The sequence below is a fragment of the Micromonospora sp. NPDC051141 genome, assembly GCF_044455765.1.
GTDB lineage: Bacteria > Actinomycetota > Actinomycetes > Mycobacteriales > Micromonosporaceae > Micromonospora.
The window spans coordinates 265834-494378 of the sequence record NZ_JBITFD010000003.1; the positions used below are offsets into that span (position 1 = coordinate 265834).

Genomic DNA, 228545 nt, shown 5'->3' on the forward strand with positions numbered 1-228545 from the left:
TGGGTGTTCTGGGGCCGGGGGGCAAGGGGGGCCCCGCACCTGTACACCCCCAAGCCGTGTGGGGGGGGGGGGGGGGTGGGGTTTTTTTTTTTTTTTTGGGGGGGGGGGGGGGGGGGGGGCCCCCGCCCCCACCCCCTTTTTCTCTTCAGCGACGGAGCGTCCCTCCCTTGAACTTCGACGGACTGTTCTCCAACTTCGGGGAACTCACCACGACCGGCCTGACGCAGGGCGCGATCTACGCCCTGGTCGCGCTCGGCTACACGCTTGTCTACGGCGTGCTCAGGCTCATCAACTTCGCCCACTCCGAGGTCTTCATCGCCGGCGCGTTCGCCGCGATCTGGACCTGGAACGGCTTCGGCCTCGACCAGGACTCGCAGGTCAGCGGCGTCGGCTCGATCCTGTTCTATCTGCTGGTGGCGATGATCGTGGCGGCCATCGCCTCGGCCGGCACCGCGACGGTGATCGAGCGGGTGGCGTACCGGCCGCTGCGCAAGCGCAACGCGCCGCCGCTGGCGTTCCTCATCACCGCGATCGGCGCCTCGATCGCGATCTCCGAGGCGTTCGGCGTCTACACCCGACGCCTGCCCCAGGGCGCGCCGTCGCTGGTCAGCTCCAAGCCGCTGTTCCACGTCGCCGGCGTGCCGATCGACAGCATCCAGCTGCTCACCATCGGCGCCGCGTTGGTGATGATGTTCGCGCTGGACCAGTTCATCAACCGCAGCCGCACCGGCCGGGGTATCCGGGCGGTGGCCCAGGACGCCAACACGGCGGCGCTGATGGGCGTCAACAAGGACCGGATCATCCTGATGGTCTTCATCGCCGGCGGCACCATGGCCGGTGTCGCGGGCCTGCTCTACGACGTCCGGATCCAGACGCTCACCTACAGCGTCGGTTTCCTGCTGGGCCTCAAGGCGTTCACCGCGGCGGTGCTCGGCGGCATCGGCAACCTCCGCGGCGCGCTGATCGGCGGCCTGCTGCTGGGCGTCGTGGAGAACTACGCCTCGGGCCTGTTCGGCAGTCAGTGGAAGGACTTCGCCGCGTTCGCGGTGCTCGTCGTGCTGCTGATGTTCCGGCCGACCGGTCTGCTGGGCGAATCACTGGGGAGGGCACGCGCATGACGACGACGGTGAATCCGCCGACCCCGGAGCAGCAGGAGGGGATCGGGGTACGACTGCGGCACGGCCGTGAGGCGGTCGCGAACCGCTGGCACCACGCTCCGCGCTGGGTGCGCTGGGTGCTGCTGGCCGCGGTGATCGTGTTCTTCTACGCGTTGCCGAACAAGGAGTTCTACCAGTACCTCGGGCCGATCCCGACGCCCGGGGCGAACTTCACCCAGGTGCTCTTCACCGTCTCGATCTACGTGTTGCTGGCGGTCGGGCTGAACATCGTGGTCGGCTTCGCCGGACTGCTCGACCTGGGCTACTTCGGCTTCTTCGCGGTCGGCGCGTACACGGTCGCGGTGTTGACGTCGCCGAGCAGCAACATCAAGACGCTGTGGCCGTGGCTGCTGGTGGTGCCGATCGCGATCGCCCTGACCATGGTCTCCGGCGTCATGCTGGGCACGCCGACGCTGCGGTTGCGCGGCGACTACCTGGCGCTGGTGACGCTCGGCTTCGCCGAGATGATCCGGATCGCGGCGGTCAGCTCGGAGTTCCTCAAGGGGCAGCGGGGCTTCAACCAGATCCCGCACCCGCCCGGCAAGTACGCCGACGGCAAGCCGTTCTTCGGTGTGCTCGACGCCCGCCCCTACTACTGGCTGGTGCTCACGCTGATCATCCTGGTGGTGATCGGGGTGCGGAACCTGACCCACAGCCGGGTCGGCCGGGCCTGGATCTCGATCCGGGAGGACGAGGACGCGGCCCAGCTCATGGGCGTGCCGACGTTCAAGTTCAAGCTGTGGGCGTTCGCCTCCGGCGCGGCGATCGCCGGCCTGGCCGGCGCGTTGTTCGCCGGCAAGCAGAACTTCGTCAACTCGCAGAACTTCGAGCTGCTCAACTCGATCATCATCCTGGCCGCGGTCATCTTCGGCGGCTCCGGCAACATCGTCGGCGCGATCGTCGGCGGCGGCCTGGTGGCGTACATGATCGAGCGGTTCCGCGGCATCGAGCTGTTCGGCGTCGAGCTGTACGAGTACCGGTTCCTCTTCTTCGGCCTGGTGCTCGTGGTGATGATGATCTTCCGGCCGCAGGGCCTCATCCCGAACCGGCGACGAGCGGCGGAGTTCAAGGACCGTCGCAAGGAGGTGATCGTCGGTGAGTGACACCGAACAGACCCCGGCCGTTCCGGCGCAGGCCGCGGCGCCCGCCGTCGAGACGGTGGACAAGCGCGAGCCGTTGCTGGAGGTCGACCACGTCACGCTGCGCTTCGGCGGTGTGGTGGCGCTCAACGACGTGGACTTCACGCTCTACAAGGGCGAGATCCTCGGGCTGATCGGGCCCAACGGCGCGGGCAAGACCACCTGCTTCAACGCGATGACCGGCATCTACCAGCCCACCGAGGGGCAGATCCGGTTCCGGGGCGAGAAGATCAGCGGCAAGAAGCGCCACCAGATCACCCGGATGGGCATGGCCCGCACGTTCCAGAACATCAGGCTCTTCCCGGAGATGACCGCGCTGGAGAACGTCCAGGTCGGCGCGGACGCGCACCACAAGACCAGCGTGCTCTCCGCGCTGCTGCGGCTGCCGCGGCACTGGAAGGAGGAGCGCGAGGGCCGGGAGAAGGCCGAACGCCTGCTGGAGTTCGTCGGCATCCTGCCCCGGATGCACGAGTTCGCCCGCAACCTGTCGTACGGCGAGCAGCGGCGCCTGGAGATCGCCCGGGCGCTGGCCACCGACCCGGTGCTGCTCTGCCTGGACGAGCCGGCCGCCGGCTTCAACCCGGCGGAGAAGGAGGAGTTGCTCCAGCTCATCCGGCAGATCCGCGACACCGGCGTGACGGTGCTGCTGATCGAGCACGACATGCGCCTGGTGATGGGCGTGACCGACCGGATCGTGGTGCTGGAGTTCGGAAAGAAGATCGCCGAGGGGCTGCCCGCCGAGGTGCGGGACAACCCGAAGGTGATCGCGGCGTACCTGGGGGTGCCGGACGATGCTGCTTGAGATCGAGGACGTGAGCCTGCTCTACGGGCGGATCCAGGCGCTGCACGGCATCAGCCTGACCGTGGACGAGGGCGAGATCGTCGCGCTGATCGGCGCGAACGGCGCCGGCAAGTCCACCACCATGCGGGCGATCTCCGGCATCCGGCCGATCGCCACCGGCAGCATCAGGTTCGCCGGTGAGGACATCTCCAAGCTCCGGGCCGACCTGCGGGTCCGGCGCGGGCTGTGCCAGGCGCCCGAGGGCCGGGGCATCTTCCCCGGCATGACGGTGCTGGAGAACCTCGACATGGGCGCGTACACCCGGCGGGACAAGGCCGGCATCGCGCAGGACCTGGCGCGGGTGCTGGACCTGTTCCCCCGGCTGGCCGAGCGGCGCAAGCAGGCCGGCGGCACGCTCTCCGGCGGCGAGCAGCAGATGCTCGCGGTCGGTCGGGCGCTGATGAGCCGGCCGAAGCTGCTGCTGCTCGACGAGCCGTCGATGGGTCTCGCGCCGATGCTCATCCAGCAGATCTTCACCATCATCACGGAGATCAACCAGCAGGGCACCACCATCCTGCTGGTGGAGCAGAACGCCCAGCAGGCCCTGGCCCGCGCGCACCGGGCGTACGTGCTGGAGACCGGCCGGATCGTCAAGAGCGGCACCGGCGCCGACCTGCTGCACGACCCCTCGGTCAAAGAGGCCTACCTCGGCGTGGCCTGACCGACGCCCCCCTCGCAAAAGGAGTACCCCATGTTCCACCCCAGCCCCGGCCGTCGGGCGGCGCTCGGCGTCGCCGGCGCGGCCGTCCTCCTGCTCTCCCTCGCCGCCTGCGGTGAGGAGGAGAGCACCGAGCAGCCCGGCGGCGGCGCGAGCGTGACCGCCACCGCGGACTCCTCGCTGGCCGCCAAGGTGCCCGACGCCATCAAGTCCGACGGCAAGATCGTGGTCGGCACCGACTCCACGTACGCCCCGGCCGAGTTCCTCGACTCCGACGGCAAGACCGTCATCGGCTTCGACGTCGAGCTGTTCACCGCCGTGGCGGCCAAGCTCGGCCTGAAGGCGGAGTTCGTCTCGGCGCCGTTCGGCGACATCATCAACGGTGTCAACTCGGGCAAGTACGAGGTCGGCGTCTCGTCGTTCACCGTCAACGACGAGCGCAAGGGCCAGGCCAACATGGTCAGCTACTTCCAGGTCGGCACCCAGTGGGTGACCAAGAAGGGCAACCCGGCCGGGGTGGCGCTGGACAACGCCTGCGGCAAGAAGATCGCGGTGCAGAAGGACACGGTCCAGGTCGAGGACATCCAGAAGCGCTCCAAGACCTGCACCGACGCCGGCAAGCCGGCCATCACGATCGACCAGTTCCCGGGCCAGGACGCCGCCACCGCGGCGGTCGTCTCCGGCAAGGACGACGCGATGCTCGCCGACTACCCGGTCGGGGTGTACGCGGTGACCCAGTCCAAGGACGCCCTGGAGCTGCTCGACAAGCAGTACGAGGCGGCCCCGTACGGCTACGTGGTGGCCAAGGAGCAGGCGCAGTTCGCCGAGGCGGTGCGCGACGCCACCAAGGCGCTGATCACCGACGGCTCCTACAAGCAGGTGCTCGACAAGTGGAAGGTGGGGGACGGCGCGATCACGGATCCCGCGATCAACCCGTGACGACATGACCACCGAGGAAGCGACAACCGCGCGGGCACGGCCGGAACCGATCAAGGCCGTGCCCGTGCGGCACCCGGGACGCTGGATCGCGGTGGCGGTGCTCGCCGTGCTGACCGCGATGTTCGTCCACCTGTTGGTGACCAACAGGGCCTTCAACTGGTCCTTCATGGTCGACAAGATGTTCCGCCCGCCGATCATCGAGGGGCTGCTGCGCGGCACCGTGCTGATGACGGTCAGCGCGATGCTGATCGGCGTCACGCTCGGCGTGGTGATCGCGGTGATGCGGCTCTCCGACAACCCGATCCTGCGCGGCGTGGCCTGGCTGTACACCTGGTTCTTCCGGGCCGTGCCCCGGCTGGTGCTGCTGGCCGTCTTCGGCAACATCGGCATCCTGTGGAGCCGGGTCGAGTTCGGCGTGCCGTTCGACACCCAGCTCGGCCAGTTGTTCGGCATCGACAACCTGCAACTGCGGTTGTTCGGGTTCTCCTCCCGGGACATCCTCACCGGCTTCATGGCCGGCCTGCTCGGGTTGGCGCTCTCCGAGGCCGCGTACATGGCGGAGATCGTCCGGGCCGGCATCCAGTCGGTGGACCCGGGCCAGACCGAGGCGGCCCAGGCGCTCGGCCTGAGCCGGAGCCAGTTGCTGCGCCGGGTGGTGCTGCCGCAGGCGATGCGGGTGATCATCCCGCCGACCGGCAACGAGACCATCGCCATGCTCAAGGACACGTCGTTGCTGCTCTACGTGCCGGTCAGCGTAGAACTGTTCTTCCAGCTCGACGCCGTCGGCAAGCGGACGTTCCAGATCTTCCCGATGTACGTCGCCGCCTGCCTCTGGTACCTGTTCCTGACCAGCATCCTGCTGGTCGGGCAGTATTTCCTGGAGCGCCACTTCGGCAAGGGCTACGGCACGAGCGGACGCGCCCGGATGCGGCTGCGAGGGATGACGGCGGAGGCCGGCGGCAGTGCGGGGGTGGTGAAGTGACCGAGCTGATCGTGCCCACGCAGGCCACCGCGCCGACGGCCGGGTCCGACCTGATGGTGCGCGCCGAGCAGGTGCACAAGTCGTTCGGGCCGTTGGAGGTGCTCAAGGGCATCGACCTGGAGGTCCGCGCCGGCGAGGTGTGCTGCCTGCTCGGGCCGTCCGGCTCCGGCAAGTCGACGTTCCTGCGCTGCATCAACCACCTGGAGAAGATCGACGCCGGCCGGATCTGGGTGGACGGCGACCTGATCGGCTACCGGGAGCGCGGCGGGAAGCTGCACGAGATGCGGGACAAGGAGGTGGCCGCACAGCGCCGGGCGATCGGCATGGTGTTCCAGCGGTTCAACCTGTTCCCGCACATGACCGTGTTGCAGAACGTGACCGAGGCGCCGCTGCTGCTGCGCCAGGCGAAGAAGGCGCAGGCCCGGGAGCACGCCGCGGAGCTGCTGGAGCGGGTGGGGCTGGGCGACAAGCTCGGCGCGTACCCGGGTCAGCTCTCCGGCGGCCAGCAGCAGCGGGTGGCGATCGCCCGGGCGCTGGCCATGCGGCCGAAGCTGATGCTCTTCGACGAGCCGACCAGCGCGCTCGACCCGGAGCTGGTGGGTGAGGTGCTGGACACGATGAAGGACCTGGCCCGCGACGGCATGACGATGATCGTGGTCACCCACGAGATCGGCTTCGCCCGGGAGGTCGGCGACCACCTGGTCTTCATGGACGGCGGGGTGGTCGTCGAGCAGGGCGACCCGCGCGAGGTGATCGCCGCGCCGAAGCACGAGCGGACCCAGGCGTTCCTGGCCAAGGTGCTCTGACGGGTCCGGTGCGGCGTGCGCCGCACCGGACCCCTCCGGTCAGTTCACGTAGCCCCGGAGCAGCCAGCCGGGGCTCTGCGACTCGCAGACGTACGTCTGGTAGGTGCCGCTGCTGACCCGGGACTGCCCGACCGAGATGCACTTCGACTGGGTCGAGTAGACTCCACCGTTGACCCACACGGCGAATGCCGGCGCGCTGAACGCGGCCACCATGCCGGCCGTGGCGAGCACCGGCGCCAGGATTCGGACACTCCATCGTCGCATCGGGTCCTCCTTGCGAATGCCATCGACTGATCTCCATACCGTAGCGGTCCGGTCGCGATCCGTGGGGGCCGCTGGTGCCGGGGATGTCGGGGTCACGGACTAGAGTCGCTGCCGTGACAGCTACGACGCCGCGCCTGCTCCTCGTCGACGGACACTCCCTGGCATACCGGGCGTTCTTCGCCCTGCCGGTGGAAAACTTCTCCACCACCACGGGGCAGCCGACCAACGCCGTCTACGGCTTCACCTCGATGTTGATCAACGTGTTGCGCGACGAGCAGCCGACCCACATCGTGGTGGCGTTCGACGTCTCCCGCCGCTCCTTCCGCACCGAGAAATACTCCGAGTACAAGGCCGGCCGCAGCGAGACCCCGACCGACTTCAAGGGCCAGGTCAGCCTGGTCAAGGAGGTCCTCGCCGCGCTGCGGGTGCCGGTGGTCGAGAAGGAGGGCTACGAGGCCGACGACGTCATCGCCACGCTCGCCTGCCAGGCCCGCGACCAGGGCATGGACGTGCTGATCACCACCGGCGACCGGGACGCGTTCCAGCTCGTCGGCGACCAGGTCACCGTGCTCTACCCGCGTAAGGGCGTCTCCGACCTGGCCCGGATGGACCCGGCGGCGGTCGAGGCGAAGTACGGCGTCACCCCCGGCCGCTACCGCGACCTGGCCGCGTTGGTCGGCGAGACCAGCGACAACCTGCCCGGCGTGCCCGGGGTCGGCCCGAAGACCGCGGCCAAGTGGATCAACCTGTACGACGGGGTCGAGGGCGTGGTGGCGCGCGCCGACGAGATCAAGGGCAAGGCGGGCGACAGCCTGCGCGAGCGGCTCGCCGACGTGATCCGCAACTACGAGATCAACTGCCTGGTCACCGACCTGGAGCTGCCGGTGCGTCCCGAGGACGCCCGCTGGCAGGGCTGGGACCGCGAGGCCGTGCACCAGGTGTTCGACACGCTCCAGTTCCGCATCCTGCGCGACCGGCTCTACCAGTATCTCGAAGCCGTCGAGCCGGAGGCCGAGGCCGGCTTCGAGCTGGCCGGCGAGGTGCTGACCGAGCCGGGCGCGCTCGCCGGCTGGCTCGGCACGCACGCCCCGGCCGGCACGTCGGTCGGCTTGGCGGCCACGCTCGACACCGGGCCCAACCGTCGGCACACCGCGACCGTGACCGGGATGGCGCTGGCCACCACCGACGGCGCGGGCGCCTGGTTCGATCCGAGCCGGCTGGCCGCCGACGACGAGGCCGCGCTGGCCGGCTGGCTGGCCGACGCCGGGCGGCCCAAGGTGCTGCACGACAGCAAGCCGGCGGTGCTGGCGTTCGCCGCGCACGGCTGGGAGCTGCGGGGCATCGCCCGCGACACCCAGATCGCCGCCTACCTGGCCCGTCCCGACCAGCGTTCCTACGACCTCACCGACCTGGCGCTGCGATACCTGCACCGGGAGCTGCGCGTGGACGCGCCGGAGACCGGCCAGCTCACCCTGGACGGGTTCGGCGACGAGGACGCGGCCGAGCAGAACCTGATGCTCCAGGCCCGGGCCACGCTCGACCTGGCCGACGCGATCGACGCCGAGCTGTCCCGGGACGGCGAGCAGTCCGCCCGGCTGATGGCCGAGGTGGAGCTGCCGCTGATGCGGGTGCTCGCCGCCATGGAACGCACCGGCATCGCCGCCGACACCGACTACCTGTCCGAGCTGGAGGCGCACTTCGCCGCCGAGGTGAAGGCCGCCGCGCAGAGCGCGTACGCCGTGGTCGGCCGGGAGTTCAACCTGGGCTCGCCGAAGCAGTTGCAGGAGATCCTCTTCACCGAGCTGGCGCTGCCCAAGACGAAGCGGATCAAGACCGGCTACACCACCGACGCCGACGCCCTCCAGTGGCTCTACGCGCAGACCGAGCACCCGCTGCTGCACCACCTGCTGCGCCACCGCGACGTCGCCAAGCTCAAGTCGACGGTCGACGGGCTGCTCAAGTCCGTCTCCGACGACGGCCGGATCCACACCACGTTCAACCAGACGGTGGCCGCGACCGGGCGGCTGTCGTCCACCGAGCCGAACCTCCAGAACATCCCCATCCGCACCGAGGAGGGGCGGCGGATCCGGCGCGCGTTCGTGGTCGGCGAGGGCTACGAATGCCTGCTCACCGCCGACTACAGCCAGATCGAGATGCGGATCATGGCGCACCTGTCCGCCGACGAGGCACTTGTCGAGGCGTTCAACTCGGGGCACGACTTCCACGCCGCGACCGCCTCCTCGGTCTTCACCGTCGAGGTCGGCGACGTCACCGCCGACCAGCGCCGCAAGATCAAGGCGATGAACTACGGCCTGGCGTACGGGTTGAGCGCGTTCGGCCTGTCCCAGCAGCTCGGGATCTCCGCCGAGGAGGCCCGCGGGCTGATGGAGAACTACTTCGCCGGGTTCGGCGGCGTCCGCGACTACCTCCACGAGGTGGTGGCCCGGGCCCGGCAGGACGGCTACACCTCCACCATCCTGGGTCGCCGCCGCTACCTGCCCGACCTGGTCAGCGACAACCGGCAACGCCGGGAGATGGCCGAGCGGATGGCGCTCAACGCCCCGATCCAGGGCTCGGCGGCCGACATCATCAAGGTCGCCATGCTGCACGTCGACAGCGCGCTGCGCGACGCCGGGCTGCGTTCCCGGATGCTTCTCCAGGTGCACGACGAGCTGGTCTTCGAGGTCGCCCCGGGGGAGCGGGAGGCGCTGGAGGCGCTGGTGCGCAAGGAGATGGGCGCGGCGTACCCGCTGTCGGTGCCGCTGGAGGTGTCGGTCGGCGAGGGCCGCGACTGGAACAGCGCCGACCACTGACCGCCCTCTCCTCGACCCTGCCGTCGACGGCAGGGTCGAGAGGTCGGACCCTCAGCCCTTGAGCGGGTCGTGCCCCCAGTTCATCAGCGACCACCGCCACCTCGTGTCGCGCACGTCGCCGGACGGGCGCTGGGCCAGGTGCCGGTGCACGTAGCCGACCACCTTGCGCATGTGCTTGTAGTCGGCGGCGGTGAGCTGGTCGCGCTTGCGGCGCAGCAGGTCCACGATCCGGCGGCCGGAGTCGTGCCCGACTGATTCGCCGCCCTCGGTGCCCGGCTTGTGCCAGCCGACGTGCTTGGACTCGTCGGTCTCCAGCCAGCGGGTCAGCTCGGCGGGTTTCATGTTCACCGCGTCGGTGAACTCGCGGTACGTCTGCTGCGGATCCTCACTGCGACTCATCGCGGAGCACCTCCGGTCGGTGGGCGACGTCGCGGCCGGAGTCGTCGTTGGTGATCCGGTACTGCGGCTGCTCCGGCGACGCGTGCACCGGATGCCCGCGGACGTGGGTGCGCTCGGTCAGCTTCTCCTTGACCACGCCGTACGCCCGACCGCTGTGGCTGGCCCAGGAGACGTGGTCGCCGGCGCGGAACTCCTTCTCGGCCATGCCGGCCGGTTACCCGCCCGCCGGACCGCGTAACGGTGCGGTCAGGGCCGGATCTCGGCGATCGGCAGCTTGATGTCGAACGGCTCGGCCAACTCGACCACCTCGCTGCCGTCGGCCACCAGCTCGTACTGGCGCTCGCCGCCGGGACCGATCCGGTCACCGAGGCGGTACGCGTACAGGTGCACCGGGTCCTGCTCGATCCGCCAGTAGAACGGGATGCCGGCGGCGGCGTACTCGCCCGGCTTGGCGAACCGGTCCACCAGCCGGGTGCCGGGCGAGACGATCTCCACGGCCAGCACGACGTCCACGGGGCGGAGCAGGCGGCAGCCGGGCGGCAGCACGGCGTGGTGGAGCAGCACGTCCGGCCGACGGCTCGCGTCGACGGCCAGCTCGATGCTCACCGCCTGGGTGGCGCGTAGGTGGGTCGGGGCGCGGCGCCGTAACCACATGGTCAGCAGGCCGGTGATGTGCTGGTGGCGGAGAGTGGGGAGCGGGGTCACGTGGAGGATGCCGTCGACCAGTTCGACCCGGGGCGCATCGGGGGGCAGCGTCAGCAGATCTTCCACCCGGTGGTCGGCGAGCTGTTGCCGGACCGGGTCCGGGCGCCAGGGCACGGCTTCCGTCGTCATCGGTTCGGTGCTCACCGGGACAGCGTGCCGCGCCACCGCCGGCCCGGGTCGGACCGACGGTGCGACGTGCGCTCAGGTCGTCGGCTTCTCCGTCACGAAGATGGCGGTGCCGGGGAAGAGCCGGCCGCGCAGCGGGCTCCACTGGCCCCAGATCCCCTCGTGGCCGGCCGGCCACTCCGGCTCCACCAGGTCGAGCAGGTGGAACCCGGCGTCGACCAGCTCCCGGATGCGGTCGCCCAGCGTGCGGTGCTGCTCCACGTACGTGGCCACGCCGCGAGCGTCCTGCTCGACGTAGGGGGAGCGGTCGAAGTACGAGTGCACGGCGGTCAGCCCGCCCTCGCCCGGGTCGTCGAGGAAGATCCAGCGCATCGGGTGGGTGACCGAGAAGACCCACCGGCCGCCGGGGCGCAGCACCCGGGCCACCTCGCGCATCGCCGCCGCCGAGTCGTCGACGAACGGGATCGCGCCGAACGCGGTGCAGACCACGTCGAAGGCGGCGTCGCCGAAGGGCAACGCCAGCGCGTCGGCCTGGACCAGCGGCACGCGTACCCCGCTGCGGTCGGCGGCGTCGGCGGCGTGCCGCAACATGCCGGCGGAGAGGTCCAGCGCGACCGGCCGGGCGCCCTGGGCGGCGAGCCAGCGGGCGGCGGCGGCCGCGCCGGCGCCGAGTTCGAGGATCCGGCGGCCGGCGACGTCGCCGAGCAGTCGCACGTCGGCCTCGCGCAGCCCTTCCGGGCACCAGACGAAGTCGACGTCACCGAGGAACGTACCGTGCTCGGCCTGGTAGGCGTCGGCGTCGGTGTCCCACCAGCCGCGGTTGGCCCGGCGGATCTCGGCGGCCCCGACCCGCCGGCGGGTCACCCTGTCGTCGTCCACGGCGTCCACGCTAGGGCCGGTCGGGCGCCACGTCGCGGGCGGGCCGGGCATGTCGCGGGTGGGGCGGATGTGACGGACGAGACAGGAGTGGCCCCTTACCGCGCGAAATCTCCGCTTTCGCAGCGGATGAGGTCGCGCGGACCCGGGAGGGCTTGCACGCTGTGGTAATACAGCGGGTAGGCTAGACGATGCGCTCGCGGATCGTGTGCCTCGGCAGGGAGCAGGTGTGCGGTCACCGGAGCCACTAATGATCTTCTTGCGTCGATCGTTCGGTGTGCCCGGCGACGGATCCGCTGGCGCGGAAGAGTCACCGCGACACCCATGCCCGCTGTGACAACCCATCCGACCGGAGCAACCGCCCACATGACGAGCAGCATCGAGGCCACCTCGAGCGCCAACAAGGTCACGCACGACGATCTCGGCTCTGAGGAAGCTTTCCTCGCCGCTATCGACGAGACCATCAAGTACTTCAACGACGGCGACATTGTCGAAGGCACCGTCGTCAAGGTCGATCGGGACGAGGTCCTGCTCGACATCGGCTACAAGACCGAGGGCGTGATCCCCTCTCGGGAGCTGTCGATCAAGCACGACGTGGACCCGGCCGAGGTTGTTTCGGTCGGCGACCACATCGAGGCCCTCGTCCTCCAGAAGGAGGACAAGGAGGGTCGGCTGATCCTCTCCAAGAAGCGGGCGCAGTACGAGCGGGCCTGGGGCACGATCGAGAAGATCAAGGACGAGGACGGTGTCGTCCGCGGCTCGGTCATCGAGGTCGTCAAGGGTGGTCTCATCCTCGACATCGGCCTGCGCGGCTTCCTGCCCGCGTCGCTTGTCGAGATGCGGCGGGTGCGTGACCTCCAGCCGTACGTCGGCCGCGAGCTCGAAGCCAAGATCATCGAGCTGGACAAGAACCGCAACAACGTGGTCCTGTCCCGCCGGGCCTGGCTGGAGCAGACGCAGTCCGAGGTGCGCACCGAGTTCCTCAACAAGCTCCAGAAGGGGCAGGTCCGCAAGGGCGTCGTCTCCTCGATCGTCAACTTCGGCGCGTTCGTCGACCTGGGCGGCGTGGACGGCCTCGTGCACGTCTCCGAGCTGTCCTGGAAGCACATCGACCACCCGTCCGAGGTCGTCGAGGTGGGCCAGGAGGTCGAGGTCGAGGTCCTGGACGTCGACCTGGACCGCGAGCGGGTCTCGCTGTCGCTGAAGGCGACCCAGGAGGACCCGTGGCGTCAGTTCGCCCGCACCCACGCGATCCAGCAGATCGTGCCGGGTAAGGTCACCAAGCTGGTGCCGTTCGGCGCGTTCGTCCGGGTGGACGACGGCATCGAGGGCCTGGTCCACATCTCCGAGCTGGCCGAGCGCCACGTGGAGATCCCGGAGCAGGTCGTGCAGGTCGGCTCCGAGGTCATGGTCAAGGTCATCGACATCGACCTGGAGCGCCGCCGGATCTCGCTGTCGCTCAAGCAGGCCAACGAGGGCTTCGTCGAGGGCGAGGAGCACTTCGACCCGACCCTCTACGGCATGGCCGCGACGTACGACAACGAGGGCAACTACATCTACCCGGAGGGCTTCGACCCGGAGACGGGCGAGTGGCTCGAGGGCTACGACAAGCAGCGCGAGACCTGGGAGAACCAGTACGCCGAGGCGCGTCAGCGTTGGGAGGCCCACACCAAGCAGGTGCAGACCTCCCGCGCCGCCGACGCCGAGGCCGCTGCCAACCCGGCTCCGCCGGCCACCAGCACCACCACCTCGACCTCGTCGGCCCCGAGCCGTCAGGCCGAGGAGCCGGCCGGCACGCTGGCCACCGACGAGGCGCTCGCCGCACTGCGGGAGAAGCTCGCCGGCGGCAAGTGACCGGTCGCTGACGCCGGTTCGTCCACCCGGACGCACCAGCGGTTGCCTCTGACGACGGGCCCCGTCCCCGCGTTCCGCACCAGCGGAGCGCCGGGGGCGGGGCCCGCGTCGTGGACACGTGCGGACGCCGCTCGCGTGCCGTCCGGTCGGCTTGGAAGCGCCGGCCCTGTTTGGCATGTGTCCGGTGATCCGGTTGACTGTCCGGATGCTGAAGGTGGGGCTGACGGGCGGGATCGGATCCGGCAAGAGCGCGGTGGCGGCCCGCCTCGCCGCGCTCGGCGCGGTGGTCGTCGACTCGGACCGGATCGCCCGAGAGGTGGTCGCGCCCGGCACCGAAGGGCTGGCCGAGGTGGTAGCCGCGTTCTCCGACCGGGTCCTGGGCCCGGACGGCTCGTTGGACCGGGCCGCGCTGGGCGCGCTGGTCTTCGCCGACGAGACCGCCCGCCGCCGGCTGGAGGCGATCACCCACCCCCGGGTCCGGGCGCGGGCCGCCGCGCTGGTCGCCGCCGCGCCCGCCGACGCGGTGGTGGTCAACGACGTGCCACTGCTGGTCGAGGTGGGGCTCGCACCCACGTACCACCTGGTGCTGGTGGTGCAGACGGCGGTGCCGACCCGGCTGGCACGGTTGTCCCGGGACCGGGGCATGGACCCGGCCGAGGCCGAACGGCGGATCGCCGCACAGGCCGATGACGCCCGCCGGGCGGCGGTGGCGGACGTGCTGCTCACCAACGACGGCACACTGACCGACCTGCACGACGCGGTGGACGACCTCTGGCGGGACCGGTTGCTCCCCTACGAGCGCAACGTCCGCGAGCGGCACGCCGTCCGCGCCGAGCCGTCGCCGGTGACCGGCCCGTCGACGTTGACCGGCCCGTCGACGTTGACCGGCCCGTCGACGTTGACCGGCCCGTCGACGTTGACCGGCCCGTCGTCGGTGACCGGGCCGTCGACGTTGACCGGGCCGTCGACGGTGATCGGGCTGTCGACGGTGACCGAGCCGGATCCGACCTGGCCCGCGCAGTACGCCCGGCTGGCCGCACGGATCCGCCACGCGGCCGGTGGCGACCTCCGGATCGACCACGTCGGCTCCACCGCCGTGCCCGGCCTGGCCGCGCCGGACGTCATCGACATCCAGCTCACCGTCTCCTCGCTGGCGGAGGCGGACGGTCCGCTCGCCGACCGGCTGGCCGAGGCGGGCTTCCCCCGGATGCCCGGCGAGTGGCGGGACGCGCCGCGTCGCCCCGACCGGGTGCAGTGGGCGAAGCGGCTGCACGGCGGCGCGGACCCGGGTCGCCCGGTGCTGCTGCATCTGCGGGTGGCCGGCTCGGCCGGTTGGCGGTACGCGCTGCTGATGCGCGACCACCTCCGCGCGGACCCGGCGCGCCGGGCCGCGTACCTCCAGGTGAAGCGGGACCTGGTGGCTGCCGCGCCGGACAGCGCGGAATACGGCACGCTCACCGACCCCTGGTTCGACGAGGAGCACCTGCGCGCCGAGGACTGGGCCGCCCAGACCGGCTGGCGCCCCTGACCCCCGCCCTCCCGCCCCGCCCCGCCCGCCCGCCGCCCCGCCCCGCCGCCCCGCCCCGCCGCCCCGCCCTCAGATTCACGGAAAGCGTGCTCATTCCGCGACGGATGGCCCCACTTTCCGTGAATCTGCGCGCTTCGGCGCGGAGGGGGTGAGGGAGGGGGTGAGGGTGAGGGTGAGGTGGATCCACACGTTTTCGGGGGTGCGCAGTTCCAGGCGGTGGGGCAGTCCGGCCCGGTCCAGCCACCAGCGCAGGCCGCCCGGCACCTCGATGACGTCCACCGCACGGCCTGCGGTCGCGTCCGCCCGGATCCGCAGCGCCGGTCGGTCCGGTGGTCGGGTGCCGGCCCGCAGCGCGGTCTCGACGAGCCGGTCGAGGGCGTCGATGGGCGGCCGGGCGGCGGCCGAGAGCAGCCCGCCCGGCGTCGGCAGTGGCGGGGTGCCGGGCCCGTCGGGAGACGGCTGCGCGTGAGCCACCCCGTCCGGTCCGGCCCGTCGTAGCGTACGCCGGCCGGTGTCGTCGTCGGTCACCGTGAGGTACGCCGACCGCGTCGACCAGCTCAGCGTGCCCACCCCGTGCAGGGTGGTGGACGGGTCGAGCGGGGCGGCCACGGTCACCGCCGCGCCGCCGGCGCGCCGCAGCCGGGCGGGCAGGCCGGCCAACCGGTCCGCCTCGTCGTCGGTCAGCGGCCGGGGCTGCCCGGCCCGGCCGCCGAGCGCGTCCACCGGATGCGGGGCGGGCCGGTCGGCACGCTCCAGGTCGACGGTGACCGGCGTGCCGTCGGGCAGTCGCCCGGCCAACCGGTGCAGTCGGGCGTCCCGGTCCAGCCAGAGCGTCGGCCGCGGATCACCCGACGGGGCGGCCAGCGGTGCCCGGAGCACGTCCACCGGGATGCCGGCGAGGCTCTCCCGGCGCAGCCAACGGCCGTCCCGCGCGACCGGGTCGAGCCGGTCCGCGCCCAGCCCGAGCAGCAGGTCGCGGACGGCGGCCAGCCCTCGGCCGGCCGGCGGCTCGCGGAGCCGCCACCGGTCGGGCGGCGGCACCAGCGGTGGTCGCGCCGGCGTGGGCAGCGCGGCCGGGGCCGGGCGGACCAGCAGCGCCGCCGCGGTGGCCTGGACGAGCCCCCGGTCGGTGCCCGCGCCGGGGCCGCCGACGTCCAGGTAGAGCAGCGGCCGGGCCCAGTCGACCCAGCCGAGCAGGTCGATCCGGTCCCGACCGGCGCCGACCGTGACCCGGACGCCGGCGCGCAGGTCCCGTCCGTTGGTCACCCGCAGCGCGGCCACCCGCTCGGCCTCGTCGGCGGTGAGCGGGCGGTCCGCCGGGCCCGACCGTGGCGGGGGCGTGCCGGGCAGCCCGGTGACCAGGAGGGTCGCCGAGGCGGCGGCGGCCAGCAGGAGCGAGGCCAGCGCGGCGTGCCGGCGGGTCGGCCGGTCCGGTGGGTCGCCCGCCCCGTCCAGCGCGGGATCGTCGCCCGCTCGGGTGCCGGCCGGTCTCGGGCCGGTTCCGGCGCCGCCGCGCCGCCGGCGGCCGACCGTGGTGCCGGGCCGGGTGGGGACACTGGTGCGGGATCGGCGATGGCCTCGGCCGGGCTCGCGCGGCACGTGCTGGTCGGCGTCGCCGCGTGCGGTGACCCGGTGCGGGCGCGGCGGTGCGGGTGGCCGGCCCGGCTCCGGGGCGGACGCGCCGGTGCCGGTCGCGCGGTCACGGCGCGGCCGGCGGTCGGGAGAGGGCTCCACGAGGGGACAACGCGGCTGCGGGGTCACGGGTGACGACGCAGGGGCGCTCGCGGCGGCCGGTGAGCGCCTCTCGGCGCGACCACCATGGGCGCGCACGCCGGTCGTCCCGGGTGCTGCGGCCTTCGGCGCCGGGGGCGGCCGGGCCCCCGCGAGGGAGGCGGCCACCGGCCCGGTCGGCCGCCGCGAGCGGCCTACGGTACGAGGGTAGTCCGGTGAGATGAGCCACACAATGGGAATATCGAAGCCGGTCAGGGACGATCCGTGGTCGGCGGGGAAGTGTCGGACCGCGGGCGTACCGTTGGTGACATGGCGCTCGACATTCCCCGGCTCGACGGCCGCTTCCAGGTGGTCAGCGAGTTCCAGCCGGCCGGCGACCAGCCGGCAGCCATCGACGATCTTGAGCGCCGCGTGCGTCGCGGCGACCGCAACACGGTGCTGCTGGGTGCGACCGGCACCGGCAAGAGCGCCACCACGGCGTGGCTGGTCGAGCGGCTCCAACGGCCCACGCTGGTGCTCGCCCCCAACAAGACGCTCGCCGCCCAGCTCGCCAAGGAGTTCGGCGAGCTGCTGCCGCACAACGCGGTGGAATACTTCGTCTCCTACTACGACTACTACCAGCCCGAGGCCTACATCCCGCAGACCGACACCTACATCGAGAAGGACTCCTCGATCAACGAGGAGGTGGAGCGGCTGCGGCACTCGGCGACCATGTCGCTGCTCACCCGACGCGACGTCATCGTGGTGGCGACCGTGTCGGCGATCTACGGCCTCGGCACGCCGGAGGAATACCTCGACCGCGCGGTGCGGGCCAAGGTGGGGCAGGAGCTCGACCGGGACCAGTTGCTGCGCCGGCTGGTCGACATCCAGTACACCCGCAACGACATGGCCTTCCAACGCGGCACGTTCCGAGTCCGCGGCGACACGCTGGAGATCATCCCGGCGTACGAGGAACTCGCCGTCCGGATCGAGCTGTTCGGTGACGAGATCGAGAAGCTCTACTACCTCAACCCGTTGACCGGGGACGTGGTCCGGGAGGTCGACAGCCTGGTGATCTTCCCGGCCACGCACTACGCCGCCGGCCCGGAGCGGATGGAGCGGGCGATCCGCGACATCGAGGCCGAGCTGGCCGAGCGGCTGGCCGAGCTGGAGCGGCAGGGCAAGCTGCTGGAGGCGCAGCGACTGCGCATGCGCACCACCTACGACATCGAGATGATGCGTCAGGTCGGCTTCTGCTCCGGCATCGAGAACTACTCGATGCACATGGACGGCCGGCTGCCCGGCAGCCCGCCGCACTGCCTGCTCGACTACTTCCCCGACGACTTCCTCACCGTGGTCGACGAGTCGCACGTCACCATCCCGCAGATCGGTGGCATGTACGAGGGGGACGCCTCCCGCAAGCGGATGCTCATCGACCACGGCTTCCGGCTGCCCAGCGCCGCCGACAACCGGCCGCTGCGCTTCGACGAATACCTGGAACGGGTGGGCCAGTCGGTCTTCCTCTCCGCCACCCCGGGCCCGTGGGAGCTGGAGCAGGCCCAGGGCGAGTTCGTCGAGCAGGTGATCCGGCCCACCGGTCTGATCGACCCCGAGGTGGTGGTGAAGCCGACCAAGGGGCAGATCGACGACCTCATGCACGAGATCAAGCTGCGCACCGAGCGTGACGAGCGGGTGCTTGTCACCACGCTGACCAAGAAGATGGCCGAGGACCTCTCCGACTACCTGCTGGAGAACGGCATCCGGGTGCGCTACCTGCACTCCGAGGTGGACACGCTGCGCCGGGTCGAGCTGCTGAGTGAGCTGCGCAAGGGCGACTACGACGTGCTGGTCGGCATCAACCTGCTCCGGGAGGGCCTCGACCTGCCCGAGGTCTCGCTGGTGGCGATCCTCGACGCCGACAAGGAGGGCTTCCTGCGCAGCGGCCGGTCGCTGATCCAGACGATCGGCCGCGCGGCCCGGAACGTCTCCGGCCAGGTCCACATGTACGCCGACAAGATCACCCCGTCGATGGCGTCGGCGATCGACGAGACGAACCGGCGCCGGGCCAAGCAGATCGCGCACAACGAGGCGCACGGCATCAGCCCCGAGCCGTTGCGCAAGAAGATCCACGACATCCTCGACGACATCTACCGCGAGGCGGAGGACACCGAGGCCGCCACCGTCGGCGGCGCCGCGCGGCAGCTGTCCCGGGGAAAGGCGCCGGTCAAGGAGACCCGCAGCCGCGGTGGCCGGGGCGGCGCGGCGACCCCGTCGCGGGAGGGGATGGCCCGGGCCGATCTGGCCAACCTCATCCAGGAGCTGAACGACCAGATGCTGGCCGCCGCCCGGGAGCTCCAGTTCGAGCTGGCGGCGCGGATCCGCGACGAGGTCGCCGACCTCAAGAAGGAGTTGCGCGGGATGGACGCGGCCGGGGTGCGGTGAGCGGCGGGCCGGCCGGGCGGGCGGGATGCTGACCGAGGCGGTCGTCGGGCGTCCCGACGCGCGGCTGCGTCCCTGGGTGGACCGGTACCTCGGCTACCGGGAGGACGCGCCGGCGCCGCTGGTGCGCCGCGAGGTGGCCGGCGCGTTCGTGGTGCTGATCCTGGGCTGGGGCGACCCGCTCGACGTGCACGATCCGCGGGCGTCGGGCCGCGGCACGTCCAGCAACGCGTTCCTGGCCGGCCCGTTCGACGGTTGGTGCGCCACCCGTACCGCCGGCACGGGAGTCGGCGTGCAGGTGGTCCTGAGCGCCCCGGCGGCGCGCCGGGTGCTCGGGCTGCCGCTCGGCGAGCTGGCCAACCGGGTGCTCCCGGTCGACCGCGTCGCCGGCTGGCTGACCGACCTGCGGGACGCGCTGGCCGGCGCGGCCGGCTGGGCGGAGCGCTTCGCCCGGCTCGACGCCGCCCTCGCCGCCCGGCTGCCGGCCACCGACCCGGTCGACGGCCGGCTGCGGGCGGCGTGGCGGCGGCTCGACGGCAGCGGGGGAGCGGTCGGCGTCGCCGCGCTGGCCGACGAGATCGGCTGGTCCCGTCGTCACCTGGCGGTCCGGTTCCGTCAGGAGTTCGGGCTGCCGCCGAGGACCGTGGCCCGGCTCCTGCGCTTCGAGCGGGCGTACGCCGGTCTGGGCCGCACGGTGCTCACCGCGCCGGCCGCCGGCGCGGGCGGGGCGGGTTGGGCGGAGCGGGCGGCCCGCTGGGGCTACTACGACCAGTCGCATCTCATCCGGGAGTTCCAGGCGTTCGCCGGGGCCACGCCGGCGGTGCTGGCCCGGCCCGGATCACATCCGTCCTATCCGGACTGACCGCCGCGCGGCAGGCTGGCGCCATGCGAAGCATCTACCCGGTTCTCCGGTACCCCGACGTCCACGCCGCTGTCGACTTTCTCCGGTCGGCGTTCGGTCTCACGGTTCACGAGCTGCACTCCGGGCCCGACGGCGCGGTGCGCCACGCCCAGCTCGGTCACGGCGACGGCCTCGTCATGGTCGGGCCGGGGCCCGCACCGGCGAGCCGCCCGGCCGACGACGACTACCGCGTCTACCTGGCGGTCGACGACGTGGACGCGCACCACGAGCGGGCCCGGGCGGCCGGCGCGGACATCGTCAGGTCGCCGTTCGACACCGATTACGGCTCCCGCGACTACGCCGCCCGTGACCTGGTCGGCATGGTCTGGTCGTTCGGCACGTACCGGCCCTGACCGACCCGGCGTCTGTTGCTCTGCGCAAGCGAGGTATTGCCGTGTGTGATGGTCATGCGTACGCTCCCACCCTGGGAGGAGCGCATGCCGATGTCAGCAAGTCCGGTCGTCCGGCGGGTGCGGCTCGGCGTCGAGCTGCGCCGGCTGCGCCGCCGTGAGTCACTGACGCTCGAACAGGTCTGCGCCCGGCTCGGTTGGGCGTCCACGTCGAAGCTGTCCCGCATCGAGCTGGGGCAGAGCCGGCCCGACCTGGCCGACGTGCTCGACCTGCTCGACGTCTACGCGGTGCCGCCGCACCAGCGGGACGATCTGATCGTCATCGCGCGGGACGCCGCCACCGGGCGTGGCTGGTCCAAGGCGCTGGGCGAGATGGGCGAGCGGCAGCGGGCGTACGCGGAGTTGGAGGCCGGCGCCGAGCGCATCGTGGAATACCAGCCGGCGCTCGTGCCCGGCCTGTTGCAGACCCCGGCGTACGCCCGGCTGCGGGTGTCGGCCGGCGCGTCGGTCGCCGACGGGGTGGACGTGGAGGCCGACGTCCGAGCCCGGGCGGTGCGCCAGGAACTGCTGGTCCGGCCGGACCCGCCGCACTACACCGCGTTGCTCGACGAGCGGGCCTGCGAGCCGGGCGGCCTGCCGGCCGAGGTGTGGCGGGAGCAGCTACGGCATCTGCTGGCGCTGACCGAGCGGTCGCACGTCACGGTCCGGGTGCTGCCGCGGGACGCCTCGTCCGGCGACGACCTGCATCCGCTGGCGCCGTTCTCCTACTACGCCTATCCGGACCCGGACGATCCCCGCACCGTGCTGGTGGAGACGCTCACCACCGACCTGCGCCTGGTCGGCGAGGCGGACGTGGCCCGCTACGAGCAGGTGATCGAGCGGCTGCTCGCGGCGGCGCTGCCGGAGGACGCGACGGCCGAGCTGCTGGCCCGGCGGCTCGGCCCCGCGCCGGTGCCCCGGCCCCGTGACGCGCACGAGCCGGGGTGAGGGCCGCTACGCGCCCACCGGCCCGAAACGGGGCCGCCGCGCGCCCACCGGGCCCGGCGCCCCCGTTGCCCGTCGGGACCGGTGACCGCGCGTCGCGCGCAGGCTACGCGTGGGGTACGACAGTTCAGGCCGGCACGTCGACGAAGTGCTCGACCAGCGGCGGGCCGGCGAAGTACGGGCCGATCAGCCCGCGCCACCGCCCGAAGCGCTCGGTCTGCCGGAAGTTCACGTCGTGCGCCTCCACCGAGTCCCACTCGACGAGCAGCACGAACCGGGTGGGCGACTCCACCCCGCGGGTCATCCGCACGGAGCGGCACCCCTGCGCCTCGGCGAGGATCGGCCGGGCCTGCGCGTAGGCGGCGGCGAAGTCGTCCTCGTGTCCGGGCGTCACGTCGATCAGCGCGACCTCAAGAACCATGCCCGAAGCCTCCCATGCCCGGCCACCCCCGGTACGCTCCGGGGGCGCTCCGGCGGGCCGCGTCTCCACACCGGGGCGCCGGCCTCCACCGGGGACGCCGGCGGCGGGGGAGGGACACCCACATGCTCGACTGGCTCACCGGCACCGCGTTCACCGTGTTCGGCGCCGGCACCACCTGGGCGGAGCTGCTCGGCTTCGGCACCGGCGTGGTCAACGTCTGGTTGGTCGCCCGCCAGCACATCGCGAACTGGGCGGTCGGCATCGCCAACGTGCTGCTGCTGATGGTGCTGTTCTGGACCGCCGGCCTGTACGCCGACGCCGGCCTGCAACTCGTCTACGTGGTGCTCGGGATCTACGGCTGGTGGCACTGGCTGTTCGGCGGGGCCCGGCGCAGCCGGCTCACGGTGGCCCGTACCGGGCGGCGGGAGTGGTGGGCGCTGGGCCTGGCCGGGCTGCTGCTCACCGCCGGGCTGTGGGCGCTGCTGGACCGGGCCACCGACTCGACCGTTCCGCTGGCCGACGCGGTCACCACCGCGTTGTCGCTGCTGGCCACCTACGGCCAGACCCGCAAGCTGGTGGAGAGCTGGTGGCTGTGGATCGCCGCCGACCTGATCTACATCCCGCTCTACGCGTACAAGGGGCTGTGGCTGACCGGCGGCCTGTACCTGATCTTCCTGGCCCTCTGCGTGGTGGGGTTGCGGTCCTGGCGGGCGGATCTGCGTCGGCGCGCGGCGGCCACGCCGGTGCCGCCCGGCCCGGCGCCGGTGACCGCGTGAGCGCGAGGAGTGAGCCGGGTCTGCGAGCCCCGCAGTCGCGAACTCTGGTTGCGTCATGAGCGCGACCGGAGCGGGTACGCGCCGGTTCCGGCACGGCCTGGTGGTCGGCAAGTTCTATCCGCCGCACGCCGGGCACCACGCGCTCGTCGAGGCCGCCGCGGCCCGCTGCGCGGCGGTGACCGTGGTGGTGGCGCCGTCCCGGCGCGAGTCGATCCCGCTGGACCTGCGGTTGGCCTGGCTGCGCGAGGTGCACGCCGGCACGCCGTGGGTGCGGTTCGTCGGCCGGCACGACGACCATCCGGTCAACTACGCCGACCCGGCGGTCTGGGACCTGCACTGCGCGGTGTTCGCCGACGCGCTGGGCGGCGAGCCGGTGGACGCCGTCTTCTCCTCCGAGGCGTACGGCGAGGAACTGGCCCGCCGGTTCGGCGCGGTCGCGGTCGACGTGGATCCGCAGCGGCGGGCGGTGCCGGTCTCCGGCACCGCGGTGCGCGCGGACCCGGCGGCGCACTGGCGGTGGCTGAGCGCGCCGGTGCGGGCGTGGCTGGTCCGCCGCGTCGTGGTGGTCGGCGCGGAGTCCACCGGCACCACGACCATGACGCGGGCGCTCGCCGAGCGTTTCCGCACCGCCTGGGTGCCCGAGTACGGCCGTGAGCTGACCGCCCGCAAACTCGCCGCGCTGCGCCGCTCCCGACCGGACGCGACAGTCTTCGACGTCACCTGGGACCGGGACGACTTCGTCGAGGTGGTACGCGAGCAGCAGGCCGCCGAGGACGCCGCGGCACGGGTCAGCGGCCCGCTGTTGTGCTGCGACACCGACGCCCGGGCCACCGCGCTCTGGGAGGAACGCTACCTGGGGTCGTCGTCGGCCGAGGTCCGGGCCGCCGCCCGCCGCCCGGCGCTCTATCTGCTCACCGACCACGAGGGGGTGCCCTTCGCCGACGACGGCCTGCGCGACGGGGAACACCTGCGGGCGTGGATGACCGGGCGGTTCCGCGAGGAGTTGGCCGGGAGCGGGGTGCCGGTGGTCGAGCTGCGCGGCACGCACGAGGAGCGGCTGGCCACGGCGGTCGCCGCGGTCGAGGATCTGCTCGCGGCCGGGTGGGCGTTCACCGACCCGCTGCTGCCCGCCCACTGAGGACCGCGTCCGCGTCGCCCGGCATTGGCGCCGCGGACGGAAAGGCTAGCCTCCTAGGACGTCCCGCGAATACGTGAGGAGCGGCACCCGATGACGCCAGATCGGCGTCCGGAGATGCGCTACCGGGCCGACATGGTGAACAATGGCGGCCGAGGAGGGGAGTATTCCCCCGTGACGGAGTCGTCAGCACGGACGAGCGCCAGCACCCCCCGGTGGCTCGACCCGGCTCCGTCGGTCGGCGTCCACCCGGGCTCCGGCGGAAGAGACCTCCGACAGTCACCACAGTCAGCGTCGACGCACCCCGGCCCACCACCCGGCGTACGGTGTGCCCGACGCTGCGTGTCTGCCGGAGGATGGATTTGAACGTGTCCGCATTGGTGTGGGCGGTAACCCTGACCGCGATGATCGCGGTCCTGCTCGCCGACCTGTTCATCATCGGCCGCCGCCCGCACGAGCCCAGCGTCCGCGAGTCCAGCCTGTGGGTCGGCTTCTACGTGGCGCTGGCGCTGCTCTTCGGCGTGGTGCTCTGGGTGACGGCCGGGCCGAGCGTGGCCGGCCAGTTCTACACCGGCTGGCTCACGGAATACAGCCTCTCGGTGGACAATCTCTTCGTCTTCGTGATCATCATGGCCCGCTTCGGGGTGCCCCGGCAGTACCAGCAGAAGGTGCTGCTCATCGGCATCCTGTTGGCGCTGGTCATGCGCGGTGGGTTCATCGCCGCCGGCGCGGCGCTGATCTCCCAGTTCTCCTGGGTGTTCTACATCTTCGGCGCGTTCCTGATCTACACGGCGGTGAACCTGGCCCGACAGGGCGAGCCGGACGAGGACGAGTTCAGCGAGAACGTGCTGATCCGGTGGAGCCGCAAGGCGCTGCCGCTGTCCCGGGACTTCGACGGGGCGAAGATGACCACCCGGGAGCACGGGCGGCGACTGTTCACCCCGATGTTGATCGTGATGATCGCGATCGGCACCACCGACCTCATCTTCGCGCTCGACTCGATCCCGGCGATCTTCGGGATCACCCAGGAGCCGTACCTGGTGTTCACCGCGAACGTCTTCGCGCTGATGGGGCTGCGGCAGCTCTACTTCCTGCTGGGCGGTCTGCTGGACCGGCTCATCTACCTCAGCTACGGGCTGGCCGTGGTGCTCGGCTTCATCGGCGTGAAGCTGGTGCTGGAGGCGTTGGCCGACAACAACCTGCCGTTCATCAACGGCGGCGAGCACGTGGCGTGGGCGCCGCACATCCCGATCTGGCTCTCGCTGACGGTCATCCTCGGCACGCTGGCCGTGGCCACCGTGGCGAGCCTGGCCAAGTCGTCGCGGGACCGGCGCCGGGAGTTGGCCGAGGCGCGGCGCTGACCGCACCGGGTGTCCGGGGCGGACGACGCCCCGGACACCGGGTCAGACGCGGTGCGCGCCGACCAGGGTGGCGACCCGGTCCGGGGGCAGTTCCTCCTCGACCACCCGCCGGGTGAGGTAGCAGGCGTGCAGCATCCGGCGCCGGCCGCCGTGCGGCTCGGCCGTGACGATCCCGACGTGGTGGATGCGCCGGCCGGGGCGGGCGAAGAAGTAGAGGTCGCCGGGACGCTCGTCGTCCAGCGCCAGCGGCGTGGTCGCCTCGGCCTGGTCGTCCGCGTCGCGGGGCAGCGTGACGCCGTACCGCCGCCAGGCCAGGTGCACCAGACCGGAGCAGTCGGTGCCGTCGGTGGACAGGCCGCCCCAGATGTAGACCAGGTCGCGCAGCCGCTCGGCGACCGCGAGCACCTCCTTGGCCTCGGGTCGCTCGGCGGGCAGCGGCACCAGGTCGCCCTCCGGGGCCCAGAGCGGCTCGACCCGCCCGGGTGCCCGGACCGGCCGCCAGCCGTCCGTCGGCCGGCCGGCGGAGGTGAGGTGGGTGCCCAGGGTCACCCCGGTGAGCGCCGGCGACCCGCCGGCCGTCCCGTGCAGGGTGGTCCGGCGGACGTCGACCACCAACGCGGACCCGGTCGGTCCGGTGTCGGCGGGCGCGGCCAGGTGGGCCGACCGCATCCAGCCCGGGTAGCCGCGCGGGTCCAGCTTGGCGGCGGGCTGCCCGAGAGCTACCACCCGGACCCAGCCGTCCGGCCCGACCCCGGTGACCAGCACCGGCTCGCCGAGCAGCAACTGGGTCAGGACGCAGTCGCCGACCCACTGGTCGCGATCCATCCCGGCGACCCAGGCGGCGACGTCGGGGTTGTCGCGCAGGGCGGGTCCGTCGATCGGGCGGACCGCGTCGGGGTCTGTCCACAGGGTCGCCACCGGGACCCGTACCACGGCCTGGTGGCCCGGTTGAGGCGCCATCCGCACCCCTCCTCCCACGCTCCTGTGGGGGACCCTATGAAAAAATCCAACCTCACTCAACCGCGGCGCTGAACTTTAGCTTCATTCACGTCGGCGATGCCGAGCCCCGGGGCGTCCGGCAGCAGCACGTCCGCGCCCTCGTACCGGAGCCCGCCGGTGACCGGCGACCAGGCCAGCCACCAGGCGGCGTCGAGATCCGACACGGCCGTGGTGCCGTGCGCGGCGGCCAGGCTGGCCGCCGCGCCCACGCCGACCGGGCCCTCCATCATCGAGCCGACGATCGTGCCCATGCCGTGCGCGGCGGCCAGGTCCAGCAGCGTGCGGGCCGGTCGCAGGCCGCCGCACTTGGCCAGCTTCACGTTGACCATGTCGGCCGCCCGGCGGCGGATCACCTCGACCAGGTCGCGCACGTCGAAGACCGACTCGTCGGCGAGGATGGGCACCGCCACCCGGTCGCTGACCCAGGCCAGCCCGTCCAGGTCACGGCGGTGCACCGGCTGCTCGACCAGCTCGACGTCGAGCCCGGCGTCCTCGATGCCGCGGATCACCCGGACCGCCTCGCGCGGCGTCCAGCCCTGGTTGGCGTCCAGCCGGATCCGCGCGTCCGGGCCGACGGCGGCGCGCACCGCGCGGACCCGGTCCAGGTCGCCCCGGGCGTCGGTGCCGACCTTGAGCTTCAGCACCGTGAACCCCTCGGCTCGGCGCCGACCGGCCGCCGCGGCCAGGTCGACCGCGTCGCCGGCGGCCAGCGTGACGTCCGTCGGGACGCGCAGCGCGGTGCCGCCGAGCAACCGCACCAGGGGTACGCCGAGCCGGCGCGCGGCCAGGTCGTGCAGCGCCACGTCGACGGCCGCCTTCGCCGACTCGTTGCCCACCACGGCCCGGCTCACCTGCCGGCAGCGGGCCTGGAGGTCGTCCGGGTCGCGCCCGGTCAGCAGCGGGGTGAGCAGCTCGCGGACGCACGCCTCCGCGCCGCCGATCGACGCGCCGGTGACCTGCCAGACCTGCGGGGCCTCGCCGAACCCGGACCGGCCGTCGCTGTCGATCACCTCGACGATCAGGGTCTCCACGGTGGTGGTGCTCCGCAGCGCGGTGACGAACGGGGTGTGTAAGGGGGCCGAGAGCCGGTGGGTGCGTACCGCCGCGATCGTCATGTGGGGCACCCTATAGGCACTGGTGGCGAGCAGGGGAGGGCCGATGACCGGGCGGGACTGGGAGCTGGTGGGCGCGCCGAACGCCCGTGACCTGGGCGGGCTGCCGACGACCGACGGGCGGCGGGTGCGTGCCGGGCGGCTCGTCCGGACCGCGGCGCTGGGCCGGCTGACCGACGACGACCTGCCGGTGCTGGGCAAGCTCGGCACGGCCTGCGTGGTGGACCTGCGCGCCGTGCAGGAGCAGGAGGTGGCGCCGCCGGACCGGCTGGTGGGCGCGCCCCGCGTGGTGCACCTGCCGGTGTACGACGCGGCCCACCCGGTGTTCACCTACGTCTCGGCCGTGTTGCAGGGGCACGACCTGGCGGCGTACGCGGAGTTGGCCCGCGAGGGCATGCCGGGGGCGATGACGGCGATCTACCGCTGGTTCGTCACCGGGGAACCGGCGCGGGCGGGGTTCGGCGCGGCGGTGCGGCTGGCCGCGGACGGCGCGAACCTGCCGTTGCTGTTCCACTGCTCCGCCGGCAAGGACCGCACCGGATGGCTGTCGGTGGTGCTGCTGACCGCGCTGGGCGTGCCGGAACCGGCGATCCGGGCCGACTACCTGCGGCACAACGAGCTGACCGAGAGCCTGCGCGAGGTGCTGCTGGCGGCGATGACGCGCCGTCGGCCTGACCTCGACCCGGCGGTGGCCCGGCCGCTGCTGGAGGTGCGCGCGGAGTACCTGGACGCCGCGTACGACGAGGTGCGCCGGGCGCACGGCTCGTTCGAGGCGTACCTGCGCGACGGGCTGGGCGTCACCGACGAGGTCCGGGCGGGGCTGCGGGAGCAGTTGCTGGAGTAGCGGCTCAGCCGGCCAGCTCGTGCCGCGCGTCCCACACCCGCGCGGAGACGTGCGCGATGAGCCGGCACGCGTCGTCCTCGACCTGCTCGCCGTCCGCGCCGCCGTCGGCCAGGTCGGTGGTCGTGCACACCACGATCGCGTACGGCGGCGCGTCGTCCGGGAAGACCACGCCGGCGCCGTGGCGGACGCCGCGTACCCAGCCGTTCTTGTGCGCGATGCGGGTGCCGTCGGGCAGCCCGGCGGCCAGGTCCTCGCGGTGTTCCTGGGCGACGAGCACGTCGAGCATGGCGGCGCAGCCGGCCGGCGAGGCGAGCGGGCCGGGCCGGCTCGCGCCCAGCGCCAGCTCGCCGAGGAGGGCGGCCAGGTCGGCGGCGGTGACCAGGTTGTCGATGCCGGCGTCGCGGGCGGCGAAGTCCTCGATGCCGCGGCCGGTGACGCTGTGCCGCGCGCCGGCCCGCGTCCAGGCCTCCGCCACGGCGGGCAGCCCGACCTGCCCGACGCACAGGTTCGTGGCCAGGTTGCTGGACCGGATGATCATCCGTTCGGCGAGCCAGCGCAGCGGCGCGGTGCCGCCGACGCGCTCCCAGACCGCCTCGTCGTTGTCGTAGTCGCGGGCGTTGGCGAAGCGGGGCGCGCCGGGCCGGGCGGAGTCGAACGCGTTGCGCACCGGCACCGGCGCGTCCAGGTCGAGCCGGCCGGCCTCGGCGGCCCGGTGCAGCGCCACCAGCACGGCCACCTTCATGGTGCTCGCCGCGTAGTGGGTGGCGTCGGCCTGTCGGGTCCAGACGGGCCGGGCGCCGGGGCGTCCCACGTACGCGGAGACGGTGCCGGGCACCCGGTCCAGGTGCGCGTCGAGCTCGTCCCAGATCATCGGCCGACCGTAGCCGATCTTCTCGACGCGCGGGACTGCGGCGCGGCCGGTACGGCGTTAACGTGCCAGGATGGCGACCGCTTTGTACGACGACATCGCGGACTGGTACGAGGAATACGCCACGGTCGGCTCCGCGACCTACATGGATCGGGTCCGGTCGGTGCTGGCGGAGTTGCTGGGCCGGGGCCCCGGGCGGTGCCTGGACCTGTGCTGCGGCACCGGCGCGCACGCCGCCGAGCTGGCCCGACTGGGCTGGACGCCGATGGGCGTGGACCTGTCGGCCGGGCAGCTCGGCCACGCCCGGGCCCGGCTGCCGGTGGCCCGCGCCGACGCGACCGCGCTGCCGCTCGCCGACGGCGTGGTGCCGGCCGCGGTCTGCCTGCTGGCGCACACCGACATGCCGGACTATCCGGCGGCGGTCGCGGAAGTGGCCCGGGTGTTGGCGCCCGGCGGCCGGCTGGTGCACGTTGGCGTGCATCCGTGCTTCTGCGGCGCGTTCGCCGACCGGTCCGACCCGGAGCGGATCGTGATCGACGGCGGCTACGCCGAGCGGGAGCGCACGTTCCGGTCGTGGAACTCGCACGGGGTGCGGGCCCGGGTGGGCGCCTGGCACCTGCCGCTGGCCGACCTGCTCACCGCCGTCACCGCCGCCGGCCTGGTGCTGGACCGGGTGGTCGAGTCCGGCTCCGGCCCGATCCCCGACGTCCTCGCCCTCGCCGCCACCAAACCCCACCCCCACCGGGTGCGCTGATTCACGGAAAGAGTGGCCATTCCCCGGGGAATGGCCACTCTTTCCGTGAAAGTGCGGGGGCGCGGGGCGCGCGGGGTGCGGGGTGTGGGGTGGGTCAGCCGGCGTGCTTGCGGCGGGCGGCCATCCGGCCCCGCTGCGTCTGGTCGAGGATCACCTTGCGGATGCGTACCGCGGTCGGGGTGACCTCGACGCACTCGTCCTCGCGGCAGAATTCGAGCGCCTGCTCCAGCGACAGCTTGCGCGGCGGGATCAGCTTCTCGGTCTCGTCGGAGGTCGACGCCCGCATGTTGGTGAGCTTCTTCTCCTTGGTGATGTTGACGTCCATGTCGTCGGAGCGGGAGTTCTCCCCGACGATCATGCCCTCGTACACCTCGGTGGTCGGCTCGACGAAGAGCTGGCCGCGCTCCTGAAGGTTGATCATCGCGAACGAGGTGACCGCGCCCGCCCGGTCGGCGACCAGCGAGCCGTTGTTGCGGGTACGCAGCTCACCGAACCACGGCTCGTACGACTCGAAGACGTGGTGCAGGATGCCGGTGCCCCGGGTGTCGGTGAGGAACTCGGTGCGGAAGCCGATCAGGCCCCGCGCCGGGACCAGCCACTCCATCCGGATCCAGCCGGTGCCGTGGTTGACCAGCTGCTCCATCCGGCCCTTGCGGGTGGCGAGGAGCTGGGTGATCGCGCCGAGGTACTCCTCCGGGGCGTCGATGGTCAGCCGCTCGACCGGCTCGCAGGTCTTGCCGTCGATCTCCCTGGTGACCACCTGCGGCTTGCCGACGGTCAGCTCGTAGGACTCGCGGCGCATCTGCTCGACCAGGATCGCCAGGGCCAGCTCACCGCGGCCCTGCACCTCCCAGGCGTCCGGCCGCTCGGTGGGCAGCACCCGCAGCGACACGTTGCCGATCAGCTCCTTGTCGAGCCGGTCCTTGACCATCCGCGCGGTGACCTTGGCGCCCTTGACCCGGCCGACCAGCGGCGAGGTGTTGGTGCCGATGGTCATCGAGATGGCCGGCTCGTCCACCGTGATCAGCGGCAGCGGGACCGGGTTCTCGGCGTCGGCGAGCGTCTCGCCGATCATGATCTCCGGGATGCCGGCGACCGCGATGATGTCGCCCGGCCCGGCGGACTCGGCGGGCTTGCGCTCCAGACCCTCGGTCATCAGCAGCTCGGAGATGCGGACCCGCTGGGTGCTGCCGTCGGTGCGGCACCAGGCCACCGTCTGGCCCTTGCTGATCGTGCCCTGGCGGACCCGGCACAGCGCGAGCCGGCCCAGGAATGGCGAGGCGTCGAGGTTGGTGACGTGCGCCTGGAGCGGCGCGCCCTCGTCGAACGCGGGGGCCGGGATGGTGTCCAGCAGGGTGCGGAACAGCGGCTCCAGGCTGGTGCTGTCGTCCGGGATCGCACCGTCGGCCGGCTGGGTCAGCGAGGCGATGCCGTCGCGGGCGCAGGCGTAGACGATCGGGAAGTCGATCTGCTCCTCGTCGGCGTCCAGGTCGAGGAAGAGCTCGTAGGTGTCGTCCACGACCTCCTTGATCCGGGCGTCCGGGCGGTCCACCTTGTTGATCACCAGGATGATCGGCAGCCGGGCGCGCAGCGCCTTGCGGAGCACGAACCGGGTCTGCGGCAGGGGGCCCTCGCTGGCGTCGACCAGCAGCACCACGCCGTCGACCATGGTCAGGCCGCGCTCGACCTCACCACCGAAGTCGGCGTGGCCGGGGGTGTCGATGATGTTGATGGTGACCGGGTCGCCGTCCGCCGGCAGGTATCGCACGCCGGTGTTCTTGGCGAGGATGGTGATGCCCTTCTCCCGCTCGAGGTCCATCGAGTCCATGACCCGCTCGGTGTCCTCGCCGCGGGCGCCGTAGGCGCCGGCCTGCCGCAACATGGCGTCGACCAGGGTCGTCTTGCCGTGGTCGACGTGGGCGATGATGGCGACGTTGCGGAGGTCGGTGCGAAGCTGCATACCCTCCATACTCCTGTCTGCGGTTGCCGGGGCACGCCTCGGGGTCACCCCGAGATGGCCCGGATCTGTGTCGAAAGTGCTGGGCCGACCGTTCCAGCCACTGGCATGCTGGCTCCCGTGCGGGGTGCCGAATGCCTGATCTGCTGAACTGGCTGCAGGAGCTGCCGCCCCTGCTGATCTACCTGGTCGCCGCGATGATCGTCGCGGGCGAGACCGCGGTGATCGTCGGACTGCTGGTGCCGGGCGAGGCGACCCTGCTGCTGGTCGGCTTCCTAGCGTACGCGGGGACGCTACGGCTCGCCCCCGCGCTGGCGGTGATGGTGGCCGCCGCCGTGATGGGAGACACACTCGCCTACCGGGCCGGGCGGCGTCACGGGCCGCGGCTACGTGCCTCCGGGCTCGGCGCCCGGATCGGGCCGCACCGGTGGCGACGTGCCGAGGAGTTGCTGGACCGGCTGGGCGGGCGCGGCATGATGGCCGCGCGCTGGGTCGCGTTCGCCCGCACGCTGGCGCCCCGGCTGGCCGGCGGCGGCGGGATGCCGTACCGGCGGTTCGCGCCGTGGAACCTGGCCGGGGTGGTGAGCTGGGTCGGCGCGTCCGTGCTGGCCGGTTACCTGGCCGGCGAGTCGTACCGGCGGGTGTCGGACCTGCTCGGCCGCGCCACCGGCGCGGTGCTGGTGCTGCTGCTGTGCCTGCTCGGCGTGGTGCTGGCCGGCCGTTGGCTCGGGCGCAACCCGGACCCGGCCCGGGCGTTGGCGGCCCGCGCCGCCGCGCTGCCACCGCTGCGCTGGCTCCGGACCCGGTACGGGGTGGTGTTCCTCCTGCTCGGCATGCGCGTCGGTCCGGTCGGCGCGTGGTTGGTCAACCTGGCGTTCGGGCTGGCGCTGCTGTTCGCCGCCGGGCTGGCGGTGGCGACCCTGCTGGCGGCGGTGGTCCGGCACAGCGGGCTCGGGGTGCTCGACGGGCTGGTCGGCGACTGGTTCGCCGCCCGGCGTACCCCCGGGGTGGCGGACGCGGCGCTGGCCGTGGTGTCGGTGCTGCGCGGCTGGGTGCTGATCACCGCGGTGGCCCTGGTGGCCGCGGTGGTGGCCCGGCGACACCGGCCCTGGCGGGCGGACCTGCTCGGGGTGGTCGGCACGGTCGGTGCGGCGGTGCCCCTGGTGTTGCTGGTGGGGGTGGTCGACCTGACCGGTCCGGGCGTCCCGGACCGGGTCCGTGACCTGTTCCCCGGCCAGAACGCGGTGGTGACGGCGAGTTTCGGCACGCTGGCCTGGCTGCTGTCGCGCGGCGCGCGCTGGCCGGTCGGGGTGGCGGTCTGGACGGTCGCCTCGGCCGGGGTGGTGGCGGTCACCGGCGCGCGGCTCTACCTGGGCTGGAGCACGCCCAGCAGCACCGCCTCGTCGGTGCTGCTGGGCGTCGCCTGGACCGCCGTGTTCGTGATCGCCTGGTCGACCCGGAACCGGGCGGCGAGCGGGGCCGGCCGGCCCGACCCGGCGGGCGTCGACCCGTCCGGCCCGGCGGTGGGCGTCGACCGGTCCGGCCTGCCGGTGGGCGTCGACCCGTCTGGCCCGGCGGACGCCGGCCCGGACGGCCCGGACGCGGGGGAGGGACCGCCGCGGCCCCGGGCGCACCGGCCGGCGTCGCGGGGGCCCCGGACCCCCGTCGATCCCTGCTAGGGTGCGCCGGACGGGGGACACGGGGAGGATCGATGCGGCGAGGAGTCGGCCGGTGGGCCGCGGCTGCGGTGGCGGCACTGCTGGCGGCGGGCACGGTGACCGGGTGCGGTGGCGAGGAACGGCCGGTCCGCGGGGTGGCGGCGGAGCTGCCCACGGCGGCTCCGGTCGAGGAGCCGGCGGAGGCGCCGGCCGACGCGCCGAGCGAGGCGCCGCCGGCGGTCGAGGCGATCGGCGGCAAGCCCAGCCCCAGCCCCAGCGCGAAGGCGGGCGGGAAGCCACGACCGAAGCCGTCCCGCACGTCGACGGCGCCCTTGGCCCGGCCGAAGCCGCCGACCGAGACGCGGGTGCCGCCGCCCCCGCCGAAGCCGGCGCCCAGCGGTTGCAAGCCCACCCACCGGGGCACCAGGGCGACGCAGAGCCAGGTCAAGGCGGCGCTGGCCGACGCGGCGGCCCGCACCTACTGGCCCACCTCCGCGCCCGACATCCGCGTCCCGTCGGCGCTGATGAAGGCGACCGCCTGGCAGGAGAGCGGCTGGCAGTCGACGATCGTGGCCTGCGACGGCGGCGTCGGGCTGATGCAGGTCATGCCGGCCACCGCGGAGTGGATGAACCAGCGGTTCGAGCAGTCGTACGACATCGACGACTACCGGGACAACGCCTACCTGGGCGGCACCTACCTGGCCTGGTTGACCAAGTACATCGGCGACATGTATTTCGAGTCGGACTACCGGCTGGACGCCTCACTGTGCACCGCCGAGCTGAACTCCTGCCTGCTCAACGCCGTGATCTCGGCGTACAACTACGGGCACGGCGCGGTGGCCCGGGAGGGGCAGCCGCTGGCGATCCCCAACCCGCAGTACGTCCACAACGTCCGCGAGCTGATGACCAGCTGCGAGTGCCTCGGCTTCTGAGCGGCCCGCGGTGGCCGGGCGTCGGCGTGCCGCCGACGCCCGGCCACCGGGTCAGTCCCGCGCGGTGACCGGCTCGGCCGGTGCGGGGGTCGCCTCGGTGGGCGCGTCGGGGTCGCGGGTGATCCGCCCGGGCCACCAGAACCGGTCGCCGAGCAGGAACGCCAGCGCCGGCACCAGCACGGTCCGGACGAGCAGCGTGTCCAGCAGCACACCGACGCAGACGATGATCCCGATCTGGGTGAGCGTGATCAGCGGGAGCACGCCGAGCACCGCGAAGACCGCGGCCAGCAGCACGCCGGCGCTGGTGATGACGCCGCCGGTGACCCGCAGCGCGGACAGCATGCCGTCCCGGGTGCCGGCCCGGCGGGCGTCCTCCCGGGCGCGGGTGACCAGGAAGATGTTGTAGTCCACGCCGAGTGCGACCAGGAACACGAACGCCAGCAGCAGCACGCCGCTGTCCAGCGCCGGGAAGCCCAGCACGTGGTCGAAGAGCAGCCAGGCGGCGCCGAGGCTGGCGAAGAACGACGCGATCACGGTCAGCACCAGCAGCAGCGGGGCCAGCAGGCCACGCAGCAGCAGCACCAGCACGGCGCCGACCAGCAGCAGGATGATCGGCAGGATCAGCCGCAGGTCCCGGGTGTTGGCCTGGTCGGAGTCGTAGGTGGCGGCGACCGTGCCGCCGACCAGCGCGCCGTCCGGGGCGTCCGCCCCGGCGACGGTGGGGGGCGCGGAGTCGGGCACGGCGGCGACCGCGTCGCGCAGCGCCGTCACGGCCCGGTCGGAGGCGGCGGTGCCGGGCTCGGCGGTGAGCACCACGTCGACCTGGGCGACCCGGTCCCCGGCGAGGCCGGGCCGGGCCGGGGCGACACCGTCGACCGCGCCGGCGGCGGCGAGCACCGCGGGTGCCGCCTGCGGGTTGGTGAGCACCGCGACCGGCTGCGTGCTGCCGGCCGGGAAGGCGCGGGCGAGCGTCTCCGCGCCGGCGACCGCCTCGGGCCGCTCCCGGAACTGCTCGGTCTCGGACAGGCCGGTCCGGATGCCCAGCCCGCCGAGCGCGAGGCCGGCGAGCAGCAGCGTGGCCAGCACCGCGACCGGCAGGGGCCGGCGGACGACCAGCTCGCCGAGGCGACCCCAGAGCCGGCCCTCCCGGGCCGCGCTGCCGACGCGCGGAACGAACGGCCAGAACAGGCCCCGGCCGAACAGCACCAGCGCGGCGGGGAGCACGAACAGGGCGGAGAGCATGGCGAACACCACACCGATGGCGCACGCCACCGCGAGCGCCCGGTTGGTCTCCTGCTCGGACAGCAGCAGCGTGAGCACGCCGAGGACGACGGTGCCGCCGCTGGCCAGGATCGGCTCGGCGGTGCGGCGCAGCGCGGCCCGCATGGCGGTGAACCGGTTCTCCTCGCGGCGCAGCTCCTCGCGGTAGCGCGCGATGAGCAGCAGGGCGTAGTCGGTCGCGGCGCCGAAGACCAGCACGCTGGCGATGCCGGTGACCTGGCCGCTGGGCAGGTAGATCCCCAGCGCGGGCACGACGGTCTCGACGGTGCGCAGGGTGAGCTGCTCGGTGGCGGCCACCACGAGCAGCGGCACGAGCCACAGGAACGGACTGCGGTAGGTGATCAGCAGCAGCAGCGCCACGACGGCGGCGGTGACCAGCAGCAGCGTGGTGTCGGCGCCCTGGAAGACCTTGCTCAGGTCGGCGGTGAAGGCGGGACCGCCGGTGACCTCGACGGTCAGGTCGTCGGGCAGGTCGGCCACCGCGTCGCGCACCTTGCCCACCTCGTCGACCACGGCCTGCTGGTCGCCCGCGGTGGACAGCGGCACGGCGACCAGCGCCACGGTGCCGTCGGGGGAGAGCTGGGCGGGGGCGACCCGGCCGCCGACGGCGAGCGGGCCGAGCTTGCCGGCCGCGGCGTCCAGCGCGGACCGGTCGGACGCGCTGAGCGGCGCCCGGTCGGCGCGGCTGACCACGACCAGCGCGGGCTGGGTGTCCCGCGACGGCAACTGGTCCTGGAGGCGTTCGACCTGGGTGGACTGCCACTCGACGGACAGGCCGGTGGCGGAGACCGGTTCGGGGTTGTCCGGCCGGGGTAACCCGAAGACCACCGCGCCGACGACGAGTGCGGCGGCCACGGTGAGCCAGGCGGCCAGCCGGCCCCGGGCGACACGGGTGAACAGTGACATCGGATGCCCTCTTGATCCTGCGGGGTGATTCTCGCCAGCCGAGTATCTTGATGAGCGAGATTATCCGGCGAGGCTCTATGCTGCAAGCCGGACCGAGGGGATGGCGGCGAGCGGTGACGGGGCACGGCATGTACCGGCGACGGGACGACCCACGGGGACGCATGGTCGCGGAGATCACCAACGACCTGCGTCGTTACTCGGTGGACGCGCAGCACGTCGGGCACGCGTTCGCCGGGCTGCACGGGCTGAACCCCACCGACCTCCAGGCGCTGATCGCGGTGATGGAGGCCGAGCTGGTGGGCGAGCCGATCACCCCCGGCCGGCTCGGCGAGGTGCTCAACCTCTCGTCCGGCTCGGTGACCGCGCTCGTGGACCGGCTGGAGCGCGCGGGTCACATCCGGCGCGACCGGGACACCGCCGACCGCCGCAAGATCCTGCTGCACTACGCCGACCGCGGCGCGACGCTGGCGCAGAGCTTCTTCGGCCCGCTGGGCCGGCGTACCGACCAGGTGATGGACCGGTTCACCGACGAGGAGCTGGCCGTGGTGCACCGGTTCATGGGCGAGATGGTGCACAGCATGCGGGCGCACCGGGACGAGGTGCGCGCCGCCCGCGGCACCGCCACCGAACCGTCCGGCGACCGCTGACCGTGCGGCTCGTCACCCGGCTCGCCGCGGTCGCGCTGCGGCTGCCCGCCGCCCGCGCCGGCCGGGTCACCGTCACCCGGGACGTCCCGGTGCGGGTCCGTGACGGGGTCACCCTGCGCACCGACCACTACGCGCCGGACCTGCCGGGCGCGGCCTGCGTGCTGATCCGTACCCCGTACGGGCGGGGCGGCCCGATGCGGCTGCTCGGTCGCCTGGTCGCCGAACGCGGTCATCACGTGGTGATCCAGTCCTGCCGTGGCACGTACGGCTCCGGCGGCGACTTCGACCCCCTGGTGCACGAGCGCGACGACGGCCTGGACACGCTCGACTGGCTGCGCCGCCAGCCCTGGTGGACCGGCGTGCTCGGCATGTTCGGCGCCAGCTACCAGGGCTTCGTGCAGTGGGCGGTGGCCGCCGAGGCCGGGGACGAGCTGCGCGCGATGGTCGCCGTGGTGACCGCCTCGGCCACCCGCGACTCGACGTACGCGGGCGAGTCGTTCGCGCTGGACACGGTGCTCACCTGGGCGGAGCTGCTCCAGGCGCAGACCGTGCCCTGGCTGGCCCGGCGGTGGGAGCTCAAGCGCGGCCAGCCCCGGCTCGTCCGGGCGCTGGCCCACCTGCCGCTGGTCGAGGCGGACCGGGTGGCCACCGGCGTGACCGTGCCGTTCTTCCAGGAGTGGCTGCGCCACCACACGCCGGGCGCGGACTACTGGCGGGCCCGGGTCTTCGGCGACCGGATCAGCGAGGTGCGGGCGCCGGTCGCCATGGTCAGCGGCTGGCAGGACATCTTCCTCCCGGCCCAGCTCGACGACTACGCCCGGCTGCGCGCCGCCGGCGCCCGGCCGAGGCTGACCGTCGGCCCGTGGACCCACGGCACTCCCGGTCTGCTGGTCGCGGCGCTGCGCGAGGGGCTGGACTGGTTCGACGAGCACCTGGCCGGTCGACCGGCGTCCCCCGGCGCGGAGGCGGGGCGCGCGCCGGTGCGGGTGCACGTGGGCGGCGTCGGGGGCGGGTGGCGTGACCTGCCCGACTGGCCGCCGCCCGGCACGCCGACGCGCTGGCACCTGCGTCCCGGCGGTGGCCTGTCGCCCGCCCCGCCGGTGGGCGGCCCGCCGGACCGGATCCGGTACGACCCGGCCGACCCGACCCCGTCGCTGGGTGGCCCGCTGCTGGTGGCCCAGCGGGCGGGCGCGGTGGACAACCGGCCGGTGGAGTCCCGCCCGGACGTGCTGACCTACACCGGTGAGCCGCTCGACGACCCGGTCGAGGTGATCGGGCCGGTGCACGCCGAGATCCACCTGCGCAGCGAGCTGTCCTACCTGGACGTGTTCGTGCGGCTGTGCGACGTGGACCGGCGCGGCCGGTCCTGGAACGTCTGCGACGGCCTGGTCCGCGTCGAACCGGGCCGGTTCCCGGCCGGCGCGTCGGGCGTGGTGCGGGTGCCGGTCACGCTCTGGCCGACCGCGTACCGGTTCGCGCCGGGGCACCGGCTGCGCCTCCAGGTCTCCGGCGGCGCCCACCCGCGCTGGGCGCGTAATCCCGGCACCGGGGAACCACTCGGCACCGCTGTCACGCTGCGTGCGGGATGGCGCGAGGTGGTGCACGATCCCGAGCATCCCTCGGTGTTGCTGCTGCCTGTCGTACCGCCCGCGTCCACACCGGGCAGATAATCGCAAATATCGCCCCTGAGCTGGGATTTTCCCGCAAGTGGGGATACGCTTCGAGCAAGTGCCCGTTGCTGTGCAGCCATCCGGCAGGGGCGCGTCCGCAGATCTCAAGCCATCACATGTAGTGATGGTCGCTCCCTTGCCGACATCGCTCGAAAGGGGATCCGCCATGACGTCGGCTCCGGCGAACCTGCTCGCCGTCCGCAGCCTGTTACTCACCTACCTCAACGTCGACAAGAACGTCGTCCGGGATCAGGATCTCGAGCCGGCGGAGGTCGGCATCGTCGGTGATCCCAGCCACCGGGGCGGCTACCACTGCGGCTCGGACCGGGTGGTGACCAACGACTACTCGGTGGTCGAGTCCATCCGGGACAGTTCCGGGCTGACGCTGTACGCGTCCGCGCTGGACGTCGGCACGTTCTCGGTCCGCTCCGGCGGCGCCACCCACACGTTGCGCACGTTCTCCACCTGGCTGGTGGCGCAGTGCGCGGCGAACGCGGCCGACACCCGGGACATCCGGGAGGTCATCTACTCCGCGGACGGCCGCACGGTGCGGCGCTGGGACCGGCTGGGTCGGCGCACCAGCGGGGACAGCAGCCACCTGTACCACACCCACATCAGCTTCTTCCGCGACTCGACCAGGGCGGGCCGGGACCAGACCCCGCTGTTCCGCCGCTACCTCACCGCCATCGGGCTGATCGCCCCAGCGACACCGGAGGACGACATGGAACAGACCGACAAGCTCATCGGGAACACCGGCTCGGCCAACCGTACGGTCGGCGACGTGCTGGCCGACCTGCAGAACCTGCGCAACTGGCTGATCTCGCCGGTCAACACGGTCGGGTTGGTCAACCCGCCGCTGGCGAACTCCCCGCTCCAGCAGATGCTGGCGATGCTGCGGACCTGGCCGGCGCTCGTGGCGCAGGTGAACGAGTTGTCCGGCAGGGACTTCACCGACGAGCAGCAGATCGTCACCGGCGTGCTCGCCGGGCTGCCGCCGGAGAAGATCGCCGAGGCCATCCCGCCGCAGATCGCCCGGGACGTCGCCGACGAGCTGTCCCGGCGGCTGACCGCCTGACCCCGTCCGCGCCGCGACGAGTGCCGCGTCGCGGCGCCGGGGATTCGGCAACAGTTATTGCGCAATAGCTCTTGCGAATGTCAGACTCGGTCGCATGGACCAACCCACCGTGCGCCAGGTCACCGACTCGCGGGTGCTCGCCGCGCTCGCCCATCCGCTGCGCCGCCGCCTCATGGACGTGCTCAAGGTGTACGGCCCGTGCACCGTCGGCCTGCTTGCCGAGCGCACCGACCAGGCCCCGGCGAACGTCAGCCACCACCTGAAGGTGCTGGCCGCCGCCGACCTGCTGGTCGAGGCGCCCGAGCTGGCCCGCGACCGGCGGGAACGCTGGTGGAAGCTGCGGAGCAGGGGCGTGCGGTGGTCCGAGTCCGACTTCGACGACGACCCGTCCACCCGGGTGGTGGCCGACGCGGCCGGCTCGCTCAACCTGGAGCGGCACACCGCCCTGGTGCGGGCCTGGCACGCCGCCGCCGACGAGACGCACGCCGCCTGGGGCGACGCGCCGTTCAGCACCGACCACTGGCTGCGCCTGACCCCGGACGAGCTGGCCGAGCTGAGCCGCGAGGTGATCGCGCTGTTCAGCCGTTGGGCCGACCGTCCGGTCCCCGACGACGGGCAGCGCCGCGAGCCGGTCTTCGTGTTCACCCACGGCGTCCCGGCCCGGCCGTGACCGCCCCGGCCGGCGTCTGCGCGCCGCCCGTGGTCGAGCCGCCCGGCGGCCTGTTCCGGCACCGCGACTTCCGGCTGCTCTGGACCGGCCACACCATCAGCGCGGTGGGCAGCAACATGACCGCCGTGGCGCTGCCGCTGGTCGCCGTGGCGGTGCTCGATGCCAGCACGTTCCAGGTGGCGGTGCTGACCGCCGCCGCCTGGCTGCCCTGGCTGCTGGCCGGCCTGCCGGTCGGAGCGTGGGTCGACCGGGTCCGTCGTCGGCCCGTGATGATCGCCGCCGACCTGGTCGCCGCCGCGTTGTTCGCCGGCGTCCCGGTCGCCGCGCTGCTCGACCTGCTCACCGTCGGGCACCTGCTGGTCGTGGCGCTCGGCGCCGGCTTGGCCCGGGTCTTCTTCGAGACCGCCGACCAGGTCTACCTGCCCACCCTGCTGCCACCCGAGCAGGTGCCCCCGGCCAACGCCCGGCTGCACGCCACCCAGACCGCGAGCTACCTGCTCGGCCCCGGGCTGGCCGGGCTGATCGCCCAGCTCGCCGGCGCGGTGACCGCGGTGGCCCTGGACGCGGTGAGCTTCCTGGCGTCCGCGCTGTGCCTGCACCGCATCCGCGCGGTCGAGCCACACCCGCGCCGGGCCACCGGGGCGGCGTCCCTGCGCCGGGACGCGGCCGACGGGCTGCGCTTCGTCGCCCGGGACCCGTATCTGCGGGTGCTGACCGTCTTCGGCGCGGCGAGCAACATCGGGCTCACCGGCTACCAGGCGGTGCTTGTCGTCTTCCTGGTCCGCTCGGCCGGGCTGCCGGCCGGCCTGGTCGGCCTCCTGATCGGCCTGGCCAGCGTCGGCGGGGTCGTCGGCGCGGCGCTGGCCGCCCGGCTGGCCCGGCGGCTCGGCACCGCCCGCGCGCTGCTGTTCGCCGGCGGGCTCACCGGTCCGCCCGCGCTGCTGATCCCACTCGCCGGCCCCGGCGCGCGGGTGGCCTGGCTGGTGCTCGGCGGCGCGCTGGTGAGCCTGGGCGTGGCGGTCGGCAACGTGGTCAAGGGTAGCTTCCGGCAGACGTACACGCCGCACCGGCTGCTCGGCCGCGTCACCGTGAGCATGCACCTGCTCAACTACGGCACCATCCCGCTCGCCGCGCTGCTGGCCGGCGTGCTGGGCGCCGCCTGGGGGCCGGCAGGCGCGATCCGGCTGATGACCGCCTGGCTGGCGCTCACCCCGTTGATCCTGCTGATCGGGCCGCTACGCCGGCGACGTGAGCTGCCGGCGGCTCCCGCCTGACGACGCGCTGCGGCGGCGGTCGGAGCCCGACCGCCGCCACCGGCACTACGTCACATCGGACGGACGTTGTCCGCCTGCGGGCCCTTCTGGCCCTGCGTCACCTCGAACTCGACCTTCTGGCCCTCGTTCAGCTCGCGGTAGCCGCCGCTCTGGATGGCCGAGTAGTGGACGAACACGTCCGGGCCTCCGCCGTCCTGCTCGATGAAGCCGAAGCCCTTTTCCGAGTTGAACCACTTGACCGTGCCGGTTGCCATGCGTCTCTCCCTGTTCAATGCGGGTGAGCACCGACCCGCGGTCGGTGATCGCCCCTGTACCTCCTCGACAGTAACCGCCCGAACCCGGATCCGCTGGCGGAAGTGCCGGCGTGGCTCACGAATACCTGCGAACCGGAAACCCTCCCCGACCCGACCCGGGGCACGGCATGCTTGCCCGGATGAGCACAACAACGGCGCTGGCCGACCTGGAACGGGAGATCACGGCGCCCGGTGCGGGCCCCGACCGCCTGCGTCTGGTGGCCGCGCCGTTCGTGCCCGAGGTGCGGCTGCACCTGGCCGAGGACGCCATCCTGTGGTGGGCGCGGATGGAGGCCGCCGCCGGGCGGTCGCTCCCGCCGCCGTACTGGGCGTCGGTCTGGGCCGGTGGGCAGGCGCTGGCCCGGCACCTGCTCGACCACCCCGAACTCGCCGCCGGGCGGCGCGTGCTCGACCTGGGCGCCGGGTCCGGGCTGATCGCCATCGCCGCCGCGCTCGCCGGCGCCGACCGGGTGGTCGCCAACGACGTCGACCCGTACGCGGTGGCGGCCGTCACCGTCAACGCGCGGGCGAACCGGGTCCGGGTGGCCGTCGACAGTGACGACCTGCTCGACGGGGTGGCCGGTGTGGACCTGCTGGTCGCCGGCGACGCCCTCTACGACGCCGAGTTGGCCGCGCGGGTGCTGCCCTACCTGCGACGGTGCGCGGACCGGGGCGTCGAGGTGCTGGTCGGCGACCCGGACCGGGGCCACCTGCCGCCGGCCGGGCTGGAACTGGTGGCCAGCTACCCGGTGCCCACCACCGAGCCCTCGGTCGACTCCCCGGTACGCCGGGTCCAGGTGCTGCGCCCCCGGTGACCCTCGGGGATCATCCGGAGGGGATCTCCGGGGCGGCTGGGGGATCACGCCCGATGTGCCGGGTGGTCGGCCGGGCATAGCGTGCTCGGCATGACGGCCCCGCGCACCCGGTCCGGGCGCCTGCCCACCACCGCGCTGGCGGGCCTGCTGGTCGTGGCGCTGCGCGCGGACGCCGTACCCCTGCTCGGGCTGCTGGTGCCCGACGACGCCGCGACCCTGGCGGCGGTCGGGCGCGGGCCGGCCGGCGGCGCGGCGACCGGCTGACCGGGTCGGGTCCGGCCGCCACGGGGGAGGCCGGACCCGGCGCGGGTCACCAGCCGCGGGCCCGCCACTGCGGCACGGCGGGCCGCTCGGCGCCGAGCGTGCTGTCCTTGCCGTGACCCGGGTAGAACCAGGTCTCGTCCGGCAGCCGGTCGAAGAGCTTCGCCTCGACGTCGTCGATGAGCCGGCCGAACCGCTCCGGGTCCTGGTCGGTGTTGCCGACACCACCGGGGAAAAGTGAGTCCCCGGTGAAGAGGTGCGGGGTGCCGGACGGGTCGCGGTGCAGCAGCGCGATCGACCCCGGCGTGTGCCCGCGCAGGTGGATCACCTCCAGCTCGCAGTCGCCGACCCGGACCGTGTCGCCCTCGTGCAGCGGCTCGGCGGCGATCGGCAGGCCCTCGGCGTCGTCGGCGTGCACCAGCGCGCGGGCGCCGGTCTTCGCGACCACCTCCTCCAGCGCGACCCAGTGGTCCATGTGCCGGTGGGTGGTCACCACCGTCGCCAGCCCGCCGTCGCCGACCAGCTCCAGCAGCCGGGGCGCCTCGTTGGCGGCGTCGATCAGCGCCTGCTCACCGGTGGCGCGGCAGCGCAGCAGGTAGGCGTTGTTGTCCATCGGGCCCACCGACAGCTTGGTCACGGTGAGCCGGTCGAGTTCGCGCACGGCCGGCGGGCCGCCGGGCGTGACGTCTCCGGTGTAGGTCATGACGGGGTTCAGATCCATTCCGGTGGGTTCGGCAGGGGGCCGTCGGGATCGACGGTGAGCAGCTCGCCCGTGCCCCGGCCGGTCAGCCAGGCGGCGAGTTCCGGCGCGGGGCCGGTGATCGTGGGCGCGCCCTCGGGGTCGCCCACGACGAGGTCGCGCGCCGGGCCGTCGGGCCGCAGCAGCATGGCCGGCGCGGCCGGGTCGTCGGCCAGCCCGGTGGCCACCTCGTGCAGCAGCCGCTGGGCGAACGCCTCCGGCCAGTCCGCCGGCCGGTAGCCGGCAGCCAGGTCGACGTGGTGCACCTCGATCTCGCGCAGCCGGGCCCAGACCAGCAGCGCCGCCGGCCACGGGCCGCGCCGGGTCTGCACCGTGGCGCCCCACGCCCCGGGCGGCATCTCCGCCACCGCCACGTCGAAGCGCTGGCCGCTGCGACGCAGGTCGTCCAGGAGGTCGGCCGGGCCACGCCCGGCGCCCGCCTCGATGTCGGCGTTCCGCGCCTCGACCGAGGCGTACATCGGGATGTCCGCGCCGGTGCGCGCGGCGGTGAGCAGGTTGACGAACCCGTCGGCGTTGCGGGCCAGGTGGGTGAGCACGTGCGCGCGGGTCCAGCCCGGCAGCAGCGACGGCGCCGCGACGTCCGCGGCGGCCAGGGCGGTCACGGTACGCAGCAGCCGCTCGTTCGCCTCGGCCAGCTCGCCGGTCAGCAGCAGGGGATCAGTCGTCATCGGGTTCGACAGTAGCGGGCCGGCCCGCGCCGCGCCGCCGGGGAAATCGCTTTCGGCGCGTCGCCGCGCGTCCTACCGTCGGGGCCGACGGCTGCACGCCGTGACGCCGGGAGTCGGAGGGAGGTGGTGCGCATGCCGGTCCCCGCGCGTGTGTCCGCCCTGATCCCTCGACCTCGATGAGGACGCCATGACCCTTGACCTGACCGCCCTCGGCTGGGATGCCGACTGGGCGACCCACCTCGATCGACGCGCCGACCACCGACCCGGGCGGGTGGCCCGGGTGGACCGCGGCGTGTGCACCGTGCTGCGCCCGGAGGGGCCGGTACGGGCGAGCCTCGGCGGCGGCGTGCTCGCCGCCGCGGCCCGCGACCTGACCGCGTTGCCCTGCGCCGGCGACTGGGTGCTGCTGGCCACCTGGCCGGACGGCCCGGTCACCGTGGAGGCGGTGCTGCCCCGGCGCACCGCGCTGGTGCGGCGAACCGCCGGCAAGGACGCCAGCGGCCAGGTGCTGGCCGCCAACCTCGACACCGCCGCGGTGATCGAGCCGGTGCACCCGGCGCCGGACGCCGCCCGGATCGAACGCCTGCTCTCCCTCGTCCACGAGTCCGGCGCCGAGCCGCTGGTGGTGCTCACCAAGGCCGACCTGGCCGCCGACCCGGCCGCGGTGGCCCGGCAGCTCGCCGAGCTGGCCCCGGGGGTGCCGGTGCTGCCGGTCAGCGCCGAGCGCGGCACCGGCCTGGCGCCGCTGCGCCGGCACGTCGCGCCGGGGCGCACGCTGGGCCTGCTCGGCCCGTCCGGGGCGGGCAAGTCGAGCCTGGTCAACGCGTTGGCCGGGGCGGCCGTGATGCCCACCCAGGCGATCCGCCGGGTCGACGGCAAGGGCCGGCACACCACCACCTGGCGGGCACTGGTGCCGGTCCCGGGCGGGGGCGCGGTGCTGGACACTCCCGGCGTCCGGGCGGTCGGCCTGCTGGACGGCGTCACCGGCCTGGACCGGGCGTTCGCCGACATCGCCGAGCTGGCCACCGGCTGCCGGTACGCCGACTGCGCGCACGACGCCGAGCCGGCCTGCGCGGTGCGGGACGCGCTGGACAGCGGCGCGCTGCCGGCCCGCCGCTGGGAGAGCTGGCGCCGGTTGCAGCGGGAGCTGGCGTACGAGAGCGGTCGCCGCGCGGCCCGGGTGGCCGCCGAGCGGCGGGGCGGCTGGCGCGGCGGGCGGCGACGCACCGGGCGTCCGGTGACGCCGCCCACTCCCGGCGCACTCTGAACTGGGGGAATGTCCGCGCACCGGAAGTTGTCACACCTCGGGGCTAGAGTTGCCGGGGCGCTTTCCCTGCGCTTCGGTAACTCTGAAAATCACCCAGATCCGGCGTCTGGTGAACAGACCCGCCGCACATTCTTCTTCCGGGAGCACACGCACCGTGGCCGACCGTCTGATCATCCGTGGCGCGCGCGAGCACAACCTGCGTGACGTCAGTCTCGACCTGCCCCGGGACGCCCTGATCGTCTTCACCGGGCTCTCCGGCTCGGGCAAGTCCAGCCTGGCGTTCGACACCATCTTCGCCGAGGGGCAGCGCCGTTACGTCGAGTCACTGTCGTCGTACGCCCGGCAGTTCCTCGGCCAGATGGACAAGCCCGACGTCGACTTCATCGAAGGGCTCAGCCCCGCCGTCTCCATCGACCAGAAGTCCACCTCGCGCAACCCGCGCTCCACCGTCGGCACCATCACCGAGGTCTACGACTACCTCCGGCTGCTCTTCGCCCGCATCGGCGAGCCGCACTGCCCGGTCTGCGGCGAGCGGATCTCCAGGCAGAGCCCGCAGCAGATCGTCGACCGGGTCCTCGCGATGCCCGAGGGCACCAAGTTCATGGTGCTCGCGCCGGTGGTGCGGGGTCGCAAGGGCGAGTACGTCGACCTCTTCGCCGAACTCCAGGCCAAGGGCTACGCCCGGGCCCGGGTCGACGGCGTGGTGCACCCGCTGACCGAGCCGCCCAAGCTCAAGAAGCAGGAGAAGCACACCATCGAGGTGGTCATCGACCGGCTCAGCGTGAAGCCGAGCGCCAAGCAGCGGCTGACCGACTCGGTCGAGGCCGCGCTCGGCCTCTCCGACGGCCTGGTGCTGCTCGACTTCGTCGACCTGGCCGAGGACGACCCGGCCCGGGAGCGCCGCTACTCCGAGCACCTGGCCTGCCCGAACGACCACCCGCTCGCGATCGAGGACCTGGAACCCCGGGTTTTCTCCTTCAACGCGCCCTACGGCGCCTGCCCGGAGTGCACCGGCCTGGGCACCAAGAAGGAGGTCGACCCCGAGCTGATCATCCCGGACCCGGAGCGCACGCTGCGGGAGGGCGCGATCCAGCCCTGGTCCACCGGGCACAACCTGGAATACTTCCTGCGCCTGCTGGAGGCGCTCGGCGAGAGCCAGCACTTCGACGTCGACACGCCGTGGCGCGCGTTGCCGTCGCGGGCGCAGAAGACGATCCTGCACGGCTCCGACGACCAGGTGCACGTCCGCTACCGCAACAAGTACGGTCGCGAGCGTTCCTACTACACCGGCTTCGAGGGCGTGGTGCAGTGGATCGAGCGCCGGCACACCGACACCGAGTCCGAGTGGTCCCGCGACAAGTACGAGGGGTACATGCGGGACGTGCCGTGCGCGGCCTGCGGCGGCGCCCGGCTCAAGCCGGAGGTGCTCGCGGTCACGCTGGCCGGCAAGAGCATCGCCGAGGTCTGCAACCTCTCCGTGGGCGAGGCGGCCGACCTGCTCGCCGGCATCGAGCTGACCGACCGGCAGAAGATGATCGCCGAGCGCGTGCTCAAGGAGATCAACGCCCGGCTGAAGTTCCTGCTCGACGTCGGTCTGGACTACCTCTCCCTGGACCGGCCGGCGGGCACGCTCTCCGGCGGCGAGGCGCAGCGCATCCGGCTCGCCACCCAGATCGGCTCCGGTCTGGTCGGCGTGCTCTACGTGCTCGACGAGCCGTCGATCGGCCTGCACCAGCGGGACAACCACCGGCTCATCGAGACGCTGCTGCGGCTGCGCGGCCTGGGCAACACGCTGATCGTGGTCGAGCACGACGAGGACACCATCCGGGTGGCCGACTGGATCGTCGACATCGGCCCGGGCGCGGGCGAGCACGGCGGCAAGATCGTGCACAGCGGCTCGGTGCCGGCGCTGCTCGACAACGAGGAGTCGGTCACCGGCGCCTACCTGGCCGGTCGCCGGGCCATCCCGACGCCGGCCACCCGCCGTCCACAGACGCCGGGCCGGGAGTTGGTGGTGCACGGCGCCCGCGAGCACAACCTGCGCAACCTCACCGTCAGCTTCCCGCTCGGCCAGCTCATCGCGGTCACCGGGGTCAGCGGCTCGGGCAAGTCGACGCTCGTCAACGACATCCTCTACACGGTCCTCGCCAACCAGATCAACGGCGCCCGGCTGGTGCCCGGCCGGCACACCCGGATCACCGGCCTGGAGCACGTGGACAAGGTCGTCGGCGTGGACCAGTCACCGATCGGGCGCACCCCGCGCTCCAACCCGGCCACCTACACCGGCGTCTGGGACCACGTCCGCAAGCTCTTCGCCGAGACCACCGAGGCCAAGGTCCGGGGGTACGGTCCGGGCCGGTTCTCGTTCAACGTCAAGGGCGGGCGCTGCGAGGCGTGCTCCGGCGACGGCACCATCAAGATCGAGATGAACTTCCTGCCGGACGTCTACGTCCCCTGCGAGGTGTGCAAGGGCGCGCGGTACAACCGCGAGACGCTGGAGGTGCACTACAAGGGCCGCACCGTCGCCGAGGTGCTGGACATGCCGATCGAGGAGGCGGCCGAGTTCTTCTCCGCCATCCCGGCCATCCACCGGCACCTCAAGACGCTCGTCGACGTCGGCCTGGGCTACGTGCGTCTCGGCCAGCCCGCGCCGACGCTCTCCGGCGGTGAGGCGCAGCGCGTGAAGCTCGCCTCCGAGTTGCAGAAGCGCTCCACCGGGCGGACGGTCTACGTGCTCGACGAGCCCACCACCGGCCTGCACTTCGAGGACATCCGCAAGCTGCTCATGGTGCTGGAGGGCCTGGTCGACAAGGGCAACACGGTGATCACGATCGAGCACAACCTCGACGTGATCAAGACGGCCGACTGGCTCATCGACATGGGCCCGGAGGGCGGTCACCGGGGCGGCACGGTGCTCGCCACCGGCACCCCGGAGGAGGTCGCCGAGGTGCCCGAGAGCCACACCGGCGAGTTCCTGCGGCCGATCCTCAAGCTGGCCGGCGACGCCAAGGGCGCCAAGGCGGCCACCACCCGGGCGGCCAAGGCCAACGGCGCCACCAAGTCGCGGGCCCGTAAGGTGCCGGCGGGGGCACGCTGACCGGCGCGTACGCGCGGACGGGCCGGACCCGGCCCGTCCGTGCCGGTCGACGCCGGCCCGGCCGGGCCGCCACGGCCGGGCCGGCCGCGGGATACGCGGTTCGTGACGCGCCGGTATGAACCGCGCGCCACCCTGGTGCGTGTACCGCAGTGTGGCCACGGATCATGAACCGGTGGCGACAGCCGAGAGAGAGGCCGGAGATGACTGACGACCAGGTGCCGACCGGACCGGTCACCCAGAGCCGCCGGGCCCTGCTCGCGGGCGCCGGCGCGGTCGGCGCGGCCGTGGTGCTGGCGGGCTGCGGCGACGACGACGCCACCCCGGGAGCGGCCCCGACCAGCGGCGGACCGCCCGGCGCCAGCGCCACCGGCGACGCCGGCGGCGGCAACCGGGACAGCAGCGGTCCGCTGGCCCGCACCGCCGACATCCCGGTCGGCGGCGGCGCGGTGTACGCCAGCAAGGGCGTGGTGATCACCCAGCCCGAGGCGGGCCAGTTCAAGGGCTTCGACCCGATCTGCACGCACCAGGGCTGCCCGGTGTCGAACGTCGACGGCGGCACGATCAACTGCACCTGCCACAACAGCCGGTTCTCGATCAGCGACGGGTCGGTGAAGGCGGGCCCGGCCACCAAGCCGCTCGCGGCCAAGGAGATCAAGGTCAGCGGCGACCAGATCACGCTGGCCTGACCGGGCGTCGCGCCCCGCCGGCCGGGCGGGGCGCGGCGACGGTGGGGTGTCGGGGGTGCGGACTACGCTTGGCGCGTGGCTGACCCCTCGACCTACCGTCCCGCGACCGGCACCATCCCGGAGTCACCAGGGGTCTACCGGTTCCGCGACGGCACCGGCCGGGTGATCTACGTGGGCAAGGCGCGCAACCTGCGCAGCCGGCTCAACTCCTACTTCGCCGATCCGGTCAACCTGCACCAGCGCACCCGGCAGATGGTCTTCACCGCCGAGTCGGTCGACTGGATCACCGTCGCCACCGAGGTGGAGGCGCTCCAGCAGGAATACACCTGGATCAAGCAGTACGACCCGAGGTTCAACGTCCGCTACCGCGACGACAAGTCCTATCCCTACCTCGCGGTGACGCTTGACGAGGAATACCCGCGCCTCCAGGTGATGCGCGGCGCGAAGCGCAAGGGGGTGCGCTACTTCGGGCCGTACTCGCACGCCTGGGCCATCCGCGAGACGCTCGACCTGCTGCTCCGGGTCTTCCCGGCCCGAACCTGCTCCTCCGGGGTGTTCAAGCGGGCCGGCCAGGTCGGCCGGCCCTGCCTGCTGGGTTACATCGGCAAGTGCTCGGCGCCGTGCGTCGGCACCGTCACCGCCGAGCGGCACCGGGAGATCGTCACCAGCTTCTGCGACTTCATGGCCGGCCGGACCGACACCATGGTCCGCCGGCTGGAGAAGGAGATGCTCGACGCCAGCGAGCAGTTGGAGTTCGAGCGCGCCGCCCGGTTGCGCGACGACGTGGCCGCGCTGCGCCGGGCCATGGAGAAGCAGACAGTGGTGCTCGGCGACGGCACCGACGCCGACGTGGTGGCGTTCGCCGACGACCCCCTCGAAGCCGCGGTGCAGGTCTTCCACGTCCGCGACGGCCGGGTGCGCGGCCAGCGCGGCTGGGTGGTGGAGAAGACCGAGGAGCTGACCACCGGCGACCTCGTGCACCACTTCTGCACCCAGGTCTACGGCGGCGAGCAGGGCGAGGCCGACGTCCCACGGGAGCTGCTCGTCCCCGAGCTGCCCGGTGACGCCGACGCGCTCGCCGACTGGCTCTCCACCCGCCGGGGGAGCCGGGTCTCGCTGCGGGTGCCCCAGCGCGGCGACAAGCGGTCGTTGCTGGAGACCGTCGAGCGCAACGCGAAGGACGCGTTGACCCGGCACAAGCTCAAGCGCGCCGGTGACCTGACCACCCGCGGTCAGGCCCTCGACGAGATCGCCGACGCGCTCGACATGCGGACGTCGCCGTTGCGCATCGAGTGTTTCGACGTCTCCCAGATCCAGGGCACCGACGTGGTCGCCAGCATGGTGGTGTTCGAGGACGGGCTGCCCCGCAAGAACGAGTACCGCCGGTTCATCGTGCGCGGCGCCACCGACGACCTGTCCGCCATGTCCGAGGTGCTGCGCCGGCGTTTCGCCCGCTACCTCGACGCCCGCGCCGAGACCGGGGAGCTGGGCGAGGAGACCGCCGCCGACCCCGACCGCCCCGGCATCGACCCGACCACCGGGCGACCGCGCCGGTTCGCGTACCCGCCGCAGCTCGTGGTGGTCGACGGCGGCCCGCCGCAGGTGGCCGCCGCCGCGAAGGCCCTCGCCGAGCTGGGCATCGACGACGTGGCGTTGTGCGGGCTGGCCAAGCGGCTGGAGGAGGTCTGGCTGCCCGACGACGAGTTCCCGGTGATCCTGCCGCGCACCTCGGAGGCGCTCTACCTGCTGCAACGGGTCCGGGACGAGGCCCACCGCTTCGCCATCACGTTCCACCGCCAGCGGCGCTCCAAGCGGATGACCGAGTCGGCGCTCGACAGCGTTCCCGGCCTGGGCGAGGTCCGTCGCAAGGCGCTGCTGCGGCACTTCGGCTCGCTGAAGCGGCTGTCCGGGGCCACGGTCGAGGAGATCACCGAGGTGCCCGGCGTCGGCAGACGTACCGCCGAGGCGATCCTCGCCGCCCTCGACAGCGACCCCGCCACCACCCCGTCCTGACCGGCCGTCCTCCCACAGCCTGTGCCCGGCTCGGCCCACCCGGCCTCCGGTGATCATGAGGTCGGCTGCCGCTCTGTCGTCTTATGGGATGATTGTTCCGCATGGCGGGAACGGTAGAGATCTTGGTGCGTTTCGGCCCCCGGAGGGGCCGTTCGGTACCAAGATCTTCCAGCGCTCGCCTCGGGCAGGCTCCCCCGGGGTCGTCTGGGGTGGGATGTCGGGTTTGGGGCGGTGTGGGTGGTGGTGGTCACCGGCTCGGGGGAATCGGGGCCGGGGCCGGGGCGTTATACCTGGCAGACCGCGTGGAGCCCGGCCCCTTCAGGGCCGGCGACGAGTCCCCGGTCGGAATGTGCGGCCACCGGCCGTGGTTACATCCCCGGAGCCGCCGACCCGGCCACCCCTCTTGTGTGCTGGTCGCGCCGCCCGTCGGGCCCCTGTGCAGGCCGTCTGATCGGCCACCGGGCCCACCCCCTCAGACTTTTTTCCCCCTTCCGTGGCCCCCTTGGCTGCGGCATCCCCCACCCCCCTTGGGAGGCATCATCATGGCTACCACCCTGCTGCGTAAGACTGTGCTGACCGCTGCTGGTGTCGCCGCGACGGCCGGTGGGATCGCCGGTCCCGCGATCGCGGCGTACGCCGCTCCCGCCGAGAAGGCCACTGTGGTGTCCGCCGACCGTAAGAGCGGCGAGCGGGAGTTGGACGTGCGCTACGAGGCCCAGCCGAACTTCTACTACTGCGGTCCCGCCGCCGCCCGCAATGCCGTCAGTGTGCTGGGCAAGAACATCGACGTGCACGCGATGGCTAAGGAGATGGGCACCACCGAGGACGGCACCAACAGCATCAACGACATCACCCCGGTGCTGAACAAGGAGACCGGGAAGACCTACCGCTCGGTGGAGATCAAGACCGGTAAGGCCGACGAGAAGCAGACCGACAAGCTGCGTGCCGACATCGTCCGCACCGTCGACGACGGCCGGGCCGTGGTCGCCAACATCGCCGGCACCGCCACCGACACCGACGGCAACACCCACTCCTTCGAGGGCGGCCACTACATCAGCGTGGTCGGCTACCAGAACAACGGCACCACCGTCACCATCGCCGACAGCGCCAACCCGAACACCGCCTCCTACCGCATCAGCGTCGACAACCTCGCCGACTGGATCGCCACCCGCGGCTACAGCACCAGCTGAGCAACACTCGAAGGGCCGGCCCCGACAATGGGGTCGGCCCTTTCGTCACCCCTCCGCGAGTACGGCGAGGATGGCCTCGCCGTACTTGGCGAGCTTGTTCTCGCCGACCCCGTTGAACCGGGACAGCTCCGCCAGCGAGGTTGGTGGCTCGGCGGCGATCTGACGCAGCGTGGCGTCGTGGAACACCACGTACGCGGGGACGCCCTGCTCCTTCGCGGTGGCGGCCCGCCACGCGCGGAGCCGCTCGAAGACCGGCGCGGCGGCGGGGGAGAGGTCGGCGACGACGGTGGCCGCGCCCCGTGGCTTCGCGGCCCGGCCGGACAGCGGCCGTTCCGGCTCCTTGCGCAGGGTGACCGTACGCCGCCGGCCGAGCACGTCGGCGCTGGCCTCGGTCAACGCCAGCGTGCCGTAGTCGCCCTCGACCGCGAGCAGACCCTCGGCGAGCAGTTGCCGGACCACGCCGCGCCACTCGGTGTCGCGCAGCTCGGTGCCGATGCCGAACGTGCTCAGCGCGTCGTGCCCGTGCTGGTCGATCTTGTCGGTGTGCTTCCCGAGCAGGATGTCGATGCTGTGCCCGGCGCCGAACCGCTGGTTGCGCTCCCGGTCGAGCCGGTAGACGGTGGAGAGCAGCTTCTGCGCGGCGACCGTGCCGTCCCAGGACTCCGGCGGGTCCAGGCAGGTGTCGCAGTTGCCGCAGTTCGGCGCTCCGGTCTCGCCGAAGTAGTCGAGCAGTTGGGCCCGGCGGCAGCGGACCGTCTCGCAGAGCGCCAGCATCGCGTCGAGGTGGGCGGCGAGGTTGCGCCGGTGCGCCAGGTCGCCCTCCGACGTCTCGATCATCTTGCGCTGCTGCACCACGTCCTGGAGCCCGTACGCCAACCAGGCCGTGGACGGCAGCCCGTCACGGCCGGCGCGACCGGTCTCCTGGTAGTAGCCCTCCACCGACTTCGGCAGGTCGAGGTGGGCGACGAAGCGCACGTCGGGCTTGTCGATGCCCATGCCGAACGCGATGGTGGCCACCATGACCAGCCCGTCCTCGCGCAGGAAGCGCTGCTGGTTGGCGGCGCGGGTCGCCGCGTCCAGGCCGGCGTGGTAGGGCAGCGCCGGAACGCCGTTGGCGACCAGGAACTCGGCGGTCTTCTCCACCGAGGCGCGGGACAGGCAGTAGACGATGCCGGCGTCACCCGGGTGCTCGTCGCGCAGCAGGCTCAGCAACTGCCGGCGCGGTTCCCGCTTCGGCACGATGCGGTACTGGATGTTGGGCCGGTCGAAACTGGCCACGAAGTGCCGGGCGTCGGTGAGTTGGAGCCGGGTGGCGATCTCGGTGCGGGTGGCCCGCGTCGCGGTGGCGGTCAGCGCGATGCGCGGCACCTGCGGCCAGCGTTCGTGCAGCATCGACAGGTTGAGGTAGTCGGGGCGGAAGTCGTGCCCCCACTGGGAGACGCAGTGCGCCTCGTCGATCGCGAACAGCGCGATCCTGCCGCGTTCCAGCAGGCCGAGCGTGGAGCGTACGGCCAGCCCTTCCGGGGCGAGGTAGAGCAGGTCCAGCTCGCCGGCGAGGTAGGCCGCCTCGACCCGGCGGCGCTGGGCCGCGTCCTGGGTCGAGTTGAGGAACCCGGCCCGCACGCCGACCGCGGTGAGCGCGTCGACCTGGTCCTGCATGAGCGCGATCAGCGGCGAGACGACCACCGCGACACCGTCGCGGACCAGCGCGGGGATCTGGTAGCAGAGCGACTTGCCGCCCCCGGTGGGCATCAGCACCAGCGCGTCACCGCCGGCCACCACGTGCTCGATGATGTCCTGTTGGACACCGCGGAACGCGTCGTAACCGAAGACCCGGCGCAACACGTCCAGCGCGCCCTCGACCCGTTGCTCGGTGGGGGAGACCATCCGCGCAGTCTACGAGCGCCCGCCGACACCGCCACGGAAGCCGCCCGCCCACGCCGCCGCGCCCAACCCCGCCCTCCCCTCCCCTCCCCGCCCCCGCCTGTTTCACGGAAACAGTGGCTGTCGCCGCCGGAACAGCCACTGTTTCCGTGAAACAGCGGACAGAGCCCACGGGGAGAGCCCACGGGCAGAGCCCACGGGGAGAGTCCACGGGCAGAGTCCACGGGCAGAGCCCACGGGCAGAGCCCACGGGCAGAGCCCACGGGCAGAGGGCGCCGGGAGAGGGCGCGGGGAGAAGGGGGTGGGAGGCGGGTGGGGGCGGGGGGAGAGACCGGGGGAACTGGACGAGCAGGGCGAGCAGGTGTTCCGGGGGTCACCCCGTGGAATCCCGGGCGGGGTCGCAGCCGTTAGAGTCGTCGACTGACCATGCACGGCCGACCGGCCGGCGGCGCCACGGCTTGGGGGTACATCGGGTGAGCGAGGCGCGGACGGCGGAGGGCCTGGTGCCGACCGGCACGGAGACAGCGGTGGGGCGGCCGGCGCCGACCGAGGCGGAGACGTCCCTGGTGGTGGTGACCGGCCTCTCCGGGGGCGGGCGCAGCACGGTGGCGCGGGCGTTGGAGAACGTCGGCTACTACGTGGTCGACAACCTGCCCCAGGCGCTGCTGCTGGACATGGCCGAGCTGGCGTTCAAGGCCGGCGGCGCGGCCCGGCGTACGGCGATGGTGCTGGACGTGCGGTCGCGCGCCTTCTCCACGGACCTGGCCGGCGCGATCCGGGAGCTGCGCGAGCGCGGCTTCTCCCCGCGGGTGGTCTTCGTCGACGCCGACGACGAGGTGCTGATCCGCCGGTTCGAGAGCGTGCGCCGCTCGCACCCGTTGCAGGGCGACGGCCGGCTGGCCGACGGCATCGCGGTGGAGCGGGCGCTGCTGGAGGAGGCCCGCGACCAGGCCGACGTGATCATCGACACCAGCCACCTGAACGTCAACCAGCTCCGCCGCCGGGTCGAGGAGCTGTTCGGCGGCGAGGACGCCCGCCGGCTGCGGATCACCGTGCTCTCGTTCGGCTTCAAGTACGGCCTCCCGCCGGACGCCGACTTCGTGATGGACGCCCGCTTCCTGCCCAACCCGTACTGGGTGCCGGAGCTGCGCGAGCACACCGGCCGGGAGGAGGCGGTCAGCGCGTACGTGCTGGGGCAGGAGGGCGCGGACGCGTTCGTCGCCGGCTACGCCGACCTGGTCAACGCCACCACGGCCGGCTTCGAACGGGAGGGCAAGCGCTACCTGACCGTGGCCGTCGGCTGCACCGGCGGCAAGCACCGCAGCGTGGCGATCGCCGAGGAGTTGGCCGTGCGGCTGCGCGCGTCCGGCATCGCCGCCAACGCGCAGCACCGGGACCTGGGGCGGGAATGACCCCGACCAGGGTGGTCGCGTTCGGCGGCGGGCACGGGTTGTCCGCGTCGCTGCGGGCGCTGCGGCACTGCGTACCCGGACTGGACCTGGACATCACCGCGGTGGTCACGGTCGGCGACGACGGCGGCTCCAGCGGCCGGCTGCGCGCCGAGCGCGGCGGCCTGCCCCCGGGTGACCTGCGGCAGGCGCTCGTCGCGCTCTCCGGTGACCATCCGGCGACCCGGCGCAGCGCGGCGCTGTTCCAGCACCGTTTCGCCGCCGCCACGCCCGCGCCGGCACTCGGCGCGCCGCCTGCCGCGGTGGGTGACCCGCTCGCCGGCCACGCGGTCGGCAACCTGCTGCTGCACGGGCTGACCGAGCTGCTCGGCGATCCGGTGGCCGCGCTGGACCACGCCGGGGCGATGCTCGGCGCGGTCGGCCGGGTGCTGCCGATGTCCCGCCAGCCGGTGGGCATCGAGGCCCGGGTCCGCGGCGTCGACCCGGCGCACCCCGACGAGGTACGCACGGTGCGCGGCCAGCACCAGGTCGCGGTCACGACCGGCGTGGTGGAGTCGCTGCGGCTGACCCCGGCCGCGCCGGCCGCGTGCGCCGAGGCGGTGACCGCGGTACGCGCCGCCGACTGGTTGATCTTCGGCCCGGGGAGCTGGTACACCAGCGTGCTGCCGCACCTGCTGGTGCCCGGCCTGGCCGACGCGATCGTGTCCAGCCCGGCGCGGCGGCTGGTGACGCTGAACCTGGTGGCCGAGAAGGAGACCTCCGGGCTCTCCCTGCCCGACCATCTGGACACCCTGCGGCGCTATCTGCCCGAGTTGAAGGTGGACATGGTGCTCGCCGACTCGACGGCGGTGGGTGATCCCGCGGCGGTCGAACGTGCGGCAGAATCGCTTGGTGCCCGGCTGGTCCTCGCCCCCGTCGCCGTCGTCGACGGCACGCCCCGTCATGATCCGGCCGCCCTGGGCGCCGCACTGGTGCCGGTCCTGGGCGCCGATCGTTAGACACGTACGTAATCACCGGCGACACGCCGGAACCGGTCCGTGAGGGGGCGCTGGAATGGCGATGACGGCTGCGGTCAAGGACGAGCTGAGTCGGGTCGACGTGCCCAAGCCCTGCTGCCGGCGGGCGGAGATGGCCGCCCTGCTGCGCTTCGCCGGCGGCCTGCACATCGTGTCGGGGCGCGTGGTGGTGGAGGCGGAGCTGGACACCGGCGCGGTGGCCCGCCGGCTGCGGCGGGAGATCGCCGAGGTCTACGGCTACCCGAGTGAGATCCACGTGCTCGCCTCGGGCGGCCTGCGCAAGGGCAGCCACTTCATCGTGCGGGTGGTCAAGGACGGCGAGGCCCTCGCGCGGCAGACCGGCCTGCTGGACGTGCGGGGTCGCCCGGTGCGGGGCCTGCCGCCGCACGTGGTGGCCGCCAACGTCTGCTGCGCGGTCTCCGCCTGGCGCGGCGCGTTCATGGCGCACGGCTCGCTGACCGAGCCGGGCCGCTCCAGCGCGTTGGAGATCACCTGCCCCGGGCCGGAGTCGGCGCTCGCGCTTGTCGGCGCCGCCCGCCGGATCGGCATCACCGCCAAGAACCGCGAGGTGCGTGGCGTGGACCGGGTGGTGGTGAAGGACGGCGACGCGATCGCCGCGCTGCTCACCCGCATCGGCGCGCACTCCAGCGTGCTGGCCTGGGAGGAGCGCCGGGTCCGCCGGGAGGTGCGCGCCACCGCCAACCGGCTGGCCAACTTCGACGACGCGAACCTGCGTCGCTCGGCGCGCGCCGCGGTGGCCGCCGCCGCCCGGGTGACCCGGGCGCTGGAGATCCTCGCCGACGACGCGCCCAACCACCTGACCTCGGCCGGCCGGCTGCGGCTGGAGCACCGCCAGGCGTCGCTGGAGGAGCTGGGCGCGCTCGCCGAGCCGCCACTGACCAAGGACGCCATCGCCGGCCGGATCCGCCGGCTGCTCGCGCTCGCCGACAAGCGGGCCCGTGACCTCGGCATCCCGGATACGGAAGCGGCCGTCACGCCGGACATGCTCGTGGTCTGATAGGACGGAGGGGGCGGCGTCACGCGTTCGGGGTCACCACCCGGCGCAACGTGCCGCCACGCGCTCGGATAGGGTCGCTGCGTACGGCAAGGGGGCCGGCACAGGCACTCCTCGCCGCACTCACCGCCTCGGGCGGTCAGGTCTGGAACGGACCGCGGCGGGGTGGCCGAGATGACATCGTCAACGGCCGGCTCCAACGGTCGGCGCACACACCTCCGCCGGCTGTGGTCTGACGCCGGCGGACCAGAACGCGAGGAGATGGGACCTGTGACCATCCGGGTTGGCATCAACGGCTTCGGCCGGATCGGCCGTAACTTCTTCCGGGCAGTGCTGGCGTCCGGCGCCGACATCGAAATCGTCGCGGTCAACGACCTGACCGACAACGCGACGCTCGCCCACCTTGTCAAGTACGACAGCATCCTGGGTCGCCTTCCGCACGAGGTGAAGGCCAGCGCCGACGAGATCACCGTGGGCGGCAAGGCCATCAAGGTGTTCGAGGAGAAGGACCCCGGCAAGCTGCCGTGGAGCGAGGTCGGCGTGGACGTCGTCATCGAGTCCACCGGGTTCTTCACCGACGCCACCAAGGCGAAGGCGCACATCGACGGCGGGGCCAAGAAGGTTATCATCTCCGCGCCGGCGAAGAACGAGGACGTCACCGTGGTCATGGGCGTCAACCAGGACCAGTACGACCCGGCCAAGCACAACATCATCTCGAACGCGTCCTGCACCACCAACTGCCTCGCCCCGATGGCGAAGGTCCTCCAGGACACGTTCGGCATCACCAAGGGTCTGATGACCACCATCCACGCGTACACGCAGGACCAGAACCTGCAGGACGCGCCGCACAAGGACCTGCGCCGGGCCCGGGCCGCCGCGCTCAACATCGTGCCGACCTCGACCGGCGCCGCGAAGGCCATCGGCCTGGTGCTGCCGGAGCTGAAGGGCAAGCTCGACGGTTACGCGCTGCGGGTGCCGATCCCGACCGGTTCGGCCACCGACCTGACCGTCGAGGTCGGCCGGGAGACCACCGTGGACGAGGTCAACGCCGCGATCAAGGCCGCCGCGGAGGGCCCGCTCAAGGGCGTCCTGGTCTACAACGAGGACCCGATCGTCTCCGCCGACATCGTCACCGACCCGGCGTCGTGCATCTTCGACGCGCCGCTGACCAAGGTGATCGGCAACCAGGTCAAGGTCGTCGGCTGGTACGACAACGAGTGGGGCTACTCCAACCGCCTCGTCGACCTGGTCAAGCTGGTGGGTTCCTCGCTGTGACGATTCGTAACCTCGACGACCTGCTCGCCGAGGGGGTGTCGGGTCGGCGCGTGCTGGTGCGTGCCGACCTGAACGTCCCGCTCGACAAGCAGACCGGTGACATCACGGACGACGGGCGCATCCGCGCCGTGCTGCCGACGCTGAGCGCGTTGGTGCAGGCCGGCGCGAAGGTGGTCGTCTGCTCGCACCTGGGCCGTCCGAAGGGCGCGCCGGACCCGCAGTTCAGCCTCCGCCCGGTCGCCGGGCGGCTCGGTGAGCTGCTCGGCGCCCCGGTGCGCTTCGCCGAGGACACCGTCGGCGACTCGGCCCGGTCGACCGTGGCCGACCTGGCCGACGGTCAGGTCGCGCTGCTGGAGAACCTGCGCTTCAACAAGGGCGAGACCAGCAAGGACGAGGCCGAGCGGGGGGCGTTCGCCGACCAGCTCGCGGCGCTCGGTGACGCGTACGTCGACGACGCGTTCGGCGCGGTGCACCGCAAGCACGCCAGCGTGCACGACGTGCCGGCCCGGCTGCCGCACGTGGCCGGCCGCCTGGTGCTGCGCGAGGTGGAGGTGCTCAGCAAGCTGACCGGTGCGCCCGAGCGGCCGTACGTGGTGGTGCTGGGCGGTTCGAAGGTCTCCGACAAGCTGGCCGTGATCGAGGCGCTGCTGCCCACCGTCGACCGGCTGCTCATCGGCGGCGGGATGTGCTTCACGTTCCTCAAGGCCCAGGGCCACGAGGTGGGCACGTCGCTGCTGGAGGAGGAGATGGTGGAGACCTGCCGGAACCTCCTGGAGCGCTCCGCCGGCAAGATCATGCTCCCGGTCGACGTGGTGGCCGCGGACGCCTTCGCCCCGGACGCCGCGCACGACACCGTGCCGGCCGACGGCATCCCCAGCCACCGGCTGGGACTGGACATCGGCCCGGAGACGGTGGCCGGCTTCGCCGCCGCGCTGTCCCAGGCGAAGACGATCTTCTGGAACGGCCCGATGGGCGTGTTCGAGATGGCGGCGTTCGCCAACGGCACCCGCGGGGTGGCCGAGGCGATCACCAAGACGGACGCGTTCAGCGTGGTGGGCGGCGGTGACTCCGCCGCGGCGGTGCGCGCCCTGGGTCTGGACGAGTCCTCGTTCGGGCACATCTCCACCGGTGGCGGCGCCTCCCTGGAGTACCTGGAGGGCAAGACCCTCCCCGGCATCGCGGCTCTGGAGAACTGAATGGCGAGCACCACCCGCCGGCCGCTGATGGCCGGCAACTGGAAGATGAACCTCAACCACCTCGAGGCGAACCTGCTGGTGCAGAAGCTGGCCGCGAGCCTGACCGAGAAGCAGCTCACCGACGTCGAGTGCGTGGTGCTGCCGCCCTTCACCGACCTGCGCACCGTGCAGACCGCGGTGGACGGCGACAAGCTGCTGATCGGCTACGGCGCGCAGGACCTGTCGCCGTTCCCGTCCGGGGCGTACACCGGTGACATCGCCGGGCCGATGCTGTCGAAGCTGGGCTGCGGGTACGTGGTGGTCGGCCACTCCGAGCGGCGGCAGTACCACGGCGAGGACGACGCGCTGGTCAACGCGAAGGTGGCGGCGGCGCTGGCGAACGGGCTCACGCCGATCCTCTGCATCGGCGAGGGCCTGGCGGTCCGCGAGCAGTCCGGGCAGGTGGCGCACTGCCGCGACCAGCTCGACGGCGCGCTCAAGGGCCTCACCGCCGAGCAGGTCACCCAGGTCGTCGTCGCGTACGAGCCGGTCTGGGCGATCGGCACCGGCAAGACGGCGACCCCGGAGGACGCGCAGGAGGTCTGCGGCGAGGTACGCAAGCGGCTCGGGGAGACCTACGACGAGACCACCGCCCAGCAGGTCCGGATCCTCTACGGCGGGTCGGTCAAGTCGTCGAACGTCGCCGCGATCATGGCCCAGCCGGACGTGGACGGGGCCCTGGTCGGGGGCGCCAGCCTCGACGCGGAGGAGTTCGCGCGGATCTGTCGGTTCCCGGAGCACACGGCCCGCTGATCGCTCGCTATCCTTGACGCTGCCCGTCCACCGGTCGGTGCCGCCGTGCCCGACAGGTCCGGGCAGTGATCGCAACGAGAGGACTGACCCCCGCCATGCCGATCTGGTTCGCCTACACGATGATCACCTTGCTGGTCATCACCAGCGTGCTGCTCACCCTGCTGATCCTCCTGCACCGCGGTAAGGGCGGCGGCTTGTCGAGCATGTTCGGCGGCGGCGTCAGCTCCAGCCTGGCCGGTTCCTCGGTGGCCGAGAAGAACCTCGACCGCTACACCGTTCTGGTGGGGATCGTCTGGTTCGCGTGCATCGTCGGGCTCGGCCTCTGGCTGCGCCTCCAGATGGCCAGCGGCACCTGAGCGAGCGCGTCTACGCGTACAATCTGCGCGCGGTCCGTCACGGACCGCGCGCAGTTTTGTTCCGCCGCCCGTCGCCCGCCGCCGACCCCTTCCGGCGGCGGCCCCTTCGACGACAGGGAGCGCGCAACGTGCCCAGCAACAACGTCATCCGCGGCACCCGGATCGGGTCCGCCCCTGAGCGTTTCGACCAGCGGGCCGAGCCGGCGCCACGCCGGCCGGTCGTCTACTGGTGCCGCCACGAGCACCGGGTCGAGTTCCTGATCGCCGCCGAGGCGGAGACCCCGGCGTCGTGGGACTGCCCCCGCTGCGGCGAGCCCGCCGGCCCCGACCCGGGCAACCCGCCGGGCCGCACCCGCGCCGAGCCGTACAAGACCCACCTGGCGTACGTGCAGGAGCGCCGTACCCCCGAGGAGGGCGAGGCGCTGCTGGCCGAGGCCCTGGCCGCGCTACGCCACCGCCGAGGCCGCGCCTGACCCCTCACCCGCCTGCCCTTTTTCACGGAAAGAGTGGCCATGTCGTCGGCCATGGCCACTCTTTCCGTGAATCAGCGCGGAGGGGCGGGGAGGGGCGCGGAGGGCGGGGAGGGGTGCGGAGGGACGGTCAGCGGAGGCTGCGGGCGCGGGGTGGGACGTTGGCCGCGGCGGCGCGGTCGAGCAGCCAGAGGGTGCGGGAGACGCCCCGCACACCGGCCGCCGGCAGTTGCACCGACCCGGCCCCGGCCAGCGCCATGCCCACCGCCCTCGCCTTGTCCGTCCCGGCGGCGATCAGCCACACCTCCTCGGCCGTGTTGATCGTCGGCAGCGTCAGCGTGGTCCGCACCGGCGGCGGCTTCGGGCTGCCGCGTACCGCGCTGACCGGGCGGCTGTCGTGGTGCACCGGGTGCTCCGGGAACACGGACGCCACATGCCCGTCCTCACCGACGCCGAGCATCAACACGTCGAAGTGGGGGAGCGTGGCGTGCCCCGGCCGGGCGGCGGCGGCCAGCTCACGCGCGTACCCGGCGGCGGCGGCCTCCGGGTCGTCGCCGGCCGGACCGTCCGACGCCGGCATCGGGTGCACCCGGGCCGGGTCCAGCGGCACCGCGTCCAGCAGCGCCGCCCGGGCCTGGGTCTCGTTGCGTTCCGGGTCGCCGGCCGGCAGGAACCGCTCGTCACCCCACCAGACGTCGACCCGGGACCAGTCCACGGCGTCCCGCGCGGGGAGCTGGCCGACCGCCCGGTACACCGCCGCGGCGATCCGCCCGCCGGTCAGCACCACCGACGCCTGACCACGCTCGGCCTGCGCGTCGAGCAGCTTCACCACCAGCCGGGCCGCCACCGCCTGCGCCAGCAGGTCGGGGTCGGCGTGTACGGCGACACTCGCCTCAGTCATCCGTCGTGCCCTCGTGTCTCTGTGTGTCCGGTCGCCCGGTCCGGGCGGTCACTCGTTGGCGGTGGCGCCCGCGTGCGCGGTCACGCCCGCCTCGGCCCGCTGGGCGGTCGCCGGATCCTTCCACACGTGCACCCGCTGGGCCGCCCGCTGGTCCAGCCCGGTCAGCCCGGCCGTCGCGCCGAGCGCCTCGGCGTACACCTGGTCGGCGTCGAGCCGGCGCAACTCCTCGGCCAGCTCGTCGCCGAGCGGCCGACGGACCAGCGGCAGCGTCCGGTCCTCCTGCCCGGTACGCCGGAACCGGGCCACGCTGTCGTCCCGGGTGAGCGTCAGCTCGTCGCCGTTGGCGCAGCGCAGCTGCACCTCACGCATGCGCGGGAACTCGTCGGTGTGCTCCCACGCCGGCTCGATGCCGAGGCGTGCGGTCAGCCAGCCCCGCATCAGCGCCGCGGTCGGGTCGGTGCGCGGCGCCACCACCGTCGCCTCGGTGACCCGGGCCTGGGTGGTGTCGAACGCGCCGGCGACAAGCGTGCGCCACGGGGTGATCCGGGTCCAGGCCAGGTCGGTGTCGCCCGGCGCGTAGTCGCAGGCCCGCTGCCGCAGCGCGGCGATCGGGTCGGCGGCCTGCGCCGCGTCGGTGATCCGCCGGTCGGCCACCACGCCGAGGAAGTCGGTGGCGATCTCCTCCGGCGGCTCGCCGTGCCACCAGGTCACCACCGGCACGTCCGGCACCAGCAGCGGCATCACCACGGACTCGGCGTGCAGCGCGAGCCGGCCGTACATCCGGGTGACCACCGCCTCGCAGGGGCCGAGCCGGCCACCCACCACGATCTCCGCGTCCAGCCGGTTGCGGTCCCGCTCGATGTCCGAGCGGACCACCACGAGCAGCCGGCAGGGGTGCGCCGCGGCGGCGATGGTGGCCGCCGCCTCGGCCTCCCGGACGCGCTTCTCGTCCACCACGACGATGAGCGTGAGCGCCATGCCGCTGGCCACCCCGCCCGCGCTGCGCCGCTCGGCGGCCAGCGCCTTGACCACCTCGTTGCCGGTGGTGTCCCACAGCCCGATCAATGGAGCCTCCTGGTTCGCTCGCTCTGCTCGCTCACGCTCTTCGCCAAGCTCTTCCCTCGGCGGCCAGCATCTCGTCGGCGGCCCGGGGACCCCACTCGCCGGCCCGGTACGGCTCCGGCGTGGTGCCCTCCCAGGCGTGCTCCAGCGGGTCCACCACCTGCCAGCTCTGCTCCACCTCGGCGGCGTCCGGGAACAGCGTCCGGTCGCCGATGAGCACGTCCAGCACCAGCCGCTCGTACGCCTCCGGGCTGGACTCGGTGAACGCCTCGCCGTACTGGAAGTCCATCGCGATGTCGCGGACCTCCATGGTGGTGCCCGGCACCTTGGAGCCGAACTTCAGCACCACGCCCTCGTCCGGCTGCACCCGGATGACGAGTTGGTTGGCGCCGAGGGACTCCATGTCGGCCGGGTTGAACGGCAGGTGCGGCGCCTTCTTGAACATGATGGCCACCTCGGTGACCCGCCTGGGCAGCCGCTTGCCGGCGCGGATGTAGAACGGCACGCCGGCCCAGCGCCGGTTCTGGATGGCCAGCTTCACCGCCACGTACGTCTCGGTGGTGGAGTCCTCCGGGACGTCCTCCTCCTCCAGGTAGCCCTTGGCGCGCTCGCCGCCCACCCAGCCGGGCAGGTACTGCCCGCGCACGGTGTCCCGGGCGACGTCCCGGGGCACGGCGATGGCCTTGAGCACCTTCAGCTTCTCGGCCCGGATCTCGTCGGCGTCGAAGCTGGTCGGCTCCTCCATGGCGACCAGGGCGAGCAGTTGGAGCAGGTGGTTCTGGAGCACGTCGCGGGCGGTGCCGACCGAGTCGTAGAACGCGGCCCGGGTGCCGATGCCGACGTCCTCGGCCATGGTGATCTGCACCGAGTCGACGTACTTGGAGTTCCACAGCGGCTCGAACAGGTTGTTGGCGAACCGCAGCGCCAGGATGTTCTGGACCGTCTCCTTGCCCAGGTAGTGGTCGATCCGGAAGACGTCCTGCCGGGTGAAGACGTCGTCGACCAGGTCGTTGAGCGCCTTGGCCGAGGGCAGGTCGTTGCCGAACGGCTTCTCCACCACCACCCGCCGCCAGCCGCCGGACTTCTCGTTGTCGGCCATGCCGGTGCGGGCGAGCTGCTTGAGCACCACCGGGAACGCGGCCGGGGGGATGGAGAAGTAGAACGCGGCGTTGCCGTGGATGCCGTGCGTGTCGCGCAGCTCGTCGAGCGTGGTGGCGAGATGGTCGAACGCGGCGTCGTCGTCGAACGAGCCGCCGACGAACTTGATGTTGCCGACCAGCCGGGCCCAGACCTCCTCGCGCCACGGGGTGCGGGCGTGCTTCTTGGCCGCGTCGTGGGCCAGCGACTCGAAGTCGCCGTCGCCCCAGTCGCGCCGGGCGAAGCCCAGCACCACGAAACCGGGCGGCAGGAGCCCCCGGTTGGCCAGGTCGTAGACCGCCGGCAACAACTTCTTGCGGGCCAGGTCCCCGGTGACCCCGAAGATCACCAGGGCACACGGCTCGGGGATCCGCGGCAGCCGCCGGTCCTGGGGGTCGCGCAGCGGGTTCACCGGGCCACCTCCTCCTGCATCTCGGTCCACTGATTCCAGGTCATTGATCGTCACGTACGTGTCCGTCCGGCCGTATCCAGCAGCTGGGCGACGCCGGCCGCCCGCTCGGTCAGGTGTAGTCGCAGCACCGGTCGCTCCCGGCCGGTCAGGGCCCGCCGGTCGCCGGCGGCCTGGGCCGCCTGGAGTTCCGCGAAGGTGTACGGGCGACCCGGCACCTCCAGATCATCGGTGACCGCACCGGTGATCTGGAGGTGCCGGGCTCGCCCGTCGGGGTGGCCCGGATGGCGGGGGCCCCACCCGAACGTCACCGGCCGCCCGGTGACGCGGGCCAGCAGCGGGCGCAGCCCGGCCACCGCCGCGTCGACCCGCCGGTCGAGGTACGCGGTCACCGCGAGGTGCTCGTCGGGGGCCAGCCCGTCGGTCAGCCAGCGCAGCGCGCCGGCCAGGTCGCCGGGGGCGCCGGCCGGGGCGTACACCTCGACCGCGCCGTCGACCGACGACGGCGGTCCGTCCGCCGGCGCCGGCCCGTCGTCGTCGACGCCCACCGGCGCCGTGAACGGGTCGACCCGCAGCGCCGCCGCGGCGGTCGCGGCAGCGTACTCCCAGGTGAGGAACTGGGCGCCGAGCGGACCGTTGACCGCCACGTCGGCGGCCACCCCGGGCCCCACGCCCGCGCCGAGCGCGCCGCCCAGGCCGATCGTCAGCACGCCCGGGCCCCCGACGCCGGGCGCGTCCGGGGACTCCGCCGCGACCGGCAGCAACCGTCCGCCGGTCGCGGCGGCGAGCAGCGCGCCGGCCCAGTGGCGCAACCCGTCGAGGCCGGTGCCGTCGGGCACCAGCGCGACGGTGGACCGACCGTGCTCCGCCGCCCCGGCCAGCGCCGCGCCGAGCGCGAGACCGGGATTGTCCCGCTCCCGGTCGAGCGCGCCGGCCAGCGCCGCCGCCTCGTCCAGCAACTCGGTCACCGGCGCGCCGGCGAGCGCGGCCGGGACCAGGCCGAACGCGGTGAGCGCGGACCAGGGCCCGGCCACCTGCGGGTCGGCCGGGATCAGCACCGCGCCCAGCTCGTCAGCGAGCGCCTCCAGCGCCGACCCGGCCGTGGTGACCACCACCAGGTGCCGGGCCGCCTCCGGCCCGGCGTCCTGCCAGGACCGCCGGAACGCCCGCAGGTGGGCGTCGGTGGTCCGGTCCAGGTCCCGGCCGGTGAGCACCAGCACGGTACGCGCCGGCCGGTCGGCCAGCGCCGCCCGGACCGGCCCCGGATCGGCCGTGTCGAGCACGGTCAGCGGCCGGCCCAGGCAGTCGGCGATCACTGCGGCGGCCGACGTGACGCCGCCCGGGCCGGCGAGCACCACGTGGTCCAGGTCGCCCAGCTCGGCGGTCAGTTCGGCGAGCTGGGGGAGCAGCTCCCGGCTACGGCAGTGGGTGTCCAGCCAGCCCAGCCGGGCGCGGGCCGCCGCCTCGGCCCCGGGGCCCCAGAGGGTCGGGTCCTGGGCGGCCAGCCGCGCGGGGACGTCGCGGGCGACCAGCGCGGCACGGGCGGACGGGTCCACCGCGTCCGCGCCGTGCACGGCCAGGCCGGCGGCGGCGTCGGCCGGCCCGGCGAGCAGGTCGTCCACCTGATCACCTCACCCGTTCCACGGTACGGCGGGACGCGTCCCGGGGCCGGGCCCCGGGACGCGTCGGACGCCGTCGGTCACGCGTTACCGCCGGCCTGCTGGGCGTTGCGCGCGTTGCCCTCGGCGGCCCGGTGCGGGCTGCCGGCGCCCTTGGCCGCCTCGGCGAGGGACTTCTTGACGCCCTCCAGCAGCTCCAGCCAGCTCGCCTCGAACTTCTCCACGCCCTCCTTCTCCAGCGTGGCGATCACGTCGGCCAGGTCCACGCCGACGGACTCCAGGTCGGCGAAGACCTGCCGCGCGTCGTCGTACCCGCCGGTGATCGTGTCCGCCTGGGTCTCGCCGTGGTCGGCGTAGGCGTGCACGACCGGTTCCGGCATGGTGTTGACCGTGCCGGGGGCGATCAGCTCCTCGACGTAGATGACGTCCCGGTAGTCCGGGTTCTTCGTCGAGGTGGAGGCCCACAGCGGGCGCTGCGGGTGGGCGCCCGCGTCGGCCAGCTTCTGCCACCGCGCGGAGGAGAACACCTCGCCGTACCGCTCGTACGCCAGGCGGGCGTTGGCCACCGCGGCCTTGCCGCGCAGCGACTTGGCCTGGTCGGAGCCGATCTTCTCCAGCCGCTTGTCGACCTCGCTGTCGACCCGGGAGACGAAGAACGAGGCGACCGAGCCGATCTTCGACAGGTCGTGCCCGTTGGCCTGCGCCTGCTCCAGGCCGGCCAGGAAGGCGTCCATGACCTGCGAGTAGCGGTCCAGCCCGAAGATCAGCGTGACGTTCACGCTGATCCCCTCCGCCAGCGTCTTCGTGATCGCCGGCAGGCCCTCCTCGGTCGCCGGGATCTTGATGAAGAGGTTCGGCCGGTCGACCAGCCACCACAGCGCCTTGGCCTCGGCCGCGGTCTTGTCCGCGTCGTGCGCCGAGCGCGGGTCCACCTCGATCGAGACCCGGCCGTCCACGCCGGCGCTCGCGTCGTACGACGGGCGCATCACGTCGCAGGCCCACCGCACGTCGTACGTGGTGAGCATGCGGACCGCCTCCTCGACGTCCACGTCGCGGGTGGCGAGGTCACGGAGCTGCCAGTCGTACTCGTCGGCGTCGCTCAGCGCCTTGGCGAAGATCGTCGGGTTGGTGGTCACGCCGGCCACGTGGCTCTCCCGGCGGAGCTTGTCCAGCCCGCCGGAGCTCAGTCGTACCCGGGAAAGATCGTCGAGCCAGATCGCCACCCCGGCGTTCTGGAGCTCGCTCAGCCTGTCCGTCATGCCGTCCACGCTCCCCTCAGTTGCCGGTCGTGAAACCGGTGATGTCGCCCACCCGGGTGAGCGCCGCGTGCGCGGCGGCCACGATCCGGTCGGGGGTGAACCCGAACTGCTCGAAGAGCACGGTGTAGGGCGCGCTGGCGCCGTAGTGCTCGATGCTCACGCACTCGCCGCTGTCCCCGACGATCGCCCGCCAGGACATCGCGATGCCCGCCTCCACGCTCACCCGTGCCTTTACCCCGCGCGGCAGCACCGACTCCCGGTACGCCTCGTCCTGCGCGAAGAACCATTCCTGGCACGGCATGGACACCACCCGGGTCGGGGTGCCGTCGGCCTCCAGCCGCTCCCGGGCGGTGAGGCAGAGCTGCACCTCCGAGCCGGTGCCGACGAGGATCACCTGCGGCTTGCCGTTGGACGCCTCGGCCAGCACGTAGCCGCCCTTGGCGGTGCCCTCGGCGGAGCCGAACTCGGCGCGGTCGATCGTCGGCAGCGCCTGCCGGCTCAGCGCCAGCGCGGTCGGCCGGTCGGTGTGCTCCAGCGCCTGCCGCCACGCCCACGCGGTCTCGTTGGCGTCGGCCGGGCGGACCACGTCCAGGCCGGGGATGGCCCGCAGCGCGGACAGGTGCTCGATCGGCTGGTGGGTCGGGCCGTCCTCGCCGAGGCCGATCGAGTCGTGCGTCCAGACGTAGGTCACCGGCAGCTTCATCAGCGCGGCGAGCCGCACCGACGGGCGCATGTAGTCGCTGAACACCAGGAACGTGCCGCCGTAGGGGCGGGTGCCGCCGTGCAGCGCGATGCCGTTGAGGATCGAGCCCATGCCGTGCTCACGGATGCCGAAGTGCAGCGTGCGGCCGTACTCGTCGCCCGGGAAGTCCTTGGTGGCGTGCCCGGCCGGAACGAACGACGGCTCGCCCTTCATGGTGGTGTTGTTGCTCTCGGCCAGGTCGGCCGAGCCGCCCCACAGCTCCGGCAGCACCGGGGCGAGCGCCTCCAGGACCTTGCCGGAGGCGGCCCGGGTGGCGACGCCCTTGGCGTCCGCCGGGAAGGTCGGCAGCGCGTCGGTCCAGCCGGTCGGCAGCGTACGGGTGGCCATCCGGTCCCACAGCGCCTTGCGCTCCGGGTTCGCCTGCGCCCAGGCGTCGAACCGGGTGTCCCACTCGGCCTGCGCCTCGGCGCCGCGCTCCAGCACCTGGCGGGCGTGCTTGAGCACCTCCTCGTCGACCTGGAAGGTCTGCTGCGGGTCGAAGCCGAGGATCTCCTTGGTGGCCTTGACCTCGTCCGCGCCGAGCGCCGAGCCGTGGATCTTGCCGGTGTTCTGCTTGTTCGGCGCGGGCCAGCCGATGATGGTGCGCAGCGCGATGAACGAGGGCTTGCCGGTCTCCGCCTTGGCGGCCAGCAGCGCCTGGTAGAGCGCCTCCACGTCCTCGTGGTAGTCGCCCTGGTCGGCGTCGCCGGTGCGCCAGTCGACGGTCTGCACGTGCCAGCCGTACGCCTCGTAGCGGGCCGCCACGTCCTCGCTCTTGGCGATCCGGGTGTCGTCCTCGATCGAGATCTCGTTGTCGTCGTAGATCACGCAGAGGTTGCCGAGCTGCTGGTGGCCGGCGAGCGCGCTCACCTCGTGGGTGATGCCCTCCTCGATGTCGCCGTCGGAGGCGATGCACCAGATGTCGTGCCGGAACGGCGAGTCGGCGCGGTCCGGCTCCGGGTCGAACAGGCCCCGCTCGCGGCGGGCCGCCATGGCGAAGCCCACCGCGTTGCCGAGCCCCTGGCCCAGCGGCCCGGTGGTGGTCTCCACGCCCGGGGTGTGGCCGTGCTCCGGGTGGCCCGGGGTGAGCGAGCCCCACTGGCGCAGCGCCTTGAGGTCGTCCAGGGCCAGCGGGTAGCCGGAGAGGAAGAGCTGGATGTAGAGCGTCAGGCTGGAGTGCCCGGCGGACAGCACGAACCGGTCCCGACCGGGCCAGTTCGGGTCGGCCGGGTTGTGCCGCATGACGCGGTTGAAGAGCAGGTACGCCGCCGGGGCGAGGCTCATCGCCGTGCCCGGGTGGCCGTTGCCGGATTTCTCCACCGCGTCCATGGCCAGCACGCGGACCGTGTCGACGGCCCTGCGGTCGAGGTCGGACCAGTTGAGAGCGGGAAGCTCGGGTCGTTTCGCAGCCACGATGGTTGTGCTCCTCGGCAGATGGGCGGAACCCTCACTGATGACCCTATCGAGCGGTGCTAAACGTCCGCCCGGGGATCTCGGCATGGTCTTCTCTACGGGCGCGGCCGGCCCGGTCGTTCAACCCCGGGTGTGACGGCCCGCACCGTTGCCGGGTCTGCGGGGCAGCCAAAACGACGACGCGTAGTGTGTGGGGCGGTGTGTGGACCCGGGCTCGGGTCCGGGCCGATCGATCTCCCTTGCCGAAGCCGGAAGGTGGCAATCCGTGAGCATGATCACCGAGCGCCCCGTCAGCAACCCTGCCGGGAAGTCGCCGGTGGGCTCGGTGACGGAGGCGTCGGCGACCGACCGGCGGGACGTGCGCGGCGTGGTGGCCGCGTACGTGGCGCTGACCAAGCCGCGGATCGTCGAGTTGCTGCTGGTGACCACCGTGCCGGCGATGATGCTCGCGGACGGTGGCATGCCGTCGCTGTGGCTGGTGGCCGTGGTGCTGATCGGCGGCTCGCTCGCCGCCGGCGCGGCCAGCGTCCTCAACTGCTACATCGACCGCGACATCGACCAGTTGATGCGGCGCACCAAGCGTCGCCCGCTGCCCGCGCACACCGTGTCGCCGCGCAACGCGTTGGTCTTCGGGCTGGTGCTGGCGGCGGTGTCGGTGGCGCTGATGGCGGCGACCACCAACTGGCTGGCGGCCGGCCTGACGCTCGCCGCGATCGCCTACTACGACCTGGTCTACACGCTGTGGCTGAAGCGCACCACGGCCGCCAACACGTTCTGGGGCGGCGTCTGCGGGGCCGCGCCGGTGCTGATCGGCTGGGCCGCGGTCACCGGTTCGCTGTCGCCGGCCGCGTGGGGCCTGTTCGCGGTGGTCTTCTTCTGGCAGATGCCGCACTTCTACGCGCTGGCCATCAAGTACAAGGACGACTATGCGCGGGCCGGCATTCCGATGCTGCCGGTGGTGGCGTCGGTCCGGCGGGTCAACGTGGAGATCATCGCGTTCTCCTGGCTGACGCTGCTGTCGTCGCTGGCGGTCTGGCCGCTGGGGATGAGCCCGATCTACGGCGTGACCGCGTTGGTGGTCGGCGGGATCTTCGTGGTCGAGGCGCACAAGCTGTGCCGGCGCGCGGCGCGTGGCGAGGCGGTCAAGCCGATGCGGCTGTTCCACTGGTCCACCACGTACCTGACGATCCTCTTCGCCGCCGTCGCCCTGGACGCGCTGATCTGAGCCGGCGCCGCCGCTCGGCGGGGCTCGCCCGTCCGCGATATTGCGGTGTTCCGCCGCGGGACGGGTTCATCAGAATTTCTTCCCGCGTGCCCCCGGCGGGGAGCAACCTGGACAGACCGTGACGATCCACGACGGGCATTCTGTCCGTTATTAGGCAGGCAAGTCCCGACAAATTTCCTGTGCATCTTCTTAAACGCGCAGGTAATTGGTATCACATTCAGTTCATGGTTCTCGCACATCCGGGTGGAAGTCTGCATAGGCTTCGCGTCATGGCAGATGGTTCCGATACGACGCTGACGACTGAGCAGACCACCGAGCAGGCTTCCAACAGCCTGGTCGCGGGCATCAAGTCGTTCGCCGCCGGGCACGGCGGCGCGAAGGCGGTCATCGAGTACGTCGGCAAGCGCGGCGCACGGATCGTCCTCGTGGGTTCCGACGGGGTGTGGGCCGACCAGTTCGCCGACGGCACGGACGTCGCGCGGCAGGCCTGCGCCAAGGCCGGGGTCGACGTCGAGAACGCCTGGGAGCGTGAGCTGATGGACCAGATGCGTCCGAGCAACGACCTCTGGCGGTCGATGGCCCGGCGCACGATGGCCCGTTGACATACATAACCGCATAACCGCATGACCGACCACCACCACCAGTCGACCCGGGGGAGACCCCGGGTCGCTTTCGTCACGTGCGCCGCCCTGCCCGATCTCGATCCGGACGACCGGCTCGCGCTCGGCCCGCTCGCCGCTCGCGGCGTCGTCGTCGACGGCGCGGTCTGGGACGACCCGGCCCAGGACTGGTCCCGGTACGACCTGGTGCTGCTCCGCTCGCCGTGGGACTACGCGCTGCGTCGCGACGAGTTCGTCGCCTGGGCGCGCGGCGTGCCGACCCTGCTCAACCCGGCCGACGTGATCGCCTGGAACACCGACAAGCGTTACCTGGCCGAGCTCTCCGCCGCCGGGGCGCCCACCGTGCCGACCACCTGGCTCGCGCCGGGGGAGAGCTGGGCGGCGCCCGCCGACGGCGAGTTCGTGCTCAAGCCGGCGGTCAGCGCCGGCAGTCAGGACACCGGCCGGTACGACCTGGCCGACCCGGAGCACCGCGAGTTGGCGTCGGCGCACGTGCGGCGGCTCGGTGCCGCCGGGCGGGTCACCATGGTCCAGCCGTACCTCGACGCGGTGGACACCGCCGGGGAGACCGCGCTGCTGTTCCTGGCCGGCCGCGACGGCCTGGCGTTCAGCCACGCGATCCGCAAGGGTCCGATGCTGACCGGCCCGGACCAGGGCGAGGCCGCGCTCTACAAGGAGGAGCGGATCGACGCCCGCACCGCGACGCCGGCGCAGCGGGCCGTCGCGGAGCAGGTGCTGGCCGCCGTTCCGGGCGGCGCCGACCGGCTGCTCTACGCCCGGGTCGACCTGATCCCCGGCCCGGACGGCGCGCCCGTGCTGGTCGAGCTGGAGTTGACCGAGCCGAGCCTGTTCGTCGGGTACGCCGAGGGCGCGCCCGACCGGCTCGCCGACGCGGTCCTGTCCCACCTGGACCGCCGCCGCTGACCGCGCCACCGCCACGGGGCTGAGCGGGAACGTCAGTCGCGGTCGGTGTGGTTGCGGTCCCAGCGTCCACCGATCGGCGGGGTGTCCAGCCGCACCGCGGCCACCGTGCCGGCCAGGTCGTTGTCCTCGACCGCGCACGACACGCAACTGCCCGCCTCGGTGATCCACAGTCCGTACGCCTGGGTGTCGGCGTCCCGGTGCCAGATCCGGTTGTCGCGCACGGTGGCCGAGTCGAACGGGGCGGCGACGGTGATCCCGGCGCAGGCCGGCGGCCCGGCGGGCAGCTCGTACGCGGACCCCGGCGCCGGGGTGGCCTCGTTCCAGCCGGTGGCGCCGTCCGGGCGCACCTCGGCCAGGGAGAGCCGGTCGGCGGTGTTGTCGGCGACCACCGCGTTCCGGGTGCCGACCCGGACGACCTTCCCGCGGTGCCCGCCGGGCGGCCAGTCCGCGTGGGCGTCGGTGACCTCGCGTGGGCCGTAGCGCACCGCGTCGCCCGAACCCCGGTGGGCGGGCGCGGACCGCTGCCCGTTGTCCCGGATGCGGTTGCCGACGATCGACGCGTCGAGCATCGGCCGGTCGATCCGGATCCCGTCCAGCGCGTTCTCCCGGATGTCGTTGTCCTGGATCACCACGTCCGCCGCCGCGCCCCGGTAACCGTGGCCGAGGTCGTGCTCGTGGTAGCCGTACCCGCCGTTGTTGCTGATCCGGTTGCCCTGCACCGCGTACGGGCCGGGGGTGTTGCCCATGCTGATGCCGTCGCCGACGTTGCAGTCGATCACGTTGCCGGTGAGCAGGCCGCCGCGCCCGGCGACCCCGGCGGTGCCGTTCGCCGAGACGTCGAAGCCGGCCTCCAGGTTGTTGGTCATGGTGCAGCCGGAGACGATCAGCCCGTCCGCGCCCCAGTCCGAGATGCCGAACCGGTTGGCCTGGCTGTGGCAGCCGATGATGCGGATGCCGCGCGGCGGGTCCCAGTAGTCCTTCTGGAGTTCCAGGAAGATCCCGTTGGTGCCGTTGCCGACCGTGGTGCAGTTGGCGATGGTGAGGCGCTCCACGGCGCCCCAGCCGCCGATGCCGACCCCGATCCCGGCGCCGCCCATCTGCTGGCCGTTGTCCAGCCGGCCGCAGCCCACCACGACCACGCCGTCGATCAGGCTGTCCTGGAGGAAGTCGCAGCCGAGGCCGGTGGCGCCGGTGTGGTGGATGTAGAGGTTGCGGAACACGCCCCGCACCACGTATTGCAGGCCGAGGCCCTTGGCCAGGTAGTCGTACTCGGCCAGGCCCACGCCCGAGCCGTCGATCTCGAAGTCGGCGAACGTGCAGTCGGCGATGTGCCGGTCCCGGTCCGCGCCGTGCTGCACGGTCGTCCAGTAGGCAAGCGGCACCGGGTCGGCGCGGTTGCCGTCGTTGCTGAGCAGGAACCGGGTCGCCGCCGGGCCGGCGCCGATCAGGGACACCCCGCTGCGCCACACCGTGCCGGCGTCGCGGATCGAGTAGAGGCCGGGCGGGCAGTGGATGACCCGGGCCCGGCCGTCGGCGTCGTAGCCGGCGCCGAGGCGGTCCACCAGCGCGGCCAGGGCGGGCTGGTCGTTGGTGACCCCGTCCCCGGTGAGACCGTGCTCGCGGGCGTCGCACCACAGCGGCGCGCCGGCCACCGGCGTCAGCCGCTGCGGCGTGGACGTGGTGAGGCCCCTGCGCGACACCGGCGGCTCCCCTCGGGCGTACGGTCCGTGGTCCGGACCGCATTCCCGCTCCGGCCGGGCGGTAACGCCCGGTCCGGCCTCAGGCGGCGGCGCCCACCGGCTCGGCGGCGGGCGCCGCCGGCGTCTCCGGGGCGGCCGGGAGCCGTTCCCGGGTGGCCCAGAGCACGCCCAGCGTGGCCAGCAGCACCAGGCAGGAGCCGAGCATGTGCGCGGCGACCAGCAGCGCCGGCAGGTGGGTGAAGTACTGGACGAAGCCGATCAGGCCCTGGCCCAGCTCGACCGCGAGCAGCACCCCGGCGGCCCGCGCGGCCCGCGCCGCGCCCACCGCCCGGAACGCGAACAGCAGCGCCACCGAGAGGCCGATCAGCAGGAAGACACCGTCCGCGTGCACCTGCGAGATCGCCTCCGGGTCGAGCCCGTTGCGGGCCGCGCCGTGGTCGCCGGCGTGCGGCCCGCTGCCGGTCACCCAGGTGCCGACCACCAGCACGGCCGCGCCGACCACGACCGTGATCCGGGCGAGGGTACGCAGCGGCGCCGGCACGGTCGGCGTCGCCGGCCCGTCCGGCTCCACGGTGCGCCGCCAGAGCGCGTACGCGGCGGCGATCACCACCATCGAGGCGAGGAAGTGCAGCCCGACCACCCACGGGTTGAGGTTGGTCAGCACGGTGATCCCGCCGAGCACCGCCTGGGCCGGGATGCCGAACAGCACGCCCACGGCCAGCGGCAGCAGCCCTCGGCGGCGCGGGCGCTGGGCCAGCACGGCCAGCACCACGGCGAGCGCGATGATCCCCACCGCGAACGTCAACAGCCGGTTGCCGAACTCGATCACCCCGTGCACGCCCATCTCGGACGTGGTGGTGTAGGACTCGTCGGTGCACCGGGGCCAGGTGGGGCAGCCGAGGCCGGACGCGGTGAGCCGGACCGCCCCGCCGGTGACCACGATCGCCACGTTCGCGATGATCGAGGCGTACGCGAGCCGACGCAGCAGCGTGGGGGAGACCGGGAACCGGACGGAACGCTTCACCCGGCGAATCCTACGCACCGTAGTGGACCACGATCGGGCGACTCCGCCAGTGCGGTGTTCCGGATCACCGGACCCCGGGTTTGCGGGCCCCGGCCGAATTACGTAACGTTGCTGTTGTGAAAAACGCGGCAGCGCTGTCCGAGGGGTCGGTGACCGGTACGGTCGTCGGCGCGCCGGCCGCTGCCGACCTGTCGACCCGGGACCGGGTCACCCAGCTCCTGCTGGAGCGCGGCGCGACGACCGCCGCGCAGCTCGGTTCGGCGCTCGGCCTCAGCCCGGCCGCGATCCGCCGCCACCTCGACGCGATGCTCGCCGACGGTGACGTGCTCGCCCGGGAGCAGGCCGTGCGCGGCAGTCGGGGGCGGGGCCGGCCGGCCAAGGTCTTCGCGCTGACCGAGGCGGCCCGGGTGCGTTGCGGCACCCACCACTACGACAACATGGCCACCGCCGCGCTGCGGTGGATCGCCCGCACCGGCGGCGCCGAGGCGGTCGCGGAGTTCGCGGCCGACCAGGTCGCCGCGCTGGAGAACCGCTGCCGGGCCGCCATGGAGGACGCCGGTGACGCCCCGCTCGCGCGGGCCGAGGCGCTCGCCGGGGCGCTGACCGCCGAGGGTTACGCTGCCAACGCGTCCACGATCGCCTCCGGCGGGCAGCTCTGCCAGCACCACTGCCCGGTGGCGCACGTGGCCGCCGAGTTTCCCCAGCTGTGCGAGGCCGAGACCGCGGTGATCTCCCGCCTGGTCGGCACCCACGTGCAGCGCCTGGCCACCATCGCGCACGGCGACGGCGTGTGCACCACGCACATTCCCGCCCAGTCCGGTTCCACCGTCTCCACTGTGAGGACAGATAGATGACCGAGCAGATCGTCCAGCCCCTGACCCAGGAGGAGCAGCTCGCCGCCCTCGGTCGTTACGAGTACGGGTGGGCCGACCCCGACGTCGCCGGGGCCGCCGCCCAGCGTGGTCTGAACGAGGCGGTGGTGCGGGACATCTCGGCCAAGAAGAACGAGCCGGCCTGGATGCTCGACCTGCGGCTGAAGGGCCTGCGGCTGTTCGGCCGCAAGCCGATGCCGGCCTGGGGCGCGGACCTCACCGGGATCGACTTCGACAACATCAAGTACTTCGTCCGGTCCACCGAGAAGCAGGCCACCAGCTGGGAGGATCTGCCGGAGGACATCAAGAACACCTACGACCGGCTGGGCATCCCGGAGGCGGAGAAGCAGCGGCTGGTCGCCGGTGTCGCGGCGCAGTACGAGTCCGAGGTCGTCTACCACAAGATCCGTGAGGACCTTGAGGAGCAGGGCGTCGTCTTCCTCGACACCGACACCGCGCTGCGCGAGCACGAGGACATCTTCAAGGAGTACTTCGGCACGGTGATCCCGGTCGGCGACAACAAGTTCGCCGCGTTGAACACCTCCGTCTGGTCCGGTGGCTCGTTCATCTACGTGCCGAAGGGCGTGCACGTGGAGATCCCGTTGCAGGCCTACTTCCGGATCAACACGGAGAACATGGGCCAGTTCGAGCGGACGCTGATCATCGTCGACGAGGGCGCGTACGTGCACTACGTCGAGGGCTGCACCGCGCCGCTCTACTCCTCCGACTCGCTGCACAGCGCGGTCGTGGAGATCGTGGTCAAGAAGAACGCGCGGTGCCGTTACACCACCATCCAGAACTGGTCGAACAACGTCTACAACCTGGTCACCAAGCGCGCGGTGTGCCACGAGGGCGCGACCATGGAGTGGGTCGACGGCAACATCGGCTCCAAGGTCACCATGAAGTACCCGGCGGTCTACATGACCGGCGAGCACGCCAAGGGTGAGGTGCTCTCGGTGGCCATGGCCGGTGAGGGCCAGCACCAGGACGCCGGCGCCAAGATGGTGCACGCCGCGCCGCACACCTCCTCGACCATCGTGTCGAAGTCGATCGCCCGGGGTGGTGGCCGCACCTCGTACCGCGGCCTGGTGCAGGTGCTGGAGGGTTCGCACAGCAGCCGCAGCACGGTCAAGTGCGACGCGTTGCTCGTCGACACCATCTCCCGCTCCGACACCTACCCGTACGTCGACATCCGCGAGGACGACGTGTCGATGGGGCACGAGGCGACCGTCTCCAAGGTCAGCGACGACCAGCTCTTCTACCTGATGAGCCGCGGTCTGAGCGAGGACGAGGCGATGGCGATGATCGTGCGCGGTTTCATCGAGCCGATCGCCAAGGAGCTTCCGATGGAGTACGCGCTGGAGCTGAACCGCCTGATCGAGCTGCAGATGGAGGGCGCGGTCGGCTGACGCCGCCCGCGTCGGGCCGGGCCTCGTGCCCGGCCCGTCTCCGGTTCCACTGACACCGCCGTCGCTGAACAGACCAAGGAAGAGATGACTACCCAGGCTTCCGCGCCGCCCACGACCAAGTCGCAGGCGCTCCGCTCGTACGACGTCGCCGACTTCCCGGCCCTGACCGGCCTGGAGGAGGAGTGGCGCTTCACCCCGCTCAAGCGCCTCCGCGGCCTGGCGGGTGACGGCTCCGGGGCGACGCGCGGCACGGTCCGGCACGAGCACGGCGACCTGCCCGACGGCGTCGCCGTCGACCGGATCGGCCGGGACGACCCGCGGGTGGGCAGCGTGCTCACGCCGTTCGACCGGGTCAGCGCGCTGGCCTACGGGGCGGCCGAGGACGCCCTGCTGGTGACCGTCGCCCGGGACGCCGTGGTGGACGCGCCGGTGCGCCTGCGGGTGGTCGGCGAGGACGCCGGGGCGCTCGCGTTCGGGCACACGTTCGTCGAGGTGGGTCGCTTCGCCGAGGTGACGGTGGTGCTGGAGCACGTCGGCTCCGCCACGCTCGCCGACAACGTCGAGGTGACGGTGGCCGACGGGGCGAAGCTGACGCTCGTCACGCTCGCCGAGTGGGCCGACGACGCGGTCCAGGCGCAGCACCTGAAGGTCCGGCTGGGCCGGGACGCCCAGGTCGTGCACGTGCAGGTGAGCCTCGGTGGTGACCTGGTCCGCCAGCACACCACCGTGGAGTACACCCAGCGCGGCGGCGAGGCCGAGCTGTACGGCCTCTACTTCGCCGACTCCGGCCAGCACCTGGAGCACCGGCAGCTCGTCGACCACACCGTGCCGGACTGCCGCAGCAACGTCGGCTACCGGGGCGCGCTCCAGGGCGACGACGCGCACACGGTCTGGGTCGGCGACGTGCTGATCCGGGCCGAGGCGACCGGCACCGACACGTACGAGATCAACCGGAACCTGCTGCTCAGCGACGGCGCCCGGGCCGACTCGGTGCCCAACCTGGAGATCGAGACCGGCGAGATCGCCGGCGCCGGGCACGCCAGCGCGACCGGCCGGTTCGACGACGAGCAGCTGTTCTACCTGATGGCCCGCGGCATCCCGGAGTCAGAGGCGCGGCGCCTGGTGGTGCGCGGCTTCTTCGCCGAGCTGATCAACAAGATCCCGGTCGAGGACCTGCGCGAGCGGCTCGGCGACGCGATCGAGGCCCGCCTCACGAAGGCCGGCTCCTGATGATCAGGATCTGTTCCACCGAGGACGTGCCGAAGGGCGCGGTGATCAGCGCCGACGTGGACGGTGTGCAGATCGCGGTCGTGCACGGCGAGGACGACGCGTTCTACGCCGTACGCGACGAGTGCTCGCACGCCGCCGTGGCGCTCTCCGAGGGCGAGGTGTCCGGTTGCACGCTGGAATGCTGGCTGCACGGATCCCGTTTCGACCTGCGTACCGGTGAGCCCACCGGGCTGCCCGCGACCGAACCCGTACCCGTCTACCCCGTCGAGGTCCGCGACGGCGGGATCTACGTCAGCATGACGCCGAGCAATGGAGTGACGCGATAATGAGCACCCTGGAGATCCGCGACCTGAAGGTGTCGGTCAAGCTGCCCGAGGGTGAGCTCAAGCCGATCCTGCACGGTGTCGACCTGACCGTGCGCTCCGGTGAGACGCACGCGATCATGGGCCCGAACGGCTCCGGCAAGTCGACGCTTGCCTACTCGATCGCCGGCCACCCGAAGTACGAGATCACCGGCGGCGAGGTGACGCTCGACGGCGAGGACGTGCTCGCCATGACCGTCGACGAGCGGGCCCGCGCCGGCCTCTTCCTGGCCATGCAGTACCCGGTCGAGGTCCCCGGCGTGTCGGTGGCCAACTTCCTGCGTACCGCCAAGACCGCCATCGACGGCGAGGCGCCGAAGCTGCGCACCTGGGCCGGCGAGCTGCGCGGCGCCATGGAGAAGCTCCAGATGGACCCGGCGTTCGCCCAGCGCAACGTCAACGAGGGCTTCTCCGGCGGGGAGAAGAAGCGGCATGAGATCGTGCAGCTCGAACTGCTCAAGCCGAAGATCGCCATCCTCGACGAGACCGACTCCGGCCTCGACGTGGACGCGCTGCGCGTGGTCAGCGAGGGCGTCAACCGGGTCCGCGACACCGGCGACACCGGGATGCTGCTGATCACCCACTACACCCGGATCCTGCGCTACATCAAGCCGGACTTCGTGCACGTCTTCGTCGCCGGCCGGATCGTCGAGCAGGGCGGTCGGGAGCTGGCCGACAAGCTTGAGGAAGAGGGCTACGAGCGGTACGTCGCCGGAGCCGGCGCGGCGCGGGCCTGAGTCTCGACATGACCTCCTCGATCGCGATCCCGGCAGGCATGCCGCAGTACGACGACGTGCCGCGCTTCGACGTGGCGGCGGTGCGGGCCGACTTCCCGATCCTGGACCGGGAGGTCAACGGCCACCCGCTGGTCTACCTGGACAGCGCCAACACCTCGCACAAGCCGCGTCAGGTGCTCGACGTGCTCACCGAGCACTACGCGAGGCACAACGCCAACGTGTCGCGTTCGGTGCACACGTTGGGCACCGAGGCGACCGAGGCGTACGAGGGCGCGCGGGCGAAGATCGCCGCGTTCGTCCACGCGCCCAGCGTCGACGAGGTGGTGTTCACCAAGAACTCCACCGAGGCGATCAACCTGGTGGCGTACGCGTTCTCCAACGCGTCGCTGCGCGCGGACGCCGACCCCCGGTTCCGCGTCGGTCCGGGTGACGAGATCGTGATCTCCGAGATGGAGCACCACTCGAACATCGTCCCGTGGCAGCTCCTCGCCGAGCGCACCGGCGCGACGCTGCGCTGGTTCCCGGTGACCGACGGCGGCCGGCTGGACGAGTCGGGCCTGGACGACCTGGTCACCGAGCGCACGAAGATCGTCTCGCTGGTGCACACGTCGAACATCCTCGGCACCGTCAACGCCACCGCGCGGATCACCGAGCGGGTCCGCCAGGTCGGCGCTTTGCTGCTGCTCGACTGCTCCCAGTCGGTGCCGCACCAGCCGATCGACGTGGTCGACCTGGACGCGGACTTCATCGTCTTCACCGGCCACAAGATGTGCGGCCCGACCGGCATCGGCGTGCTCTGGGGCCGGGGCGAGCTGCTCGCCGCGATGCCCCCGGTGCTGGGCGGCGGCTCGATGATCGAGACGGTGACGATGGCGCGGTCGACGTTCGCCGCGCCGCCGGCCCGGTTCGAGGCGGGCACGCCGCCGATCGCGGAGGCGGTCGCGCTCGGCGCGGCGGTGGACTACCTCGACGGCGTCGGGATGCGGGCGATCCAGTGGCACGAGAAGGAGCTGACGGCGTACGCGCTGGACGCCCTCGCCACCGTGCCCGGGCTGCGGATCTTCGGCCCGTCGGTGCCGGTCGGCCGGGGCGGGACGATCTCGTTCGCGCTCGGCGACGTGCACCCGCACGACGTCGGGCAGGTGCTCGACTCGCTCGGCGTGCAGGTGCGGGTGGGCCACCACTGCGCCAAGCCGGTGTGCAGCCGCTTCGGGGTGCCGGCCATGACGCGGGCGTCGTTCTACCTCTACACCACCACGGCGGAGATCGACGCTCTGGTGGCGGGTCTGGAGCAGGTGCGGAAGGTGTTCGCGTGATGCAGCTTGATTCGCTCTACCAGGAGATCATCCTGGACCATTACAAGCACCCGCACGGCCGTGGGCTGCGGGACGCGGCGGATCCGGCGGCCCGGGTCGGCGAGGCGCACCACGTGAACCCCACCTGTGGTGACGAGATCACCGTACGGGTGGCGACCGACGGCACGGTGTTCACCGACATCTCCTACGACGGGATGGGCTGCTCGATCAGCCAGGCGTCGGCGAGCATCCTGCACGAACTGCTGCGCGGTCGGGAGGCGGCCGACGCCGCGGTGGTGCACGAGGCGTTCGTCGAGTTGATGTCCGGACGGGGCCAGGTCACGCCGGACGAGGACGTGCTCGGGGACGGGGTGGCGTTCGCGGGTGTCGCGCGCTACCCGGCCCGGGTCAAGTGCGCGCTGCTGTCGTGGATGGCGTTCAAGGACGCCGCGGCACGCGCCGGGGTGGGCGTGGGCCCCGAGGCGAAGGCGAATCATCAATACAGCGCGGCGGCGTCCCAGGCCGGTGCCGGGCGAAGCGAGGGGGCGGCATGAGCGAGGACGAGACCACCACGACGCCGGAGACCGGCGCGGTGGCGACCGACAGCCCGGTGACGCCGGCCAACGGCAAGGCCGCTGTCGGCGACATCGAGGAGGCGATGAAGGACGTCGTCGACCCCGAGTTGGGCATCAACGTGGTCGACCTGGGTCTGGTGTACGGCGTGCACGTGGACGACGAGAACGTCGCCACGCTGGACATGACGCTGACCTCGGCGGCGTGCCCGCTGACCGACGTGATCGAGGACCAGACCCGGCAGGCGTTGACCACCGGCCCCGGCGGCGGTCTGGTGAGCGACATCCGGATCAACTGGGTGTGGCTGCCGCCGTGGGGCCCCGACAAGATCACCGACGAGGGACGGGACCAGCTCCGGTCACTCGGCTTCAACGTCTGACCCGGTCCACGGGTCACCAGGCGAGGGCGCGGCACCCCTACCGGGGCGCCGCGCCCCCCCCCCCCCACCCCCACCCCCACCCCCACCCCCCCCCCCCCCCCCCCCCCCTCCCCCACCCCCCTCCCGCCTCTCCGGCCCGCAGATTCACGGAAAGAGGCCCTTTCCCGCCGCTGACAAGCCCTCTTTCCGTGAACCTGCGCGGGGGCGGGGTGGTGGGTGAGGCGGGCGGGGTGAGGCGCGGGGGCGGGGGCGGGTGGGGGAGTGGAGGTGGGGGTGGGATGGGGGAGTGGAGGTGTGGGGGAAATGGGTGGTGGGGGTGGTGGGGTGGGGGGAAGGATGAGCGGGTGATCGAGGCGTACCCGAAGCAGGTTCCTGTCCGTGCGGCCACCACCGCGCGTCGACAGCGCACCGCGCGGCGGGTCGTCTCGCGTCCCCGTCCACCGTCGTGACCGGGGCGTTCCTCGCCGGTCTGCTGGCCGGCTACGGCGTCGCCGTGCCGGTCGGCGCGATCGCGATCCTCATTCTCGGGCTGAGCGCCCGTCACGGGTTCCGGGTCGGCGTGGCGGCGGCGCTCGCGGTGGCCACCGCGGACGGGCTCTACGCCGCGCTGGCCACGCTGGGCGGCGCCGGGCTGGCCCGCGTGTTGGCCCCGGTGGCCGGGCCGCTGCGGGTGGTCGCCGCGCTGGTGCTGCTCGGCATCGCCGCCCACGGCCTGTGGCGGGCCTGGTCCGGCCGGCGGGCTCGGGAGGTCACCGGGACGCCGTCCGGGCGCGGCCTGGACACCCCGGCCCGGGCGTACGCGGCGCTGCTCGGGCTGACGCTGCTCAACCCGGCGACGGTGCTCTACTTCGCCGCGCTGGTGCTCGGCCGCCGGGACGCCGCCGACCCGGACCCGACCGCCGCCGCGTCGTTCGTGGCCGGCGCGTTCCTGGCGTCGGCGAGCTGGCAACTGCTGGTGGCCGGCGGCGGGTCGATGGTCGGGCGCGTGCTGGCCGGCCCGCGTGGGCGGCTGGTCACCGGCCTGGTGTCCAGCGCGCTGATCGCCGCCCTGGCGGCGGCCACGCTGTGGTCCGGCTGATCCGTGCCGGTCGGCCGTCCGGTGGGCGGTCGATCCGCGTCGTCGCGCCGGCCCGGCGTGTCGTACCGTCGTGCCATGAGCAGCCGACCCGCAGCCGGGGGCGGCCGGTGGGTGGAGGTGGATCCGGGCCGCGTCCTCCGCTGGGTCGAGGGCTTCGCCGACCGGCACGGCCCACCCGTCACCACCGTTCGGGGCCACGGGCTGCTGCTCACCGCCCCGGACGGCGCCACCGCCGAACTGCACACCCCGCCCGGCGCGCGTGCCACACCGGACCTGACCGCGTTCGCCGGTGTCGCCGTCGCGCCGCGCCGGATCGGCCTGCTGCTGGCGCGTAAGGGCGCGGTGGCGGTCGGGGTGGCCGACGGGACCGAGCTGGTGACCTCCAAGGTCGACACCCGGTACGTGCAGGGCCGCACCGCCGCGGGGGGCTGGTCCCAGCAGCGGTTCGCCAGGCGGCGCGACAACCAGGCGAAGGCGGCGCTGGGCGACGCCGCTGATCTCGCCGTACGCCTGCTGTTGCCGGCCGCCGGCACGCTCACGGCGGTGGTCTGCGGCGGCGACCGGCGCGCGGTGGACACGGTGCTGGCCGACCGGCGGCTGGCCCCGCTCGCGGCGCTGCGCGCCGGTCGCCTCCTCGACGTGCCCGAGCCCCGGCACGCCGTCCTGGTCGCGGCCGTCAGCGCCGCCCGGGCGGTCCACATCCTGGTCCGCTGAACGGGAAAGATCACATCAAGACGGTCAATCCCGCGCGCTCCTAGTGCATCGAATCGACTCGATGCCTAAAGTCGGTGCCACGAAGTGGTGGGTCTCCGGGCGACCCCAGGGCAGCTTCGCCTCCGCCGTTCACGCACCGACATCGTCAGGAGAAGGCATTTCATGAACGGACATCAGGGCGGCCGGCTGCGGGCCCGGTGGCGCAGTGCCACCAGGCTTCTCGCCGCGGCGGCGGCGATGTGCACCGGAAGCGTCGTGCTCACCGCCGCACTCACCACGGGCCCGGCATCCGCCGGCCCCGCCGAACGCGTCGCGCTGGCCGGCGCCGCGGCCACCAGCGTCACCACGGGCGGTGCGCACACGTGTGCGATCCGTGCCGACGGGGCGCTGCTGTGCTGGGGCTCCAACTACAGCGGCCAGCTCGGTGACGGGACCACCACGAACCGGGGGACCCCGGCGCGGGTCGGCACCGCCACCTGGACCGGCGTCGACGGGGGCACCGGCCACACCTGCGCGGTGCGGACGGACGGCACGCTGTGGTGCTGGGGCTCGAACTTCCGGGGCCAGCTCGGTGACGGGACCACCACCAGCCGCAGCACCCCGGTGCAGGTCGGCGCCGCCACCACCTGGGCCCGGGTGGACGCCGGCCCGGCGCACACCTGCGGCGTCCGGACCGACGGCACGCTCTGGTGCTGGGGCTTCAACCGGACCTCACAGTTGGGCGTTGGCACGTCCCCCTACACCGCGACCACCCCGTTGCAGGTCGGCACCGCGACCAACTGGGCGAGCGTCTCGACCGGCTTCGCGCACACCTGCGGTGTCCGCACCGACGGCACGCTCTGGTGCTGGGGGCTCAGCTCGGACGGTCAGCTCGGTCTCGGCACGCTGGGCTCCCAGACGACGCCCGCGCAGGTCGGCACCGCGACCACCTGGACCGGCGTCACGGCCGGGTACGCGCACACCTGCGGCGTCCGGTCCGGCACGCTGTGGTGCTGGGGTGAGAACGGGTACGGGCAGCTGGGCGTGAGCGGCAACTACCAGACCGCGCCGGTGCAGGTCGGCACCGTCGCCACCTGGAGCCGGGTCGCCGCCAGCGGGGACGCGACGTGCGCGTCCCGCACCGACGGCAGCCTGTGGTGCTGGGGCAAGAACGCGACCGGGCAGGTGGGCGACGGCACCACCACCCACCGGTCCGCGCCGACCCGCGTCGGCACCGCCACCACCTGGACCGGGGGCCTCGCCGTCACCGACCACAGCTGCGCCATCCGGACCGACGGCGGCCTGTGGTGCTGGGGCGACAACAGCGGGGGCCAGTTGGGTGACGGCACCACGGTCGAGCGGTCCAGCCCGGCCGAGGTGACGCTGCCGGCCTGATCCGCCGGAAACACGACGTCGGGGGGGGGGGGGGGGGGGGGGGGGGGGGGGGGGGGGGGGGGGGGGGCGGGGGCGGGGGGGGGGGGGGGGGGGGGGGGGGGGGGGGGGGGCCGCGGCGCGCCCCGCCCGGCGCCCCCCCCCCCCCCCGCCGCCCCCCCGCGCCCCCGCCCCCCCCCCCCCCCCCCCCCCCCCCCCCCCCCCCCCCCCCCCCCCCCCCCCCCCCCCCCCCCCCCGGCGGGGGGAGCGGCGGTGCGGTCTACGTGCCGGCGCCGAAGGTGTCGCAGGCCTTCGGGTCGCCGGTGGAGAAGCCCTTGGTGAACCACTGCTTACGCTGCTCGGAGCTGCCGTGGGTGAACTCGTCCGGGTTCACCGGCCGGCCGGAGCGCTGCTGGATGGCGTCGTCGCCGATCTTCTCGGCGGTGTCGATCGCCTGCTGGATGTCCTCGTCGGTGATGCTCGTGAAGATCTTCTGGCCCTGCTCGTCGGCGGTGCCGGTGGCGTTCTTCGCCCAGGCGCCGGCGTAGCAGTCGGCCTGGAGTTCGAGCTTCACCGAGAGCGCGTTGGCGCTCTGCGGGTCGCGCTGCTGCTGGCGGCGCATCTGCGCCTCGGTGCCGAGCAGGTCCTGCACGTGGTGGCCGTACTCGTGGGCCAGCACGTACGGCTGGGCGAACTCGCCCTCGGCGCCGAGCTGGTCGGCGAGCAGGCGGTAGAACGTGAGGTCGATGTAGACCAGGTCGTCGGCCGGGCAGTAGAACGGGCCGACGCCGGAGTCGGCCGCGCCGCAGCCGGTGCTGACGTTCTGGCTGAAGAAGACCGTCTTGGACGGCTTGTACTGCTCGCCGAACACCTCCGGCATGGCGGTGCGCCAGTACGCCTGGATCGAGTTGACGTAGAGCGCGTTGCGGCAGTCGAGCTGCTTCAACGCGTCGTCCGCCGAGCACTTCTGCTCCAGCGAGGTGTTGTCGCCCTGCGCCGAGTCGTCGCCGTTGGTGGCCGCGTTGAGGCCGAAGCCGCCGCCCACCAGGGCGACCAGCACGGCGATGATGATGCCCACGATCCCGCCGCGACCGCCGCCGGTCGGGATCGGGATGCCCATCCCGCCTCCCCCGCCGGACCCTCGCCGGTCGTCCACCTGGCTGGTGTCGACCCGCGCGTTCTCATTCAGCTCCATGTTGACCCCGATCACCGATCTGTCCGTGTGTGGTGGTTGCGGTACCGGACCGGGTCCGGACGGCGGATTCGGTACCCGATGATCTTGTGCGGTAATCCGGCGGGACCACCACGGCGCGCCCGGTACACTGGAACCGTGCTGCGCTGCGAAGGCTGAACGGCCCCGCGCCGACGGGAGAACGAGACCCGCCGGCGCTTTCGCGTGCCCTGAGTCAGCCCTTCCGGACCCCGAGAGCGAGTACTCCGAAATGATCACTGCCACCGGCCTGGAACTGCGCGCCGGTTCCCGGATCCTGCTGTCCGACACCACCCTGCGGGTGCAGCCGGGCGACCGGATCGGCCTGGTCGGCCGCAACGGCGCCGGCAAGACCACCACCCTGAAGGTGCTCGCCGGGGAGGGCCAGCCGTACGCCGGGCAGCTCGACCGGCGCAGCGCCATCGGCTACCTGCCGCAGGACCCGCGTACCGGCGACCTGGAGGTCACCGGCCGGGACCGGGTCCTCTCCGCACGCGGCCTGGACGTGCTCATGGCGCAGATGAAGGAGCTGGAGGAGAAGCTCGCCGAGGGCGCCGACGACGAGCGGCTGGTCCGCCGCTACGGCGCGTTGGAGGACCAGTTCGCCTCGCTGGGCGGCTACGCGGCCGAGGCCGAGGCGGCCCGGATCTGCGCCAACCTCGGCCTCCCCGACCGCGCCCTGGCGCAGACCATCGGCACGCTCTCCGGCGGTCAGCGCCGCCGCATCGAGCTGGCCCGGATCCTGTTCCGGGACGCCGGCGAGAACGGCGGCGGCATCCTGCTGCTCGACGAGCCCACCAACCACCTCGACGCGGACTCGATCACCTGGCTGCGCGGCTTCCTCGCCAACCACAAGGGCGGCCTGATCGTGATCTCCCACGACGCGTCGCTGCTGGAGGCCGTGGTCAACAAGGTCTGGTTCCTGGACGCCACCCGGGCCGTCGTGGACACGTACAACCTGGGTTGGAAGGCGTACCAGGAGGCGCGGGAGACCGACGAGCGCCGCCGCCGCCGGGAGCGCGCCAACGCGGAGAAGAAGGCCGGCGCGCTGATGGCGCAGGCGGACAAGATGCGGGCCAAGGCCACCAAGACGGTCGCCGCGCAGAACATGGCCCGCCGCGCCGAACGGCTGCTCTCCGGCCTGGACGAGGTCCGGGTCGCCGACAAGGTGGCCAAGGTGCGCTTCCCCAGCCCGGCGCCGTGCGGCAAGACGCCGCTGACCGCCAGCGGCCTGTCCAAGTCGTACGGGTCGCTGGAGATCTTCACCGACGTGAACGTCGCGGTGGACCGGGGCTCCCGGGTGGCCATCCTCGGGCTCAACGGCGCCGGCAAGACCACGCTGCTGCGGATGCTCGGCGGTTTGCTGGAGCCGGACACCGGCGAGGTGCGCCCCGGGCACGGCCTGCGGCTCGGCTACTACGCCCAGGAGCACGAGACGCTTGACGTGGACCGGACGATCCTGGAGCACATGCGCAGCGCCGCGTCCGACCAGACCGACACCGACCTGCGCAAGATCCTCGGCGCGTTCCTGTTCTCCGGCGAGGACGTCGACAAGCCGGCCGGGGTGCTCTCCGGTGGCGAGAAGACCCGGCTGGCGCTGGCCACGCTGGTCTGCTCCGGGGCCAACGTGCTGCTGCTGGACGAGCCCACGAACAACCTCGACCCGGTCAGCCGGGAGCAGGTGCTCGACGCGATCGCCCGCTACCCGGGCGCGATCGTGCTGGTCACCCACGACCCGGGGGCGGTCAGCGCGCTCAAGCCGGACCGCGCCATCCTGCTGCCCGACGGCGACGAGGACGCCTGGTCCGACGACCTGCTGGAACTGGTCGAGCTGGCCTGACCCGGGGTCGGCGGCCGGCGGCGCGGTTCAGCCGAGCAGGCCGGCGAGGCGGGGGAGGACGCCGGAGGTGAGCAGGATGGTCGCGCCGATGACGACGAAGATCGCCGGCACCAGCCAGTGGCCGGCGCGGCCGACAAGCGACACCACCCGGGGGTGGCCGCCGAGCGCGGCGGCGACGGCGCACCAGACGGCGACCAGCACGGCGAAGACCAGCAACCAGACCAGGCCGGTGAACGGGTCGAGGGCGCGGAAGACCGGCACGTAGACCGCGATGTTGTCGGCGCCGTTGGCCACCGTGACCCCGGCGACGCCGAACAGGGTGCCGACGACCACCGGCGGGCCGTCGTCCCCGGCCCGGTTCCGCAGCGCGCGGACGCCGAGCGCGATCGGCAGCAGCCCGAGCAGCCCGGGCCACGGGTCGGGCACCACCAGCAACCCGGCGGCGGCCACCACCGCGACGGCGACCAGCGCGCCGATGCCCGCGTACTGACCGGCGACGATCTGCCAGGGACGCGGCCGGCCGTCGGTCCGGGACGCCACGAAGAGCACGGTGAGCACGACGACGTCGTCGAGGTTGGTGGCGGCGAACACTCCGGCGGCGCCGGCCGCGACGGCGATCAGGTCGGTCACCCGGGGCACGATACGACCCGGTCGGTACGGATCGGACGGCCGGGAGGATCACTCTATCGGGAAGCTGACATTGCGTAGCGTGTCGGTTGGCGAATAGTTGATATCTGGCGCATGATCGTTCGAGGCGGTCTAATAGGTGGGACCGTATCCGAACCGCACAGTCTGGGACGTGAGGAATCAGCATGGCAGCCACCGGCACAGCCACCAGCACTGAGAAGGGTCGCCGGATCGTCGGGGCCGAGCGTCAGACGCTCGCCAAAGACCTGGTAAAGCGGTACACCGGGGGTGAGAGCATTCGTGCGCTGGCGGCCTCGACCGGCCGCTCGTACGGGTTCATCCACCGGGTGCTCACCGAGTCCGGGGTGCAGCTGCGGCAGCGCGGCGGTGCCCGGCGCCGCAAGAAGGCGTGACCCGCCCCCCAGCGTCGTCCATCAGCGTCGCGCTCCGGGTGGTCCGGTGACCACCGAGACGACCGGAGTTCGACTCGACTGCGACGGGCCGGTCGCGACGGTGACGTTGTGCCGGCCCGACGTGCTCAACGCCCAGACCCCGGCGATGTGGCGCGCCATGAGCGACTTCTCCCGGGACCTGCCCGGTGACGTCCGGGTCGTCGTCGTACGCGGCGAGGGGCGGGCCTTCTCCGCGGGCCTGGACCTCGCGGTCGCCGGTGCCTCCGGGCCGGGCTCCTTCGCCGAGCTGGCCACGCTCTCCGAGTCCGAGTGCGCCGAGCGGATCGCCGCCTACCAGGCCGGCTTCACCTGGCTGCACCGGCCGGACGTCGTCTCGATCGCCGCCGTGCAGGGCCACGCGATCGGCGCCGGCCTCCAGCTCGCGCTCGCCTGCGACCTGCGGGTGCTCGCCGCCGACGCGAAGCTCTCGATGGCCGAGGTGACGCTCGGGCTGGTCCCCGACCTGGCCGGCACGCGCCGCCTGGTGGAGCTGGTCGGCTACTCCCGCGCCCTGGAGATCTGTGCCACCGGCCGTCGGATGGACGCCGCCGAGGCGGACCGGATCGGCCTGGCCACGCTCGTGGTGCCCACCGACGAGCTGGACGCCGCGGTGCGCGACCTGGCCGCCGGGCTGCTGGCCAACAGCCGGGACGCCGTCGTGGAGATCAAGGCGCTGCTCGCCGGCGCGGCCGGGCGCTCGCACGCCGAGCAGCAGCGCGCCGAGCGGGAGGCCCAGACCCGCCGGATCCGGGACCTGGCCGGGCGCGGCGAGTAGCGGTAAGGACCCCGGGGGAAGATCTGGGTTACTCGCGAGGTTGTCACAGGCGTCGGGAGAATTGACCCCGGCGGTCCGTGCTGCCCGACGACCCGGAGGTGACGAGTGTCCAACCCGATGGCCGGCGGCGGCATGGGCGGCTGGAGCATGCTCCGGTCGCTGCGCAACCGCGACGAGGTCTCCGCGCACCGGCTCAAGCGCGGCACCGCCCGGCGGATCGTCGCGTTCGCCCAGCCCTACCGGCGCGACATCGTCGTCTTCCTGCTCACCGTGATCGTCGCCGCGGTGATCGGCGTGGCCACCCCGCTGCTCGCCGGTGACGTCATCGACGCGATCGCCGGCCGCGGTCCCGACGCCCGTGACACCGTGGTCCGGCTCGCCCTGATCATCGCCGCGCTGGCCGTGGCCGACGCGCTGTTCTCGCTGGCCCAGCGGTGGTATTCGGCCCGCATCGGCGAGGGCATCATCCTCGACCTGCGCACCCGGGTCTACGACCACGTCCAGCGGATGCCGTTGCAGTTCTTCACCCGCACCCAGACCGGCGCGCTGGTCAGCCGGCTCAACAACGACGTCCTCGGCGCCCAGCGCGCGTTCACCTCGACGCTGTCCGGGGTGGTCAGCAACGTCATCCAGCTCGTGCTCACCGCCGGGGCGATGCTGGTGCTGTCCTGGCAGATCACCGTGCTGGCGCTGGTGCTGCTGCCGATCTTCATCATCCCGGCCCGCCGGGTCGGTCGTCGGCTGGCCGAGATCACCCGCGAGTCCTACGACCTCGACGCCAAGATGAACGCCACCATGACCGAGCGGTTCGGCGTGTCGGGCGCGCTGCTGGTCAAGCTGTTCGGCGCACCCGAGGTGGAGGCCGAACGGTTCGCCGGTCGGGCCGAGCGGGTGCGCGACATCGGCATCCAGTCCGCCATGTATTCGCGCACGTTCTTCGTGGCGATGCTGCTGGTCGCCTCGCTGGCCCAGGCGTTGACCTACGGCGTGGGCGGCTGGCTCGCGGTCACCGGCGCGGTCAGCGCGGGCACCGTCGTCAAGCTGGCGCTGCTGCTGACCCGCCTCTACGGCCCGCTCACCGCGCTGTCCAACGTCCGGGTCGACGTGATGAGCGCGCTGGTCTCCTTCGACCGCGTCTTCGAGGTGCTCGACCTGCGTCCGGCCATCGCGGAGAAGCCCGACGCGGTGCCGGTGCCGCCCCGCAACGGTCGGGTCGAGTTCCGGGACGTGCGCTTCCGCTACCCGAGCGCCGCGGAGGTGTCGCTGGCCTCGCTGGAGGAGGTCGCCACGCTGGACCGGACGGTGAACGAGCCGGTGCTCAAGGGCGTCTCGTTCGCCGTCGAGCCCGGGCAGATGGTGGCGTTGGTCGGCCCGTCCGGCGCCGGCAAGTCGACGCTGTCCATGCTGATCTCCCGGATCTACGACGTCAGCGACGGCCAGGTGCTGGTCGGCGGCGTCGACGTGCGCGACGCGACGCTCGCCTCGCTGCGCGACGAGATCGGCGTGGTCACCCAGGATTCGCACCTGTTCCACGAGACGATCCGGGACAACCTCCGCTACGCCAAGCCCGACGCCAACGACGACGAGATCTGGGCGGCGCTGGCCGGTGCGCAGGTCGCCGACCTGGTCCGGGCCACGCCGGACGGGCTCGACACCACGGTCGGCGAGCGGGGCTACCGCTTCTCCGGCGGCGAGAAGCAACGCATCGCCATCGCCCGGCTGCTGCTCAAGGCCCCGTCGATCGTGATCCTCGACGAGGCCACCGCGCACCTCGACTCGGAGAGCGAGGCGGCGGTGCAGCGGGCGCTGTCGGTGGCGTTGACCGGGCGCACCGCGCTGGTCATCGCGCACCGACTCTCCACCGTGCGCGACGCCGACCAGATCCTGGTGCTCGACGAGGGCCGCATCGTCGAGCGCGGCCGGCACGACGAGCTGGTGGCGGTCGGCGGCCTCTACGCCGAGCTGTACCGGACCCAGTTCGCGGTCACCGACTCGCCGGTCCCGTACGCGGAGCCGGAGCAGCCCGAGCCGGTGGTGACCACCGTGCCGATGGGCACGTACGTCGCGCAGGAGACGATGCCGCCGGCGACGGCCAACTAGCGGCCTGTTCCACCGGAGCCGGCGCTCGGCGTTCCGCCCCGGGCGCCGGTGACCCGCCCGGCCGCGGCGGCGCCGGAAGGCGCTATCCGCCGGTGACCGCCGCGCGCAGTTCACCGAACGCGGCGCCGAGCGTCTCCGGGGTGAAGTGCGCGTTCAGCCCGCTCGGGTTGGGCAGCACCCAGAGCCGCGCCGGCCCGAGTGGCTCCGGTTGCGGCCCGAAGCCGGCCTTCGGCCGGGCGAAACCGATCCGGTACGCGGTCACCCCGACCACCGCCACCCAGCGCGGTCGGTGACGCTCGACCTTGCCGGTGAGCACGCGTGCGCCCTCGACCAGCTCCGCGGCGGTCAGCTCGTCGGCGCGTGCGCTGGCGCGGGCCACCATGTTCGTGATGCCCAATCCCAGCGCGGGCAGCTCGTCCTGCTCGCTGGGGTGCAACAGGCGCGGGGTGAACCCGCCCCGGTGCAGCGCCGGCCAGAACCGGTTGCCCGGGCGGGCGAAGTGCCAGCCGGTGGCCGCCGACCACAGGCCCGGGTTGATGCCGACGAAGAGCACGTCCAGACCGGGCCCGAGCACGTCGGGCAGCAGCCGGTCGGCCGCCGCGGCGAGCTGCTCCCGACTGGGTCGCGGGTGACGCCGGGCGGGCGCGGCGGGACCGGTCGCGGGTTCGGGTCGCCCGCCGGCGGGGCGGCGTCGGTCGTTCACCGCCGTGCGGTCCCGGGCTGCGGGCGCGTCACCGAGCCGGCACTGTGCCGCGGGCGCGGGCCAGCACTGGGCCGCGGGCGCGGGCGCGTCACCGCGCCGGCGCCGGGCCGCGAGGACGTCGACGTGCCGTCACAGGCCACGCAGCGCACCGCCGTCGACCGGCACGGTGACCCCGGTGACGTAGCTGGCGGCGGGGGAGAGCAGGAACGCGGCCACCCGGCCGAACTCGGCGGGCTCGGCGATGCGGCCCAGCGGGATCGCCGCCTCCGCCGCGGCGCGGGCCCGGTCGGCGTCGCCGGAGGCGGCCAGCAGGTCCCGGTTGCGGTCGGTCATGATCCGGCCGGGCAGCAGGCTCACCACCCGTACGCCGCGCGGACCGTACTCGTCGGCCAGGTCCTTGGCCACCCCGGCCAGGCCCGGTCGGAGGCCGTTGGAGATGCCCAGCCCGGCCAGCGGCTCGCGCACCGAGGTGGACAGCACCAGGGCGATCGCGCCGCCGTCGGTGAGCGCGTCGGCTACCGTACGGGCGAGCCGGACACTGCCCAGGAAGACCGTTTCGAACGACTCCCGCCACTGCGCGTCGGTGACCTCGGCGGCGGTGCCCCCGGGCGGCCCGCCCACCGAGACCAGCGCGCCGTCGAGCCGACCGAAGTGTTCGCGGGCCGCCGCCACGAGGCGCTCCGGAGTGCCGGGGTCGGCCAGGTCGGCGGTCAGCCCGATGGCCCGCGCCGGGCCGCCGAGCGCCTCGACGGCGGCAGCCACCCGTTCCGGGGCCCGCGCGGAGACCACCACCCGGGCGCCGTCCGCGACGAGGTGCCGGGCGGTGGCGAGACCGAGGCCGCCGGAGGCGCCGGTCAGCACGTACACCCGGTCGGCCAGTCCGAGATCCATGGGCCCGATCCTGCCGCATCGGGTGCGGACCTGTCAGCGCGGGGCGGGGCGCAGCAGGCGTACCCGGCCGGCGAACTGGACCACGACGGCGCCGCCGGTGCGGGCGAGCGCCGGGAGGCGGCGGCGTCGGGGCGTGCCGCGGCCGTCGTATCGGTTCGCGGCCTCGCGCCCGGCCAGCTCCTCGGCGCCCAGCGGCGGCAGCGTGCCCCGGTCCCGCAGCTCGCGGGCCAGGTCCCAGCCGTCGCGCAGCGAGCCGTTGGTGGGGCGGCCGGCCGCCCAGTCGACGAAGACCGTCGGCCAGTCGGCGCCGAGGCCGGCGGCGAGCAGCGGCCAGTGCCGGGCCACGTCGCCGGCGCGCTTGCGTCTCAGCGCCCGACGGGCGGCCTCGACCGGCGCGGCGGCGAAGCCGGGCGGCAGCGGCCCGCCCGCGACAAGCGTCGCCACCAGCTCGGCCTGCCGGGCCGCCAGGTCGCCGCTCACGTGACCACCGGGTACCCGGACGCGGCGGCGAGCGCGTCCAGCTCGCCGCGCAGTTCGGCGGCGGGCGGGTAGTGGCCGTCGCGTTCCAGCAGCAGCGCCGGTGGGCGGCGCCGGGCGCACAGCTCCCGGACCAGGTCGAGCACCTCGGCGGGCACCGGATCGGTGTGCGTGTCGTGGTAGAAGCCGCCGGCCTCGGCCCCGCCGGCCACGTGCACGTAGGCGATCCGCTCCAGCGGCAGCCGGTCCAGCAGCGCGGTCGGGTCGCCACCCCGGTTGCGCGCGTTGGCGTGCACGTTGGCGACGTCGAGCAGCAGCAGCGCGTCGGTCGCGTCGAGGATCTCGGTGAGGAAGTCGGCCTCGTCCAGCTCGTCGTCGGGCCAGTCGAAGAGCGCGGCGATCGGTTCCAGCGCCAGCGGCACCGGCAGCTCCGCCCGCGCCCGCCGGACGTTGGCCACCACCGCGGCCACCGCCTCCCGGCTGCGGGGCAACGGCAGCAGGTGGCCGGCCTCCAGGCCACCGGCCCGCACGAACGCGATGTGCTCGCTGACCAGCGGCGCCTCCAGCGCCGTGGCCACCGCGGCCAGGTGCGCCACCCGGGCCGGGTCGACCGGTTCCGCGCCGCCGAGCGAGAGACGCACCCCGTGGGGTACGACGGTGACGTCGCGGGCGCGCAGCTCGGTCAGGCCGTCGGGCAGCGGCCCGGCCGGCGCGACCGCCTCCGCGACCACCTCGACGAAGCGCAGTCCCGGCAGGTCGGCCACGAAGCCGGCGATCTCGGGCCGCCAGCCGATGCCGACGCCGGACGGGCCGGTCATCCGCCGCACCCGCCGCCGCCCCCGCAGCCGCCACCCCCGCCGCAGGAGCTGCCGCCGGAGCACGAGGAGGAGCCGCCGGAGCAGGACGAGGAGCCGCCGCACGAGCTGCCGGAGCTGCCCGCCGTGCCCATCGCCTGGCGCTGGATCTCGGCCTGCTCCGCGAAGCCCGGATCCATGGTCCAGAGCGTGGCGGTGCCGAACAGCGCCACCGCCATGGCGGTGGCCGACGGGCCGTACGTGGCGTACGCCGGCGCGGCGGCGGGACGCAGCGCGGCGTGCCGGCGGCGCAGGTCGCGCAGCGCGGCGGTGGCCGCCCGGGTGCGCCACGGCACGCGGTTGAGCAGCAGGAACGCGACGACGAGCGGGACCAGGGTGAGGAGCAGGAAGCCGGCGGGCCGGCCGTTGGTCAGCCCGAAGAAGGCCCGCGCCACGCCGAGCACCAGCAGCAGGCCGAGCAGGGTGGACCCGCGTCGCAGCGTGCGGCGCCGCTCCGGGTCCAGCGCCAGGCCGCGGCGGACCAGGCCGTCGCGCAGCTCGTCGAGGGCGCGCCGGACCCACTCGTCGCGGGGCAGCTCCCGGGCGCGCAGGCCCTGGCTGGCCGCGTGGTGGACGGCCTGGTCCAGCGGGGTGAGCCCGGCCGGCAGCGGCCCGCCGGTGGCCAGCCGCCGGTCCGGATGCACGCCCACCGCGCCGGCCCGGCGCAGGCCGCCGAGCGCGGTCCAGACCGCGAGCTGGTCGCCCCCGTTGAGGTACGCGACCTGCTGCGGGCCGAGCGAGCCGTGGTCCGGGACCGGGGTGCCGGCCAGCGCGCGGAACCGGTACACCGCCGTGCCGACGACCAGGACGACGGCTGCGACGAGATACCAGCGCAGGAAGACGGGGCCGGGGATGCCCCAGGTGTCGGCCGCGAGGACGGTCATGCTGTGCTCCTGTCGCGAGGGGTCGCGGCTCATTGTGGAGCAGGTACGCCAGTGTCGATCTCCGTGGGGCGGCCAGTTACCGGACCGAGACGTCAGTGCCGGCGGACGGCCTCCTCGACCAGGTCCAGCACGCGGGTCAGGTCGCCGGCGGGCCGGCCCATCGCCAGGTGCAGCACCAGCCCGTCGTAGGCCAGCTCCAGGAACTGGGCCAGCACGTCGATCGGCACGTCGTCGCGGAGCACGCCGGCCTCGCGCTGGCGGAGCAGCCGTTCCCGGGTCGCCTCGGCGATGGCCGCCGAGCGTTCGGACCAGCGCTTGGCGAACGCCGGGTCGGTCCGCAGCCGACGGGAGACCTCGAGCTGGCTGCCGAGCCAGCCGGTGGTGTCCGGGGAGACCGCGCGGGCGAGCAGGTCCCGCATCACCTGGACCAGGCCGTTGCGGGCCACGGTCTCCACCATGGCGGCGGCGTCGTCCTCGGCCACGGCGAGGAAGAGTGAGTCCTTGTCCCGGAAGTGGTGGAAGATTGCGCCCCGGGAGAGGCCGGTGGCCTCCTCCAGCCGCCGCACGGTGGCGCCCTCGTAGCCGTGCCGGGCGAAACACTCCCGCGCCGCGGCGAGGATCTCCTGCCGGCGCGCGTCGAGCTGGTCCTGGCTTACTCTGGGCACGATGCGATCGTCGCAGGTGGCGGGGGCCGACGCAAACCGTACGTACGGCTTGCGAGGCGGGTTGGCTACCATCCGGTGATGACCCCGCTGACCGTCGCCGCCGTGCAGGCGCAACCGGTGCCCGGTGACGTCGCCGGGAACGCGCGAGCCGCCGCCCGCCTGGTCGGCCGCGCCGCCGGGGCCCGCGTCGTGGTGCTGCCCGAGCTGTTCCTGCCCGCGTACCACCCGCCGACGCTGGGCGCGGACCCGGCCGGGACGGACGTGACCGCCGGCCCGGACGGGCGGGTCGACGACGTCCGGCTGGACCCGCTGCGCGCCGCCGCCCGCGACGGCGGGGCCGCCGTGGTGATCGGCGCGGCGGTCCGTCACCCGGACCGGCGGCGCACCATCTCGTCGCTGGTGGTGGACCCGACCGGCACGGTCACCGCGGCGTACGACAAGCAGCAGCTCTGGAGCGGCGAACGCGAGCTGTTCGACGCCGGCCGACGGGGCGCCACGCTGGTGGTCGACGGGTGGCGGTTCGGCCTCGGCATCTGCTACGACGGCTGTTTCCCGGAGCACGGCCGGGCCGCGGCGGGCGACGGCGCGCACGGCTACCTCTGCCCCAGCGGCTACCTGGCCGGCTCGGCGCACCGCCGGGACCTCTACTACGCGGCCCGCGCGCTGGACAACACCATGTTCGTGGTCTTCGCCAACGCGGTCGGCGGCGCGGATCCCTGGCGGTTCAACGGTGGCGCCGCGGTCTACGACCCGGAGGGCCGGCCGCTGGCCCGGGGCGCGGACACCGGGGAGGACGTGCTGGTGGCGACGCTGGACCCGGCGGTCCTGGCGGCCACCCGCGCGACGCACACCATGCTGCTCGACCGGCTGCCCGACGCCGGGGCCGCCCGCGCGACGCTCGTCGCCTGACCCTGACCGGCCTCCGGCCCTGCCGGTGCGCAGGGCGTTCCCGTAGGGTGCTCAGGTGCCGTTGCTCCTGCTCGCTCTGGACGACACCCTGCTGGACCGCGACGGGCCGTTCCGCGCCTGGGGAGCACGCTTCCTGGAGAGCATCGGCGCGCCGCCCGTCGACCTCGACTGGCTGGTCTCCGTCGACGCGGACGGGCTGACCAACAGGTGGGACGTGGCTGACGCCATCCGGGACCGGTACGGGCTGCGCATCCCGTCGATCGACCTGGTCGAGGAGCTGCACGACGGCGTGGTGGCGCACATGCGGCTGGACCCGCTGGTGGCCTGCGCGCTGCGGATCGCCGCCGACGCGGGCTGGGTGCCGGTGGTGGTCACCAACGGCGCGGAACGCCAGCAGGAGACCAAGATCCGCAGGACCGGCCTGGACCGGTACGTCGCCGACTGGGTGATCTCGGAGGAGGCCGGGGTCAGCAAACCCAACCCCCGGATCTTCGCGCTCGCCGCCCAGCGGGCCCGGTTGCCGCTGCGCGGCGCGTGGGTGATCGGCGACAGCCCGGAGGCGGACATCGGCGGCGCGACCGCGGTGGGCCTGCCCAGCGTCTGGCTGCACCGGGGGCGACGCTGGTCGGATCCCCGCTTCGCGCCGACCCGCGTGGAGGACGGGCTGATCCCGGCCGTGGCCGCCGTGCTGGCGGGCTGAGCGGGAAAAATCGGTTGCCCCGCCCGGACCGGCCCGCGAGCATGGTGCCGCGCGAGGGCGCAACCGGGTCGCCCGGTCGAGGAGAGGAGGTCGGTCATGGCCGTCTTTGCAGGGTCGTTCCACCTGCCTCCACCAGACTCGACCGAAGGACAGATCCACCCGTGCGCGATCACGACTTCCCGGCGCAGCCGCGCCGTGGCCGCGGCAAGAGCCGCTTCGACGACGACGAACCCGATTTCCTGAAGCGGGGCCGGCCGGCCCCGACCCTCGCCGACCCGGACGCCGAGCCCGACGCGGAGGACCGCTGGTCCTCCTGGGACCAGGCCGTCCACGGCCCGGAGCCGTACCCGGCCTGGCTGGTGACCGAGCTGGCTGCCCGGGACACCGAGCTGGGGATGCTCAAGACCGGCAAGGAGGCGGACGTCCACCTGGTCCGCCGCGCGGTGCCGGAGACCGACCGGGGCTGCCTGCTGGCGGTCAAGCGCTACCGGGACGCCCAGCACCGGCTCTTCCACCGCGACGCCGGCTACCTGGAGGGCCGTCGGGTACGCCGGTCGCGGGAGATGCGGGCGATGGCCGGGCGCACCGCGTTCGGCCGGCAGATGATCGCCGGGCAGTGGGCGGCGGCCGAGTTCGCCGCGCTGTCCCGGCTGTGGGAGATCGGCGCCGCCTCCGGGCGGATCGCCGTGCCCTACCCGGTGCAGCTGCTCGGCACCGAGCTGATGCTGGAGTTCGTGGGCGACGCCGGGGCGGGCGAGGCCGCGCCCCGGCTGGCCCAGGTCCGACCGGACGACGACGGGCTGCGCGACCTGTGGGAGCAGTTGGTCGACGCCCTGGTGGTGCTGGCGCGGGCCGGGTACGCCCACGGCGACCTGTCCCCGTACAACCTCCTGGTGCACGCCGGCCGGCTGGTCCTGATCGACCTGCCGCAGGTGGTGGACGTGGTGGCCAACCCGCAGGGGGCCGAGTTCCTGGCCCGCGACGTGCGCGTGGTGGCCGCCTGGTTCACCGCCCGGGGGCTGCCCGCCGCCGACACCGATCCGGTGGCGCTGACCGAGGTGCTGCTGCGGGAGGCGGGAATCCGCTGAACCGCGGGCGTCCCGGGCGGGCTGCGTCCCGCCCGGGACGTCGGTTCGGCGGTACCTGCGGCCGGCGGTGCCCGCCCGGCGCGCGGGTCACTGGAGGTAGCGCTCGACCTCCGGCACCGGGCGCTCACCCTGGGCGTCCGGGTCGCCGTGCGCCTGCCGGGCCGCCCGGCGACGGCGGAGCAGGTCCCAGCACTGGTCCAGGGACTCCTCCAGGTGCCGGAGCCGCTCGCGGGCCTCGTCGTCGGTGCCGGCCTCGTGCTGCTGCGCGCCGGCGCGCAGCCGGTGCTCCTCGTCGACGAGTTCGGAGATCCGGCTCAGGATGGTCTTGTCGTCCATTCCCGAAGCTTGGCACAGCGGACGCGCCCGCGCCCGCGTTCCCGCGGCGGCGAGGCAGGTGTCAAGCGGGCTCCGGCCGATACCGAAGGTGTTGAGCGAGGGCCCGGCCTCACCGCAAACCTTTCGGCGTGACGCATATCCCACCGACTCCATTCTCGACAAAGAGATTGTTGTTAAGTGAAATATCCTCGTTGCCGTCTTTTGATTCAACGTCCAGGATGGCATGCTCGCGAGCAACGTTCACGGGTCGAGACGGGGTAGCGACCCTCAGCAACCCGAGGGAGCGTTCAGGTGGTCGATTCGTCCGGCCTGTCCCGGCCCACCGGCCGGCCTCGTGTCGTGCCGCTGCGGCAGATCCTGCCCGCCGTCCTGCGGGACCCGGCCCGCGCGCTGATCGACGTGGGCAACCGCACCGGCGGCGACCTGGTCCGGCTGAATCTCGGCTCGTTCCGCCCGTACCTGGTCACCCACCCCCGGCACGTCCAGCACGTGCTGCGCGACCGGGCGGACAACTACGAACGGGCCGGCGACGGACTGTTCTGGCGCCCGGTCAAGCGGCTGTTCGGCGAGGGCATCCTCGGCGAGGGGCAGGTCTGGTCCGCCAGCCGCCGGATGTTGCAGCCGATGTTCACCGCCAAGCGGGTGGAGGCGCTCATCGACGGCATGGCCGAGGCCATCTCCGACGCCGTCGACGAGCTGGACGAGCCGTACCGCGCCGGGCGGCCGGTCGACATCGGCGTCGAGCAGGCCCGCATCGTCAGCCGGGCGATCATGAAGGTGCTCTTCGCCGACCGCATCTCGGTGCCGGACGCGATGCGCGTGATCGACGCCCAGGACCGCATCGCCACCGCGGTCATTCCCCGCATCGTCGTACCGTTCGCGCCGCTGTCGCTGCCGATGCCGGGCGACCGGGCGTTCCGCCGTGCGGTGCGCGTGGTGGACGACGTGCTGGTGCCGATCGTCCGGCAGACCCGCGACGACGCCGACTCCGGCGACGACATCATCTCCACCCTGTGGCGGGCCCGCACCGACGACGGCCGGCAGCTCGACGAGCGGCAGGTCCGCAACGACACCGTGGCCATGTTCGCCGCCACCACTGAGACCACCATCAACGTGCTCACCTGGGCCTGGCCGCACCTGCACCAGCACCCCGAGGTCGCCGAGCGGCTCTACGCGGAGATCGACGACGTGGTCGGTGACGGCCCGGTACGCCGGGAGCACCTGGACCACCTCACCTACACCAGGATGGTGCTGGACGAGCTGCTGCGGCTCTACCCGATCGGCTGGATCATCCCGCGCCGCGCGGTCGCCGACGACGTCATCGACGGCGTGCCGATCGAGGCCGGCGCCACCATGGCGGTCAGCCCGCTGATCACCCAGCGGATGCGGCAGTTCTGGGACCGGCCGGACGAGTTCGACCCGGAGCGGTTCCGGCCGGAGCGGGTCCGCGACCGCCACCGGTACGCCCACTTCCCGTTCGGCGGCGGCCCGCACCAGTGCCTCGGCATGTACCTGTTCTATCTGGAGGCCCAGCTCATCCTCGCCACGATGCTCAGCCGCTACCGTTTCCGGCTGCGTCGCACCGACGTGCCCTGGTTGCGCCTGGCGGCGGCGCTGCGACCCCGCGAGCGGGTCGAGCTGACGTTGCTCGCGGCCGGCCGGGCGGAGCCGGCGTGACCGGCGGACCGACGCCGGATCCGATCACCGCCGCGGCGGAACAGGGCCGGATCTGCGCGCTCGTCGCGCACGGCCAGCGTGGCCTGCGGCGGGTGGCCGCCGCGCACCCCGACCTGTTTCCCGCCGACCCGTTCGACGCGACGCTGTTCGGCAGCATCGCCTCGGCGATGGCGTTCAGCGCGCCCTGGCACACCGCCGCCGAACTGGCGGTCACCAACCGCGCGGTGCTGTGGGGCTTCGCCGTCGACTGGCTGGTCGACCAGCGGGCGACCAGCCGCGCCGAGGTGGACCGGATCGCCCGGACCTGCCTGGACGTGCTGGACGGCGCGTCGACGACCGACCCGCTCGGCCGGTTCCTCGCCGAACTGCGCGACGACGTCGCCGCCGCGCCCGGCTACGCCGCCCTGCGCGGACGCTGGCGCACCACCATGGAACGCACGCTGGACGCGATGGCCCGCGAGTGGACGTGGCGGCGCACCGGCCGGCCCACGCTCGCCGAGTACCTGGCCAACGCGGACAATCTCGCCGCCACGGTGGTCAACGTGGCGCACTGGATCCACACCGGATCGGTCGCCGACGCCGCCGCGCTGGACCGACTCATCGAGGTCGGCGACGAGGTGCAGCGGGCGCTGCGCCTCGTCAACGACCTCGGCACGCACCGCCGGGACGCGGAGTCGGGCGACCTCAACGCGTTGCTGCTGGTGGACGACCCGGCGGAGGTCGAGCGGCGGTTCGCCGAGCAGGTCGACCACTGCCGGGCGCGGCTGGCGAAACTGGCCGACGAGGCGCCCCGGGAGGCCGACTTCCTGTCCCGCCAGCTCGGGTTCACCACCGGGTTCTACCGGCACACCGACTTCTGGGGCGTGCGGTGAGCCTCACCGCCCAGCCCGCCACCCGGAGCGGGCCCGCGCGGGAACTCGTCGACGCGCTTGCGGACGACCCGACGGGGCAGACCTCGCCGTCGATCTACGAGACCGGCCGGCTGGCCGCGCTGGCGCCCTGGCTGCCCGGCCACGACACCCGGCTGGCCTGGCTGCTCGACCGGCAGCGCCCGGACGGCGGCTGGGGCGGGCCGGGCGGCTACGCGCTGGTGCCGACGCTGAGCGCCGTCGAGGCGCTGCTGACCGAGCTGCACCGGAGCGGGCCGGCCACGGCGCCGGCCACCGCCGCGCACCGCGGCCTGGCGTTCCTGGCCGCCGCGCTGCCCGGTGACACCCCGCCCGACCTGCCGGCCACCGACCTGATCGTGCCGGCGCTGCTGACCGCCGTGGACCGGCGTCTCACCGGCCCGGCGGGCCCGCCGCCCGGGCTGGCCGGGTGGGCGGACCGGCCCCGCCTGCCGCTGCCGGCCGGTCTCGACCCGGTCCGGCTGACCCGGGTACGCGGACTGCTGGCCACCGGCCGACCGGTCCCGGCGAAGCTGGCGCACGCGCTGGAGGTGGCCGGCGAGTTGGCCCCCGGGGCGGCCGGGGTCCGCCCCTCGGCGAGCGGCTCGGTGGGCGCCTCCCCGGCCGCCACGGCCGCCTGGCTCGGCCGGCCCGAGCCCGGCCCCGCCCTGGACTACCTGCGCGGGGTCGGCCGCCCCGGTCCGGTGCCCTGCGCCAGCCCGATCACCGTCTTCGAACGGGCCTGGGCGCTCGCCGCCCTGATCCGGGCCGGCGTCCCGCTGCGGGTGCCGGAGCCGGTGCTGGCCGAGTTGGGCGCCGCCGTCGGCGCGTCCGGCGCGGCCACCGCGCCCGGGTTGCCGGCCGACGCCGACACCACTTCCGTGGTGCTCTACGTGCTGGCCCGGCTGGGCCGGCCGCTCGGTGTCGCCCCGCTCGCCGGGTACGACACCGGACGGCACTTCTGCACCTGGCCGGGGGAGGACGGCGCCTCGCTGACCACCAACGCGCACGTGCTCGACGCGCTCGGCGAGCACCCGACCCGGCCCGGCGTGACGGCGGCCCGCCGCCGGGTCGCCGACTGGCTCGTCGAGCGGCAGCAGCCGGACGGACGGTGGGAGGACCGCTGGCACGCCTCGGCGTACTACGCGACGTACGCGGTGCTGCTCGCGCTGGCCGACCACGCGCCCGACGGGGCGGCCCGGAGCGCCGTCGAGCGGGGCGTCGGCTGGCTGCTGGACACCCAGCGGGCGGACGGATCGTGGGGGCGCTGGCAGGGCACCGCCGAGGAGACCGCGTACGCGGTGCTCGCGCTGACCGGCGCGGGCCGCGCCGGGGACCCGCGGATCGCCGCGGCGCTGGCCCGGGGCCGGGCCCGACTGTCCGAGCTGGACGGATGTGACGGCGGTCCGGCACTCTGGCACGACAAGGACCTCTACCGCCCGACGCGGATCGTGCGTGCGGCGGTACTGGCCGCGTCGGGGCGTGCCGGCTGGGCGTCGCCGCATCCGGCACCCACCATGATCAGGATCGCTTGAATGGAGTTCACGACGGCTGCTAGCGTGCGCCGGAGTCGATCGGATTCCGGACCGACCGAAGACCGGGCCAGGACGGTGTGATGGGTTCCCGCAGTACGAATCTCCGTACGAAGATCATCGCCCTGCTGGCGTCGCTGACCGCACTCTGGGCGTTCGCGGCCTGGGTGACCGTACGGGACGGGTTCAACCTGCTCGGCGTGCAGGCGCTCAACGCGCGGGTCTTCGAGCCGAGCGACCCGCTGCTGCTGGAGCTGCAGAACGAACGCCGACTCTCGCTGCGCTACCTGGGCGAGTCCGACCCCGGGCAGTTGCAGGAGCTCCAGGCCCAGCGCGGACGCACCGACAGCGCGGCCACCGCGCTGTGGACGTCGGTGCAGGACTGGCGCACCGAGGTCCCGGCCAGCGACGAGCTGGAGCAGCGGCTGGCCGAGCTGAAGGCCGAACTCGGCCAGCTCGTCCAGGTCCGCGACGAGGTGGGCCGCAAGACGATCGACCGGACCGCGACGCTGACCGCGTACGACGAGGCGGTGGACGGCATCTTCGCCGTCTTCGACGCGCTCGGCGGTCTCGACGACGACCAGATCGCCCGGGACACCGCGGCGCTGATCGACCTGAACCGCTCCCGTGAGCTGCTGTCCCAACAGGACGCGCTGCTCACCGGCGCGGTCTCGGCCAACCGGCTGACCGTCGCCGAGCAGACCGCGTTCGCCCGGCTGGTCGGCGCCCAGTGGTTCCTCGCCGACCGGACCGCCCGGGAACTCGCTCCGACCGACCGGTCCCGCTACCAGCAGATGGTCGAGGGGGAGGCGTTCGGGCAGCTCCGCACGCTCCAGGACCGGGTGCTCGCGGCCAAGGGCGAGGACGTGCGCCCGCCGGTCACCGCCGCGGCCTGGCGGGCCGCCGCCGACCGGGCGATGGCCGACCTGCGCGGGGTGATCCTCGCCGGCGGCGAGGACATCGTGTCCCGGGCCACCCCGGTCGCCATCGGCGTCATCATCCGGCTGGTGCTCGCCGCCGGTCTCGGCCTGATCGCCGTCGTCGCGTCCGTCATCGTCTCGATCACCACGGCCCGCGCCCTGGTCCGGCAGCTCGAACGGCTGCGCGAGGCCGCCTTCCGGCTGGCCAACGAGCGGCTGCCCAGCGTGGTGGAGCGGCTGGGGCACGGTGAGGAGGTGGACGTCGCCCGGGAGGCGCCGCCGTTGCAGTTCGGCGACGACGAGATCGGCCAGGTCGGCAAGGCGTTCAACGCCGTGCAGGAGACCGCCGTCCGCACCGCCGTCGAGCAGGCCGAGCTGCGCCGCAGCGTCCGTGACGTGTTCCTCAGCCTGGCCCGGCGCACCCAGGCGCTGGTGCACCGCCAGCTCACGCTGCTCGACGCGATGGAACGCCGGGAACACGACGCCGAGGAGCTGGAGGACCTGTTCCGGGTCGACCACCTGGCCACCCGGATGCGGCGCAACGCGGAGAACCTGATCGTGCTCTCCGGATCGACGCCGGGCCGCGCCTGGCGGCGCAGCGTGCCGATGGTCGACGTGGTGCGCGGCGCCGTCGCCGAGGTCGAGGACTACACCCGGGTGACCGTCCGGCCGCTCGGCGCGGTGTCGCTGACCGGCCGCGCCGTCGGTGACGTGATCCACCTGCTGGCCGAGCTGATCGAGAACGGCCTCTCCTTCTCGCCGCCCCAGACCACCGTGGAGGTCCGCGGCCAACTGGTCGCCAACGGCTTCGCCCTCGAGATCGAGGACCGTGGCCTCGGCATGAGCGGCGACGAGCTGGCCGCCGCCAACGCGCGCATCGTGGACCGCTCCGAACTGAACCTCGCCGACGCCGCCCGGCTCGGCTTGTTCGTGGTCAGCCGGCTCACCGAGCGGCACGGCGTGAAGGTGCAGCTCCGGGAGTCGGCGTACGGCGGCACGACCGCGGTGGTGCTGATCCCGCGCGAGCTGATCAGCACGGACGCCGGCGACCCGGGCGGCTCCGACGACGCCGGCGACGACGCCGCCGCGCCGTCGCCGGCCGCCGTGGCGCCCGACGGATCGGGCCGGCCCACCGAGGAGACCGTCGTGGTCCGGGTGGGCGAGGACGGCACCACCGGCGGGTTCGGCCCGGTCGACACCGGTACGCCGGACGCCGAGCCGACACCGCCCGCGCCCCGGATGACGCCGTCCGGGCTGCCGGCGCGTACCCGCAAACGGCAGCCCGCGGTGGCCGGGCCGACCGCGGAGCTGGCGGTGGTCGAGAACCGCGCCGCCCCGCCCGCGGCCGAGGCGGCGCCGCCGCCGCAGACCGACGCCGGGCTGCCCGTCCGGGTACGCCAGGCCAGCCTCGTCCCCGAGCTGCGGCACGAACGGCCCGAGGCGGACGACGACGGGGCGGACGACACGGCACGCGCGCCGGAGCAGGTACGCCGGATGATGAGCTCCTACCAGAGTGGAACCCGACGTGGCCGCACCGACGCGGCGCGGCTGCTCGGCGGGGCGCACGGGGCCGGTGACGGGCCGGCCGACGGAAACGAGCAGGTCACCTGACCGGGCGTCGACGCCGACGCATCCGGGACGAGAACGGCACACCAGCCGGGGAGAAGAGGACGACGAGTGGCGCAGAAGACGGCTTCGAGCGCGGATCTTGCGTGGCTGCTGGATGACCTGGTCGGCCGGGTCAAGCAGGCGGAACACGCCGTGGCGCTCTCCACCGACGGACTGCTGATGGCCTCGTCCCGCGGGTTGAGCAGGGACGACGGCGAGCACCTGGCGGCGATGGCGGCGGGCATCCAGAGCCTCGCCCGGGGCGCGGGCAAGCGGTTCGGCGGTGGTCAGGTGCAGCAGACCATCATCGAGATGCAGTCCTCCTTCCTGTTCGTCACCGCGGCCGGCCGCAACGCCTGCCTGGCGGTGCTGGCGGCGGAGGACGCGGACGTCGGCCTGATCGCGTACGAGATGGCCATGCTGGTCACCCGGGTCGGCCGGTTCGTCGCGTCACCCACCCGGGAACAGCCCCTCGGCGAGAACACGGCGCGATGACAGGCCGGGGGGAGTCCACCGAGCAGGAGTGGGTCGACGACCACGCGGGCCCGGTGGTCCGCCCGTACGCGGTGACCGGCGGCCGGGCCCGCCCGGTGACCGGCACGTTCGACCTGATCTCCCTGGTGACCGCGACCCGCGCCGAGGTCGGGTCGGAGTCCGGGCTGGGCCCGGAGCACGTGGCGATAGTCGGCCTCTGTCAGCGGATCCTTTCCGTGGCCGAGATCGCCGCCCATCTCGACCTGCCGGTGGGCACGGTCCGGGTTCTCCTCGGAGACCTGGCGGCCCGCAGTCTGGTGCAGGTACGCGAGCCGCGCGCCACCCCCGCCGGCCTTCCCGACGAGCATGTTTTCGAGGCGGTAATCAATGGACTACGGGCGCTCTGAGCGGCCGGCGGGAGCAGCGCCGCTGCCCACCGCGATCAAGATCCTGATCGCCGGTGGTTTCGGCGTCGGCAAGACCACCATGGTCGGCGCGGTCAGCGAGACCCGGCCGCTGCGTACCGAAGAGGTGCTGACCGAGACCGGGATCGGCATCGACGACCTCTCCGGGGTGGAGGCGAAGTCGACCACCACCGTGGCGATGGACTTCGGCCGGATCACGCTCAGCGACGATCTGGTGCTCTACCTGTTCGGCACACCCGGGCAGGACCGGTTTTGGTTCGTCTGGGACGAGCTGGCGCTGGGCGCGCTCGGCGCGGTGGTGCTCGCCGACACCCGCCGGCTGGCCGACTGCTTCCCGTCGATCGACTACTTCGAGGGGCGGGGCACGCCGTTCGTGGTGGCGGTGAACTGCTTCGAGGGGGCCCGGCAGTTCCGGCTCGACGAGGTCCAGGCGGCGCTCGACCTGGACCCGGGCGTGCCGGTGGTGCTCTGCGACGCACGTCAGCGCGAGTCGGCCAAGGAGGTGCTGATCACGTTGCTGGAGCACGCCATGAAGCTGCGTGAGGCGCGTCGGCGGGCCGCCGGTGACTGAGCCGGCCGTGTCCGTCCGCGCGATGACCCCGGAGGAGTTCGACCGCTGGCAGAACGAGCTGGCCGTGGAGTACGCGCGGGAGCACGTGACGGCCGGCAACTGGACGGAGGCGGAGGCGCTCGACCGGGCGCGGGAGGCCAACGCCGCCCTGCTGCCGGACGGCCTGGCCACGCCCGGCATGCTCCTCCTGATCGGCGTGTTGCCTGACGGTTCGTCGATCGGCCGGCTGTGGATCGGCCTGACCCATCCGCGCGGCGTCGCCCACTGCGCCTTCATCTACGACATCGAGGTGGACGCCGACCGCCGCGGTCAGGGCCTGGGCCGGGCGTTGCTCGCGGCGGGGGAGCGGGCGGCCCGGGAGCGGGGCGCCCGGGCTCTGGAGCTGAACGTCTTCGGTGCCAACGAGAGGGCCGCGACGCTCTACCGGACGTCGGGCTACCAGGTGGTCACCCAGCAGATGCGCAAGGACCTGCTCGCCTAGCTCGCGCGGACCTTGGCTCGGGTGGCCCTTGACTCGCGCAAGGGCTCCCTGGTTACTGAGCGTCACCGTGGCAGGGGAACCCGTTACTTTGGGGCGGTATGCCTCTCGGTCATAATTATGACCGAGAGGCATACCGCTGCACAGGCAACTGTGCCGCCGGCCGCGACACGCCCGGGGGCGACTTGCGGCCGGCCCGGCTGAGCGTCGTCTCCGGACACGCCCGGCGACTGCCGAGGCGGCCGGGTGGCGCGGCGCGCCCTCCGGAGAGCAGCGTGGGGCGTGGCCGCAGCGGTGGCTGGGCAGCCCGCGCGGGCGCGGCTAGAGGCGGGTGGCGGTGCGGACCAGGGCGGCCAGGGACCGCGACCGGCTGTGCGGCGGCCACGCGATCACCGTGGTCACCGCCGGCGCGTCCGGCACCGGCACGGCGGCCAGGTCGGGGCGCAGGAGCGTCCGGCACGACTCGGGGAGCACCGCCGCCGTCCGGCCGAGCGCGATCAACTGGAACAACTGGGCGTGGTCGCGAACCTCGGGCCCCGGCCCGTCCGGATAGCTGCCGTCCCGGCGCGGCCAGCGCGGCAGCGGCAGGTCGGGCAGCGCGGCGACGTCGGCCGTCCGCACCTGCGCCCGGCCGGCCAGCGGATGCCCGGCCGGCAGGACCACCACCTGCTGTTCGGTCATCAGCTCCTCGGTGTCGAGCCCGGCCGTCGAGTCGAACGGCAGGTGCAGCAGCGCCACGTCGGCCCGCCCGTCGCGCAGCAGCCGCTCCTGTTCCCCGATGCCGCACAGCAGCACCTCCACGGCGACCGCGTCGGGCTCGGCGGCGTACGCGTCGAGCAGTTTGGGCAGCAGTTCGCTCGACGCGCCGGCCTTGGTGGCGAGCACCAGGCCGGGCCCGCCGGCCCCGGTGGACGCGGCGCGGCGGGTGCGGCGGTCGGCGGCGGCCACCGCGTCCAGCGCGGCCCGGCCCTCGCGCAGCAGCACCGCGCCGGCCGGTGTCAACGTGACGGCCCGGCTGTCGCGGGCCAGCAGCGTCGCCCCGAGCCGCCGTTCGAGCTGCGCGATCGCCCGCGACAGCGGTGGTTGGGCGATGCCGAGGCGGCGCGCGGCGCGGCCGAAGTGCAGCTCCTCGGCGACCGCGACGAAGTAGCGCAACTCCCGGGTCTCCACCCGGCCACCGTACCTCCGGGCGATACCCGTCGGGTATCGCCCGCTACCGAGACGGTGTTGGCCGCCCGTCGCCGGCGCGGCCAGGATCGATCGCATGAGTGAAGGCACGATCGCGCTGGTGACCGGCGCGAACAAGGGAATCGGGTACGAGATCGCGGCCGGGCTGGGCGCGCTCGGCTGGCGGGTGGGCGTCGGTGCCCGCGACGAGCAGCGCCGGGAGGCCGCCGTGGCGAAGCTGCGCGCGGCCGGCGTGGACGCGTTCGGCGTACCGCTTGACGTGACCGACGACGCGAGCGTGACCGCCGCCGCCCACCTGCTGGCCGAGCAGGCCGGCGGTCTCGACGTGCTGGTCAACAACGCCGGCGTCACCGGCGGCATGCCGCAGCGGCCCGGCGACGTGGACGTCGGGACCGTGCGGGCCGCGGTCGAGGTCAACGTGATCGGCGTCATCCGGGTCACCGAGGCGATGCTGCCGCTGCTGCGCCGCTCGGCCGCTCCCCGGATCGTCAACATGTCCAGCGGCGTCGGCTCGCTCGCCCGGCAGAGCGCCTCCACCGGCGAGGAGCAGACGGGCCCGCTCTCCGTGGCCTATGCCCCGTCGAAGTCGATGCTCAACGCGGTGACGATCCAGTACGCCCGCGCGCTCGCCGACACGAACATCCTGATCAACGCCGGCTGCCCCGGCTTCACCGCGACCGACCTGAACGGCTTCCGCGGGGTGCGTACGCCGCAGCAGGGCGCGGCGATCGGGATCAGGCTGGCGACGCTGCCCGACGACGGGCCGACCGGCGGGTTCTTCGAGGACGCCGGCGTGGTGCCCTGGTGACCGGGCAAGGAGGGGCCCCTTGTCAACAGACGTCTGTCAACAAGGGGCCCCTCCTTGCACCAGGTGCTAGCTGGCGATCATGCGGCGCAGCACGTACTGGAGGATGCCGCCGTGCCGGTAGTAGTCCGCCTCACCGGGGGTGTCGATGCGGACCACGGCGTCGAACTCCACGCCGGTGTCGGTGGTGACCTTCACCGTGCGCGGGGTGTCGCCGTCGTTGAGCGCGGTGACACCGCTGATCGAGAACGTCTCGGTGCCGGTCAGGCCCAGCGACTCCGCGGTGGTGTCGACCGGGAACTGGAGCGGCAGGACGCCCATGCCGATCAGGTTCGAGCGGTGGATCCGCTCGTACGACTCGGCGATGACCGCCTTCACGCCCAGCAGCATGGTGCCCTTGGCCGCCCAGTCCCGCGACGAGCCCGAGCCGTACTCCTTGCCGGCCAGGATGACCAGCGGGACGCCCGCCTCCTGGTACGCCATCGAGGCGTCGTAGATCGAGGACTGCTCGCCGGTCAGGTGGTTGACCGTGAAGCCGCCCTCCACACCGGGGACGAGCTGGTTGCGCAGCCGGATGTTGGCGAACGTGCCCCGGATCATCACCTCGTGGTTGCCGCGGCGGGAGCCGTACGAGTTGAACTCGTGCCGGGCCACGCCGTGCTCGGCCAGGTACTTCCCGGCGGGGGAGTCCGCCTTGATGGAACCGGCCGGGGAGATGTGGTCGGTGGTCACCGAGTCGCCCAGCTTCGCCAGCACCCGCGCGTCGGCGATGTCCCGCACCGGGGTCGGCTGCTGTTGCATGCCCTCGAAGTACGGGGGCTTGCGCACGTAGGTCGACTCGCCGTCCCAGGAGAACGTGTCGCCGGTCGGGGTCGGCAGCGACTGCCAGCGCTCGTCGCCGGCGAACACGTCGGCGTACGCGGCGCTGAACCCGGTGGCGCCGATCGCCGAGGCGATGACGTCCTGGATCTCGGCGGTGTTCGGCCAGATCTCCCGCAGGAACACCGGGTTGCCCTGGGCGTCCTCGCCGATCGGCTCGTTGGCCAGGTCGATGTCCATGGTGCCGGCGAGCGCGTACGCGACCACCAGCGGCGGGGACGCCAGGTAGTTCATCTTGACGTCCGGGTTGATCCGGCCCTCGAAGTTGCGGTTCCCGGAGAGCACCGAGACGACGGCCAGGTCGCCCTCGTTGACGGCGGCGGAGACCTCCTCCGGCAGCGGGCCGGAGTTGCCGATGCAGGTGGTGCAGCCGTAGCCGACCAGGTTGAAGCCGAGCTTCTCCAGGTACGGTGTGAGGCCGGCGCGGTCGTAGTAGTCCATGACGACCTTGGAGCCCGGCGCGAGGGTGGTCTTCACCCACGGCTTGCGGGCCAGGCCCTTCTCCACCGCGTTGCGGGCCAGCAGCGCGGCGCCGATCATCACCTGCGGGTTCGAGGTGTTGGTGCAGGACGTGATCGCGGCGATCACCACCGCGCCGTGGTCCAGCTCGTACTCGACGCCGTCGGCGCCGGTCACCCGGACCGGGTTGGTGGCCCGGCCGCCCGCGCCGACGGCGGCGGTCTCCAGGTCACGCGGCGCGTCCGCCGGGTCGTTGACGCCGTTGGCCGGCGCGTCGCTGGCCGGGAACGACTCGGCGCTGGCCTCGTCGGCCGGGCCGTCGGCGCCGAACGGCTTCTGCTGCTGCGGCACGCCCGGCTTGCGACCCGGGTCGCCGCCGGTCTCGTCGGCCGCCACGTAGTCGGTCAGCGCCGAGCGGAACAGCGTCTTCGCGCTGCCCAGCGGCACCCGGTCCTGCGGGCGCTTCGGGCCGGCCAGGGACGGCTCGATGGTGCCGAGATCCAGCTCCAGGCGCTCCGAGTACTCCGGCTCGTGGTCCGGGTCGTGCCAGAGGCCCTGCTCCTTGGCGTACGCCTCGACGAGCGCGACCTGGGACGCGTCGCGGCCGGTCAGCTCCAGGTAGCGGACCGTCTCGCCGTCGATCGGGAAGATCGCCACGGTGGAGCCGTATTCCGGCGACATGTTGCCGATGGTGGCGCGGTTGGCCAGCGGCACCGCGCTCACGCCGGGGCCGTAGAACTCGACGAACTTGCCGACCACGCCGTGCTTGCGCAGCATCTCGGTGATGGTCAGCACCAGGTCGGTGGCGGTGGTGCCGGCCGGCATCTCGCCGGAGAGCTTGAAGCCGACCACGCGGGGGATCAGCATGCTGACCGGCTGGCCGAGCATCGCGGCCTCGGCCTCGATGCCGCCGACGCCCCAGCCCAGCACACCCAGGCCGTTGACCATGGTGGTGTGCGAGTCGGTGCCGACCACGGTGTCCGGGTACGCCTGGCCGTTGCGCTCCATGATCGTGCGGGCCAGGTACTCGATGTTGACCTGGTGCACGATGCCGGTGCCCGGCGGGACGACCTTGAACTCGTTGAACGCGCTCTGACCCCAGCGCAGGAACTGGTAGCGCTCCTTGTTGCGCTCGTACTCCAGCTCGACGTTGCGTTCGAACGCGTCCTCGCGGCCGAACAGGTCGGCGATGACCGAGTGGTCGATGACCAGCTCGGCCGGGGCGAGCGGGTTCACCTTGGTGGCGTCGCCGCCCAGGTCGCGGACGGCCTCGCGCATGGTGGCCAGGTCGACCACGCAGGGCACGCCGGTGAAGTCCTGCATCAGCACCCGGGCCGGGGTGAACTGGATCTCCACGCTCGGGTCGGCGGTGGGGTCCCAGCCGCCGAGCTGCCGGATGTGGTCGGCGGTGATGTTCGCGCCGTCCTCGGTCCGCAGCAGGTTCTCCAGCAGGATCTTCAGGCTGTAGGGCAGTCTGTCGTGCCCCGGAACCTGGCCGATCCTGAAAATCTCGTAGCTCGCGTCTCCGACGCGTAGCTGGGTCTTCGCACCGAAGGTGTCGAGGCTCGCCACGTCGTACTCCTTCACACCAGCGACCGTGAGTAGTCCTGAGCAGTTTGTCGCACCGACCGGGGCGCCGCCGTGCTTAGGCGACACTTACCTGCGTCGGTCTCTACAAAACCGTACGTCCGTCTTGCTATTCACGCAACCTCGTGCCACGCAGCGGGACGAGGAGGCGCCCGCCCGCGAGGCCCACCCGGCGCTGGTCCGCGCCGACCTGGACGGGCTGGCCGCCGCCGGTCACGCCGTGACCTGGGGCGACGACGAGATCCCCGGCATGCGGCGGTTCCACACGTACGACCCGCACGGCAACCGGCTGGAGTTTCTGGCCCCCACGGGCTGAGTTCCACCCGGGTAGTGTCGGAGCGTGGTCGACGTGCAGCACTGGCTCTCCGCGCTACCCCCCGGTGTGATCTACCTGATCGTCGCCGGTGTGATCGGCGTCGAGAGCATGGGCGTCCCGCTGCCCGGCGAGATCGTGCTGGTCAGCTCCGCCCTGCTCGCCGCGACCGGGGCGGTCCAGCCCGAGTGGGTGGCCGTCGCGGCGGCGACCGGCGCGATCGTCGGCGACTCCGTCGGGTACGCCGTGGGCCGCCGTGGCGGCCGGCCGCTGCTGGAACGGCTGGGCCGGCGTTTCCCGAAGCATCTCGGCCCGGCGCATCTCGCCCGCGCCGAGCAGAGCTTCGCCCGGCACGGTGTGTGGGCCGTCTTCTTCGGCCGGTTCGTCGCGCTGCTGCGCATCCTCGCCGGCCCGCTGGCCGGCGCGCTGCGGGTGCCGTACCGCCGGTTCCTGGTGGCGAACGCGGCCGGCGGCCTGGTCTGGGCCTTCGGCACGACGTACCTGCTGTTCTACGTCGGCCGGGCCGCCGAACACTGGCTCAAGGACATCTCCTGGGCCGGGCTGGTGCTCGCCGTGCTGGCCGGCCTGGTCAGCACGTGGTGGCTGCGGCGGCGCGGGAAGCGACTGGCCGCGGCCGAGACGCCCGAGCGGAACGAGCCGGTCGGCGCGACCGAGCGCTGACCACAAGGGCCCGACCCCGGTGGTGGGGTCGGGCCCTTGTGCGTTGGTGTCAGCTGGTGCTGTAGCCGCGGGTGGCGATCCAGTCGGCGAGGTTGTCGACGCTGATGCGGTAGGAGGCGGTGTTCGGGTTGGCGCTGTCGGCGATGGTGACGGTGGTGCCGTTGTTCTGGTAGCCGACGACGCTGATGTAGTGGCCGCCTTCGAAGGAGTGGGTGGTGCCGTCGGTGTCGGTGGCGGTGCCGGCGATGTTGGCGACCACGGCGCGGCCGTCGTCGACGGTGTGGACGATGTCAGCGCGCAGCTTGTCGGTCTGCTTGTCGTCGGCCTTGCCGGTCTTGATCTCCACCGAGCGGTAGGGCTTGCCGGTCTCCTTGTTCAGCACCGGGGTGATGTCGTTGATGCTGTTGGTGCCGTCCTCGGTGGTGCCCATCTCCTTGGCCATCGCGTGCACGTCGATGTTCTTGCCGAGCACGCTGATGGCGTTGCGGGCGGCGGCGGGACCGCAGTAGTAGAAGTTCGGCTGGGCCTCGTAGCGCACGTCCAACTCCCGCTCGCCGCTCTTACGGTCGGCCACCACGGTGGCCTTCTCGGCGGGAGCGGCATGCGCGGCGATCGCGGGGCCGGCGATCCCACCGGCGGTCGCGGCGATACCGGCAGCGGTCAGCACAGTCTTACGCAGCAGGGTGGTAGCCATGATGATGCCTCCCAGGGGGTGGGGGATGCCGCGGCCAGGGGGCCGCGAAAGGGGAAAGTCTGAGGGGGTGGGTCCGGCGGCCGATCAGGGTGGCCTGCACAGGGCCCGACGGGCGGCGCGACCGGTTCACCAGGGGGTGGCCGGGTCGGCGGCTCCGGGGATGTAACCACGGCCGGCGCTCGCACATTCCGTCGACGCGGGCTCACCACCCGGGGGTGGCTGGCCCGGTGATGCAACGACGGCCGGTGGCCGGTCATTCCGACCGGGGACTCGCCAGCGGCCCCGAGGGACCGGGCTCCACGCGGTCTGCCAGGTACAACGCCCCGCCCCCGGCGACCATTCCGCCGAGCCGGTGACCCCCACCACCCCAAACCCGACAAACCCGACACACGCACCGAGGGGTGCGTCTCCGCCGGCCCTGTTCGAGGGCCACGAAACCGCACACCCCGCACCCCGGGGGCGCCCTCACCGCGGAGCCCGCCGAAGGGTGAACCCGGTGGAGATCTTGGTACCGAACCGCCCTTCCGCGGTACGAAACGTACCAAGATCTCCACCGCCCCCGATGAGCAAAGCGTTCACCCGCGGGCTCCTGCCGCCCGCGCGGACCGGTCGGGTGTGCCGATGAGTCGGCCCGTCGGCTGGGTGGTCAGGCGGTGAGCAGGGCGAGCAGTGCGTCGCGGGCGGCGCGTACCGCGGCGCGCGACTCCTCGGTGTGGTCCAGGGCGTCGAACCCGTGCCGTCCGCCCGGCACGTCGACCAGGTGCAGCGGCAGCCCGCGCCGGGTTGCGGCAGCCGTGAACGCCGCGATGGCGGGCGTGACCTCGGGCCGGTCCCGACCGGCCCGGGTCAGCACGAGCGGTGGCCGCTCGGCGTCGCCCGTCGCCAGGGCGTCGAGCGGGTGGAAGCGCCTGTCGACCGGGGGCCAGTCGGGGAGCGGGGCCAGCAGCGGGTACGTCGCGGCGAGACCGCGCAGCCAGCGGGGCGGGTCGCGGAGCCAGTCGCCGAGCAGCAACCCGGCGCCGGAGAAGAACCAGAGTGCCAGCCGCTCCGGGTCGACGCGGGGATCGGCGCGGAGCAGGTCGGCCGCGTCGGCGACGCGGGCGGCGACCGTGTGCAGGTCGTCGGGGCTGGTTACGGAGAGCCGGGGGAGCGCGACCACCACGCCCTGGTCGGCGAGGAGCGCGCCGTACCCCCGGTAGAGCGGCCAGTCCCGGGCGTCGGGTGCGTCGGGCGGCCCGGGAACGCCGTGCACCACCACGACCGCGGGGTGAGGGCCGTCGCTGGTCGGCAGGTGCAGGTCGACCTCGCCGTGTCGCTCGACGGGGGCGGCCGGCGGGTCGAGCACAAACTGTGTCTCCCAGAAACTGTTTCCCATGACGGTGATGTTAGGGCAGCGCGTCGTCGCGCGCCGCCCCGGTTGTCTCCGGATCAGGAGGACGACGCCTTGGCGTGCCGTTCCCGCAGCCGGTCCCGGATCTCCTCAGGTGTGTACGCCCGGCGCTGCCGCTCCGCCCGGGCCACCACCACGCCCGTCGCCGCGACGCCCGCCAGGCCGGCCAGGCCGAGCACCTTCCACCACCGCATCCGTTGCCGCATCGGCTTAGGGTAGTCCTCCATGAGCATCAGCCTGGACGAGGCCGTGGAGCTGACCCGCACCGGCGACCTGTGGGTGTTCCGTGGGCGCAGCGTGCCCGATCGCGCCATCCAGTTCACCACCAACAGCCCGGTGAACCACGTGGGCATGGCGGTGGTGCTGGACGACATGCCGCCGTTGATGTGGCACGCGGAGCTGGGCCGTTCGCTGCCGGACATGTGGACCGGGACCCGCCAGCGCGGCGTGCAGTTGCACGACCTGCGCGACGCGGTCTGCGTGTGGGCCAACCGGTACGGCCAGCGGGGCTGGCTGCGTCAGCTCGAACCGCCCGCCGGCGGCGCCATGGAGGAGGCGGTGCTGCGTACCGTGGCGCGCCTGGACGGCACCCCGTTCCCGTCCACCGCGCAGCTCGCCTGGCGCTGGGCCCGGGGTCGGGTGCCGCAACCACCGTGGCGCCGGTCCACCTCGGACGCGGGTCACACACCGGACGCGGCCTCGGTGCCGGGCGACCGTCGCGCGCCGGACGTCGGGGGCCGGGCGCGTGACCGGGCGCTGGAGACCGCGTACTGCGCGGAGGTGGTGGCGGTGACCTACGAGGCGATGGGATTGTTGCCGGCCGGCCGCCGGCCCAACTGGTACGACCCGGGTCGGTTCTGGAGCGGCGACGACCTGTCCCTGACCGGCGGCGCGCAGCTCGGCGCGGAGATCGAGGTGCGCATCCCGCCGCGCTGACCAGGTTTGCCGAGCTGGCGGGCCGGTAATGGAGAGCGTCGTGACGGCTTCCACCGACCTCGACACGCTCTCCGACTTCTTCGACAGGTACGGCGTGGCGCTGACCACCGCCGACGTGCCGGCCATCGCCGCCTGCTACGCCCTGCCCGGGCTGGTGGTCGCCGACACCTACAGCTTCTCGTTCACCTCGCCGGCGGCGGTGGCGCTGAGCTTCGTCGGCGCCGCGCCCGACTACCAGGAGCGGGAGCTGGTCGCCGCGAACGCGCAGATCGAAGACGTGCAGCAGGTCTCGGCGCTGCTCACCGAGGTGGCGGTGCGGTGGGAGTTCCTGGACAGCCAGGGTGGCGCGGTGCCCGGTGAGCACTACCGCTACCTGCTGCGGGCCACCGACGAGGGCCCGGCCATCTGCACCGTCATCCGCACCGCCTGAGCCCTGCCTCCACGGTGGTGGGCGGGGGCCCCTTCTCTGCCGGAGGCGTTGAGAAGGGGCCCCCGCCTTACTCGTTCAGCGGTGGCTGCGGGCCCAGCGGTCGGGCTCGGGGGCCGAGTGCAGGCCGGGCTCGTGCAGGCCCTCCTCGTCGAGCTGGCCGATCCGCCGGTAGGTGTCCGGCCGGCTGGTGCGCAACACACCGCCCCAGATCAGACCGAGCACGCCGGCCACGATCGGGATCGCCGGCAGCAGCCACTTGAGGTAACCGGCGGTGTCCGGCGCGAGCAGCGCGTCGAAGTTGAACAGCAGCACCAGCAGCACGGCGGTGAGCAGGACGGTGCCGAGCGCCGGGGCGATCGCCCGCTGCCAGGCCGACTCCGGGCCGCCACGACCCCGGAAGAAGCCGACGACGGAGGCCGAGGTGAGCGTCATCAGCAGCACCACGCCGACCGCGGCCGAGCCGGACAGCCAGGTGAACAGGTCGATGACCGGGTCCCGCCCGGACATCGCGAACCCGACGAACACCACCACCGCCAGGATGCTCTGCACCAGCGACCCGGCGACCGGGGCGCCGCTGCGGCTGGAGGTCGCGCCGAGGAAGCGGGGCAGGACGTTCTCCCGGCCGAGCGCGAACAGGTAGCGGGCCACGCCGTTGTGGAACGACAGCAGGGCGGCCAGCACGCTGGTGATGAACAGGACGTTGGCGATGTCCGCGACCACGGCGCCGGAGTACTGGTCGAGCGCCCCGAAGATCACGCCGGGGCCGGCCTCGGCGCTGGCCTGCGGCGCGTTCTCCGGACCGGTCAGCACCGTCAGCGCCCAGGCGGAGAAGGCGTAGAACAGGCCGGTGAAGGCGACCGCGATGTAGGTGGCCCGGGCCACGGTGCGCCGCGGGTCCCGGACCTCCTCGCTGTAGATGGCGCCGCTCTCGAAGCCGGTGAAGGAGGCGATGGTGAACGCCAGCACGGCGCCGAACCCGGCCCCGAACAGGTGGCCGGGGCTGATGCCGGCGGTGGTGACGGCGCCGCCGGCCGGGTGGGCGAACGCCACCAGGTCGAAGATCAGCACGGCCACGCACTCCAGGACCAGCAGCACCGCGAGGACGCTGGCGTTCAGGTCGATGCGCAGCACGCCGAGCACGCCGATGAAGACCCAGGCCAGCAGCGCCCAGACCCACCACTTGAGGTCCAGCCCGGCCTTGTCCGACATGAAGCCCGACATGACGGCGCCGAACAGCCCGTAGAGGCCGATCTGGATGGCGTTGTACGCGGCCAGCGCGACCGCCGAGCCGGCCACCCCGCCGGCCCGGCCGAGGCCGTTGGCGATGTACGCGTAGAACGCGCCCGCGTTGGCGACGTACCGGCTCATCGCGGCGTAGCCGGTGGCGAAGATGGCGAGCACGGCCGCGAGCAGGACGTAACCCAGCGCGGCGCCGATGTTGCCGCTGACCGCGTACATGGTGGTGACGCCACCGCCGAGAACGGTCAGCGGGGCGGAGGCGGCGACGGTGAAGAAGACGAGATGGGCGGTGCCGAGACGGCCACGGCGTAGCCCACCGTCGGAGAAGAACGGATCGGAGGACAAGGCTTCTCCAGGGGAGGGGAAGGGGTTGAGGATGTCTACTTCGGAACAGCCTCAGGCAGGGTATTGGTGATCACGGATCGTCACAACCCCGCTTCGATATCGATTAGGGCGCGTGTGCACGACCGGAATTGAGCTGTACGTGGTCATGCCGTACCGTCCCGTGTCGACGATCACGGCCACCGTTCGAGGATGGACCATGACCTACCCCGGGGCACAAGCCACGTACCGGCTCGCCGATGCGCTGTTCCTCATCGGACATGACGAGTTCACCGGTAAGCCGCATGTCGCCGTCGACCGGCTGGAGTGCGGGCTGGCCGGCGCCGCGCTCGCCGAGCTGATGTTCGAGGGAAGGATCGCGCTCGACGGTGGCGGCATCGCCGCGGTCGACCCGCGGCTCTGGCAGGAGCCGTTGACCGATCTGCTGATCACCGAGATCCTGCGTCGTGAGGGCGCGCATCCGGCCCGGTTGTGGATCCGCTACCTGCGGACCCAGCTCAACATCAACGAGCGGGTCGGGACGCGGCTGGTCACCGCCGGCGTGCTGCGGCGGGAGCAGGGCAAGCTGATCGGCCGTCAGGTGCGCTGGCCGGCCACCGACCCGAACCAGGCGGCCTCGCCGCGGGTACGCCTGACCGCCATGCTGATGCACTCGTCCCCGGCCGAGCTGGACCCGGGCACGCTGCTGCTGGCGAGCCTCGCCGAGGCTGTCGGGCTCGCCGCGCACATCTTCGACCCGCAGGTAGGCGGCCGGATGCGGGACTGCCGTCGGTTCCTGCCGGCGCAGCTCGACGGGCTGCTGGCCGCCGTGGTGGGCGCGTTGGACGCCAGCACCACGACGGTCCGTCGGTGACCTGCCGACGATGACGCCCCGCCCCGGCGGACCGGGACGGGACGGGCCCGGTCAGGCCGGCTCGCGCCACATCGGGTAGAGGCTGGGCCCGTCCGGCAGGTCCAGGGTGGTCGGCCGGCGGCGGAAGCCGAGCCGCTCGTAGAGCGCCGCGTTCCGCGCCGAGCTGGCCTCCAGGTACGCGGCGGCGCCGGCCCGGTCCAACTCGGCCAGCTTGTCGCGCAGCAGCGCCGAGCCCACGCCCGTGCCGTGGTGCGCCGGGTGCACCGCGATGAACGGCAGGTACCAGTGCGGCTCGGCCGGGTGGTTGGCGGTCATCCGCTCGTCGAGCATGCCGAACCGCTTCATTGCGTCCGGCCCGATGGTGGCCTCCAGCTCGGCGAACTCGTCGCCCTCGTCGGCGCCGTGGTCGTCGCCGACGGGCAGCCAGAGCGTGGCGCCCAGCCCGTCGCCGGCCACGTGGACCTCGCCGGTCCGCAGCGCCAACGCGACGAACGGCCCGAAGAAGGCGGGATGCACCCGCGCCCGGTGGTCCTCCGCCGGAAAGATCCAACCGCTCACCGGGTCCCGCATGAACGCCTCGGCGAGAATCCCGGTCACGACGGCGGCGTCGGCTGTGGACGCCCGCCGGATGTTGCCCTGCCACTCTGTCACTGGCCACCCGTCCTGCCGCTGCACGAGCCACTGTGGTCATCGATCGGCGTGCAACGTATCAGGTCGCCGAGCCGCGGGTCAGACCCGAACGGACCGCTCGCCGCCCCCGTGGGTCGGTGGCTAGGCTGGCCCGGCCCGGCGAACAGGAGGAACATGTCCCGCACGCGTCGCGCCACCCCGTCGACCGGGTCCGCCATCACCTCGTCCCCCTGGGTGGTCGTCGCGATCGGCGTGATCGTGATGGTGGTGCTGCTGGTGGTGGCGCTCGGCTCGGTGCGGGGCCGGCGGACGCTCCCGGCGTCGCCCACCGATCCGGCGATGTCGCTGCCGGAGCTGCCGACCGCCGCGGCGACCTCGCCCGGCGTCACCGGCGGTCCGCCGAGCACGGCCGCTCGCCCGGTGGTCCCGGGGCTGTCGCCCCGGTCGACGGTGCTGCCGGCCAGGCCGACGCCGGCCGGGTCGACAGGCGGTCCGCGGGGTGAGGAGCGTCCGGCGTCGCCGCCACCGCCCCCGCCCGCGCCGCCGTCCGCGGTGACCGGCCGGTACGCGGTGGTGAGCAGCTTCGACGGCGGCTTCATCGGCGAGGTGCGGCTGGTCAACACCGGGGGTACGCCGCACGGCTGGACGGTGCGGCTGACGTTCCCGCAGGGGCGGCTGGTCACCGCGTGGGTGGAGGGCGCCGAACAGGGCACGTTCGGCTTCGACGGCGGCGTCGTCACGTACCGCAGCGGCGTCGACCTGGCGGCGGGCGCGTCGGTGCCGGTGCGCTTCCACCTCGAACGGACCGGCACCACCCGTCCGCAGAGTTGCACGGTCGACGGCGTGACCTGCGCCGGACTCTGATCCAGCCGTCCGGACGACGGCGCGTGGTCCGGACGGTCTTGCAAAAGGGCTGTCGTGTTTCGACTTTGTTTGCAAGCTATTGCAGAATGTTTCGGCAAGGGCTAGCGTGCGGGCGAATCAGCGACCAGAGAAAGGCCGTCGATGAAACCGACGCCGATATCCCCCAAGGCGTTGCTCGCCCTGGTCTCCTCCCTCGTCCTCACCCTCGTCGGCGTGCCGGTGGCCCTCCACCAGCTCGGCGCCGACAGCGCCGAGCGGGCCGTCACCCCCGACGTCCTGGCCGCCGGCAACGCCCCCCAGTGGAACCGGGAGCCGTCCGCCGAGGCGCTGCTCAAGGCCGGGTCCACCACCGCCAAGGCGGAGCAGTTCTACTTCGTGCTGCCGGACCGCTTCGCCAACGGCGACAAGCGCAACGACACCGGCGGCCTGCGCGGCGATCGGCTCGCCACCGGCCTCGACCCGGCGGACAAGGGCTTCTACCACGGCGGTGACCTCAAGGGCGTCATCGACAAGATGGACTACATCCAGGGGATGGGCACCACCGCCATCTGGCTCGCCCCGATCTTCAAGAACCGGCCCGTACAGGGCGCCGGCGCCGACGTCTCGGCCGGCTACCACGGCTACTGGATCACCGACTTCACCCAGGTCGACCCGCACTTCGGCACCAACGCCGAACTGAAGAAGCTGGTCGACCTCGCGCACCGGCGCGGGATCAAGGTCTACCTCGACATCATCGTCAACCACACCGCCGACGTCATCCGCTACGCCGAGGACAGGTACGGCTACGTCGACAAGAAGACCGCCCCGTACACCGACGCGCAGGGCCGGGCCTTCGAGGACCGCAACTACGCCGACGGCACGCGGAAGTTCCCGCAGGTCAACCGGGAGTCGTTCCCGTACACCCCGACGTTCGCCAGCCCGGCCGACGCGAAGGTCAAGGTTCCGGCGTGGCTCAACGACCCGACCATGTACCACAACCGCGGTGACTCCACGTTCGCCGGGGAGAACAGCGAGTACGGCGACTTCTTCGGCCTCGACGACCTGTGGACCGAGCGTCCCGAGGTGGTCCGCGGCATGACCGACATCTACGGCCAGTGGATCGGCAGGGCCGGCGTCGACGGCTTCCGCCTGGACACCGTCAAGCACGCCAACCTCGACTTCTGGCCGCAGTTCACCCGCGGCATCGACGCCTACGCGGCGAAGGCCGGCAAGCAGGACTTCTTCATGTTCGGCGAGGTCTACAGCGCCGACCAGGAGATCGAGTCGACGTACGTGCGGCAGGGCGGCCTGCCGGCCACGCTCGACTTCTCGTTCCAGGAGGCGGCGCGCGGCTACACCGCCGCCGACGGCTCGGCCAAGGCGCTCGCCGACGTGTACGCCAAGGACGACCTCTACTCGGCGCGCGACACCGACGCCAACCGGCTGCCCACGTTCCTCGGCAACCACGACATGGGCCGGATCGGCTCGTTCGTCGCCGCGGCCGGCGGGGACGACGCCACCCAGCTCCGCCGCGACCAGCTCGCGCACCAACTGATGTTCCTCACCCGTGGCCAGCCGGTGGTGTACTCCGGCGACGAGCAGGGCTTCACCGGCCCCGGCGGGGACAAGGACGCCCGCCAGGACATGTTCGCCTCGAAGACCGCGGACTACCTCGACGACGATCTGATCGGCACCACCCGCACCCACGCGTCCGACCAGTACGACACCCGGCACCCGCTCTACCGCACCATCGCCGAGCTGGGCCGGCTGCGGGCGGCGCACCCGGCGCTGCGCGACGGCGTCCAGGTCACCCGGTACGCGGCCGACGGCCCCGGCGTGTTCGCGTTCTCCCGCGTCCTGCCCGCGCAGCGGGTGGAACACGTCGCGGCGGTGAACAACGCCTCGACCCCGCAGACTGTCACGGTGGACACCTGGTCGGCCGGCACCCGCTTCACCGGCATCTACGGCGACGCCGCGACCGCCACGGCCGGCGCCGACGGCAAGCTGAGCCTGACCGTGCCGGCCATGTCGGCGGTGGTGCTCAAGGCCGACCGGGCCATCCCGCCCGCCGGCGCGGCCCCGACGATCACGCTGACCGAGCCGGGTGACGCCCCGGTGGCCGGCAAGACCGCGATCACCGCCCAGGTCGGTGGCGACCCGCTCGCCACCGTCACGTTCGCCGCGAAGGTCCCCGGTGGGAAGTGGACGCTGCTGGGCACCGCTCACCGCGCGCCGTACACGGTCCACCACGACCTGACCGGCCTGCCCGGCGGCGCCACCGTCGAGTACAAGGCGGTGGTCCGCGACGGGAAGGGCCGGACCGCCACCGCGCGCACCACCGGCACGGTCGGCACCCCGGCCCAGGGCGCGTCCCGGGACTGGGCGATCGTGCACTACCAGCGCCCGGCCGGCGGCTACGCCGACTGGGGGCTCTACGCCTGGGGTGACATCGACCCGGCGTACGCCACCGAGTGGCCCAGCGGGCAGCCGTTCGCCGGGGAGGACGCGTACGGCCGGTTCGCCTGGGTGAAGCTCAAGCCCGGCGCGAAGTCGGTCGGCTTCCTGGTGGTCGACAAAGACGGCAACAAGGACGTGGCGAACGACCGCACCATCGACGTGACGCAGACCGGCGAGGTCTGGGTCAAGCAGGGCGACCCGACGCTCTACCCGACCCGCGAGGCGGCCACCGGCGAGCCCGCCCCGCCGGTCGACCAGGACACCGCGGTCATCCACTGGCGCAAGGCCGACGGCAACTACGACGGCTGGGGCCTGCACCTCTGGGACGGCGCGGCCAACCCGACCGACTGGGCCGCCCCGCTGAAGCCGGAGAAGATCGACGCGTACGGCGCGGTGTTCCGGGTGCCCCTCGCCGCCGGCGCGACCGGGCTGAGCTACATCATCCACAACGGCGACGCGAAGGATCAGCCGGACGACCAGCGGCTCGACCTGACCGGCGTCGGGCACGAGGTCTGGCTGCTGGCCGGCGTCAAGGGCCGGCTGCTGCCGGCGACCAGCTCCGGCACGGCCACGGACGTCGACATCGCCAAGCAGAAGGCGCAGTGGATCGACAGGTCCACCGTCGCCTGGGCCACCGGCCCGACCGACGGCAAGAAGTACGCGCTCGTCGCCGCCGGAGCCGGCGGGATCGGCGTCGCCGACGGCGAGCTGACCGGCACGTACACCACGCTGCCGCTGCGGGCGCAGCGCAACGGGCTGACCGAGGCGCAACGGCAGGCGTACCCCCAGCTCTGGGCCTATCACGCGTTCACGCTCGACCGCGCCGACCTGGCCAAGGTGCCGGCGGCGCTGCGCGGGCAGCTCGTGGTCACCGAGCGGGACGCCGAGGGCGCGCTGCTCAGCGCCACCGGCGTGCAGATCCCCGGCGTGCTGGACGACGTCTACGCGGCGGCCACCGGAGTGAAGCTCGGCCCGACGTTCGCCGGCCGGGTGCCCACGCTCGCGGTGTGGGCGCCGACCGCGCGGAAGGTGTCGCTGCACCTGTTCGACTCGCCCACCGCGCAGCCGCGCACGGTGGCGATGACCCGCAACGACCGCACCGGCGTCTGGTCGGTGCGCGGCACCACGGCCTGGACCGGCCGCTACTACCGCTACCAGGTCGAAGCCTGGCAGCCGGCGGCGCAGAAGGTGGTCACCGCGTCGGTCACCGACCCCTACTCGGTGGCGCTCGCGCCGGACTCCACGCACAGCCAGATCGTCGACCTGACCGACCCGGCGCTGGCGCCGGCCGGCTGGGCGACGCTGCGGAAGCCGGCGGCCGTGCCCGCGTCGAAGGCGCAGATCTCCGAGCTGTCGGTACGCGACTTCTCCATCGCCGACAGCACCGTGCCGGCCGGGAAGCGGGGCACCTACCTCGCGTTCACCGACCCGAACACGGCCGGGATGAAGCACCTGCGGGCGCTCGGTGACGCCGGCGTCAACTACCTGCACCTGCTGCCGGCGTTCGACTTCGCCACCATTCCGGAGAAGCGGGCCGACCAGGCCCAGCCGGCCTGCGACCTGGCCACGCTGCCGGCGGACTCGGACCAGCAGCAGAAGTGCGTCGCGGCGGTGGCCGACTCCGACGGCTACAACTGGGGGTACGACCCGCTGCACTACACGGTGCCGGAGGGCGGCTACGCGGTCGACCCGAACGGCGCGAAGCGCACCACCGAGTTCCGGCAGATGGTCGCCGGGGTGAACCAGGCCGGCCTGCGGGTGGTCATGGACGTGGTCTACAACCACACCTCGGCCGCCGGCACCGATCCGAAGTCGGTGCTCGACCAGGTGGTGCCCGGTTACTACCACCGGCTGCTGGACGACGGCACGGTCGCCAACTCGACCTGCTGCGCCAACACCGCCCCGGAACACGCCATGATGGGCAAGCTCGTGGTGGACTCGCTGGTCACCTGGGCCAAGGCGTACAAGGTGGACGGTTTCCGGTTCGACCTGATGGGCCACCACCCGAAGGCGAACATCCTGGCCGTGCGGGCCGCGCTGGACACGCTCACGCCCGCCCGCGACGGCGTCGACGGCAAGAAGATCATGCTGTACGGTGAGGGCTGGAACTTCGGCGAGGTCGCCAACGACGCCCGGTTCACGCAGGCCACCCAGGCCAACATGGCCGGCACCGGGATCGGCACGTTCAACGACCGGCTCCGCGACGCGGTGCGTGGCGGCGGCCCGTTCGACGCCAACCCGCGGGTGCAGGGCTTCGCCTCCGGCCTGTACACCGACCCGAACGGCGACGAGGTCAACGGCTCGGCCGCCGAGCAGAAGGCCCGGCTGCTGCACGCCCACGACCTGATCAAGGTGGGCCTGACCGGTAACCTGCGCGACTACCGGTTCACCGACTCCGCCGGGCGGACGGTCACCGGGGCGCAGGTCGACTACAACGGCTCCCCGGCCGGCTACACCGCCGCGCCGGGCGAGGCGGTCACCTACGTCGACGCGCACGACAACGAGATCCTGTACGACGCGCTGGCGTACAAGCTGCCGCAGGGGACCTCGGCGCAGGACCGGGCCCGGATGCAGGTGCTGGCGTTGTCCACCACCACGTTCGGGCAGGGCACCGGGTTCGTCACGGCCGGCTCGGAGCGGCTGCGCTCGAAGTCGCTGGACCGCAACTCGTTCAACTCCGGGGACTGGTTCAACCAGATCCGCTGGGACTGCGCCCAGGGCAACGGCTTCGGCGCCGGCCTCCCGCCGGAGGCGGACAACAAGGACAAGTGGCCGTACGCCAAGCCGCTGCTGGCCGATCCGAAGCTGGTGCCGGACTGCGCGGCGGTCGACCTGGCCGACGCCCGGTACGCCGAGCTGCTGCGGATCCGCCGGTCCTCGCCGGTGTTCGGCCTGCCCACCGCCGAGCAGGTGCAGAAGCGGGTCGCGTTCCCGCTGTCCGGGGCGGACGAGACCCCGGGCGTGTTGACCATGACGCTCGACGCCCGTGGGCTGGGCGGCGCGTGGAAGTCGGTGACGGTGGTCTTCAACGCCACCCCGGAGACGGCGACGCAGACCGTGACCGGCCTGCGCGGGGCGAACGTGGCGCTGCACCCGGTGCTGCGGAACTCCGCCGACCCGGCGCTGCGGACCGCGTCGTTCGACCGGTCCGGTGGCACGTTCACCGTGCCGGCGCGCAGCGTGGCGGTTTTCGTGCAGAGCTGATCGCCGCAGCGGACCGGCCCCCCAGCCACACGTGGGCTGGGGGGCCGGTCCGTACCCCGGGTCCGTCAGGTCAGTTGAAGCAGTCCTTGACGGTGTTGGCGCAGTTGGTGGGGTCGTTGTCGCTGATGAGGGACTCGTCGTCGAGCGTGACGTGTCCTTCGTTGTTGAGGATGCCGCCGGCGACGCGGTGGAGCTTGGCGGTGTCGGTGGCGGTGTTCTTGGTGACGTGGGTCTTGGTCAGGGTGATGGTGGCCTTGTTGTTGAAGATGCCGCCGCCGTTGAGGGCGGTGTTGCCCTTGATGACGGTGTTGCGCAGGGTGAGGGCGGCGTTGTCGTCCTCGTCGTGGTCGCGGGTGGGGAAGCCGTCTTCGATCTTGACGAGCCACTCGCCGTTGTAGATGCCGCCGCCGAAGCGGTTGGCGGTGTTGTCGACGATGACGCTGTCGGCGATCGTGGCGCTGCCCTCGTCCTTGGTGTCGGGGTAGCCCCAGTGCTTGCCGCCGGTGATGACCACGCCGCCGCCGTCGCCGTCGGCGTGGTTGTTGGCGACGACGACCTTGTCGAGGTCGAGGTCGGTGTTCTCGGCGTAGATGCCGCCGCCGTTCTCGCAGGCGGTGTTGCCGGTGATGTGGGTGAAGGAGACGGTGACGTAGCCGCCGCTGCTGAACAGGCCGCCGCCGTTCTTCCCGGCGCGGTTGTCCGACAGCGAGGAGTTCTCACCCTCCTTGCCGCCGTTCTTGCCGTGGTCGGAACCGATGATCTCGACCGTGCCGGCCTCGTCGTGCTTGCCCGACGGGACGTAGCTCTTCAGCTCCGCGGCGTCGGCGCCGTGCTTGCCGGCGAGCCCGCTGCCGTTGGCGATGCCGCCGCCGTTGCCGCCTGCGGTGTTGTCGTCGACCTTGGTCTCCTCGACCTTCAGGATGCCACGGTTGAAGACGCCGCCACCGTCGCCCTGGGCGTGGTTGTCGACGACCTTGCTGTCCTCCAGCCACACCCGGCCGTAGTTGGCCACCGCGCCGCCGTTGTGCTCGGCGCTGTTGTGGGTGAGCTTGACGTTGGACAGGTGGGCGCTGCCGCCGCGCTCGACCAGGAGCGCGCCGCCGTCACCCTCGTTCCGCTTCTCCTCCTCGTCGGCCGGGCCCGAGACCGTGGTCGCGGTCGCCGCCGTGGTGGTGGCCTGGGCCGCAACCGGCGCGGCCGGAGCCGTGCCGGCGGGGGCGGCCTGCGCCGGCGCGGTGACGGACGCGGTCGTGGCCTGCGCCGGAGCCGCCTGCGCCGCCACCGGAGCGGGCTGCGCCGGTGCGGTGGCGGACTGGGCCGCGGTGGCGGCCGACGCACCGGCGACCGCCGGCTGCGCCGGGGCGACGGGGGCCGGCAGGGTCGCCGCGCCGTTCGCCGCCGAGGGCGTCACCGACGCCGGACCGCCCGGGTACTTGAACCCGGACGCGTTCCCGCCCTTGACGGTCAGGTCCTTGAGCGTGAGGTGGCCGCCGTCGGCGACGCGGAAGATGCGGAAGGTGTCCTCGGCGTCGCGGGTGATGGTGGAGCCGTTGCCCTTGATGGTGACGTCCTGGGTGATCTCGGGCAGGCCGCCGCCGACCTTGCGGTCCTTGACGCCGAGTTCGTAGGTGCAGTTCTCGGCGAGCTTGAGGGTGCCGCCGTGGTCGCGGTTGGTCAGTTCGAGCGCGTCGACCAGGGCGTCGTCGTCGCAGGGGACCTCGCGGGCCTTGCCGTGGTCGTCCTCGCCGCCCCACTCGCCGCGGTCCTGGCCCCACTCACCCCGGTCCCGGCCTTCCTGGCCGTGCTCGTCCTTGCCGTCCTTGCCGTGCTCGCCCTTGCCGTACTCGTCCCCGGTGGCCTCGTCACCGTGGTCACCGTCGCTGAGCTGCTGCGCGGTCGACCACTTCACGTCGGCGAGCCGGTGCGGACCGGTCACGCCGGTGGTCGCGTAGGCAACGCCGGCGAGGCTGACCGCTCCGGTCAGGCCCACGACGCCGGTGGCGAGCCAGAGCCGGCGGCGCCGGAGCGGGGAACTGGTCTCGCGGGTGGTGGCGTCATTGTTATTGCGAAGGTAGTTGGACATCGGAGCTCTCTGCCCTCTCCTTGTACCTGACAAGGTCGCTTCGCCACGGCGAGGCGGCCTTCGCTACAAATCGGTTGTAGCTGCTGAAGACGAACTTATGAGAGCTTTGTTCGCCTCGTGGCCAGATACGAAAAAAACCCGCATAAGGGTGCGGGTGGGGCGGGCTGACGCACCGAGGGCGGGATGACCCGATGGCGCCCACAAGGTGGTTCGACTCCTTTTCGCCCCGACGTGGCCGACCGCCGGGCGGGTGCGCGGGTTGGTAGCCCTCCTCCCGCCGGCGGGCGGAAGGAGGGCTCCCGGTTATGTGGTGGTGCGATCAGTTGACGCAGTCCTTGACGGTGTTGGCGCAGTTGGTGGGGTCGTTGTCGCTGATGAGGGACTCGTCGTCGAGCGTGACGTGTCCTTCGTTGTTGAGGATGCCGCCGGCGACGCGGTGGAGCTTGGCGGTGTCGGTGGCGGTGTTCTTGGTGACGTGGGTCTTGGTCAGGGTGATGGTGGCCTTGTTGTTGAAGATGCCGCCGCCGTTGAGGGCGGTGTTGCCCTTGATGACGGTGTTGCGCAGGGTGAGGGCGGCGTTGTCGTCCTCGTCGTGGTCGCGGGTGGGGAAGCCGTCTTCGATCTTGACGAGCCACTCGCCGTTGTAGATGCCGCCGCCGAAGCGGTTGGCGGTGTTGTCGACGATGACGCTGTCGGCGATCGTGGCGCTGCCGCCGGTGGCCAGGATGCCGCCGCCGTCGTCGTCGGCGTGGTTGTCGGCGACGAGGACCTTGTCGAGGTCGAGGTCGGTGTTCTCGGCGTAGATGCCGCCCCCGTTCTCGCAGGCGGTGTTGCCGGTGATGTGGGTGAAGGAGACGGTGACGTAGCCGCCGCTGCTGAACAGGCCGCCGCCGTTCCTCCCGGCGCGGTTGTCCGACAGCGAGGAGTTCCCACCCCCCTTGCCGTCCCGCGCCCCGGCGATCTCCACCACGCCGTGGTCGCGGCCGGGACCGCTCGGCGTCGCGGTGCGGCCCGTGCCGTGCCGCACGCCGACGTCGTTGCCGTTGGCGACGCCGCCGCCGCTGCCGGCGGCGGTGTTGTCGTCGACCCGGGACTTCTCGATGGTCAGAAGGCCCCGGTTGAAGACGCCGCCACCGTCGCCCCGCGCGTGGTTGCGCCGGACCGTGCTGTCGGTGAGCCATATCCGGCCGAAGTTGGCCACCGCGCCGCCGTCGTGCTCGGCGTTGTTGCGGGTGAGATCGACCCGCCGGAGGTGGGCCTTGCCGCCGCGCTCGACCAGCAGCGCGCCGCCGTCACCGGCGCTCCGGTCTCCGTCCGTATCCGCCGGGCCCGTCGTCGCCGGTCGACCCGGGTACCCGGACGCCGACGCGTTTCCGCCCGAGACGGTCAGGTCGTCAAGGGTGAGGTGGCCGCCGGTGGCGACGCGGAAGATGCGGAAGGTGTCCTCGGCGTCGCGGGTGATGGTGGAGCCGTTGCCCTTGATGGTGACGTCCTGGGTGATCTCGGGCAGGCCGCCGCCGACCTTGCGGTCCTTGACGCCGAGTTCGTAGGTGCAGTTCTCGGCGAGCGTGAGGGTGCCGCCGTGGTCGCGGTTGGTCAGTTCGAGCGCGTCGACCAGGGCGTCGTCGTCGCAGGGAATCTCGCGGGCCGGGCCGTGCTCGTCCTCGCCGCCCCGCTCACCCCGGGCTCGACCCTCCCCGCCGGGCCCCTCCCCACCCTTCGGGTCGGCGGCGGACGGGTGGTCGCCGGCCTCCTGGGGTGCGGCGGGGCGGTTCTCCGCCACCCGTTCCGGATCGCCGGCCCGGTCGTTCCGGGCGGCGAGGCCACCCAGCGCCGCCAGCCCGACGATCCCGGTCAGCCCGGCCACGCCGGTGGCGACCCAGAGTGCCCGCCGCCGGTTCGCCGGCGGGGCCACGATCGGCGCCCCGCCGTCGGGTGCCGTTACGTCGTGGGACATGCGCGCCCTCCACCCTTCGGTGTCTCCTCGAACGGGTCGCACCGCCATCGGCCGCACGAAAAGCCACAAAAAGCTTGTAGCCCCTGAGGCACACCGTAGGAGAAGGATCCTCGCGAGGAGTGCGTATCCGAATAAAGCCCGCATAAAGGGCGTGAACGGACGGTGGCGGCACCAACGGCATCGGCCCCGCGACGCGGCAGGCGTCACGGGGCCGATGAGACGGTCGGTTGGCTCAGCCCGGCAGGCGCGGGCCCGCCTCGCGCTGCTCGGCCAGCCAGGTCTCCACCTCGCCCGAGGCACGCGGCAGCCCGGCCGACAGGTTCACCGGGCCGTCGGCGGTGACCAGGATGTCGTCCTCGATCCGGACGCCGATGCCGCGCAGCTCCTCGGGGACCAGCTCGTCCTCCGGCTGGAAGTAGAGACCGGGCTCGACGGTGAGCACGTACCCCTCGCCGAGCGGCCCGTCGCGGTACGTCTCCTTGCGCGCGTTCGCGCAGTCGTGCACGTCGATGCCGAGCATGTGGCTGGTGCCGTGCAGCGTCCAGCGGCGGTAGACCGTCGAGGCCGGATCCATCGCCTCGTCCACGCTCACCGGCAGCAGCCCCAGGTCCTTGAGCGCCTCGGCGAGCACCCGCATCGACGCCAGGTGGACGTCGCGGAACCCCACCCCCGGCTTGCACATGTCGATGCCGGCCTGCTGGGCGGCGTGGACCGCGTCGTAGACCTGGCGTTGCAGCGACGTGAACCGGCCGTCGACCGGCAGCACCCGGGTGACGTCGGCGGTGTAGAGGTTGCGGTTCTCCACGCCCATGTCCATCAGCAGCAGGTCACCCGGGCGGGTGGCGCCGTGGTTGTGCACCCAGTGCAGGATCGTGGCGTGCTCGCCGGCCCCGACGATCGAGCCGTAGCCGACGTCGTTGCCGTCGTGCCGGGCCCGCAGCGCGAACAGGCCCTCCAGCAGCCGCTCGGAGATCGGCCGGTCGGCCGGCAGCGCGCGGGCCACGTCCTCGAAGCCGCGTACCGTGGCGTCGCACGCCTCCTGGAGCTGGGCGATCTCCCACTCGTCCTTGACCAGCTTCAGCTCGGAGATCGCGATGGCCAACTCCCGGTCGCGGCCCGGCTGGCCCTCGGCGCGTGCGCCGTCGTACCGGCGCACGGCGGCGTCCACCCGGGCGTCGAAGCCGCGCAGCACCCGGGTGCGCCCCGGGGCCAGCTCGGCCAGCGCCGCGTCCAGCTCGCTCAGGTCGGCGGTCGGCAGGCCCAGCTCGGTCGACTTCTCGCGCAGCGTCGGCCGGCGACCCACCCACAGCTCACCGTGGCGGCTGCGGAAGAACTCGTCGGTCACCCGGGACGACCGGGGCCGCATGTAGAGCGTGGCCTCGCCGCCCGGCCGCAGCAGGAGGACGCTGTCGGGCTCCAGGTCGCCGGTCAGGTACGCGAAGTCGCTGCCCGGCCGGAACCGGTGCTCGGTGTCGTTGGCGCGGACCTTCTCGTTGCCGGTGGGGATGACGAGCGTCTCGCCCGGGAACGCCTCGGCCAGCGCGGCCCGTCGTTTGGCGTGGTTGGGCACCTCCGGGCGGGGTGCGACAGGCAGTTCGGTGTCCCGCCAGCCCTGCCGCATGAACGTCAGGAACGCCTCCGGGAAGTCGGGGTCGTGTGACTCCGTGCCGTCCGCCGCTTTGCCCTGTTGCGTCCGCTCCTCGGTCATGATCCGCCCCTCCCTGAGCCCCATCGCTGGTCCCGACGGTACCGCGCACACGTCGGCGGGGAGTGCCTGCGGTGCCGCGACGGCGGCTTCCGGCGCGTGGAAAGATGGCCGGCATGTGCGGACTCCTGGCCTTCTTCAGCGCGCGCGGTGACGCCGCCGCCCACCGCGACCACATCGCCGGCGCACTGGAGTGCCTGCACCACCGTGGCCCGGACGAGACCGGGGTCGAGGTGGTCGGCGACGCCTCCGGCCGGTACGCGGACGGTGTGTTCGCGCACAAGCGGCTGGCGATCATCGACGTGGCGCTCAGCCACGAACCCCTGCCCTACGCGGGCGGTCGTTACCTGCTCACGTTCAACGGCGAGATCTACAACTACATCGAGCTGCGCGACGAGCTGATCCGCGACTACGGCGCCCAGTTCGCCACCAACGGCGACGGCGAGGTGATCGTCGCCGGCTACCACTACTGGGGTGAGCGGGTGCTCACCAAGCTGCGCGGCATGTTCGCGTTCGTGATCTGGGACCGGCAGGAGCGGCGGGCCTTCGGCGCCCGCGACTACTTCGGCATCAAGCCGCTGCACTACCTCCAGACCGCCGACGGCCTCTACCTCGCCTCGGAGAAGAAGGCGCTGCTGCCGTTCGCGCACTCCGCCTACCAGGGCGACGCCGGGATCGACACGGCGAACCTGAGCCACTACCTGACCCTCCAGTACGTCCCGGAGCCGGGCACGCTGCACAAGGGGATCAGCCGGATCGGGTCGGGGGAGTACCTCACCTGGACCCCGGACGGCCGGATCGACGTGCGCCGCTGGTACCGGCCGGTGTTCCGCCCGGCCCCGGTCGCCGACGAGCAGAAGCTCTACCACGAGATCCGGGAGACGCTGCGGGAGAGCGTCCGGATGCACATGCGCTCGGACGTGCCGGTCGGGTCGTTCCTGTCCAGCGGCATCGACTCCACCGCCGTGGTGGCGCTGGCCCGCGAGTTCAATCCGAACATCCTCACCTTCACGGTCGGGTACGACGTGCCCGGCTACTCCGAGATCGACGTGGCCCAGGACTCGGCCCGGCACCTCGACGTGACCACCATCCCGACCAAGATCGGGCCGCAGGACATGATCGACGCGTTGCCCAAGATCGTCTGGCACCTGGACGACCCGGTCGCCGACCCGGCCCTGGTGCCGCTCTACTTCGTGGCGAAGAAGGCCGCCGAGCACGTCACCGTGGTGCTCTCCGGCGAGGGCGCGGACGAGTTCTTCGGCGGCTACACGATCTATCGGGAGCCGCTCTCGCTCAGCTCCGTCAACGGTCTCCCGGACGGCGTGCAGAAGGGCCTGCGGGCCGTCTCCAAGGCCATCCCGCAGGGCGTCAAGGGCAAGAGCTTCCTGGAGCGCGGCACCACGCCGATCGAGCAGCGCTACTACGGCAACGCCCGGATGTTCACCGAGGAGGAGAAGCAGCACCTGCTGCGCCGCTACGACCCCTCGGTGCGCTACACCGACGTCACCGCGCCGATCTACGCCGAGTGCACCGAGCTGGACGACGTCACCAAGATGCAGTACGTCGACCTCTACACCTGGCTGCGCGGCGACATCCTGGTCAAGGCGGACCGGATCTCGATGGCGCACTCGCTGGAGGTCCGGGTGCCGTTCCTGGACCGGGAGGTGTTCAACGTCGCGGCCGGCATCCCGGTCGACCTGAAGCTGCCGCCGCGCTCCGAGGCCACCAAGTACGCCATGCGCCAGGCGTTGCAGGGCGTCGTGCCGCCGGCCATCGTCAACCGCAAGAAGCTGGGCTTCCCCACCCCGACCCGGGTCTGGCTGCGCGGTGAGATGTACGAGTGGGCCCGGCACGTGCTGGCCACCTCCGGCGCCGGCGACCTGGTCGACCTGTCGTACGCGATGCGCCTGCTCGACGAGCACAAGCGGGAGGAGGCCGACCACTCCCGCAAGGTGTGGACCGTGCTGATCTTCTGCATCTGGCACGCGATCTTCGTGGCGAAGACGCTCGACCCGGGCATCCAGCGCAACCAGTCGGCGCTGCTCACCAAGCCGGTCGTGGGCAGCATGGTCCGCTGATCCCAGGCGTGCCGAAGGGCCCCCGGCGCGCTGCCGGGGGCCCTTCGCTACCGCGGTGTCACCGGCCGGTGCAGGTGACCGTGGGCAGGGTGTTCTGGCCCGAGACGTTCGCGGTGAAGCCGAACGTGGTGGTGCCCTCCGGCGCGACACTGCCGTTGTACGCGGCGTTGGTGACCGTCACCGACGCCCCGCTTCCGCTCAGCGTGCCGTTCCACACCTGGTTGATGGTCTGGCCGCTGGGCCAGGTCCAGCTCGCGGTCCACCCGCTGTACGTCCGGGTGCTGTGGTTCATGATCATGACCTCGCCCTGGAAGCCGCCGCCCCAGGTGCTGACCACCTTGTAGACCGCCATGCAGTTGCCGCCGGCCGGCGGCGTGGGCGACGAGGTGGGCGAGACGGTCGGCGACGGCGTCGGGCTGGTCGGGGTCGGGGTCGGGCTGGTCGGCGTCGGCGACGGGTTGTTGCCCGAGCCGATGCCGGTCACCTCGCCGTTGCCACCGTCGAACGTCACGTCCGAGCAGCCGAAGAAGTTCTCCTGGCTGTCCGAGCGGACCCAGCGCGAGTAGATGATGTGCCGGCCGCTCTTGTTGCTCGGCAGCGTGCCGTTGAAGTAGTAGTGCCCGTCGTTGGTGCCGACCGCGCCGCTCTGCGGCGGGTTGGTCACCTGCAGGAACGGCTGCTCCTCCAGGTCGCTCCAGGCCAGCGGCCGGGTCGGGCTCCAGCTGTCCTTGGTGACGTAGAAGTAGAACGTGCCCGGGTGGTGCGCCCAGTTGCTGTAGCGGAACTCCATCGATCGCCCGGCCGTCAGGTGCGTGACCGGCCAGTCGTTGCGGGCCGCGTCGTAGCCGCTGAAGTTCGGGTTGCCGCCGCTGCACAGCTTGCCGTCGGGGATGAACCCGGTGGTCCGGCCGCCGGCGTCGGAGCGCAGCACGCTGAACCAGTTGTAGAGCGAGTTCGCCCCGTTCTGGGCGACCGCCTGGGCGCAGGCGGGGTTGTTCGGCCGGATCTCACCGCTGCCGGTGAGGCCGTCCTTCCAGCACAGGTAGGTGCGGGCGCCCGGCGTCATCGCCGCGCCGTGCGCGGCGGCCGGGTCGGGCCCGCTGGCCAGGGCGAACGCGCCCACGGCCAGGGTGAGGGCCGCGGTGACGAGCGCGGCCGTACGGGATCGGTGCACGGGGATCTCCTGACTCGCGGAGCGGCCCACCCTCGGCCTGCCCCGCTGCGACGAGCGGATGCGACGATCGCGGTGCCCGCGCCCGGCGGTCGGCGTGCGGCCGGGGCCGTCGGGGAACGCGCACTGCCTGCGGTCCGTGTCACGGACCGCGGATGCCCTCGCGTCGGCTCGACCCGGCGGCGCGGCAGCCCACCGCGCCCTCCCGTCAGCGCAATCTCATCACGTCCGACCGCCGCACGCAATAGCCGTCGGTCGATGCGCCGGGGTTCCGTCGCGCCGGTTCCGGGCATGCGCCAGGATCGGGGGAGGACAACCGGGAGGAGCGAGCATGGGGTACGCGGTGGTGCTCGGCGAGGCGCTCGTCGACCTGCTCGACGCCGAGCACGACGGGGCGCCCGTCTACCGGCAGGCGGTCGGTGGCGGGCCGCTCAACGTTTCGGTGGCGATCGCTCGGCTCGGCGGGGAGGTGCAGTTCGTCGGGTCGCTCGGCGACGACGCGCTCGCCGGCCGGATCCGCGCCTTCCTCACCGACGCCGGGGTGGGCGTGGCCGGGGCGGTGACGGTGCCGGCCCCGACCGCGCTGGCCGTGGCCACCTTCGCCGGCCCCGAGCCGGAGTTCCGCTTCTACGGCGAGCCGCGCTCGTACGCCCTGCTCGGCCCGGACGACCTCGACGTGGCCCTGGTCGAGGGCGCGGACGTGCTCTACTGCGGCTCGATCGTGCTGCTCGACCCGCCGGTGCTGGCCGCCGCGCGTCGGGCCTGGTCGATCGCCGGCGGGCTGCGCGTGTTCGACCCGAACGTGCGCCCGAGCCTGCTCACCGCGCCCGGCGCGCTGGACGGGCTGCGCGGGGTGGTCGCCGAGTTCGCCGCCGCGGCGCACCTGGTCAAGCTGAGCAGCGCGGACGCCCGGGTGCTCTACCCGGACGAGCCGGTCGAGGGCGTCGCCGCGTACCTGCGGGAGCTGGGCGCGACCACCGTCGTGGTCACGCTCGGCGCGGACGGCGCGCTGGTCGCCGCCGCCGACGACGTGGTACGCGTGCCCGCGCCGACCGTCGACGCGGTGGACGCCACCGGCGCCGGCGACTCGGTGATGGGCGCGCTGGTGGCGGAGCTGCTCGCCGCCGGCGAGCCGGCCGACGCGCACGGCTGGCGGGACCGGGTCGCGTTCGCCCTGCGGGTCGCCGCGCTGGTCTGCGAGTCCCCCGGCGGCGCCACCGCCATGCCCACCCGCGCCGCCGTCGCCGCCCGCTTCGCGTGAAAGGCGGGGCCCCTTCTTCCGTATAGCAGGGGGCCCCTCTTAACCACGGCGTGGGGCGCGAGGCGGGCGGTCAGCGAGGGCGGGCGAGCGCGCGGACTGCGAGCAGGGCGAGCGCGGCGGCGCCGGTCAGGACCACGGCCATCGGGAGGGCGCTGCCCTCGCCACCGAGGCCGACCAGGGGCGCGGCGAGCGCGCCGACCACCGACTGGATGCCGCCCATCAGCGCGGCGGCGGTGCCGGCGTGCCGGGCGTGCGCGTCCAGCGCCAGCGCGGTGCTGTTCGGCATCACCATGCCCATCGAGCCGACGAACACGAACAGCGCCACCGCGGTGCCGGCGAGGCTGCTGGTGAGCGCGCCGGTCAGCACGCCGAGCGCGGCGACCAGGCTGACCGCGAGCGTGGTGACCAGCAGCCGGCGCGGGCTGAACCGGTCGAGCAGCCGGGCGTTCGCCTGCCCGGTGGCGATCAGCGCGAGCGAGTTGACGCCGAAGACCACGGCGAACCCGACCGCCGAGACGCCGAAGACGTCCTGGAACACGAACGACGACCCCGAGATGTACGCGAACAGGCCGGCGAACGCGAAGCCCTGGGTCAGCGCGTACCCGAGGTAGACCCGGTCGCCGGCCAGCGCCCGCATGGTCCGCGCGGTGGCGGCGAGGCCGCCGGTGCTGCGGCGCTCGGCCGGCAGCGTCTCCGGCAGGCGCAGGGCGACCGCCACGGCGAGCACCGCCCCGATGACGGCCAGGGTCAGGAAGACCGCCCGCCAGGAGCCGAACCGGAGCACCAGGCTGCCGACGCTCGGCGCGGCCACCGGCGCCACCCCGAAGACCAGGGTGAGCCGGGAGAAGTACTTCGCGGCGTTCCGACCGGCGTAGAGGTCACGGACCACCGCGCGGGCCACCACGATGCCCGTGCCGCCGGCCAGCCCCTGGGCGAACCGCGCGGCGGCCAGCAGCGGGGCGCTCGGCGCCGCGGCGCAGGCCAGCGCCAGCACGGCGTACGCGACGACGCCGACCAGGACCGGCCGGCGTCGCCCCCAGCGGTCGCTGAGCGGGCCGGTGACCAGTTGACCCAGGGCCAGGCCGATCAGGCAGGTGGTCAACGAGAGTTGGACGCCGGCCTGGTCGGCGTCGAGTTCGCGGGTCATCGCCGGGAACGCCGGGAGGTACATGTCCAGCGAGAGCGGGCCGATCGCGGTGAGCGTGCCGAGCAGCACCAACAGGGTCACGTCGCCGCCCCGTCCGGCGGGTCGGTCGACGGGTGGGCGCGCGGCGGGCCGCACGGTCTGGTGCACGAGAGGTCCCCCTGGATCCGGTGGTCCGGGTTACCTTATCTCTGTAGTCAGAACTGTTGCGATGTGAAGCAGGTGACCCGGTGGCGGGCGACGAGGAGATCGCGCGGTTCGGCGCAGGGCTGGGGGAGCTGCACCGGCTGCTGCGCCGCCGGACCGTCGCCCGTGCCGACCGGGAGCCGCTGCCCGAGGCGCAGGTGGAGGTGCTCCTGCTGGTCCGGGCCACGCCGGGGATCAGCGGCAAGGAGGTGGCCCGGCGGCTCGGCACCGCGCCGAACACGGTCAGCACACTGGTCCGCGACCTCACCGACGCCGGGCTGCTGGTCCGCGACCGCGACCCCGCCGACCGCCGGGTGGTCCGGCTGCGCCTCACCGAGGCCGCCCGCCGACGGATGGCCGACCACGAGGTCCACCGCACCGCGCTGCTCGCCGAGGCGCTCGCCGAGCTGGACCCGGTGGCCCGGACCGCCGTGCTGGCCGCCGCCCCGCACCTCGACGCGCTGCTCACCGCGCTGCGCGCCCGCCCCTGACCGGGCCCGGGGACCGGGGACGGGGACCGGGGACGGGGACCGACGGACCGCCTCCGGCCGTGCCGCCGAGGCCGGGCCGGTCCGGGCGGCCCGGGCCGGACCGGTCCGGGTGCCGATCAGGCCGTGCCGTCGGGTGCGGCGGGTTCGGGCCGGGTGGCGATCAGGCGGTGCCGTCGGGTGCGGCGGGTTCGGGCCGGGCGGCGATCAGGCCGTGCCGTCGAGTTCGGCGTAGCCGCGCCGCGCCGCGAGCAGGCCGGGCCGGGCGCCGAACGGCGACTCCGCCGCCACCCGCTCCGGCGGGGCGCTACCGGTGTGACCGGCCCGGATCAGCCACGCCTGCCGGGCGAGCTGGGCGTGCTGCTCGCGCACGAACGCCACGTCGACCGGCTCGCCGTGACCCGGCACCACCACCGTGGCCGGCGTGGTCAGCCGCAGCAGGTCGGCCACCGCGTCCGGCCACCGCAACGGGTACGACTCCTCGAACGCCGGCGGCCCGCTCTGCTCCACCAGGTCGCCCGCCACCAGCACGTCCGCGTCCGGCACGTGCACCACCAGATCGGCGTCGGTGTGCCCGTGCCCGGGATGGCGCAGCACCACCCGCCGCCCGCCGACGTCCAGCACCGTCTCCTCGCGGACCTCCCGCGTCGGCGTCCGCAGCTCGGTGCGCGCCAGCTCCTCGGCCAACGCCGGCTGCTCGGCGCGCATCTCCTCGTACGCCGCCCGGCGCAGCGCGTCGGGCTGGTCACGCAACGCCGCGACGGCCTGGGCGTGCGCGTACACCTCGGTGCCCGGCTCGGCGGCCAGCGTGGCGTTGCCGAAGCAGTGGTCGAAGTGGTGGTGGGTGTTGACGATCACCCACGGGTGCGGCGTCACCGCCCGGGCGGCCGACGCCAGCTCCCGCGCCTGCCCGGCGGTGGAGAGCGTGTCCACCAGCAGCGCGGCGCCGTCGCCGACCACCAGCACCACGTTGACCCGCAGCAGCGGCTCGCGCAGCAGGTGCACACCGGCGGCGATCTCGGTGAAGCGGACGGTCACGGCGTGCGTCCGGCCCGCTCGACGAAGCGCCCTCGGTCGACGAGCGCCCGCTCCACCCGTCCCTGCGCGGCCACCGCGGGCCCGTCCGTGACGGTCACCTCGAAGACCAGCCGCCGGCCGTCCACCTTCACCAGCTCGGCGTGCGCGGAGACGGTCCGACCGACCGGGGTGGCCGTCCGGTGCTCCAGCTCGACCCGGACGCCGACAGTGGTCGACCCGGCCGGCAGCCGGGCCGCGACGGCCGCCACGGTCGCCGCCTCGGCCAGCGCCACCACCCGGGGCGTGCCGAGCACCGGCACGTCCCCCGAACCCACCGCCTCGGCGGTGTCCGCGTCCGTGACGGTCAGCTCGACGCGGGCGGTCAGGCCCGGCGCGAAGGGCGACTCCGACTGCTCCTGCATGCGGCCGAGCCTAGTGCAGCGCGGTCGGCGTCGTACCGCGTCCGGGTGGCCGCCCGGACCGTTCCCCGGACGGTCGGCGTCGGCCGGCCGGACGCCCGCCGTTAACCTTGTCGACGATGGCCGTGCTGACAGATCCCCCGCCCCCCGCCCCCGCCGGACCCACCGCCTCCCCCGACGGCGGACGCCGTCGCGTGATCGCGATGGCCGTCTGGAGCGTCGCCTTCGTCGCCACCTGGCTCGCCATCGGCCTGCCCACCGACCCGGCGTACGCGTTCCTGTGGATCTGGGCCGGCACCGTCGCGTGGAACTCGAACCGCCCGTGGCGCAGCCACCTGCGCTTCGCCCGGGACTGGATCCCGGTGGTGCTGCTGCTCGCCGCGTACAACCTGTCCCGCGGGTTCGCCGACAACGGTGCGACCCCGCACGCCATGGAGCTGATCGTCGCCGACCGGTTCCTGACCGGGTGGGCCACCGGCGGTGAGGTGCCGACCGTCTGGCTCCAGCAGCGCCTCTACGACCCGAACCATGTGCGCTGGTGGGACGTGCTGGTGAGCTGGATCTACTTCTCGCACTTCGTGGCCACGCTGGCCGCCGCCGCGGTGCTCTGGATGCGCAACCGGCAGCGCTGGATCGCGTACATGGCCCGGTGGGGCTTCCTGTGCGCGGCCGGGCTGGTCACCTACTTCGTCTATCCGGCCGCCCCGCCGTGGTGGGCGGCCCAGAACGGGCTGCTGACCGAGGTCGCCCGGATCTCCACCCGGGGCTGGAAGGAGATCGGCATGCACGGCGCGGGCAACCTGCTCAACGCCGGGCAGATCGCCTCCAACCCGGTGGCCGCCATGCCGTCGCTGCACACCGCGTTCGCGCTGTTCGTGGTGCTGTTCTTCCTCCGCTCGGTGCGCAGACGGTGGTGGCCGCTGCTGCTGGCGTACCCGCTGGCCATGACGTTCACGCTGATGTACAGCGGCGAGCACTACCTGATCGACGTGCTGGTCGGCTGGGCGTACGTGGGGATGACGTTCCTCGTGGTCGGCCTGGCCGAGCGCTGGTGGCGGGCCCGCCGGGCCCGCCGGGACGGGACGCCGGCCGCCGTGACCGGCGTCACCGCGCCGGCCGCCGGCCCGGACACCACGCTCGCCGCCGACCCGGACGCGGTGCCCGCCGACCGCCGCTGACCGGCCCCGGGCGACGCCGGGTCAGCGACCCTGGTCGGCCGACCCGGGTCAGCGGCCCCGGTCGGCCGACCGCGCGGCCTGCGCCCGCGCGGTCAGCTCCGCGGCCAGCTCCCACGCGTCGGCCAGGTCCCGGTCGACCGCCGCCGCGCCCGCCCCACCCGCGGTGTCCGCGTGCACGGTGGCCAGCCGCAGCCGTCGCTGCGCCGGCCCCTGGGTGACCCGCACGCTCTGGATCCGGGCGTACGGCACCAGCGTCAACGAGCGCGTCAGCAACCCGGACCGGGCCACGAAGACCCGCTCGTCGAGCCCGACGCCGACCACGGCCCGACTCAGCGGGCGCAGCCAGCGGGCCCGGCGCGGCGGCGGGGTGCCGGGCAGCGCGTCCAGCCGCACGCCGGGCAGCACCTCCGCCACCACCCGCTCGCCGGTGGCGGCGTCGCCGACCGGCAGCAGCCGGTCCGGGCGGTTCCGGTCGTCCGGCTCGCCGGCCGAGTAGCCGGCCACCTCCAGCCGCAGCCGCAACCAGCCCTTCATCCGCCAGAGCAGCGGCCAGGTCACCCCGACGGTCTGCACCCGGTGCAGCGGCACGGTCTGCACCCGCGTCTCCAGCAGCCCGTTGTGCACCCGGAGCGTGTCACCGTCGGCGTCCAGCCGGAAGCTCCAGTCGTCGAGCACCCGGCGGACCGGTTGCAGCAGCACGCCGGCCATCGCGGTCAGCGTGCTGGCCACCGCGATGAACGACCAGGAACCCTCGGACAGGAACTGCGCCACCACGAACGCCAGACCGAACGGCAGCAGGAACGCCTGCGGCGTGAGCAACTGGCTGACCAGCAGATCCTGATTGCGGACGGCGTGCAGCCGCCGGCCGGCCGGGGCGGGCGTGGGCGGCGCGCCGACCGTCGTGGCCGGCGCGGACGCCGGGGCGCGGCCGGCCACGGCGAGCAGCCGCTGGCGCAACGCGGCGGCCTCGGCCACCCCGAGGTACGCCAGCGGCGCCTCGGTCTTGCCGCCGCCGACCACCTCCAGCCGCAGCTCCGCCAGCCCGGTGAGCTGGGCCAGCAGCGGCCGGACCACCTCCACCGCCTGCAACCGCTCCAGCGGGATGGCCCGGGTACGCCGCCAGATCAGCCCCTCGTACACCCGCAGCTCCCGGCCGACCACGTGGTAACCGGTGTTCCACCAGCTCACCACGGACAGCACGGTGGCGCCGAGGACGAAGACCGCGACCAGCACGGCGAACCAGCCGAACCCGACCCGGGACAGGGTCGACCAGGAGAGCCCGGCGATCACCACGACGAGCGACTTCGCGCCGTGCAGCGCGGGACTCAACGGGTGCAGCCGCTGTCGCGGCTCCGTCTCGCCCGGCGGCCCCCACGGCGCCGGCACCCACGCTCCCGGAGGCGGCGGCACCGGCCCGGACCCGGGGCCCGGCGCCGGCTGCGGACCCGCCCCGGGCCACGGACCGGGGGCAGGCCCGGGTGTTGGTGCCGGCCCGGGCGGCGGGGCGGACGGCGGACCGTGGACCGGCGGTGGCGGCCACTGCTGCCCGTCCGTCACGGCTCGCTCCTCGCGCTCGCGGTGCCGTCCTTGGTTCGCGACTGCGGGGCTCGCAGGACCGGCTCGCTCCTCGCGCTCGCGGTGCCGTCCTTCGTTCGCGACTGCGGGGCTCGCAGGACCGGCTCGCTCCTCGCGCTCACAGGCCCTCCGCCCGGTCCTCGCCCAGCGCGGTGAGCCGGTCACGCAGCCGCGACGCCTCGGCCGGCCGCAGGCCGGGCACGCGGGCGTCGCTGGCCGCCGCGGCGGTGTGCAACTGCACGGTGGCCAGGTCGAAGGCACGCTCCAGCGGGCCGGCGCTCACGTCGACGAACTGCATCCGCGAATACGGGACGATGGAGAGCCGCCGCACCAGCAGGCCGTGGCGCACCAGCAGGTCGTCGGCGCGCTCGGCGTACCCCCAGGCCCGCACCGCGCGCACGATGGTGACCACCCGCCACGCGGACAGCAGCAGCGCCACCGCGACGGCGGCGCCCAGCAGCCAGTGCCCGGAGAGCGCCCAGGCCGTGCCGAGCACCACGAGCGCCACGGCGAGACCGATGCCGAGCCGGATCAGCTCCACCCAGATCAGGTCGCGGGAGATCGGCTGCCAGCGGACCGTGTCCGGCCAGGGCTCCAACGGGCCGGGCGGGGACGCCGGCCGGCCGGCGGGGCCGTCGGCGCTCACCGGGGAGAACCGCCGCGTCCACCGGCGGCGCGGAATCCGATCGTCTGCGCGCTCACGCTTCGAGCGTAGGCGATCCGGGCAGCGGCACCACCTCGCGCAGGAAGCCGCGCGCGTCGAGAAAGTCACCCAGCGAGGCGCGGTGCGCCGGGCAGGCCAGCCAGGTCTTGCGCCGGTCGGGCGTGTGCAGGCGGGGGTTACGCCAGCGCAACTGGAACACCGCGGGGGCGCGACACCCCCGCGCCGAGCAGATCGGCGCGTCATCAGGGCGGGGAGTGGTCACCGGGGCGAGTCTAGAGCCGCACACCGGGGAGTTTTAGCGCCGGGCGGCCACGGGGGGAGCCGCCCGGCGACGGGGTGAATCGTACACGCGCCGGACCCCTTGTTGTCCACCCGTGTTCAGCGTTTTCCATCGGACTCCGACGGCGTGGCGAAAATCGTGCCTCTCCCACCCTCGGCTCTCAGCAAGGCATGACAGTCTTGACACGCACCACGCCGCGACGACTACCCAGCTGTGGAGGACCGGTGGCCCAGCCGACCACGCCCGACGTGCCGAACCCGACCGAGGCGACGCCGGACCCGCCACCCCCGGCCGTGACCACCCCGGCGCAGGACGCCTCGCTGCTGGAACGCGCGCTGTTCGAGATCAAACGGGTGATCGTCGGGCAGGACCGGATGGTCGAGCGGATGTTCGTCGCGCTGCTGGCCCGGGGGCACTGCCTGCTGGAGGGGGTGCCCGGGGTGGCCAAGACGCTCGCGGTGGAGACGCTCGCCCGGGTCGTCGGCGGGTCCTTCGCCCGCGTCCAGTTCACCCCCGACCTGGTGCCCGCCGACATCATGGGCACCCGGATCTACCGGCAGTCCAGCGAGAAGTTCGACGTCGAGCTGGGCCCGGTCTTCGTCAACTTCCTGCTCGCCGACGAGATCAACCGGGCGCCGGCCAAGGTGCAGTCGGCGCTGCTGGAGGTGATGAGCGAGCGGCAGGTCTCCATCGGCGGTGAGTCGCACCGGGTGCCCGACCCGTTCCTGGTGATGGCCACCCAGAACCCGATCGAGCAGGAGGGCGTCTACCCGCTGCCGGAGGCGCAGCGGGACCGGTTCCTGATGAAGATCGTGGTGGGCTATCCGACCGACGCCGAGGAGCGGGAGATCGTCTACCGGATGGGCGTGGCCCCGCCCGAGCCGGCCCGGGTGTTCGACACCCCCGACCTGATCGCGCTCCAGCGCAAGGCCGACCAGGTCTTCGTGCACAACGCGCTCGTCGACTACGCGGTCCGGCTGGTGCTGGCCACCCGCGCCCCGGCCGAGCACGGAATGCCCGACGTGGCCCAGCTCATCCAGTACGGCGCCAGCCCGCGCGCCTCGCTCGGCCTGGTCCGGGCCACCCGCGCGCTGGCGCTGTTGCGCGGCCGGGACTACGCCCTGCCGCAGGACGTGCAGGACATCGCGCCGGACATTCTGCGCCACCGGCTGGTGCTCAGCTACGACGCGCTCGCCGACGACGTGCCGGCCGACCACATCGTGCACCGGGTGATGTCGACCATCCCGCTGCCCGCGGTGGCGCCCCGTCAGCAGGCCACTCCACCGCCACCGGCCGTGCCGCACAACGGGTGGCCCGGGCAGCGCCCGTGACGCCGCCCACCCGGCTGCCGGCCGCCGGCGAGCGCTCCGGCGCCGTGCTGGCCCGGCTCCAGCTCATGGTCACCCGCAAGCTGGACGGTCTGCTCCAGGGCGACTACGCCGGCCTGCTGCCCGGCCCGGGCAGCGAGGCGGGGGAGTCCCGGGAGTACCGGCCCGGCGACGACGTGCGCCGGATGGACTGGCCGGTGACCGCCCGCACCACCATGCCGCACGTGCGGCGTACGGTGGCCGACCGCGAGCTGGAGACGTGGCTGGCGGTCGACCTCTCCGCCAGCCTCGACTTCGGCACCGGGCGGTGGCTCAAGCGGGACGTGGCGGTCGCCGCGGTGGCCGCGCTGGCCCACCTCACCGTGCGCGGCGGCAACCGGATCGGCGCGGTGGTCGGCACCGGCGCGGCCACCGGTGCGCCGGGGACGCTGCTGCGGCTGCCCGCCCGGGGTGGACGCAAGGAGGCGCAGGGACTGCTGCGCGCCGTCGCCGGCACCGAGATCCGCCCCGGACGCAGCGATCTCGGCGCGCTGGTGGACGCGCTCAACCGGCCGCCCCGACGGCGCGGCGTGGCGGTGGTGATCTCCGACTTCCTGTCGCCGCCGGCGCAGTGGGGCCGGCCGCTGCGTAAGCTGCGGGTCCGCCACGACGTGCTGGCCGTGGAGGTGGTCGACCCGCGGGAACTCGAACTGCCCGACGTGGGGGTGCTGCCGGTGGTCGATCCGGAGACCGGGGAGCTGCACGAGGTGCAGACCGCCGATCCCGGACTGCGCCGCCGGTACGCCGAGGCGGCGGCCGCCCAGCGCGGGGCGATCGCCGCCGAGATGCGCGCCGCCGGCGCGGCCCACCTGCGCCTGCGAACCGACCGAGACTGGCTGCTGGACATGGTGCGTTTCGTCGCCGCGCAGCGGCACGCCCGTACCCGAGGGACGACCCGATGATCCGTTTTCTGCAACCGTGGTGGCTGCTGGCCGTGCTGCCGGTGCTGGCGCTCGCCGGCGCGTACGTCTGGCGGCAGTTGCACCGCCGGCAGTACGCGCTGCGCTTCACCACCGTCGACCTGCTGCGTACCGTCGCCCCCAAGGGGCTCGGCTGGCGGCGGCACGCGGCGGCGACCGCGTTCCTGCTCTGCCTGCTGGTGCTGGCCACCGGGCTGGCCCGGCCGGCGATCGACACCCGGGAGCCGCTGGAACGGGCGACCGTGATGCTCGCCATCGACGTGTCGCTGTCCATGCAGGCCGACGACGTGGCGCCGAACCGGCTGGAGGCCGCGCAGGAGGCGGCCAAGCAGTTCGTCGGCGAGCTGCCGGAGAGCTACAACCTGGGGCTGGTGTCGTTCGCCAAGTCGGCGAACGTGCTGGTGCCGCCCACCAAGGACCGGGGCGCGGTGACCACCGCCATCGACGGGCTGGTGCTGGCCGAGGCGACCGCCACCGGGGAGGCGGTGTTCACCTGCCTGGAGGCGATCCGGTCGGTGCCGGCCGACGGCGCCGCCGGCATCCCGCCGGCCCGGATCGTGTTGCTCTCCGACGGCTACCGCACGTCGGGCCGCTCGGTGGAGGAGGCGGCCGCGGCGGCGCAGGCGGCCAACGTGCCGGTCTCCACCATCGCGTTCGGCACCGACTCCGGCCAGGTGGACATCGGCGGTCAGCTCCAGCGGGTGCCGGTGGACCGTAGCGCGTTGTCCCAACTCGCGGAGACCACCCAGGGCTTCTTCTACGAGGCCGCCTCGGTGAGCGAGCTGAAGCAGGTCTACCAGGACATGGGCAGCTCGATCGGCTACCGCACCGAGCCGCGCGAGGTCACCCAGTGGTACGCGGGGGTCGCGTTGCTGCTGGCGCTCTGCGCCGGCGCGCTGAGCCTGCTGTGGACGTCCCGGCTGATCTGAGTCGGGGCGGGCCGGCGGTGGTCAGTGACCGCCGCCGGCCAGTACGAACAGGACGGCCACCCAGACGGCGGCGAGGGTGAAGCCCAGCGGTGCGGCGTAACGGCTCATGGTTGTGCTCCGTGGCGACTTCGGCCCGGTGAGGCGGGCCGTGCGGGGGACCGGGAGGGGACACACACGAAGTCGTGACCGGGTGCTCCGCCGCGCGGCAGGGCCACCCCCGGCGGTGGAACGCCGGAGAGCGGGTGCGGTGCGGAGGGCGGGAAGCGGGTCAGCCGCGTCGACCGAGCCGTGGCTCAGCGGGGCTGACGGTGGGCCCGGCCACGACTGGGAGGATCGCTATCTCGCACAGCGATCACCTCCTGCGGTCGGCGGAGCCCGGAGCGCGGGCGCAGACCGGCCCGCAGACAGTGATCAGCGTACACCGGGGGTGGCGGTGTCGCGCGCCGGGCCGGGCGGGAGGACACGGCCCGGCCGCTGAGCTGGGCGGGTTAGCGCTTACCTGTCGGTAACCCCTAGGCTCGCCACCGACCGAGAGATCAGACCGAGCTTCAGGGGGACCCGTGGCCCGTACCGTGCTGGTGACCGGCGGAAACCGCGGCATCGGTCTGGCCATCGCGCAGGCCTTCGCCAAGCAGGGTGACCGGGTGGCGGTGACCCACCGGAGCGGGGACGCGCCGGAGGGGCTGTTCGGGGTGCGGTGCGACGTGACCGACGCCGAGTCGGTGGACGCTGCGTTCGCCACGGTGGAGGCCGAGCTGGGCCCGGTGGAGGTGCTCGTGGCCAACGCCGGCATCACCGACGACACGCTGATCATGCGGATGTCCGACGAGCAGTTCACCCGCGTGCTCGACACCAACCTGGCCGGCTCCTTCCGGGTCGCCAAGCGGGCCTCGACGAAGATGCTCCGGGCCAAGTGGGGCCGGATGATCTTCATCTCCTCGGTGGTCGGCCTCTACGGCGGCGCCGGCCAGGTCAACTACGCCGCGAGCAAGGCCGGCCTGGTCGGGGTGGCCCGCTCGATCACCCGTGAGCTGGGCGGGCGCAACATCACCGCGAACGTGGTGGCGCCCGGCTTCATCGACACCGACATGACCGCGGCGCTGCCCGAGGAGCGCCGCACCGAATACCGCAAGGCCATCCCGGCCGGCCGGTTCGCCCAGCCGGCGGAGGTGGCCGACGTGGTCACCTGGCTGGCCTCGGACGCGGCCGGGTACGTCTCCGGCGCCGTCATCCCGGTCGACGGCGGCCTGGGCATGGGTCACTGACTGACGAGAGCACGGAGGAAATGCGCATGTCCGGACTCCTGGCCGGTAAGCGGCTGCTGGTCACCGGCGTCATCACCGACGCCTCGATCGCGTTCTCGGTGGCGAAGCTCGCCCAGGAGAACGGCGCCCAGGTCGTGCTCACCGGCTTCGGCCGCCTCTCCCTGGTGGAGCGGATCGCCAAGCGGCTGCCCGAGCCGGCGCCGGTGATCGAGCTGGACGTCAGCAACGACGAGCACCTGGCCGGGCTGGCCGACAAGGTGCGCGAGCACGTCGACGGCCTGGACGGGGTGGTGCACTCGATCGGGTTCGCGCCGCAGAGCTGCCTCGGCGGCGGGTTCCTCGACGCGCCGTGGGCCGACGTGGCGACCGCGTTGCAGGTCTCCACGTTCTCCTACAAGTCCCTCGCCATGGCGGCGTTGCCGCTGATGTCCGCCGGCGGCGCCGTGGTCGGCCTCACCTTCGACGCCACCAAGGCCTGGCCGGTCTACGACTGGATGGGCGTGGCCAAGGCCGGGCTGGAGTCCGCCTCCCGCTACCTGGCGTTGCACCTGGGCAAGCAGGGCATCCGCAGCAACCTGGTGGCCGCCGGCCCGCTGCGCACCATGGCCGCCAAGTCGATCCCCGGGTTCAGCCAGTTCGAGGACGCCTGGTCCGAGCGCGCGCCGCTGGGCTGGGACCTGTCCGACTCCGAGCCGGCCGCCCGGGCCTGCCTGGCGCTGCTGTCCGACTGGTTCCCGGCCACCACCGGCGAGATCGTGCACGTCGACGGCGGCTACCACGCCCTCGGCGCCTGACACCCGTTACCGCGCTGAGCAGGGGGCGTCGCACGAGCGTCACGGTGGGCGGGGAAGAATGGGGCCATGGCGTACGACGCGTTGGTGCTGGTCTCCTTCGGTGGCCCGGAGCGGCCCGAGGATGTGCTTCCCTTCCTCCAGAACGTGACCCGCGGCCGGGGGGTGCCGCCGGAGCGGCTGGCCGAGGTCGCTGAGCACTACCTGCACTTCGGTGGCGTGTCCCCGATCAACCAGCAGTGCCGCGACCTGCTGGCGGCGATCCGGGCGGACTTCGCCGCCAACGGCGTCGACCTGCCGGTCTACTGGGGCAACCGCAACTGGGACCCGATGCTCGCCGACACGGTGGCGCAGATGCGCGACGACGGGGTCACCCGGGCGCTGGCGTTCGTCACCAGCGCGTACGGCGGCTACTCCTCCTGTCGGCAGTACCAGGAGGACATCGCGTCGGCGCGGGCCGCGGTCGGTTCGGACGCGCCGCTGATCGAGAAGCTGCGCCAGTTCTGGGACCATCCGGGTTTCGTCGAGCCGCACGTCGACGCGGTCCGCGCCGCGCTGGCCCAGCTCGACCCGGCCCGGCGGGACAGCACCCGGCTGGTGTTCACCGCGCACTCGATCCCGGCCTCGGCGGCCGCCACCGCCGGCCCGCACGGCGGCCGGTACACCGCCCAGATGGCCGAGACCGCCCGGCTGGTGCACGCCGCCGCCGCGCCCGATCTGCCGTACGACCTGGTCTGGCAGAGCCGGTCCGGCCCGCCGCAGGTGCCGTGGCTGGAGCCGGACGTCAACGACCACCTGACCAGCCTGGCCGAGCAGGGTGTGACCGCTGTGGTGGTGAGCCCGATCGGGTTCGTCTCCGACCACCTGGAGGTGGTCTGGGACCTGGACACCGAGGCGCTGGAGACGGCCAAGCAGCTCGGCCTGGACTTCGTCCGCGCCGGCACCCCGGGCACCGACCCGCGCTTCGTGGCGATGGTCCGGGAGTTGGTCCTGGAGCGCACCGCCCCGGACGGGGAGCGGCTGCGCCGCCGGCTCGGCGAGTTGCCGGCCTGGGACACCTGCCCGGCGCTGTGCTGCGTGCCCGCGGCCCGCCGGCCCTGAGCCCGACCGACCACCGACACACCCCTGGGGACGACACGATGCATGACCGCAAGCCGGTGCAGAGCTGGCTCACCGACATGGACGGCGTGCTGGTGCACGAGGGGCAGCCGGTGCCCGGCGCCCCGGAGTTCGTCCAGAAGCTGCGCGCCTCGGGCAAGCCGTTCCTGGTGCTGACGAACAACTCCATCTACACCCCGCGCGACCTCCAGGCCCGGCTGGCCCGGATGGGGCTGGACGTGCCGGAGGAGGCGATCTGGTCGTCCGCGCTGGCCACCGCGCAGTTCCTGGCCGACCAGCGGCCGGGCGGGACCGCGTACGTGATCGGCGAGGCCGGCCTGACCACGGCGTTGCACGCGGTGGGGTACGTGCTCAGCGACTTCGCCCCGGACTACGTGGTGCTGGGGGAGACCCGCACCTACAGCTTCGAGGCGATCACCAAGGCGATCCGGCTGATCGACGACGGCGCGCGGTTCATCTGCACCAACCCGGACGCCACCGGCCCGTCGGTCGAGGGGGCCCTGCCGGCGGCCGGTTCGGTGGCCGCGATGATCTCCAAGGCGACCGGCGTGGAGCCCTACTTCGTCGGTAAGCCCAACCCGATGATGATGCGCTCCGCGTTGAACACCATCGACGCCCACTCGGAGTCCACCGCGATGATCGGCGACCGGATGGACACCGACATCCTGTGCGGGCTGGAGGCCGGGCTGGAGACCATCCTGGTGCTCACCGGCATCAGCACCCGGGCCGAGGCCGAGCGGTACCCGTACCGGCCGTCCCGGATCGTCGACTCGGTGGCCGACCTGATCGACGAGCTCTGAGCCGGCCGGCCTAGAGCCGCAGCGGAGCGTTGCAGGCGGCCACCAGCGCCTGCCGGCAGGCGGTGGTCAGCGGTCGGAGCGCCGCGTCCCGCTGCTGCGCCTCGTGGGTGTTCACCGCCCCGCCCGGGGCGCTCTCGCCGGCCAGGGCGAGCACCCGGTCCAGCACGGCGGCGCGGGCGAACAGCCGGCGGGACCGGGGGTCGAAGCCGGGTGGCAGGTCGGTGGCGCCGTCCGGGCGACGCAGTGCGGCGAGCGCGCCGGCCAGCTCGGGCCGCCACTGGGCGACGTCCAGCCGGGTCAGTGCCGCGGTCGTCTCGGCCAGCGCGGTGGCCAGTTCGGCTTCGGCCTCCGCCGCGCCCGGCGCGGTCAGGGACGCCTTCGGCGCGTCCGGCGGCAGCGCGTGGACCCGCCACAGCACCGTCTCCCAGGTCATCCCGGAGCCGGAGGTGTGCGTGCGGACCTCGGGCACCAGCCCGAGCCCGCTGGCCACCACCGCCTCGCCGGCCAGCAGCGCCGCCCCGGCGAACGCGCCGGGCCCGGGCAGCCCGCGCGGGTCGCCCGGTGCGGGCAGGACCAGGCGGATCTCGTCCGGGGAGTGCTTGGCCAGGCTGGGCAGCGCCTCCCGCAGCGGCACGTCGGTCCAGGTGCCGGGCGCGTCCGCGACGAGGTGCTCCTCGTCGCCGGCGATGGCGTCGGCGACCTCGTCGAACGGCACCAGCCCGGCGCGCCAGGCGCGTACCCAGGCGACGAACCGGCTTGACCGGCGCGCAGCCAGCGTGGCCGCGCCCGTTGCGGGGGAGGACATGCGGAAAGGGTACGTGGTGGCCGCCGCCGCTGTCTCGGCTGCCGCACGGGTGGCGTGGCCTGCCCCCAACTACCCCGTTCACACCATTTCGTACGCCCTCGGGCGGTGCGCGACCGGCGCGTCGGCGGGCGACCCGCCGGCTCGGTGACTAGCGTGATCGTCATGGCGGGGCGATACGACGGGGACGTGCTGGCGGGCGACTGGCGGAGGCGGAAGGTGACCCCCGAGGTCGACGCCGAGCCCGACCTGGTGGTCGAGGACGCCGACTCCGGGTTCTGCGGCGCGGTGGTCGGTTTCGACTCGGGCGCCGTGGTGCTGGAGGACCGGCACGGTCGGCGGCGCAACTTCCCGCTGCTGCCCGCCGCGTTCCTGCTCGACGGCCGGCCGGTCACACTGCGCCGCCCGGCCCGCGCCCCGGTCCCGGCCGCCCGGCGTCGGACCGCCTCCGGCTCGGTCGCCGTGGACGGGGTACGGGCGCAGGTCGCCAAGGCCAGCCGGATCTGGGTGGAGGGTGTGCACGACGCCGCGCTCGTCGAGCGGATCTGGGGCGACGACCTGCGGATCGAGGGCGTGGTGGTGGAGCCGCTCGACGGCATCGACGCGCTCGCCGACGAGGTGCGCGCGTTCGCGCCGGGGCCGGGCCGCCGGCTCGGGGTGCTCGTCGACCACCTCGTCCCCGGTTCGAAGGAGAGCCGGATCGTGGCCCGGGTGACCTCACCCCACGTGCTGGTCACCGGTCACCCCTACGTGGACGTGTGGCAGGCGGTGCGGCCGGCGGCGCTGGGCATCGCGGCGTGGCCGGTGGTGCCGCCCGGGCAGCCCTGGAAGGAGGGCGTCTGCGCCGCGCTCGGGGTGGCCGAGCCGGGCGACATGTGGCGGCACATCCTGTCCCGGGTGGACAGTTTCGCGGACGTGGAGACGCCGTTGATCAACGCGATGGAGCGGTTGATCGATTTCGTCACCTCGCCTGAGTAGTGGTTGCGGTCGGGGCCGGGGGCGACCGTGCCCGGCTCCGGGCGGTCAGGCTTGATCCCTGCGCCGGTCACGGTCGCCCCCGGCCCGTCGGGTGCCGTGTCCGCGGCTCGGTTCCGCGGTCGTTGGGTGGGTCTGGCGGGGCGCTACGAACGTGAGGGCGTGGACGGGTCGGGGGTGAGTCGTCCATGTACTCAAGTTGGCAGGCGCCCGGGGGTCAGGGCGCCTGGTCGGGGGACCGGGTGAGGACGAAGGTGGCGATGTCGAGTGCGACCGCCGTGCCGGCGGAGTCGCGGACGACGGTGAGGACCTCCCCGTCCTGCGGGCCGGACCGGCCCCGCCAGCGGTCCGGCGCCTGCGGGGTGAAGCGGAGCGGCGCGCCGCCGATCGGCCCACCCACCAGGTCACCGGCCGGATCGGCGCGGAACTCGTACTCGATGCCCATCCACCACCAGCGGCCGGTCAGCTCGGCCGCGTCGGCGGCGGGGGGACCGGCCGGGCGCCACGGGGCGGGCGCGGGCGGCTCGGCGTCCAGCACCTGGGTGAGCACGTCGCGGGCCAGCCCGGAAATGTGGTGCCCGCCGCGCAGCCCGTAGGAGTTGGCGAAGTCCACCACCGCGGTCCGGGTGGGGCGGTGCACCACCAGACCGGCGACGAAGCCGGGCATCGACCCGCCGTGGCCCACGTACACCCGGTCGCCGACCCGGTAGAGCTCCACGCCGAGGCCGTGGCCGCCGGTCCACGAGTCCAGGTCGCTGATCGCCACCGGGACGCACATCTCGGTCAGCGTGGCCGGGTCGAGCAGCGCCGGGTCCGGGTCGGCGAGGAACGCCGCCCAGCGGGCCAGGTCCTCGACCGTCGACCAGAGCTGCCCGGCCGGCGCCATCGCCCCGGTGTCGGTCAGCGGCTCCTCCCGCAGCGTCTGGTGCCACGGGTGCACGACGAAGCCGCGGGCGTACGGCTCGGTCGGCAGCACGGTGGTGCGGCGCATGCCGAGCGGCGTCAGCAGCCGCTCGGTCAGCAACGCGCTCCACGGGGTGCCGGTGATCCGTGCCAGCGCGCCGCCGAGCAGCCCGTACGCCAGGTTGGAGTAGTGGTAGACCCGGTGCGGCGGATAAGCGATCTTGGCCGGGGTCAGCCCGGCGAGCAGTGTGTCGAGGTCGGTGCCGTCGGCGCGTTCCCACCATCCGCCGTCCGGCTCGCGTTGCAGCCCGCTGGCGTGCCCGAGTAGCTGGCGCACGGTGAGCGCGCCGACCGGGGTGCCGGGCAGGTGCTTGTCGAGCGGGTCGTCGAGGGCCAGCCGCCCGGCGTCGCGCTGCTGCATCACCAGCACGGCGGTCATGGTCTTGGTGATCGAGCCGATTCGGTACTGCGTGTCGACGTGGGGGCGGGGCTGTTCGCCGGCGACCGACACGTGTGCCAGCTCGCCGTCGCGGACCACGCCGAGGGCGACCGACGGCCCGCGTCCGTCCGCCTGGGCGTGGGCGACCCGCAGGTCCACCTGGCGTGCGGTCTCCGGCAGCAGAGCCATCTCGTCCTCCTCGTCGCCGTCCGGCCCGGCCAGCCTAGCGATCATGACAGTTCGATGACACGTGCTCCGACGTGTCACGATTGGCCACGTGGACGCCGTGTTCTGGATCGTTCTGGGTGTGGTATTGGCGGTCGCCGAGATCTTCACGACGACGCTCTTCCTGATCATGTTCGGGGTCGGGGCGTTCGCCGCGGCCGGCGCCGCGGCGCTCGGCGCGCCGGTGGCGCTCCAGGCGGTGATCTTCGCGGTGGTCTCGGCGCTGTCCCTGGCGCTGGCCCGGCCGGCGCTCCGCCGCAACGCCCGGTCGGCGCTGGAGAGCGGTGAGCAGCCGTTCGGCGTCGAGGCCATCGAGGGGTCCAGCGCGGTGGTGCTGGAGCCGGTGGACGCCGACCGCGGCATGGTCAAGATCGATGGCGAGTTGTGGACGGCCCGTTCGTTCGACGCGACGCGGGCGTACGCGGTCGGTGAACGGGTGCAGGTGATAAAGGTCCGGGGTGCGACCGCCCTGGTCTGGCAGGACGACATTTCCGCCCCGGGCGAGCTGCCCGAAGCGAGAGGGTGAAGATATGGAGTTTGCAGCGGTCCTGTTGATCGCCGTGGCGGTGATCGTGGTGGTGACCCTGGCGAAGGCGGTGCGGATCGTGCCGCAGCAGCGCCAGGACGTGGTGGAGCGGCTCGGTCGGTACAAGCGCACCCTGAGCCCGGGCCTGAACCTGCTGGTGCCGTTCGTCGACGCGGTGCGCACCAAGGTCGACATGCGTGAGCAGGTGGTCAGCTTCCCGCCGCAGCCGGTGATCACCTCGGACAACCTGGTCGTCTCGATCGACACCGTCCTCTACTTCAAGGTGGTCGACTCGGTCCGGGCCACCTACGAGATCTCCAACTTCCTCCAGGCGATCGAGCAGCTCACCGTCACCACGCTGCGGAACGTGATCGGCTCGCTGGACCTGGAGCGTGCGCTGACCAGCCGCGAGGAGATCAACCGGCACCTGTCCGGCGTGCTGGACGAGACCACCGGCCGCTGGGGCATCAAGGTGACCCGGGTCGAGATCAAGGCGATCGAGCCGCCGCCGAGCATCCGCGACTCGATGGAGAAGCAGATGCGCGCCGAGCGGGACCGCCGCGCCGCCATCCTCAACGCCGAGGGGCACAAGCAGTCCCAGATCCTCACCGCCGAGGGTGAGAAGCAGGCCGCGGTGCTGCGCGCCGACGGTGACCGGCAGGCCCGGATCCTCCAGGCGGAGGGTCAGGCCAAGGCGATCCGCACCGTCTTCGACGCGATCCACACCGCCAACCCGAGCCAGAAGGTGCTCGCCTACCAGTACCTCCAGGCGCTGCCGCAGATTGCCAACGGCACCGCCAACAAGGTCTGGATCGTGCCGACCGAGCTGACCCGGGCCCTGGAGGGCATGGGCGGCGCGTTGGGCGGGCTGGCGAACATGGTCGGCGACGAGCCGTCGCCGGAGGCCGCCCGGACCGCCGGCGAGGTCGAGCGCGAGGCCGCCGAGGCGGCCCAGGCCGCGGCCGTCGCCGCCCAGGAGATCCACGACGAGGTACGCGTGGCGGAGGCGCAGGCCACCGGCGGCAACACGGCGAAGGGCCTGCCGGCCCCGGAGCCGGTGGCCCCGGAATCCCTGCTCAACGACCCGGTGGACAAGCGCGAACGGGGCTGACCCGGCAAATCCGAGAATCGCTCATCCGGCGCCCCGGCGCCTGCCACCATCGGTCTCAGGGACGGGTGGTGACAGGGCCGGGGCGTCGTTGCGCGTACCGGGCCACCCGTGGCGCGAGCGAGGTGGCGCATGACGGAACCGGCGAACCGGCTCTTCTCCCGTACCCCGGTGCCCGGCGCGCACGACCCCGGCGGACCGCTCGGCTCCCGGCGCACCGGTGGGGGGTTCCGGGTCCTGCCGTTCGTCTCCGAACCGGGGCCGGGGGCCCCGGCCACGGACGCGAGCTGGGCCTGGTCCGTCCGGCGGTTCGCCCGCGCGGCGGTCTGGCTGCTCCCGGCGTACGCGGTCCTCTACGGCGTGGTGGCGATGGCCAGCGACGGCGGGGTGGGCAACGACCCCTACCCGGCCGACGGCCAGCCGCTCTATCTGGTGGGCTGGGTGCTGTCGGTCTGGCTGGGGTTGCTCGCCCTGCTCGCGCTCACCGGCCTGCTCGCGGCCACCCGCTGCCGCCGCGTCGCGCTGGCCGGGCTGCTGGCCAGCATCGGCGGCATGGTGCTGATGCTGCCGTTCGCCGGACTGGCCGAGCAGACGCCGGTGTTCGGCCTGACCGCGCGTGGCATCGTGCTGTTCGGGGCCACCTGCTACAGCGCGGGCTGGTTGCTCACCGGTTGGTCGGTGGCCCGCTCCGGGATGTTCTCCTACGGCGACGGCACCATGCTGATGATCGCCGCGCCGCTGCTCGGCCTGGGCGGCGCGCTGATCGGCTCGTTGCAGACGTTCGGCGCGATCTTCGTGCTGGTCGCCGGCATCGGCATCGGCTACCGCAGCGGCCGGCTGGTCCCGGAGACCATCGCCCGCGACGCCGCCGTCGCCAGCGTCGCCGCCCCGCCCCCGTCACCGGACGGCCCGCTTGCCGCCGGTTGACCGATTCGTGGGTGCCGGCGGGGCTGGACAGTCGCCGTGAGGTAACTGACAGTTGCCTGGCGAAGTGGTCGGATCGCGACTTTCGTGGCAATCCTTGGCTCCATGCCGTCTCCCCGGTCGCCACTGTCGCGGCTGTTCACCGTGCTGCTCGCGGGCCTGCTCGCCGGGCTCGTCCTGGCGCTCGCCGCGCTTCCGACCGGCCTGCTCGGCGGGTTCGTCGCCAAGGCGAGCCTGGGCGCGTACGCGGAGCTGCCCGACGCGCTGCGCACCCCCGCGCAGCCGCAGCGCTCCTACCTCTACGCCAACGACGGCAAGACGCTGATCACCACGTTCTACGACGTGAACCGCACCGACGTGCCGCTGGCCGAGATCGCGCCGGTGATGCGCCAGGCGATCATCTCGGCCGAGGACCGGCGGTTCTACTCGCACGGCGGCGCCGACCTGCGCGGCATCGCCCGCGCGCTGGTCGCCAATGTGAAGGGCGGCGGCACCGAGCAGGGTGGCTCCACGCTGACCATGCAGTACGTCCGCAACGTGCTCAAGACCGACCCCACCCGCACCGCCGAGGAACGGCAGGCCGCCACCGAGCAGACCGTCGGGCGCAAGCTCCAGGAGATCCGGTACGCGAACGCGCTGGAGCAGTCGCTGTCCAAGGACGAGATCCTCAACCGGTACCTCAACATCGCGTACTTCGGCTCCGGCGCGTACGGCGTCGCCGCCGCGAGCCAGCGCTACTTCGGCACGGCGCCGGCGGATCTGACGCTCGGCGAGGCGGCGCTGCTCGCCGGCCTGGTCCAGTCGCCCGACGAGTACAGCCCGATCGACGGCGACAAGGACGCGGCGCTGGCCCGCCGGGCGTACGTGCTCGACTCGATGGCCGAGACCGGCGCGGTCACCGCCGCGCAGGCGGCGGCGGCCAAGGCCGAGCCGCTGACGCTGCGCCCGACCGCCCAGCCCAACGGCTGCACCGCGACCGCGCAGGGCCACGACGACTGGGGCTTCTTCTGCGACTACCTGCGCCAGTGGTGGCTCACCCAGCCGGCGTTCGGCGACACCGCCGACGAGCGCGAGCAGGCGCTGCGCCGCGGCGGCTACCGGGTCGTCACCACGCTCGACCCGAAGGTCCAGCAGACCGCGCAGGCGCAGGCCACCAAGGTCTACGGGTACGACGACAAGCGCGCGCTGCCGATCGCGGCGGTCGAGCCCGGCACCGGTCGGGTGCTCGCCATGGCGGTCAACCGGCACTACAGCCTCGCCGACAACCCGGACGGGCAGGCCAACCACCCGAACACGGTCAACCCGCTGATCTCCGGCGGCGCGAGCGTGGACGGCTACCAGGCCGGGTCGACGTTCAAGTTGTTCACCATGCTGGCCGCGCTGGAGGCCGGCAAGCCGCTCGCCACCGGCTTCGACGCGCCGGCCAAGCTGCCCACCCGGTACGCCTCCGACGCCGAGGGCAACTGCGACGGCAGGTGGTGCCCGAGCAACGCCAACCCGGAGTGGATGGACGGCTACCGGATGATGTGGGACGGCTTCGGCCGCTCCGTCAACACGTACTTCGTCTGGCTGGCCGAGCAGGTCGGCGAGGACAAGGTGGTGGAGATGGCGCAGCGCCTGGGCATCACGTTCCGGGCCGACTCCGACGCCGCGTTCGCCCGGAACAACGCCGCCAACTGGGGCGCGTTCACGCTCGGCGTGGCCGCCACCACCCCGCTCGACCTGGCCAACGCGTACGCGACGGTGGCCGCCGAGGGCACGTACTGCACGCCGTTGCCGGTGGTCTCGGTCACCGCGCCCGACGGCGACGCGGTCGACGTGGGGCAGCCGACCTGCAAGCGGGTGCTCGAACCCGACGTGGCGCGGGCGGCCACCGACGCGGCCCGCTGCCCGGTGGGCCAGCAGTCGGCGTACGGGCAGTGCAACGGCGGCACCGCCACCGGCGTCGACGGGATCGTCGACCGGCCGGTGGCCGGCAAGACGGGCAGCTCGGAGCGGAACGCCACCGAGACGTTCGTCGGGTTCACCCCGCAGGTGGCCGTGGCCGGCATCGCGGCCAACCCGGACGACGCGACCGACCTGGTCGGCTCCGCGGTGCAGGCCAGGGTGATCGACGCGGTGGCCCGGACCATCAAGGCGGCGGTCGCCGGCAAGCCGGTGAAGGACTTCACCGCGCCGAGCCGCGAGCTGGCCGGTGACCCGCAGCGCCCCCAGCCGCGCCCGCAGCCCACCCAGCCCCGCCCCGACACCCGGGACAACCTCCCCGCGGACATCCTCCGCTGGCTCCAGAACCGCAACTAACCACCCCACCCCACCCCACCCCACCCCACCCCACCCCACCCCACCCCACCCCCACGCGCTGTTTCACGGAAAGCGGGGTCATCCGCGCCCCGATGGCCACGCTTTCCGTGAAACAGCGCGCACGGAGGTGTCGGGTTCGGGTGGGTGGCACCCGGTGCTGCTCGGTGGTGGGAAGCGGTTGCTGCCCGGCGTCGACCGGCAGGACCTGCGGCTGGTCGCCACGCGCGGCTTCGACGGCCGGTCGGTGCTGCTGCGCCACGAACGGGCGTGACCGGCCGGCGGCGAGCATCCCGAGCGGGCGTCGCCGGCGGGCGGCGAGCACCCCGAGCGGGCGGCGGCGGGAGCGGTCAGCGACCGCGTCGGCGGGGCCGGTAGGTGGCCACGGTGGCGGGCAGGCCACGGCGGAGGATGCCCGCCCGGTCGCTGTCGCCGCGCAGCAGCGCGGCGGCCGTCTTGCGGGCCTGCTCGGCGGTGAAGTGCGGCGGCAGCATCAGCTCCGCCGGGTCGACCACCGCGTTGACCACCACCGGCCGGTCCGCGCCGAGCACCCGTGGCCACAGGTCGGGCACCTGCTCGGGCGCGTCGACCAGCTCGCCGCCGAGCCCCAGCACCTCCGCCCACCTGTGGTACGCCACGTCCGGCAGGTCCTGGCTGTCCGGGAACCGCGGCGTGCCCTCGCCGGAGCGCTGCTCCCAGCTCACGAACGACAGGTCCCGGTTGTTGAGCACCAGCACCACGAACCGGGGGTCCGCCCACTCCCGCCAGTACTTCGCCACCGTGATCAGCTCGTTGACGCCGTTCATCTGCATCGCCCCGTCACCGAGCAGCGCGATGACCGGACGGTCCGGGTGGGCGAACTTCGCCGCCAGCGCGTACGGCAGGCCGCCGCCCATGGACAGCAGCGTGCCGGAGAGGCTGGCCAGCATGCCGGGGCGGACCCGCAGGTGCCGGGCGTACCAGGCGGTGGCCGTGCCGCAGTCCACGGCGAGCATGGCGTCGTCGGGCAGCGCGTCGTCGAGCGTGGCGAACAGTGACTGCGGGTTGACCGGGTCGGCCGGCTGCCCGGCCAGCTCCCGCTGGGCGGCCCGCCACTTGCCGGTGGCGTCGGCGATGGTGGCCCGCCAGGCGGTCGGCGCCGGGCCGGGGCCCAGCTCGTCCAGGAGGGCCCGCAGCGTCGGCCCGGCGTCGCCGGTCAGGTTCACCTCGGTCGGGTAACGCAGCCCCATCCGGCTGCCGTCCAGGTCGATCTGCACCGCCCGGGCCCGCCCCTCCGGCGGGTAGAACTCCGAGTACGGCATCTGGCTGCCGACGATCAGCAGCCGGTCGCACTCCTGCATGAGCTGCCAGCTCGGGCGCGTGCCGAGCAGGCCGATCGCGCCGGTCACCCAGGGCTGCCGGTGGTCCGCGGCGGCGAAGCCGAGCAGCGCGGTGGCCACCCCGGCGCCGAGCCGGTCGGCGATCCGGCGTACCTCGTTCTCCGCGCCGAGCGCGCCCTGCCCGACCAGCATGGCCACCCGCTCGCCGCCGCGCAGCACCTCGGCCGCGCGGCGGACGTCGGCCTCCGGCGGCACGGTCGGCGGGCTGCTCGGCACCGCGCTGGTGTGGTAGTAGCCGTGTGCGTGCGGTGGCTGCGGCACCGCCGGTTCGTCCTGCACGTCGGAGGGGAGGACCAGGGCGGTCACGGTACGCCGCGCGAGCGCCGTGCGGCAGGCCCGGTCCACCAGGTGCCGGGTCTGGGACGGGTCGTCGAGCTGGGCCAGGAAGCCGCCCGCCACGTCCTTGTAGAGCGAGAGCAGGTCCACCTCCTGGTAGTAGCCGCCGCCCTCGGCGGGCAGCGCGGTGTGCCCGAGCAGCGCCACCACCGGCTGGTGGTCGAGCTTGGCGTCGTAGAGGCCGTTGAGCGCGTGGATCGCCCCCGGACCGCTCGTCACCACCACGCAGCCGAGCGGGCCGCCGCCGTACTTGACGTGCGCGCCGGCGGCGAAGCCGGCGGTCTCCTCGTGGCGTACCTGGATGAACCGGGCGCGACCCTCGGCGCGTTGCAGCGCCGACGTCAGGCCGTTGATGCCGTCCCCGGGATAGCCGTAGTAGCGGTGCACGCCCCACTCGGCGAGCCGGGCCACGATGTGATCGGCCACTGTCGCGCCGCGGGGCAGCCGGCCGTCGTCGGGGTGGTCCGCGCCCATCGTGGTGGTCCCTCCGTCGGTGTCCGCTTCCCCGGCTCCGTTCCCCGCCTCGGGCGGCGGAAACCCGGACCGCGCCGGGGGACGGGTCGGGGCGCCGGGCAGAATCGTCGGGTGCCTGTCCACGAGATCACCGACCCCGACGACGACCGGATCGCCGACTACCGCGCGTTGACCGACGTGGAGCTGCGGACCCGCTGGGAGCCCCCGCACGGGTTGTTCATCGCCGAGGGGGAGCTGGTGCTGCGGCGGGCGCTGCGGGCCGGTTACCCGGCCCGGTCGTACCTGGTCGACGCGAAGCGGGCGGACCAGCTCGCCGACCTCGACACCGGGGACGCGCCGGTGTACGCGGCCACGCCGGCGGTGCTCCAGCGGGCCACCGGCTTCCACGTGCACCGGGGCGTGCTGGCCTCGTTCCACCGCAAGCCGCTGCCGTCGACGGACGAGGTGCTGGCCGCCGCCCGCCGGGTGGTGGTGCTGGAGGACGTCAACAACCACACCAACCTGGGCGCGATCTTCCGGGCCGTGGCGGCGCTCGGGGTGGACGCCGTGCTGCTGTCGCCGACCTGCGCCGACCCGCTCTACCGACGCAGCGTACGGGTCAGCATGGGCGAGGTGTTCGCGGTGCCGTACGCGAAGCTGGAGCCCTGGCCGGGCGGGCTGGACCGGGTCCGCGCGGCCGGCTTCACGGTGCTGGCCCTGACGCCGGCGCCGGACGCGGTGCCGATCCAGCGGCTGACCGGCGACCAGCGGGCCCGCGCGGCGTTACTGCTGGGCGCGGAGGGCGCCGGGCTGACGGCGGCGGCGATGGCCGCCAGCGACGTACGCGTGGTGATCCCGATGCGTCGGGGCGTGGATTCGCTGAACGTCGCCGCCGCGACCGCGGTGGCCTGCTGGGAACTCGGCCGCGACGACCCACCGTGACCGTCGCTTGCATGACCATGCGGCTTGGTGCATAATCTTCCTGTGTCCAAGGTTCTCACCTCCCTGCCCACCGGCGAACGTGTCGGCATCGCCTTCTCCGGCGGCCTCGACACCTCGGTCGCGGTCGCGTGGATGCGCGACAAGGGCGCCGTGCCCTGCGCCTACACCGCCGACATCGGCCAGTACGACGAGCCCGACATCGCCTCGGTGCCCGGCCGCGCGCTCAGTTACGGCGCCGAGATCGCCCGGCTGGTCGACTGCCGAGCCGCCCTGGTCGAGGAAGGTCTCGCGGCGCTGACCTGCGGGGCGTTCCACATCCGCTCGGGCGGGCGGGCCTACTTCAACACCACCCCGCTCGGCCGGGCCGTCACCGGCACGCTGCTGGTGCGGGCGATGGTCGCCGACGACGTCCAGATCTGGGGCGACGGCTCGACGTTCAAGGGCAACGACATCGAGCGGTTCTACCGGTACGGCCTGCTGGCCAACCCGCAGCTGCGCATCTACAAGCCGTGGCTCGACACCGCCTTCGTCACCGAACTCGGTGGGCGCAAGGAGATGTCGGAGTGGCTGCTCGACCGCGACCTGCCCTACCGGGACAGCACCGAGAAGGCGTACTCCACCGACGCCAACATCTGGGGCGCCACCCACGAGGCGAAGACGCTGGAGCACCTGGACACCGGCATCGAGACGGTCAGCCCGATCATGGGCGTCCGGTTCTGGGACCCGACGGTGGAGATCCCCACCGAGGACGTCACGATCGGCTTCGACCAGGGCCGCCCGGTGACCATCAACGGCAAGGAGTTCGGCAGCCCGGTCGACCTGGTGCTGGAGGCCAACGCCATCGGCGGCCGGCACGGCCTGGGCATGTCCGACCAGATCGAGAACCGGATCATCGAGGCGAAGAGCCGGGGCATCTACGAGGCGCCCGGCATGGCGCTGCTGCACGCCGCGTACGAGCGGCTGGTCAACGCCATCCACAACGAGGACACCCTGGCCAACTACCACACCGAGGGTCGTCGCCTCGGCCGGCTGATGTACGAGGGCCGCTGGCTGGACCCGCAGGCGCTGATGCTGCGCGAGTCGTTGCAGCGCTGGGTCGGCACGGCGGTCACCGGCGAGGTGACGTTGCGGCTGCGCCGGGGCGAGGACTACTCGATCCTGGACACATGCGGCCCGGCGTTCAGCTACCACCCGGACAAGCTGTCCATGGAACGCACCGAGGACTCGGCGTTCGGCCCGTCGGACCGGATCGGCCAGCTCACCATGCGCAACCTGGACATCGCCGACTCGCGGGCCAAGCTGGAGCAGTACGCCTCGCTCGGCATGGTCGGCGGCACCGCCCCGCAGCGGATGGTCGGCGCCGCGCAGGCGGCCTCGACCGGCCTGATCGGCGCGATGCCCGAGGGCGGCGCGGAGGCCATCGCCTCCCGGGGCGTCCCCTCCGCGGAGGACGAGTGGCTCGACCGCGCCGCGATGGAGTTCGGCGTCGACTGAACCGGGACCGCACGGACGGGGCTTCGGTTCCGGTGGTGACGCAGGGTAGCGTGTCGCCCGTGTTCCCTACCGTGCGTGAGGTGCTCGGCCTGGTGCCGGTGCGCCACGGCGCGCCGCGCCTGGTCGCCGGCGACGCCGGGCTGGACCGCCCGGTGCGGTGGGTGCACGTCACCGAGGTGCCGGACATCGCCACCCTGCTCGGCGGCGGCGAGCTGGTGCTGACCACCGGCATCGGGCTGCCCGCCGACGACGCCGGGCTCCGCGCGTTCGTCGGCGACCTGGCCGACGTCGGGGTCTCCGGACTGGTCGTCGAGCTGGGCCGCCGCTACGTCGGCGGCGTGCCCCGGGTGATGGCCGCCGCCGCCGAACGGCGCGGACTGCCACTGGTCGAGCTGCGCCGGGCCACCCCGTTCGTGCGGATCACCGAGGCGGTGCACGCGCTGATCGTCGACGCCCAGCTCACCGAGCTGCGGGCCACCGAGGAGATCCACCAACGGTTCACCGAGCTGTCCGTCGAGGGCGCCGAGCCGGCCGAGGTGCTGCGGCAGGCCGCCGAGCTGGCCGGCTGCCCGGTGGTGCTGGAGAACCTGTCCCGGCAGGTGCTCGCGTACGACCCGGCGGGGGAGAACGCGGAACTGCTGCTGGACGGCTGGGAGCAGCACTCCCGCCGGATCCGGCCGGCCGGGCGGACCGCGTACGACCCGGACAGCGGCTGGCTGGTCACCACCGTCGGCGCGCGGGGGCAGGACTGGGGTCGGCTGCTGCTGCGCTGGCCGGCGGCCGAGGCCGCGCCGCCCACCCGGCTCACCATCCTGGTCGAGCGGGCCGCCTCCACGCTCGCCCTGGGCCGGCTGATCCGCCGCGACGCCGAGGGCCTGGAACGACAGATCCACCGGACGCTGCTGACCGCGCTCATCGACCACTCCCGCCCGGTGGACGAGGTGGCGCTGCGGGCCAAGGCGCTCGGCGTCACCCTGGACCGCCGGCACCTGGTCGGCGTGGTGGTCCGGCACCGCAGCGACGACCCGGCCGGGGACGTGGGGCCGGACGGGCACGACGATCCCGGTGCGGCGCGCCGCCGTGATCCGGAGGCCGCCGGCCCGGAGGCCGGCCCGGCCCGGCTCCGCGATCTCGCCGAGGCGGTCGGCCAGGCCGTGCGCGAGGCCAACCTGACGGCGCTGACAAGCGCCGTCGACGACCACGCGGTCGGCGCGCTGCTGGCGCTGCCCGACCCGGCCGCCGAGGAGAAGGCGCTCGCCGCGTTCGCCGCGGCACTGCGTCGGGTACGCCTCGACGCCGCCCCGCCCCGCCCGCCGACCCCCCGCCCGGCCCGCCCGCCGGACGGGGCCGGCCGGTCCGCGGCCAACGGGGGCGTGCGCCCGGTCGACGGGGTGGGTCGGGGTGCGGCTCCCGGCCCGGTGCGGCCGGTCGACGGGACCGCCCGGAGCGGTGCCCCGGGGGGCGTGCGGCCGGTCGACGTGTCGGCCCGTCCGGCGGTCGTCGTGGCGGCCGGCTCCGGGGTGAGCAGCCTGCGCGAGGCACGCCGGTCGCTGGTCGAGGCGCGGCAGATCGCCGAGGCGGCCCGGCGGGACCCGCGCGACCTGCCCTGCTTCCGGCTGCCGCACGTCGGGCTGGCCGGCCTGCTGCACCTGCTGCGGGACGAGCCCCGGTTGCAGACGTTCGTGGAGCGGGAACTCGGCCCGCTGTTGACGTACGACGCGCAGCATCCCCGGGAGCAGTTGCTCGGCACCTTGCGGGCATACCTGGAACAGGGCCGCAACAAGTCGGCGGGCGCGGTGGCCGCGCACCTGTCCCGGCCGGCGTTCTACGAGCGACTGGCCCGCATCGGCCGCATCCTCGACGCCGACCTCGACTCGGTCGACCAGTGCCTCTCCCTGCACGTCGCCCTGCTGGCCCTGGACGCCGTCCGCACCTCCTAGCCCGAGTTGATCAAGGAGTTTGCGTCAGGAATTCGCGCCGCGATGACGCAAACTCCTTGATCAACGCCGTTCGGGCGGGGGGAGGGGAGGGTGACGGGGTCAGGTGAGGGACTGGAGGGCCTTGGCGTAGGGGGTGGGGACGAAGTTCTCGGCGGTGGGGGTGAAGACGTCGGAGGTGGTGGCGGCCTGCCAGGCGGTGTCGGGCAGGGCCGCCACCAGGGCGCGCACCACGGGGGCGTCCCGCCACTGGTCCTGCTGCGCGAGCAGGCTCAGCGCCACCACCGACTCCTCCACCTCGCCGACGCACTCGAACGGCTTGTGCCCGTCCACGCCGAGCAGCTCCCGGTAGCCGGGGACCTGGGACTCGTCGGCCAGCAGGTCACCGCCGAAGATGCCGGTGAGCCGCTCGCGGGGCATGAACGGGGCCATGGCCAGGAACACGAAGCGGCACTTCGGGCAGTTCCGGCACCAGCGCTCGCTCGCGTCGTGCAGCTTGAACGCGGCGTTGCAGCTCGTCACCACCGCGTCGTACCGGTCGATCTCGGCGAACAGCCGGGCGATGTGCAGCTCGGACAGGGAACGCAGGAGCGAGAAGTACGGCTCGGTGAGCCCGGCGTGCTCGGCCAGCGCGGCCCGCAGCAGCCCTTCCGCCTCGACGCCCTTGGACCACTGGTGGTTGATCTCGTGGCCCTGCCAGACCAGGTTCGGGTCGGACGCGGAGCGCTCGTTCGACATCACCACCGGCCCGAGGTCGTGCAGCACGGCGGTGGCGACCGCGATCAGCGAGTTGATCGCGGTGACCGGGATGTGCCCGTTGCGGGCCCCGGCCCGGTTCAGCTCGAACAGCACCGGGTCGAGTCGCCGCCGGGCGGCGAGCGGCACCAGGTCGGACGCCTCGTTCACCGAGACGATCACGTGGTTCGGGTTGACCGAGAACGGCACCGGGTCGAGGCCGGCCCGGCGCAGCGCCTCCAGCGTGACGATGGAGTCCTTGCCGCCGCCGACCGCCGACAGCGGACGCCGGTCGGAGTTGTCCCACGGCGCCGCCGTCTCGACGGAACCGGCCGGGACCTCCGGGCGCAGCGTCAACACGTGCGGCAACGCGTTGCGGTACGCGTACTCGGCGAGGCCCTTGGTGTAGACGGCGGTGACCAGCTCGACGGCGGCGGACCCCAGCGGCGTCGGCAGCACCAGCCGGGGCGGCGCGGCGGCCTTGTAGTAGCTGACGCCGGCGACCACGTGCAGCAGCTCCAGGACCCGGGCCAGCCGCGCCGCGACGGCGTCGGAGACCGGCTCCGCCGGCAGCGGCAGCGTGATCACCTCGGTGAACCGCTGGTCGCCGTCGGGGCCGGTCAGGGCGTAGTCGAACAGCACCTCACCGGTGGCGAAGTCGATCGAGTACGACGGGAAGGTGAAGGCGGCCATCCGTCCGAGCTGTCCGTTAAGCACAGGTCATACTAGTCCGGACCCACCGGGACGCGAGCGAGGAGATCCAACGTGCGCCTGTCTGACCTGCGCGGACGCTCTGTGGCGATCTGGGGTACGGGGCGTGAGGGCATGGCCGCCGCCCGCGCGGTCGCCGCGCACGGTCCGGCCGGTCTCGTCGCGGTGGACGACCGGGCGAACTTCCTGTCGCTGCCCTGGGAGGGGGCGCTGGCCGAGGCCGCCCCGCTGGTCACCGGCGAGCCGGGGTTGCACGCGCTCACCGCCGCCGACGTGGTGGTCCGTTCGCCGGGCGTGCCGCAGACCCACCCGTGGATGGTCGAGCTACGGCAGCGCGGCATCCCGGTGACGCAGGGCACCGCGCTGTGGATGGCCGACCACGCCGACCGGACCATCGGGGTGACCGGCAGCAAGGGCAAGAGCACCACCTCCAGCCTGATCAGCCATCTGCTGGTCGCCGTCGGCCGGCCGAACGTGTTCGGCGGCAACATCGGCGTGCCCACGCTGGAGCTGCCCGACGCGGAGCTGTACGTGCTGGAACTCTCCAGCTACCAGTGCAGCGACCTGACCGACTCACCGCGGATCTCCGTGGTCACCGCGTTGTTCCCGGAGCACCTGGACGCGCACGGCGGGGAGCGGGAGTACTACCGGGACAAGCTGAACCTGCTGGCGCACGGCCCGCACGCGGTGGTGGTCAACGGGGCGGACCCCCGGCTCGCCGGGGAGCTCGGCGACCGGGCGGCGGTCCGCGCCGGCTCGCCGGACACCACCCACGTGGCGACCGGCCCGGACGGCACGCCCTGGTTCCACCTGCGGGACACGCCGCTCTTCCCCCGCGCGGTGCTGCCGCTCGTCGGCCGGCACAACGAGGGCAACCTCTGCGTCGCGCTCGCCGTGCTCGACGTGCTCGGCGTGGACGTGGTGGCGGACAGGGACACGCTGGCCGTCGCGGTCGCGGAGTTCCAGGGGCTGGCCCACCGGCTCACCGAGATCCCCGACCCGTCCGGGCTCACCTTCGTCGACGACACGCTCGCCACCAGCCCGTACGCGGCCATGCACGCCATCGACGCGTACGACGGGCGGCCGTTGACGGTCATCCTGGGCGGCACCGACCGGGGGGTGGACTACGCGCCACTGCGCGACCACCTGGCCGAGCGGGAGATCACCGTGATCGGCATCCCGGACAGCGGCCCGCGGATCATCGAGGCGCTGGCCGGGCTGCCGGGCGTGCGGTGCGAGATCGTCGACGACCTGTCCGACGCGGTGCGCCGGGCCCGCAAGATCACCCCGGCCGGCGGGGTCGTGCTGTTGTCGCCGGCCGCGCCCAGCTACGGCCGGTTCCGCAACTTCGAGCACCGCTCGGAGGCGTTCCGCGAGGCCATCGCGGAGACCATGGCCGGCTGAGCCGGCCGCGACAGTGGACTTCGCGTTCGCCACCGCGCCCGGATCGGACCGACCCAACGAGGACCACGTCGTGGTGTCGGCCGACTGGGCGTTCGTGCTGGACGGCGTCACCCGGCCGCCCGGTCTGGACACCGGCTGCGTACACGGTCCGGCCTGGCTGGTGCGGCAGTTGGGCGACTGCCTGGTGGGCGCGCTGACGGCCGGGCCGACGGCGCCGCTCGACCGGATCCTGGCCACCGCCATCGACCGGTTGCGGGACCGCCACGGGGGACGCTGCGACCTGTCCAACCCGCACAGTCCGTCGTCGACGGTCGCCGTGGTCCGGGCCGCGGACGACCAGGTGGACTATCTGGTGCTGTGCGACTCGTCGGTGGTGTTCGAGAACGCGGACGGCCGCACGGTCGTGCACGACGACCGCACCGACACCCTGCCGGCGTACGACCGGCACACGGTGGCCCGGCTGCGCAACCGGCCGGGCGGTTTCTGGGTGGCGTCGACCGATCCGGCGGCGGCGGCCGAGGCGCTGACCGGCCGGGTGGCCCGGTCCGGGCTGCGTCGGCTGCTGCTCTGCACCGACGGCGTCTCCCGGCTGACCGAGTTCTTCGCGCTCGACTGGGCGGAGGTGTTCGGGATCGCCGAGCGGTCCGGCCCCGGCGCCGTCATCGACACCGTCCGCCGCCACGAGACCGGCCGGCCGGAGCTGTTGACGCGGCCGGGGCGGGGCCCGGTCAAGCAGCACGACGACGCGACGCTCGCGGTGCTGCTCTCCCGCCCCTGATCCGGTTACCGGGGCCCCGGGGGCGCCGCGCGGTGACGGAATCCCGACGGTGGTCTTGTCCTGCCGGGCGGGCGACTGTTCAATACTGCCGTTCTCGCCCACGCCGAGGACGCATCGCCAGGCGTCACCGCACCGGTTCCACGAACGGGCGGCCGTTCGACGGAAGGTGCCAGCCGTGATCGAGGAGACGGGCGGTCCGATGTCCGCCGGGGACCTGTACCGGACGGCGGCCATGGACGCCAAGACGTTGCAGGACCGGATCCTCACGGCGGCCGGTCCCGGTGTCGACGTCAGTGACGGCCGCGCGCCGGCCCGGGCCCTCGCCGACGCCCTCCTCGCCGTGGTGCCGGACTACCTGGCGCGGACCTCGGACGAGCACGACGTGGAGCTGTTCCTGGAGGTCAACGGCCGGCCGCCGGAGGATCTCGCCGCCTGGCCGGTGAACATCCTGGCGGGCCTCGTGCTGCGCCGGACCCCGGCCGCCGACCGGCACGCGATCTGCGAGCGCGCGGTGCAGATCGCGGCCCGGCGGCTCCGGTCGTCCGCCGGCGCCTGACCGACGGCGGCGTGCCGAGGAAGCCGCGGGCGGCGGGAAGCCGGTCAGTAGGCTGGCCCGGTGACAACCACGTTTGCTGACCTGACCACGATGCGGGTCGGTGGTCCGATCGGTCGCCTGTACGTGCCGGAGACCACCCCCGATCTGCTCGACCTGCTGCGCCGGGCCACCGCCGCCGGGGATCCGTTGCTGGTCATGGGCGGCGGTTCGAACCTGGTGGTGGGCGACGTCGGCTGGGACGGGACGGTCGTCAGGTTGGCGACCTCGGACTTCCGCGTCGACGGGGAGCTGGTCACCGCGGACGCCGGCGTCGAGTGGGACCGGCTGGTGGCGGCCACCGTCGACGCGGGGCTCGCCGGCCTGGAGGCGTTGTCCGGCATCCCCGGGCTGGTGGGCGGCACGCCGGTGCAGAACGTCGGCGCGTTCGGCACGGTGACCTCGGACGTGCTCGACTCGCTCTCCGTCTACGACCGGCAGACCGGTGCGCTGGAGCGGTGGACGCCGGAGCGCTGCGGCTTCGGCAGCCACCGGCAGTCCGTCTTCAAGCACAGCGACAGGTGGGTCGTGGTGGAGGTGACGTACCGGCTGCGCCGCAGTGACCAGTCGCGGCCGATCGAGTACGTGGAGCTGGCGAAGCGGCTGGGCATCGACGTCGGCGGCACCGCCGCGCCGGCGGACGTCCGCGAGGCCGTGCTCGCGCTGCGGCGCAGCCGCGCCATGGTTCTCGACCCGGCGGACCACGACACCTGGAGCGTCGGGTCGTTCTTCATCAACCCGGTTCTCGCCGAGGTGCCGGAGCAGGCCCGGGAGTGCCCCCGCTATCCGGACGTCAAGGGCACCAAGCTGCCGGCGGCCTGGTTGATCGAGCGGGCCGGCTTCCCCCGCGGCTACGGTCACGACTGGGGCAACGGCACGGTGGCGCTGTCCAGCCGGCACGCGCTCGCGGTCACCAACCGGGGTGGCGCCACCACGTCCGAGGTGATGAAGTTCGCGGCGCACATCCGCGCGGGTGTCGAGGCGCGTTTCGGTATCCGGCTGGGTCCCGAATGCGATCTGGTCAACTGTTCCTTCTGATCGCTCCTTTTCGGCGTGTCGGTTAGCCGACAATGTGCCGGCACCGATGCGAAGTGGCCGCGGCGATTGCGGTCGAACTGGTCGAAGGGCTGAACGTCCGGCAATTCGCGACCGGATCGGATGAGCGTCGGACGACCGTTCCGGTGTCGGCACGCCTCCGACGGGCGACTTCCCCGCAGGCGTCCTCGCCTATGGTGACTGTCGATGAACGAGACCGGTGCGCCCGACCCCGACGACATCCTGCAATACGCCATCGACGCGTTGGCCGACATCCGTGAGGCGACGCTCCCGCCGGAGAAATGGGAACAGTTCCGCAGTTGTCTGGTGCTGATGAATGAGGCACTGGATCGGCGCGACCTGGTCGCCGTCAACCGGTGCCGGCAACGGATCGAGGCGCTTGAGAATCTGTTGGGCGCCAAGGCGGACCTCGCCAAGGACGTTCGACAGTCGGTGCCGCTGCGGGGGCAGGCCGACCGGCTGACCGACCGGCTGCGCCGGGAGAAGGGGGACGGGTCGGAACCGGACGGCCGGGGCCGATGAGACTGCACGCGTACGCGCTCAACGCGTACACCTATTTCGACGGCCTCCGGGACACCGGCATCGCGACCCGGATCACCGCCGCCTGCCGCGGCCTCGGCATGCGGGAGCCCGACCGGGTGCCGCTCGTGCACGGCGACGGCCTGCGGGCCCGGCAGTTCCTCACCGCCCCGGGCGACGGCACCCGGCAGGCGCTGCGGTACACCACGGCCCGCCTCGACGCGTTCCTGGTCTGCCTGGCGCCGGTCGACGGCACCGCGGACTGGCGCGACCTCGACCGGACGTGGCGGACGGCGGTGGGCGCGACGGCCGACGAGGACTGCACCGGCCGGGTGCGGCTGTTCTACGCGCTGTACGACGGTGACGCTGACGCCGACCGGCTCGCCGCCGCGGCGGAGGCCGCGCTGCCGGCCGGCGCGGACCTGCGTGGGGCGGAACCGACCGAGCCGGTGCCGGGCACCTGGCTGTGGGAGGTGCCGTCGCCCGACCCGGCCCGTCTGGAACGCCTCCTCGTGCTGCTGGCGCCCACCGCCGGCGAGTCGTTGAGCGACTCCTGGGTGTGGCCGGACGGCGACGCGCGACTCCGGCCGCTGCCCGGCTACCTCTGGGAGATGGCCAAGGTCCGCCACCAGGCCCGCCGGTTCGCGGAGCGCCGCTCGCAGGACCGACAGTCCCGGTTGTACGACCTCGCGTCCCGCGTGGAGGACAGCGAGCGGGCCGACCCCGAACCGACCGAGGCCCGGGAGGAGCGGCTCCGGAAACTCCGGCGGGAGACGGCGTTGGGCGCCGCCGACGAGGCCGACCTGCGCATCATGTCGCGGACGGTCACGGCCGAGGAGCACAACGCCCGGATCTGGCTGCGCGACTGGGCGGACACGCTCGCGGTGCCGGACCGCCACGCCTGGATCGAGGGCCTGGCCGGGCCGGTGGCGGCGGACCTGGCGTACGTGGCCTGGCTGGTGACCGAGATCGACGACGCGGCGGACACGGCGCGCGACACGGTGGCCTACGCGGAGCCGATGGCGCAGATCGGCGCCGCCGACCTGGAACGGCGGCTGCGTGCCCTCGCCGATCGCAACGAGTTCCTGACCGCGCTGCACACGTCGGTCCTCGCCGCCGTCGGCCTGCTGCTGGCCGCGTCCCAGTCGCTCAGCTACGACTGGCCGATGTACGCGTCGCTGCGGGCGCCGTTCATCGTCTCGGTGGCCGCCGGTGGACTGTTCCTCCTGCTCGCCGCGGCGCTCCGGTCGACCCGCCGGCACTGGGTCGGCCTGGCCGCCGCCGGCTTCGCCGCCTCGGTGACCTGGTTCGTGGTGACCTGGCTGGTCCGGTGGCAGACCGCGCATCCGCCCGCCGCGCCGCTCACCCGCGGCTGGTCGGCCGCCGCCGCGGCGGCGGCGCTCGCCGGCTGGCTGGTCCGCCGGGCGATCCGGTCCCGACGTGAACTGCGATGACCCACCCCCGACCGTGCGCGACGACGACCGCAGGAGGATCCGTGACCGTGATGAGCGCCGAGCGCCTCGAGGAACTCTGCCTTGCCCTGCGCCGGGGCGAGATCGCCTGCGACGACGACCTGGTGGCCGCCATCGAGGCCGACGTGGTGGCGTACGACCGTGACCCGCGCACCCAGGCGCCGCCCGACGACGTCGCCGAGTTGTTGCCGCTGATGGGCTGGCTGATGTACGAGGCGACCTGGTCGGCGCTGGAGCGGATTCCGAACCGGCGGGGCAGCGACGGCGACCGGGACCGGAACCACGAGTGGATCCTGCGGATCGCGAACGCGGCCCTCGACCTGCCGTGGCCGGAGTACGCCCCGCGGTCGTTGGGCGCGTTGCGGTCGTTGGCGCTCGCCGAGTCGAAGGAGGACACCCAGGCGTCCTACGACCGCGCGCAGGCCTTTCACCAGAAGGCACGCAACCGGCACGCCAGTTGTCTCTCCTACCACCGGGATCCGAAGAACGTCCCCTCCCCGTTCGCCGGGTTCGAGCTGCACTACGACGAGATGCTGCTCCAGTTGGTGCTGGCGGAGACCGGGACCGCGTGCCGGATCGCCGAGCGGGTGATCGACAGGTGGGCGGAGGAGTTCGCGGCCGAGGGCGACGACGCGGACCGACAGCGCCGCGAGGAACGCGTACAGATGATCTTCAGTGATCTGGCGGAGGGCGCGACCCGGGGCGAGGAGGCGCTCACGGCGGCCGAGCGCGTCGCGGAGCACGGCTTCGTCGACAGGCCGACGAAGGAGCGGCTGGCGCTGCCCACCAGCTTCGTCAACCCGGGGATCATGACCGCCCGGGCCATCCTGCTGATGCTGGGGTTGTATCCGGAGATGCAGCGGCTCGGCTACTTCCCGCTCGGCGACGACGACTCCTGGGACGACAGTCGGAAGGCCCTGGCGGCCCGCTTCGACCACGCCTACTCCAAGATCGAGAAGCCGATCCTGACCAGCGGGGGCGAGCCGCAGGAATTGCGGCACGGCCTCCGGCTCGCGGTGGTGCAGATCCGGTTGGCCGCCGGGCTGCTGATGCCGGGCCACCGGCTACCCAGCACGCTGACCTTCGCGCCGTGCCTCGCGCACGAGGTGCTCGACGACGACGCCGTGGAAGCCATGTCCGCCTGGTTGACGGAACCGGTCACCGACGCGAAGGGCCACGAGAGCCAGCGCAGCCACCTGCGCGGGTTCGGCGGCGCGGTCATGCCCAACTTCTTCGACGGCGTCGAGGAGTGCCGCGTCGCGTTCGGCGGCCGGCCCGGCTACCGCGCGTGGCGCGCACGCTGGTTCATCCTCGACAAGTACGCCAACGAGCCGGGCCGGGCCGGGCGGGTGTCGGCCGTGCTGGGCCGGCCGGTGAACCGGACCCGCCCTATCTGACGTAGGCGTTGAACAGCGCCCAGTTCGCCACCGGCTCGCCCAACCGCAGGTAGTGCAGTTGGGCGAGCCGGAGCGCGTGGTCGAGGCGGATCCCGGACCGCCGGACGAGCCCCACGAGATGGGCGGCCATCCGACTGGCCGGGAGTTTCGCCACCTCCTCGATCGCGGCGGCGACGGACCGCCCACCACCGGCCAGCACCGCCACCACGAGGCCGACCGGCTCGATGTCCGCCACGTTTGTCACCGCGCCGACCTGACAGGACACCATCAGCGTCGACGCCGGCCAGCGCAGGGCCAACGCGTACGCGGCGGACAACTGCGCCCCGGTGTCGGTCTCCTCCGGCAGGATCAGGTGCTGCCCGAGGCCGTGGCCGGTGCCGTGTGCCTTGACGTGGAGCAGTCCGCACTCCGTGCCCCGCCGGAGGGCCACGCTGATCCGCGGCGACGCGTGGGCGGTGGGCTCCTGGTCGTCGAACGGGCAGCGGCTCAGTGGGACGTCCCCCCGGCTCAGGTTCCAGGCTCGCCGTTCCAGGTGGTCCGACGGGCCGTCGTGGGCCAGCGGCACCAGCCGGACCAGCGCCGGGCCGGTGACCACCGGGGGCGGCGAGCCGGACAGGCAGGTCAGCACCGGGGTGTGGGTGAGCACGGCCCGGCGCACCAGCCGGGTGCCGGCGCTGTCGAGCACCAGCGCCGCCCAGGGCACCAGGCACAGCTCCTGGTGCGCCGAGATCACCAGCTCCAGCGGGTCCCCGGCCACCGCGTCGAGCCGGCCGCGCAGCTCGGCGGGGAGCAGGTCGAGGGCCAGCCGGTGCCAGTCCGGGTCACCCAGGTCGAGGTCGATCGGCGCCTGCGGGTCCCGGGCCCGTCGACCGGCGACGTAGGCGGCGAGCTGCGCACCCGGGGTGAACCGTTCGAAGAAGACACCGCCGCCCGGGGTGATCAGCGCGCGGAACCAGTTCGTCCCCGTGGCGAGGCTGTCCGGCAGGGCGGCGAAGTCGAGCGCGTACCTGCCGTCCAACGCGCGGCGCAGGGTGGTCAGGTCCGTCGGGGTGGGCAGCGTCATCTCCGCGAAGATCGGGTTCACCCGCTTCTCGATCCGCCGGTGCAGGGTGTCGATCTCCCGGTTCTGCTCCTCCCGCTGAGCCCGCACCGCACGCGCGTCCGCCCGGTGGTCGAGAGGATCGACCCGCTCGGCCTTGAGCACGTCGTCGATCAGGCCCTGGAGCTGGTTGGGCAGCAACGACACCTCGGCCCGCATCTGCGCGGCCAGCCCGGTCTGCTTGGCCGCCAGGCACATGCGCAGCCCCAGCTCGGCGGCGGCCGGGCCGGGCAGGGACGCGGCCAGCAGCGCGATGTCGCCGTAGACCCGGCGGAACGCCGTCGACAACGGGGTACGCGCCCGGGAGATCACTCCCCATCGGCTCCGGATCCCCTCGGCGACCGTCAGCGCCCGCCCCGCGAGCCCGACCGCGCGATCGTTCCCGTGCCCGGTCAGCGCGAGCAGCTCGGCGAGCGTGAGCGCCAGCGACAACTCGTAGACGTCGTGCTGGGGGTCGGCGATCCGGAACTCCGCCAGATGCGCCAGCGCCGCGGTCATCCGGGTGACGGCTTCGTCGGTGTCGCCGGTGGCCTGGTCGGCCAGCGCCAGGATGAAGCCGTAGCGGTGCCGGGTCGAGTAGGAGCTGGCCTCGGTCGACTCCCAGTAGGTCTGGGCCAACTCGCCGAGCGCGCTGTGCACCTCGGCGGCCTGGCCCAGCTCCAGCAGGCAGGCGCCGGTCTCGAAGTCGACGTCGCCGGCGCACGGCTCCGCGCCGCTGGCGAAGAAGAACTCGCGGTCCAGGGCCGCCGCCAGGGCCAGCGCGTCCGCGGGCCGCCCCGCCGCCCGGAGGCTGCGGATCAGCCGGTAGGTCACGGTCACCTCGGTCCACCTGTCGCGCACCGGCCCGTCGGCCGGCCGGATCTCGGCGAGCGCCGCCCCGTACAGCTCCTCGACGGCGGGCGTCGCGTCCAGCGGCTGACCCAGGTAGGCGCAGAACCGCAGGATGGTGGCCGCGTTCGCGTTGCCGTCGCTGCGGAAGGACCAGTCGTGGTCGACCTGTCCCGTCCATTCGCGGCGGGTGGTCGCCTCCACCAGGTACCGCTCGACCGCGATCCGGAGCAACGCCTCCTCGTTGTCGAACACCCGGGCCTTGTGGTCGTCCTTGCGCACGATGACCAACGCCTGCTCGGCGTCGTGGGCGAGCCGCAGCATGGTGTCGCGGGCCAGGGCGCGGCGTACCGCGTCGGCGAGGGCCTGGGTCACGTCGGGACACTCCACTTCCGGTGGTCGCGATGACGTCGGCAGCGCGGCCCGCAGCTCGGACAGGCCAGCATGCCGGCGAGGGTGCGCAGGGCCGCCGCGTCGGGCGTGGCGACCAGTTGGACGTACGGCAGGCTGCCCACCAGCGCCGGCGCGTACGGGGTGAACCCGGGATCGCCGGCCTTCGGGTGTCCCCAGATCACCGCGTGGGCCAGCCGGGAGAGTCGGCTGACCTGGGCCACCAGGGGCGTCGGATCGGCCAGCTCCCACCCGTCGGAGACGATCACCAGGTGCGCCGAGCGCACGACGCGGTGCCCGCCCCACACCCGGCCGAAGGCGGTGACGGCGGTCCCGAGCCGGGTGCCGGCGTCCCAGTCCGTGCGGCGGGCGGCCAGCGCGCGCATCGCCGCCTGCGGATCGCGGGACCGCAGCTCCCGGGTGATCCGGTCGAGCCGGGTGCCGATGGTGAACACCTCGGTGGTCAGCGGTGCGGCGGCGACCGCCGCGTACCCGAACCGCAGCAGCAGAGCGCGGTACGCCCGCATCGAGTAGCTGAGGTCGAGCAGCAGGACCAGGCGACGTCGCGCGTGGAGACGGCGGCGGTACCACAGCCGGGTCGGCTCACCCGCGGTGCGCATCATCGTCCGCGCGGTGCGGGACACGTCGACGTGCCGCCGTCCGCCGGCGGCGCGGCGCATCGTGCGGCGCAGCGGAACCGCAGTGGTGAACGCCGCGACGAGGGACGCCAGCTCGGCGCGGTCGGCGGCGCTCAACGTCCACGGTGGGGCGGTCGCCAGCCGCTCGCCGGAGCCGGCCCGGGACCGGGCCGATCCCGGGTCGGCGGTGTCGTCCCGGCCCGGCTCCTCGACCGTCGCCGGGCGGACCCGCGCGGGGCCGGGCAGCGCGGCGTCACCCGGCCCGGTGGACGCGGCCGGCCCGAACCAGGCGGCGAACGCGGCGTCGAAGACGGGCAGGTCCTCGCGGCGCGAGCACAACGTCAACCGGGTCGCCCAGTAGACGGCGTCCCGGTCGAGCCGCTCGTACGCGCCGAGCGCGCGCATCGCGGTGGCCACCCGCGCCACCTCGACGCGGAGCCCGTCGGCGCGGAGCCGGCCGGCGAACCCGACCAGGTCACGGACCGGGTCGTCGTCCGACGTCACGGGGCCTCCGCGCGCAGGACGTCGCGGACGGTCTCCTGGTCCTCGCGCTGCTTCACCAGCACCCCGAGCGCGTCGTCGGCGGCCTCGGCGACGGTGCGCCGGCCGAGCGCCGCGGCGGCGCGGGCGAAGGCGATCGACTCGGCGACCCCGGGTGGCCGCACCAGCGACAGTTGTCGCAGCTTGGCCATGGCGGCCGCGATCTGCGCGGCCAACGGCGTGTCCGCCACCTCCGGCACGTTGAGCCGGATGATCTCCGCCTCGTCCTCTTCGGCCGGATGGTCGACCCAGTGGTAGACGCACCGCCGTTTGAGGGCGCCGTGCACCTCCCGGGTGCCGTTGGAGGTGAGGACCACGAACGGCGGCTCGTCGATCGTGATGGTCTGGTAGTCGGGAATGGTGAGCGTCTCGCCTTCGAGCACCTCCAGCAGGAACGCCTCGAACTCGTCGTCGGCCCGGTCGATCTCGTCGACGAGCAACACCGACGGACGCTGCTGCACGGCCCGCAGAATGGGCCGGGGGATCAGGAACTCCTTGCGGTAGATCGACTCGCCGTCCGGGGTGCCGCGCAGGTGCAGCAGTTGGCGGGTGAAGTCCCACTCGTAGAGCGCCTGGGACCGGTCGATGCCGCTGTGGCACTGCAACCGGATCGGGGTGACGCCGAGCAGTTCGGCGATCTTCCTGGCCAGCACCGTCTTTCCCACGCCCGGGTCGCCTTCGAGGAACAGCGGCAGTTTGAGTTTCATCGCGAGGAAGACCGCCGCGGCGAGTCCGGGATCGGCCAGGTAGTTCAACCTCGCGAGTTCCTCCGCGATCCGTTCCGGGGTGGAGAAGGAAGCGTTCGGCATCGGTCGAGATTCGGCCCGGGGCCGCACGCCTGTCGATCCTATGAACGGGTGACCCGCCGTTACCGGTCGACCGAGCGGGCGCGCCACGACACGTGCGGACCGGCCCGCCGGGCGGGTCCTTCCGATCGATTCCGCCGGTGTCGCGGATACGGTGCCGGCCGGCCGGGCGACGTGCGGCCGAATCCGGGTTGACCGGCCACGATGCACGGTCCGACGCCGGGAGCGCCAGCGACCGACGGACGTCGTTGTCGTCTAGAGTGCGAGGCGCGGTCACGACCTCTCGGCCCGTCCGCGACGAGTTCCGCGAAGGAGAAACATGGTCAGTTTCGACGCTGTCGCCCTTCCGACTTGCGAGCCGCACTTCCGTCCGCAGGCGACGGCCGAGCAGATCCTCGCCTGGATCTCGTCGCCGCCGATGCGGGCGCTTGTCGAGGAGTACGGCGACGCCCTGCCGTCGGCCGGCGTCGGCGAGCTGCTGGAGTGGCTGGACGCGTTCTCCGACCGGCACTGGGATTTCCGCAAGCGGGGCAACGTCGAGCGCGACCAGGTGACCGCCCCGACGTTCGAGCCGGCCCGGGCGGCGCTCGTGCTCGCCGCGGCGACCGCCCTGCGTCTCGTCGAGCCGGTCGACCCGCCCCGGGCGGCGTACGACCACCTGCTCGTCCTGGGTGGTCTCGGGCGGGCCTGCCTGCAACGCACCGAGTACGCTGCCCGGCTCGTCCGCGACGGTGTCGTCTCCGTCGGCGAGGTGGCGGCGCTGGGCAGCTTCCGACCGCTCACCGAGCCGGAGACCACACTGCCCGGCCTGGCCGGCGGTCGGTTCGAGATGGACGCGATGGATGTCGGCGCGTGCCACGCGTTCGGGCTCACCGAGCCGGCGCGCGACGAGTCCTCCGCGGGGGCCGTCACGCACCGGTCCTGGCGGGTGCGCACCTACCGACCCGCCGGCGGCCCGCCGGTGCAGGTGCTCGCCGCGCCGTCCAGCGAGCCCGAGCTGCGTCGCGCCAACACCCCCGACACGTACGACTTCTGGGCCCGGCGCTCCCGCCTCCGCCCGTCCGACCGGATCCTCGTCGTCACCTCGCCGATCTACGTGCCGTTCCAGCACAGCGACGCGATCCGCATGCTGGCGGCGCGCTACGGCTGCGGGATCGACACGGTCGGGTTCGATCCGGCGCGGGCCACCGTGCCGCTCGCGCCGGACGCCACCAACCCCGACCGCTACCTCCAGGAGATCCGGTCCGGGATCCTGTCGATGCAGCGGCTGCACCGGGCGCTGGCCGGGAGTCTGGCCGCGTGACGGCGACGGTCTTCGCCGCGGTGCCGTTGCCCACCACCGGGCCGCCGGCGGGCCGGGTGGACGGGTCCGGCGTCGGCTCCGGTCCACCGGACCGGGCCGGGGTCGCCGAGGGGATCGCCTCCTGGGTGGACTCACCGGCCATGGCCGCGCTGCTGGCCGAGTTCGGTGGTGGACCGCGGCCGGCCGGCCCGCTCGGCGACCGGCTGGACGCGCTGGAGGAGTTCTCCGCCCGGTGGGACCACCGTCGGGGGCGGCTGGAACGCCACCAGGTGGTGGGGGAGAGCTTCGCCGCCGACACCGACGCGCGTATCCGGTCGGCGGCGAGGTCGTTGGGTCTGGCCGGCCGGGTGACGCCGCGGGGCCGGTCGTTCGACCACGTCCTGGTGCTCGGTGGTGGCGTCCGCACCATGATGGCCCGCGCGCATCTGGCCGCCACGATCCTGCGCCGGGGGGTCCGCGCCGGCTCGGTCGCGGGGCTGGGCAGCCTGCGGCCGATCCCGGAGCAGAACGTGGTCGCCGCCGGGCTCGGGCTGGGCGCCGTCGCGACCGAGGGCGACGCGGTGGACGAGGCGCTGCGGCACGCGTTCGGCGCGGCGCCCGCCACCGAACGGCGCTCCGGCACGACCGGGGCCGGCCAGCCCTGGTGGGTCCGGTCCCACCGGGACGTGGACCCGCCGGTGCACGTGCTGGCCGCGCCGTCGACCCGGCCGGGCGAGCGGGCCAACACGGCGGACACGTTGGTCGGCTGGGCGGAGCTGGTGCGGCCGGCGTCGGTCGGCGCGCGGCTGCTGGTGGTCACGACCGACATCTTCGTGCCGTTCCAGCACTGTGACGCGGTCCGGCTGCTGGGCCTGCGGTACGGCTGCGCGGTGGAGACGGTGGGCTTCGACAGCGGCGACGATCCGTGGGTCCCGCCGCCGGCGACCTCCGCGATCCTTCAGGAGGTCCGGTCCGCCATCCGGTCCATGCGGGTGTTGTACCAGGCGGTCGCCTGAGCGTGCCGGGCGCCGCCTCGGCCGGTCCGTCCCGGTCGGGCCGGTCGCGCGGCGCGGTCAGCCCCGGTCCAGCGGGACGACCTCCGTCGGGTCGTCGGCCGGCTCCCGGGGCGCGGGTGGGGGCGGGGCGGTGACCGGCGGGGCGCTCCCGGCCCGCTGTTTGTCCGGCGTCCAGGCGAACGCGAGCGCGCCGCCGACCAGCGCCAGCAGCATGCCGATGACGAACCCGCCGAGGTTCGAGGTGAGCCAGGAGACCAGCCCGAGCAGCAGCGACAGCAGCGCGTAGAAGACGCGTTGCTGCGGGGTGGCGACCAGCAGCGCCCCGCAGAGCACGAGGATCGCCGGGACCAGGTAGGCGGCCAGTCCCTGCGGCCCGACGTGCAGCAGCACCCCGAGCGGCGCGCGCAGCGTCACCAGCATCTCGATGCCGCCGAGCGTGACGAGCAGGCCGGCGGTGAACGGGCGGGCCCGCCGCCAGCGGCGCCAGCGCCCGCCGGGGCGGGCGGCCGGCGCCGCGTGTAGTCCGACGGTCATCGTCAGCACCCGTCGGAGCTGAAGCCCATGTGCAGGTTGGGCAGCGTGAAGACCGCGGCGGTGGTGGCGTAGTTGTTCTGCCGCAGGTTGGTGATGGTCACCGAGTCGGCCTGCTGGGCGAAGACGCCGGGGTTGCCCTTCACGCCGGGGACCTGGTCGACGGTGCTGGCGTCCTGCCCGACGTTGATGTTGCGGAACGAGGCGTTGCCGGCGACCTCGTCGCCGTCGACGACGAGCGTGCGGGCGGAGACCGGCTTGCCGGAGCCGCCCGCGGTGATCCGCAGGTTGATTCCACCCAGGCTGATGCTCTGGCAGAGGTTGGTCAGTTCGGCCTTGTCGATGGCCGACACGATCACCACCACCTGGCCACCGGTGTCGCCCTGGTTGGGGCTGTCCGGGATCATCTGGTCGAGCGTGGCGAACTGCTCGAAGCCGGTGCCTTCGAGTTTGTCGGCGGTGACGGTGAACGGCATGCCGGAGATGGCGAACTGCGCGCCGAGCACGCCCTGCGCGGTCAGCACTACCATGCCGGCGGCGCCGGCCGCGACGGCGCCGAGCGTGACGGCGAAGCGGCGCCAGCGTACGCCGCTGCTCGGCTGGTCGGGCTCGATCGGTGCGGTCTGCTCCGACATGGCGGCTTCCTTTCGAGATCAATTCATTCGCGACGATGTGAATTGGATTCGCAGGATTTCGCGCCAGGGGCGCAGGCCGAAGTTACCGCTGGGTAAAGTGGCGGTCAACAGAGAGTTCGCCGGCATGTGCCAAATGTGGCCAAAGTGAAAAACCGCAGCGGTTTCTCACCGGATCGTCAGTCGGCCGCGCACGGCGCGGTCGTGCTCGGGCCGTCGTCCGGGCCGGCGCGCCGGGTGGCCCGGCGCGCGCCCTCGGGCCCGAGGAACGGCGCGGTGGCCGCGTACGTGAGCACCGGCAGCAGCAGCGGCAGCTCCTCGGCCCGCCCCTGTGCCACCCGGGCGCGGATGGTGGCGTGGATGCCGCCGACCACCGTGGACACCAGCACGTCGCGATCCACCCCGGCGACCGCCGGCCCCGGTCCGGCGTCGGCGAAGAACCGGCGGAAGCTGTGCAGCAGCGCGTCGCGTTCCCGGCGGGCGTCCGGGCCGGCGGCGTCCACCTCGACCAGCGCCATCCGGGCGAAGGCGGGCACGCTGGCCAGTACGTCGAGCAGGGTGCGCAGCGCGGCCCGGGCGGCGTCCGGCCAGGCCGGCCCGGCGTCGGCGTAGGCGGTCTCCATGAGCTGCGAGACCACCGCGATGCCGTGCCGGTAGGTGGCGAGGAACGCGTCCTGCTTGCCGCTGAACAGGGCGTAGAAGGCCGGCCGGGTGACGCCGGCGGCATGGCAGATGTCGGTGACCCGGGCGTTGTCGTACCCCCGGGTGGCGACCTCGCGGACCAGCCCGTCGAAGAGGCGGTCGCGCTGGGTCGCGGCCACCTCCTCGGCCGGTACCCGCCGGGGCCCGCGCTTGATGGCGCGGTCCGGGTCGCGGCCGTGCCGGGCACCCGGCAGCGGTGCCGGCGGAGGCGGGCTCTGCATGGTCAAGATATCGGCCTTCCTTGATGCGTTGACTTTACGACCCTCTGAGGTTTATAACTTTCGACACGCTCAGTTCACAGCCCGTCACCATTGGTGATCACCACGGAAGGGCTCGAACGGCCGTCATTATCGCCGTCCGGTTCCACCACCACCCCCGTCCCACCGCCGGAAGGAACCACCATGCCCAGGTACGGACGCATCGGCGCGGGCCTCGCCGCCCTGACGCTGCTGACCGGTCTGGTCGGCGCCACCCCCGCCACCGCCGCCCCCTCCACCTCGCTGGCCAGCGCCGTGCTGACCTACCCCACCGCGGCCGGCACCGCCGTGTCGGTCAACGACGTCATCCAGGCCAGCCTGAAGACCGGCACCAACGCGACGTTCTACTCCTCGGCCAGCGGCACCACCGGGGTCAAGTGCGCCGCGTCCGCGTTCAGCGCCAAGGTGCTGAGCAACCCGACCGCTCCCGGCACCGCCACCGAGAGCCTCACCGCCCAGTCGTTCACGAGCTGCACCAGCAACATCATCGGCACCACCGGCGTGCAGAGCGTGACCGTCAACAACCTGCCGTACGCGACGTCGGTCACCAGTGGCGGCGTGGTCACCATCTCCGGCACCTCGACCGCGCCGATCCAGAGCACCGTGGTGTTGAACTCGCTGCTCGGCCCGATCACCTGCGTCTACCGGACCAGCACCAACAAGCTGACCGGCGTGGCGTCCAACGCCACCAACTCGATCGCGTTCACCAACCAGACCCTGACCAAGTTCTCCGGCACGTCGCTCTGCTTCAGCACCGCGTACTTCACCGCGACGTACTCGCCGGTGCGCGACACCAGCAAGACCGGCAGCCCGGCGGTCTTCGTCAACTGACCACCCGGCCCACCGGCCGGTGCGCGGCGGTTCGCCGCGCACCGGCCCCGCCGTGCGCCCGCCCCGACGGGTACGTGGTGTCAGGTGGACGGGGTCGCCGCGCGACACAGTGACAGTTGTCCCGGTCCCGGCGCGGTGGCAGCGTGCGGGAACCAGACCCGCCGCTGAAGGGTGCGCGATGACCGACGACCTGCTGGCCCGGCACCGGGCCGTGCTCCCGTCCTGGATGCCGCTCTACTACGCGGAACCACTCGAACTGGTCGCCGGCTCCGGCCGCCGGGTGACCGACTCGGCCGGCCGCAGCTACCTGGACTTCTTCGGTGGCGTGCTGACCAACATGATCGGCTACGACATCCCGGAGATCCGCGAGGCGGTCGAGCGGCAACTGCGCACCGGCCTGGTGCACAGCTCCACGCTCTACCTGATCCGGCAGCAGGTCGACCTGGCCGAGAAGATCGCCCGGCTCTCCGGCATCCCGGACGCCCGCGTCTTCTTCACCAACTCCGGCACCGAGGCGAACGAGGCGGCGCTGCTGGTCGCCACCAACCACCGCCGCTCGCACCAGATCCTCGCGGTGCGCAACAGCTACCACGGCCGGTCGTACGCGACCATGGGCGTCACCGGCAACCGTGGCTGGACGGCGAGCGCGCTCAACCCGTTGCAGGTGGCCTGGCTGCACTCCGGTGAGCGGCTGCGCGGCCTGCTGGCCCGGCTCGACGCCGCCGACCGGGTGGACGCCGCGGTCGAGGACCTGCGCGAGGTGCTCGCCACCCAGACCGCCGGCGACGTGGCCTGTCTGATCGCCGAGCCGATCCAGGGCGTCGGCGGTTTCACCTACGCCCCGGACGGGCTCTTCGCGGCCTGGAAGAAGGTGCTCGACGAGCACGGCATCCTGCTGGTCAGCGACGAGGTGCAGACCGGCTGGGGGCGCACCGGCGAGCACTTCTGGGGCTACCAGGCGCACGGCGTCACGCCGGACCTGCTCACCTTCGCCAAGGGCATCGGCAACGGCTTCGCGCTGGCCGGCGTGGTGGGTCGGGCCGAGGTGCTGGAGACGGTGCCGGCGATCAGCTTCTCCACGTTCGGCGGCAACCCGGTCTCCACCGCCGCCGGCAACGCGGTGCTCGACTACCTGCTCGACCACGACCTCCAGGCCAACGCCGCCCGGGTCGGCGCGATCCTCGCCGACGGCCTGCGGGCCGCCACCGCCGGCCTGGACCGGGTCGCCGAGGTCCGCGGCAAGGGCCTCATGCTGGCCGTCGAGTTCGTCCGCCCCGGCACCGTCGAGCCGGACCCGGAGCTGACCGCCCGGGTCTTCGAGGCGTGCCGGGCCGGCGGTCTGCTGGTCGGCAAGGGCGGCCTGTACGGCAACGTGGTGCGGATGGGCCCGCCGCTGACGCTGACCGAGGACGAGGCCCGCGAGGGTCTGGCCATCCTGGTCGACGCGATCCGGGCCTGCGTGGCGGTGCCGGCATGACCGTCATCGGGCACTACGTCGACGGCAAGCGGACCACCGGGGACTCCGAGCGGCGCGGGGACGTCTTCGACCCGGCCACCGGCCGGCGTACCGGCCGGGTGGCGCTCGCCGGGACCGCCGACGTGGCCGGCGCGGTGCAGGCCGCCGAGCGCGCGGCCCGCGGCTGGCGGGACGCCTCCCTGGCCCGGCGCACGGCGGTGCTGTTCGCCGTCCGGGAGCTGGTGCACGCCCGCCGGGACCAGCTCGCCGAGGTGATCACCGCCGAGCACGGCAAGGTGCTCGCGGACGCCGCCGGCGAGGTGCAGCGCGGCCTGGAGGTGATCGAGTACGCCTGCGGCATCGCCCCGGCGCTGCGCGGCGGGTTCAGCGAGAACGTCTCCACCGAGGTCGACTCGTACAGCCTGCGGCAGCCGCTGGGCGTGGTCGCGGTGATCTCCCCGTTCAACTTCCCGGTGATGGTGCCGCTCTGGTTCGTGCCGGTGGCGATCGCCTGCGGCAACGCGGTGGTGCTCAAGCCCAGCGAGAAGGACCCGAGCGCGGCGCTGCTGCTGGCCGAGTGGTTCACCGAGGCGGGCCTGCCCGACGGGGTGTTCAACGTGGTCAACGGCGACAAGGAGGCGGTCGACGCGTTGCTCGACCACCCCGGCGTCCGGGCCGTGTCGTTCGTCGGCTCGACCCCGGTGGCCCGGTACGTGCACCAGCGTGGCGCGCTGGCCGGCAAGCGGGTGCAGGCGCTGGGCGGGGCGAAGAACCACATGGTGGTGCTTCCCGACGCCGACCTGGACCTGGCCGCCGACGCCGCGGTCAACGCCGGTTTCGGCTCGGCGGGGGAGCGGTGCATGGCGATCTCCGCACTGGTCGCGGTGGAGCCGGTGGCCGACGCGCTGGTGGCCCGCATCGCCGCGCGGATGGGCCGGCTGCGCACCGGGGACGGCCGACGCGGCTGCGACATGGGGCCGCTTGTCACCGCCGCGCACGCGGAGCGGGTCCGCAGCTACGTGGAGTCCGGGATCGCGGCCGGCGCGGTGCCGGTGGTGGACGGGCGGGACGTCACCCCGGACGGCGAACCCGGCGGCTTCTGGCTCGGCCCGACGCTGTTCGACCACGTCACGCCGGAGATGTCGATCTACACCGACGAGATCTTCGGCCCGGTGCTGGGCGTGCTGCGGGTCGACTCGTTCGACGAGGCGGTGGAACTGGTCAACGCCAGCCCGTACGGCAACGGCACCGCGATCTTCACCAACGACGGCGGCGCGGCCCGGCGCTACCAGCACGAGGTGGAGGCCGGCATGGTCGGCATCAACGTGCCGATCCCGGTGCCGATGGCGTACTACTCCTTCGGCGGCTGGAAGGCGTCGCTCTTCGGCGACCTGCACGCGCACGGCGCCGACGGGGTGGCGTTCTTCACCCGGGGCAAGGTGGTCACCAGCCGCTGGCTCGACCCGCGCCACGGCGGGGTCAACCTCGGCTTCCCCACCCAGACCTGAGCAGCCGCAGCAGGCCCGCCCCGGCCAGGTAGGCGACAAGCGCCGGGACGGGCAGGCCGAGCGGCGCCGGCGCGGCCTTCGGCGCGCGGCTGTTCAGCAGTAGGCCGGCGACCAGCCCGGCGTACCCGATGACGGCGAGCGTGGTGCGCAGCCGTCGGCCGCCGTCGCCGGCCGGGCCGGTCGGGGGTGGGCGGCGGGTGCGGGCCTCGACCGGGCCGAAGACGGCGACCAGCGCGGCCAGCACCACGGTCAGGGCGAGCAGCCACGGCACCCGCCAGCCCCACCAGGCCGCCGCGCCGACCGGGGGCGTGGGCAGCACGCCGAGCGCGTCCAGCAGGCCGACCAGCAGAATCGCGGCGGTCAGGTGCCACAGGAAGACGGTGAGCACCACCGCGTTGACCGCGATCACCGCCTGCCACGGGCCGGGCCGCCGCAGCCAACGGCCGGCCGGGCGGCGCAGCAGCAGGATCAGCCCGAGCTGGGCGGTGGCGGCGGCGAGCAGCGCCAGACTCGGCGGCGCGGCATTGTCCAGCCGTTCGCCGGGCACGTGCAGCATCGCCACCGGGTACGGCCCGACCACGGTCAGCAGCACCAGCGCGACCGACCCGACCGCCAGCAGCGTGCCGGCGGCCCGGCGGCCCAGCGGCAGCCGGCGACGGCGCGGACCGGCCCGGCTCGCGTCGAACCAGGCGAAACCGAGCTGGTGCACGGCCAGCCAGGCGAACAGGTAGTTGCCGTCGGCCAGGACCGCCGGGCCGAGGAGCCGACCGAGGTCGCCGAGCGCGACGAGCGCGACGAGCACCACCGGCACGGCCAGCCCGAACCGGCGGTGCAACGCGGTCATCGGCGGGGTCAGCGCCACCACCACGAAGTAGGCGACCAGGAACCAGAGCGGAATGGTGGCGAACCAGACCACGGTCCGGACCTGCGTCGGGTCGGCGCCGCGCGCCGAGGCGACCGCCGCGCCGGCGGCCAGCACCAGCAGCAGCGTGGTGGTCGGCCGGACCAGCCGGGCGCTGCGGTCCACCAGCCAGCCGGTCGCGGTCCCGCCCCGACCGCGGCGGGCGGCAAGCGAGGCGGCGTTGGCGTAGCCGCCGACCAGGAAGAACACCGGCATCACCTGGGCCAGCCAGGTCAGCGGCCAGGCCCAGGACAGGTCGGCGAGCGCCGAGTGGCCGGCCGGGCGGCCGTGGTCGTACCCGATCGCGGTCACGCCCCAGTGGCCGAGCACGACCATCGTGATGGCCAGCGCCCGGAGCAGGTCGACGTAGCGCTCCCGCCCCGGCGGCGTGCGCTCGGCGAGCTGCCGCAGGCGGCGCATGGACCCAGGCTATGCCAGTCGGCTCCGGCCGGGACGGATAACGGATCGGCCATGAGGTCTTGTGGTCCGCGTCGCGTCGGCGTAGAAATTCTTCAACGAAAATGTGCTCTGTGAAGAGAAGCGACGGAGTCACCGAGGAGATGCGATGAACAGGCGTGAGATCCTCCGGCGCAGTGCCGCCGCCGGTCTGCTGGCCACCCCCGCCGCCGGGCTGCTCGCCGGCTGTGCCACCTCCGGTGGCGACGACAAGGGCGACGGCGGCACGTACCAGGGCACCAAGAGCGAGCAGAACCCGCTCGGCGTCAAGGAGGACGCGCCACTCGAAGTGGTGATCTTCAACGGCGGCTTCGGCGAGGAGTACGCCAAGGCCCACGAGGCGATGTACCGGGAGAAGTACCCGAAGGCGGAGATCAAGCACTCGGCCACCCAGGAGATCAGCAAGACGCTCCAGCCGCGCTTCGTCGACGGCAGCCCGCCGGACGTGGTCAACAACTCCGGCGCCGGCCAGATCGACTTCAACGGCCTGGTCTCGCAGAACGCGCTGGCCGACCTCGGTGAGCTGCTCGCCGCGCCCAGCCTCGACGTACCGGGCAAGACGGTCAGGGACACGCTGCTGCCCGGCACCGTCGAGGTCGGCTCCTACGACGGCAGGTTCCTGGTGCTCAACTACACCTACACGGTGTACGGCATCTGGCACTCGACCAAGCTCTTCGCCGACCGCGGCTGGAACTACGCCAAGACCTGGGACGAGCACATCGCGCTCTGCCGGCAGATCAAGGCCGCCGGCATCGCCCCCTGGACGTACGCCGGCCTGCACCCGCGCTACATGAGCTGGCCGGTGATCTCCACCGCGATCAAGCTGGGTGGCCCGTCCGTCGCGCTGGCCATCGACAACCTGGAGCCCAACGCCTGGAAGTCGGACGCCATGAAGACGGCCGCCGACGCCTGGCACCAGATCGTCAAGGACAAGTTCATCCTCGCCGGCTCCCCGGGGCTGGACCACAAGCAGTCGCAGACCGCCTGGTGCCAGGGCAAGGCCGCGTTCATCTCCTGCGGCTCCTGGCTGGAGAGCGAGCAGAAGGACGTCACCCCGGCCGGCTTCAACATGACGGTCGCGCCGACCCCGAGCCTGGGCAGCGGCGACAAGCTGCCGTTCGAGGCGATCCGGGGCACCGCGGGCGAGCCGTTCATGGTGCCGGCGAAGGCGAAGAACACCGCCGGTGGGCTGGAGTACTTCCGGACCATGCTGTCGCGCAAGGGCGCCCAGGACTTCACGAAGAAGGTCGCCAGCCTGCCCGTGGTCGCCGGCGCCACCGACGGCGTCGAACTGCCGTTCGGGCTGGCCACCGTGGTCAAGGCACTGGACGCGTCCGGCGCGAACGGGTTCAACTGGGTCTACAACAACTACTACCGCAAGCTGGAGCGCAACCTGGTCGACGCGGCCTGCGGCGAGTTCTTCAGCGGCCGGATCTCCCCGACCGAGTTCCTCGACCAGTGCCAGCGGGGCGCCGACTCGATCGCGCAGGACAACTCCGTCAAGAAGTACAAGCGGGCCGCGTGACGATCGGATGCGACACGGCCGACTCCCGCTGATCCTCAGCTTCCTGCTGCCACCGTTGGCGATCTACGGCATCTTCGTGCTCTCGCCGTACCTCCAGGCGTTCCAGATCTCGACGACCGACTGGCTGGGCTACTCCGCGCAGGCCGACCAGGTCGGCCTGGCGAACTTCCGCACCCTGCTGCACGACGGGTACGTCTGGAACGCGTTGAAGAACAACGCGATCCTGCTCGCGGTGGTGCCGGTGGTGACCATCGCGCTGGGTCTCTTCTTCGCCAGCATGCTCACCATGGGTGGGCGAAAGGGCCGCGCCGGGGTGACCGGGGTACGCGGCACCGCGCTCTACCGGCTGGTCTACTTCTTCCCGCAGGTGCTCTCCGTGGTGATCATCGCGTTGCTGTGGAAGGAGATCTACAGCCCGACCAGCGGCCTGCTCAACGGCGCCCTGCGCGCGATCGGGCTGGCCGACCCGCCGGCCTGGCTGGGCGACCCGCGGTTCGCGTTCTGGTGCGTGCTGGCCGTGATGGTGTGGAGCAACGTCGGGTTCTACGTGGTGCTGTTCGGCGCCGCCATGCAGGCCATCCCGCGCGACATCTACGAGGCGGTGCTGCTCGACGGCGCGTCCCGCGCCACCATGCTGCGGAAGATCACCATCCCGCTGCTCTGGGACACCATCCAGGTGGCCTGGATCTACCTGGCCATCGCCGCGCTTGACGGCTTCATCCTGGTCCAGCTCATGACCAACGGCGGGCCGAACTTCTCCTCCGACGTGATCGGCCTGCGGATGTACGACACCTCGTTCGGCAGCGAGAACAAGTTCGGGTACGCCTCCGCGATCGGCGTGGCCATGTTCTTCCTGACCCTCTCGGTGGCGGTGCTGGCGCTGCGCACCGCCCGGCGTGATCGGATCGAGTACTCGTGAGCACCGTGCGGGCCGGGGGCCCGGCCGACCGTCCGCCGCGCCGCGAGACGGGCGTGGCCAACGTCTTCTCGCACGGCTTCCTGCTGCTCTGGGCCGCGATGACCATCCTGCCGCTGGCCTGGATGCTGCTCAGCTCCCTGAAGAGCAACGGCGAGATCATCGCCGACCCGTGGGGGCTGCCGGAGGCGCTGCGGTTCGACAACTGGGCGCGCGCCTGGACCACCGCCCACATCGGCCGGTTCTTCCTGAACAGCCTGGTGGTGGTGGCCGGCTCGCTGAGCCTGACCATGCTGCTCGGCGCCACCGCCGCGTACGTCTTCGCCAGGTACGAGTTCCGCGGCCGTCAGGTCGTCTACTACCTGTTCGTCGGCGGCATGATGTTCCCGGTGTTCCTGGCCCTGGTGCCGCTCTTCTTCGTGGTGCGCAGCGTCGGCCTGCTCGGCACCTGGCCGGGGCTGATCCTGGTCTACACGGCGTACTCGCTGCCGTTCACGGTGTTCTTCCTGACCGCCTTCTTCCGGACGCTGCCGACCTCGGTGGCGGAGGCCGCGATGATCGACGGATGCGGCCACTTCCGGCTCTTCTTCCGGGTGATGCTGCCGATGGCGCGACCGGGACTGATCAGTGTCGGCATTTTCAACTTCCTCAGTCACTGGAACCAGTTCCTGCTGCCGCAGGTGCTCATCCCCGGCGACGGGCCGAACCGGATGCTCGCCCAGGGCCTGAGTTCGCTGGCGGTCAGCCAGGGTTACGCCGGCGACTACGCCCAGCTCTTCGCCGGGCTCACCATCGCGGTGCTGCCGGTGCTGGTGGTCTACGTGGCGTTCCAGCGGCAGATCCAGGCCGGACTGACCGCCGGGCAGCTCAAGTGAGGTGGTGGTTGCCACAGGCAACGGGACAGTGCGGATGATCGAGTTCCCATAGGGTGAGCCGGCACACTCACCTTGTTGACAGGAAACTCCATGTTTTTTCTCATCTACACGCTGTTGTTGCTGCTCGGCGGCATCGCGATGGTCGCCGTCGGCGTCGCCATCAAGGAGCAGGGAACCGGGTCGCGGGTCCTCAACGTGATCGTCGGCCTGGCCTTCTTCGCGTACGGCTTCTACCTGCTGTTCCTCTTCGACGGCGGCAGCTACCGGATCTTCTTCTACGTCTTCATCCTGCCGATCCTGCTGATCGTGCGCGCGGTGAAGGCCCGCCGCGAGGCTCGCGAGCAGGCCGCCGCGCACCAGTTCGCCGGCGCGCCGCAGGGCCACCCCGGCCACCCCGGCCAGCCGACGGCCCCGTACCCGGGCCAGTCGGGCCACCCGGGTCAGCCGGCGCCGCAGCCCCAGTACGGGCAGCCCGTGTCCCAGGGCTGGCAGCCGCCCCAGCCGGGGAATTCGGCCCAGCCGGGTCACCCGGGACAGCAGATGGCGCAGCACCCGGGTCAGCCGGGTCACCCGACTCAGCCGACTCACTCGGGTCAGCCGGGTCACCCGGGTCAGTCGGGATGGTCCGGCGGCCCGATCGGCTGACCAGGCTTGCCCAGGGCCGGTCGACCTCGTGTCGGCCGGCCCTTCGCTCGCTCGGCGACACGAGTGGCCTGTCCGATTCTGATCTGCGCCATGGACGGGGGTGACCGGTGGCGTGGTGGCGGCGGGCGCGGGACGGCGGGCCCCGGGGCGGGCGGTCGGTACGACGTGCCTACGAACTTGAGTACAGGGATGGGTCACCACGCTGACCCACCTGCGCGCTCAAGTTCGTAGGCACGTCGACCGCAGGTGCGTCCCGGGACGGTCGCCACCGTTGCTCTCGCCGGTGCGGGTGACGCCGCGACCGCAGCCGACGCGAATGGGCGCGGACCGGCGCGACGCCGGGGGTGGTCAGGCGGGGGACGGGACGAGTCGGGCGTGCAGCGCCGCCGGGTCGGTGACCTCGGGCAGGTCCCGGGCGGCGAGCCAGGCCGCGGCGGCGGCGCCGTCCCCGGCGGAGTACAGCGGGGCGGCCGGCCAGCGGCGGGCCAGTTCGGCGCGGACGACGGTGGCCAGCGGGGTGTCGCCGGTGAGCAGGCCGCCGCCGAGCACCACCGGGTCGGTCGCGTCGGCGGGACGGATCCGGGAGACGCTCTCGGCCAGCAGCGCGGCGGCCTCGGCGACGATCGCCCTGGCGGCTTGCTCGCCCCGGCGGGCGGCGGTGACGACGAGTGGCGCGAGTCGGGCCAGGTCCACCGGCGGTCGTCGGGTGACCGCCTGCACCACGGCCCCGGCGGTCTCCCGGGGGCGGGCGGCCACCTCGGTCGAGCCGGTCAGTTCCGCCAGCACACGGCGGGCCAGATCCCCCGGCGCCTCGGCCCGGTCCAGGTCGGTCAGGAGCCGGCGGACCGCCTCCCGTCCCAGCCAGAACCCGGAGCCCGCATCGCCGAGCAGCCAACCGTGGCCGTCGGCGACGCGGTCCAGGCGGAGCGCGTGCACCTGCGCGGCGATCGCGCCGGTGCCGGCGATCAGCACGGTGCCGTCCGGGGCGGCGGTGCCGGAGGCGTACGCGACCAGGGCGTCGCCGTGCACCGTGTACGGGCAGCGCAGCCCGGCCTCGGCCCACGCCCGGTCGAAGGCGGCGCGTCCCTCGGGGTCGGCGCGGAGGCGGCCGGCGCCGGCGAGGCCGATCACGCCGGCGCGTACCCGGGTCGGATCGACCTCGGTGAGCGCCGCGCGGAGGGCGGCGAGCAGTTCGGCGGCGGCCCGGTCGGCGCCGTGGCTGGTCGGGTTGCCGCCCCCGGCCCGGCCGGTGCCCAGGCGTGCGCCGTCGAGGCTCACGGCGGTGGCGCGGGTGGACGTGCCTCCCACATCGAGGCCGACCACGACGGTGTCCGACATGGTCCTCATGCTGTCCGGCCGGGCCCTCCGCGCGCAAGATCGCGGCCGTGCGCCAGGTAACAGTTTGAAAACTTCGCCCACGCTCTTGACACGGAGGGGCCGTCAGTAAGAACTTTTACCACTAACAGTTAACACTCTTTTCCGAAAGGCTTTCGCCGATGGTCGAGCACGAGGTCGAGACTTCCGCGGCAACCGCGGTGGTCGATGCCGCGCCGGCCGACCGGCGGAGCGTCGACGGGGTGCTGGCCCGGGTACGCGCCGGTGCGGGGGAGCTGACCGGGGCGCTGCGCCGGGTGGCCGAGCACGTGCTCAGCGACCCGGAGGCGGCGGCCCGGGCCACCATCGTCGAGCTGGCCGAGCGGAGCGGCACGTCGCCGGCGACCATCACCCGGTTCTGCCGGGCGATGGGCTTCGAGGGCTACGCCGACCTGCGGCTCGGCATCGCCGCCGAGACCGGCCGGGCCCGCTCGGCGGGCTGGACCGTCGACATCGGCCGGGAGATCCAGCCCGGAGACCCACTGTCCCGGGTGCTCGACCAGATCATGGCCGCCGACACGCGGGCCATGCACGACACCGCCGCGCTGCTCGACCTGCACGAGGTGGAGCGGGCGGCGATGGCCATCGCCGGGGCGAACCGGGTGAACATCTTCGGCGCCAGCGGCAGCGCGCTGGTCGGCGAGGAGATGCAGTTCAGCCTGCACCGCATCGGGGTGGCCGCCTGGGCCTGGAGCGACGTGCACGAGGGGCTGGCCAGCGCCGCCCTGCTGGGCGTCGGGGACGTCGCGCTCGGCATCTCGCACACCGGCCAGACCCGGGAGACGATCGAGCTGCTCGCCGAGGCGGGCAGTCGCGGGGCCACCACCGTCGCGCTGACCGGCTTCCCGCGCTCGCCGCTGGCCGAGCTGGCCGACATCGTCCTGGTCACCGCCAGTCAGGCCACCACGTTCCGGCCGGACGCGCTCTCCGCCCGGCACCCGCAGCTCGTCGTGCTCGACCTGCTCTACATCGCGGTGGCGCAGCGCACCCACGACCGCGCCCACGCGGCCTTCCGGCGTACCGCCCAGGCCGTCGACGGGCACAAGGCCGCCAAGGGGGCCCACTCATGATCAGTGCCCAGCGGTACGCGGACGCTGTCCGCCCGGTCCTCGACCGGCTGGTGGACAGCCAGGCGGACGCGGTGGACCGGGCGGCGGACCTGATCGCCGGCGGACTGCGTGCCGGCGGCGTCCTCCAGGCGTTCGGCGCCGGCCACTCGGAGGCGTTCGCCGCCGAGCTGGTGGCCCGCGCCGGTGGCCTGGTCCCCAGCAACCGGCTCTCCCTGCACGACCTCGTGCTGCACGGCGACGCGCCCCGCGACGTGCTCGCCGACCCCAAGCTGGAACGCGACCCGACGGTGGCGCACCGGCTGTTCGGGTTGGCGGCGCCGCAGCCCGAGGACGTCTTCGTGGTCGCCTCGCAGTCCGGCATCAACGGCTCGGTGGTCGAGCTGGCGACGCTGGCCAAGCGGGGCGGCCACCCGTTGATCGCGGTCACCTCGGTCGAGCACACCGCCCGGGTCGCCTCTCGGCACCCCTCCGGGCACCGGCTCGCCGACCTCGCCGACGTCGTGCTGGACAACGGCGCGCCGTACGGCGACGCACTGCTGCCGCTCGAGGGCGGCGGCGCGGTCTGTGCGGTCTCCTCGGTCACCGCGGCGCTGCTGGCGCAGCTGCTGACCGCGGAGGTCGTACGACGGTTCCACCAGGCCGGAGAGGTACCCCCTGTCTACCTCTCCGCCAACGTCCCCGGTGGGGACGAGCACAACAACGCCCTCGAGTCGCGGTACGCCGGGCGCCTCCGGCGAACCGCCTGACCCGACACCACAAGGAGAGACAAAGATGTCGGTTATCCCCGAGAAGTCCGACCTGAGCCGTCGGACGCTGCTCCAGCGCGCCGGCGCGGCCGGTCTGCTGGCCATCCCGGCGGCCGGTCTGCTCAGCGCCTGCGCCGGCAGTGAGCCGAGCAAGTCCGACGGCGGCGGCGCGGCCAAGAGCAAGGACAACCCGTTCGGCGTCAAGGACGGCAGCGCGGTCAAGGTGGTCGTCTTCAACGGCGGGCTGGGCGACCAGTGGGCCAAGGAGGACAAGGTCGTCTTCAACGCCAAGCACCCGAACGTCACGGTCAACATGTCTTCCACCCAGAAGATCAAGACCGAAGAGCAGCCCAAGATGGCGACCCAGCCGAGCGACCTGGTGATGAACTCGGGCGCCGACATGATGGACCGCAGCACGCTGATCAACGAGGGCGCCATCGAGCCGCTCGACGACCTGCTCACGGCGCCCGCCTGGGACGGCGAGGGCACGGTCGGCGACTCGCTGCTGCCGGGCACCGTCGGCGACGGCACCCAGAACGGCAAGTTCTACGTGGTGAACGTCGCGTACACGGTCTGGGGCAACTGGTACAACGCGGCGCTGTTCAAGAAGGAGGGCTGGACGGCGCCGACGACCTGGGACGAGTTCTTCGCCCTGGCGCCGAAGATCAAGGCCAAGGGCATGGCGCCGTACGTGCACGACGCGGCGCACGGCTACTACCCGCGCTGGGCGCTGTTCGCCAGCATCTGGAAGGCGGTCGGCAAGCAGGCGGTCGTCGACATCGACAACCTGAAGGACGGCGCCTGGAAGGCCGACGGGATCGTCGCCGCGCTGGAGCCGTGGGAGAAGCTGGTCAAGGACAAGCTGCTGCTGCCGGGCAAGCTCGACCACACCCAGTCGCAGCAGGCGTTCCTCGACGGCAAGGCGGCGTTCATCCAGGTCGGCACGTGGCTGAAGAACGAGATGGCAGCGACCATCCCGCCCGGCTTCGAGCTGACCATGTCGGACTACTGGAGCAAGCCCGGCGACAAGGCCGCCAAGGACGTCTTCGCCGCCTCCGGCGAGGGCTTCGTGGTGCCCAGCAAGGCGCCGAACAAGGAGGCCGCGAAGGAGTTCCTGCGGGCCATCCTGTCCAAGGCCGGTTCGGCGAAGTTCGCCGAGCTGACCAAGTCGCTGGCCTCCACCAAGGGCTCCGGCGACAACGTCCAGGACACGGCGCTGGCCAGCGCGAACGCCCTGGTCAAGGGCGGCAGCGGCGAGCTGATCTCGGTGAAGTTCCCGGACTTCTACGCCGACCTGGACAAGGAGAGCCAGAACCTCTCCGAGGAGCTGATGGCCGGCCGGCTCACCGCGGCGCAGTTCGTCGACAAGATGCAGGCGGCCGCCGACAAGGTCGCCAAGGACTCGTCGATCAAGAAGCAGACCCGCACCGCCTGACGCTGTTCGAGGAAGTGAGTCCAATGCGGCACGGAGTCGCGCGTTTCGTCACGGGCTTCCTGGCCCTGCCCGTCGCGCTGTACCTGTTCTACGTGGTGTGGCCGTTCGCCCAGGCGGCGGGTTACTCGCTGACCGACTGGGGTGGGTACTCGGATTCCCAGCGCTTCGTCGGGCTGGACAACTACGTCCGGCTGTTCTCCGACGAGTTGATCCGGAAGGCGTTCTGGCACAACGTGTTCTTCCTGGTCACCGTGCCGCTGTTCACGATCGCGCTGGCCCTGTTCCTCGCGTTCCTGCTCAACGTGGGCGGACGCGAGGACAGGGCCGGCATCCGCGGGGTCTTCGGCTCCGCGCTCTACAAGGTGATCTTCTTCTTCCCGCAGGTGCTGTCGCTGGTGGTCATCGCCGTGATGTGGCAGCAGATCTACCGGACCGATGGGCAGGGCCTGATCAACGGCCTGCTGATCAAGATCGGGCTGGTGGACGCGGACAACCCGATCGCGTTCACCGCCGACCCGGAGCCGTTCCTCGGCGTGCCGGCGGTGCTGTGGTGGCTGCTGCTCATCGCGGTGTGGAGCGGCGCCGGCTTCTACATGGTGCTCTTCTCCGCCGCCATGCAGTCGATCCCGAAGGACATCTACGAGGCCGCGATCCTCGACGGCGCGGGCCGGTTCCACACGTTCTTCAAGGTGACGCTGCCGCTGCTGCGGGACAGCATCTCGGTCGCCTGGGTCTACCTCGGTTTCATCGCGCTGGACATGTACGCGCTGGTCTTCGTCATGACGCCGAGCCAGGGCGGGCCGAACCACGCCAGCGAGATCTTCGCGTCGGTGCTCAACTTCACCGCGTTCCAGAAGGGCCAGTTCGGCTACGCCTGCGCGATGGGTGTCGCGCTGGCCATCTTCACGATCCTGCTCGCCGCCGTGCAGTTGAGGATCACCCGTCGTGACCGTATCGAGTACTGAAGGAGGCGCGGCGATGAGCACGGCGACATCCGATCTCGACCGGGCCGGACAGGCCACCAGCGGGTCCGGGGCCGCCCCCGTACGCCGGGGGGAGCGGCACCGCGGCGGAGTCGGCGCCCGGATCTTCAACGGCTTCTCCCACATCTTCCTGGTGGTCTGGGCCGTGATGGTCATCTACCCGCTGTTGTGGGTGGTGATGTCCGCGCTCAAGGACGACTCGGAGGTCATCCGCGAGCCGCTGTCCCTGATCCCGGACAAGCTGCACTTCGAGAACTTCGGCCGGGCCTGGACCGAGGGGCACCTCGGCTCGTTCTTCCTGAACACCCTGCTGGTGCTGGTCGGCAGCGTCACGCTGACCATGCTGCTCGGCTCGATGGCCGCGTACGCGCTGGCGCGGTTCGAGTTCCGCGGCAACCGGTTGATCTACTACATGTTCCTGTCCGGCCTGACGCTGCCGATCTACCTGGCCGCGGTGCCGCTGTTCAAGGGCGTCTACAACACCGGGGTCAGCTTCCCGCTGCTCGGCCCGAACAAGCACGTCATGCTGATCCTGGTCTACGTGGCCTGGTCGCTGTCGTTCACGATCTTCTTCATGCACTCGTTCTTCCGGACGCTGCCCGACTCGATCGCGGAGGCGGCCTCGGTGGACGGCGCCTCGCACACCCGCACGTTCTTCAGCGTGATGCTGCCGATGGCCAGGCCGGGCCTGATCAGCATCGGCATCTTCAACGTGCTGGGCCAGTGGAACCAGTGGTACCTGCCGACGCTGCTCATGCAGTCGGTGGCCGGTGAGCCGAAGCACCAGGTCATCGCGCAGGGGCTGATCGAGTTGTCGGTCAACCAGGGCTACAAGTCCGACTGGTCCGGATTGTTCGCCGGGGTGACCATGGCGATGCTGCCGGTGCTGATCGTGTACATCGTCTTCCAGCGCCAGGTGCAGTCCGGCCTCACCGCCGGCGTCGGCAAGTAGTCCCGCCCCACCCGCACCCCCTTGTGCCCGCAGATTCACGGAAAAGGTGGCCATTCCGCGTCGGATGGCCACTTTTTCCGTGAATCCGTGGGGGAGGGTGTCGGTGGGGCGAGGCAGAATCACGTCCGTGCGGGTGGTGGCGGTGATGGCGGGGGAGCGGGGCGGCGGCGTGCTGCAACCGCTGCACCCCGACGGGCGCGCCGCCGGGGCGGTCGAGGAGGTGGCGGATCTCGCCGCCGCCGTCGCCGTCCGGGAGGCGGCCGAGCGGCCCCGCTGGGTGTGGGCCGCCGGCGCGGCGGTCTATCCGGCGCTGCTGCGCGCCGGAGTCCGGCTCGACCGCTGCCACGACGTCGAGCTGACCGAGACGTTGCTGCTCGGGCACGCCGGCCGTTGGGGCGAGCCACGCGCGCTGCCGGCCGCCTGGGCCCGGCTGACCGGGGCGCCGGTCCCGCCGGACCCGACGCCCCGCCCGCCCGAGCCGCCCGGCCACGGCCAGGGCGCGCTCTTCGACCCGCCGTCCGGCCCGCCGGGCCCGGGCATCGCGGCGTTGACCCGGGTGTACGCCGACCAGCTCGCCCGGATCGCCACCACGACCCACCCCGGCCGGTTCCGGCTCCTGGTGGCCGCCGAGTCGGCCGGCGCGCTGATCGCCGCCGAGATGGGCGCGGCCGGCCTGCCCTGGCGTGCCGACGTGCACGACGCGATCCTGGCCGAGCTGCTCGGCGAGCCGTCCCCGGTCGGCGGGCCACCCCGCCGGCTGGCCGAGCTCCAGTCCCGGATCGCCGCCGCCTTCGGCGTACGCCACCTGCACGCCGACTCGCCCGCGGAGCTGTTGCGGGCGTTCGCCCGCGCGGGGGTGGAGCTGCCGAACACCCGGGCCTGGGTGCTGCGCGGGGTGGAGCACCCGGCGGTGCCACTGGTCCTGGAGTACAAGGAGCTGTACCGCGTCTGGACGGCGCACGGCTGGGCCTGGCGCGACGCCTGGGTCTCCGGCGGCCGGTTCCACCCGGAGTACGTCCCCGGCGGCGTGGTCTCCGGCCGGTGGGCGACGCGCGGCGGCGGCGCGTTGCAGATCCCGAAGGTGATCCGCCGGGCCGTGGTGGCCGACCCGGGGTGGACGTTCGTGGTGGCCGACGCCGGCCAGCTCGAACCACGGGTGCTCGCCGCGGTCTCCGGCGACGAGCGGCTGGCCGCCGCGGGCGGCGCCGGCGACCTGTACGCCGCGCTGGCCCGGGACGCGTTCGCCGGGGACCGGGCCCGGGCGAAGGTGGCGTTGCTCGGCGCGATGTACGGCCAGACCGGCGGCGCGGCGGTGCCGGCGCTGGCGGTGCTGCGGAAGAACTACCCGACCGCGTTCGGGTACGTCGAGGCCGCCGCCCGCACCGGCGAGGCGGGTGGGCTGGTCCGGTCGTGGCTGGGGCGCACCTGCCCGCCGGGCGCGGTCGGGTTCGCCGAGGGGGACGAGGCGACGCCGGACGGCGAGGCGGACCGGCACAGCCCGGCCGCCCGCGCGGCCCGGTCCCGGGGGCGGTTCACCCGCAACTTCGTCATCCAGGCCACCGCCGCCGAGTGGGCGTCGACGCTGCTGGCCACGCTCCGCACCGAGCTGGCCGGCATCGCGGCCGAGCTGGTCTTCTTCCAGCACGACGAGGTGATGGTGCACTGCCCGGTCGACGAGGCGGACGTGGTCACCGAGGCGGTCTCCGCCGCCGGGGCGCGGGCCACCCGGCTGTTGTTCGGCGACACCCCGGTCCGGTTCCCGCTCGACCTGTCCACGGTGGACTGTTACGCCGACGCGGCATAGTCACACATTTTTCCGTTTTGCCCCGCTACCCGCTCGCGGCCGTGCTCGTTGGGCCCGTTGTGCGTACGACGGGACGGACCGGGCGCGGCTGTGCCCGGTCCGTCCCCCTGGTCGAGGGGGCACCGCTGAACCGGATCGCTGCAATGATCATCGCCGCGGGTGGGGGACGCCGCATCGGCGGTCCCGAGGCGCTGCTGCACCAGGGCGAGAAGCCGCTGGTCCGCCGGATGATCGACACGATGACCGACGCGGGCTGCGCGCAGGTCGTGGTCGTGCTGGGGGCGGCGGCCGAGCAGGTCCGGCGGACCACCGACCTGGCCGGCGCCACCGTCGTGGTCAACCGCGCCTGGGGCACCGGCGTGGGCTCCTCGATCCGGGCCGGGCTCGCCGCGCTGACCGACGACGGCATCGAGGCGGTCGTCGTGGTGCCGGTGGACATGCCCGGGCTCACCGAGGTGGCGGTCCGCCGGGTGACCGCGCTGCCGTACCCGGACGTGCTGGTCTGCGCCACCTACGACGGCCTGCGCGGCTACCCGATGCTGTTCGGCCGCCGGCACTGGCCCGGCATCGCCACGCTGGCCAGCGCCGACGTCGGTGCCCGGCCCTACCTGCTGGCGCACAAGGACCAGATCGTCGACATCGCCTGCGACGCGGTGGCCGACGGCAGCCGGATCGACAGCCCGGAGCTGATGGCGCTCTACGGCCTCTCCATCCCCGAGCAGCGCATCGGCGCCTGATCGGTCCGGGGGAGGTCAGGCAGCCGCCGGCTGCCGATATTCGGCTGTGGGTGGCGGCATTCTTCCCTAGTCTGAGCCACCAACCGGCCCGGGCCGGACGGCGGAGCGGAGATGAGCAGCGCGATGACGAGCCACCTCTACGCGATCAGCGTCGACGCGGAGGCGCCGCTGCGGCTCGCGCGTTTCTGGGCGGGGCTGCTCGGCCGGGAGGTGGTCGACGACCCGCACGAGGGCGTCGCGCTCCGGCCCGACGACGTCGGCCTGCGCATCCGGTTCCTGCCGACCGGGACGCCGAAGGCCGGGCAGAACCGGATCCACCTCGACCTGACCAGCGCGTCGCCGGAGGCGCAGCGGGAGACGGTGGCCCGGGCGATCGAGTTGGGCGGGCAGCACGTCGACATCGGCCAGGGCGCGGAGGAGGATCACGTGGTGCTCGCCGACCGCGAGGGCAACGAGTTCTGCGTCATCGAGGCGGGCAACAGCTTCCTCGCCGGCTGCGGGTCCGTCGGCGCGGTGAACTGCGACGGTACGCAGGCGGTGGGCTACTTCTGGAGCGCGGCGCTGGGGTGGCCGCTGGTCTGGGACCAGGACCAGGAGACCGCGATCCAGTCACCGCGCGGCGGGCCGAAGGTCACCTGGAGCGGTCCGCCGCTGATGCCGAGGCACGGCCGGGACCGCGTACACCTGGATCTCGCGCCACCGGCCGACGGCGACCGGGAGGCGGAGATCGACCAGCTGCTGTCGCTCGGGGCGACGCGGGTCGGCCGGGGCCGGCACACCGCCGACGACGTGGTGCTGGCCGACCCGGACGGCAACGAGTTCTGCCTGCTGACGCCCCGCTGAGGCCGGCCGGCGTCGAGCGCCTACGAACCTGATGGCGTGGATGGTTCAGGCCCGGTGCCCGCCGGCCGACGGCCCTGAGTCGTTTACGCCATCAGGTTTGCAGGCGGTCCGAGGCCAGGTCCAGGGGCGCCGCCGCGGTGATCGACCCGGCCACGCCGGGCGCGCCGCGCCGCCGGCCGGCGTCAGACCTGGATGTCGAAGCGTTGCAACACCGAGGGCGCGACCAGGCCCAGCGCGGCGAGCACGGCCAGCACGGTCAGCGCGCCCCGCAGCACGACCGTCTCGGCCTTGCTGCCGGTGCGCAGCGCGATCTTGTTGGGCAGCCCGATCATCGTCCACATCCGCCGCTTGATCGGGATGGGCCAGAGGATCGGCACCCCGGCCCGGGTGATCATGTCGCCGAGGATGTGCACGAAGCAGCCCACGCCGACCGCGAGGCCGATCATCGGATAGCCCCGGTCGCCAGGCAGGTTGGCGAACGTGAACCAGGCCGCGGCGGCGGACACCAGCGTGACCACCACCCAGCCGGCCCGCTCGGCCCACTCGTCGAAGAGCCCGCGCAACGCCAGGCCGATCATGAAGAACAGGATGCTGACCACCGCCCACTTGCCGTAGTGGGCGCAGAGCGCGGTGGTGCCCCACCCGACCAGCACGGTGAACGGCACGGTGTGGGTCAGCGTGCGGTGCCCGTTGTTGCGGCGCGGATCCTTGCTGAGCTTGGTGGCGTAGTAGACGCCGAGCGAGATCTTCTCCATCACCTCGGCGACGAAGAGACTGAACACGCCGAACGTCCGGGCCACGGTGGCGCCGCCCTGGTTGCGGGTCACCTTGCCGGAGAGGTCGAGGTCGGGGAAGAGCGCCCCGCCCGCACAGACCGCGGTGCCCACCGCCAGCGCCAGCGGCGTCTGGTGATAGTCGGCGAACTGGTCCAGCGCCCAGGAGCCGGTCAGCCACACCGCCGCGCCGGACAGCGCGTGGGACGGTCCCATCATCTCGGCTCGCCCTTCCCGAAGATCTTGATCGACGAAACTACGCCACTGTAGTCAGTCGGTGCGACGCGGACCGTCCCGGTCATCCCGCCGTACGGGTGGGTCGGATCGGCCGGATGCTGTCCCGGATCAACGCGAACTGGTCCTCGGCGGCGGCCCAGTCGGCGTCCGAGGTGGTCAGGCCCAGCGTCCACCCGGCCCCCTCGCCGGGCAGCACCCGCAGCGCGTGCATGCGTTCCCCGTACGGCGCGTCCCAGCGGCACTCCCACTCCGCGCCGTCGCCGTCGGCGGCGAGCCGGACCTTGTCGTAGCCGGGGAGGCGGCCGGCGGAGGTGAGGTCCCGCTCGGCCGAGCGCAGCCGACCGACCGGGTCACCACCCGGGTACGGCTCGACGCCCAGGATGCGCCGGGTGGCCGGGTCCTGGAAGCAGGTGGTGTCGCCGGAGCGGAGCTGGAGCCACCCGGCGGGCAGCGCGATGTGGAAGCCGCCGGTGTCGGCGGGCCAGACCCAGCCGGCGGGTATGGTCACCGCCGGGTCGGCCGGCGGTGGGCCCTTCTGCACCGGCGTGCCGGCCACGTCGGGGCGGATGCAGGGGAACGGCGGGGGCGGCGGCCCGCCCGGACCGTTGCCGGGCGGGGGCGGTCGCTCCCAGGACTGGCCGGGTGGCGCGCCCTGGTCGTCATCGTCCGGCCGATGCCGGTGGTCGTCGTTGACGGCGAGGGCGGTGCCGACGCCGGCCAGCACCGCCAGCACCGCTGCTCCCGCGGCGAGGAGCCAGCGCCGGGTGGCCGCCCGGCGCCGGTCGCCGTCGGCGGGGCCGTCCGGCAAGCCGATGCCACCGGCCCCGGGCCGGCCGGGCACGCCGGGCGTCAGGCCGCCGGAGGTGGCGCCGCTGTCGCCGACCACGCCTGACGGCGCGCTCCCTCGCGCGTGGGCGTCCTGGAGCGCGCCGCTGCCGGTCAGGCGGCCGGCTGCCGGGTCGACCGGGCCACCGGAGGTGACCGGGGGCGGGCTCGTCGTGGGAGCGCCGCCGAGCCCCGGCGTGTGCACCGGGCTGGCCGCGTCGGCGCGGGCGGCCGGACCTTCCGGGCCGGTGGGACTGCCGGGGTCCACGAAACTGGTCAGGACCGTGGGCCCGAACCCGCCCACCGGCCGGTCCGGGGTGTCCCGGGCCCGGTCGCCGCTCTCCGGCTGCTCCGGCTCGCCCGAGCGGCGCTCCCGGCCGGGCCGCGACTCCGGCTCGCCGTCGGCCGGGCGTGCCCACTCGCTGCCCAGCGCCGCCCGGCTCCACGCCCGGGCCGCCGCGGCCGGCGGCATCAGGTCCGGGTAGGCCACGGTCGGCGGGACGGCGGGGTCTGCCTCGTCCGGAGCGGCAGCCGGGCCGGCAGGCGCTCGCCGAGACGGGCCGTCGGCCGGCTCCGGGCGGCCCGGCGCTACGGCGTCCGGCTGCGCGCGCACCTCACCGGAGGTCGAGGGCGTCCCGGCGCGGCCGGTCGGGCCCGTCGGTGGCGGCCCGGCTCCACCGTCGGGGGGAACCGGGGACCGGCCCCCGTCGGCCGGCGGGACGGTCCCTGTGCTCCGGCTCGCCGGCGGGGCGCCGCCGCCGGTTCCGCTCGCCGGCGGCTCGGCCGGGTCGGACCGGGGCACCGGCGGGACGCCGATGCTGGAGCCGCTCAGCGGTGGAACGGTGGGGGTGGGCCGGGGGACCGGCGGCACGCCGATGCGGGAGCCGCCCAGCGGCGGAACGGCCGGCCCGATCCCGGATCCGCGCCCCGCTGTGGACCCCCGCCCCGCTGTGGACCCGCGCCCCGCTCCGGACTTGCGGCGGTCGGCCGGGAGAGGCTGGTTGGGCACGGTCGGGGCGTCGATGGCCGGCCGGGGTGGGGCGTCGGTGACCGGCTCGGCGGCGTCGGCGAGCAGCCCGGCGACGTCGTCGTGGCCGAGCCGGTGGCGCGGGTCGCGGCGCAGCAGCCCGACCAGCACCGGCATCAGCGGGCCGGCGTGCGGGGCCGGGTCCGGGGGCTGGCTGGCCAGCGCCGCCAGCGTCGCCATCGCGGTGCTGCGCGCGTACGGGGACCGGCCCTCCACGGCGGCGTGCAACGTGGCGCCGAGCGACCACAGGTCGGCCTCGATGCTGGACACGCCCTCGGCGGCGCGCTCCGGCGCGACGTACTGCGGGGAGCCGAGCACCAGCCCGGGACGGGTCATGGCCCCGTCCCCGCCCTCGAACACGGCCAGCCCGAAGTCGGTGAGCAGCACCCGGCCGTCCCGGGCCAGCAGCACGTTCGCGGGTTTCACGTCGCGGTGCAGCACACCGGCCTCGTGCGCGGCGCGCAGCGCGGCGTGCACCGCCATCCCGATCCGGGCGGCCCGCCGGGGCGGCAGCCGGCCGTCGGCCTCGATCAGCTCCTGCAACGACCGGGACGGGACGTACTCCATGATCAGCCATGGGTCGCCCTGGACCCGCACCACGTCGTAGACCCGGACCACGTTGGGGTGGTTGAGCCGCGCGGCCGTACGCGCCTCGCGCAGCGTCCGGGCGCGCAGCTCGTCCCGCTCGTGCTCGGCCAGCCAGTTCGGTGGGACGACCTGCTTCACCGCGACCTCGCGCTGAAGCTCCTCGTCCCGGGCGCGCCAGACCTGGCCCATCCCACCGCGGCCGACCAGCTCGATCAGGCGGTATCGTCCGGCGATCACCACGTCCCGCACCGCACTCCTCACCGCTGGTCGTGGTCCACAATAGCCAACGGATCGGACGGTACCTATCCCGTCCGGGCGGGTCGCCTCAGCTCGCCGCTCCGGCCAGCAGATTTCCCTCCGGAATCGCGACCGCGGACCGGCCTCCGGCCAGCATCGCGGCGGCACGCCGGGTCTGGAACGTGTGGTGCTCCCGCCGGGCGGCGGCGTAGCTGGCGGCGGTGCGGGCCGCGATGGCCGACCAGGCGTACTGCCGGGACACCATGGCGCGCGCCTTGCGCGCCACCCGGCGGGCGAAGACCTCGTCGCCGAGCAGCCGGTCGACGGCGCCGGCGAGCGCGTCCGGGTCGCCGTGCGGGAACGTCACCCCGGTCACGCCGGGCTCGACGATCTCGGCCAACCCGCCGGTCCGCGCCACCGCGAGCGGTGCGCCGGCCGCGGCCGCCTCCAGGGCGATCATGCCGAACGGCTCGTAGAGGCTGGGGATCACGGTGGCGTCGGTGGCGGCGAGCACCGCGGGGAGCTGGGTGGCGTCCAGGAAGCCGGCGAACCGCACGGTGTCGCCGAGGCCCAGCCGGTGCGCCTGGTCGACCAACTCGTCCTTGTACGGCCCGTCCCCGGCGATCACCACCCGCAGGCCGGGGTGCCGGTCGGCCAGGCGCGGCACGGCGTGCACGAGGTGCTGCACCCCCTTCTCGTAGACCAGCCGGCCGGCGTACCCGACAAGCGGCCCGTCGCCGGCGAAGCGGGTGCGGGCGGCGGCGACCGCCTGCGGACGGGCCCGCCAGGCACGGTCGTCCACGCCGTTGGCCACCACGTCGATCCGGCCGGTCGGCAGCTCGAACAGCCGGGCCACCTGGTCCCGCATGTAGCCCGAGCAGGCGATCACCCGCGCGGAGGCGTTGCTCAGCCAGTGCTCGACGCCGTGGATGGTGCGGTTCATCTCCTCGGGCAGCCAGCCCTGGTGCCGGCCCGCCTCGGTGGCGTGGATGGTGGTCACCAGCGGCACGTCCAGGTGCTCGGCCAGCGTGATCGCGGTGTGCGCGACGAGCCAGTCGTGGGCGTGGATCACGTCGTACGCGCCGGACTCGGCGGCGCGCAGCGCGGCCCGGGTGAGCGTGTGGTTGAACGCCATGGTCCAGGCCAGCAGCGACCCGGTGGCGAGCGGGAAGGTGACCGGGTCCTCGGCGGCGCGGACGACGCGCACGCCGTCGGCGTACTCCTCCAGGGGCGCGCCCTCGGCGTGCCGGGTGACCACGGTGACCTCGTGCCCGGCGGCGGCCAGGGCGACGGAGAGCGCGTGCACGTGGCGGCCGAGGCCACCGACGAGCACCGGCGGGTACTCCCAGGAGAGCAGCAGCACCCGCAGGCGCCGGGCGGGCTGGATGTCGATCACTTCGGCGTCAGCTGACACGCGGCCCCCTTGGAGTTGTGGACGTCCCCGGACCGTCGGCGCGGGCGCCGGCGGGGTCGCGGCCCATCCTGCCCAGGGGTCGCTAACCGGCGGAGACGCGCCGGTTGCCGGTCTGTAACGCGTTACCGGCGCATCCGCCGCGCGCGCAGCAGCTCCGCCACCGACCAGGCCTGGAACGGGCAGCCGGTGGCGGTGTGCGGGGCCGTGCCGTCGGCGGTCTCGCTCACCGAGCCCAGGCCGTCCTCGACCAGGTGCCCCTCCAGCCCGACCAGCAGGTCCGCGGTGGGCAGGCCCGCCTTCCGGTACGCGTCGAGCAGCGGCCCGGTCAACCACGGCCAGACCGTGCCCTGGTGGTAGCCGGCGTCCCGCTCGGCCGGGCCGCCCCGGTGCCGGTGGGTGAAGCCGGGGGAGTCGGGGGCGAGACTGCGCGGCCCGAGCGGGGTGAACAACGCCTCGGTGATCCGGCGCAGCGTGGCCTCGTCCGGCTCCAGTGGCGCGAACGGCAACGACCAGGCGAGGAGCTGGTTGGGGCGCAGCAGGTCGTCGTCGTGGTGCGGGGCGCCGCCGAGCGGGTACGCGGGCGCCGGCGCGTCCACCACGTCGTGCAGCCAACCGGCCGGCGCGGGGAACCGGTCGCGGAACGACGTGGTGGCCCGGGAGTGCAGCGTCCACAGCGCGCCGGCGTCCCGGCCGGCCAGCTCGGTCAACTCGGCGAGCCCGGCCAGCCCGTTGATCCACAGCGCGTTCACCTCGACCGGTTTGCCGGTACGCGGCGTCACCGGCACCCCGTACACGCGGGCGTCCATCCAGGTCAGCGCCACGTCCGGCGGGCCGCCCTGGGCGAGCAGCCCGTCGGCGGGGTCGACGCCGATGCCGTAGCGGGTGCCGGCGACGTGTGCCTCGACCACGCCGTGCAGCGCGGGCAGCAACTCGTCGCCGAGGTCGGTGTCGCCGGTGACCGTGACGTGCCGGCTCACCGCGTGCAGGAACCAGAGCGTGGCGTCGACCGTGTTGTGCTCGACCCGGCCGGTGTCGGCGGTGTTCGCCAACATGCCCTCGCTCAGCGTGCCCGCGTACGCGCGCAGCAGCTCCCGGCCCTCGTCGGCCCGGTTGGCGCAGAGGAACAACCCCTCGTAGGAGATCATCGTGTCCCGCGACCAGGCGCCGAACCAGGGGTAGCCGGCCACCACGTCGGGGCCGGTGGCGGTGCGGACCACGAACGCGTCGGCGGCCAGCGCCAGCGTCGCCTCGACCGCGTCGGCGGGCTTCGCGGCGGCCACCACCGCCCGGCTGCGCCGCCGGGCCGCCTCGACGACGGCGGTCGCCGGTGGCGGCTCCTCGGCCAGGTCGTCCGCCCAGGCCAGCACCGTCACCGTCGCGCCGGGCTCGTCGAGCGCGCCGGAGAACCGGCCCGCGTACCACAGATCCTCGTCGGGATTCAGGCCGCGGGCGGCCTCCGCCCGGTGGTGGACGCCGAGCCACCACTGGCCCTCCGGGGTCCAGTCCGGCCCGGCGAGCCGGAACGCGCCGTCGACCACCGCGCCGCCGGCCACCGGCTCCAGCCGGGGGGCGGGACCGTCGGCCCGTCGCTCGCCGTGCGCGTCCCGCCAGGTGCAGGCCGCGGCCAGGTCCAGCCGGACCGGGCCGCCGGAGACCAGCCGGTGGACCACGGCGACGCAGGACCGGCCGTACGTCATGGCGACTTCCCGCTCGATCACCACGTCGCCGATGCGCCACCGCCAGCGCGGCACCCCGTCGGTGAGGTCGAAGCGTTCCAGCGACTCGAAGCCGCGCGGGTCGACCACGCCGGAGGTCCACTCGTGCGCGCCGAGCCGGACCTGGCGACCGGACGGCAGCGTCACCGCCGGGTCGAGGCTCACGAGTCCCACTTTGCGGGACGCCGGTGTCTCGCCGGGCACCACCAGCAAACCGTGGTACCGCCGGGTGCGCAGCCCGGCCACGGTGCCCGTGGCGTAGCCGCCGCGCCCGTCCGTGACCAGCCATTCCCGCTCGGCGGAGGCGGACAGCGTCCCGCAGAGCTGCGGGCCGAAACGGATGTCGATCAACTTTCCTCCACCGGCAGCGAGGTGTGACAGGCCACGACGACAATGGCCGCTGTGGAGAAGTACTCCGGCGGCGTCGAAGATGTGCGGGTGATCACCGACCGCCCGACCTCCGCGACCCCCGACCCCGAGCGGCACCGGCTCGCCCAGGCCGATGCCGGGGAGCAGGACTGGCGCGCATGGGGCCCCTATCTGTCCGAACGGGCGTGGGGGACGGTACGGGAGGACTACAGCGAGCACGGCACGGCCTGGGACTACTTTCCCCACGATCATGCGCGGTCCCGAGCCTACCGGTGGAACGAGGACGGCATGGCGGGCGTCTGCGACGACCGGCAGACGTTCTGCTTCGCGCTGGCGCTGTGGAACGGACGCGACCCGATCCTCAAGGAACGGATGTTCGGCCTCGGCGGCGACGGCGGCAACCACGGCGAGGACGCCAAGGACTACTGGTGGTATCTCGACAGCACGCCGACGCACTCCTGGATGCGCTGGCGGTACCACTACCCGCAGGCCGCCTTCCCGTACGACGAGCTGGTCGCGGTGAACGCGCTGCGCGGCCGGGACGACACCGAGTACGAGTTGGTGGACACCGGCATCTTCGACGACGACAGGTACTGGGCGGTGACCGTCGACTACGCCAAGGCGTCCCCGACCGACATGTGCATCCTGGTCACCGTGGCCAACCGGGGCGACGAGGACGCCACCCTGCACGTGCTGCCCACGCTCTGGTTCCGCAACACCTGGGCGTGGGGCCTGCCCGGCGCCGACCGGGTCCCCGAGCTGCGCGGCACCGGTTCCCGGCTGATCGGCGAGCACTGGGTGCTCGGTCAGGTGCTGCTGGAGGGCGACGGCGAGCCGACGCCGCTGCTGTGTGACAACGAGACCAACGCCGAGCGGCTGTGGGGGCTGCCCGGGCGGTCGGCGTACCCGAAGGACGGGATCAACGACCACGTGGTGGCCGGCGCCGCCACCGTCAACCCGGAGCGGGTCGGCACCAAGGGCGCGCTGCACTACGTGCTGGACGTGCCGGCCGGCGGGCAGCGGCGGATCCGGCTGCGGCTGACCCGCACCGCGCCGCCCCCGGCGGGCGCCCCGCCCGCCCCGGCCGACCTCGGCGACGGGTTCGACACCGTGCTCTGGGCCCGCCGCGCCGAGGCGAACCGGTTCTTCGACAGCCTGATCCCGGCCGCGGCCACCGCCGACGAGGCGCTTGTCGCCCGCCAGGCCATCGCCGGGCTGATGTGGGGCAAGCAGTTCTACCACTTCGACGTCAAGCGGTGGCTGGAGGGCGATCCGGGCTCGGCGCCGCCGCCGGCCGGCCGGCGGCACGGGCGCAACAGCGCCTGGTGGCACATGACCAGCTTCGACGTGTTCTCCATGCCGGACCCGTGGGAATATCCCTGGTACGCGGCCTGGGACCTGGCCTTCCACTGCGTCACCCTCGCCCGCGTCGACCCCGGGTTCGCCAAGGAGCAGATCCTGCTCCTGCTCCGCGAGTGGTACCTGCACCCGAACGGGCAGATCCCGGCGTACGAGTGGGCGTTCGGTGACGTGAACCCGCCGGTGCACGCCTGGGCCGCGTTGAAGGTCTTCGAGATCGACGGCGGTCGGGACCACGACTTCCTCGCCCGGGTGATGCAGAAGCTGCTGCTCAACTTCACCTGGTGGGTCAACCGCAAGGACACCGGCGGCAACAACGTGTTCGAGGGCGGTTTCCTCGGGCTGGACAACGTCGGCCCGTTCGACCGCTCGGCCGCGCTGCCGGTGGCCGGCACGCTGGAGCAGTCCGACGGCACCGGCTGGATGGCCATGTACGCGCTCAACCTGCTCGACATCGCCATCGTGCTGGCCGAGCACGACCGCGCGTACGTGGACACCGCGACGAAGTTCTTCGAGCACTTCGCGTACATCGCCGCGGCGGCGTACTCCCAGGGGCTCTGGGACGCCGAGGACGCGTTCTTCTACGACGTGCTGCGGCTGGCCGACGGCACGCAGGTGCCGCTGAAGGTCCGCTCGGTGGTCGGGCTGCTGCCGCTGGCCGCGGTCACCCGGCTCACCACGCGCACCATGCGCCGCCTGCCCGAGCTGGGCGCCCGGCTGCGCTGGTTCCTGACCAACCGCCCCGAGTACGCGGACGTGATCGGCGCCCGCCGGCTCGGCCCGGACGGCACCCAGCAGCGGCTGCTGTCCATGGTCGGCCCGGAGCAGATGGTGCGGCTGCTGGCCCGGATGCTCGACACCGACGAGTTCCTCTCCGAGTACGGCCTGCGCACGCTGTCCCGCGCCCACCTGGACAAGCCGTTCACGGTCACGCTCGGCGGGCAGGAGTTCAGCGTCGGCTACGAGCCGGCCGAGTCGACCAGCGGCCTGTTCGGCGGCAACTCGAACTGGCGCGGCCCGATCTGGATGCCGACCAACTTCCTGCTGATCACCGCGTTGCGCGACCACGCCGCGTTCTTCGGCGACGACCTCCAGATCGAGTATCCGACCCGGTCGGGGGTCAAGCGGACGCTTGACGAGATCGCCGACGACCTGTCGGCACGGCTGATCTCGCTGTTCACCCGGGACGGGTGGGGGCGGCGACCGATCTACGGCGCGGCACAGCTCTTCCAGACCCACCCGGACTGGCGGGACCTGATCTGCTTCCCGGAGTACTTCCACGGCGACAACGGCGCGGGGCTCGGCGCGTGGCACCAGACCGGGTGGACGGCACTGGTCGCCGACCTGATCCTCACGCTGCGTCGCTGAGCCCGCGCCGTTGTCCCGGCCCGGTCAGGCCAGCGGGAAGAACGCCACCCGGGCGTGGTACTCGCCGGCCACGGTCACCGTGTCGCTGCCGACCCACAGGCCGCGGTCGGTGGCGTACAGCTCGGCGGTGCCGACCCCGCGGTCCTTGGTCGGGTTCCACGCCAGCGCCTTGCCGGTGGTCGGGTGGATCGCCCCGACGCCGGGCCGGGACACCGCGCCGGGGCCGGCGGAGTTGCGCCCCGACGGGTTGTCCAGCCAGCGCTGGTGGCCGCCGACGTAGACCGCCGCGCCGGTCACCGCCACCGACAGCAGCGTGTCGCCGCCGGTGTAGTTGGCCCAGGTCGGCTGCTTGCCGGCGGTGGCGGCGCCGAACTCGAAACGCGCCGCGGTGTCGCAGAGCGTGCCGGGGAACGGGCCGCCGGTGGTGACCACCGCGAACCAGGTCCCGTCCGGCGAGATGTCCACCCCGCGCAGGTAGGCCGGCATCGTCTTGGCGCACTGCGGCTGGTAGCGCGTGGTGGCCCAGCCGGAGAGCGTGGCGCCGGTGGCGCTCAGGTCGGCCACCGCGAGCTGGTGCCGTGCCGCCCCGGACACGGTGCTGAAGTTGCCGGCGAAGACCAGCCGGCCGCCGTCGGCGGAGACGTCCAGCGCCTCCACCTTGACCGGCGAGGTGGCCCCGGAGGAGGTGACCCGCGCGCCGTCCAGCCGCAGGTCGACCGAGGCGTCGGCGGCGCCGGTGGTCGCGTTCAGGGCGGCCAGGCCGCGCCGGGTCACCCCGCCCACGGTCTGGAACGCGCCGCCCACGAGCAGCCGGTTGCCGACCAGCCGCATGTCGTTGACCTGGTTGTTGAGCGCGGCCGGGGCGAACCCGGCGACGCGCGCGCCGGTGGCCGCGTCGATCCGGGCCACCCGCGGCGCGGCCACGCCGTTGACCGTGGTGAACGCGCCGCCGAGATAGAGCGAGCGGCCGTCCGCCGAGGCGGCGAGCGCCTTGACCGTGCCGTTGACCACCGGTTTGAACGTGGTGTCGATCCGGCCGGTGTCGGCGTGGAACGCCACCAGCCGGGGCATCGCGAGCTGCGCGGTGGTGTTCGCGTTGCGCACCTTGGTGAACGAGCCGGCCAGGTAGACCCGGTCGCCGATCTGGAGGATCCGGTACACGGTGCCGTCGAGCGCGTGCGGCGTCCAGGCCGCCGGCCGGGCGCTGACCACGGTGGTGTGCGTCGCGTTGACGGCGAGGGCCGGAGCCGTCGGCAGCGCGCCGCCGGCGGCGAGCGTGGCCGCCACGACGACGGCGGTGCGTCGCCGGTGCCGGACCCGCTGCGGAGGGGGTGGGACGGGTGCGGGAGTCATGGCCGAAGCATCCCGCCGGACCAGGCGATCCACAGTCGGGCAGCCGCTCCGCGCCGGTCGACGATCGGCCGGTCCGCGCGGTCCGTCCGGCGGTAAGGCGGGGGCCCCGGCCTTTCAGTAGTACGGTGTGCGGGGCCGCGACGGGGAGGTGCGATGCGATCGGTGCTGGTCTTCGACGCCGACGACACGCTCTGGGAGAACAACGTCCTGTTCGAGCGCGTGATCGAGGACTTCCTCACCTGGTTGGACCACCCGACGCTGGACCGGGCGCAGCTCCGGGCCGTGCTCGACGACGTGGAACGGGCCAACGCGGTGGCGCACGGCTACGGCAGCAAGGTCTTCCTGCGCAGTCTCGGCGAGTGCCTGGAGAAGCTACGGGAGCGCCCCGCCACCGAACGGGAACGCCGCGAGATCGAGCAGCTCGCCGCCGCGCTGGTCGGCCACCAGGTCGAGCTGATGCCGGGCGTGGCGGAGACGCTCGACGACCTCGCCACCCGCCACGAGTTGCTGCTGCTCACCAAGGGCGAGCGCGAGGAGCAGCAGCGCAAGCTCGACGCCTGTGGGCTGCTGCACCACTTCCGGGCGGCGCACATCGTGCCGGAGAAGGACGTCGCCACCTACCGTTGGCTGGCCCGCGAGCACGCGTTCGACCCGGCGGTCGCCTGGATGATCGGCAACTCGCCGCGCTCGGACATCCTGCCCGCGCGGGCCGCCGGCATGAACGCGGTCTTCATCCCGAACGAGAACACCTGGGTGCTGGAGCACGAGGAGCTGGACCCGTCCGACCCCCGGGTGATCCGACTCGCCGCCTTTCCCGACCTGGCCCGGCACTTCTGAGCCGGCCGGTAACGTCCGGAACGTGCCGCTCACGTTCCCGTCGCACCTGGCGCCGGTGCTGCCGCTGAAGCTGTGGCGACCGCGCTGGTTCGACGGGGTGGCGTTGGCCACCGGCGCGGTCGCGCCGGACGTCGGCTATCTGTTCACCGGCACCCGGTTCGACCTCGGGACGCGCACCCACACGCTCGGCGGCCTGCTCTGGTGGTGCCTGCCGGTCGCCCTCGGGTACGCCTGGATCGCCCGCCGGGTGGTCGCCGGCATCGCCGTGCACCTGCCCGCGCCCCGGCTGTTCGGCTGGCCCCGGTACGTCGGGCTGGCCGGTGTACGGCACCCGTGGCAGGTCACGGTCTGCTCCGCGCTGATCGGCGCGTTCAGTCACGTGGGGTGGGACCGGGTCAGCCACAGCGAGCGACTGCCGCGGCTGCTCGGCATCGCCGACTTCCACGGCCTGACCGGGCTGTACTGGTTCCAGTTCGCGGACGTGGTCGCCAGTGGCGGCGGCGGACTGCTGGTGGTGGCGCTGGCGATCCGCGCGGCCCGCGACGGCGAGATCTTCGGCGGCGAACCCCCACCCGCCCCGGCGGCGAACCCGCTGGTGTTCTGGCGGGTCGCCCTGACGGTCACTGGTCTGGGGGCGCTGTCGCTGCCCGGGTTGCCGGCGGCCACCGTGCCGGGGCCGGCCGGCGTACGCGCGCTGCACGTCGGCGGGTTGGCGCTCATCGCCGGCGCGGCGGCGGCCCGGTCCGCGCCGGTCCGCGGGGCCGAGCGCGACCAGCGTCTCGAAGACGAACAGCGTCGGCCCGGCTGACCCCGTTACGTCGACATGCCGCGTTTCGACATAGACATCAATCACAGCCGGTCGCCCCGGTCGACGCTTGTTCGACCTGCGCGGACGCGCCTAACCTGAGCCGGCGTCCACGCCTCGTCGGGGTGAGTCGGGGGCGCACCGGAGTCCGGTGGTAAGAGCACCGTGGAGCTGAGTGCGGGCAGAGCGGCTCGCCGTCTGGAGCCCGGCGTGGGCGTCGTGCCGCGCCCGCCGTGTTCCCGCGGCGTGCGCCGTACCACTTCCGGACGACCGGGGTCAGGGCCGGGGAGTTGCGGACCCGGTCCTGACCCGTCCGGGCCGCTGCGGCACACCCCTGGTGCGGCGACCGGTCACGGAGCGACACTGAACCATGACTCTCCAGCGCGTACCGCTGCTCGCCGGCCTGGTCGTGCTGCTCGCGGCGGCCTGCACGACGACCGGCCACGACGGCGCGTCCCCGGCGCCCCCGACCACCGCCCCGACCACCGCCCCGGCCAGCACGTCGGCCCCGGCCGCCACGACGGCCGCCGCACCGCCCCCGGCCGCCACCCGACCGACCTCGACCGACGACGGGACCGCCGGTCCCTGGCGGGTGACCTGGGGCTGGGGGGTGCCCGGCACGTCCGCCCGGGTCACCCACCCGGTGCGGGCGCCGGTCACCGCGGCGCCCGGCGCGTCGCTGGCCGTGCTGGTGTCGGTGCGGGTCGGCGACCACCCCGCCGAGGGGTTCAGCCGGATCACGTTCGCGTTCCGCGGGCCCGTCCCGTCCTACCGGGTCGGGTACGTGCCGCAGGTGGTGACCGAGGGCCGCGGCGCCCCGGTCGAGTTGCCCGGCACGAGCTACCTGTCGGTACGGTTCTTCCCGGCGCAGGCACACGACGCGCGGGGCGGCCGGACCGCCGACGTGCCGCCGGCCGCGGTCGGCTACCCGACGCTGCTCGGCTGGGCCGCGGCCGGCGACTTCGAGGGGCACCTGAGCTTCGGGCTCGGCCTGCGTCTCCCGGACGGCGCGCGGGTGCCGGTGCGGTTGGGCGAGTCCACCCGCCCGGACGGCGCCCACGTCGTCTCCGTCGACGTCCGGCGCGGCTGACCACCGGCCGCGCCGCCCGGGTCGGGGCGGCGCGGGCCGGGCTCAGCCTGCCTCGCCCCGGACGATCGCCACCGCCACCCGGCAGAACTCGTCCATGTCCGGCTGGAACCCGGCCGCGATGTCGGGGTGCAGGCCGGACCGGGTCTCGTCGAGCAGCCGCCGGCAGACGTCCTCCACGGGCTCGCCCGCGTAGCCGGCGCGGATCCGTTCGGTGGCCGCCTGCAGGGCCGAGGTCAGCTGATCCTCCAACGGGCCGCGCAGCTTCTGCTGCACCGGATCGAGCCCGCTCGGGTCGAGCGTGACATGTGGCTCCGACATCGGCGCTCCCTTCGTCGGCGTCCGCGGTACCCCACCGCGTCCGTCGGTCAAACCATCGTCGGTACGGCCGCCACCCGGACCAGGTACGAGAAGTCCTCCGCCGGCTCCTCGGCGTACGACAGCCGGCGGATCTGCCGGTCGTCGGACCAGAGCGCGACGTCGACCAGCACCCCGAGGTGGGCGAGGCCGATGGTGGACACCCGCCTCTTGTCCTGGAGCACCGCGCACACACCGCCGAGCAGGGTGCTGGCGTCGGAGGTCCGGTGCCCGGGCGGGCAGCGCAGGGTCAGGTCCACCTCGACCGGCCCGGCGAGCGGGGTCCACCCGGTGCGCTGGGCCGCCGTGCAGGCGGCCTGGAGCAGGGTGCGGACCCTCGTCGCCTGCCGGTGTCCGGCGGCGAAGATGGACAGGGCCTCGGTCTTGACCGGGGGCAGGCCGCTCACCTCGAACGACAGGGCGAGAGCGCGGGTGTCCTGCACGACGGCACCTCCTCGGGGCGAATCCTGCCCAACCGGCACGCACGGGGGCGGCGGTTCCCGGGAGAACCCACCGATCGAGCAGGCTGTGGGGGACAGCCGGCGGCGGGTCGACAGCGGCGGCGACACGCGGGGCCACGGAGTGAGGAAAACGCTAGTCCACCCCTGTCCCGCCCGGTAGTCTCGCCGCTCACCCGGCGGGACGGGCTCAGGCCGCCTCGCCGGCGTGTCGGGCCAGGTACTCGTCGATCGCCCGGCGGATGAGGCCGGATCGGCCGCCCTTGTCGTTGCCGGCGAGTTCGTCGAGCTGCCGGACGATCGTCGAGGGAAGCCTGACTCCGGTCACCACCATCGGGACGCTCTCCGGCGCGGGCGTCGGCCCGAGGTCGGGCCCCCGGGTCGCGTCCCGCAGCAACTCGGAGATGTCGCCGCCCCGGTCGAAGTAGGCGACCAACTCCTCGCGGCTCATCGCCCGCGGATCACGGCCAGCGCTCATCGCGTTCCCTCCATCCACTGCTTGACCTCATCGGGCGTGGCAAGCCGTACGGCCAGGATCCCGTAGCTGTTGACCTTCCCGAACCGCTCGCAGAGCACCATGATCACCCGAGCGGTGTCTGCCAGGCCGGCGACGGCGAGCAGCAGACTCCCGATGTGGTTCTCGATGCGTTGCGGTGAGTAGAGCGCCTCGATCGCCTCCTGCTCCGAGACGTCGTGGCGGCTGGCGCTCGCCTTGCCGGTCTCGGTCCAGGCGTACTCACGCTCCATCACGACAGCAGCGTACAACGCGTAAAACGCCGATGGTCAGCGGCGGGCGCGCTTCAGCTCGTGGAACGTGTCCAGGCGTAGCAGCGGCAGCATCGAGTCCCAGATGACCAGCGCGTCCTCGGTGCCCGGGACCTCGGTGATGATCGGCCCGTGGATGCCCCGGCCGGCGTCCGGCACCATGAGCACCGGCGAGCCGATGTCCGGGCCGGCCGAGCCGTACGCCAGCGCGTGCGACTCGCGGACCGCCTCGTCCCAGCGCTCCTCGTCCAGTGCGGGCGCCGCGTCCGTCACGCCGGCCGCCTCCACCGCCGCCGCGACGGTCCGGTCGCCGAGCGGGTCCCCGGCGTCGTGGCTGCGTGCCCCCAGCTCGGTGTAGAGACGCCCGGCGTCCTCGTGCCGGCCCTGCGCCCGCAGCGCCTCCACCAGCCGCAGCACGCGGCCGGAGGCGGCCATCGCCTCGGCGTACTCGGGGGCGATCCGCCCGTCGTTGAGGATGGCCAGGCTGAACGCCCGCCACTCGACGGTCAGCCCGCGGGCCTGGGCGACGGCGACGAGCCAGCGGGAGGTGCGCCAGGTCCACGGGCAGACCGGGTCGAAGAAGAAGGTGGCGTCCATCCCCCCAACCTAGGGGCGGACGGGTCGGCGCGCAGCGCGGCGGTCACCGTCACGTGACCGTGATGTTTCGCTTCGTCGCAGGTCGGGCACGTTCTGCGGCACGAAACGCCCGGGGCGTCGGGCGCAGGGCCGGTGCCTCGACCGTCTCGCCGTGCGCCGGGGCACGGGTGACCTCCCCGGCTCTCGCCGAAGAGAGGGGGAGGGTGATGACGACAGTCCCCGACACGGCCGCACGGCGGCCGGCCGGACGCGCGGCGGCGGCGGCCGCCGCGCTCGCGTTGGTGGCCCCGCTGGCCGCCTGCGGGTCCGGCGGCGACGGTGGCCCGCCGACGATCAACCTGTACTACCCGCCGGAGCAGAACCTCCAGAAGGTGGTCGACGACTGCAACGCGCAGGCCCAGGGGCGCTACCGGATCAGCTACCGGGTGCTGCCGCGCGAGGCCGACGAGCAGCGGGTGCAGATGGTGCGACGGCTCGCGGCGCAGGACAGCGGCATGGACGTGCTCGGCCTGGACGTCACCTGGACGCAGGAGTTCGCCAGCGCGGACTGGATCCGGGAGTGGACCGGCCAGGACAAGGCCGAGGTGGAGCAGGGCACGCTCGCCGGCCCGCTGGACACCGCCAAGTACGAGGACAAGCTCTTCGCCGCGCCGAAGAACACCAACGTGCAACTGCTCTGGTACCGCGCCGACCTGGTGTCGCAGCCGCCGAAGACCTGGGACGAGATGATCTCGGCGGCCCAGCAGCTCAAGGAGCAGAACAAGCCCTACCGGGTGCTCACCATGGGCGCCCAGTACGAGGGCCTGGTGGTGCTCTACAACACGCTCGCCGAGAGCGCCGGCGGCAAGATCCTCAGCGACGACGGCAAGAAGGCGGTCATGGACGCCGGCACCGTACGCGCGCTGGAGCAGCTCAAGACGTTCGCCACGTCGGGCGTGACCTCGCCGTCGTTCAGCAACGCGGTCGAGGACCCGGTCCGGCTGGAGTTCCAGTCCGGCGGCGGCGCGTTCCAGGTCAACTGGCCGTTCGTGTATCCGGCGATGCAGGAGGCCAACCCGGAGCTGGCCAAGGACGTCAAGTGGGCGCGGGTGCCCGGCATCGACGCGAACACCCCGAGCAAGGTCACCATCGGCGGGGTCAACCTGGCGGTGAGCAGGTACTCGAAGCACCCGACCGAGTCGTTCGAGGCGGCCCGGTGCATCCGCAACGCGGAGCACCAGAAGTTCTCCGCGGTCAACGACGGCGTGCCCCCGACCATCGAGGCGGTCTACGACGACCCGGAGATGGCCGAGGCGTACCCGATGAAGGAGACCATCCTGGAGGAGCTGAAGGAGCCGGCGGTGCGACCGCTGACCCCGGCGTACCAGAGCATCTCCACGGTGATGTCGGCCATCCTGTCGCCGCCCTCGGGGATCAACCCCGAGCGGACCGCGGACGAGTTGCGCAAGGCGATCGCCGACGCGCTGGAGTCGAAGGGTGTGCTGCCATGAGCGTGAACGCCACTCCGGCCGGCGCGGAGGCCGCCGCCGAGGCGGAGCAGCCGGCCGCCAGGCACGCCGCGGTGCCCGCCCAGCGGGCCCGCCGTGGCGGCCGGGCTCCGCTGAGCGACAACAAGCGGGCCGAGCGTCGCCTCGGCTGGCTGCTGTGCGCGCCGGCCGCGCTGGTCATGGTGCTGGTCACCGCGTATCCGATCCTGTACTCGATCTGGCTGTCGTTGCAGCGCTACGACCTGCGGTTCCCCGACGAGCGCCAGTTCGTCGGGCTGGAGAACTACGTCACCGTGCTGACGAACGACTTCTGGTGGACCGCGTTCGGGGTGACCATGCTGATCACGGTGGTCACCGTGGCGATCGAGCTGGTGCTCGGCATGGGCCTGGCGATGATCATGCACCGGACGCTTGTCGGCCGGGGCATCGTCCGTACCGCGGCGCTGATCCCGTACGGCATCGTCACGGTGGTCGCGGCGTTCTCCTGGCGGTACGCCTGGACGCCGGGCACCGGCTACCTGGCGAACCTGTTCGACGGCAGCGCGCCGCTCACCGAGCGGGCCAGCTCGCTGGCGATCATCATGCTGGCGGAGATCTGGAAGACCACCCCGTTCATGGCGCTGCTGCTGATGGCCGGGCTGGCGCTGGTGCCGGAGGACCTGCTCAAGGCGGCCTCCACCGACGGCGCGACGGCGTGGCAGCGGTTCACCAAGGTGATGCTGCCGGTGATGAAGCCGGCGATCCTGGTCGCGCTGCTGTTCCGCACGCTCGACGCGTTCCGGGTCTTCGACAACATCTTCGTGCTCACCAACGGCGGCAACGAGACCTCGTCGGTGTCGATGCTGGCCTACAACAACCTGATCCGGGGCCTGAACCTCGGCATCGGCTCCACGATGTCGGTGCTGATCTTCATCACCGTGGCGATCATCGCGTTCGTCTTCGTGAAGCTGTTCGGCACCGCTGCTCCCGGCAGCGACGATGGGGAGAGGCGCTGACATGGCCGTGGAAACCACCACGCGGGCGAAGCTGCGCTGGGGCGTGCTGGACGTCGTGGTCGTCGTCTTCGCGCTGGTGCCGGTGCTCTGGATCGCCTCGCTGTCGTTCAAGACCCCGGGCACGCTCACGGACGGCAACTTCTGGCCGCGGGAGTGGACGCTCGACAACTACCGGACGATCTTCGACACCGACCAGTTCGTCCGGGCCCTGGTCAACTCGATCGGCATCGCGCTGATCGCCACCGCGATCGCGGTGGTGCTCGGCACGATGGCCGCGTACGCGATCTCCCGGCTGGACTTCCCGGGCAAGAAGCTGCTGGTCGGGGTCTCCCTGCTGATCGCGATGTTCCCGCAGGTGTCGCTGGTGTCGCCGCTGTTCGAGATCGAGCGGCAGCTCGGCCTCTTCGACACCTGGCCCGGCCTGATCCTGCCGTACATCACGTTCGCGCTGCCGCTGGCGATCTACACGCTGTCGGCGTTCTTCAAGCAGATCCCGTGGGACCTGGAGAAGGCGGCGAAGATGGACGGCGCCACCCAGGGGCAGGCGTTCCGGCGGGTGATCGCCCCGCTGGCCGCGCCGGGCGTGTTCACCACGGCCATCCTGGTCTTCATCTTCTGCTGGAACGACTTCCTGTTCGCGATCACGCTCACCTCGACCGAGCGGTCCCGCACGGTCCCGGTGGCCCTCCAGTTCTTCACCGGCGAGTCGCAGTTCGAGGACCCCACCGGAGCGATCTGCGCCGCCGCCGTGGTGATCACCGTACCGATCATCCTGTTCGTGCTCTTCTTCCAGCGCCGCATCGTCTCCGGCCTGACCTCCGGCGCAGTCAAGGGATAGGTGACAACAATGGCTGACATCGTGCTGGACAAGGTGAGCAAGCGGTTCCCGGACGGGACCACCGCGGTGCGGGACGTCGACCTGGAGATCGCCGACGGCGAGTTCGTCATCCTGGTCGGCCCGTCCGGCTGCGGGAAGTCCACCACCCTGAACATGATCGCCGGGCTGGAGGACATCAGCGACGGTGAGCTGCGCATCGGCGGCGAACGGGTCAACGACAAGGCGCCCCGGGACCGGGACATCGCCATGGTCTTCCAGTCGTACGCGCTCTACCCGAACATGACGGTCCGGGAGAACATGGCCTTCCCGCTGCGCCTGGCGAAGCTGGACAAGGAGACCATCAACCAGAAGGTCGACGAGGCCGCCAAGGTGCTGGAGCTGACCGCGCTGCTGGACCGCAAGCCGGCCAACCTCTCCGGCGGCCAGCGGCAGCGGGTGGCTATGGGCCGGGCGATCGTGCGCCAGCCCAAGGCGTTCCTGATGGACGAGCCGTTGTCCAACCTGGACGCCAAGCTCCGGGTGCAGATGCGCACCGTGGTGTCCCGGTTGCAGAAGCAGCTCGGCACCACCACCGTCTACGTGACCCACGACCAGACCGAGGCGATGACGCTCGGCGACCGGGTGGTCATCATGCGGGGCGGCGCGGTGCAGCAGGTCGGCCCGCCGCAGGAGCTGTACGACCACCCGCGCAACCTCTTCGTCGCCGGGTTCATCGGCTCACCGTCGATGAACTTCGTGCACGCCGCGGTGGAGGACGGGAAGCTGCGGACCGCGCTGGGCGACGTGCCGATCGGCGAGCGGGTCCGCCGCGAGCTGGAGGCCGGTGACGCGCCCCGCGAGCTGATCCTCGGCATCCGGCCGGAGCACTTCGAGGACGCCGCGTTGATCGACGACGAGACCCGTCGCCGGGGCCTGGAGTTCGAGGCGCCTGTCGACATCGTCGAGTCGATGGGCTCGGACAAGTACGTCTACTTCACCGTGGAGGGGGAGCGGGCCACCGCCGCCGAGCTGGAGGAGCTGGCCGCGGACGCCGGCGCCGCCGACTTCGCCGGCGCGGGTTCCAGCCTGGTCACCCGGTTGTCGGCGGAGTCGCCGGCGCGGGAGGGCGAGTCCCGCCGGGTGTGGTTCAACCTGGAGAAGATCCACCTGTTCGACCCGGGCAGCGGGCGCAACCTGACGCTGCACGAGGGGCGGGCGGCCGGCGCGCTCGCCGACTGAGCGCTCCGCTGCGGGGGCCGGCGGCGGGCGCCGTCGGCCCCCGCGCCGTCTCCGGGAGTACGCGTGCCGGTCGGGCACGGCGGGTGGCCCCTACCGCGCGGCGTCACCAGGAGTGACGCAGCGCCAGCCCGAGGAAGCGGGCGTAGCGGCCCAGGGCCGCGTCCACCCGGGCGCGCAGTTCGGCGTCGAACGGGACGAGCTGCCGCACCGTCACGGTCACCGTGGTCGCCCCCAACGTCCGCCGCCAGGTGCCGACCACCCGCCCGCCGCGCACCACGGTGGACTGGAACATGCCGTTGTTGCCCGGCACCACGGCGGCGGCGTGTGCCGGGTCGAGCATCAGCGAACGGTCCCGGTAGCCCAGCAGGTACTCGTCGAAGCCGGGCAGCGTGTGCAGGTCGTCGACCGGGTCACGGGGGGTGTCGAGCAGCGCGGCGTCGACCACGGCGGGCTCCCCGTCGACCTCGACCGGGGCGAGAAGGTCGCCGGCCAGCGCCACGGCCCGGGTCGCGTCGGTGACGGTCAGGCCGCTCCACCGGGCCAGCTCGTGCCGGGTCACCGGGCCGTGGCCGCGTACGTAACGGTGGGCCAGCAACGCCAGCGCCTCGTCGCGCTCCGGGCGGTGCGGGTCGGGCACCCACTCGTCGAGCAGCACGAACGTCTGCTCGGTGCCGACGTGCGGGGCGATGCAGGTGATGCCGCGCTGGCTCGCGTACCAGAGCAGGTGGTAGCCGCGCTGACCGGTGGTGTCCAGCCCGGCGGCGCGCAACGCGGCCAGGCACTCGGTGCGGGTGAGCCGGCCGCCCCCACCCAGCGCCGCGCCGAGCACGTCGCCGGCGTGGTCCCCGTCGGCGAGCGTCAGCCCGAGCTGCCGCCACCGGGCCGCCGAGGCGGCCAGGGCGCGGACGCCGGTCACCGCCAGCATCCAGTGCGCGTCCCGCGCCGGCACCAGGTGCACCGTGCCGCGCATCGGCCAGGTGCGCAACGCCTCCCGCCGCTCCAGCGCCGCGTGGACGTCGTCCCGGGTGCGGCCGGGCAGGCGTACGCCGAGCGACCACAGTCCGCTGGCCGCGTCCTGGGCCTGCATGGCGCCGAACCACTCGACCACGTCGGCCACCCGCTCCGGCCGGGCGACCGGGTGCGGGCGCAGCAGCAGGCCGGTCATCCGCAGCGCGAGCGCCTCGGCGCGGGTGAGGCGTACGGTCACGGCGGGCCTCCCGTCGACAGGTGGACGGTCAGCTTAGGACGCCGGACCCCCGCCGGAGGTGCCCCCACACATTGATCGGCCTGTGGAATGATGGCACCGCCGCCGACGGCACCAGGTGTGCTGGCGGTGACACTCGGTGATGCGGCGACCTGTCGTCGCCTCGCCGTTCTTGTTTCCACGTGATACGGGGGTATGGCGAGTGTCGTCTCGCACGTTCAAGGCGGGTGCCGTCGCGGCAACGCTCTCACTCGGTCTGGCCGTTGTGGCCCTGCAACAGTCCTCGTCGGCCGCGGTCGACACCCAGCCCTCCCTGGAGGAGGACTTCACCTACCCGGGCGCCGCGCAGGTGCTCACCCAGCGGGGGATCAAGCTGCTGAAGGGCGACGGGCACATCGTGCTGGCCGACTGCGGCGCGACGCCCAACAACCCGCCGGCCGACCTGATCCTGGTGCAGAGCAACGATTTCAACCTGCCCGCCGGCAAGAACTTCTGCTTCAAGGCGAAGGGCGCCAGCGGTTACCTCACCATGGAGATCCCCATGGTGTACTTCGTCCGGGGTGACTCGACCAACACGGTCGACGCGAAGGTCGAAGTCAAGGACGACCCGACCGTGGTCGAGACCGAGCAGGTCGACCCGGGCGAGTGGCAGCCCGTCGGCGAGGGACAGGCCCGGGGCACGGCGACGCTCCTCGAGCTTCGCTTTCCCACCGCCAACTGACGCAGCACCGGGAGCCGACCTCGCACGCCGAGGTCGGCTCCCTCCTTTTCGGCATCCGCAGCGACGTGTGCTCGCTGCTCTGACGCGTCAGTTCCAGGGGAGGGACCGTGTCGGCAAGACCCAGTGGTTTCCGGCGGACGAGTGCGGTGCGAAGGCGGGCAGGGCTGGCGTTCGGCCTCGTCCTGACGCTGCTCGCCGCGTTTCTCGTCGTGCCCGGCCCGTCGTACGCGGCGGACGAGACCGAGCCGGGTGAACTCCGGCTCCGGGCGCTTCTGCTGCTCAAGTCGGGCGGCGCCAGTGTGGAGCGAGCGGCGGCGGAGGCGCTCGTCGGGGACGACGACGCGGTCGCCGACTTCCTCGACGAGGGCTACTTCACCGCCCGCCAGCAGGACGACCTGGTCCGGGTCGAGGAGTACGCGGGCCTGGGCGGCCCGACGATGAAGCAGGCGGCGGTGGCCGCGCTGAGCGGTTCCGTCGAGGACCGCCGGGCGTTCCTCAACGGCGGATGGGAGGCCGCGTTCGCGGTCGACGAGCGCATCCGCCTCGGGCAGGTGATCAACGCCGGTGGGAACGAGGTGAAGCGCGCCGGGCAGGCGGCGCTGAACAGCACCGACGACGCGATCACCGAGTTCCTCCGCACCGGCCAGTACGAGGCCCGGGAGATCGACGACCGGATCCGGATCGGGCAGATCCTCACCGGCGGTGGTCCCTACGTCAGGGCCGGCGCGCAGGCCGCGCTGAACGGCACGGCCGAGGACATCCGGGAGTTCCTGCTGTACGGGCAGCACGTGGCCCGCGCGCGTGACCAGGAGATGCTCACCGTCACCCAGCTCGCCGACCTGTCCCAGGAGGCCGGCCGGCTCGCCGCGCAGGAGACGCTCCAGGCCGAGCAGGCGGCCGACCGTGCGGTGGAGTCCGCCCGGCTGGCGAAGGAGGCCGCGCAGCGCGCCGCGGCCGAGACCGCGGCGGCGAAGGACTCCGCGGAGGACGCGGCGGCGGCGGCTGCGCGTGCCGCGTCCGCCGCCGGACGTGCCGCCGCGGCGGCGCAACGCGCGATCGGCGCCGCGAACGCCGCGAGTTCCGCGGCGAAGGTCGCCTCGGCGTCCGCCGCCCGTGCCGCGCAGGCGGCGGCGCTCGCCGGGAACGCCGCCTCCCGCGCCAACACGGCGGCCTCGAAGGCGGCGGGGGACGCCACCAAGGCACAGCAGGCCCGCGACGCCGCCCGGATCGCCCGGGACGCGGCGAAGCAGGCGCGGAAGGCGGCGGACGCGTCCGAGGCGTCCCAGCGTGCCTCCGTCGCCGCCGGCAACGCCGGCACCGCGGCGGCGAGCGCGGCGGCCAACGCGAAGCTGGCGGCCGACGCGGCCGAGCAGGCGGCCGGTCAGTCGAACGTGTCCGCCGCCGAGGCGGCGCGGGCGCGGGAGGCGGCTGCCCGGGCCCGCGCCAAGGCGGAGGAGTCCCAGCGGGCGGCGAACGCGGCCAGCGCCGAGGCGCGGCGCGCGGCGACCGCCGCCGGCCAGGCGACGACCGCCGCGCGGGCGGCGGCCACCCACGCGGACAATGCCGCCGCGGCGGCCGAGGACGCCGCCGCGCACGCCGGGGAGGCGGCCTACGCGGCGAAGATGGCCACGCAGCACGCGGTCAACGCGATGAAGGCCGCGGAGGACGCGGAGAGTTACGCCAACCAGGCACGGGACGTCGAGGCGGCGGCCCGTCAGGCGGACGTCGAGCGACTGGCGGCCATGACGGCCGAGGGGGTGATGGCCGCCGAGGTCGAGCGCAAGGAGGAGGAGACCCGCCTGGCGCAGGCGGCCTGGGACGAGGCGCAGGAGACCCAGCGGGACGAGGAGACCCGCCGCTGGCTGGCCGAGGCCACCGCGCCGAACGCGCCGGCCGACGTGGTGCTGACCAACGGCCGCCGGGTCGCCGTCCGGCTGCTGGCCACCGGGGGGACCTGGACCCGGGCCGCCGCCGAGCGCGCGCTCACCGGTTCGGAGCTGGACGTCCGGG

Annotated in this window: 202 protein-coding genes and 2 pseudogenes (1 of these 204 running past the window's edge); 131 read left to right on the forward strand and 73 right to left on the reverse strand. The window is 73.2% G+C overall.

Annotated features, from left to right (window positions below):
• The first annotated feature begins 167 nt into the window (after window positions 1-167).
• From ACIA6B_RS06540 to ACIA6B_RS06570, 7 genes are read left to right on the forward strand one after another with little or no spacing between them, the layout of a single operon-like run.
• Window positions 168-1118, forward strand: a complete 951-nt coding sequence (locus tag ACIA6B_RS06540) for a branched-chain amino acid ABC transporter permease (RefSeq protein ID WP_107157517.1) — start codon at window positions 168-170, stop codon at window positions 1116-1118.
• Window positions 1115-2260 carry a branched-chain amino acid ABC transporter permease gene (locus ACIA6B_RS06545; RefSeq protein ID WP_396771614.1) on the forward strand — a complete coding sequence of 382 codons (1146 nt, stop codon included), beginning with the start codon at window positions 1115-1117 and terminating at the stop codon, window positions 2258-2260. Before ACIA6B_RS06540 ends, ACIA6B_RS06545 begins: the two co-directional genes overlap by 4 nt.
• The gene (locus ACIA6B_RS06550; RefSeq protein WP_374709190.1) at window positions 2253-3098 is read left to right on the forward strand and encodes an ABC transporter ATP-binding protein; all 846 of its coding nucleotides are present in this window, start codon (window positions 2253-2255) and stop codon (window positions 3096-3098) included. Before ACIA6B_RS06545 ends, ACIA6B_RS06550 begins: the two co-directional genes overlap by 8 nt.
• Complete coding sequence (locus ACIA6B_RS06555) at window positions 3088-3798, forward strand: ABC transporter ATP-binding protein (protein ID WP_396771616.1); 711 nt, start codon at window positions 3088-3090, stop codon at window positions 3796-3798. Before ACIA6B_RS06550 ends, ACIA6B_RS06555 begins: the two co-directional genes overlap by 11 nt.
• A gap of 30 nt (window positions 3799-3828) precedes the next feature.
• Window positions 3829-4734: an ABC transporter substrate-binding protein gene (locus ACIA6B_RS06560; RefSeq protein ID WP_396771618.1), complete on the forward strand. Its 906-nt coding sequence runs from the start codon at window positions 3829-3831 to the stop codon at window positions 4732-4734.
• 4 nt (window positions 4735-4738) lie between these two features.
• The gene (locus ACIA6B_RS06565; RefSeq protein ID WP_396771620.1) at window positions 4739-5716 is read left to right on the forward strand and encodes an amino acid ABC transporter permease; all 978 of its coding nucleotides are present in this window, start codon (window positions 4739-4741) and stop codon (window positions 5714-5716) included.
• A 53-nt stretch (window positions 5717-5769) separates the two neighbouring features.
• Window positions 5770-6522 (forward strand): amino acid ABC transporter ATP-binding protein, encoded by a 753-nt coding sequence (locus ACIA6B_RS06570; protein WP_396772082.1) that lies wholly within the window; start codon window positions 5770-5772, stop codon window positions 6520-6522.
• A gap of 39 nt (window positions 6523-6561) precedes the next feature.
• Here the strand turns inward: ACIA6B_RS06570 and ACIA6B_RS06575 are convergent, their stop codons facing one another.
• Window positions 6562-6786 (reverse strand): hypothetical protein, encoded by a 225-nt coding sequence (locus tag ACIA6B_RS06575; protein WP_396771622.1) that lies wholly within the window; start codon window positions 6784-6786, stop codon window positions 6562-6564.
• A 113-nt stretch (window positions 6787-6899) separates the two neighbouring features.
• Here ACIA6B_RS06575 and polA point away from each other — a divergent pair, with 113 nt between their 5' ends.
• Window positions 6900-9599, forward strand: a complete 2700-nt coding sequence (gene polA, locus ACIA6B_RS06580) for a DNA polymerase I (protein WP_281936415.1) — start codon at window positions 6900-6902, stop codon at window positions 9597-9599.
• A 54-nt stretch (window positions 9600-9653) separates the two neighbouring features.
• On the opposite strand, the pseudogene ACIA6B_RS06585 reads toward polA, so the two are convergent.
• From ACIA6B_RS06585 to ACIA6B_RS06600, 4 genes and pseudogenes are all read right to left on the reverse strand, one after another.
• Window positions 9654-9998: pseudogene (locus ACIA6B_RS06585) on the reverse strand (DUF3140 domain-containing protein); the annotation flags it as partial.
• On the reverse strand, window positions 9985-10203 hold the full coding sequence (locus ACIA6B_RS06590; protein ID WP_281936414.1) for a DUF2945 domain-containing protein: 219 nt from the start codon (window positions 10201-10203) through the stop codon (window positions 9985-9987). The gene ACIA6B_RS06590 and the pseudogene ACIA6B_RS06585, both read right to left, overlap by 14 nt.
• Before the next feature lie 41 nt (window positions 10204-10244).
• Entirely contained in the window at window positions 10245-10847 is a 603-nt protein-coding gene (locus tag ACIA6B_RS06595; protein WP_396771625.1) for a Uma2 family endonuclease, read from the reverse strand.
• Window positions 10848-10904: 57 nt separating this feature from the next.
• Window positions 10905-11708 (reverse strand): class I SAM-dependent methyltransferase, encoded by an 804-nt coding sequence (locus ACIA6B_RS06600; RefSeq protein WP_396771627.1) that lies wholly within the window; start codon window positions 11706-11708, stop codon window positions 10905-10907.
• Window positions 11709-12029: 321 nt separating this feature from the next.
• On the opposite strand from ACIA6B_RS06600, the gene rpsA reads away from it, so the two are divergent.
• Window positions 12030-13559 (forward strand): 30S ribosomal protein S1, encoded by a 1530-nt coding sequence (gene rpsA / locus ACIA6B_RS06605; protein ID WP_107157503.1) that lies wholly within the window; start codon window positions 12030-12032, stop codon window positions 13557-13559.
• Between the two features lie 205 nt (window positions 13560-13764).
• Window positions 13765-15087 (forward strand): dephospho-CoA kinase, encoded by a 1323-nt coding sequence (coaE, locus tag ACIA6B_RS06610; RefSeq protein WP_396772083.1) that lies wholly within the window; start codon window positions 13765-13767, stop codon window positions 15085-15087.
• A 90-nt stretch (window positions 15088-15177) separates the two neighbouring features.
• On the opposite strand, the gene ACIA6B_RS06615 is transcribed toward coaE, so the two are convergent.
• A complete protein-coding gene (locus ACIA6B_RS06615; protein WP_396771629.1) occupies window positions 15178-16821 on the reverse strand; it encodes a hypothetical protein in 1644 nt (547 codons plus the stop codon).
• A 306-nt stretch (window positions 16822-17127) separates the two neighbouring features.
• Here ACIA6B_RS06615 and uvrB point away from each other — a divergent pair, with 306 nt between their 5' ends.
• The 4 genes from uvrB to ACIA6B_RS06635 all read left to right on the forward strand — a co-directional run bounded on the left by uvrB (window position 17128) and on the right by ACIA6B_RS06635 (window position 21474).
• A complete protein-coding gene (gene uvrB, locus ACIA6B_RS06620) occupies window positions 17128-19239 on the forward strand; it encodes an excinuclease ABC subunit UvrB (protein ID WP_396771631.1) in 2112 nt (703 codons plus the stop codon).
• A gap of 25 nt (window positions 19240-19264) precedes the next feature.
• Window positions 19265-20098, forward strand: a complete 834-nt coding sequence (locus ACIA6B_RS06625; RefSeq protein WP_396771633.1) for a helix-turn-helix domain-containing protein — start codon at window positions 19265-19267, stop codon at window positions 20096-20098.
• A gap of 23 nt (window positions 20099-20121) precedes the next feature.
• Window positions 20122-20490, forward strand: coding sequence for a VOC family protein (locus tag ACIA6B_RS06630; protein ID WP_396771635.1), 369 nt, complete (start codon window positions 20122-20124; stop codon window positions 20488-20490).
• A gap of 84 nt (window positions 20491-20574) precedes the next feature.
• Window positions 20575-21474, forward strand: coding sequence for a DUF5753 domain-containing protein (locus ACIA6B_RS06635; protein WP_396771637.1), 900 nt, complete (start codon window positions 20575-20577; stop codon window positions 21472-21474).
• 124 nt (window positions 21475-21598) lie between these two features.
• On the opposite strand, the gene ACIA6B_RS06640 is transcribed toward ACIA6B_RS06635, so the two are convergent.
• Window positions 21599-21892 carry an antibiotic biosynthesis monooxygenase gene (locus tag ACIA6B_RS06640; RefSeq protein ID WP_107162472.1) on the reverse strand — a complete coding sequence of 98 codons (294 nt, stop codon included), beginning with the start codon at window positions 21890-21892 and terminating at the stop codon, window positions 21599-21601.
• 122 nt (window positions 21893-22014) lie between these two features.
• On the opposite strand from ACIA6B_RS06640, the gene pnuC reads away from it, so the two are divergent.
• From pnuC to ACIA6B_RS06655, 3 genes are all read left to right on the forward strand, one after another.
• The gene (pnuC, locus tag ACIA6B_RS06645; protein WP_396771640.1) at window positions 22015-22668 is read left to right on the forward strand and encodes a nicotinamide riboside transporter PnuC; all 654 of its coding nucleotides are present in this window, start codon (window positions 22015-22017) and stop codon (window positions 22666-22668) included.
• Between the two features lie 55 nt (window positions 22669-22723).
• The gene (locus ACIA6B_RS06650) at window positions 22724-23806 is read left to right on the forward strand and encodes an AAA family ATPase (RefSeq protein WP_396771642.1); all 1083 of its coding nucleotides are present in this window, start codon (window positions 22724-22726) and stop codon (window positions 23804-23806) included.
• Between the two features lie 359 nt (window positions 23807-24165).
• Window positions 24166-25164, forward strand: a complete 999-nt coding sequence (locus ACIA6B_RS06655; protein ID WP_396771645.1) for a TerC family protein — start codon at window positions 24166-24168, stop codon at window positions 25162-25164.
• A gap of 42 nt (window positions 25165-25206) precedes the next feature.
• On the opposite strand, the gene ACIA6B_RS06660 is transcribed toward ACIA6B_RS06655, so the two are convergent.
• Window positions 25207-26124 carry an NlpC/P60 family protein gene (locus tag ACIA6B_RS06660; RefSeq protein ID WP_396771647.1) on the reverse strand — a complete coding sequence of 306 codons (918 nt, stop codon included), beginning with the start codon at window positions 26122-26124 and terminating at the stop codon, window positions 25207-25209.
• Window positions 26125-26180: 56 nt separating this feature from the next.
• Window positions 26181-27278: a mandelate racemase/muconate lactonizing enzyme family protein gene (locus tag ACIA6B_RS06665; protein ID WP_396771649.1), complete on the reverse strand. Its 1098-nt coding sequence runs from the start codon at window positions 27276-27278 to the stop codon at window positions 26181-26183.
• Between the two features lie 43 nt (window positions 27279-27321).
• On the opposite strand from ACIA6B_RS06665, the gene ACIA6B_RS06670 reads away from it, so the two are divergent.
• Complete coding sequence (locus ACIA6B_RS06670) at window positions 27322-28119, forward strand: tyrosine-protein phosphatase (protein WP_396771651.1); 798 nt, start codon at window positions 27322-27324, stop codon at window positions 28117-28119.
• Window positions 28120-28123: 4 nt separating this feature from the next.
• On the opposite strand, the gene ACIA6B_RS06675 is transcribed toward ACIA6B_RS06670, so the two are convergent.
• Window positions 28124-28990: a serine hydrolase gene (locus tag ACIA6B_RS06675; RefSeq protein ID WP_396771653.1), complete on the reverse strand. Its 867-nt coding sequence runs from the start codon at window positions 28988-28990 to the stop codon at window positions 28124-28126.
• Window positions 28991-29060: 70 nt separating this feature from the next.
• Between ACIA6B_RS06675 and ACIA6B_RS06680 the strand changes: the two genes are divergently transcribed.
• Entirely contained in the window at window positions 29061-29741 is a 681-nt protein-coding gene (locus tag ACIA6B_RS06680; protein ID WP_396771655.1) for a class I SAM-dependent methyltransferase, read from the forward strand.
• Window positions 29742-29835: 94 nt separating this feature from the next.
• On the opposite strand, the gene typA is transcribed toward ACIA6B_RS06680, so the two are convergent.
• A complete protein-coding gene (gene typA / locus ACIA6B_RS06685; protein ID WP_396771657.1) occupies window positions 29836-31701 on the reverse strand; it encodes a translational GTPase TypA in 1866 nt (621 codons plus the stop codon).
• Between the two features lie 131 nt (window positions 31702-31832).
• Here typA and ACIA6B_RS06690 point away from each other — a divergent pair, with 131 nt between their 5' ends.
• Complete coding sequence (locus ACIA6B_RS06690) at window positions 31833-33377, forward strand: DedA family protein (RefSeq protein ID WP_396771659.1); 1545 nt, start codon at window positions 31833-31835, stop codon at window positions 33375-33377.
• A gap of 32 nt (window positions 33378-33409) precedes the next feature.
• Complete coding sequence (locus ACIA6B_RS06695) at window positions 33410-34288, forward strand: transglycosylase SLT domain-containing protein (RefSeq protein WP_396771661.1); 879 nt, start codon at window positions 33410-33412, stop codon at window positions 34286-34288.
• Window positions 34289-34339: 51 nt separating this feature from the next.
• Here ACIA6B_RS06695 and ACIA6B_RS06700 read toward each other — a convergent pair whose 3' ends face one another.
• On the reverse strand, window positions 34340-36475 hold the full coding sequence (locus ACIA6B_RS06700; RefSeq protein ID WP_396771663.1) for an MMPL family transporter: 2136 nt from the start codon (window positions 36473-36475) through the stop codon (window positions 34340-34342).
• 128 nt (window positions 36476-36603) lie between these two features.
• Here ACIA6B_RS06700 and ACIA6B_RS06705 point away from each other — a divergent pair, with 128 nt between their 5' ends.
• From ACIA6B_RS06705 to ACIA6B_RS06725, 5 genes are all read left to right on the forward strand, one after another.
• Window positions 36604-37122: a MarR family winged helix-turn-helix transcriptional regulator gene (locus ACIA6B_RS06705; protein ID WP_396771665.1), complete on the forward strand. Its 519-nt coding sequence runs from the start codon at window positions 36604-36606 to the stop codon at window positions 37120-37122.
• A 2-nt stretch (window positions 37123-37124) separates the two neighbouring features.
• Window positions 37125-38792 (forward strand): CocE/NonD family hydrolase, encoded by a 1668-nt coding sequence (locus ACIA6B_RS06710; RefSeq protein ID WP_396771667.1) that lies wholly within the window; start codon window positions 37125-37127, stop codon window positions 38790-38792.
• Between the two features lie 166 nt (window positions 38793-38958).
• Entirely contained in the window at window positions 38959-39867 is a 909-nt protein-coding gene (locus ACIA6B_RS06715; protein WP_396771669.1) for a hypothetical protein, read from the forward strand.
• Between the two features lie 94 nt (window positions 39868-39961).
• Window positions 39962-40537: an ArsR/SmtB family transcription factor gene (locus ACIA6B_RS06720; protein ID WP_396771670.1), complete on the forward strand. Its 576-nt coding sequence runs from the start codon at window positions 39962-39964 to the stop codon at window positions 40535-40537.
• Window positions 40534-41811 (forward strand): MFS transporter, encoded by a 1278-nt coding sequence (locus tag ACIA6B_RS06725; RefSeq protein WP_396771672.1) that lies wholly within the window; start codon window positions 40534-40536, stop codon window positions 41809-41811. The genes ACIA6B_RS06720 and ACIA6B_RS06725 overlap by 4 nt, the downstream gene beginning before the upstream one ends.
• 50 nt (window positions 41812-41861) lie before the next feature.
• Here ACIA6B_RS06725 and ACIA6B_RS06730 read toward each other — a convergent pair whose 3' ends face one another.
• Window positions 41862-42065 carry a cold-shock protein gene (locus tag ACIA6B_RS06730; RefSeq protein WP_091059998.1) on the reverse strand — a complete coding sequence of 68 codons (204 nt, stop codon included), beginning with the start codon at window positions 42063-42065 and terminating at the stop codon, window positions 41862-41864.
• Window positions 42066-42244: 179 nt separating this feature from the next.
• Between ACIA6B_RS06730 and ACIA6B_RS06735 the strand changes: the two genes are divergently transcribed.
• Together ACIA6B_RS06735 and ACIA6B_RS06740 are read left to right on the forward strand one after the other, a co-directional pair.
• A complete protein-coding gene (locus ACIA6B_RS06735) occupies window positions 42245-42919 on the forward strand; it encodes a class I SAM-dependent methyltransferase (protein ID WP_396771675.1) in 675 nt (224 codons plus the stop codon).
• 90 nt (window positions 42920-43009) lie between these two features.
• On the forward strand, window positions 43010-43183 hold the full coding sequence (locus tag ACIA6B_RS06740; RefSeq protein WP_396771677.1) for a hypothetical protein: 174 nt from the start codon (window positions 43010-43012) through the stop codon (window positions 43181-43183).
• A gap of 46 nt (window positions 43184-43229) precedes the next feature.
• Here ACIA6B_RS06740 and ACIA6B_RS06745 read toward each other — a convergent pair whose 3' ends face one another.
• Together ACIA6B_RS06745 and ACIA6B_RS06750 are read right to left on the reverse strand one after the other, a co-directional pair.
• Window positions 43230-43883 (reverse strand): MBL fold metallo-hydrolase, encoded by a 654-nt coding sequence (locus tag ACIA6B_RS06745; protein ID WP_396771679.1) that lies wholly within the window; start codon window positions 43881-43883, stop codon window positions 43230-43232.
• An 8-nt stretch (window positions 43884-43891) separates the two neighbouring features.
• Window positions 43892-44608, reverse strand: coding sequence for a maleylpyruvate isomerase family mycothiol-dependent enzyme (locus ACIA6B_RS06750; protein WP_396771681.1), 717 nt, complete (start codon window positions 44606-44608; stop codon window positions 43892-43894).
• 187 nt (window positions 44609-44795) lie between these two features.
• Between ACIA6B_RS06750 and rsgA the strand changes: the two genes are divergently transcribed.
• The 5 genes from rsgA to ACIA6B_RS06775 all read left to right on the forward strand — a co-directional run bounded on the left by rsgA (window position 44796) and on the right by ACIA6B_RS06775 (window position 52861).
• Entirely contained in the window at window positions 44796-45875 is a 1080-nt protein-coding gene (rsgA, locus tag ACIA6B_RS06755; RefSeq protein WP_396771683.1) for a ribosome small subunit-dependent GTPase A, read from the forward strand.
• A gap of 154 nt (window positions 45876-46029) precedes the next feature.
• The gene (uvrA, locus tag ACIA6B_RS06760; RefSeq protein ID WP_396771685.1) at window positions 46030-48972 is read left to right on the forward strand and encodes an excinuclease ABC subunit UvrA; all 2943 of its coding nucleotides are present in this window, start codon (window positions 46030-46032) and stop codon (window positions 48970-48972) included.
• A gap of 200 nt (window positions 48973-49172) precedes the next feature.
• Window positions 49173-49658, forward strand: a complete 486-nt coding sequence (locus ACIA6B_RS06765) for a Rieske (2Fe-2S) protein (protein ID WP_396771687.1) — start codon at window positions 49173-49175, stop codon at window positions 49656-49658.
• Between the two features lie 75 nt (window positions 49659-49733).
• Window positions 49734-51671 (forward strand): excinuclease ABC subunit UvrC, encoded by a 1938-nt coding sequence (gene uvrC, locus ACIA6B_RS06770; protein WP_396771689.1) that lies wholly within the window; start codon window positions 49734-49736, stop codon window positions 51669-51671.
• 542 nt (window positions 51672-52213) lie between these two features.
• Complete coding sequence (locus tag ACIA6B_RS06775) at window positions 52214-52861, forward strand: C39 family peptidase (RefSeq protein ID WP_396771691.1); 648 nt, start codon at window positions 52214-52216, stop codon at window positions 52859-52861.
• Between the two features lie 45 nt (window positions 52862-52906).
• On the opposite strand, the gene recQ is transcribed toward ACIA6B_RS06775, so the two are convergent.
• Window positions 52907-54748, reverse strand: a complete 1842-nt coding sequence (gene recQ / locus ACIA6B_RS06780) for a DNA helicase RecQ (RefSeq protein WP_396771693.1) — start codon at window positions 54746-54748, stop codon at window positions 52907-52909.
• A gap of 524 nt (window positions 54749-55272) precedes the next feature.
• On the opposite strand from recQ, the gene rapZ reads away from it, so the two are divergent.
• From rapZ to ACIA6B_RS06820, 8 genes are all read left to right on the forward strand, one after another.
• Window positions 55273-56157: an RNase adapter RapZ gene (gene rapZ / locus ACIA6B_RS06785; protein ID WP_396772084.1), complete on the forward strand. Its 885-nt coding sequence runs from the start codon at window positions 55273-55275 to the stop codon at window positions 56155-56157.
• Window positions 56154-57152, forward strand: coding sequence for a uridine diphosphate-N-acetylglucosamine-binding protein YvcK (gene yvcK / locus ACIA6B_RS06790; protein WP_396771695.1), 999 nt, complete (start codon window positions 56154-56156; stop codon window positions 57150-57152). Before rapZ ends, yvcK begins: the two co-directional genes overlap by 4 nt.
• Before the next feature lie 55 nt (window positions 57153-57207).
• On the forward strand, window positions 57208-58188 hold the full coding sequence (gene whiA, locus ACIA6B_RS06795; RefSeq protein WP_018788213.1) for a DNA-binding protein WhiA: 981 nt from the start codon (window positions 57208-57210) through the stop codon (window positions 58186-58188).
• 267 nt (window positions 58189-58455) lie between these two features.
• Window positions 58456-59460, forward strand: coding sequence for a type I glyceraldehyde-3-phosphate dehydrogenase (gene gap / locus ACIA6B_RS06800; protein ID WP_107162499.1), 1005 nt, complete (start codon window positions 58456-58458; stop codon window positions 59458-59460).
• The gene (locus ACIA6B_RS06805) at window positions 59457-60656 is read left to right on the forward strand and encodes a phosphoglycerate kinase (protein ID WP_396771697.1); all 1200 of its coding nucleotides are present in this window, start codon (window positions 59457-59459) and stop codon (window positions 60654-60656) included. Before gap ends, ACIA6B_RS06805 begins: the two co-directional genes overlap by 4 nt.
• Window positions 60657-61448: a triose-phosphate isomerase gene (tpiA, locus tag ACIA6B_RS06810; RefSeq protein WP_396771699.1), complete on the forward strand. Its 792-nt coding sequence runs from the start codon at window positions 60657-60659 to the stop codon at window positions 61446-61448.
• Window positions 61449-61543: 95 nt separating this feature from the next.
• Window positions 61544-61804 (forward strand): preprotein translocase subunit SecG, encoded by a 261-nt coding sequence (secG, locus tag ACIA6B_RS06815; protein ID WP_091420428.1) that lies wholly within the window; start codon window positions 61544-61546, stop codon window positions 61802-61804.
• A gap of 128 nt (window positions 61805-61932) precedes the next feature.
• A complete protein-coding gene (locus ACIA6B_RS06820; protein WP_281936352.1) occupies window positions 61933-62277 on the forward strand; it encodes an RNA polymerase-binding protein RbpA in 345 nt (114 codons plus the stop codon).
• A gap of 127 nt (window positions 62278-62404) precedes the next feature.
• Here ACIA6B_RS06820 and pgl read toward each other — a convergent pair whose 3' ends face one another.
• The 6 genes from pgl to tkt form a co-directional block, all read right to left on the reverse strand.
• Window positions 62405-63175: a 6-phosphogluconolactonase gene (pgl, locus tag ACIA6B_RS06825; RefSeq protein WP_396771702.1), complete on the reverse strand. Its 771-nt coding sequence runs from the start codon at window positions 63173-63175 to the stop codon at window positions 62405-62407.
• Window positions 63176-63223: 48 nt separating this feature from the next.
• A complete protein-coding gene (locus ACIA6B_RS06830) occupies window positions 63224-64240 on the reverse strand; it encodes a glucose-6-phosphate dehydrogenase assembly protein OpcA (protein WP_396771705.1) in 1017 nt (338 codons plus the stop codon).
• 31 nt (window positions 64241-64271) lie between these two features.
• Window positions 64272-65786: a glucose-6-phosphate dehydrogenase gene (gene zwf, locus ACIA6B_RS06835; protein WP_396771707.1), complete on the reverse strand. Its 1515-nt coding sequence runs from the start codon at window positions 65784-65786 to the stop codon at window positions 64272-64274.
• A gap of 50 nt (window positions 65787-65836) precedes the next feature.
• Window positions 65837-67405: a glucose-6-phosphate isomerase gene (locus tag ACIA6B_RS06840; protein ID WP_396771709.1), complete on the reverse strand. Its 1569-nt coding sequence runs from the start codon at window positions 67403-67405 to the stop codon at window positions 65837-65839.
• Between the two features lie 77 nt (window positions 67406-67482).
• Complete coding sequence (gene tal / locus ACIA6B_RS06845; RefSeq protein ID WP_396771710.1) at window positions 67483-68661, reverse strand: transaldolase; 1179 nt, start codon at window positions 68659-68661, stop codon at window positions 67483-67485.
• Window positions 68662-68677: 16 nt separating this feature from the next.
• Window positions 68678-70816 carry a transketolase gene (tkt, locus tag ACIA6B_RS06850; RefSeq protein ID WP_396771712.1) on the reverse strand — a complete coding sequence of 713 codons (2139 nt, stop codon included), beginning with the start codon at window positions 70814-70816 and terminating at the stop codon, window positions 68678-68680.
• Between the two features lie 265 nt (window positions 70817-71081).
• Between tkt and ACIA6B_RS06855 the strand changes: the two genes are divergently transcribed.
• The 3 genes from ACIA6B_RS06855 (at window position 71082) to ACIA6B_RS06865 (ending at window position 73585) form a co-directional block, all read left to right on the forward strand.
• Complete coding sequence (locus tag ACIA6B_RS06855; RefSeq protein WP_396771714.1) at window positions 71082-72041, forward strand: heme o synthase; 960 nt, start codon at window positions 71082-71084, stop codon at window positions 72039-72041.
• Window positions 72042-72310: 269 nt separating this feature from the next.
• Window positions 72311-72643, forward strand: a complete 333-nt coding sequence (locus ACIA6B_RS06860; protein ID WP_396771716.1) for a hypothetical protein — start codon at window positions 72311-72313, stop codon at window positions 72641-72643.
• A 21-nt stretch (window positions 72644-72664) separates the two neighbouring features.
• Entirely contained in the window at window positions 72665-73585 is a 921-nt protein-coding gene (locus ACIA6B_RS06865) for a RimK family alpha-L-glutamate ligase (protein WP_396771718.1), read from the forward strand.
• Window positions 73586-73617: 32 nt separating this feature from the next.
• On the opposite strand, the gene ACIA6B_RS06870 is transcribed toward ACIA6B_RS06865, so the two are convergent.
• Together ACIA6B_RS06870 and ACIA6B_RS06875 are read right to left on the reverse strand one after the other, a co-directional pair.
• Window positions 73618-75285, reverse strand: a complete 1668-nt coding sequence (locus tag ACIA6B_RS06870) for a right-handed parallel beta-helix repeat-containing protein (RefSeq protein ID WP_396771720.1) — start codon at window positions 75283-75285, stop codon at window positions 73618-73620.
• Window positions 75286-75364: 79 nt separating this feature from the next.
• Complete coding sequence (locus tag ACIA6B_RS06875) at window positions 75365-76327, reverse strand: heme A synthase (protein ID WP_396771722.1); 963 nt, start codon at window positions 76325-76327, stop codon at window positions 75365-75367.
• Between the two features lie 98 nt (window positions 76328-76425).
• Here ACIA6B_RS06875 and ACIA6B_RS06880 point away from each other — a divergent pair, with 98 nt between their 5' ends.
• From ACIA6B_RS06880 to ACIA6B_RS06930, 11 genes and pseudogenes are all read left to right on the forward strand, one after another.
• On the forward strand, window positions 76426-77163 hold the full coding sequence (locus ACIA6B_RS06880; RefSeq protein WP_396771724.1) for a helix-turn-helix transcriptional regulator: 738 nt from the start codon (window positions 76426-76428) through the stop codon (window positions 77161-77163).
• Window positions 77160-78590 carry a Fe-S cluster assembly protein SufB gene (sufB, locus tag ACIA6B_RS06885; RefSeq protein WP_396771726.1) on the forward strand — a complete coding sequence of 477 codons (1431 nt, stop codon included), beginning with the start codon at window positions 77160-77162 and terminating at the stop codon, window positions 78588-78590. The genes ACIA6B_RS06880 and sufB overlap by 4 nt, the downstream gene beginning before the upstream one ends.
• A gap of 84 nt (window positions 78591-78674) precedes the next feature.
• On the forward strand, window positions 78675-79820 hold the full coding sequence (gene sufD, locus ACIA6B_RS06890; protein WP_396771728.1) for a Fe-S cluster assembly protein SufD: 1146 nt from the start codon (window positions 78675-78677) through the stop codon (window positions 79818-79820).
• On the forward strand, window positions 79820-80146 hold the full coding sequence (locus ACIA6B_RS06895; RefSeq protein WP_107162482.1) for a non-heme iron oxygenase ferredoxin subunit: 327 nt from the start codon (window positions 79820-79822) through the stop codon (window positions 80144-80146). The genes sufD and ACIA6B_RS06895 overlap by 1 nt, the downstream gene beginning before the upstream one ends.
• Window positions 80146-80919, forward strand: a complete 774-nt coding sequence (sufC, locus tag ACIA6B_RS06900; protein WP_107162481.1) for a Fe-S cluster assembly ATPase SufC — start codon at window positions 80146-80148, stop codon at window positions 80917-80919. Before ACIA6B_RS06895 ends, sufC begins: the two co-directional genes overlap by 1 nt.
• A gap of 8 nt (window positions 80920-80927) precedes the next feature.
• Window positions 80928-82235 (forward strand): cysteine desulfurase, encoded by a 1308-nt coding sequence (locus tag ACIA6B_RS06905; RefSeq protein WP_396771731.1) that lies wholly within the window; start codon window positions 80928-80930, stop codon window positions 82233-82235.
• Window positions 82235-82693 (forward strand): annotated as a pseudogene (sufU, locus tag ACIA6B_RS06910) (Fe-S cluster assembly sulfur transfer protein SufU); the annotation flags it as partial. The gene ACIA6B_RS06905 and the pseudogene sufU, both read left to right, overlap by 1 nt.
• 71 nt (window positions 82694-82764) lie before the next feature.
• Window positions 82765-83166: a metal-sulfur cluster assembly factor gene (locus tag ACIA6B_RS06915; RefSeq protein WP_396771733.1), complete on the forward strand. Its 402-nt coding sequence runs from the start codon at window positions 82765-82767 to the stop codon at window positions 83164-83166.
• A 445-nt stretch (window positions 83167-83611) separates the two neighbouring features.
• On the forward strand, window positions 83612-84244 hold the full coding sequence (locus ACIA6B_RS06920; protein ID WP_396771735.1) for a LysE family transporter: 633 nt from the start codon (window positions 83612-83614) through the stop codon (window positions 84242-84244).
• A gap of 75 nt (window positions 84245-84319) precedes the next feature.
• The gene (locus tag ACIA6B_RS06925; RefSeq protein ID WP_396771737.1) at window positions 84320-84958 is read left to right on the forward strand and encodes an acVLRF1 family peptidyl-tRNA hydrolase; all 639 of its coding nucleotides are present in this window, start codon (window positions 84320-84322) and stop codon (window positions 84956-84958) included.
• Between the two features lie 162 nt (window positions 84959-85120).
• The gene (locus ACIA6B_RS06930) at window positions 85121-86332 is read left to right on the forward strand and encodes an RCC1 domain-containing protein (protein WP_396771739.1); all 1212 of its coding nucleotides are present in this window, start codon (window positions 85121-85123) and stop codon (window positions 86330-86332) included.
• Between the two features lie 256 nt (window positions 86333-86588).
• On the opposite strand, the gene ACIA6B_RS06935 is transcribed toward ACIA6B_RS06930, so the two are convergent.
• Window positions 86589-87503, reverse strand: coding sequence for a neutral zinc metallopeptidase (locus ACIA6B_RS06935; RefSeq protein WP_396771741.1), 915 nt, complete (start codon window positions 87501-87503; stop codon window positions 86589-86591).
• 247 nt (window positions 87504-87750) lie between these two features.
• Between ACIA6B_RS06935 and ACIA6B_RS06940 the strand changes: the two genes are divergently transcribed.
• Entirely contained in the window at window positions 87751-89358 is a 1608-nt protein-coding gene (locus tag ACIA6B_RS06940; RefSeq protein WP_396771743.1) for an ABC-F family ATP-binding cassette domain-containing protein, read from the forward strand.
• 27 nt (window positions 89359-89385) lie between these two features.
• Here ACIA6B_RS06940 and ACIA6B_RS06945 read toward each other — a convergent pair whose 3' ends face one another.
• Window positions 89386-89988: a cadmium resistance transporter gene (locus ACIA6B_RS06945; protein WP_396771745.1), complete on the reverse strand. Its 603-nt coding sequence runs from the start codon at window positions 89986-89988 to the stop codon at window positions 89386-89388.
• A gap of 182 nt (window positions 89989-90170) precedes the next feature.
• On the opposite strand from ACIA6B_RS06945, the gene ACIA6B_RS06950 reads away from it, so the two are divergent.
• From ACIA6B_RS06950 to ACIA6B_RS06960, 3 genes are all read left to right on the forward strand, one after another.
• Window positions 90171-90398, forward strand: coding sequence for a helix-turn-helix domain-containing protein (locus tag ACIA6B_RS06950; protein WP_007072022.1), 228 nt, complete (start codon window positions 90171-90173; stop codon window positions 90396-90398).
• A gap of 46 nt (window positions 90399-90444) precedes the next feature.
• Window positions 90445-91212 (forward strand): enoyl-CoA hydratase/isomerase family protein, encoded by a 768-nt coding sequence (locus ACIA6B_RS06955; protein ID WP_396771747.1) that lies wholly within the window; start codon window positions 90445-90447, stop codon window positions 91210-91212.
• A gap of 117 nt (window positions 91213-91329) precedes the next feature.
• The gene (locus ACIA6B_RS06960; protein ID WP_396772085.1) at window positions 91330-93312 is read left to right on the forward strand and encodes an ABC transporter ATP-binding protein; all 1983 of its coding nucleotides are present in this window, start codon (window positions 91330-91332) and stop codon (window positions 93310-93312) included.
• 82 nt (window positions 93313-93394) lie between these two features.
• On the opposite strand, the gene mug is transcribed toward ACIA6B_RS06960, so the two are convergent.
• The 6 genes from mug to ACIA6B_RS06990 form a co-directional block, all read right to left on the reverse strand.
• The gene (gene mug / locus ACIA6B_RS06965) at window positions 93395-94015 is read right to left on the reverse strand and encodes a G/U mismatch-specific DNA glycosylase (protein WP_396771749.1); all 621 of its coding nucleotides are present in this window, start codon (window positions 94013-94015) and stop codon (window positions 93395-93397) included.
• A 129-nt stretch (window positions 94016-94144) separates the two neighbouring features.
• Window positions 94145-94906, reverse strand: a complete 762-nt coding sequence (locus ACIA6B_RS06970) for an SDR family oxidoreductase (RefSeq protein WP_396771751.1) — start codon at window positions 94904-94906, stop codon at window positions 94145-94147.
• A gap of 33 nt (window positions 94907-94939) precedes the next feature.
• Window positions 94940-95386, reverse strand: coding sequence for a hypothetical protein (locus tag ACIA6B_RS06975; RefSeq protein ID WP_396771753.1), 447 nt, complete (start codon window positions 95384-95386; stop codon window positions 94940-94942).
• Window positions 95383-96201: a DUF692 family multinuclear iron-containing protein gene (locus tag ACIA6B_RS06980; RefSeq protein WP_396771755.1), complete on the reverse strand. Its 819-nt coding sequence runs from the start codon at window positions 96199-96201 to the stop codon at window positions 95383-95385. The genes ACIA6B_RS06975 and ACIA6B_RS06980 overlap by 4 nt, the downstream gene beginning before the upstream one ends.
• Window positions 96198-97121: a TIGR04222 domain-containing membrane protein gene (locus tag ACIA6B_RS06985; protein ID WP_396771757.1), complete on the reverse strand. Its 924-nt coding sequence runs from the start codon at window positions 97119-97121 to the stop codon at window positions 96198-96200. The genes ACIA6B_RS06980 and ACIA6B_RS06985 overlap by 4 nt, the downstream gene beginning before the upstream one ends.
• Window positions 97122-97213: 92 nt before the next feature.
• On the reverse strand, window positions 97214-97786 hold the full coding sequence (locus ACIA6B_RS06990) for a TetR/AcrR family transcriptional regulator (protein ID WP_396771759.1): 573 nt from the start codon (window positions 97784-97786) through the stop codon (window positions 97214-97216).
• Between the two features lie 78 nt (window positions 97787-97864).
• On the opposite strand from ACIA6B_RS06990, the gene ACIA6B_RS06995 reads away from it, so the two are divergent.
• From ACIA6B_RS06995 to ACIA6B_RS07005, 3 genes are all read left to right on the forward strand, one after another.
• The gene (locus ACIA6B_RS06995) at window positions 97865-98695 is read left to right on the forward strand and encodes a carbon-nitrogen hydrolase family protein (RefSeq protein ID WP_396771761.1); all 831 of its coding nucleotides are present in this window, start codon (window positions 97865-97867) and stop codon (window positions 98693-98695) included.
• Between the two features lie 55 nt (window positions 98696-98750).
• Complete coding sequence (locus tag ACIA6B_RS07000; RefSeq protein ID WP_396771763.1) at window positions 98751-99395, forward strand: HAD family hydrolase; 645 nt, start codon at window positions 98751-98753, stop codon at window positions 99393-99395.
• Between the two features lie 161 nt (window positions 99396-99556).
• Entirely contained in the window at window positions 99557-100483 is a 927-nt protein-coding gene (locus ACIA6B_RS07005; RefSeq protein ID WP_396771765.1) for a serine protein kinase RIO, read from the forward strand.
• A gap of 87 nt (window positions 100484-100570) precedes the next feature.
• Here the strand turns inward: ACIA6B_RS07005 and ACIA6B_RS07010 are convergent, their stop codons facing one another.
• A complete protein-coding gene (locus ACIA6B_RS07010) occupies window positions 100571-100819 on the reverse strand; it encodes a DUF2630 family protein (RefSeq protein ID WP_107162524.1) in 249 nt (82 codons plus the stop codon).
• A 339-nt stretch (window positions 100820-101158) separates the two neighbouring features.
• Here ACIA6B_RS07010 and ACIA6B_RS07015 point away from each other — a divergent pair, with 339 nt between their 5' ends.
• From ACIA6B_RS07015 to ACIA6B_RS07050, 8 genes are all read left to right on the forward strand, one after another.
• Window positions 101159-102496: a cytochrome P450 gene (locus ACIA6B_RS07015; RefSeq protein ID WP_396772086.1), complete on the forward strand. Its 1338-nt coding sequence runs from the start codon at window positions 101159-101161 to the stop codon at window positions 102494-102496.
• Window positions 102493-103368 carry a terpene synthase family protein gene (locus ACIA6B_RS07020; RefSeq protein WP_396771767.1) on the forward strand — a complete coding sequence of 292 codons (876 nt, stop codon included), beginning with the start codon at window positions 102493-102495 and terminating at the stop codon, window positions 103366-103368. The genes ACIA6B_RS07015 and ACIA6B_RS07020 overlap by 4 nt, the downstream gene beginning before the upstream one ends.
• Window positions 103365-104918 (forward strand): prenyltransferase/squalene oxidase repeat-containing protein, encoded by a 1554-nt coding sequence (locus ACIA6B_RS07025; protein ID WP_396771769.1) that lies wholly within the window; start codon window positions 103365-103367, stop codon window positions 104916-104918. Before ACIA6B_RS07020 ends, ACIA6B_RS07025 begins: the two co-directional genes overlap by 4 nt.
• A gap of 80 nt (window positions 104919-104998) precedes the next feature.
• Window positions 104999-107446 (forward strand): nitrate- and nitrite sensing domain-containing protein, encoded by a 2448-nt coding sequence (locus tag ACIA6B_RS07030; protein WP_396771771.1) that lies wholly within the window; start codon window positions 104999-105001, stop codon window positions 107444-107446.
• A 66-nt stretch (window positions 107447-107512) separates the two neighbouring features.
• Complete coding sequence (locus tag ACIA6B_RS07035; RefSeq protein ID WP_091573440.1) at window positions 107513-107938, forward strand: roadblock/LC7 domain-containing protein; 426 nt, start codon at window positions 107513-107515, stop codon at window positions 107936-107938.
• Complete coding sequence (locus ACIA6B_RS07040; RefSeq protein WP_107162529.1) at window positions 107935-108324, forward strand: DUF742 domain-containing protein; 390 nt, start codon at window positions 107935-107937, stop codon at window positions 108322-108324. The genes ACIA6B_RS07035 and ACIA6B_RS07040 overlap by 4 nt, the downstream gene beginning before the upstream one ends.
• Complete coding sequence (locus ACIA6B_RS07045; RefSeq protein ID WP_107162530.1) at window positions 108305-108913, forward strand: ATP/GTP-binding protein; 609 nt, start codon at window positions 108305-108307, stop codon at window positions 108911-108913. Before ACIA6B_RS07040 ends, ACIA6B_RS07045 begins: the two co-directional genes overlap by 20 nt.
• Window positions 108906-109394, forward strand: a complete 489-nt coding sequence (locus ACIA6B_RS07050; RefSeq protein ID WP_396771774.1) for a GNAT family N-acetyltransferase — start codon at window positions 108906-108908, stop codon at window positions 109392-109394. The genes ACIA6B_RS07045 and ACIA6B_RS07050 overlap by 8 nt, the downstream gene beginning before the upstream one ends.
• Before the next feature lie 318 nt (window positions 109395-109712).
• Here ACIA6B_RS07050 and ACIA6B_RS07055 read toward each other — a convergent pair whose 3' ends face one another.
• A complete protein-coding gene (locus ACIA6B_RS07055) occupies window positions 109713-110561 on the reverse strand; it encodes a LysR family transcriptional regulator (RefSeq protein ID WP_396771776.1) in 849 nt (282 codons plus the stop codon).
• A gap of 94 nt (window positions 110562-110655) precedes the next feature.
• Between ACIA6B_RS07055 and ACIA6B_RS07060 the strand changes: the two genes are divergently transcribed.
• A complete protein-coding gene (locus ACIA6B_RS07060; RefSeq protein ID WP_396771778.1) occupies window positions 110656-111387 on the forward strand; it encodes an SDR family oxidoreductase in 732 nt (243 codons plus the stop codon).
• Window positions 111388-111453: 66 nt separating this feature from the next.
• Here the strand turns inward: ACIA6B_RS07060 and ACIA6B_RS07065 are convergent, their stop codons facing one another.
• Entirely contained in the window at window positions 111454-114309 is a 2856-nt protein-coding gene (locus ACIA6B_RS07065) for an aconitate hydratase (RefSeq protein WP_396771780.1), read from the reverse strand.
• Window positions 114310-114415: 106 nt separating this feature from the next.
• Here ACIA6B_RS07065 and ACIA6B_RS07070 point away from each other — a divergent pair, with 106 nt between their 5' ends.
• Window positions 114416-114625 carry a hypothetical protein gene (locus ACIA6B_RS07070; RefSeq protein WP_396771782.1) on the forward strand — a complete coding sequence of 70 codons (210 nt, stop codon included), beginning with the start codon at window positions 114416-114418 and terminating at the stop codon, window positions 114623-114625.
• 24 nt (window positions 114626-114649) lie between these two features.
• Window positions 114650-115303: a DedA family protein gene (locus ACIA6B_RS07075; protein ID WP_396771784.1), complete on the forward strand. Its 654-nt coding sequence runs from the start codon at window positions 114650-114652 to the stop codon at window positions 115301-115303.
• A gap of 49 nt (window positions 115304-115352) precedes the next feature.
• Here ACIA6B_RS07075 and ACIA6B_RS07080 read toward each other — a convergent pair whose 3' ends face one another.
• The 3 genes from ACIA6B_RS07080 to ACIA6B_RS07090 all read right to left on the reverse strand — a co-directional run bounded on the left by ACIA6B_RS07080 (window position 115353) and on the right by ACIA6B_RS07090 (window position 117614).
• Window positions 115353-115997 (reverse strand): C39 family peptidase, encoded by a 645-nt coding sequence (locus ACIA6B_RS07080; RefSeq protein WP_396771786.1) that lies wholly within the window; start codon window positions 115995-115997, stop codon window positions 115353-115355.
• A 646-nt stretch (window positions 115998-116643) separates the two neighbouring features.
• The gene (locus ACIA6B_RS07085) at window positions 116644-117372 is read right to left on the reverse strand and encodes a hypothetical protein (RefSeq protein ID WP_396771788.1); all 729 of its coding nucleotides are present in this window, start codon (window positions 117370-117372) and stop codon (window positions 116644-116646) included.
• A gap of 53 nt (window positions 117373-117425) precedes the next feature.
• On the reverse strand, window positions 117426-117614 hold the full coding sequence (locus tag ACIA6B_RS07090) for a hypothetical protein (protein WP_146180017.1): 189 nt from the start codon (window positions 117612-117614) through the stop codon (window positions 117426-117428).
• Here ACIA6B_RS07090 and ACIA6B_RS07095 point away from each other — a divergent pair.
• Together ACIA6B_RS07095 and ACIA6B_RS07100 are read left to right on the forward strand one after the other, a co-directional pair.
• Window positions 117613-118323, forward strand: coding sequence for a hypothetical protein (locus tag ACIA6B_RS07095; protein ID WP_396771790.1), 711 nt, complete (start codon window positions 117613-117615; stop codon window positions 118321-118323). The two genes, ACIA6B_RS07090 and ACIA6B_RS07095, sit on opposite strands and share 2 nt — an antisense overlap.
• Window positions 118324-118363: 40 nt before the next feature.
• Window positions 118364-118753: a hypothetical protein gene (locus ACIA6B_RS07100; protein WP_343446120.1), complete on the forward strand. Its 390-nt coding sequence runs from the start codon at window positions 118364-118366 to the stop codon at window positions 118751-118753.
• A 75-nt stretch (window positions 118754-118828) separates the two neighbouring features.
• On the opposite strand, the gene ACIA6B_RS07105 is transcribed toward ACIA6B_RS07100, so the two are convergent.
• Complete coding sequence (locus ACIA6B_RS07105) at window positions 118829-120337, reverse strand: APC family permease (protein WP_396771792.1); 1509 nt, start codon at window positions 120335-120337, stop codon at window positions 118829-118831.
• A gap of 196 nt (window positions 120338-120533) precedes the next feature.
• Here ACIA6B_RS07105 and ACIA6B_RS07110 point away from each other — a divergent pair, with 196 nt between their 5' ends.
• The gene (locus tag ACIA6B_RS07110; protein WP_281938684.1) at window positions 120534-121187 is read left to right on the forward strand and encodes a GPP34 family phosphoprotein; all 654 of its coding nucleotides are present in this window, start codon (window positions 120534-120536) and stop codon (window positions 121185-121187) included.
• A 51-nt stretch (window positions 121188-121238) separates the two neighbouring features.
• Here ACIA6B_RS07110 and ACIA6B_RS07115 read toward each other — a convergent pair whose 3' ends face one another.
• Window positions 121239-121838, reverse strand: a complete 600-nt coding sequence (locus tag ACIA6B_RS07115) for a GNAT family N-acetyltransferase (protein WP_396771795.1) — start codon at window positions 121836-121838, stop codon at window positions 121239-121241.
• A 153-nt stretch (window positions 121839-121991) separates the two neighbouring features.
• Here ACIA6B_RS07115 and ACIA6B_RS07120 point away from each other — a divergent pair, with 153 nt between their 5' ends.
• Window positions 121992-122681 carry a cellulose binding domain-containing protein gene (locus ACIA6B_RS07120; protein WP_396771797.1) on the forward strand — a complete coding sequence of 230 codons (690 nt, stop codon included), beginning with the start codon at window positions 121992-121994 and terminating at the stop codon, window positions 122679-122681.
• Between the two features lie 141 nt (window positions 122682-122822).
• Window positions 122823-128321 (forward strand): pullulanase-type alpha-1,6-glucosidase, encoded by a 5499-nt coding sequence (gene pulA, locus ACIA6B_RS07125; protein WP_396771799.1) that lies wholly within the window; start codon window positions 122823-122825, stop codon window positions 128319-128321.
• Window positions 128322-128391: 70 nt separating this feature from the next.
• Here the strand turns inward: pulA and ACIA6B_RS07130 are convergent, their stop codons facing one another.
• The 3 genes from ACIA6B_RS07130 to ACIA6B_RS07140 all read right to left on the reverse strand — a co-directional run bounded on the left by ACIA6B_RS07130 (window position 128392) and on the right by ACIA6B_RS07140 (window position 134069).
• Window positions 128392-130404, reverse strand: coding sequence for a hypothetical protein (locus ACIA6B_RS07130; protein ID WP_396771801.1), 2013 nt, complete (start codon window positions 130402-130404; stop codon window positions 128392-128394).
• Window positions 130405-130723: 319 nt separating this feature from the next.
• The gene (locus ACIA6B_RS07135; protein ID WP_396771803.1) at window positions 130724-132361 is read right to left on the reverse strand and encodes a hypothetical protein; all 1638 of its coding nucleotides are present in this window, start codon (window positions 132359-132361) and stop codon (window positions 130724-130726) included.
• A gap of 232 nt (window positions 132362-132593) precedes the next feature.
• Window positions 132594-134069 (reverse strand): aminopeptidase P family protein, encoded by a 1476-nt coding sequence (locus ACIA6B_RS07140; protein WP_396771805.1) that lies wholly within the window; start codon window positions 134067-134069, stop codon window positions 132594-132596.
• 113 nt (window positions 134070-134182) lie between these two features.
• On the opposite strand from ACIA6B_RS07140, the gene asnB reads away from it, so the two are divergent.
• Window positions 134183-136144, forward strand: coding sequence for an asparagine synthase (glutamine-hydrolyzing) (asnB, locus tag ACIA6B_RS07145; RefSeq protein ID WP_396771807.1), 1962 nt, complete (start codon window positions 134183-134185; stop codon window positions 136142-136144).
• Between the two features lie 58 nt (window positions 136145-136202).
• Here the strand turns inward: asnB and ACIA6B_RS07150 are convergent, their stop codons facing one another.
• Window positions 136203-137318, reverse strand: a complete 1116-nt coding sequence (locus tag ACIA6B_RS07150) for a lytic polysaccharide monooxygenase (RefSeq protein WP_396771809.1) — start codon at window positions 137316-137318, stop codon at window positions 136203-136205.
• Window positions 137319-137646: 328 nt separating this feature from the next.
• Between ACIA6B_RS07150 and ACIA6B_RS07155 the strand changes: the two genes are divergently transcribed.
• On the forward strand, window positions 137647-138576 hold the full coding sequence (locus ACIA6B_RS07155) for a carbohydrate kinase (protein WP_396771811.1): 930 nt from the start codon (window positions 137647-137649) through the stop codon (window positions 138574-138576).
• Window positions 138577-138646: 70 nt separating this feature from the next.
• Here ACIA6B_RS07155 and ACIA6B_RS07160 read toward each other — a convergent pair whose 3' ends face one another.
• Entirely contained in the window at window positions 138647-139870 is a 1224-nt protein-coding gene (locus ACIA6B_RS07160) for a multidrug effflux MFS transporter (RefSeq protein WP_396771813.1), read from the reverse strand.
• Window positions 139871-139950: 80 nt separating this feature from the next.
• Between ACIA6B_RS07160 and ACIA6B_RS07165 the strand changes: the two genes are divergently transcribed.
• On the forward strand, window positions 139951-140397 hold the full coding sequence (locus ACIA6B_RS07165) for a MarR family winged helix-turn-helix transcriptional regulator (protein ID WP_396771815.1): 447 nt from the start codon (window positions 139951-139953) through the stop codon (window positions 140395-140397).
• A gap of 204 nt (window positions 140398-140601) precedes the next feature.
• Here the strand turns inward: ACIA6B_RS07165 and ACIA6B_RS07170 are convergent, their stop codons facing one another.
• Together ACIA6B_RS07170 and ACIA6B_RS07175 are read right to left on the reverse strand one after the other, a co-directional pair.
• The gene (locus tag ACIA6B_RS07170) at window positions 140602-141432 is read right to left on the reverse strand and encodes an MBL fold metallo-hydrolase (RefSeq protein WP_396771817.1); all 831 of its coding nucleotides are present in this window, start codon (window positions 141430-141432) and stop codon (window positions 140602-140604) included.
• The gene (locus ACIA6B_RS07175) at window positions 141429-141833 is read right to left on the reverse strand and encodes a thioesterase family protein (RefSeq protein WP_396771819.1); all 405 of its coding nucleotides are present in this window, start codon (window positions 141831-141833) and stop codon (window positions 141429-141431) included. The genes ACIA6B_RS07170 and ACIA6B_RS07175 overlap by 4 nt, the downstream gene beginning before the upstream one ends.
• A gap of 116 nt (window positions 141834-141949) precedes the next feature.
• Between ACIA6B_RS07175 and ACIA6B_RS07180 the strand changes: the two genes are divergently transcribed.
• Window positions 141950-143008 carry a phosphatase PAP2 family protein gene (locus ACIA6B_RS07180; protein WP_396771821.1) on the forward strand — a complete coding sequence of 353 codons (1059 nt, stop codon included), beginning with the start codon at window positions 141950-141952 and terminating at the stop codon, window positions 143006-143008.
• Window positions 143009-143056: 48 nt separating this feature from the next.
• On the opposite strand, the gene ACIA6B_RS07185 is transcribed toward ACIA6B_RS07180, so the two are convergent.
• The 3 genes from ACIA6B_RS07185 to ACIA6B_RS07195 all read right to left on the reverse strand — a co-directional run bounded on the left by ACIA6B_RS07185 (window position 143057) and on the right by ACIA6B_RS07195 (window position 145509).
• Window positions 143057-144565 carry a PH domain-containing protein gene (locus ACIA6B_RS07185; RefSeq protein ID WP_396771823.1) on the reverse strand — a complete coding sequence of 503 codons (1509 nt, stop codon included), beginning with the start codon at window positions 144563-144565 and terminating at the stop codon, window positions 143057-143059.
• A 136-nt stretch (window positions 144566-144701) separates the two neighbouring features.
• Window positions 144702-145229 carry a PH domain-containing protein gene (locus tag ACIA6B_RS07190; protein WP_396771825.1) on the reverse strand — a complete coding sequence of 176 codons (528 nt, stop codon included), beginning with the start codon at window positions 145227-145229 and terminating at the stop codon, window positions 144702-144704.
• A gap of 52 nt (window positions 145230-145281) precedes the next feature.
• Entirely contained in the window at window positions 145282-145509 is a 228-nt protein-coding gene (locus tag ACIA6B_RS07195; RefSeq protein WP_396771826.1) for a hypothetical protein, read from the reverse strand.
• A gap of 242 nt (window positions 145510-145751) precedes the next feature.
• Between ACIA6B_RS07195 and ACIA6B_RS07200 the strand changes: the two genes are divergently transcribed.
• The 7 genes from ACIA6B_RS07200 to ACIA6B_RS07230 all read left to right on the forward strand — a co-directional run bounded on the left by ACIA6B_RS07200 (window position 145752) and on the right by ACIA6B_RS07230 (window position 152718).
• Window positions 145752-146858: an AAA family ATPase gene (locus ACIA6B_RS07200; RefSeq protein ID WP_396771828.1), complete on the forward strand. Its 1107-nt coding sequence runs from the start codon at window positions 145752-145754 to the stop codon at window positions 146856-146858.
• Window positions 146837-147796, forward strand: a complete 960-nt coding sequence (locus tag ACIA6B_RS07205) for a DUF58 domain-containing protein (protein WP_396771830.1) — start codon at window positions 146837-146839, stop codon at window positions 147794-147796. Before ACIA6B_RS07200 ends, ACIA6B_RS07205 begins: the two co-directional genes overlap by 22 nt.
• Window positions 147793-148743, forward strand: coding sequence for a VWA domain-containing protein (locus ACIA6B_RS07210; protein ID WP_396771832.1), 951 nt, complete (start codon window positions 147793-147795; stop codon window positions 148741-148743). The genes ACIA6B_RS07205 and ACIA6B_RS07210 overlap by 4 nt, the downstream gene beginning before the upstream one ends.
• A gap of 560 nt (window positions 148744-149303) precedes the next feature.
• Window positions 149304-150008 carry a 3-oxoacyl-ACP reductase FabG gene (gene fabG, locus ACIA6B_RS07215; RefSeq protein WP_396771834.1) on the forward strand — a complete coding sequence of 235 codons (705 nt, stop codon included), beginning with the start codon at window positions 149304-149306 and terminating at the stop codon, window positions 150006-150008.
• A gap of 26 nt (window positions 150009-150034) precedes the next feature.
• On the forward strand, window positions 150035-150802 hold the full coding sequence (gene fabI / locus ACIA6B_RS07220) for an enoyl-ACP reductase FabI (protein ID WP_107156859.1): 768 nt from the start codon (window positions 150035-150037) through the stop codon (window positions 150800-150802).
• 66 nt (window positions 150803-150868) lie between these two features.
• Window positions 150869-151900, forward strand: coding sequence for a ferrochelatase (locus ACIA6B_RS07225; protein ID WP_396771836.1), 1032 nt, complete (start codon window positions 150869-150871; stop codon window positions 151898-151900).
• Window positions 151849-152718, forward strand: coding sequence for an HAD-IIA family hydrolase (locus ACIA6B_RS07230; RefSeq protein WP_396772087.1), 870 nt, complete (start codon window positions 151849-151851; stop codon window positions 152716-152718). Before ACIA6B_RS07225 ends, ACIA6B_RS07230 begins: the two co-directional genes overlap by 52 nt.
• Before the next feature lie 10 nt (window positions 152719-152728).
• Here the strand turns inward: ACIA6B_RS07230 and ACIA6B_RS07235 are convergent, their stop codons facing one another.
• Window positions 152729-153523, reverse strand: a complete 795-nt coding sequence (locus ACIA6B_RS07235) for a hypothetical protein (RefSeq protein WP_396771838.1) — start codon at window positions 153521-153523, stop codon at window positions 152729-152731.
• Window positions 153524-153685: 162 nt separating this feature from the next.
• Here ACIA6B_RS07235 and ACIA6B_RS07240 point away from each other — a divergent pair, with 162 nt between their 5' ends.
• Window positions 153686-154498 carry a DUF3097 domain-containing protein gene (locus ACIA6B_RS07240; RefSeq protein WP_396771840.1) on the forward strand — a complete coding sequence of 271 codons (813 nt, stop codon included), beginning with the start codon at window positions 153686-153688 and terminating at the stop codon, window positions 154496-154498.
• A gap of 214 nt (window positions 154499-154712) precedes the next feature.
• Here the strand turns inward: ACIA6B_RS07240 and ACIA6B_RS07245 are convergent, their stop codons facing one another.
• The gene (locus tag ACIA6B_RS07245) at window positions 154713-156026 is read right to left on the reverse strand and encodes a serine hydrolase domain-containing protein (protein ID WP_396772088.1); all 1314 of its coding nucleotides are present in this window, start codon (window positions 156024-156026) and stop codon (window positions 154713-154715) included.
• Between the two features lie 88 nt (window positions 156027-156114).
• Here ACIA6B_RS07245 and ACIA6B_RS07250 point away from each other — a divergent pair, with 88 nt between their 5' ends.
• From ACIA6B_RS07250 to ACIA6B_RS07265, 4 genes are all read left to right on the forward strand, one after another.
• Window positions 156115-156588 (forward strand): NfeD family protein, encoded by a 474-nt coding sequence (locus ACIA6B_RS07250; protein ID WP_396771842.1) that lies wholly within the window; start codon window positions 156115-156117, stop codon window positions 156586-156588.
• A 4-nt stretch (window positions 156589-156592) separates the two neighbouring features.
• A complete protein-coding gene (locus ACIA6B_RS07255; protein WP_396771844.1) occupies window positions 156593-157699 on the forward strand; it encodes an SPFH domain-containing protein in 1107 nt (368 codons plus the stop codon).
• A 129-nt stretch (window positions 157700-157828) separates the two neighbouring features.
• Window positions 157829-158623, forward strand: coding sequence for a hypothetical protein (locus tag ACIA6B_RS07260; RefSeq protein WP_396771846.1), 795 nt, complete (start codon window positions 157829-157831; stop codon window positions 158621-158623).
• Window positions 158624-158725: 102 nt separating this feature from the next.
• Window positions 158726-160921 (forward strand): transglycosylase domain-containing protein, encoded by a 2196-nt coding sequence (locus ACIA6B_RS07265; RefSeq protein WP_396771848.1) that lies wholly within the window; start codon window positions 158726-158728, stop codon window positions 160919-160921.
• 347 nt (window positions 160922-161268) lie between these two features.
• On the opposite strand, the gene ACIA6B_RS07270 is transcribed toward ACIA6B_RS07265, so the two are convergent.
• The gene (locus ACIA6B_RS07270; RefSeq protein WP_396771850.1) at window positions 161269-163107 is read right to left on the reverse strand and encodes a thiamine pyrophosphate-requiring protein; all 1839 of its coding nucleotides are present in this window, start codon (window positions 163105-163107) and stop codon (window positions 161269-161271) included.
• A gap of 111 nt (window positions 163108-163218) precedes the next feature.
• Between ACIA6B_RS07270 and ACIA6B_RS07275 the strand changes: the two genes are divergently transcribed.
• From ACIA6B_RS07275 to ACIA6B_RS07285, 3 genes are read left to right on the forward strand one after another with little or no spacing between them, the layout of a single operon-like run.
• Complete coding sequence (locus ACIA6B_RS07275) at window positions 163219-164028, forward strand: TrmH family RNA methyltransferase (protein ID WP_396771852.1); 810 nt, start codon at window positions 163219-163221, stop codon at window positions 164026-164028.
• 42 nt (window positions 164029-164070) lie between these two features.
• Complete coding sequence (gene argG, locus ACIA6B_RS07280; RefSeq protein ID WP_396771854.1) at window positions 164071-165522, forward strand: argininosuccinate synthase; 1452 nt, start codon at window positions 164071-164073, stop codon at window positions 165520-165522.
• Between the two features lie 50 nt (window positions 165523-165572).
• The gene (locus ACIA6B_RS07285) at window positions 165573-167462 is read left to right on the forward strand and encodes a PucR family transcriptional regulator (RefSeq protein WP_396771856.1); all 1890 of its coding nucleotides are present in this window, start codon (window positions 165573-165575) and stop codon (window positions 167460-167462) included.
• A 99-nt stretch (window positions 167463-167561) separates the two neighbouring features.
• On the opposite strand, the gene ACIA6B_RS07290 is transcribed toward ACIA6B_RS07285, so the two are convergent.
• Window positions 167562-168911, reverse strand: a complete 1350-nt coding sequence (locus tag ACIA6B_RS07290) for a hypothetical protein (RefSeq protein ID WP_396771858.1) — start codon at window positions 168909-168911, stop codon at window positions 167562-167564.
• A 48-nt stretch (window positions 168912-168959) separates the two neighbouring features.
• Here ACIA6B_RS07290 and murD point away from each other — a divergent pair, with 48 nt between their 5' ends.
• The 7 genes from murD to ACIA6B_RS07325 all read left to right on the forward strand — a co-directional run bounded on the left by murD (window position 168960) and on the right by ACIA6B_RS07325 (window position 176123).
• Window positions 168960-170309 carry a UDP-N-acetylmuramoyl-L-alanine--D-glutamate ligase gene (murD, locus tag ACIA6B_RS07295; RefSeq protein ID WP_396771860.1) on the forward strand — a complete coding sequence of 450 codons (1350 nt, stop codon included), beginning with the start codon at window positions 168960-168962 and terminating at the stop codon, window positions 170307-170309.
• A 13-nt stretch (window positions 170310-170322) separates the two neighbouring features.
• Window positions 170323-171087, forward strand: a complete 765-nt coding sequence (locus ACIA6B_RS07300; protein WP_396771862.1) for a protein phosphatase 2C domain-containing protein — start codon at window positions 170323-170325, stop codon at window positions 171085-171087.
• 175 nt (window positions 171088-171262) lie between these two features.
• On the forward strand, window positions 171263-171643 hold the full coding sequence (locus ACIA6B_RS07305) for a hypothetical protein (protein WP_396771864.1): 381 nt from the start codon (window positions 171263-171265) through the stop codon (window positions 171641-171643).
• A gap of 60 nt (window positions 171644-171703) precedes the next feature.
• Window positions 171704-172717 carry a UDP-N-acetylmuramate dehydrogenase gene (locus ACIA6B_RS07310; RefSeq protein WP_396771866.1) on the forward strand — a complete coding sequence of 338 codons (1014 nt, stop codon included), beginning with the start codon at window positions 171704-171706 and terminating at the stop codon, window positions 172715-172717.
• 204 nt (window positions 172718-172921) lie between these two features.
• The gene (locus tag ACIA6B_RS07315) at window positions 172922-173257 is read left to right on the forward strand and encodes a CATRA system-associated protein (protein WP_396771868.1); all 336 of its coding nucleotides are present in this window, start codon (window positions 172922-172924) and stop codon (window positions 173255-173257) included.
• Window positions 173254-174708: a CATRA conflict system CASPASE/TPR repeat-associated protein gene (locus tag ACIA6B_RS07320; protein ID WP_396771870.1), complete on the forward strand. Its 1455-nt coding sequence runs from the start codon at window positions 173254-173256 to the stop codon at window positions 174706-174708. Before ACIA6B_RS07315 ends, ACIA6B_RS07320 begins: the two co-directional genes overlap by 4 nt.
• Window positions 174709-174749: 41 nt before the next feature.
• Entirely contained in the window at window positions 174750-176123 is a 1374-nt protein-coding gene (locus tag ACIA6B_RS07325) for a hypothetical protein (protein ID WP_396771872.1), read from the forward strand.
• Here ACIA6B_RS07325 and ACIA6B_RS07330 read toward each other — a convergent pair.
• Genes ACIA6B_RS07330 through ACIA6B_RS07340 form a run of 3 tightly spaced genes read right to left on the reverse strand, consistent with a single transcriptional unit; the run spans window position 176116 to window position 180427 of the window.
• On the reverse strand, window positions 176116-178425 hold the full coding sequence (locus ACIA6B_RS07330) for a CHAT domain-containing protein (RefSeq protein WP_396771874.1): 2310 nt from the start codon (window positions 178423-178425) through the stop codon (window positions 176116-176118). The genes ACIA6B_RS07325 and ACIA6B_RS07330 overlap by 8 nt on opposite strands.
• Window positions 178422-179582, reverse strand: a complete 1161-nt coding sequence (locus ACIA6B_RS07335) for a VWA domain-containing protein (RefSeq protein WP_396771876.1) — start codon at window positions 179580-179582, stop codon at window positions 178422-178424. The genes ACIA6B_RS07330 and ACIA6B_RS07335 overlap by 4 nt, the downstream gene beginning before the upstream one ends.
• On the reverse strand, window positions 179579-180427 hold the full coding sequence (locus ACIA6B_RS07340; protein ID WP_396771878.1) for an AAA family ATPase: 849 nt from the start codon (window positions 180425-180427) through the stop codon (window positions 179579-179581). Before ACIA6B_RS07340 ends, ACIA6B_RS07335 begins: the two co-directional genes overlap by 4 nt.
• A 316-nt stretch (window positions 180428-180743) precedes the next feature.
• Between ACIA6B_RS07340 and ACIA6B_RS07345 the strand changes: the two genes are divergently transcribed.
• The gene (locus ACIA6B_RS07345; RefSeq protein ID WP_396771880.1) at window positions 180744-181727 is read left to right on the forward strand and encodes a hypothetical protein; all 984 of its coding nucleotides are present in this window, start codon (window positions 180744-180746) and stop codon (window positions 181725-181727) included.
• Entirely contained in the window at window positions 181724-182722 is a 999-nt protein-coding gene (locus tag ACIA6B_RS07350) for a hypothetical protein (RefSeq protein ID WP_396771882.1), read from the forward strand. Before ACIA6B_RS07345 ends, ACIA6B_RS07350 begins: the two co-directional genes overlap by 4 nt.
• Before the next feature lie 57 nt (window positions 182723-182779).
• Here the strand turns inward: ACIA6B_RS07350 and ACIA6B_RS07355 are convergent, their stop codons facing one another.
• From ACIA6B_RS07355 to ACIA6B_RS07365, 3 genes are all read right to left on the reverse strand, one after another.
• Window positions 182780-183256, reverse strand: a complete 477-nt coding sequence (locus ACIA6B_RS07355; protein WP_396771884.1) for a DUF6114 domain-containing protein — start codon at window positions 183254-183256, stop codon at window positions 182780-182782.
• Between the two features lie 2 nt (window positions 183257-183258).
• Window positions 183259-183888, reverse strand: a complete 630-nt coding sequence (locus ACIA6B_RS07360) for a DUF6230 family protein (RefSeq protein WP_396771886.1) — start codon at window positions 183886-183888, stop codon at window positions 183259-183261.
• A gap of 176 nt (window positions 183889-184064) precedes the next feature.
• Window positions 184065-184808 carry a TetR/AcrR family transcriptional regulator gene (locus ACIA6B_RS07365; RefSeq protein WP_396771888.1) on the reverse strand — a complete coding sequence of 248 codons (744 nt, stop codon included), beginning with the start codon at window positions 184806-184808 and terminating at the stop codon, window positions 184065-184067.
• Window positions 184809-184988: 180 nt separating this feature from the next.
• Between ACIA6B_RS07365 and ACIA6B_RS07370 the strand changes: the two genes are divergently transcribed.
• The 3 genes from ACIA6B_RS07370 to ACIA6B_RS07380 all read left to right on the forward strand — a co-directional run bounded on the left by ACIA6B_RS07370 (window position 184989) and on the right by ACIA6B_RS07380 (window position 188639).
• Window positions 184989-185675 carry a Tat pathway signal sequence domain protein gene (locus ACIA6B_RS07370; RefSeq protein WP_396771890.1) on the forward strand — a complete coding sequence of 229 codons (687 nt, stop codon included), beginning with the start codon at window positions 184989-184991 and terminating at the stop codon, window positions 185673-185675.
• Window positions 185676-185853: 178 nt separating this feature from the next.
• Window positions 185854-187152 (forward strand): aspartate aminotransferase family protein, encoded by a 1299-nt coding sequence (locus ACIA6B_RS07375; RefSeq protein WP_396771892.1) that lies wholly within the window; start codon window positions 185854-185856, stop codon window positions 187150-187152.
• Window positions 187149-188639, forward strand: coding sequence for a CoA-acylating methylmalonate-semialdehyde dehydrogenase (locus ACIA6B_RS07380; protein ID WP_396771894.1), 1491 nt, complete (start codon window positions 187149-187151; stop codon window positions 188637-188639). The genes ACIA6B_RS07375 and ACIA6B_RS07380 overlap by 4 nt, the downstream gene beginning before the upstream one ends.
• Here the strand turns inward: ACIA6B_RS07380 and ACIA6B_RS07385 are convergent.
• Window positions 188611-189960, reverse strand: coding sequence for an acyltransferase (locus ACIA6B_RS07385; RefSeq protein WP_396771896.1), 1350 nt, complete (start codon window positions 189958-189960; stop codon window positions 188611-188613). The genes ACIA6B_RS07380 and ACIA6B_RS07385 overlap by 29 nt on opposite strands.
• Window positions 189961-190105: 145 nt before the next feature.
• Between ACIA6B_RS07385 and ngcE (ACIA6B_RS07390) the strand changes: the two genes are divergently transcribed.
• From ngcE (ACIA6B_RS07390) to ACIA6B_RS07405, 4 genes are all read left to right on the forward strand, one after another.
• Entirely contained in the window at window positions 190106-191521 is a 1416-nt protein-coding gene (gene ngcE / locus ACIA6B_RS07390) for an N-acetylglucosamine/diacetylchitobiose ABC transporter substrate-binding protein (RefSeq protein ID WP_396771898.1), read from the forward strand.
• A gap of 7 nt (window positions 191522-191528) precedes the next feature.
• Window positions 191529-192440, forward strand: coding sequence for a carbohydrate ABC transporter permease (locus ACIA6B_RS07395; protein ID WP_396771900.1), 912 nt, complete (start codon window positions 191529-191531; stop codon window positions 192438-192440).
• Between the two features lie 98 nt (window positions 192441-192538).
• Window positions 192539-193312 carry a carbohydrate ABC transporter permease gene (locus tag ACIA6B_RS07400; RefSeq protein ID WP_199199721.1) on the forward strand — a complete coding sequence of 258 codons (774 nt, stop codon included), beginning with the start codon at window positions 192539-192541 and terminating at the stop codon, window positions 193310-193312.
• Window positions 193313-193402: 90 nt separating this feature from the next.
• Window positions 193403-193957, forward strand: coding sequence for a hypothetical protein (locus tag ACIA6B_RS07405; RefSeq protein WP_396771902.1), 555 nt, complete (start codon window positions 193403-193405; stop codon window positions 193955-193957).
• Window positions 193958-194305: 348 nt separating this feature from the next.
• Here the strand turns inward: ACIA6B_RS07405 and ACIA6B_RS07410 are convergent, their stop codons facing one another.
• The gene (locus ACIA6B_RS07410) at window positions 194306-195295 is read right to left on the reverse strand and encodes an N-acetylglucosamine kinase (protein ID WP_396771904.1); all 990 of its coding nucleotides are present in this window, start codon (window positions 195293-195295) and stop codon (window positions 194306-194308) included.
• 158 nt (window positions 195296-195453) lie between these two features.
• Here ACIA6B_RS07410 and ACIA6B_RS07415 point away from each other — a divergent pair, with 158 nt between their 5' ends.
• The 8 genes from ACIA6B_RS07415 (at window position 195454) to ACIA6B_RS07450 (ending at window position 203901) form a co-directional block, all read left to right on the forward strand.
• Window positions 195454-196401 carry a MurR/RpiR family transcriptional regulator gene (locus tag ACIA6B_RS07415; RefSeq protein ID WP_281938786.1) on the forward strand — a complete coding sequence of 316 codons (948 nt, stop codon included), beginning with the start codon at window positions 195454-195456 and terminating at the stop codon, window positions 196399-196401.
• The gene (locus ACIA6B_RS07420) at window positions 196398-197147 is read left to right on the forward strand and encodes a sugar isomerase domain-containing protein (protein WP_396771906.1); all 750 of its coding nucleotides are present in this window, start codon (window positions 196398-196400) and stop codon (window positions 197145-197147) included. The genes ACIA6B_RS07415 and ACIA6B_RS07420 overlap by 4 nt, the downstream gene beginning before the upstream one ends.
• 25 nt (window positions 197148-197172) lie before the next feature.
• A complete protein-coding gene (ngcE, locus tag ACIA6B_RS07425; protein ID WP_107156894.1) occupies window positions 197173-198582 on the forward strand; it encodes an N-acetylglucosamine/diacetylchitobiose ABC transporter substrate-binding protein in 1410 nt (469 codons plus the stop codon).
• Window positions 198583-198605: 23 nt separating this feature from the next.
• Window positions 198606-199547 (forward strand): carbohydrate ABC transporter permease, encoded by a 942-nt coding sequence (locus tag ACIA6B_RS07430; protein ID WP_107156895.1) that lies wholly within the window; start codon window positions 198606-198608, stop codon window positions 199545-199547.
• 13 nt (window positions 199548-199560) lie between these two features.
• Entirely contained in the window at window positions 199561-200517 is a 957-nt protein-coding gene (locus tag ACIA6B_RS07435) for a carbohydrate ABC transporter permease (RefSeq protein ID WP_396771909.1), read from the forward strand.
• A gap of 145 nt (window positions 200518-200662) precedes the next feature.
• Window positions 200663-202321, forward strand: coding sequence for a bifunctional 3'-5' exonuclease/DNA polymerase (locus ACIA6B_RS07440; protein WP_396772089.1), 1659 nt, complete (start codon window positions 200663-200665; stop codon window positions 202319-202321).
• Window positions 202322-202464: 143 nt separating this feature from the next.
• Entirely contained in the window at window positions 202465-203058 is a 594-nt protein-coding gene (locus tag ACIA6B_RS07445) for an NTP transferase domain-containing protein (RefSeq protein ID WP_396771911.1), read from the forward strand.
• Window positions 203059-203181: 123 nt separating this feature from the next.
• The gene (locus ACIA6B_RS07450; protein WP_396772090.1) at window positions 203182-203901 is read left to right on the forward strand and encodes a VOC family protein; all 720 of its coding nucleotides are present in this window, start codon (window positions 203182-203184) and stop codon (window positions 203899-203901) included.
• A gap of 182 nt (window positions 203902-204083) precedes the next feature.
• Here the strand turns inward: ACIA6B_RS07450 and ACIA6B_RS07455 are convergent, their stop codons facing one another.
• From ACIA6B_RS07455 to ACIA6B_RS07470, 4 genes are all read right to left on the reverse strand, one after another.
• Window positions 204084-204893 carry a metal-dependent hydrolase gene (locus ACIA6B_RS07455; RefSeq protein ID WP_396771913.1) on the reverse strand — a complete coding sequence of 270 codons (810 nt, stop codon included), beginning with the start codon at window positions 204891-204893 and terminating at the stop codon, window positions 204084-204086.
• Between the two features lie 79 nt (window positions 204894-204972).
• Complete coding sequence (locus ACIA6B_RS07460; protein ID WP_396771915.1) at window positions 204973-207600, reverse strand: protein kinase; 2628 nt, start codon at window positions 207598-207600, stop codon at window positions 204973-204975.
• 76 nt (window positions 207601-207676) lie between these two features.
• On the reverse strand, window positions 207677-209002 hold the full coding sequence (locus tag ACIA6B_RS07465; protein WP_396771917.1) for a glycosyltransferase family 4 protein: 1326 nt from the start codon (window positions 209000-209002) through the stop codon (window positions 207677-207679).
• 122 nt (window positions 209003-209124) lie between these two features.
• Window positions 209125-211068, reverse strand: a complete 1944-nt coding sequence (locus ACIA6B_RS07470) for an amylo-alpha-1,6-glucosidase (protein WP_396771919.1) — start codon at window positions 211066-211068, stop codon at window positions 209125-209127.
• A 42-nt stretch (window positions 211069-211110) separates the two neighbouring features.
• Between ACIA6B_RS07470 and ACIA6B_RS07475 the strand changes: the two genes are divergently transcribed.
• The gene (locus ACIA6B_RS07475) at window positions 211111-213813 is read left to right on the forward strand and encodes an MGH1-like glycoside hydrolase domain-containing protein (RefSeq protein WP_396771921.1); all 2703 of its coding nucleotides are present in this window, start codon (window positions 211111-211113) and stop codon (window positions 213811-213813) included.
• A gap of 24 nt (window positions 213814-213837) precedes the next feature.
• Here ACIA6B_RS07475 and ACIA6B_RS07480 read toward each other — a convergent pair whose 3' ends face one another.
• Window positions 213838-215166, reverse strand: coding sequence for a hypothetical protein (locus tag ACIA6B_RS07480; protein ID WP_396771923.1), 1329 nt, complete (start codon window positions 215164-215166; stop codon window positions 213838-213840).
• Between the two features lie 153 nt (window positions 215167-215319).
• On the opposite strand from ACIA6B_RS07480, the gene ACIA6B_RS07485 reads away from it, so the two are divergent.
• From ACIA6B_RS07485 to ACIA6B_RS07495, 3 genes are all read left to right on the forward strand, one after another.
• Window positions 215320-216003 (forward strand): HAD family hydrolase, encoded by a 684-nt coding sequence (locus ACIA6B_RS07485; RefSeq protein WP_396771925.1) that lies wholly within the window; start codon window positions 215320-215322, stop codon window positions 216001-216003.
• A 22-nt stretch (window positions 216004-216025) separates the two neighbouring features.
• Complete coding sequence (locus ACIA6B_RS07490) at window positions 216026-216811, forward strand: DUF4184 family protein (RefSeq protein ID WP_396771927.1); 786 nt, start codon at window positions 216026-216028, stop codon at window positions 216809-216811.
• A 367-nt stretch (window positions 216812-217178) separates the two neighbouring features.
• Window positions 217179-217898 carry a hypothetical protein gene (locus ACIA6B_RS07495; protein WP_396771929.1) on the forward strand — a complete coding sequence of 240 codons (720 nt, stop codon included), beginning with the start codon at window positions 217179-217181 and terminating at the stop codon, window positions 217896-217898.
• 42 nt (window positions 217899-217940) lie between these two features.
• Here ACIA6B_RS07495 and ACIA6B_RS07500 read toward each other — a convergent pair whose 3' ends face one another.
• The 5 genes from ACIA6B_RS07500 to ACIA6B_RS07520 form a co-directional block, all read right to left on the reverse strand.
• Window positions 217941-218216: a hypothetical protein gene (locus ACIA6B_RS07500; protein ID WP_281938811.1), complete on the reverse strand. Its 276-nt coding sequence runs from the start codon at window positions 218214-218216 to the stop codon at window positions 217941-217943.
• Window positions 218217-218263: 47 nt separating this feature from the next.
• A complete protein-coding gene (locus ACIA6B_RS07505; protein WP_396771931.1) occupies window positions 218264-218695 on the reverse strand; it encodes a hypothetical protein in 432 nt (143 codons plus the stop codon).
• Window positions 218696-218900: 205 nt separating this feature from the next.
• On the reverse strand, window positions 218901-219188 hold the full coding sequence (locus ACIA6B_RS07510) for a ribbon-helix-helix domain-containing protein (RefSeq protein ID WP_107156908.1): 288 nt from the start codon (window positions 219186-219188) through the stop codon (window positions 218901-218903).
• Complete coding sequence (locus tag ACIA6B_RS07515) at window positions 219185-219460, reverse strand: hypothetical protein (protein WP_396771933.1); 276 nt, start codon at window positions 219458-219460, stop codon at window positions 219185-219187. The genes ACIA6B_RS07510 and ACIA6B_RS07515 overlap by 4 nt, the downstream gene beginning before the upstream one ends.
• Window positions 219461-219493: 33 nt before the next feature.
• On the reverse strand, window positions 219494-220072 hold the full coding sequence (locus ACIA6B_RS07520) for a DsbA family protein (protein ID WP_281938821.1): 579 nt from the start codon (window positions 220070-220072) through the stop codon (window positions 219494-219496).
• A gap of 206 nt (window positions 220073-220278) precedes the next feature.
• Between ACIA6B_RS07520 and ACIA6B_RS07525 the strand changes: the two genes are divergently transcribed.
• The 4 genes from ACIA6B_RS07525 to ACIA6B_RS07540 are packed head-to-tail and all read left to right on the forward strand — an operon-like array spanning window position 220279 to window position 224610.
• Window positions 220279-221562: an ABC transporter substrate-binding protein gene (locus tag ACIA6B_RS07525; protein ID WP_396771935.1), complete on the forward strand. Its 1284-nt coding sequence runs from the start codon at window positions 220279-220281 to the stop codon at window positions 221560-221562.
• Window positions 221559-222554: a carbohydrate ABC transporter permease gene (locus tag ACIA6B_RS07530; protein WP_396771937.1), complete on the forward strand. Its 996-nt coding sequence runs from the start codon at window positions 221559-221561 to the stop codon at window positions 222552-222554. The genes ACIA6B_RS07525 and ACIA6B_RS07530 overlap by 4 nt, the downstream gene beginning before the upstream one ends.
• 1 nt (window position 222555) lies before the next feature.
• On the forward strand, window positions 222556-223392 hold the full coding sequence (locus tag ACIA6B_RS07535; protein ID WP_281938826.1) for a carbohydrate ABC transporter permease: 837 nt from the start codon (window positions 222556-222558) through the stop codon (window positions 223390-223392).
• 9 nt (window positions 223393-223401) lie between these two features.
• Window positions 223402-224610, forward strand: a complete 1209-nt coding sequence (locus tag ACIA6B_RS07540) for an ABC transporter ATP-binding protein (protein WP_396771940.1) — start codon at window positions 223402-223404, stop codon at window positions 224608-224610.
• Between the two features lie 103 nt (window positions 224611-224713).
• Here the strand turns inward: ACIA6B_RS07540 and ACIA6B_RS07545 are convergent, their stop codons facing one another.
• On the reverse strand, window positions 224714-225817 hold the full coding sequence (locus ACIA6B_RS07545; RefSeq protein WP_396771942.1) for a winged helix DNA-binding domain-containing protein: 1104 nt from the start codon (window positions 225815-225817) through the stop codon (window positions 224714-224716).
• A gap of 199 nt (window positions 225818-226016) precedes the next feature.
• Here ACIA6B_RS07545 and ACIA6B_RS07550 point away from each other — a divergent pair, with 199 nt between their 5' ends.
• Together ACIA6B_RS07550 and ACIA6B_RS07555 are read left to right on the forward strand one after the other, a co-directional pair.
• A complete protein-coding gene (locus ACIA6B_RS07550; protein ID WP_396771944.1) occupies window positions 226017-226535 on the forward strand; it encodes a hypothetical protein in 519 nt (172 codons plus the stop codon).
• A gap of 146 nt (window positions 226536-226681) precedes the next feature.
• On the forward strand, window positions 226682-228545 hold the 5' end (the start) of the coding sequence (locus ACIA6B_RS07555; protein WP_396771946.1) for a polymorphic toxin-type HINT domain-containing protein. 2225 nt of this gene lie beyond the right edge of the window; only the first 1864 of its 4089 coding nucleotides appear in the window; the start codon lies at window positions 226682-226684; the stop codon falls past the right edge of the window.

What these genes read in the sequence shown, in the direction of transcription:
- ACIA6B_RS06545 (WP_396771614.1), top strand. Translation starts at nt 1,115, where the DNA reads ATGACGACGACGGTGAATCCGCCGACCCCGGAGCAGCAGGAGGGGATC.
- ACIA6B_RS06555 (WP_396771616.1), top strand. Translation starts at nt 3,088, where the DNA reads ATGCTGCTTGAGATCGAGGACGTGAGCCTGCTCTACGGGCGGATCCAG.
- ACIA6B_RS06560 (WP_396771618.1), top strand. Translation starts at nt 3,829, where the DNA reads ATGTTCCACCCCAGCCCCGGCCGTCGGGCGGCGCTCGGCGTCGCCGGC.
- ACIA6B_RS06565 (WP_396771620.1), top strand. Translation starts at nt 4,739, where the DNA reads ATGACCACCGAGGAAGCGACAACCGCGCGGGCACGGCCGGAACCGATC.
- ACIA6B_RS06570 (WP_396772082.1), top strand. Translation starts at nt 5,770, where the DNA reads ATGGTGCGCGCCGAGCAGGTGCACAAGTCGTTCGGGCCGTTGGAGGTG.
- ACIA6B_RS06575 (WP_396771622.1), bottom strand. Translation starts at nt 6,786, where the DNA reads ATGCGACGATGGAGTGTCCGAATCCTGGCGCCGGTGCTCGCCACGGCC.
- ACIA6B_RS06590 (WP_281936414.1), bottom strand. Translation starts at nt 10,203, where the DNA reads ATGGCCGAGAAGGAGTTCCGCGCCGGCGACCACGTCTCCTGGGCCAGC.
- rpsA (WP_107157503.1), top strand. Translation starts at nt 12,030, where the DNA reads ATGCCCGCTGTGACAACCCATCCGACCGGAGCAACCGCCCACATGACG.
- coaE (WP_396772083.1), top strand. Translation starts at nt 13,765, where the DNA reads ATGCTGAAGGTGGGGCTGACGGGCGGGATCGGATCCGGCAAGAGCGCG.
- uvrB (WP_396771631.1), top strand. Translation starts at nt 17,128, where the DNA reads ATGGCGCTCGACATTCCCCGGCTCGACGGCCGCTTCCAGGTGGTCAGC.
- ACIA6B_RS06625 (WP_396771633.1), top strand. Translation starts at nt 19,265, where the DNA reads ATGCTGACCGAGGCGGTCGTCGGGCGTCCCGACGCGCGGCTGCGTCCC.
- ACIA6B_RS06630 (WP_396771635.1), top strand. Translation starts at nt 20,122, where the DNA reads ATGCGAAGCATCTACCCGGTTCTCCGGTACCCCGACGTCCACGCCGCT.
- ACIA6B_RS06635 (WP_396771637.1), top strand. Translation starts at nt 20,575, where the DNA reads ATGCCGATGTCAGCAAGTCCGGTCGTCCGGCGGGTGCGGCTCGGCGTC.
- ACIA6B_RS06640 (WP_107162472.1), bottom strand. Translation starts at nt 21,892, where the DNA reads ATGGTTCTTGAGGTCGCGCTGATCGACGTGACGCCCGGACACGAGGAC.
- pnuC (WP_396771640.1), top strand. Translation starts at nt 22,015, where the DNA reads ATGCTCGACTGGCTCACCGGCACCGCGTTCACCGTGTTCGGCGCCGGC.
- ACIA6B_RS06650 (WP_396771642.1), top strand. Translation starts at nt 22,724, where the DNA reads ATGAGCGCGACCGGAGCGGGTACGCGCCGGTTCCGGCACGGCCTGGTG.
- ACIA6B_RS06660 (WP_396771647.1), bottom strand. Translation starts at nt 26,124, where the DNA reads ATGGCGCCTCAACCGGGCCACCAGGCCGTGGTACGGGTCCCGGTGGCG.
- ACIA6B_RS06665 (WP_396771649.1), bottom strand. Translation starts at nt 27,278, where the DNA reads ATGACGATCGCGGCGGTACGCACCCACCGGCTCTCGGCCCCCTTACAC.
- ACIA6B_RS06670 (WP_396771651.1), top strand. Translation starts at nt 27,322, where the DNA reads ATGACCGGGCGGGACTGGGAGCTGGTGGGCGCGCCGAACGCCCGTGAC.
- ACIA6B_RS06675 (WP_396771653.1), bottom strand. Translation starts at nt 28,990, where the DNA reads ATGATCTGGGACGAGCTCGACGCGCACCTGGACCGGGTGCCCGGCACC.
- ACIA6B_RS06680 (WP_396771655.1), top strand. Translation starts at nt 29,061, where the DNA reads ATGGCGACCGCTTTGTACGACGACATCGCGGACTGGTACGAGGAATAC.
- typA (WP_396771657.1), bottom strand. Translation starts at nt 31,701, where the DNA reads ATGCAGCTTCGCACCGACCTCCGCAACGTCGCCATCATCGCCCACGTC.
- ACIA6B_RS06690 (WP_396771659.1), top strand. Translation starts at nt 31,833, where the DNA reads ATGCCTGATCTGCTGAACTGGCTGCAGGAGCTGCCGCCCCTGCTGATC.
- ACIA6B_RS06695 (WP_396771661.1), top strand. Translation starts at nt 33,410, where the DNA reads ATGCGGCGAGGAGTCGGCCGGTGGGCCGCGGCTGCGGTGGCGGCACTG.
- ACIA6B_RS06700 (WP_396771663.1), bottom strand. Translation starts at nt 36,475, where the DNA reads ATGTCACTGTTCACCCGTGTCGCCCGGGGCCGGCTGGCCGCCTGGCTC.
- ACIA6B_RS06705 (WP_396771665.1), top strand. Translation starts at nt 36,604, where the DNA reads ATGTACCGGCGACGGGACGACCCACGGGGACGCATGGTCGCGGAGATC.
- ACIA6B_RS06715 (WP_396771669.1), top strand. Translation starts at nt 38,959, where the DNA reads ATGACGTCGGCTCCGGCGAACCTGCTCGCCGTCCGCAGCCTGTTACTC.
- ACIA6B_RS06720 (WP_396771670.1), top strand. Translation starts at nt 39,962, where the DNA reads ATGGACCAACCCACCGTGCGCCAGGTCACCGACTCGCGGGTGCTCGCC.
- ACIA6B_RS06730 (WP_091059998.1), bottom strand. Translation starts at nt 42,065, where the DNA reads ATGGCAACCGGCACGGTCAAGTGGTTCAACTCGGAAAAGGGCTTCGGC.
- ACIA6B_RS06735 (WP_396771675.1), top strand. Translation starts at nt 42,245, where the DNA reads ATGAGCACAACAACGGCGCTGGCCGACCTGGAACGGGAGATCACGGCG.
- ACIA6B_RS06740 (WP_396771677.1), top strand. Translation starts at nt 43,010, where the DNA reads ATGACGGCCCCGCGCACCCGGTCCGGGCGCCTGCCCACCACCGCGCTG.
- ACIA6B_RS06745 (WP_396771679.1), bottom strand. Translation starts at nt 43,883, where the DNA reads ATGACCTACACCGGAGACGTCACGCCCGGCGGCCCGCCGGCCGTGCGC.
- ACIA6B_RS06750 (WP_396771681.1), bottom strand. Translation starts at nt 44,608, where the DNA reads ATGACGACTGATCCCCTGCTGCTGACCGGCGAGCTGGCCGAGGCGAAC.
- rsgA (WP_396771683.1), top strand. Translation starts at nt 44,796, where the DNA reads ATGACCCTTGACCTGACCGCCCTCGGCTGGGATGCCGACTGGGCGACC.
- ACIA6B_RS06765 (WP_396771687.1), top strand. Translation starts at nt 49,173, where the DNA reads ATGACTGACGACCAGGTGCCGACCGGACCGGTCACCCAGAGCCGCCGG.
- ACIA6B_RS06775 (WP_396771691.1), top strand. Translation starts at nt 52,214, where the DNA reads ATGGCTACCACCCTGCTGCGTAAGACTGTGCTGACCGCTGCTGGTGTC.
- recQ (WP_396771693.1), bottom strand. Translation starts at nt 54,748, where the DNA reads ATGGTCTCCCCCACCGAGCAACGGGTCGAGGGCGCGCTGGACGTGTTG.
- yvcK (WP_396771695.1), top strand. Translation starts at nt 56,154, where the DNA reads ATGACCCCGACCAGGGTGGTCGCGTTCGGCGGCGGGCACGGGTTGTCC.
- whiA (WP_018788213.1), top strand. Translation starts at nt 57,208, where the DNA reads ATGGCGATGACGGCTGCGGTCAAGGACGAGCTGAGTCGGGTCGACGTG.
- tpiA (WP_396771699.1), top strand. Translation starts at nt 60,657, where the DNA reads ATGGCGAGCACCACCCGCCGGCCGCTGATGGCCGGCAACTGGAAGATG.
- secG (WP_091420428.1), top strand. Translation starts at nt 61,544, where the DNA reads ATGCCGATCTGGTTCGCCTACACGATGATCACCTTGCTGGTCATCACC.
- pgl (WP_396771702.1), bottom strand. Translation starts at nt 63,175, where the DNA reads ATGACTGAGGCGAGTGTCGCCGTACACGCCGACCCCGACCTGCTGGCG.
- tal (WP_396771710.1), bottom strand. Translation starts at nt 68,661, where the DNA reads ATGACGGACAGGCTGAGCGAGCTCCAGAACGCCGGGGTGGCGATCTGG.
- ACIA6B_RS06860 (WP_396771716.1), top strand. Translation starts at nt 72,311, where the DNA reads ATGGCAGATGGTTCCGATACGACGCTGACGACTGAGCAGACCACCGAG.
- ACIA6B_RS06865 (WP_396771718.1), top strand. Translation starts at nt 72,665, where the DNA reads ATGACCGACCACCACCACCAGTCGACCCGGGGGAGACCCCGGGTCGCT.
- sufB (WP_396771726.1), top strand. Translation starts at nt 77,160, where the DNA reads ATGACCGAGCAGATCGTCCAGCCCCTGACCCAGGAGGAGCAGCTCGCC.
- sufD (WP_396771728.1), top strand. Translation starts at nt 78,675, where the DNA reads ATGACTACCCAGGCTTCCGCGCCGCCCACGACCAAGTCGCAGGCGCTC.
- ACIA6B_RS06895 (WP_107162482.1), top strand. Translation starts at nt 79,820, where the DNA reads ATGATCAGGATCTGTTCCACCGAGGACGTGCCGAAGGGCGCGGTGATC.
- sufC (WP_107162481.1), top strand. Translation starts at nt 80,146, where the DNA reads ATGAGCACCCTGGAGATCCGCGACCTGAAGGTGTCGGTCAAGCTGCCC.
- ACIA6B_RS06905 (WP_396771731.1), top strand. Translation starts at nt 80,928, where the DNA reads ATGACCTCCTCGATCGCGATCCCGGCAGGCATGCCGCAGTACGACGAC.
- ACIA6B_RS06915 (WP_396771733.1), top strand. Translation starts at nt 82,765, where the DNA reads ATGAGCGAGGACGAGACCACCACGACGCCGGAGACCGGCGCGGTGGCG.
- ACIA6B_RS06925 (WP_396771737.1), top strand. Translation starts at nt 84,320, where the DNA reads ATGAGCAGCCGACCCGCAGCCGGGGGCGGCCGGTGGGTGGAGGTGGAT.
- ACIA6B_RS06930 (WP_396771739.1), top strand. Translation starts at nt 85,121, where the DNA reads ATGAACGGACATCAGGGCGGCCGGCTGCGGGCCCGGTGGCGCAGTGCC.
- ACIA6B_RS06935 (WP_396771741.1), bottom strand. Translation starts at nt 87,503, where the DNA reads ATGGAGCTGAATGAGAACGCGCGGGTCGACACCAGCCAGGTGGACGAC.
- ACIA6B_RS06940 (WP_396771743.1), top strand. Translation starts at nt 87,751, where the DNA reads ATGATCACTGCCACCGGCCTGGAACTGCGCGCCGGTTCCCGGATCCTG.
- ACIA6B_RS06950 (WP_007072022.1), top strand. Translation starts at nt 90,171, where the DNA reads ATGGCAGCCACCGGCACAGCCACCAGCACTGAGAAGGGTCGCCGGATC.
- ACIA6B_RS06960 (WP_396772085.1), top strand. Translation starts at nt 91,330, where the DNA reads ATGGCCGGCGGCGGCATGGGCGGCTGGAGCATGCTCCGGTCGCTGCGC.
- ACIA6B_RS06970 (WP_396771751.1), bottom strand. Translation starts at nt 94,906, where the DNA reads ATGGATCTCGGACTGGCCGACCGGGTGTACGTGCTGACCGGCGCCTCC.
- ACIA6B_RS06980 (WP_396771755.1), bottom strand. Translation starts at nt 96,201, where the DNA reads ATGACCGGCCCGTCCGGCGTCGGCATCGGCTGGCGGCCCGAGATCGCC.
- ACIA6B_RS06985 (WP_396771757.1), bottom strand. Translation starts at nt 97,121, where the DNA reads ATGACCGTCCTCGCGGCCGACACCTGGGGCATCCCCGGCCCCGTCTTC.
- ACIA6B_RS06995 (WP_396771761.1), top strand. Translation starts at nt 97,865, where the DNA reads ATGACCCCGCTGACCGTCGCCGCCGTGCAGGCGCAACCGGTGCCCGGT.
- ACIA6B_RS07010 (WP_107162524.1), bottom strand. Translation starts at nt 100,819, where the DNA reads ATGGACGACAAGACCATCCTGAGCCGGATCTCCGAACTCGTCGACGAG.
- ACIA6B_RS07030 (WP_396771771.1), top strand. Translation starts at nt 104,999, where the DNA reads ATGGGTTCCCGCAGTACGAATCTCCGTACGAAGATCATCGCCCTGCTG.
- ACIA6B_RS07040 (WP_107162529.1), top strand. Translation starts at nt 107,935, where the DNA reads ATGACAGGCCGGGGGGAGTCCACCGAGCAGGAGTGGGTCGACGACCAC.
- ACIA6B_RS07045 (WP_107162530.1), top strand. Translation starts at nt 108,305, where the DNA reads ATGGACTACGGGCGCTCTGAGCGGCCGGCGGGAGCAGCGCCGCTGCCC.
- ACIA6B_RS07060 (WP_396771778.1), top strand. Translation starts at nt 110,656, where the DNA reads ATGAGTGAAGGCACGATCGCGCTGGTGACCGGCGCGAACAAGGGAATC.
- ACIA6B_RS07080 (WP_396771786.1), bottom strand. Translation starts at nt 115,997, where the DNA reads ATGGCTACCACCCTGCTGCGTAAGACTGTGCTGACCGCTGCCGGTATC.
- ACIA6B_RS07085 (WP_396771788.1), bottom strand. Translation starts at nt 117,372, where the DNA reads ATGGGAAACAGTTTCTGGGAGACACAGTTTGTGCTCGACCCGCCGGCC.
- ACIA6B_RS07095 (WP_396771790.1), top strand. Translation starts at nt 117,613, where the DNA reads ATGAGCATCAGCCTGGACGAGGCCGTGGAGCTGACCCGCACCGGCGAC.
- ACIA6B_RS07090 (WP_146180017.1), bottom strand. Translation starts at nt 117,614, where the DNA reads ATGGAGGACTACCCTAAGCCGATGCGGCAACGGATGCGGTGGTGGAAG.
- ACIA6B_RS07110 (WP_281938684.1), top strand. Translation starts at nt 120,534, where the DNA reads ATGACCTACCCCGGGGCACAAGCCACGTACCGGCTCGCCGATGCGCTG.
- ACIA6B_RS07120 (WP_396771797.1), top strand. Translation starts at nt 121,992, where the DNA reads ATGTCCCGCACGCGTCGCGCCACCCCGTCGACCGGGTCCGCCATCACC.
- pulA (WP_396771799.1), top strand. Translation starts at nt 122,823, where the DNA reads ATGAAACCGACGCCGATATCCCCCAAGGCGTTGCTCGCCCTGGTCTCC.
- ACIA6B_RS07130 (WP_396771801.1), bottom strand. Translation starts at nt 130,404, where the DNA reads ATGTCCAACTACCTTCGCAATAACAATGACGCCACCACCCGCGAGACC.
- ACIA6B_RS07135 (WP_396771803.1), bottom strand. Translation starts at nt 132,361, where the DNA reads ATGTCCCACGACGTAACGGCACCCGACGGCGGGGCGCCGATCGTGGCC.
- ACIA6B_RS07140 (WP_396771805.1), bottom strand. Translation starts at nt 134,069, where the DNA reads ATGACCGAGGAGCGGACGCAACAGGGCAAAGCGGCGGACGGCACGGAG.
- asnB (WP_396771807.1), top strand. Translation starts at nt 134,183, where the DNA reads ATGTGCGGACTCCTGGCCTTCTTCAGCGCGCGCGGTGACGCCGCCGCC.
- ACIA6B_RS07155 (WP_396771811.1), top strand. Translation starts at nt 137,647, where the DNA reads ATGGGGTACGCGGTGGTGCTCGGCGAGGCGCTCGTCGACCTGCTCGAC.
- ACIA6B_RS07175 (WP_396771819.1), bottom strand. Translation starts at nt 141,833, where the DNA reads ATGCAGGAGCAGTCGGAGTCGCCCTTCGCGCCGGGCCTGACCGCCCGC.
- ACIA6B_RS07180 (WP_396771821.1), top strand. Translation starts at nt 141,950, where the DNA reads ATGGCCGTGCTGACAGATCCCCCGCCCCCCGCCCCCGCCGGACCCACC.
- ACIA6B_RS07210 (WP_396771832.1), top strand. Translation starts at nt 147,793, where the DNA reads ATGATCCGTTTTCTGCAACCGTGGTGGCTGCTGGCCGTGCTGCCGGTG.
- fabI (WP_107156859.1), top strand. Translation starts at nt 150,035, where the DNA reads ATGTCCGGACTCCTGGCCGGTAAGCGGCTGCTGGTCACCGGCGTCATC.
- ACIA6B_RS07225 (WP_396771836.1), top strand. Translation starts at nt 150,869, where the DNA reads ATGGCGTACGACGCGTTGGTGCTGGTCTCCTTCGGTGGCCCGGAGCGG.
- ACIA6B_RS07235 (WP_396771838.1), bottom strand. Translation starts at nt 153,523, where the DNA reads ATGTCCTCCCCCGCAACGGGCGCGGCCACGCTGGCTGCGCGCCGGTCA.
- ACIA6B_RS07240 (WP_396771840.1), top strand. Translation starts at nt 153,686, where the DNA reads ATGGCGGGGCGATACGACGGGGACGTGCTGGCGGGCGACTGGCGGAGG.
- ACIA6B_RS07245 (WP_396772088.1), bottom strand. Translation starts at nt 156,026, where the DNA reads ATGGCTCTGCTGCCGGAGACCGCACGCCAGGTGGACCTGCGGGTCGCC.
- ACIA6B_RS07255 (WP_396771844.1), top strand. Translation starts at nt 156,593, where the DNA reads ATGGAGTTTGCAGCGGTCCTGTTGATCGCCGTGGCGGTGATCGTGGTG.
- ACIA6B_RS07260 (WP_396771846.1), top strand. Translation starts at nt 157,829, where the DNA reads ATGACGGAACCGGCGAACCGGCTCTTCTCCCGTACCCCGGTGCCCGGC.
- ACIA6B_RS07265 (WP_396771848.1), top strand. Translation starts at nt 158,726, where the DNA reads ATGCCGTCTCCCCGGTCGCCACTGTCGCGGCTGTTCACCGTGCTGCTC.
- ACIA6B_RS07270 (WP_396771850.1), bottom strand. Translation starts at nt 163,107, where the DNA reads ATGGGCGCGGACCACCCCGACGACGGCCGGCTGCCCCGCGGCGCGACA.
- ACIA6B_RS07315 (WP_396771868.1), top strand. Translation starts at nt 172,922, where the DNA reads ATGAACGAGACCGGTGCGCCCGACCCCGACGACATCCTGCAATACGCC.
- ACIA6B_RS07320 (WP_396771870.1), top strand. Translation starts at nt 173,254, where the DNA reads ATGAGACTGCACGCGTACGCGCTCAACGCGTACACCTATTTCGACGGC.
- ACIA6B_RS07340 (WP_396771878.1), bottom strand. Translation starts at nt 180,427, where the DNA reads ATGCCGAACGCTTCCTTCTCCACCCCGGAACGGATCGCGGAGGAACTC.
- ACIA6B_RS07345 (WP_396771880.1), top strand. Translation starts at nt 180,744, where the DNA reads ATGGTCAGTTTCGACGCTGTCGCCCTTCCGACTTGCGAGCCGCACTTC.
- ACIA6B_RS07355 (WP_396771884.1), bottom strand. Translation starts at nt 183,256, where the DNA reads ATGACCGTCGGACTACACGCGGCGCCGGCCGCCCGCCCCGGCGGGCGC.
- ACIA6B_RS07360 (WP_396771886.1), bottom strand. Translation starts at nt 183,888, where the DNA reads ATGTCGGAGCAGACCGCACCGATCGAGCCCGACCAGCCGAGCAGCGGC.
- ACIA6B_RS07365 (WP_396771888.1), bottom strand. Translation starts at nt 184,808, where the DNA reads ATGCAGAGCCCGCCTCCGCCGGCACCGCTGCCGGGTGCCCGGCACGGC.
- ACIA6B_RS07370 (WP_396771890.1), top strand. Translation starts at nt 184,989, where the DNA reads ATGCCCAGGTACGGACGCATCGGCGCGGGCCTCGCCGCCCTGACGCTG.
- ACIA6B_RS07375 (WP_396771892.1), top strand. Translation starts at nt 185,854, where the DNA reads ATGACCGACGACCTGCTGGCCCGGCACCGGGCCGTGCTCCCGTCCTGG.
- ACIA6B_RS07380 (WP_396771894.1), top strand. Translation starts at nt 187,149, where the DNA reads ATGACCGTCATCGGGCACTACGTCGACGGCAAGCGGACCACCGGGGAC.
- ACIA6B_RS07385 (WP_396771896.1), bottom strand. Translation starts at nt 189,960, where the DNA reads ATGCGCCGCCTGCGGCAGCTCGCCGAGCGCACGCCGCCGGGGCGGGAG.
- ngcE (WP_396771898.1), top strand. Translation starts at nt 190,106, where the DNA reads ATGAACAGGCGTGAGATCCTCCGGCGCAGTGCCGCCGCCGGTCTGCTG.
- ACIA6B_RS07395 (WP_396771900.1), top strand. Translation starts at nt 191,529, where the DNA reads ATGCGACACGGCCGACTCCCGCTGATCCTCAGCTTCCTGCTGCCACCG.
- ACIA6B_RS07400 (WP_199199721.1), top strand. Translation starts at nt 192,539, where the DNA reads ATGACCATCCTGCCGCTGGCCTGGATGCTGCTCAGCTCCCTGAAGAGC.
- ACIA6B_RS07405 (WP_396771902.1), top strand. Translation starts at nt 193,403, where the DNA reads ATGTTTTTTCTCATCTACACGCTGTTGTTGCTGCTCGGCGGCATCGCG.
- ACIA6B_RS07410 (WP_396771904.1), bottom strand. Translation starts at nt 195,295, where the DNA reads ATGTCGGACACCGTCGTGGTCGGCCTCGATGTGGGAGGCACGTCCACC.
- ACIA6B_RS07415 (WP_281938786.1), top strand. Translation starts at nt 195,454, where the DNA reads ATGGTCGAGCACGAGGTCGAGACTTCCGCGGCAACCGCGGTGGTCGAT.
- ACIA6B_RS07420 (WP_396771906.1), top strand. Translation starts at nt 196,398, where the DNA reads ATGATCAGTGCCCAGCGGTACGCGGACGCTGTCCGCCCGGTCCTCGAC.
- ngcE (WP_107156894.1), top strand. Translation starts at nt 197,173, where the DNA reads ATGTCGGTTATCCCCGAGAAGTCCGACCTGAGCCGTCGGACGCTGCTC.
- ACIA6B_RS07430 (WP_107156895.1), top strand. Translation starts at nt 198,606, where the DNA reads ATGCGGCACGGAGTCGCGCGTTTCGTCACGGGCTTCCTGGCCCTGCCC.
- ACIA6B_RS07435 (WP_396771909.1), top strand. Translation starts at nt 199,561, where the DNA reads ATGAGCACGGCGACATCCGATCTCGACCGGGCCGGACAGGCCACCAGC.
- ACIA6B_RS07440 (WP_396772089.1), top strand. Translation starts at nt 200,663, where the DNA reads ATGGCGGGGGAGCGGGGCGGCGGCGTGCTGCAACCGCTGCACCCCGAC.
- ACIA6B_RS07445 (WP_396771911.1), top strand. Translation starts at nt 202,465, where the DNA reads ATGATCATCGCCGCGGGTGGGGGACGCCGCATCGGCGGTCCCGAGGCG.
- ACIA6B_RS07450 (WP_396772090.1), top strand. Translation starts at nt 203,182, where the DNA reads ATGACGAGCCACCTCTACGCGATCAGCGTCGACGCGGAGGCGCCGCTG.
- ACIA6B_RS07455 (WP_396771913.1), bottom strand. Translation starts at nt 204,893, where the DNA reads ATGATGGGACCGTCCCACGCGCTGTCCGGCGCGGCGGTGTGGCTGACC.
- ACIA6B_RS07475 (WP_396771921.1), top strand. Translation starts at nt 211,111, where the DNA reads ATGGCCGCTGTGGAGAAGTACTCCGGCGGCGTCGAAGATGTGCGGGTG.
- ACIA6B_RS07480 (WP_396771923.1), bottom strand. Translation starts at nt 215,166, where the DNA reads ATGACTCCCGCACCCGTCCCACCCCCTCCGCAGCGGGTCCGGCACCGG.
- ACIA6B_RS07485 (WP_396771925.1), top strand. Translation starts at nt 215,320, where the DNA reads ATGCGATCGGTGCTGGTCTTCGACGCCGACGACACGCTCTGGGAGAAC.
- ACIA6B_RS07495 (WP_396771929.1), top strand. Translation starts at nt 217,179, where the DNA reads ATGACTCTCCAGCGCGTACCGCTGCTCGCCGGCCTGGTCGTGCTGCTC.
- ACIA6B_RS07500 (WP_281938811.1), bottom strand. Translation starts at nt 218,216, where the DNA reads ATGTCGGAGCCACATGTCACGCTCGACCCGAGCGGGCTCGATCCGGTG.
- ACIA6B_RS07510 (WP_107156908.1), bottom strand. Translation starts at nt 219,188, where the DNA reads ATGAGCGCTGGCCGTGATCCGCGGGCGATGAGCCGCGAGGAGTTGGTC.
- ACIA6B_RS07520 (WP_281938821.1), bottom strand. Translation starts at nt 220,072, where the DNA reads ATGGACGCCACCTTCTTCTTCGACCCGGTCTGCCCGTGGACCTGGCGC.
- ACIA6B_RS07525 (WP_396771935.1), top strand. Translation starts at nt 220,279, where the DNA reads ATGACGACAGTCCCCGACACGGCCGCACGGCGGCCGGCCGGACGCGCG.
- ACIA6B_RS07530 (WP_396771937.1), top strand. Translation starts at nt 221,559, where the DNA reads ATGAGCGTGAACGCCACTCCGGCCGGCGCGGAGGCCGCCGCCGAGGCG.
- ACIA6B_RS07535 (WP_281938826.1), top strand. Translation starts at nt 222,556, where the DNA reads ATGGCCGTGGAAACCACCACGCGGGCGAAGCTGCGCTGGGGCGTGCTG.
- ACIA6B_RS07540 (WP_396771940.1), top strand. Translation starts at nt 223,402, where the DNA reads ATGGCTGACATCGTGCTGGACAAGGTGAGCAAGCGGTTCCCGGACGGG.